Annotated in this window: 220 protein-coding genes, 2 pseudogenes and 1 riboswitch (2 of these 223 only partly in view); of the genes and pseudogenes, 117 read left to right on the forward strand and 105 right to left on the reverse strand. The window is 65.8% G+C overall.

Going from position 1 to position 225,832, the window contains the following annotated elements; genetic code table 11:
- On the forward strand, window positions 1-11,180 hold the 3' portion of the coding sequence (locus tag ACQPYR_RS06535; RefSeq protein ID WP_433628785.1) for an amino acid adenylation domain-containing protein. 7,003 nt of this gene lie to the left of the window's left edge; only the last 11,180 of its 18,183 coding nucleotides appear in the window; its start codon lies off the left edge, out of view; its stop codon occupies window positions 11,178-11,180.
- A 6-nt stretch (window positions 11,181-11,186) separates the two neighbouring features.
- On the opposite strand, the gene ACQPYR_RS06540 is transcribed toward ACQPYR_RS06535, so the two are convergent.
- From ACQPYR_RS06540 to ACQPYR_RS06560, 5 genes are all read right to left on the reverse strand, one after another.
- A complete protein-coding gene (locus tag ACQPYR_RS06540) occupies window positions 11,187-11,708 on the reverse strand; it encodes a hypothetical protein (protein WP_433628787.1) in 522 nt (173 codons plus the stop codon).
- A gap of 194 nt (window positions 11,709-11,902) precedes the next feature.
- Window positions 11,903-12,784, reverse strand: a complete 882-nt coding sequence (locus ACQPYR_RS06545; protein WP_433628790.1) for an alpha/beta fold hydrolase — start codon at window positions 12,782-12,784, stop codon at window positions 11,903-11,905.
- A 153-nt stretch (window positions 12,785-12,937) separates the two neighbouring features.
- The gene (locus ACQPYR_RS06550; protein WP_433628793.1) at window positions 12,938-14,185 is read right to left on the reverse strand and encodes a hypothetical protein; all 1,248 of its coding nucleotides are present in this window, start codon (window positions 14,183-14,185) and stop codon (window positions 12,938-12,940) included.
- A gap of 7 nt (window positions 14,186-14,192) precedes the next feature.
- Complete coding sequence (locus ACQPYR_RS06555) at window positions 14,193-15,986, reverse strand: hypothetical protein (protein ID WP_433628796.1); 1,794 nt, start codon at window positions 15,984-15,986, stop codon at window positions 14,193-14,195.
- Window positions 15,987-16,048: 62 nt separating this feature from the next.
- On the reverse strand, window positions 16,049-17,092 hold the full coding sequence (locus ACQPYR_RS06560; RefSeq protein WP_433628799.1) for a DUF2235 domain-containing protein: 1,044 nt from the start codon (window positions 17,090-17,092) through the stop codon (window positions 16,049-16,051).
- 310 nt (window positions 17,093-17,402) lie between these two features.
- On the opposite strand from ACQPYR_RS06560, the gene ACQPYR_RS06565 reads away from it, so the two are divergent.
- Window positions 17,403-17,954 (forward strand): hypothetical protein, encoded by a 552-nt coding sequence (locus ACQPYR_RS06565; RefSeq protein ID WP_433628801.1) that lies wholly within the window; start codon window positions 17,403-17,405, stop codon window positions 17,952-17,954.
- 93 nt (window positions 17,955-18,047) lie between these two features.
- Here ACQPYR_RS06565 and ACQPYR_RS06570 read toward each other — a convergent pair whose 3' ends face one another.
- Window positions 18,048-18,911, reverse strand: a complete 864-nt coding sequence (locus ACQPYR_RS06570; RefSeq protein ID WP_433628803.1) for a hypothetical protein — start codon at window positions 18,909-18,911, stop codon at window positions 18,048-18,050.
- Window positions 18,912-19,392: 481 nt separating this feature from the next.
- On the opposite strand from ACQPYR_RS06570, the gene ACQPYR_RS06575 reads away from it, so the two are divergent.
- Entirely contained in the window at window positions 19,393-19,596 is a 204-nt protein-coding gene (locus tag ACQPYR_RS06575; RefSeq protein ID WP_433628805.1) for a hypothetical protein, read from the forward strand.
- An 82-nt stretch (window positions 19,597-19,678) separates the two neighbouring features.
- Here ACQPYR_RS06575 and ACQPYR_RS06580 read toward each other — a convergent pair whose 3' ends face one another.
- The 5 genes from ACQPYR_RS06580 to ACQPYR_RS06600 form a co-directional block, all read right to left on the reverse strand.
- Window positions 19,679-20,050 carry a hypothetical protein gene (locus ACQPYR_RS06580; protein WP_327093724.1) on the reverse strand — a complete coding sequence of 124 codons (372 nt, stop codon included), beginning with the start codon at window positions 20,048-20,050 and terminating at the stop codon, window positions 19,679-19,681.
- Window positions 20,047-20,532 carry a roadblock/LC7 domain-containing protein gene (locus tag ACQPYR_RS06585; protein ID WP_433628807.1) on the reverse strand — a complete coding sequence of 162 codons (486 nt, stop codon included), beginning with the start codon at window positions 20,530-20,532 and terminating at the stop codon, window positions 20,047-20,049. Before ACQPYR_RS06585 ends, ACQPYR_RS06580 begins: the two co-directional genes overlap by 4 nt.
- The gene (locus tag ACQPYR_RS06590; protein WP_433628810.1) at window positions 20,529-21,281 is read right to left on the reverse strand and encodes a hypothetical protein; all 753 of its coding nucleotides are present in this window, start codon (window positions 21,279-21,281) and stop codon (window positions 20,529-20,531) included. The genes ACQPYR_RS06585 and ACQPYR_RS06590 overlap by 4 nt, the downstream gene beginning before the upstream one ends.
- Entirely contained in the window at window positions 21,271-21,639 is a 369-nt protein-coding gene (locus ACQPYR_RS06595; RefSeq protein ID WP_433628813.1) for a hypothetical protein, read from the reverse strand. The genes ACQPYR_RS06590 and ACQPYR_RS06595 overlap by 11 nt, the downstream gene beginning before the upstream one ends.
- A 383-nt stretch (window positions 21,640-22,022) precedes the next feature.
- Entirely contained in the window at window positions 22,023-22,610 is a 588-nt protein-coding gene (locus ACQPYR_RS06600; protein WP_433628816.1) for a TetR/AcrR family transcriptional regulator, read from the reverse strand.
- 139 nt (window positions 22,611-22,749) lie between these two features.
- Here ACQPYR_RS06600 and ACQPYR_RS06605 point away from each other — a divergent pair, with 139 nt between their 5' ends.
- The 4 genes from ACQPYR_RS06605 to ACQPYR_RS06620 all read left to right on the forward strand — a co-directional run bounded on the left by ACQPYR_RS06605 (window position 22,750) and on the right by ACQPYR_RS06620 (window position 26,429).
- On the forward strand, window positions 22,750-24,240 hold the full coding sequence (locus tag ACQPYR_RS06605; protein ID WP_433628818.1) for a DHA2 family efflux MFS transporter permease subunit: 1,491 nt from the start codon (window positions 22,750-22,752) through the stop codon (window positions 24,238-24,240).
- Between the two features lie 60 nt (window positions 24,241-24,300).
- On the forward strand, window positions 24,301-24,672 hold the full coding sequence (locus ACQPYR_RS06610; protein WP_433628821.1) for a nuclear transport factor 2 family protein: 372 nt from the start codon (window positions 24,301-24,303) through the stop codon (window positions 24,670-24,672).
- Window positions 24,673-25,184: 512 nt separating this feature from the next.
- Complete coding sequence (locus tag ACQPYR_RS06615; protein ID WP_433628823.1) at window positions 25,185-25,994, forward strand: AfsR/SARP family transcriptional regulator; 810 nt, start codon at window positions 25,185-25,187, stop codon at window positions 25,992-25,994.
- A 30-nt stretch (window positions 25,995-26,024) separates the two neighbouring features.
- Entirely contained in the window at window positions 26,025-26,429 is a 405-nt protein-coding gene (locus ACQPYR_RS06620) for a helix-turn-helix transcriptional regulator (protein WP_433628826.1), read from the forward strand.
- Between the two features lie 43 nt (window positions 26,430-26,472).
- On the opposite strand, the gene ACQPYR_RS06625 is transcribed toward ACQPYR_RS06620, so the two are convergent.
- From ACQPYR_RS06625 to ACQPYR_RS06635, 3 genes are read right to left on the reverse strand one after another with little or no spacing between them, the layout of a single operon-like run.
- A complete protein-coding gene (locus ACQPYR_RS06625) occupies window positions 26,473-27,549 on the reverse strand; it encodes a beta-ketoacyl synthase N-terminal-like domain-containing protein (protein WP_433628829.1) in 1,077 nt (358 codons plus the stop codon).
- 34 nt (window positions 27,550-27,583) lie between these two features.
- On the reverse strand, window positions 27,584-28,804 hold the full coding sequence (locus ACQPYR_RS06630) for a beta-ketoacyl-[acyl-carrier-protein] synthase family protein (protein ID WP_433628832.1): 1,221 nt from the start codon (window positions 28,802-28,804) through the stop codon (window positions 27,584-27,586).
- Window positions 28,797-29,078, reverse strand: a complete 282-nt coding sequence (locus tag ACQPYR_RS06635) for an acyl carrier protein (protein ID WP_433524906.1) — start codon at window positions 29,076-29,078, stop codon at window positions 28,797-28,799. The genes ACQPYR_RS06630 and ACQPYR_RS06635 overlap by 8 nt, the downstream gene beginning before the upstream one ends.
- A gap of 220 nt (window positions 29,079-29,298) precedes the next feature.
- On the opposite strand from ACQPYR_RS06635, the gene ACQPYR_RS06640 reads away from it, so the two are divergent.
- The 5 genes from ACQPYR_RS06640 to ACQPYR_RS06660 are packed head-to-tail and all read left to right on the forward strand — an operon-like array spanning window position 29,299 to window position 32,617.
- Window positions 29,299-30,288 (forward strand): AfsA-related hotdog domain-containing protein, encoded by a 990-nt coding sequence (locus ACQPYR_RS06640; RefSeq protein WP_433628835.1) that lies wholly within the window; start codon window positions 29,299-29,301, stop codon window positions 30,286-30,288.
- Window positions 30,285-30,929 (forward strand): HAD family hydrolase, encoded by a 645-nt coding sequence (locus tag ACQPYR_RS06645; RefSeq protein ID WP_433628838.1) that lies wholly within the window; start codon window positions 30,285-30,287, stop codon window positions 30,927-30,929. The genes ACQPYR_RS06640 and ACQPYR_RS06645 overlap by 4 nt, the downstream gene beginning before the upstream one ends.
- Window positions 30,926-31,630, forward strand: coding sequence for an SDR family oxidoreductase (locus ACQPYR_RS06650; RefSeq protein WP_433628840.1), 705 nt, complete (start codon window positions 30,926-30,928; stop codon window positions 31,628-31,630). The genes ACQPYR_RS06645 and ACQPYR_RS06650 overlap by 4 nt, the downstream gene beginning before the upstream one ends.
- A gap of 26 nt (window positions 31,631-31,656) precedes the next feature.
- Window positions 31,657-32,118, forward strand: coding sequence for an FAS1-like dehydratase domain-containing protein (locus ACQPYR_RS06655; protein WP_433628843.1), 462 nt, complete (start codon window positions 31,657-31,659; stop codon window positions 32,116-32,118).
- 1 nt (window position 32,119) lies between these two features.
- Window positions 32,120-32,617 (forward strand): MaoC/PaaZ C-terminal domain-containing protein, encoded by a 498-nt coding sequence (locus ACQPYR_RS06660; RefSeq protein WP_433628845.1) that lies wholly within the window; start codon window positions 32,120-32,122, stop codon window positions 32,615-32,617.
- Window positions 32,618-32,670: 53 nt separating this feature from the next.
- Here the strand turns inward: ACQPYR_RS06660 and ACQPYR_RS06665 are convergent, their stop codons facing one another.
- Complete coding sequence (locus ACQPYR_RS06665) at window positions 32,671-33,600, reverse strand: ACP S-malonyltransferase (RefSeq protein ID WP_433628848.1); 930 nt, start codon at window positions 33,598-33,600, stop codon at window positions 32,671-32,673.
- A gap of 127 nt (window positions 33,601-33,727) precedes the next feature.
- On the opposite strand from ACQPYR_RS06665, the gene ACQPYR_RS06670 reads away from it, so the two are divergent.
- The 5 genes from ACQPYR_RS06670 (at window position 33,728) to ACQPYR_RS06690 (ending at window position 37,772) form a co-directional block, all read left to right on the forward strand.
- Complete coding sequence (locus tag ACQPYR_RS06670; RefSeq protein WP_433628850.1) at window positions 33,728-34,780, forward strand: TIGR03617 family F420-dependent LLM class oxidoreductase; 1,053 nt, start codon at window positions 33,728-33,730, stop codon at window positions 34,778-34,780.
- Window positions 34,781-34,892: 112 nt separating this feature from the next.
- On the forward strand, window positions 34,893-36,110 hold the full coding sequence (locus ACQPYR_RS06675) for an acyl-CoA dehydrogenase family protein (protein ID WP_433628853.1): 1,218 nt from the start codon (window positions 34,893-34,895) through the stop codon (window positions 36,108-36,110).
- Window positions 36,111-36,123: 13 nt separating this feature from the next.
- The gene (locus ACQPYR_RS06680) at window positions 36,124-36,618 is read left to right on the forward strand and encodes a flavin reductase family protein (protein WP_433628856.1); all 495 of its coding nucleotides are present in this window, start codon (window positions 36,124-36,126) and stop codon (window positions 36,616-36,618) included.
- Between the two features lie 160 nt (window positions 36,619-36,778).
- Window positions 36,779-37,342 carry a hypothetical protein gene (locus ACQPYR_RS06685; RefSeq protein ID WP_433628859.1) on the forward strand — a complete coding sequence of 188 codons (564 nt, stop codon included), beginning with the start codon at window positions 36,779-36,781 and terminating at the stop codon, window positions 37,340-37,342.
- A gap of 88 nt (window positions 37,343-37,430) precedes the next feature.
- Window positions 37,431-37,772, forward strand: coding sequence for a hypothetical protein (locus ACQPYR_RS06690; RefSeq protein WP_433628862.1), 342 nt, complete (start codon window positions 37,431-37,433; stop codon window positions 37,770-37,772).
- A gap of 3 nt (window positions 37,773-37,775) precedes the next feature.
- Here ACQPYR_RS06690 and ACQPYR_RS06695 read toward each other — a convergent pair.
- Window positions 37,776-37,952: pseudogene (locus tag ACQPYR_RS06695) on the reverse strand (aspartate aminotransferase family protein); the annotation flags it as partial.
- A gap of 60 nt (window positions 37,953-38,012) precedes the next feature.
- Between ACQPYR_RS06695 and ACQPYR_RS06700 the strand changes: the two are divergent.
- Window positions 38,013-38,171, forward strand: a complete 159-nt coding sequence (locus ACQPYR_RS06700; protein WP_433628865.1) for a hypothetical protein — start codon at window positions 38,013-38,015, stop codon at window positions 38,169-38,171.
- Between the two features lie 14 nt (window positions 38,172-38,185).
- Here the strand turns inward: ACQPYR_RS06700 and ACQPYR_RS06705 are convergent, their stop codons facing one another.
- On the reverse strand, window positions 38,186-38,899 hold the full coding sequence (locus ACQPYR_RS06705) for a DsbA family oxidoreductase (RefSeq protein WP_433628867.1): 714 nt from the start codon (window positions 38,897-38,899) through the stop codon (window positions 38,186-38,188).
- Window positions 38,900-39,339: 440 nt separating this feature from the next.
- Between ACQPYR_RS06705 and ACQPYR_RS06710 the strand changes: the two genes are divergently transcribed.
- Window positions 39,340-39,840, forward strand: a complete 501-nt coding sequence (locus ACQPYR_RS06710) for a hypothetical protein (protein WP_433628870.1) — start codon at window positions 39,340-39,342, stop codon at window positions 39,838-39,840.
- 9 nt (window positions 39,841-39,849) lie between these two features.
- Here the strand turns inward: ACQPYR_RS06710 and ACQPYR_RS06715 are convergent, their stop codons facing one another.
- Window positions 39,850-40,785: an alpha/beta hydrolase gene (locus ACQPYR_RS06715; RefSeq protein ID WP_433628872.1), complete on the reverse strand. Its 936-nt coding sequence runs from the start codon at window positions 40,783-40,785 to the stop codon at window positions 39,850-39,852.
- Between the two features lie 46 nt (window positions 40,786-40,831).
- Between ACQPYR_RS06715 and ACQPYR_RS06720 the strand changes: the two genes are divergently transcribed.
- Window positions 40,832-41,215 carry a MerR family transcriptional regulator gene (locus ACQPYR_RS06720; RefSeq protein WP_433628875.1) on the forward strand — a complete coding sequence of 128 codons (384 nt, stop codon included), beginning with the start codon at window positions 40,832-40,834 and terminating at the stop codon, window positions 41,213-41,215.
- A 107-nt stretch (window positions 41,216-41,322) separates the two neighbouring features.
- Here ACQPYR_RS06720 and ACQPYR_RS06725 read toward each other — a convergent pair whose 3' ends face one another.
- Entirely contained in the window at window positions 41,323-41,655 is a 333-nt protein-coding gene (locus tag ACQPYR_RS06725; RefSeq protein WP_357467908.1) for a hypothetical protein, read from the reverse strand.
- A 401-nt stretch (window positions 41,656-42,056) separates the two neighbouring features.
- Between ACQPYR_RS06725 and ACQPYR_RS06730 the strand changes: the two genes are divergently transcribed.
- The 4 genes from ACQPYR_RS06730 to ACQPYR_RS06745 all read left to right on the forward strand — a co-directional run bounded on the left by ACQPYR_RS06730 (window position 42,057) and on the right by ACQPYR_RS06745 (window position 46,231).
- Window positions 42,057-43,106 (forward strand): helix-turn-helix domain-containing protein, encoded by a 1,050-nt coding sequence (locus ACQPYR_RS06730; protein WP_433628878.1) that lies wholly within the window; start codon window positions 42,057-42,059, stop codon window positions 43,104-43,106.
- Window positions 43,103-44,542, forward strand: coding sequence for a pyridoxal phosphate-dependent aminotransferase (locus ACQPYR_RS06735; protein ID WP_433628880.1), 1,440 nt, complete (start codon window positions 43,103-43,105; stop codon window positions 44,540-44,542). The genes ACQPYR_RS06730 and ACQPYR_RS06735 overlap by 4 nt, the downstream gene beginning before the upstream one ends.
- Entirely contained in the window at window positions 44,539-45,504 is a 966-nt protein-coding gene (locus ACQPYR_RS06740; RefSeq protein ID WP_433628883.1) for a hypothetical protein, read from the forward strand. Before ACQPYR_RS06735 ends, ACQPYR_RS06740 begins: the two co-directional genes overlap by 4 nt.
- Window positions 45,505-45,667: 163 nt before the next feature.
- Window positions 45,668-46,231, forward strand: a complete 564-nt coding sequence (locus tag ACQPYR_RS06745) for a TetR/AcrR family transcriptional regulator (protein ID WP_433628885.1) — start codon at window positions 45,668-45,670, stop codon at window positions 46,229-46,231.
- On the opposite strand, the gene ACQPYR_RS06750 is transcribed toward ACQPYR_RS06745, so the two are convergent.
- The 3 genes from ACQPYR_RS06750 to ACQPYR_RS06760 form a co-directional block, all read right to left on the reverse strand.
- The gene (locus ACQPYR_RS06750) at window positions 46,219-47,376 is read right to left on the reverse strand and encodes a permease (protein ID WP_433628888.1); all 1,158 of its coding nucleotides are present in this window, start codon (window positions 47,374-47,376) and stop codon (window positions 46,219-46,221) included. The two genes, ACQPYR_RS06745 and ACQPYR_RS06750, sit on opposite strands and share 13 nt — an antisense overlap.
- 34 nt (window positions 47,377-47,410) lie before the next feature.
- Window positions 47,411-48,535, reverse strand: coding sequence for a metallophosphoesterase (locus tag ACQPYR_RS06755; RefSeq protein WP_433628890.1), 1,125 nt, complete (start codon window positions 48,533-48,535; stop codon window positions 47,411-47,413).
- 118 nt (window positions 48,536-48,653) lie between these two features.
- The gene (locus tag ACQPYR_RS06760; protein WP_433628893.1) at window positions 48,654-49,574 is read right to left on the reverse strand and encodes an esterase/lipase family protein; all 921 of its coding nucleotides are present in this window, start codon (window positions 49,572-49,574) and stop codon (window positions 48,654-48,656) included.
- A gap of 181 nt (window positions 49,575-49,755) precedes the next feature.
- On the opposite strand from ACQPYR_RS06760, the gene ACQPYR_RS06765 reads away from it, so the two are divergent.
- Window positions 49,756-50,979, forward strand: a complete 1,224-nt coding sequence (locus tag ACQPYR_RS06765) for a lipase family protein (RefSeq protein ID WP_433628895.1) — start codon at window positions 49,756-49,758, stop codon at window positions 50,977-50,979.
- A 113-nt stretch (window positions 50,980-51,092) separates the two neighbouring features.
- Window positions 51,093-53,114: an ArnT family glycosyltransferase gene (locus ACQPYR_RS06770; protein ID WP_433628899.1), complete on the forward strand. Its 2,022-nt coding sequence runs from the start codon at window positions 51,093-51,095 to the stop codon at window positions 53,112-53,114.
- Here the strand turns inward: ACQPYR_RS06770 and ACQPYR_RS06775 are convergent.
- Window positions 53,087-53,677: a carboxymuconolactone decarboxylase family protein gene (locus ACQPYR_RS06775; RefSeq protein WP_433628902.1), complete on the reverse strand. Its 591-nt coding sequence runs from the start codon at window positions 53,675-53,677 to the stop codon at window positions 53,087-53,089. The genes ACQPYR_RS06770 and ACQPYR_RS06775 overlap by 28 nt on opposite strands.
- A gap of 59 nt (window positions 53,678-53,736) precedes the next feature.
- Here ACQPYR_RS06775 and ACQPYR_RS06780 point away from each other — a divergent pair, with 59 nt between their 5' ends.
- The 3 genes from ACQPYR_RS06780 (at window position 53,737) to ACQPYR_RS06790 (ending at window position 55,837) form a co-directional block, all read left to right on the forward strand.
- On the forward strand, window positions 53,737-54,087 hold the full coding sequence (locus ACQPYR_RS06780) for a winged helix-turn-helix transcriptional regulator (RefSeq protein WP_433628905.1): 351 nt from the start codon (window positions 53,737-53,739) through the stop codon (window positions 54,085-54,087).
- 41 nt (window positions 54,088-54,128) lie between these two features.
- The gene (locus ACQPYR_RS06785; protein WP_433628908.1) at window positions 54,129-54,701 is read left to right on the forward strand and encodes a TetR/AcrR family transcriptional regulator; all 573 of its coding nucleotides are present in this window, start codon (window positions 54,129-54,131) and stop codon (window positions 54,699-54,701) included.
- Between the two features lie 95 nt (window positions 54,702-54,796).
- Entirely contained in the window at window positions 54,797-55,837 is a 1,041-nt protein-coding gene (locus ACQPYR_RS06790) for a medium chain dehydrogenase/reductase family protein (protein WP_433628910.1), read from the forward strand.
- Window positions 55,838-55,845: 8 nt separating this feature from the next.
- On the opposite strand, the gene ACQPYR_RS06795 is transcribed toward ACQPYR_RS06790, so the two are convergent.
- Window positions 55,846-56,289 carry a hypothetical protein gene (locus tag ACQPYR_RS06795; RefSeq protein WP_433628913.1) on the reverse strand — a complete coding sequence of 148 codons (444 nt, stop codon included), beginning with the start codon at window positions 56,287-56,289 and terminating at the stop codon, window positions 55,846-55,848.
- 292 nt (window positions 56,290-56,581) lie between these two features.
- On the opposite strand from ACQPYR_RS06795, the gene ACQPYR_RS06800 reads away from it, so the two are divergent.
- A complete protein-coding gene (locus ACQPYR_RS06800; RefSeq protein WP_433635036.1) occupies window positions 56,582-57,526 on the forward strand; it encodes a GlxA family transcriptional regulator in 945 nt (314 codons plus the stop codon).
- A gap of 133 nt (window positions 57,527-57,659) precedes the next feature.
- Window positions 57,660-57,992, forward strand: coding sequence for a hypothetical protein (locus ACQPYR_RS06805; protein WP_433628915.1), 333 nt, complete (start codon window positions 57,660-57,662; stop codon window positions 57,990-57,992).
- Between the two features lie 92 nt (window positions 57,993-58,084).
- On the opposite strand, the gene ACQPYR_RS06810 is transcribed toward ACQPYR_RS06805, so the two are convergent.
- The 4 genes from ACQPYR_RS06810 to ACQPYR_RS06825 all read right to left on the reverse strand — a co-directional run bounded on the left by ACQPYR_RS06810 (window position 58,085) and on the right by ACQPYR_RS06825 (window position 60,629).
- The gene (locus ACQPYR_RS06810) at window positions 58,085-58,627 is read right to left on the reverse strand and encodes a hypothetical protein (RefSeq protein ID WP_433628918.1); all 543 of its coding nucleotides are present in this window, start codon (window positions 58,625-58,627) and stop codon (window positions 58,085-58,087) included.
- 219 nt (window positions 58,628-58,846) lie between these two features.
- Window positions 58,847-59,329, reverse strand: coding sequence for a DUF305 domain-containing protein (locus tag ACQPYR_RS06815; protein ID WP_433628921.1), 483 nt, complete (start codon window positions 59,327-59,329; stop codon window positions 58,847-58,849).
- Between the two features lie 253 nt (window positions 59,330-59,582).
- Complete coding sequence (locus tag ACQPYR_RS06820) at window positions 59,583-59,987, reverse strand: DUF6153 family protein (protein ID WP_433628923.1); 405 nt, start codon at window positions 59,985-59,987, stop codon at window positions 59,583-59,585.
- Between the two features lie 63 nt (window positions 59,988-60,050).
- A complete protein-coding gene (locus tag ACQPYR_RS06825) occupies window positions 60,051-60,629 on the reverse strand; it encodes an AMIN-like domain-containing (lipo)protein (protein ID WP_433628926.1) in 579 nt (192 codons plus the stop codon).
- Between the two features lie 128 nt (window positions 60,630-60,757).
- Here ACQPYR_RS06825 and ACQPYR_RS06830 point away from each other — a divergent pair, with 128 nt between their 5' ends.
- The gene (locus tag ACQPYR_RS06830; RefSeq protein WP_433628928.1) at window positions 60,758-61,906 is read left to right on the forward strand and encodes a methyltransferase; all 1,149 of its coding nucleotides are present in this window, start codon (window positions 60,758-60,760) and stop codon (window positions 61,904-61,906) included.
- 159 nt (window positions 61,907-62,065) lie between these two features.
- Window positions 62,066-62,911, forward strand: a complete 846-nt coding sequence (locus tag ACQPYR_RS06835; RefSeq protein WP_387296224.1) for a Bax inhibitor-1/YccA family protein — start codon at window positions 62,066-62,068, stop codon at window positions 62,909-62,911.
- Window positions 62,912-62,970: 59 nt separating this feature from the next.
- On the opposite strand, the gene ACQPYR_RS06840 is transcribed toward ACQPYR_RS06835, so the two are convergent.
- From ACQPYR_RS06840 to ACQPYR_RS06850, 3 genes are all read right to left on the reverse strand, one after another.
- Complete coding sequence (locus ACQPYR_RS06840) at window positions 62,971-64,191, reverse strand: acetyl-CoA C-acetyltransferase (protein WP_433628931.1); 1,221 nt, start codon at window positions 64,189-64,191, stop codon at window positions 62,971-62,973.
- Between the two features lie 69 nt (window positions 64,192-64,260).
- Window positions 64,261-65,151, reverse strand: a complete 891-nt coding sequence (locus ACQPYR_RS06845) for an SGNH/GDSL hydrolase family protein (protein WP_433635037.1) — start codon at window positions 65,149-65,151, stop codon at window positions 64,261-64,263.
- 232 nt (window positions 65,152-65,383) lie between these two features.
- On the reverse strand, window positions 65,384-65,857 hold the full coding sequence (locus ACQPYR_RS06850; RefSeq protein WP_433628933.1) for a hypothetical protein: 474 nt from the start codon (window positions 65,855-65,857) through the stop codon (window positions 65,384-65,386).
- Between the two features lie 95 nt (window positions 65,858-65,952).
- On the opposite strand from ACQPYR_RS06850, the gene ACQPYR_RS06855 reads away from it, so the two are divergent.
- Window positions 65,953-67,335, forward strand: coding sequence for a cystathionine beta-synthase (locus tag ACQPYR_RS06855; protein WP_063036535.1), 1,383 nt, complete (start codon window positions 65,953-65,955; stop codon window positions 67,333-67,335).
- 15 nt (window positions 67,336-67,350) lie between these two features.
- On the opposite strand, the gene ACQPYR_RS06860 is transcribed toward ACQPYR_RS06855, so the two are convergent.
- On the reverse strand, window positions 67,351-67,824 hold the full coding sequence (locus ACQPYR_RS06860; protein WP_433628936.1) for a DUF4254 domain-containing protein: 474 nt from the start codon (window positions 67,822-67,824) through the stop codon (window positions 67,351-67,353).
- Window positions 67,825-68,513: 689 nt separating this feature from the next.
- Window positions 68,514-69,689 (reverse strand): acyl-CoA dehydrogenase family protein, encoded by a 1,176-nt coding sequence (locus tag ACQPYR_RS06865; RefSeq protein ID WP_433628939.1) that lies wholly within the window; start codon window positions 69,687-69,689, stop codon window positions 68,514-68,516.
- A 180-nt stretch (window positions 69,690-69,869) separates the two neighbouring features.
- Here ACQPYR_RS06865 and ACQPYR_RS06870 point away from each other — a divergent pair, with 180 nt between their 5' ends.
- Window positions 69,870-71,045 (forward strand): cystathionine gamma-synthase, encoded by a 1,176-nt coding sequence (locus tag ACQPYR_RS06870; RefSeq protein ID WP_433628941.1) that lies wholly within the window; start codon window positions 69,870-69,872, stop codon window positions 71,043-71,045.
- A 71-nt stretch (window positions 71,046-71,116) separates the two neighbouring features.
- Here ACQPYR_RS06870 and greA read toward each other — a convergent pair whose 3' ends face one another.
- Together greA and ACQPYR_RS06880 are read right to left on the reverse strand one after the other, a co-directional pair.
- Window positions 71,117-71,611, reverse strand: coding sequence for a transcription elongation factor GreA (greA, locus tag ACQPYR_RS06875; RefSeq protein WP_040695247.1), 495 nt, complete (start codon window positions 71,609-71,611; stop codon window positions 71,117-71,119).
- 297 nt (window positions 71,612-71,908) lie between these two features.
- Window positions 71,909-72,349, reverse strand: coding sequence for a DUF4307 domain-containing protein (locus ACQPYR_RS06880; protein ID WP_433628943.1), 441 nt, complete (start codon window positions 72,347-72,349; stop codon window positions 71,909-71,911).
- Between the two features lie 142 nt (window positions 72,350-72,491).
- Here ACQPYR_RS06880 and mca point away from each other — a divergent pair, with 142 nt between their 5' ends.
- The 4 genes from mca (at window position 72,492) to ACQPYR_RS06900 (ending at window position 75,875) form a co-directional block, all read left to right on the forward strand.
- A complete protein-coding gene (gene mca, locus ACQPYR_RS06885) occupies window positions 72,492-73,358 on the forward strand; it encodes a mycothiol conjugate amidase Mca (protein ID WP_387296285.1) in 867 nt (288 codons plus the stop codon).
- A complete protein-coding gene (locus ACQPYR_RS06890; RefSeq protein ID WP_433635038.1) occupies window positions 73,358-73,627 on the forward strand; it encodes a hypothetical protein in 270 nt (89 codons plus the stop codon). The genes mca and ACQPYR_RS06890 overlap by 1 nt, the downstream gene beginning before the upstream one ends.
- A gap of 135 nt (window positions 73,628-73,762) precedes the next feature.
- Window positions 73,763-75,073, forward strand: a complete 1,311-nt coding sequence (locus ACQPYR_RS06895; protein ID WP_433628944.1) for an FAD-binding oxidoreductase — start codon at window positions 73,763-73,765, stop codon at window positions 75,071-75,073.
- A gap of 235 nt (window positions 75,074-75,308) precedes the next feature.
- A complete protein-coding gene (locus ACQPYR_RS06900) occupies window positions 75,309-75,875 on the forward strand; it encodes a TIGR03086 family metal-binding protein (RefSeq protein WP_387296200.1) in 567 nt (188 codons plus the stop codon).
- A 22-nt stretch (window positions 75,876-75,897) separates the two neighbouring features.
- On the opposite strand, the gene ACQPYR_RS06905 is transcribed toward ACQPYR_RS06900, so the two are convergent.
- A complete protein-coding gene (locus ACQPYR_RS06905) occupies window positions 75,898-76,452 on the reverse strand; it encodes a GyrI-like domain-containing protein (protein WP_433628947.1) in 555 nt (184 codons plus the stop codon).
- Between the two features lie 106 nt (window positions 76,453-76,558).
- Between ACQPYR_RS06905 and ACQPYR_RS06910 the strand changes: the two genes are divergently transcribed.
- A complete protein-coding gene (locus ACQPYR_RS06910; protein ID WP_433635039.1) occupies window positions 76,559-77,461 on the forward strand; it encodes a serine hydrolase in 903 nt (300 codons plus the stop codon).
- On the opposite strand, the gene ACQPYR_RS06915 is transcribed toward ACQPYR_RS06910, so the two are convergent.
- Window positions 77,413-78,360, reverse strand: coding sequence for a LysR substrate-binding domain-containing protein (locus tag ACQPYR_RS06915; RefSeq protein WP_433628949.1), 948 nt, complete (start codon window positions 78,358-78,360; stop codon window positions 77,413-77,415). The two genes, ACQPYR_RS06910 and ACQPYR_RS06915, sit on opposite strands and share 49 nt — an antisense overlap.
- A gap of 34 nt (window positions 78,361-78,394) precedes the next feature.
- Window positions 78,395-79,360, reverse strand: a complete 966-nt coding sequence (locus ACQPYR_RS06920) for a helix-turn-helix domain-containing protein (RefSeq protein WP_433628952.1) — start codon at window positions 79,358-79,360, stop codon at window positions 78,395-78,397.
- A 270-nt stretch (window positions 79,361-79,630) separates the two neighbouring features.
- Here ACQPYR_RS06920 and ACQPYR_RS06925 point away from each other — a divergent pair, with 270 nt between their 5' ends.
- The 5 genes and pseudogenes from ACQPYR_RS06925 to ACQPYR_RS06945 all read left to right on the forward strand — a co-directional run bounded on the left by ACQPYR_RS06925 (window position 79,631) and on the right by ACQPYR_RS06945 (window position 86,498).
- Entirely contained in the window at window positions 79,631-80,188 is a 558-nt protein-coding gene (locus tag ACQPYR_RS06925; protein WP_433628955.1) for a cupin domain-containing protein, read from the forward strand.
- 37 nt (window positions 80,189-80,225) lie between these two features.
- Window positions 80,226-80,750, forward strand: coding sequence for a hypothetical protein (locus tag ACQPYR_RS06930; protein ID WP_433628958.1), 525 nt, complete (start codon window positions 80,226-80,228; stop codon window positions 80,748-80,750).
- Window positions 80,747-83,536, forward strand: coding sequence for a helix-turn-helix transcriptional regulator (locus tag ACQPYR_RS06935; RefSeq protein ID WP_433628961.1), 2,790 nt, complete (start codon window positions 80,747-80,749; stop codon window positions 83,534-83,536). Before ACQPYR_RS06930 ends, ACQPYR_RS06935 begins: the two co-directional genes overlap by 4 nt.
- 147 nt (window positions 83,537-83,683) lie before the next feature.
- Window positions 83,684-84,373, forward strand: a pseudogene (locus tag ACQPYR_RS06940) (MFS transporter); the annotation flags it as partial.
- A gap of 61 nt (window positions 84,374-84,434) precedes the next feature.
- Entirely contained in the window at window positions 84,435-86,498 is a 2,064-nt protein-coding gene (locus tag ACQPYR_RS06945) for a thioredoxin domain-containing protein (RefSeq protein WP_433628964.1), read from the forward strand.
- A 216-nt stretch (window positions 86,499-86,714) separates the two neighbouring features.
- Here ACQPYR_RS06945 and ACQPYR_RS06950 read toward each other — a convergent pair whose 3' ends face one another.
- From ACQPYR_RS06950 to trhA, 3 genes are all read right to left on the reverse strand, one after another.
- Entirely contained in the window at window positions 86,715-88,295 is a 1,581-nt protein-coding gene (locus ACQPYR_RS06950; protein ID WP_433628967.1) for an adenylate/guanylate cyclase domain-containing protein, read from the reverse strand.
- A complete protein-coding gene (locus tag ACQPYR_RS06955) occupies window positions 88,292-90,577 on the reverse strand; it encodes an MMPL family transporter (RefSeq protein ID WP_433628970.1) in 2,286 nt (761 codons plus the stop codon). The genes ACQPYR_RS06950 and ACQPYR_RS06955 overlap by 4 nt, the downstream gene beginning before the upstream one ends.
- 97 nt (window positions 90,578-90,674) lie before the next feature.
- The gene (gene trhA, locus ACQPYR_RS06960; protein ID WP_433635040.1) at window positions 90,675-91,364 is read right to left on the reverse strand and encodes a PAQR family membrane homeostasis protein TrhA; all 690 of its coding nucleotides are present in this window, start codon (window positions 91,362-91,364) and stop codon (window positions 90,675-90,677) included.
- A 122-nt stretch (window positions 91,365-91,486) separates the two neighbouring features.
- Between trhA and ACQPYR_RS06965 the strand changes: the two genes are divergently transcribed.
- Together ACQPYR_RS06965 and ACQPYR_RS06970 are read left to right on the forward strand one after the other, a co-directional pair.
- A complete protein-coding gene (locus ACQPYR_RS06965; protein ID WP_063824599.1) occupies window positions 91,487-92,275 on the forward strand; it encodes an isoprenyl transferase in 789 nt (262 codons plus the stop codon).
- A 29-nt stretch (window positions 92,276-92,304) separates the two neighbouring features.
- A complete protein-coding gene (locus ACQPYR_RS06970) occupies window positions 92,305-92,901 on the forward strand; it encodes a hypothetical protein (RefSeq protein ID WP_433628973.1) in 597 nt (198 codons plus the stop codon).
- A 3-nt stretch (window positions 92,902-92,904) separates the two neighbouring features.
- Here ACQPYR_RS06970 and coaA read toward each other — a convergent pair whose 3' ends face one another.
- Window positions 92,905-93,837 carry a type I pantothenate kinase gene (gene coaA, locus ACQPYR_RS06975; protein WP_433628976.1) on the reverse strand — a complete coding sequence of 311 codons (933 nt, stop codon included), beginning with the start codon at window positions 93,835-93,837 and terminating at the stop codon, window positions 92,905-92,907.
- Between the two features lie 177 nt (window positions 93,838-94,014).
- Here coaA and ACQPYR_RS06980 point away from each other — a divergent pair, with 177 nt between their 5' ends.
- Complete coding sequence (locus ACQPYR_RS06980; RefSeq protein ID WP_433628979.1) at window positions 94,015-95,211, forward strand: DUF885 domain-containing protein; 1,197 nt, start codon at window positions 94,015-94,017, stop codon at window positions 95,209-95,211.
- Between the two features lie 51 nt (window positions 95,212-95,262).
- Here the strand turns inward: ACQPYR_RS06980 and ACQPYR_RS06985 are convergent, their stop codons facing one another.
- Together ACQPYR_RS06985 and ACQPYR_RS06990 are read right to left on the reverse strand one after the other, a co-directional pair.
- The gene (locus ACQPYR_RS06985; RefSeq protein WP_433628981.1) at window positions 95,263-95,712 is read right to left on the reverse strand and encodes a nitroreductase family deazaflavin-dependent oxidoreductase; all 450 of its coding nucleotides are present in this window, start codon (window positions 95,710-95,712) and stop codon (window positions 95,263-95,265) included.
- A gap of 13 nt (window positions 95,713-95,725) precedes the next feature.
- Window positions 95,726-96,172 (reverse strand): PaaI family thioesterase, encoded by a 447-nt coding sequence (locus tag ACQPYR_RS06990; RefSeq protein ID WP_433628984.1) that lies wholly within the window; start codon window positions 96,170-96,172, stop codon window positions 95,726-95,728.
- A gap of 159 nt (window positions 96,173-96,331) precedes the next feature.
- Here ACQPYR_RS06990 and ACQPYR_RS06995 point away from each other — a divergent pair, with 159 nt between their 5' ends.
- Entirely contained in the window at window positions 96,332-96,901 is a 570-nt protein-coding gene (locus ACQPYR_RS06995; RefSeq protein WP_433628987.1) for a TetR/AcrR family transcriptional regulator, read from the forward strand.
- Between the two features lie 34 nt (window positions 96,902-96,935).
- Window positions 96,936-97,020, forward strand: a riboswitch (ZMP/ZTP riboswitch).
- 114 nt (window positions 97,021-97,134) lie between these two features.
- The gene (gene glyA / locus ACQPYR_RS07000; RefSeq protein WP_433635041.1) at window positions 97,135-98,430 is read left to right on the forward strand and encodes a serine hydroxymethyltransferase; all 1,296 of its coding nucleotides are present in this window, start codon (window positions 97,135-97,137) and stop codon (window positions 98,428-98,430) included.
- 776 nt (window positions 98,431-99,206) lie between these two features.
- On the opposite strand, the gene ACQPYR_RS07005 is transcribed toward glyA, so the two are convergent.
- The 3 genes from ACQPYR_RS07005 to ACQPYR_RS07015 form a co-directional block, all read right to left on the reverse strand.
- Window positions 99,207-99,947 (reverse strand): ESX secretion-associated protein EspG, encoded by a 741-nt coding sequence (locus ACQPYR_RS07005; RefSeq protein ID WP_433628989.1) that lies wholly within the window; start codon window positions 99,945-99,947, stop codon window positions 99,207-99,209.
- Window positions 99,944-101,626, reverse strand: a complete 1,683-nt coding sequence (locus ACQPYR_RS07010) for a hypothetical protein (RefSeq protein ID WP_433628992.1) — start codon at window positions 101,624-101,626, stop codon at window positions 99,944-99,946. The genes ACQPYR_RS07005 and ACQPYR_RS07010 overlap by 4 nt, the downstream gene beginning before the upstream one ends.
- A 135-nt stretch (window positions 101,627-101,761) precedes the next feature.
- Complete coding sequence (locus ACQPYR_RS07015) at window positions 101,762-102,955, reverse strand: FAD-dependent monooxygenase (RefSeq protein ID WP_433628995.1); 1,194 nt, start codon at window positions 102,953-102,955, stop codon at window positions 101,762-101,764.
- A 112-nt stretch (window positions 102,956-103,067) separates the two neighbouring features.
- Here ACQPYR_RS07015 and ACQPYR_RS07020 point away from each other — a divergent pair, with 112 nt between their 5' ends.
- Window positions 103,068-103,814, forward strand: coding sequence for a TetR/AcrR family transcriptional regulator (locus tag ACQPYR_RS07020; RefSeq protein WP_433628998.1), 747 nt, complete (start codon window positions 103,068-103,070; stop codon window positions 103,812-103,814).
- Window positions 103,815-103,903: 89 nt separating this feature from the next.
- Window positions 103,904-104,323, forward strand: a complete 420-nt coding sequence (locus tag ACQPYR_RS07025; RefSeq protein ID WP_433601454.1) for a limonene-1,2-epoxide hydrolase family protein — start codon at window positions 103,904-103,906, stop codon at window positions 104,321-104,323.
- 2 nt (window positions 104,324-104,325) lie between these two features.
- Here ACQPYR_RS07025 and ACQPYR_RS07030 read toward each other — a convergent pair whose 3' ends face one another.
- Window positions 104,326-104,598: a hypothetical protein gene (locus tag ACQPYR_RS07030; protein WP_433629000.1), complete on the reverse strand. Its 273-nt coding sequence runs from the start codon at window positions 104,596-104,598 to the stop codon at window positions 104,326-104,328.
- Between the two features lie 281 nt (window positions 104,599-104,879).
- Here ACQPYR_RS07030 and ACQPYR_RS07035 point away from each other — a divergent pair, with 281 nt between their 5' ends.
- The 3 genes from ACQPYR_RS07035 (at window position 104,880) to ACQPYR_RS07045 (ending at window position 107,985) form a co-directional block, all read left to right on the forward strand.
- Window positions 104,880-106,274 (forward strand): PhoH family protein, encoded by a 1,395-nt coding sequence (locus tag ACQPYR_RS07035; RefSeq protein ID WP_433629003.1) that lies wholly within the window; start codon window positions 104,880-104,882, stop codon window positions 106,272-106,274.
- Window positions 106,275-106,430: 156 nt separating this feature from the next.
- Window positions 106,431-106,967: an LGFP repeat-containing protein gene (locus ACQPYR_RS07040; RefSeq protein ID WP_433629006.1), complete on the forward strand. Its 537-nt coding sequence runs from the start codon at window positions 106,431-106,433 to the stop codon at window positions 106,965-106,967.
- A gap of 148 nt (window positions 106,968-107,115) precedes the next feature.
- Window positions 107,116-107,985, forward strand: a complete 870-nt coding sequence (locus ACQPYR_RS07045) for an acyl-ACP desaturase (protein WP_433629009.1) — start codon at window positions 107,116-107,118, stop codon at window positions 107,983-107,985.
- Window positions 107,986-108,030: 45 nt separating this feature from the next.
- Here the strand turns inward: ACQPYR_RS07045 and ACQPYR_RS07050 are convergent, their stop codons facing one another.
- From ACQPYR_RS07050 to glpX, 3 genes are all read right to left on the reverse strand, one after another.
- On the reverse strand, window positions 108,031-109,437 hold the full coding sequence (locus ACQPYR_RS07050; RefSeq protein ID WP_433629012.1) for a class II fumarate hydratase: 1,407 nt from the start codon (window positions 109,435-109,437) through the stop codon (window positions 108,031-108,033).
- A 126-nt stretch (window positions 109,438-109,563) separates the two neighbouring features.
- Entirely contained in the window at window positions 109,564-110,127 is a 564-nt protein-coding gene (locus ACQPYR_RS07055) for a YbhB/YbcL family Raf kinase inhibitor-like protein (RefSeq protein ID WP_433629014.1), read from the reverse strand.
- Between the two features lie 114 nt (window positions 110,128-110,241).
- Window positions 110,242-111,285 (reverse strand): class II fructose-bisphosphatase, encoded by a 1,044-nt coding sequence (glpX, locus tag ACQPYR_RS07060; protein WP_433629017.1) that lies wholly within the window; start codon window positions 111,283-111,285, stop codon window positions 110,242-110,244.
- Between the two features lie 134 nt (window positions 111,286-111,419).
- Here glpX and ACQPYR_RS07065 point away from each other — a divergent pair, with 134 nt between their 5' ends.
- Complete coding sequence (locus ACQPYR_RS07065; protein WP_433629020.1) at window positions 111,420-111,986, forward strand: DUF4245 domain-containing protein; 567 nt, start codon at window positions 111,420-111,422, stop codon at window positions 111,984-111,986.
- Here ACQPYR_RS07065 and ACQPYR_RS07070 read toward each other — a convergent pair whose 3' ends face one another.
- Genes ACQPYR_RS07070 through ACQPYR_RS07090 form a run of 5 tightly spaced genes read right to left on the reverse strand, consistent with a single transcriptional unit; the run spans window position 111,987 to window position 114,975 of the window.
- Window positions 111,987-112,379: a type II toxin-antitoxin system VapC family toxin gene (locus ACQPYR_RS07070; protein ID WP_433629023.1), complete on the reverse strand. Its 393-nt coding sequence runs from the start codon at window positions 112,377-112,379 to the stop codon at window positions 111,987-111,989.
- The gene (locus tag ACQPYR_RS07075; RefSeq protein ID WP_062986274.1) at window positions 112,379-112,678 is read right to left on the reverse strand and encodes a type II toxin-antitoxin system Phd/YefM family antitoxin; all 300 of its coding nucleotides are present in this window, start codon (window positions 112,676-112,678) and stop codon (window positions 112,379-112,381) included. Before ACQPYR_RS07075 ends, ACQPYR_RS07070 begins: the two co-directional genes overlap by 1 nt.
- A gap of 46 nt (window positions 112,679-112,724) precedes the next feature.
- The gene (locus tag ACQPYR_RS07080; RefSeq protein WP_433629025.1) at window positions 112,725-112,967 is read right to left on the reverse strand and encodes an exodeoxyribonuclease VII small subunit; all 243 of its coding nucleotides are present in this window, start codon (window positions 112,965-112,967) and stop codon (window positions 112,725-112,727) included.
- Between the two features lie 2 nt (window positions 112,968-112,969).
- A complete protein-coding gene (gene xseA / locus ACQPYR_RS07085; RefSeq protein WP_433629028.1) occupies window positions 112,970-114,328 on the reverse strand; it encodes an exodeoxyribonuclease VII large subunit in 1,359 nt (452 codons plus the stop codon).
- Between the two features lie 23 nt (window positions 114,329-114,351).
- The gene (locus ACQPYR_RS07090; protein ID WP_433629031.1) at window positions 114,352-114,975 is read right to left on the reverse strand and encodes a lipid droplet-associated protein; all 624 of its coding nucleotides are present in this window, start codon (window positions 114,973-114,975) and stop codon (window positions 114,352-114,354) included.
- Window positions 114,976-115,206: 231 nt separating this feature from the next.
- Here ACQPYR_RS07090 and ACQPYR_RS07095 point away from each other — a divergent pair, with 231 nt between their 5' ends.
- Complete coding sequence (locus tag ACQPYR_RS07095) at window positions 115,207-116,217, forward strand: 4-hydroxy-3-methylbut-2-enyl diphosphate reductase (RefSeq protein ID WP_433629034.1); 1,011 nt, start codon at window positions 115,207-115,209, stop codon at window positions 116,215-116,217.
- 133 nt (window positions 116,218-116,350) lie between these two features.
- On the opposite strand, the gene ACQPYR_RS07100 is transcribed toward ACQPYR_RS07095, so the two are convergent.
- Window positions 116,351-117,322 (reverse strand): DUF6542 domain-containing protein, encoded by a 972-nt coding sequence (locus tag ACQPYR_RS07100; protein ID WP_433629036.1) that lies wholly within the window; start codon window positions 117,320-117,322, stop codon window positions 116,351-116,353.
- A gap of 56 nt (window positions 117,323-117,378) precedes the next feature.
- Window positions 117,379-118,536 carry a DNA recombination protein RmuC gene (locus ACQPYR_RS07105; protein ID WP_433629038.1) on the reverse strand — a complete coding sequence of 386 codons (1,158 nt, stop codon included), beginning with the start codon at window positions 118,534-118,536 and terminating at the stop codon, window positions 117,379-117,381.
- Between the two features lie 346 nt (window positions 118,537-118,882).
- Here ACQPYR_RS07105 and ACQPYR_RS07110 point away from each other — a divergent pair, with 346 nt between their 5' ends.
- Window positions 118,883-120,064: an exonuclease SbcCD subunit D gene (locus ACQPYR_RS07110; RefSeq protein WP_433629041.1), complete on the forward strand. Its 1,182-nt coding sequence runs from the start codon at window positions 118,883-118,885 to the stop codon at window positions 120,062-120,064.
- A 214-nt stretch (window positions 120,065-120,278) separates the two neighbouring features.
- Window positions 120,279-123,599 carry an AAA family ATPase gene (locus ACQPYR_RS07115; RefSeq protein WP_433629044.1) on the forward strand — a complete coding sequence of 1,107 codons (3,321 nt, stop codon included), beginning with the start codon at window positions 120,279-120,281 and terminating at the stop codon, window positions 123,597-123,599.
- Window positions 123,600-123,903: 304 nt separating this feature from the next.
- Here ACQPYR_RS07115 and ACQPYR_RS07120 read toward each other — a convergent pair whose 3' ends face one another.
- Window positions 123,904-124,689 (reverse strand): hypothetical protein, encoded by a 786-nt coding sequence (locus tag ACQPYR_RS07120; RefSeq protein WP_433629047.1) that lies wholly within the window; start codon window positions 124,687-124,689, stop codon window positions 123,904-123,906.
- A 111-nt stretch (window positions 124,690-124,800) separates the two neighbouring features.
- Window positions 124,801-126,489, reverse strand: a complete 1,689-nt coding sequence (locus ACQPYR_RS07125) for a protein kinase domain-containing protein (protein ID WP_433629050.1) — start codon at window positions 126,487-126,489, stop codon at window positions 124,801-124,803.
- 200 nt (window positions 126,490-126,689) lie between these two features.
- Here ACQPYR_RS07125 and ACQPYR_RS07130 point away from each other — a divergent pair, with 200 nt between their 5' ends.
- Together ACQPYR_RS07130 and ACQPYR_RS07135 are read left to right on the forward strand one after the other, a co-directional pair.
- The gene (locus ACQPYR_RS07130) at window positions 126,690-128,318 is read left to right on the forward strand and encodes a DNA-3-methyladenine glycosylase 2 family protein (RefSeq protein WP_433629053.1); all 1,629 of its coding nucleotides are present in this window, start codon (window positions 126,690-126,692) and stop codon (window positions 128,316-128,318) included.
- The gene (locus ACQPYR_RS07135) at window positions 128,315-128,833 is read left to right on the forward strand and encodes a methylated-DNA--[protein]-cysteine S-methyltransferase (RefSeq protein WP_433629056.1); all 519 of its coding nucleotides are present in this window, start codon (window positions 128,315-128,317) and stop codon (window positions 128,831-128,833) included. The genes ACQPYR_RS07130 and ACQPYR_RS07135 overlap by 4 nt, the downstream gene beginning before the upstream one ends.
- Before the next feature lie 9 nt (window positions 128,834-128,842).
- Here ACQPYR_RS07135 and ACQPYR_RS07140 read toward each other — a convergent pair whose 3' ends face one another.
- Entirely contained in the window at window positions 128,843-129,106 is a 264-nt protein-coding gene (locus ACQPYR_RS07140; protein WP_433629058.1) for a YbdD/YjiX family protein, read from the reverse strand.
- Window positions 129,103-131,415 (reverse strand): carbon starvation CstA family protein, encoded by a 2,313-nt coding sequence (locus ACQPYR_RS07145; protein ID WP_433629061.1) that lies wholly within the window; start codon window positions 131,413-131,415, stop codon window positions 129,103-129,105. Before ACQPYR_RS07145 ends, ACQPYR_RS07140 begins: the two co-directional genes overlap by 4 nt.
- Window positions 131,416-131,618: 203 nt before the next feature.
- Here ACQPYR_RS07145 and ACQPYR_RS07150 point away from each other — a divergent pair, with 203 nt between their 5' ends.
- Genes ACQPYR_RS07150 through ACQPYR_RS07160 form a run of 3 tightly spaced genes read left to right on the forward strand, consistent with a single transcriptional unit; the run spans window position 131,619 to window position 134,736 of the window.
- Entirely contained in the window at window positions 131,619-132,911 is a 1,293-nt protein-coding gene (locus tag ACQPYR_RS07150; protein WP_433629064.1) for an ABC transporter substrate-binding protein, read from the forward strand.
- Complete coding sequence (locus ACQPYR_RS07155) at window positions 132,908-133,834, forward strand: carbohydrate ABC transporter permease (RefSeq protein ID WP_433629066.1); 927 nt, start codon at window positions 132,908-132,910, stop codon at window positions 133,832-133,834. The genes ACQPYR_RS07150 and ACQPYR_RS07155 overlap by 4 nt, the downstream gene beginning before the upstream one ends.
- 29 nt (window positions 133,835-133,863) lie before the next feature.
- Window positions 133,864-134,736, forward strand: a complete 873-nt coding sequence (locus tag ACQPYR_RS07160; protein ID WP_433635042.1) for a carbohydrate ABC transporter permease — start codon at window positions 133,864-133,866, stop codon at window positions 134,734-134,736.
- Window positions 134,737-134,763: 27 nt separating this feature from the next.
- On the opposite strand, the gene ACQPYR_RS07165 is transcribed toward ACQPYR_RS07160, so the two are convergent.
- Together ACQPYR_RS07165 and ACQPYR_RS07170 are read right to left on the reverse strand one after the other, a co-directional pair.
- Window positions 134,764-135,192 (reverse strand): VOC family protein, encoded by a 429-nt coding sequence (locus ACQPYR_RS07165; RefSeq protein ID WP_433629068.1) that lies wholly within the window; start codon window positions 135,190-135,192, stop codon window positions 134,764-134,766.
- 10 nt (window positions 135,193-135,202) lie between these two features.
- The gene (locus ACQPYR_RS07170; RefSeq protein WP_433629071.1) at window positions 135,203-136,039 is read right to left on the reverse strand and encodes a helix-turn-helix domain-containing protein; all 837 of its coding nucleotides are present in this window, start codon (window positions 136,037-136,039) and stop codon (window positions 135,203-135,205) included.
- A 178-nt stretch (window positions 136,040-136,217) separates the two neighbouring features.
- On the opposite strand from ACQPYR_RS07170, the gene ACQPYR_RS07175 reads away from it, so the two are divergent.
- The gene (locus ACQPYR_RS07175; protein ID WP_433629073.1) at window positions 136,218-137,141 is read left to right on the forward strand and encodes a quinone oxidoreductase family protein; all 924 of its coding nucleotides are present in this window, start codon (window positions 136,218-136,220) and stop codon (window positions 137,139-137,141) included.
- A 272-nt stretch (window positions 137,142-137,413) separates the two neighbouring features.
- Window positions 137,414-138,508 (forward strand): redox-regulated ATPase YchF, encoded by a 1,095-nt coding sequence (gene ychF, locus ACQPYR_RS07180; RefSeq protein WP_433629076.1) that lies wholly within the window; start codon window positions 137,414-137,416, stop codon window positions 138,506-138,508.
- A 68-nt stretch (window positions 138,509-138,576) separates the two neighbouring features.
- Here the strand turns inward: ychF and ACQPYR_RS07185 are convergent, their stop codons facing one another.
- The 4 genes from ACQPYR_RS07185 to ACQPYR_RS07200 form a co-directional block, all read right to left on the reverse strand.
- Window positions 138,577-139,629 carry a hypothetical protein gene (locus ACQPYR_RS07185; RefSeq protein WP_433629079.1) on the reverse strand — a complete coding sequence of 351 codons (1,053 nt, stop codon included), beginning with the start codon at window positions 139,627-139,629 and terminating at the stop codon, window positions 138,577-138,579.
- A 110-nt stretch (window positions 139,630-139,739) separates the two neighbouring features.
- Complete coding sequence (locus ACQPYR_RS07190; RefSeq protein ID WP_433629082.1) at window positions 139,740-140,366, reverse strand: AAA family ATPase; 627 nt, start codon at window positions 140,364-140,366, stop codon at window positions 139,740-139,742.
- A 110-nt stretch (window positions 140,367-140,476) separates the two neighbouring features.
- A complete protein-coding gene (locus ACQPYR_RS07195; RefSeq protein ID WP_433629085.1) occupies window positions 140,477-141,274 on the reverse strand; it encodes an inositol monophosphatase family protein in 798 nt (265 codons plus the stop codon).
- A complete protein-coding gene (locus tag ACQPYR_RS07200; protein WP_433629088.1) occupies window positions 141,271-142,131 on the reverse strand; it encodes a DUF5919 domain-containing protein in 861 nt (286 codons plus the stop codon). Before ACQPYR_RS07200 ends, ACQPYR_RS07195 begins: the two co-directional genes overlap by 4 nt.
- Before the next feature lie 198 nt (window positions 142,132-142,329).
- Here ACQPYR_RS07200 and ACQPYR_RS07205 point away from each other — a divergent pair, with 198 nt between their 5' ends.
- From ACQPYR_RS07205 to ACQPYR_RS07290, 18 genes are all read left to right on the forward strand, one after another.
- Window positions 142,330-142,554, forward strand: coding sequence for a helix-turn-helix domain-containing protein (locus ACQPYR_RS07205; RefSeq protein ID WP_433635043.1), 225 nt, complete (start codon window positions 142,330-142,332; stop codon window positions 142,552-142,554).
- Window positions 142,555-142,720: 166 nt separating this feature from the next.
- Window positions 142,721-142,870: a hypothetical protein gene (locus tag ACQPYR_RS07210; RefSeq protein WP_433629091.1), complete on the forward strand. Its 150-nt coding sequence runs from the start codon at window positions 142,721-142,723 to the stop codon at window positions 142,868-142,870.
- On the forward strand, window positions 142,867-143,232 hold the full coding sequence (locus ACQPYR_RS07215) for a hypothetical protein (RefSeq protein ID WP_433629094.1): 366 nt from the start codon (window positions 142,867-142,869) through the stop codon (window positions 143,230-143,232). The genes ACQPYR_RS07210 and ACQPYR_RS07215 overlap by 4 nt, the downstream gene beginning before the upstream one ends.
- The gene (locus ACQPYR_RS07220; RefSeq protein WP_433629096.1) at window positions 143,229-143,567 is read left to right on the forward strand and encodes a hypothetical protein; all 339 of its coding nucleotides are present in this window, start codon (window positions 143,229-143,231) and stop codon (window positions 143,565-143,567) included. Before ACQPYR_RS07215 ends, ACQPYR_RS07220 begins: the two co-directional genes overlap by 4 nt.
- Window positions 143,560-143,838, forward strand: coding sequence for a hypothetical protein (locus tag ACQPYR_RS07225; protein ID WP_433629098.1), 279 nt, complete (start codon window positions 143,560-143,562; stop codon window positions 143,836-143,838). Before ACQPYR_RS07220 ends, ACQPYR_RS07225 begins: the two co-directional genes overlap by 8 nt.
- The gene (locus ACQPYR_RS07230; RefSeq protein ID WP_433629101.1) at window positions 143,835-144,302 is read left to right on the forward strand and encodes a hypothetical protein; all 468 of its coding nucleotides are present in this window, start codon (window positions 143,835-143,837) and stop codon (window positions 144,300-144,302) included. The genes ACQPYR_RS07225 and ACQPYR_RS07230 overlap by 4 nt, the downstream gene beginning before the upstream one ends.
- A complete protein-coding gene (locus tag ACQPYR_RS07235) occupies window positions 144,299-145,363 on the forward strand; it encodes a hypothetical protein (RefSeq protein ID WP_433629103.1) in 1,065 nt (354 codons plus the stop codon). The genes ACQPYR_RS07230 and ACQPYR_RS07235 overlap by 4 nt, the downstream gene beginning before the upstream one ends.
- Entirely contained in the window at window positions 145,360-147,375 is a 2,016-nt protein-coding gene (locus ACQPYR_RS07240) for a hypothetical protein (protein ID WP_433629105.1), read from the forward strand. Before ACQPYR_RS07235 ends, ACQPYR_RS07240 begins: the two co-directional genes overlap by 4 nt.
- Window positions 147,376-147,415: 40 nt before the next feature.
- Window positions 147,416-148,030 carry a hypothetical protein gene (locus tag ACQPYR_RS07245; protein ID WP_433629108.1) on the forward strand — a complete coding sequence of 205 codons (615 nt, stop codon included), beginning with the start codon at window positions 147,416-147,418 and terminating at the stop codon, window positions 148,028-148,030.
- A 23-nt stretch (window positions 148,031-148,053) separates the two neighbouring features.
- Window positions 148,054-148,419, forward strand: a complete 366-nt coding sequence (locus tag ACQPYR_RS07250) for a hypothetical protein (protein WP_433629109.1) — start codon at window positions 148,054-148,056, stop codon at window positions 148,417-148,419.
- Between the two features lie 38 nt (window positions 148,420-148,457).
- Entirely contained in the window at window positions 148,458-150,338 is a 1,881-nt protein-coding gene (locus tag ACQPYR_RS07255) for a hypothetical protein (protein ID WP_433629111.1), read from the forward strand.
- A 1-nt stretch (window position 150,339) separates the two neighbouring features.
- Window positions 150,340-150,690, forward strand: coding sequence for a hypothetical protein (locus ACQPYR_RS07260; RefSeq protein ID WP_433629114.1), 351 nt, complete (start codon window positions 150,340-150,342; stop codon window positions 150,688-150,690).
- Between the two features lie 6 nt (window positions 150,691-150,696).
- The gene (locus tag ACQPYR_RS07265) at window positions 150,697-151,041 is read left to right on the forward strand and encodes a hypothetical protein (RefSeq protein ID WP_433629117.1); all 345 of its coding nucleotides are present in this window, start codon (window positions 150,697-150,699) and stop codon (window positions 151,039-151,041) included.
- Between the two features lie 2 nt (window positions 151,042-151,043).
- Window positions 151,044-152,051, forward strand: coding sequence for a toprim domain-containing protein (locus ACQPYR_RS07270; protein ID WP_433629118.1), 1,008 nt, complete (start codon window positions 151,044-151,046; stop codon window positions 152,049-152,051).
- Window positions 152,048-152,425, forward strand: coding sequence for a hypothetical protein (locus tag ACQPYR_RS07275; protein WP_433629121.1), 378 nt, complete (start codon window positions 152,048-152,050; stop codon window positions 152,423-152,425). The genes ACQPYR_RS07270 and ACQPYR_RS07275 overlap by 4 nt, the downstream gene beginning before the upstream one ends.
- A gap of 41 nt (window positions 152,426-152,466) precedes the next feature.
- Window positions 152,467-152,871 carry a hypothetical protein gene (locus ACQPYR_RS07280; RefSeq protein ID WP_433629124.1) on the forward strand — a complete coding sequence of 135 codons (405 nt, stop codon included), beginning with the start codon at window positions 152,467-152,469 and terminating at the stop codon, window positions 152,869-152,871.
- Between the two features lie 3 nt (window positions 152,872-152,874).
- Window positions 152,875-153,825 carry a hypothetical protein gene (locus ACQPYR_RS07285; RefSeq protein WP_433629127.1) on the forward strand — a complete coding sequence of 317 codons (951 nt, stop codon included), beginning with the start codon at window positions 152,875-152,877 and terminating at the stop codon, window positions 153,823-153,825.
- An 82-nt stretch (window positions 153,826-153,907) separates the two neighbouring features.
- Entirely contained in the window at window positions 153,908-154,651 is a 744-nt protein-coding gene (locus ACQPYR_RS07290) for a DUF5131 family protein (protein ID WP_397032933.1), read from the forward strand.
- Between the two features lie 92 nt (window positions 154,652-154,743).
- Here the strand turns inward: ACQPYR_RS07290 and tcmP are convergent, their stop codons facing one another.
- Complete coding sequence (gene tcmP / locus ACQPYR_RS07295; protein WP_433629130.1) at window positions 154,744-155,877, reverse strand: three-Cys-motif partner protein TcmP; 1,134 nt, start codon at window positions 155,875-155,877, stop codon at window positions 154,744-154,746.
- Between the two features lie 1,095 nt (window positions 155,878-156,972).
- Window positions 156,973-157,812 (reverse strand): hypothetical protein, encoded by an 840-nt coding sequence (locus ACQPYR_RS07300; RefSeq protein ID WP_433629132.1) that lies wholly within the window; start codon window positions 157,810-157,812, stop codon window positions 156,973-156,975.
- A gap of 74 nt (window positions 157,813-157,886) precedes the next feature.
- On the opposite strand from ACQPYR_RS07300, the gene ACQPYR_RS07305 reads away from it, so the two are divergent.
- Window positions 157,887-158,708, forward strand: a complete 822-nt coding sequence (locus ACQPYR_RS07305) for a hypothetical protein (protein ID WP_433629135.1) — start codon at window positions 157,887-157,889, stop codon at window positions 158,706-158,708.
- Window positions 158,709-158,751: 43 nt separating this feature from the next.
- Window positions 158,752-158,928: a hypothetical protein gene (locus tag ACQPYR_RS07310; RefSeq protein ID WP_433629138.1), complete on the forward strand. Its 177-nt coding sequence runs from the start codon at window positions 158,752-158,754 to the stop codon at window positions 158,926-158,928.
- Window positions 158,929-159,336: 408 nt separating this feature from the next.
- Here ACQPYR_RS07310 and ACQPYR_RS07315 read toward each other — a convergent pair whose 3' ends face one another.
- From ACQPYR_RS07315 to ACQPYR_RS07325, 3 genes are all read right to left on the reverse strand, one after another.
- A complete protein-coding gene (locus ACQPYR_RS07315; protein ID WP_433629141.1) occupies window positions 159,337-160,542 on the reverse strand; it encodes a PIN domain-containing protein in 1,206 nt (401 codons plus the stop codon).
- Window positions 160,543-161,192: 650 nt separating this feature from the next.
- On the reverse strand, window positions 161,193-162,629 hold the full coding sequence (locus ACQPYR_RS07320) for a recombinase family protein (RefSeq protein ID WP_433629144.1): 1,437 nt from the start codon (window positions 162,627-162,629) through the stop codon (window positions 161,193-161,195).
- A gap of 8 nt (window positions 162,630-162,637) precedes the next feature.
- Window positions 162,638-163,087: a WYL domain-containing protein gene (locus ACQPYR_RS07325; RefSeq protein WP_433629146.1), complete on the reverse strand. Its 450-nt coding sequence runs from the start codon at window positions 163,085-163,087 to the stop codon at window positions 162,638-162,640.
- A 2-nt stretch (window positions 163,088-163,089) separates the two neighbouring features.
- On the opposite strand from ACQPYR_RS07325, the gene ACQPYR_RS07330 reads away from it, so the two are divergent.
- Window positions 163,090-163,332: a hypothetical protein gene (locus ACQPYR_RS07330; protein ID WP_433629149.1), complete on the forward strand. Its 243-nt coding sequence runs from the start codon at window positions 163,090-163,092 to the stop codon at window positions 163,330-163,332.
- On the opposite strand, the gene ACQPYR_RS07335 is transcribed toward ACQPYR_RS07330, so the two are convergent.
- The 3 genes from ACQPYR_RS07335 to ACQPYR_RS07345 form a co-directional block, all read right to left on the reverse strand.
- Window positions 163,321-164,493: an MAB_1171c family putative transporter gene (locus ACQPYR_RS07335; protein ID WP_433629152.1), complete on the reverse strand. Its 1,173-nt coding sequence runs from the start codon at window positions 164,491-164,493 to the stop codon at window positions 163,321-163,323. The two genes, ACQPYR_RS07330 and ACQPYR_RS07335, sit on opposite strands and share 12 nt — an antisense overlap.
- 1 nt (window position 164,494) lies before the next feature.
- Window positions 164,495-165,007, reverse strand: a complete 513-nt coding sequence (locus ACQPYR_RS07340; protein WP_433629154.1) for a hypothetical protein — start codon at window positions 165,005-165,007, stop codon at window positions 164,495-164,497.
- A 304-nt stretch (window positions 165,008-165,311) separates the two neighbouring features.
- Complete coding sequence (locus tag ACQPYR_RS07345; RefSeq protein ID WP_433629156.1) at window positions 165,312-165,803, reverse strand: nitroreductase family deazaflavin-dependent oxidoreductase; 492 nt, start codon at window positions 165,801-165,803, stop codon at window positions 165,312-165,314.
- 97 nt (window positions 165,804-165,900) lie between these two features.
- Between ACQPYR_RS07345 and ACQPYR_RS07350 the strand changes: the two genes are divergently transcribed.
- Window positions 165,901-166,491, forward strand: coding sequence for a TetR/AcrR family transcriptional regulator (locus ACQPYR_RS07350; protein WP_433629158.1), 591 nt, complete (start codon window positions 165,901-165,903; stop codon window positions 166,489-166,491).
- Between the two features lie 10 nt (window positions 166,492-166,501).
- On the opposite strand, the gene ACQPYR_RS07355 is transcribed toward ACQPYR_RS07350, so the two are convergent.
- Both ACQPYR_RS07355 and ACQPYR_RS07360 read right to left on the reverse strand, forming a co-directional pair.
- Window positions 166,502-167,632, reverse strand: a complete 1,131-nt coding sequence (locus ACQPYR_RS07355) for a zinc-dependent alcohol dehydrogenase (protein ID WP_433629161.1) — start codon at window positions 167,630-167,632, stop codon at window positions 166,502-166,504.
- A complete protein-coding gene (locus ACQPYR_RS07360) occupies window positions 167,632-168,057 on the reverse strand; it encodes a tautomerase family protein (RefSeq protein WP_433629163.1) in 426 nt (141 codons plus the stop codon). Before ACQPYR_RS07360 ends, ACQPYR_RS07355 begins: the two co-directional genes overlap by 1 nt.
- A gap of 77 nt (window positions 168,058-168,134) precedes the next feature.
- Here ACQPYR_RS07360 and ACQPYR_RS07365 point away from each other — a divergent pair, with 77 nt between their 5' ends.
- The gene (locus ACQPYR_RS07365) at window positions 168,135-168,719 is read left to right on the forward strand and encodes a TetR/AcrR family transcriptional regulator (RefSeq protein ID WP_433629165.1); all 585 of its coding nucleotides are present in this window, start codon (window positions 168,135-168,137) and stop codon (window positions 168,717-168,719) included.
- Between the two features lie 411 nt (window positions 168,720-169,130).
- Here ACQPYR_RS07365 and ACQPYR_RS07370 read toward each other — a convergent pair whose 3' ends face one another.
- The 4 genes from ACQPYR_RS07370 to ACQPYR_RS07385 all read right to left on the reverse strand — a co-directional run bounded on the left by ACQPYR_RS07370 (window position 169,131) and on the right by ACQPYR_RS07385 (window position 173,059).
- A complete protein-coding gene (locus tag ACQPYR_RS07370; protein WP_433629167.1) occupies window positions 169,131-170,966 on the reverse strand; it encodes a serine/threonine-protein kinase in 1,836 nt (611 codons plus the stop codon).
- 142 nt (window positions 170,967-171,108) lie between these two features.
- Complete coding sequence (locus tag ACQPYR_RS07375) at window positions 171,109-171,543, reverse strand: hypothetical protein (RefSeq protein WP_433629169.1); 435 nt, start codon at window positions 171,541-171,543, stop codon at window positions 171,109-171,111.
- A gap of 269 nt (window positions 171,544-171,812) precedes the next feature.
- Complete coding sequence (locus ACQPYR_RS07380; protein ID WP_433629171.1) at window positions 171,813-172,376, reverse strand: hypothetical protein; 564 nt, start codon at window positions 172,374-172,376, stop codon at window positions 171,813-171,815.
- Window positions 172,377-172,441: 65 nt separating this feature from the next.
- Window positions 172,442-173,059, reverse strand: coding sequence for a DMT family transporter (locus ACQPYR_RS07385; RefSeq protein ID WP_433629173.1), 618 nt, complete (start codon window positions 173,057-173,059; stop codon window positions 172,442-172,444).
- 76 nt (window positions 173,060-173,135) lie between these two features.
- Here ACQPYR_RS07385 and ACQPYR_RS07390 point away from each other — a divergent pair, with 76 nt between their 5' ends.
- Window positions 173,136-173,990 (forward strand): AraC family transcriptional regulator, encoded by an 855-nt coding sequence (locus tag ACQPYR_RS07390; protein ID WP_433629176.1) that lies wholly within the window; start codon window positions 173,136-173,138, stop codon window positions 173,988-173,990.
- On the opposite strand, the gene ACQPYR_RS07395 is transcribed toward ACQPYR_RS07390, so the two are convergent.
- The gene (locus ACQPYR_RS07395) at window positions 173,900-174,520 is read right to left on the reverse strand and encodes a hypothetical protein (protein WP_433629178.1); all 621 of its coding nucleotides are present in this window, start codon (window positions 174,518-174,520) and stop codon (window positions 173,900-173,902) included. The genes ACQPYR_RS07390 and ACQPYR_RS07395 overlap by 91 nt on opposite strands.
- Before the next feature lie 46 nt (window positions 174,521-174,566).
- Window positions 174,567-175,046: a MarR family winged helix-turn-helix transcriptional regulator gene (locus ACQPYR_RS07400; protein ID WP_433629180.1), complete on the reverse strand. Its 480-nt coding sequence runs from the start codon at window positions 175,044-175,046 to the stop codon at window positions 174,567-174,569.
- Window positions 175,047-175,121: 75 nt separating this feature from the next.
- Here ACQPYR_RS07400 and ACQPYR_RS07405 point away from each other — a divergent pair, with 75 nt between their 5' ends.
- Window positions 175,122-176,579 carry an MFS transporter gene (locus ACQPYR_RS07405; RefSeq protein ID WP_433629181.1) on the forward strand — a complete coding sequence of 486 codons (1,458 nt, stop codon included), beginning with the start codon at window positions 175,122-175,124 and terminating at the stop codon, window positions 176,577-176,579.
- Between the two features lie 84 nt (window positions 176,580-176,663).
- On the opposite strand, the gene ACQPYR_RS07410 is transcribed toward ACQPYR_RS07405, so the two are convergent.
- Together ACQPYR_RS07410 and ACQPYR_RS07415 are read right to left on the reverse strand one after the other, a co-directional pair.
- Complete coding sequence (locus tag ACQPYR_RS07410) at window positions 176,664-177,392, reverse strand: helix-turn-helix domain-containing protein (protein WP_433629184.1); 729 nt, start codon at window positions 177,390-177,392, stop codon at window positions 176,664-176,666.
- A 123-nt stretch (window positions 177,393-177,515) separates the two neighbouring features.
- Window positions 177,516-178,487: a helix-turn-helix transcriptional regulator gene (locus ACQPYR_RS07415; protein ID WP_433629187.1), complete on the reverse strand. Its 972-nt coding sequence runs from the start codon at window positions 178,485-178,487 to the stop codon at window positions 177,516-177,518.
- 110 nt (window positions 178,488-178,597) lie between these two features.
- On the opposite strand from ACQPYR_RS07415, the gene ACQPYR_RS07420 reads away from it, so the two are divergent.
- Window positions 178,598-179,257, forward strand: coding sequence for a TIGR03086 family metal-binding protein (locus ACQPYR_RS07420; protein ID WP_433629190.1), 660 nt, complete (start codon window positions 178,598-178,600; stop codon window positions 179,255-179,257).
- Window positions 179,258-179,298: 41 nt separating this feature from the next.
- On the opposite strand, the gene ACQPYR_RS07425 is transcribed toward ACQPYR_RS07420, so the two are convergent.
- Genes ACQPYR_RS07425 through ACQPYR_RS07440 form a run of 4 tightly spaced genes read right to left on the reverse strand, consistent with a single transcriptional unit; the run spans window position 179,299 to window position 182,873 of the window.
- On the reverse strand, window positions 179,299-180,264 hold the full coding sequence (locus ACQPYR_RS07425; RefSeq protein WP_433629193.1) for a glycine betaine ABC transporter substrate-binding protein: 966 nt from the start codon (window positions 180,262-180,264) through the stop codon (window positions 179,299-179,301).
- Window positions 180,261-181,040, reverse strand: coding sequence for an ABC transporter permease (locus tag ACQPYR_RS07430; RefSeq protein ID WP_387296045.1), 780 nt, complete (start codon window positions 181,038-181,040; stop codon window positions 180,261-180,263). The genes ACQPYR_RS07425 and ACQPYR_RS07430 overlap by 4 nt, the downstream gene beginning before the upstream one ends.
- Window positions 181,037-182,230: an ABC transporter ATP-binding protein gene (locus ACQPYR_RS07435; RefSeq protein WP_433629196.1), complete on the reverse strand. Its 1,194-nt coding sequence runs from the start codon at window positions 182,228-182,230 to the stop codon at window positions 181,037-181,039. Before ACQPYR_RS07435 ends, ACQPYR_RS07430 begins: the two co-directional genes overlap by 4 nt.
- Entirely contained in the window at window positions 182,223-182,873 is a 651-nt protein-coding gene (locus ACQPYR_RS07440; RefSeq protein ID WP_433635044.1) for an ABC transporter permease, read from the reverse strand. The genes ACQPYR_RS07435 and ACQPYR_RS07440 overlap by 8 nt, the downstream gene beginning before the upstream one ends.
- Window positions 182,874-183,081: 208 nt before the next feature.
- Between ACQPYR_RS07440 and ACQPYR_RS07445 the strand changes: the two genes are divergently transcribed.
- The 3 genes from ACQPYR_RS07445 to ACQPYR_RS07455 all read left to right on the forward strand — a co-directional run bounded on the left by ACQPYR_RS07445 (window position 183,082) and on the right by ACQPYR_RS07455 (window position 185,939).
- A complete protein-coding gene (locus tag ACQPYR_RS07445) occupies window positions 183,082-183,687 on the forward strand; it encodes a CHAP domain-containing protein (protein ID WP_433629198.1) in 606 nt (201 codons plus the stop codon).
- Window positions 183,688-183,924: 237 nt separating this feature from the next.
- The gene (locus ACQPYR_RS07450) at window positions 183,925-185,052 is read left to right on the forward strand and encodes a hypothetical protein (RefSeq protein ID WP_433629200.1); all 1,128 of its coding nucleotides are present in this window, start codon (window positions 183,925-183,927) and stop codon (window positions 185,050-185,052) included.
- Between the two features lie 179 nt (window positions 185,053-185,231).
- Entirely contained in the window at window positions 185,232-185,939 is a 708-nt protein-coding gene (locus tag ACQPYR_RS07455) for a DUF1906 domain-containing protein (protein WP_433629202.1), read from the forward strand.
- 79 nt (window positions 185,940-186,018) lie between these two features.
- On the opposite strand, the gene ACQPYR_RS07460 is transcribed toward ACQPYR_RS07455, so the two are convergent.
- Window positions 186,019-186,396 (reverse strand): hypothetical protein, encoded by a 378-nt coding sequence (locus tag ACQPYR_RS07460; protein WP_433629204.1) that lies wholly within the window; start codon window positions 186,394-186,396, stop codon window positions 186,019-186,021.
- Window positions 186,397-186,513: 117 nt separating this feature from the next.
- Window positions 186,514-187,308 carry an Rv1157c family protein gene (locus ACQPYR_RS07465; protein WP_433629206.1) on the reverse strand — a complete coding sequence of 265 codons (795 nt, stop codon included), beginning with the start codon at window positions 187,306-187,308 and terminating at the stop codon, window positions 186,514-186,516.
- 338 nt (window positions 187,309-187,646) lie between these two features.
- Here ACQPYR_RS07465 and ACQPYR_RS07470 point away from each other — a divergent pair, with 338 nt between their 5' ends.
- Entirely contained in the window at window positions 187,647-188,873 is a 1,227-nt protein-coding gene (locus tag ACQPYR_RS07470) for a mannosyltransferase (RefSeq protein WP_433629209.1), read from the forward strand.
- Here the strand turns inward: ACQPYR_RS07470 and ACQPYR_RS07475 are convergent.
- A complete protein-coding gene (locus ACQPYR_RS07475) occupies window positions 188,812-189,108 on the reverse strand; it encodes a 4a-hydroxytetrahydrobiopterin dehydratase (RefSeq protein ID WP_433629211.1) in 297 nt (98 codons plus the stop codon). The two genes, ACQPYR_RS07470 and ACQPYR_RS07475, sit on opposite strands and share 62 nt — an antisense overlap.
- A gap of 214 nt (window positions 189,109-189,322) precedes the next feature.
- Window positions 189,323-189,499: a hypothetical protein gene (locus ACQPYR_RS07480; protein WP_433629214.1), complete on the reverse strand. Its 177-nt coding sequence runs from the start codon at window positions 189,497-189,499 to the stop codon at window positions 189,323-189,325.
- Window positions 189,500-189,727: 228 nt separating this feature from the next.
- Here ACQPYR_RS07480 and typA point away from each other — a divergent pair, with 228 nt between their 5' ends.
- From typA to ACQPYR_RS07510, 6 genes are all read left to right on the forward strand, one after another.
- Window positions 189,728-191,626 (forward strand): translational GTPase TypA, encoded by a 1,899-nt coding sequence (gene typA / locus ACQPYR_RS07485; protein ID WP_063046604.1) that lies wholly within the window; start codon window positions 189,728-189,730, stop codon window positions 191,624-191,626.
- 54 nt (window positions 191,627-191,680) lie between these two features.
- Complete coding sequence (locus tag ACQPYR_RS07490) at window positions 191,681-193,405, forward strand: ABC transporter family substrate-binding protein (protein WP_433635045.1); 1,725 nt, start codon at window positions 191,681-191,683, stop codon at window positions 193,403-193,405.
- Window positions 193,402-194,274 (forward strand): N-acetyl-1-D-myo-inositol-2-amino-2-deoxy-alpha-D-glucopyranoside deacetylase, encoded by an 873-nt coding sequence (gene mshB / locus ACQPYR_RS07495; protein WP_433629217.1) that lies wholly within the window; start codon window positions 193,402-193,404, stop codon window positions 194,272-194,274. The genes ACQPYR_RS07490 and mshB overlap by 4 nt, the downstream gene beginning before the upstream one ends.
- A 97-nt stretch (window positions 194,275-194,371) precedes the next feature.
- Window positions 194,372-195,838 (forward strand): amino acid permease, encoded by a 1,467-nt coding sequence (locus ACQPYR_RS07500; RefSeq protein WP_433629219.1) that lies wholly within the window; start codon window positions 194,372-194,374, stop codon window positions 195,836-195,838.
- Window positions 195,839-195,858: 20 nt separating this feature from the next.
- Window positions 195,859-196,017, forward strand: coding sequence for a hypothetical protein (locus ACQPYR_RS07505; RefSeq protein WP_169338103.1), 159 nt, complete (start codon window positions 195,859-195,861; stop codon window positions 196,015-196,017).
- The gene (locus ACQPYR_RS07510; protein WP_433629223.1) at window positions 196,014-196,433 is read left to right on the forward strand and encodes a hypothetical protein; all 420 of its coding nucleotides are present in this window, start codon (window positions 196,014-196,016) and stop codon (window positions 196,431-196,433) included. Before ACQPYR_RS07505 ends, ACQPYR_RS07510 begins: the two co-directional genes overlap by 4 nt.
- A gap of 47 nt (window positions 196,434-196,480) precedes the next feature.
- On the opposite strand, the gene ACQPYR_RS07515 is transcribed toward ACQPYR_RS07510, so the two are convergent.
- The 3 genes from ACQPYR_RS07515 to ACQPYR_RS07525 all read right to left on the reverse strand — a co-directional run bounded on the left by ACQPYR_RS07515 (window position 196,481) and on the right by ACQPYR_RS07525 (window position 200,649).
- Window positions 196,481-198,319: an APC family permease gene (locus tag ACQPYR_RS07515; protein ID WP_433629226.1), complete on the reverse strand. Its 1,839-nt coding sequence runs from the start codon at window positions 198,317-198,319 to the stop codon at window positions 196,481-196,483.
- 222 nt (window positions 198,320-198,541) lie between these two features.
- Entirely contained in the window at window positions 198,542-200,089 is a 1,548-nt protein-coding gene (locus ACQPYR_RS07520) for a PH domain-containing protein (protein ID WP_433635046.1), read from the reverse strand.
- Between the two features lie 62 nt (window positions 200,090-200,151).
- Window positions 200,152-200,649 carry a PH domain-containing protein gene (locus tag ACQPYR_RS07525; RefSeq protein WP_433629229.1) on the reverse strand — a complete coding sequence of 166 codons (498 nt, stop codon included), beginning with the start codon at window positions 200,647-200,649 and terminating at the stop codon, window positions 200,152-200,154.
- 164 nt (window positions 200,650-200,813) lie between these two features.
- On the opposite strand from ACQPYR_RS07525, the gene ACQPYR_RS07530 reads away from it, so the two are divergent.
- The 5 genes from ACQPYR_RS07530 (at window position 200,814) to ACQPYR_RS07550 (ending at window position 207,686) form a co-directional block, all read left to right on the forward strand.
- Complete coding sequence (locus tag ACQPYR_RS07530; RefSeq protein WP_433629232.1) at window positions 200,814-203,417, forward strand: bifunctional FO biosynthesis protein CofGH; 2,604 nt, start codon at window positions 200,814-200,816, stop codon at window positions 203,415-203,417.
- A 190-nt stretch (window positions 203,418-203,607) separates the two neighbouring features.
- Complete coding sequence (gene fdxA / locus ACQPYR_RS07535; protein WP_040695137.1) at window positions 203,608-203,931, forward strand: ferredoxin; 324 nt, start codon at window positions 203,608-203,610, stop codon at window positions 203,929-203,931.
- A 24-nt stretch (window positions 203,932-203,955) separates the two neighbouring features.
- Window positions 203,956-205,059 carry a succinyldiaminopimelate transaminase gene (dapC, locus tag ACQPYR_RS07540; protein ID WP_433635047.1) on the forward strand — a complete coding sequence of 368 codons (1,104 nt, stop codon included), beginning with the start codon at window positions 203,956-203,958 and terminating at the stop codon, window positions 205,057-205,059.
- 51 nt (window positions 205,060-205,110) lie between these two features.
- Window positions 205,111-206,748 (forward strand): L-glutamate gamma-semialdehyde dehydrogenase, encoded by a 1,638-nt coding sequence (gene pruA / locus ACQPYR_RS07545; protein ID WP_433629235.1) that lies wholly within the window; start codon window positions 205,111-205,113, stop codon window positions 206,746-206,748.
- Window positions 206,745-207,686 carry a proline dehydrogenase family protein gene (locus ACQPYR_RS07550; protein ID WP_433629238.1) on the forward strand — a complete coding sequence of 314 codons (942 nt, stop codon included), beginning with the start codon at window positions 206,745-206,747 and terminating at the stop codon, window positions 207,684-207,686. The genes pruA and ACQPYR_RS07550 overlap by 4 nt, the downstream gene beginning before the upstream one ends.
- Before the next feature lie 13 nt (window positions 207,687-207,699).
- On the opposite strand, the gene ACQPYR_RS07555 is transcribed toward ACQPYR_RS07550, so the two are convergent.
- Complete coding sequence (locus tag ACQPYR_RS07555) at window positions 207,700-208,572, reverse strand: oxygenase MpaB family protein (protein WP_433629241.1); 873 nt, start codon at window positions 208,570-208,572, stop codon at window positions 207,700-207,702.
- A 102-nt stretch (window positions 208,573-208,674) separates the two neighbouring features.
- Window positions 208,675-209,559 (reverse strand): oxygenase MpaB family protein, encoded by an 885-nt coding sequence (locus ACQPYR_RS07560; RefSeq protein WP_433629243.1) that lies wholly within the window; start codon window positions 209,557-209,559, stop codon window positions 208,675-208,677.
- A 189-nt stretch (window positions 209,560-209,748) separates the two neighbouring features.
- Here ACQPYR_RS07560 and ACQPYR_RS07565 point away from each other — a divergent pair, with 189 nt between their 5' ends.
- Entirely contained in the window at window positions 209,749-210,378 is a 630-nt protein-coding gene (locus tag ACQPYR_RS07565; RefSeq protein WP_433629246.1) for a TetR/AcrR family transcriptional regulator, read from the forward strand.
- Window positions 210,379-210,419: 41 nt separating this feature from the next.
- Here the strand turns inward: ACQPYR_RS07565 and ACQPYR_RS07570 are convergent, their stop codons facing one another.
- Window positions 210,420-211,271 (reverse strand): oxygenase MpaB family protein, encoded by an 852-nt coding sequence (locus tag ACQPYR_RS07570; RefSeq protein ID WP_433629248.1) that lies wholly within the window; start codon window positions 211,269-211,271, stop codon window positions 210,420-210,422.
- 131 nt (window positions 211,272-211,402) lie between these two features.
- Here ACQPYR_RS07570 and ACQPYR_RS07575 point away from each other — a divergent pair, with 131 nt between their 5' ends.
- Both ACQPYR_RS07575 and ACQPYR_RS07580 read left to right on the forward strand, forming a co-directional pair.
- Window positions 211,403-212,830, forward strand: coding sequence for an acyl-CoA synthetase (locus ACQPYR_RS07575; protein ID WP_433629251.1), 1,428 nt, complete (start codon window positions 211,403-211,405; stop codon window positions 212,828-212,830).
- A gap of 43 nt (window positions 212,831-212,873) precedes the next feature.
- Entirely contained in the window at window positions 212,874-213,263 is a 390-nt protein-coding gene (locus ACQPYR_RS07580; protein ID WP_433629254.1) for a PPOX class F420-dependent oxidoreductase, read from the forward strand.
- Window positions 213,264-213,483: 220 nt separating this feature from the next.
- Here the strand turns inward: ACQPYR_RS07580 and dapD are convergent, their stop codons facing one another.
- A complete protein-coding gene (dapD, locus tag ACQPYR_RS07585) occupies window positions 213,484-214,431 on the reverse strand; it encodes a 2,3,4,5-tetrahydropyridine-2,6-dicarboxylate N-succinyltransferase (RefSeq protein WP_433629256.1) in 948 nt (315 codons plus the stop codon).
- A gap of 234 nt (window positions 214,432-214,665) precedes the next feature.
- Here dapD and dapE point away from each other — a divergent pair, with 234 nt between their 5' ends.
- On the forward strand, window positions 214,666-215,829 hold the full coding sequence (dapE, locus tag ACQPYR_RS07590; protein WP_433629259.1) for a succinyl-diaminopimelate desuccinylase: 1,164 nt from the start codon (window positions 214,666-214,668) through the stop codon (window positions 215,827-215,829).
- A gap of 513 nt (window positions 215,830-216,342) precedes the next feature.
- On the opposite strand, the gene ACQPYR_RS07595 is transcribed toward dapE, so the two are convergent.
- The 4 genes from ACQPYR_RS07595 to ACQPYR_RS07610 all read right to left on the reverse strand — a co-directional run bounded on the left by ACQPYR_RS07595 (window position 216,343) and on the right by ACQPYR_RS07610 (window position 218,728).
- Entirely contained in the window at window positions 216,343-216,768 is a 426-nt protein-coding gene (locus tag ACQPYR_RS07595; RefSeq protein ID WP_433629262.1) for a hypothetical protein, read from the reverse strand.
- A 192-nt stretch (window positions 216,769-216,960) separates the two neighbouring features.
- Window positions 216,961-217,182 carry a hypothetical protein gene (locus ACQPYR_RS07600; protein ID WP_433629265.1) on the reverse strand — a complete coding sequence of 74 codons (222 nt, stop codon included), beginning with the start codon at window positions 217,180-217,182 and terminating at the stop codon, window positions 216,961-216,963.
- Window positions 217,183-217,266: 84 nt separating this feature from the next.
- The gene (locus tag ACQPYR_RS07605; RefSeq protein ID WP_433629267.1) at window positions 217,267-217,746 is read right to left on the reverse strand and encodes a cupin domain-containing protein; all 480 of its coding nucleotides are present in this window, start codon (window positions 217,744-217,746) and stop codon (window positions 217,267-217,269) included.
- Window positions 217,747-217,822: 76 nt separating this feature from the next.
- The gene (locus tag ACQPYR_RS07610; RefSeq protein WP_433629269.1) at window positions 217,823-218,728 is read right to left on the reverse strand and encodes a class I SAM-dependent methyltransferase; all 906 of its coding nucleotides are present in this window, start codon (window positions 218,726-218,728) and stop codon (window positions 217,823-217,825) included.
- Window positions 218,729-219,227: 499 nt separating this feature from the next.
- Here ACQPYR_RS07610 and ACQPYR_RS07615 point away from each other — a divergent pair, with 499 nt between their 5' ends.
- From ACQPYR_RS07615 to ACQPYR_RS07640, 6 genes are all read left to right on the forward strand, one after another.
- A complete protein-coding gene (locus tag ACQPYR_RS07615) occupies window positions 219,228-220,139 on the forward strand; it encodes an NAD(P)H-binding protein (protein WP_433629272.1) in 912 nt (303 codons plus the stop codon).
- Window positions 220,140-220,309: 170 nt separating this feature from the next.
- Entirely contained in the window at window positions 220,310-221,095 is a 786-nt protein-coding gene (locus ACQPYR_RS07620; RefSeq protein WP_433629274.1) for an SDR family NAD(P)-dependent oxidoreductase, read from the forward strand.
- 189 nt (window positions 221,096-221,284) lie between these two features.
- A complete protein-coding gene (locus ACQPYR_RS07625; RefSeq protein WP_433629276.1) occupies window positions 221,285-222,355 on the forward strand; it encodes a zinc-dependent alcohol dehydrogenase family protein in 1,071 nt (356 codons plus the stop codon).
- A gap of 437 nt (window positions 222,356-222,792) precedes the next feature.
- On the forward strand, window positions 222,793-223,599 hold the full coding sequence (locus tag ACQPYR_RS07630) for a TIGR00730 family Rossman fold protein (RefSeq protein ID WP_433629279.1): 807 nt from the start codon (window positions 222,793-222,795) through the stop codon (window positions 223,597-223,599).
- Window positions 223,593-224,195 carry a TIGR00730 family Rossman fold protein gene (locus tag ACQPYR_RS07635; protein WP_433629282.1) on the forward strand — a complete coding sequence of 201 codons (603 nt, stop codon included), beginning with the start codon at window positions 223,593-223,595 and terminating at the stop codon, window positions 224,193-224,195. Before ACQPYR_RS07630 ends, ACQPYR_RS07635 begins: the two co-directional genes overlap by 7 nt.
- Window positions 224,196-224,199: 4 nt before the next feature.
- A protein-coding gene (locus tag ACQPYR_RS07640) for a long-chain-acyl-CoA synthetase (protein ID WP_433629285.1) crosses the window boundary here: on the forward strand, window positions 224,200-225,832 show its 5' portion. The gene runs 137 nt beyond the window's last position; only the first 1,633 of its 1,770 coding nucleotides appear in the window; it begins with the start codon at window positions 224,200-224,202; its stop codon lies off the right edge, out of view.

A 225,832-nucleotide genomic window follows, 5' to 3' on the forward strand; every position in this document is an offset into this window, starting at 1 on the left:
TCGCACCCGGCGAGCCGGTGACGATCGGTGGCCCGATCCGAGGCGCGTCCGCGATGGTTCTCGACACGTGGCTGCGGCCGGTGCCGGTCGGTGTCGCGGGCGAACTTTATATCGGTGGGCCCGGACTGGCCCGCGGGTACGTCGATCGACCGGGCGTGACCGCGTCGCGCTTTGTTGCGGATCCGCGATCCCCCCGCGGCGAGCGGATCTATCGCACCGGTGATTCCGTGCGCTGGGTGCGCGGACGCACGGGGTTGGCATTGGAATACCTGGGCCGCGGCGATCAACAGATCAAGATTCACGGCCTGCGGATCGAGCCGGGGGAAATCGATGCCCACTTGGCCCGCCACCCGGACGTGGCGAGCGTCGCCACCGTCGCGGTGCAAGGGCCTGCCGGCGAACCGGTTCTGGTGTCCTATGTCGTCGCCGCGCCGGGCACTGCCGTCGATGTGGCGGCACTCGGCGACGATCTCGCGGGCCGACTACCCCGTTATCTGAATCCCGCGGCGATCGTGCAGCTCGCGGAGATGCCGTGCACGCCTACGGGAAAGATCGATCGGAAAGCGTTGCGGCAGCGCGCCTTCGAATCCGACGCCGCCGCAGGCAGGCCGCCGTCGACGTATACGGAGCAGGTCGTGGCGCAACTGTTCGCCGATGTGCTCCATCTCGACACGGTGTCCGCCGACAGTAACTTCTTCGCGCTCGGCGGGGACAGCATCGTCTCGATGCGGCTGGTGGCGCTGGCGCGATCCGCCGGGCTCACGCTCACGCCGCGAGATGTATTCGAAGGCAAGACAGTTGCCGCCCTCGCCGCAATGGCGGACGGCGACGCGGCTGCGGTGACCATCGAGGAACCCGCTCGACTCCCGACGGCGGATCGAACCCCCGATCATCCGCTCGTCGTGCTGACAGAACAGGACATCGATCGGCTGGAACGGCAGTACCGGGGGCTGTCCGACGTGTGGCCGTTGTCGCCAATGCAGTCCGGGATGCACTTCGACGCGACGTTCGATCCGGATGCCGGGGACAACTACACCGTCCAGACGATGATCGGATTGTCCGGCGAGGTCGACGGTGAGCGGCTGCGCCGCGCCGCCCAGGCCGTGGTCGACCGGCACGATATCCTGCGGGCCGCCTTTGTGGAGACGGCGGCAGGGCCGTGCCAGATCGTGCTGGACCATGCCGAAATCCCGTTCCGGGAGATCGATCTCGCTGGTAGTGGCGATGCGGAGTCGCCCGCCGACCCGCAATCCATTGCGGCAGCGGACGCGGCGGCCGGATTCGACCTGTCGGCTCCTCCGCTCCTGCGCCTGACGCTGATCCGTCTCGATGCCGGGTCCTTCCGGCTGCTTGTCACGAATCACCATGTGATCCTGGACGGCTGGTCGATGCCGTTGCTGATGCGAGAACTGCTCGACTACTACGGATCTCCCGCGCATATCGACTCCGCCGGTCCCGCTCCCTCCTACCGCGATTATCTGTCCTGGCTGGGTCGCCAGGACAGCGCGGCATCCAAAGCGGCATGGGCGCAGGCCTTTTCGGATGTCGAAGCCCCCACTCGGGTGTCCCGCGAAGCCACGGCGGGCGCTGTATCCGCCGCGGAGGTCGCGGCCGAACTCACGGGGGATCGTTTCGCCGAACTCCGTCGAGCGGCTGCGGAGACGGCCGTCACCGTCAATTCGGCGGTGGCCGCGGCCTGGGCGCTGAATCTGCGCGTATCGACCGGTGAGAGCGATGTGATCTTCGGCGCCGCGGTGTCGGGCCGGCCTCCGGAGTTGCCGCTGGTCGATCAGACGCTCGGTATGTTCCTGACTACGGTTCCGGTGCGAGTCCCGCTCGAACCTACGATGACGGTGCGCGAGTTACTGACCGGCATTCAGGCGCGGCACGCGCGCATGCTGGAGCATCACCATATCGGCCTACCCGAGATACACCGCAGCGTCGGCCTGCCCGAACTCTTCGACACCGCCATAACCTTCCAGTCGTTCCCCGTCGACCGGACGGCGCTGCAGGAACTCGTCGATTCGGCGGGTCTGCGGGTGGACGAACTCAGCGGTGTGGACGCGGCGCCGTACCCGCTGAGTCTGATCGTGGAACCGAAGCAGTCCGCGGACGGCGAGGCGCAGGGGCTGCGGATCATCCTCCGATTCCACGAACGCGCATTCGACACCGCCGCGGCGCGCCGCATTCTCGACCGCTTCGTCGAGCTGCTGTGCCGGATCGCCGCGAACGCGGACGTGCCGCTGGGCGAGCTGCCGCTGGACGAGGAACCGGGGCCCCTCTGGCCGGTTTCGGTTGCCAACGAAGCGATTCCGGACACGTTGGACCGCATGCTCGCAGCTTCGGCTGCCGCCGAACTCGACGCGATCGCCGTGCGGTACGGCACGGCCGCCATGACCTACCGGCAGCTCGACGAGCGATCCACGCGTCTGGCTCGGATCCTGCTGCGCCACGGCGCCCGGCGAGGACAGATCGTCGCCTCCGTGCTGCCGCGATCCCTTGCGGCGACGGTCGCCGTGTGGGCCGTGGCCAAGACCGGCGCCGCCTTGCTGCCGATCGATCCGATCCTGCCGGCGGAGCGCATCGAATATCTGCTGTCGGACTCGAAAACTGTTCTCGGACTGACCGATACGTCAACCAGGGAGCACCTTCCCGAGGGTATCGACTGGCTGATCCTCGACGCGGAGCAGACGCTGCGCGCCCTGGACTCGGTCCCTGACGCGCCGATCAGCGATGCCGAACGCGCAGGGCCGATTCGGCGGGATCAGACCGCGTATGTGAGCTACACCTCCGGGTCGACCGGAACGCCCAAGGGCGTTCTTGTCAGCCATCGTGGCTTGGTCGATATCGTCGCGGCGCAGCGGCGGATACTCGACGTCGACCCGACGTCGGTGGTACTGCAGGTCGCCTCGCCCAGCTTCGACGCTTCGATCTTCGAGCTGTTGATGGCGCACGGCTCGGGCGGGCGGCTCGTCATCTCGCCCGCCGATGTCTACGCCGGCCCCGAGCTGGCGAATCTTATTCGGCGAGAGGGTATTTCGCATGCCATAGTGACCCCGTCGGCGCTGGCGACAGTACCGAGCGATGGTCTCGACGGATTGCGCGTGCTGGCGGCGGCCGGTGAGCCGGTCGGGCCGGAACTCGTCGATCGGTGGGCGCCGCAGCGCGCCATGCTCAATGTCTACGGGCCGACGGAATGCACTATCTGGGCTACCTCCGGCAACGCCCTGGCACCGGGTACCGCGGTCACGATCGGCAAGCCGGTCGGCCCGGTCGCGGCCGCGGTCCTGGATACCTGGTTGCGGCCCGTGCCGGTCGGCGTCGCGGGCGAGCTGTACCTGTTCGGCGCCGGCCTGGCCGATGGGTACGTCGCCAGGATGGGGCTGACCGCGGCGCGGTTCGTCGCATGCCCGTTCGGGGAGCCGGGTCAGCGCATGTACGCGACCGGTGACATGGTGCGCCGCACCGCCGACGGTGAGCTGGAGTTCTTGGGGCGCAACGATTTTCAGGTGAAGGTGCGCGGCACCAGGATCGAGCTGGGCGAGATCGACGCGGTGCTGGGTGCGCGGGCGGATGTGGCATACGCCGTCACCGTGCCGCGCAGCGATGAGGGGCGACCGGTGCTGCTGGTGTCCTATGTCGCGCCCGCGACCGGGGCGCAGGTATCGGGCGCGCAGTTACGTGCCGCGCTGGCCGAGGCGTTGCCCCGGTACATGGTGCCGTCCGCGGTGGTGGTGCTGGACGAGGTGCCGCTGACCGCGAACGGAAAGCTGGATCGCGAGCGGTTGCCCGAACCGGTTGCCGTCGTGCGCGAATTCCGGGCCCCATCGCCGGGGTTCGAAGAGTTGGTCGCGCGGACATTCGAGCAGGTACTCGATGTGAACCGGGTGGGAGTCGACGACGACTTCTTCGCGCTGGGCGGAGATTCGCTGAGCGCCTCGCTGGTGGTGGCGCGCATAGGTGCGGCCATGGACGTGCGCGTGCCGGTGCGGTCGGTGTTCGAGGCGCCGACCGTCGCCGAATTGGCCGCGCTTGCAGGGACACTCAGTGGTAAGGGCCGGTTGCCCCTGCTGCCCGGTGTGCACCACGGCCCGGTGCCGCTGTCGCTGGCGCAGCAGCGGATGTGGTTCCTGAACCGGTTCGACCCGGACTCGGCGGCGTACAACATTCCGGTGATGCTGCGGCTGTCGGGTCAGTTGGACACCGCGGCGCTGGCGGCCGCGCTCGCGGATGTGATGGCACGTCACGAGGTACTGCGGACCATATATCCGGAAGTCTCCGGTGAGCCGCGCCAGATCGTTCTCGACGAGTTCGCGCTGCCGGTGCAGCCGGTGTGCGTGCCTGCGGATTCGGTCCCGGATGTGGTGGGCGAGTTCGTGCGGCGCGGATTCGATGTGACCGCCCGGGTGCCGATGCGCGTGGGATTGTTCGAGATCGAGAGTGACACAGGAGAATTCTTGCTGGTGCTGGTGGTCCATCACATTGCAGGCGATGGTCAATCGATGGGACCGTTGGCCCGTGACGTGATGGCGGCGTATGCCGCGCGACTGGCCGGGCACGCGCCGGAATGGGAGCCGCTCGCGGTACAGTACGCGGATTTCGCGTCGTGGCAACGGCAGATGCTCGGTGCCCCGGACGATCCGGCCTCGTTGATGTCCACGCAGCTGGAGTTCTGGCGCTCGACGCTCGCGGGCGCACCGGACCGGCTGGAACTACCGGCGGACCGACCACGCCCGGCCGTCGCCTCGCTGTCGGGTGGCCGGGTACCGGTGCGGATCGATGCGCGGCTGCACGAGCGGCTGCTCGCGCTGGCGCGGTCGCGCGGGTCGTCGCTGTTCATGGTGATGCATTCGGCGCTGGCAACGGTATTGGGGCGGCTCGGTGGCAGCGATGATGTAGTGATCGGCACCCCGGTCGCGGGGCGCGGCGAGCCCGGCCTGGACGATCTGGTGGGGATGTTCGTGAACACCCTCGCATTGCGGACCCGGGTGGATACCGGCGAGCCGTTCACCGAGTTGCTGATGCGCACTCGCGAGACGGACCTGCTTGCGTTCGAGCACGCGGACGTGCCGTTCGAGCGGGTCGTGGAGGAGTTGAGCCCGCAGCGGTCGGCGGCGCGGCATCCGTTGTTCCAGGTGGCCCTGGCCTTCCAGAACGTGTCGACGGTCGATGTGGCGCTGCCCGGTGTCCGGGTGGCCCTTGCGGATGTGGATACCGGGGCGACTCAGTTCGACCTACAACTGATGCTTTCTGATTCGTCCGGAAATGCAGGTGTGGCACAAGGCATCTCGGGAATGATGACCTATGCGCGGGATCTGTTCGACGAGGCGACCGCGGCGGCGATCGTCCGACGGCTGGTGCGGGTGCTGGAAGCCGTCGCCGACGATCCGGATGTAGTGATCGGCGATATCGACTGGCTGGAAGCCGACGAGCGCTCGGCGCTCACGTCGCGGGTGGGGGCACACACCGTGGCGCTGCAGCCGTCCGGATTGCTGCCGGAGGTGTTCGCCTCGGCCGTCCGGGACAACGGCGACGGCTGCGCCGTTGCCGCGGGGGCGGCCACGTTGTCGTATGCGCAGCTGGACGAGCGGTCCAGTCGGCTGGCGAGGGTGCTGATCCGTCGTGGCGCCGGACCGGAGAGTTCGGTGCTGGTCGCGGCAGCGCGGTCGATGGAGTCCGTCGTCGCGTGGTGGGCGGTGGTCAAGACGGGCGCGGCGTACGTACCGGTGGACCCTGGCTATCCCGCGAGCCGGATCGCGCAGATGGTCTCGGATTCTGGTGCGACGCTGGGAGTTACGGTGTCGTCGGCGCGCGCCCAGGTGTCCGACGCCGTGCGCTGGATCGTGCTCGACGACCCGGCCGTTGCCGCGCACATCGACGCGGCGGGCAGCGGCCCGATCGGCGATGACGAGCGGACGCGGCCGCTGCGCGCTTCGGATGTCGCCTACGTGGTCTTCACCTCCGGATCCACCGGGGTGCCGAAGGGCGTCGCCGTCACCCATTCGGGCATTGCCGATTTCATCTCGAGCTGGCGCGCCGACCCCGAGCTTCGGCACACGTCCAGGGTGTTGCATTTCGCGTCGCCGTCGTTCGACGCCGCACTGATGGAGAACCTGATCGCGGTGAGCCGGGCCGGTGCACTGGTCGTCGCGCCGACGGGGATCTACGGCGGCGGTGAACTGGCCGAGTTCCTGCGCGTGCAGCGGATCACCCACGCCTTCCTGACCCCGGCCGCGCTCGCGTCGGTGGATCCGGCCGGGCTGAACGACTTGCGGCTGGTGATGTCCGGTGGTGAGGAGGTCCCGGCGGATCTGGTGAGCCGATGGGCGGGCACCGACCTCGCAGGCGCCCGGAAATTCCAGGTGCTGTACGGGCCGACCGAGGCCACGATCGTCGCCACGGCGACGAGGGCACTGCGACCGGATGGCCGGCCGACGATCGGTGCCCCGCTGCCGGGAATACAGGCGCTGGTCCTGGACGCCCGGTTGCAGCCGGTGCCGGTGGGGGTGGCCGGAGAGCTATATCTGGCGGGCCAGGCGCTGGCGCGCGGGTACCTGAACAGGGCGGCGACGAATGCGGCGCGGTTCGTGGCGCATCCGTTCGGGGAACCGGGACGTCGCATGTACCGCACGGGTGATGTGGTGCGCTGGAATACCGACGGTGCCCTGGAGTTCCTGGGACGCAACGATTCCCAGGTGAAAATCCGTGGTTATCGGGTCGAGCTCGGCGAGATCGACGCGGCACTGAGCGCGCGGGCGGAGGTGGCCTACGCGGTCACGGTGCCGTGGCGTGCCGGCACCGGCCCGGCACAGTTGGTGTCCTATGCGGTACCCGAAAACGGGGCGAGCCTCTCGGGCGACCAGTTGCGGGCGGCGTTGGCCGAAGTGTTGCCGTCATATCTGGTGCCCGCTGCGGTGATGATCATCGACGCGATCCCCCTGTCGCCGAATGGCAAGCTCGACCGCGCGGCCCTGCCCGCACCCGTCGTCCAAGCCAAGCAATTCCGGGCCCCGGAGTCACCGGTGGCGGAAATAGTGGCAGGCGTATTCGCCGAAGTCCTGGGCATCGACGGTCCGCTAGGCGTCGACGACGACTTTTTCGAACTGGGCGGCAACAGTCTGGTGGCCACCCGCCTGGCCGCGCGGGTCGGCGCCGCACTCGACGCGACCATCCCGGTATCGATGATTTTCGAGGCATCGACGGTCGCGCGGTTGGCCGCGCGCGCCGAATCGCGGGCCGACACCGGCCGGGTGGCGTTGACGGTCCAGCCACGGCCGCGGCGAATTCCGCTGTCGTACGCACAGCAGCGGATGTGGTTCCTGAACCGGCTGGAGCCCGACTCGGCCGCATACAGCATTCCGATCGTGCTTCGGCTGTCCGGAAAGCTGGATCTCGACGCGCTGCGCGCGGCTGTCGAGGATGTGCTGAACCGGCACGAGGTACTGCGGACCGTGTATCCGTATGCCGAGGGCGAGCCGTCGCAGGTCGTCCTTCCCACCGCCGAGGCAATCGCGCCGATCGCGGTGACCTCGATCGCGGAACCGGAACTGGCCGAGGCGCTGTCGGCGTTCCTGTCGAGGGTGTTCGATGTGACGGTCGAGGCGCCGGTGCGGGTGCGGTTGTTCGAGCTCGGGCCGAACGAGTGGGTCCTGGCCGTGGTGGTGCACCACATTTCCTGCGACGGGTCGTCGCTGGGCCCGATGGCACGGGACATGATGACCGGGTACGCGGCACACCTGCTCGGGGAGACACCGAACCGGCCGCCGCTGCCGGTACAGTACGCCGACTACGCGATCTGGCAGCGGACGGTGTTGGGGGCCGAAGACGATTCGGAATCGCTGCTACGTGCCCAGATCGACTACTGGACACTCGAATTGGCGGAGCTCCCGGTTTTGCTGGAGCTGCCGACCGACCGACCGCGTCCGCCCGTGCAGACCTACGCGGGCGCGAGCGTGCCGTTGACCGTCGGTGCCGATCTGCACGCGGGATTGCAGCAGATCGCGCGAGCACACAACACGACCCTGTTCATGGTCTTCCACGCCGCGCTGGCGGCCACGCTGGCCCGGCTGGCCGGTACGGACGATATAGCGATCGGCAGTCCCTATGCCGGACGCGGCGAGCCCGAACTCGACGATCTGGTCGGGATGTTCGTCAACACCCTGGTGCTGCGGACCCGGCTGACCCCGGGGATGACGTTCACCGAGCTGCTCGAGCAGGTGCGCGCGACCGATCTGGCCGCGTTCGGGCACGCCGATGTGCCGTTCGAGCGGCTGGTGCAGGAACTGAATCCGGTGCGCTCGCACGCCCACCATCCACTGTTCCAGGTGATGCTGGGATTCCAGAATGTCGGCGGGGCCGAGTTCGAACTGCCGGGCCTCTCGGTGTCGGCCATCACGGCCGACACCGACACCGCACTGTTCGATCTGCAGATCTCGGTGTCGGATTCCTACGATGCCACCGGTGCCCCGGCCGGCATCCGCGGCGCGGTGACCTACGCGAGCGACCTGTTCGACGCGACGACGGTGACCACGATCGTCGATCGCCTGCTGCGGCTACTCGGCGCACTGGTCACCGATGCGGCACAGCCGGTGCACGAGGTGGATCTGCTCGCCGCCGATGAGCGGGAAGCCGTTCTGACGCAGTGGAATTCGACCGATCGTAGATTTCCTCCCGGCGAGACGCTCGCCTCGCTCTTCACCGACTCCGCGCAGGCGCATGCGGACCGGCCCGCGGTGACATTCGGCGAACAGTCGCTTACCTATGCGGAATTCGCGTCTGGCGTATACCGATTGGCGCGGTGGTTGATCTCGCGTGGCGTGGGTCCGGAGTCGTTGGTGGCGCTGCGGATGCGGCGTTCACTGGACCAGGTCACCGCCATGTACGCGGTGCACGCCGCGGGCGGTGGGTACCTGCCGATCGATCCGGACCAACCGGGCGACCGCATCGAGTACATGCTGTCGATCGCCGAGCCGGTGCTGGAGCTGTCGTCCCTCGATGGGCTGGAGCTGTCCGGATTCGATGACGCGCCGGTCACCGACGCCGATCGGCTCGCACCGCTGCGACCGCACAACATCGCGTACGTGCTCTTCACTTCGGGATCGACCGGGCGACCGAAAGGTGTTGCGATATTGCACGGTTCGGTGGTGAACCAGCTGCGGTGGGTCAACGAGATCTACGAACTGACGCCGAATGACGTGGTGCTGCAGAAGTCTCCGGCCACGTTCGACATGTCGGTGTGGGAGCTGTTCGCGACACTGGCGATGGGGGCGCGGATGGTGATCGCGCGCGCCGACGGGCATGCCGACCCGGCCTACCTCGCCGAAACCATTGCCACCGAGCGGGTTACGATCGCCGCGTTCGTGCCGTCGATGCTGGCGGTATTCGCGGACGCGGTGTCCGCGGAGTCGCTGGCGTCGGTGCGGACGTTCCTGGTGGGCGGTGAGGCATTCGGCCCCGAGGTGGCGGCCGCGGTGCGGCGCGCAGTGCCCGGAATCGAGTTGCACAATCTGTACGGGCCGACCGAGTTCACCGTGTGTGCGACCGCGCACAAGGTGACCGAAGCCGACCGCGGGAGCATGCCGATGGGCACACCGGTGTGGAATGCGCGGGCATATGTACTCGACAACCGGTTACATCCGGTACCGCCGGGTGTCGCCGGGGAGCTGTACTTGGCGGGCGACCAGCTCGCGCGCGGCTATCGGTCACGTCCGGGCCTCACCGCGGAACGGTTCGTTCCGGACCCGTACGGTGACGGCCGGCGCCTGTATCGCACCGGCGATTTGGTGCGCTGGCGCCACAACGGCGAATTGGAATACCTGGGCCGCACCGATTTCCAGGTGAAGCTGCGCGGCCTGCGCATCGAACTCGGTGAAATCGAGGCAGTACTCGCCGAGCATCCGAGCGTCGCCCGGGCGATCGCTGTGGTGAACTCCACCGGTGCGGTGGACCACCTCGTCGGCTACCTGGTGCCCGCCGCCGGCGCCACGGTCGATACCGCGGCCGTCATGGCGCACGCGGCAGCCGAACTGCCCGACTACATGGTGCCCACCACGGTGATGGTGCTCGACACGGTGCCTCTCACCGCGTCGGGCAAGCTGGACCGCGCGCGGCTACCGGAGCCGGTGCTCGCGGTGGGGGAGTTCAGGGAGCCCTCGTCGTGGCTGGAAGCGGAGGTTGCCCGGGCCTTCGCAGCGGTACTCGGCATGGACCGGGTGGGCGCCGACGACGACTTCTACGCATTGGGCGGTAACTCGCTGAAGTCGGTGCAAGTGGTGAGCGAGCTGCGCAAGGAACTCGACTACGAGGTTCCGATCAGCTGGATGCTGTCGGATCCCTGCCCGGCCGACCTGGCGAAGCGGATCGAATCAGGTATGCGCTCCGGGCCCACGGTCGATCGGAGCGTCGGCTTCGACGTGCTGCTGCCGATCCGGACCGGCGGTGCGCGACCACCACTGTTCTGTATCCACCCGGCAGTGGGCCTGTCGTGGTGTTACCGCACACTCGACCGGTACCTGTCCGACGGTCGGCCGATCTACGGCATTCAGGCGCCACAGATCGGCGGCGAGGTGCCCGGTCCGACGTCGATCGAGGAAATGGCCGAACGCTACTTCGGCGAGATTCGCGCGGTTCAGCCACACGGCCCCTATCACCTCCTCGGCTGGTCGCTGGGTGGTGCGATCGCCCACGCGATTGCCGTCGAGATGCGCGCCGCCGGTGAACAGGTTGCGTTACTGGCACTGTTGGACGCCGAGGTGGGCGGTGTCGACGAGTCGACGATCGCCACCGTCACGGCCGGAGAACTGATCAGCAATCTCGGCCCGGTCATGGGCGTCGATTTCGTGCGCGCCGATGCGACCGCCGAGGAGGCCGCCGACCTGATCGAACAGCATCTGGGCGGCAGCCTCGGCATCGACGCCGCAAGGATCGAGCGGCTGACCGACGCCTACAACCTGGCGGTCCGGGCGGCCGGCGACTGGCGGCCCGCGGTCTTGGACAGCGACATGCTCTACTTCACCGCGACACGTGAAAGGCGATCCGATGCCGCGGGTCACCAGGGATGGGCGCAGGTGGTTCGCGGGCAGATTTCGACTTTCGACATCGATGCGACCCATCTCGCGATGACCGAACCGGGCGCGATTGCCCAGATCGCCCGGATTCTCAACACACGACTGGATCGATGACCGTGCTTATCTCGGCGAGGTGGTGGGCGCGCCGGATCCATCGGTCCGGCCGTCTTGCGGGACCGGCGTGGTGATGCCGACTATCGCCCCGAGCGACGCCCCGAGCGCCCCGCCGAGCACGGCGGCAGGTCCGGCTACGACGGCGACACCAACGGCCGCGCCGAGGAGCGGGCCGACAACCAATCCGGTCGGCATGAACGGGATGCCGACGACGAACCCGGCGGCCGCGCCGGCCATTGCGGCGGCTATCGCGACGGGCGCGGACACGCCCGCGGCGATGCCCGCACCGATTGCGGCGCCGACGCCCGCGTCGACGGCGGTGGCGGTGCACCGGTCGGGATCTACGGGGACGCGTTCGCAGAACTCCTGGATCGGCTGCTGATCCACGGCCGGCGGCGCGTCCGGCGCGTCCACCGTGTGGATTCGGGTCCACGATGGGATGGCAGGTGCCTGCGCGGTGGCATCCGGGGATGCGTTCGCTACTCCGGTGCCGAGGACAACCGCAAGTGGCAATATGCTCGCAATCAATATCGGACGTGATCCACGCCAACGACCGGCTTCCGGCATTCCGCACCTCCTGGACGTCTACCTCTTGGTTTGTCGACCTCGAGCATTTGTCGCACGTTGCGGCGCAGACAGCTTAAGCGGCCGACGCGGCCGGATCAGGGATAACTGTCAAATCCCGTGTGTCCCCGCAAATCTGCGGCTACGTCCAGGCGTCCTCAGCGTTTGTGCCATTCGATGACCGCGGCGACGATCTCATCGGCGGCGTCTTCCTGGATGTAGTGACCGGCGCCGTCGAGCAGGACGGTTCGATGGTCGGCGAAGAGCTGCTGCCACCGGCGGCGTTCGGGTGCGCGGAACGCGACGTCCTTCGTGCCCCACACCAGCAATGCCGGGCGGTCGCGCACGGCCTCGAGTCCCTGCTCGACTTCGGCGAGGAACGTTGCGCTGCCGAGGATTTCGCGAGGGAACACGTGTACCGGCTTACGTGATTCCGGCGTCGGGAACGGACCACGGTAGGCATCCATCACTGCCGGTGACAGTTTCTTGCGCCGGACACCCGCGGGAATGATCCGCTCGACGAAGAAGTTGCGGTGCAGGATCAGCCAGCCGCCGATCGGGCCGCCCAGGAACCGTGAGAACGCCTGGGTGCCCGGATCGGATTTGGGCCAAGCCCAAGTGTTTCCGATCACGAACGCGGCGAATCGGTCGGGGTGTCGGGTGGCAACGGCAAATCCGATCGGGCCGCCCCAGTCCTGCACCAGCAGTGTCGCATCGCGCAGGTCGAGTCGCGTGAGGAGTTGCTCGACCACATGGGCGTGCTCGGCTGGAGAGAATCCGTATCCGGGAGCCGCCTGGGAGAGCCCGAAACCGGGATAGTCGACGGCGATACAGCGGAACCGATCTCGTAAGCCGATGATCACGTCCCGATAGAGGAACGACCACGTCGGATTGCCGTGCAGCATGATCAGGGGCGGTCCGCTGCCCTCGTCCACGTAGTGCACCCGCGAACCGTCGATCTCATCGAAGTGGTCTGCGAACGGGTACAGGTCCGCGGGGATCCAGGCCGGTCTGGCGGGGATCTCGGCGTTGCTTTCCATCGCGCATCCTCTCCTTCCCACAGGGGCATTGATGCTGTCGCTGGTGCCCGTGGTCGTGCCGCGCGGTCGACCGACAACCGGTCGGGCGGCGATGGCGGCGAGCCGATCGGTGTCACAGGTAGCCGGTCCGGCTCTGGCCGGTTGGCATGAGGATCAGGCGGTGAGCGTTACCTCGGACCACAGGTCACCGTTCACGGCGATCTTGCCGGGGACGGCATCGGGAGCCGTGTCGGCTCGGATGACGGTGTGATCGTGACTCACCAGCGAATCGACCAGCGATTTCTTCGGAATGGTCTTCGCCCAGCGCTTGACCAGTCCGAACGGAATCATCGCGTAACCCTCGGTCTGCCAATCTTGTTCGACGAAACGCCGGGGCGTGGCATTGTGCGAACCGTGATGTCCGACCTTGTAGAAGGCCAGGCGGGACACGAGATCGACATTGCGCGGATCGGACAGGACGTGCTCCCATGCACCCTGCTGCGCGTCCCCCGGGAACAGCAATCGGGTTCCGGCGATATCCAGCACGAAGAAGACACTGGTGTTGTTGACCGCGTTCTCGAGAATCGAGGCGGCGCGCAGCAGTCGATCGTCATCGTCGACGAGATCGTCCAGGTCCAGATCCGCCTTCGCCTGAAGCAGGCGCTCCGGCAGGGTATTCCGCGCGATATAGCGCCGGTTGAACAGCGGCGTCGGCCTGCCGTCGCTCGTCGCGGACGCGCCCGCGCGCACCAGGGGCCACGATTGCTTCGCAGGCGGATCCATGCGCTTCAGGAATCGGGCATCGCGCGGCGGTCCGAGGATATGTGCGACGAGCCCGACGCGCTCAACGGCGATCGTATTCTCGGTTTCGTCCTTGCTCGGCAGGTACCGCACCCGGTGGGGCGCGGCGAATCCGCTGAAATTGCGGCCGAGGAGCCGATCGGTCGCGGCGGCATTGCCCTGCGAGTTCACCGCGAATGCTTGTGCCTGTTCGGCGCTCGCCGACATACGACGCCCGTTGCCGCGCCGCTCGATCAGCGCGAGCAGACCGTTCGCGGCATCGACCTGCCCGCTGCGGATCCGTCGCGCGTCTTCGTCGTCGGGGTCCTCGACGAATGGCACCCACACCTCGTCCACGGTCACCTGTTCCCACTCCCGGCAGGCGAATCCGGTGATGTGATCGGCGTGGTGATGGGTGGCGACCACGATATCCAGATGCGGTCGGTGGTGCGGATCGGCCTCGGCGAGGTCGGCGATGATGGCCTGCACGGAGTCGCGGATCGGGCGTGCCCGGCCCTGGCTGTGCACGCCGCAGTCGACCAGCATGCGCCAGGTTTCGTTCTTGCGCCGCACCGTCACGGTGAAGGCGTCGCCGAATCCGACGTTGTACATCCGGACGGCAATTGTTGTCGGCGTTGACATTTCGTACCTACTCATCCGTCAGCGCGTGGATTGCCGCGAAATCGAGGCGGTGGATTGCGTGCTCGGCAGTCCATGCGCTCAGCGCGTCGTCGGCCTCCAGTCGGTCGAACCATTCCCGCATCGCGGCCAGCCGCAGCTTGCCCGCCCGGTGGAATGCGATGGCAGTGTCGTCAGCCGCCGACGACTCGTCGCTGAACGGCAGCGGCTTGGCGATCACATAGTCCACACTCCCGTCGGCGCTGACGACGAGCGCGGTCCCGGCGCGGATCACCGGTTGTTGTTTCCCCTGGCCCGCATCCTCGAGATCCGTGCGACGCTGCAGCAGCTGGATGGCCAATTCGGGACGCGGTAACCGATCGCCTGCCATGCGGTAGGAGACGTGGATTCCCTCGCAGCTGATTTTGAAGTTCGGATCCAGTCCGATTCGGGCGGCGTTCGCGTCGGCCCATCCGATGAGCTCCTGGGCGACCTGCTCGAAAACGGAGTGGCGGGTCGAAGAACTGTCTCGGCCGGCGGCACCGTTGCCGTCGAGCACAGCGGGAGTTCGCAATTCGCCGGGAATGCCGATCGGGTCGAGATCCTTCGAAGCGGACAGGATGACCCTGGACAAATCCACCGGGTGCTCGCCGTCGCCGAGGTTCATCGGATTGTCCGGCCGTTGCCAGACCAGCGCTTCATCGGTCAGCGAGGTGACGCTTACCGGCCAGATGCCGCGCCGCCGCAGCGCCTCCACGAGGGTGCTGCGCAGGTGTTGCCGATCCTCCGGATAAAGGCCGCGATCCGCGGTGACGATCGCCCGGACGACATCGCCGAATGTGACGTCCAGTACCGGGAGATAATCGAAACTCCGCACGACCATCCCGAGCATCCGGTCCGCGGTCTTGACCGCCTCGTCGGCGATCCGAGATACCAGATCCGGGTGCAGGCGACCGGGCGGCAGCACTCCGGTGCCGCCACTGGCGATCCGCAGCAGATCCGCGATGGCGCTCTGGTAGGAGTCCCGGTACGCGTCGAATACCGCCGCCACGAAACATGCACCGCGTTCGTGCGGCTCCTGTGCCGCACGAAATCGCTCGGGTGTGCGGCTGAGGTCCCTTATCGCCGAACGCAATGCCGCGCCGCGTCCGGTGGACTCACCGAACTCCCGCGCCAGGTCCAGCAGCCCCGCGCTCTTTTCGAGCTCTCCCGATGTGGTCGCGATCGCGTCGAGTACCACGTCTCGGTGGGAGAAATGCTGGAACAGCGCGATCAAGTCGGCGACGGCCTCGTGCCAGGCGAAGACATCCCGGTTGGTGGATTCGTTGTACAGCCGCCGGATTCGATGCACGATCGCATGCGTCACCTCGTGCGCGATGATGTCGCTCGACAGGCAGGTGAAGATGACCTGGCCGGGGAGATTGGCGCCCGGATTCTCGGCATCGGCTTGGTAATAGCCGAACAGCAAGGCGCGCCGCCGCGGATCGAAATAGGCGTTCTGCCCTTCGAAGGCGTGCGGGACCAGACGCAGGATCTGGTCGCGGTGCCACCGGAATCGGCGTCCCATGAACCGTTCGAATCGCTCGATGACGCTCATCGCGACCGCATAGACGATCTGTTGGTGCGCACGGGGATCGGTTTCGGTCGGTCGAATTCCGTCCTGTGCCAAGACAAATGGATCATCGAGGTCGACCGGGTCATACCACGCATCGCGGCTGGCGTCGAAGTCGACCACCTGCACGAGTGTGCCGTCGGGGCCCGGTCCCCGGATGTGTTCGAATGGGATATCCAGTGTGAGGAATTGGCCGGACAGCCGCGTCGACATCGGGTCGAATGCGAAGGTACGCAGCCTGCGCCGGGCCGGCGGACAGATTCCGCTCCCGTACTCTACTGAATTCGCAGTTTCGTCCATTGCTCGTCTTCCCACATGACATCCCGGGGGATTCGTTTTCCATACGCTGTGTCGCTCTCGCACCGTGACCGCACGCTCGCGTGCACCCGAGCACCCGCCGGAACCTGCCGTCGGCGGTAGGTGAGTAGGGCCCAGATCCAGCCCATCCGGTGCACGCTGCCGTTCGCATGCTCGGGGCTTATCGCGCAGGTGTCCAGGTACGCCCCGGCGCGCAGCAGCAATCCGGCCTCGAACGCACCGTCGGTGATCCACTTGAGCGCGATTTCGGCCAGCTTCGGATCGTCCTCGAAGGTCCCGCCGACATCGGAGTGGACACCGGCGAACCATGCCTCGGTGAGCACCGGCCGGTTCCCCTTCGGAGTGACCAGATATTCCTCGTACGGACGGCGCTTCTCATCGATCGAAACGGCGTGGTGTGCCTTCGCCACATTGGGCACCTGCCTGGTGAAGGGCCATTTCAGCTCCCAGCGCAGCAGGCCGGCCGCCTTGACCGTGTCCCATACGCCGAGGAATTCGATGGGAATCGAGAAGTCGCCGTCCGCGGATTTCGAGCAGAAGGTGCGCGCGTATCGGCGCAGTTCCGGCCAGTTCGTGGTCTTGCGGGTGTAGGCGCTGACGACGTACTGGACGAGATTCTCACTGCCCGGACGGAGGAGGCCGGGCTCGTGCAGTAATCCGGCCAGCGCTCGCGCGGTATACGCGCCGCGGCTGAATCCGAATATGAACACACGATCGCCCGGCTGCCAGTGCTCTATCAGATAGGAGTAGGCCTCGGCGAGATTCGAACGCAGCCCGCTGCCGACCGCCGAGCCGAGCACTCGCGAGAACCACCGGGCCGGTGGCGACCATGCGCCTTGAGCGCTGAAAGTACCGACACCCGGGTCGTAGTAGGCGATCTGTTTCGTGGCATCGCTCAGGTCCAGCATCTCGAACAGGCGAACCACATTGGTGCTGCCGGTGGCGCGGACCTGATTGCCTGTTCCGTCGAGACAGATGACGATGTTCTTACCGGTGGACACGCAATGAGTGTGGGCCCGTCGAGCCGCGAAGTATCGAGTAGTGCGGTACCCGAATTTCGCCCCGATCGGCGATCGATTTTCCGCGCTCGGTGGCGCTGTGCGTAGTTCGCCGATGCGCTCGGCGGAGAAATCGAATCGACCACTCGGTGTTATTCGATCGGAATCCGATTCGCTATCCCCTGGGGGCTAAAACCGACTTTTATTCCGTAAAGAAGTTGTCGACTCAATCAAAAGAGCGGAGCATCATTATAGCTATCCGGTGCCGTTTGTCGGGGAACGTCAATCGAAATCGGAAATGATTGGAACTCCAATGTTCGTCAAGAAATTGATAGCGACCGCCTTTATGGCCGTCGCGGCGACCGGCATAGCCACTGCTACCGCACACGGCGAGGGGATGCTGACAGATGTCAGCCTCAACGCTGCGGATGGACCGATCGCCTACACAACGACTCTCGCAGCCGATCACACGAGCGCTCTGGTGAGCTTGGCCTCCGGCAGATTCGTCGTCACACCCGATGCCGTCACGGTCCTTGCGGACAATGGTGCGGTAGTCGGCAGTATCCCGACGACGCTGCGTACCGAAGCCGGACAGAGCCTCGCGGTGACACCGGCGCTGGACAGCACCAGCACGCTATTGACCCTCACACCGGTCGGTGGACCGACAACTGAGGCCGTCAACTCCCAGAACATGCCCGGTGTGCAGCAGGCCTGGGGACCGATTTCGATCGCTGTCGGCGCAACCATCGGTTGCTTGGTCGGCGTTGCGATCGGTATCTGGTTCTTCCTGGTCGGCGCCATCGTCGGCTGCGCGATCGGGGCAGCCATCGGTGCGGCGATCGGCTTCTTCTCGCCGTTCCCGTGACAGGTCACGCATCGGAGGTGATCGAACACAATGCAAGCGGGCCGGGCGCCTATCGGCAGCCCGGCCCGCTCCTGTCCGCTGACGTCGCCGGCGCTATCTGGACAGTGCCGTTTCGCGCGCGGGCGGGCGGCGATCGGCTGTCCTGGTCCGGCGAACCATCCGGCGGCGGACCTGGGGGTCGTAAACGGTCAGGTCATCGTCGAATGCCAGCTGCTCCCAGAGGAAGACGTCGGTGTCCGATGCCTTCTGGGCGGACTGCTCCGGCGTGCGTTCCGTCGCAGCGCCATTCGGCTGGGGAGCCGAGATGAGCCGAACTGTGAAGCCTTGCTTGCGCAAGCTCATGGCACCGGCCGCCAGTGCGGCACCGCATGCGGTGACGGCGCTGAGCGTGGCGGCGAAATCGAGACCGGCGCTGGCGATTCGGTGCTCACCCCCGAGGTCGGTCGCCGAATTATTACCGAAGAGCCAGCTGAAAAGTCCGTTCTGATTTGCGGATTCGGTGATTTCGCGCAACTCCGGCGCTTTGCCGTTGAGGTAGGACAAGGCGGTGAGTACGAAAAGGGCGGCGGCAATGCTGCAGCCGAGCACCAGATAGGAAAGCAGCCGACTGCGGAGCCGGAAATACATCACGGTCGCCACGACCGCACCGGCTATAGCGAGTGTGGCGAGGACGGCCCAGGTGCTGCTGATGTTCACCACGGATTGGAATGAGCCGGTGGTGAATCCGTCGATCCGGCCGAAGGCGTTGGAGGTGACGGTGCCGTTGGGCCCGGTTGCTGAAATCCAGGGCTGGAACAGCAATAGGAAGGTGACCAGACCCAGACCCGGGGCGCACAGATAACCCCAGTCGGATCGTAGATCGAAACGTTGTGCGGTCACCTCGCCGATGAGATCGTCATCGTTCCCGGGGCGACCGAGCTGAACATTGTTTTCTTGCCAAGGCGTTGTGTGTGCCATTTCTAACCACACCTGCTGTGCCACTTCCGGTTTCGCGGAAGCGGACGCTGCGGGGCATGTCCTCCTGGGACGAATAATAGGAATTGGTACAGACGACATCGTCTGTTAACAGGAAGTTACGTTAGGACTCCCCGGTCCGCGGGGCAACGTGACCCCGTGCACACGCAACTTGTGAAACGGCCGTGATACGAGCGCTATCGAGGCGAATGAATTCGATGAAACCTGCTCTCTTATAGGTGTTTTCGCGGTCGGCGAAATGCGCGGGCGGTCGCGCTGGTGCGGCCGCGACAACCGCGCCGCCTGTGACCCGATAGACAGACTGCTCGGGATGCCTACCAGCGCACCGGGATCGAGCTACCGAGTGTGTGGCAGCAACCGGTAGCGCCCCCTCGAGCCCATCCAGCAGCGATTCGAGTCCGACCTCGAATGCGTCCTGATCGATCCGCTGCTGCCGCTCGGCCAGCAGATGTGCCTCGTTCAGATGCGGGTACTCCTCGGCGTCGATATCATGGCGCATTCCCAGGGCGGCCCGGTTTCCAGCCAATACCTGAAGTTCGATGGTGGTGCGGACAAAGTCGACAAGCGCACGGCATCGATCACGCTGCGTGCCCTCGACCCCGATGCCGACCGCAACCTGGATTGCACCTTCAATCCCGGGATGATCGGTGACGGCGCAAAGCTCTAGCCCGCAACGCGATTCACCTCGACGCCGGGCGGTGCGGTCGATGTCCACACCGCTCGGCTGCGGAAGGTGTTGCACCGCAAGGTCACACCTCGAGATCCTCTTCGATGGACTTGAGGCGATGCCGGGCCAGCGCGAGGTTCGCCCGGCCGCGGTCCAGCGCGATATAGAGGAACAGCCCCTTGGACTTGCGGCCGGTCATCGGGCGGATGATGTGGTACTGGCCGGTCAGCGTGATGAGGACATCCTCGATATCCTCTTTGATCTGGAGCTGTTCGATGGTCCGTAGTTTGGCGCGCACCACCTCGGTATTGCCCGCCGCGGCGACCTGCAGATCCAACGCCTTGGAACTGCCGAGCATGCCGAGGGCCATGCCGCTGCTGTAGTCGACGACGGCGGCGCCGATCGCGCCGTCTATCCCCATCATGTCCTTCAGCGCCAGATCCATATTCGTCATATCGGTTCCTTTCGATCGGTTTTCCAGGTCCGGTCTTTTCCGGAGTCGGTGGCCGTCAGGTGATCGGCGATGTTGCGGGCGACCGGGCGCGATTCCAGGTGCAGGCGGCCGACATTCACCTCGGGTCCGGTGAGCACCATCAGCGAGGCCCAGCCCGCCGCGTAGATCACCGCGTGCCCGCCGGTGCCGTGCACCACGACCTCGTGGAATCCGCCGCCGTGCGCGGTGGCGGCCAGCTGATACGACAGCGACAGATGGGCCGAGGCCAGCGCGGCCATCCGGGTCGGCTCGATATCTGATGGCAAATCGTGTGCGACGAGCAGTCCGTCGCTGGAGGCGACCAGGGTGCCGGTCAGATGAGGCAGACGATCGCGTAGCGCCTTCAGTTCCGCCAGCACCGTCGCATTCGGTTCGGGTCCGGACATCGCCACCTTCGTCAACCTTCCCATCAACTCGCCGAGCAGTTTCTTCCGCGCGGTCACGCAAGTTCCTCCAACGCGGCGCGGAGGCGGACGAGCACATCGCGATCGACCGGCTCCCAGCTCTGCGGGTGCGCGACCGGGGCCCGGCGCACCCGGCGCGGGAGAAATTGCCGCGGTTCGGTGCCGAGATCGGGCGGCTCGATCAGCCCCGCGGCGGTCAGCTCGCGTACCGCGACCAGCGCGCCATAGCTGGTGCGGCCCAGGTCGTGGGCGATGCCGGTGACGCTGCGCCTGCTGTCGGCGGCGGCCAGTATTTCGGTCTGGCCGCCGCTGAGCGTGACGCGTCTGCGCCGGACGCGGCGCACCGGCACGACGGGAGCACGGTCGACCAGTTCCGCTGGCCATGGTTCGGCCTCCGGATCTCCCCGCCGGGCGCATTCGTGCAGCAGTACCCGCGGCGGGATCTGGCAGACCGGGGCCAACCAATGCGGCGGCGCCGACCGGAATTCTGGAACAACTGGCGTGGCGAGCAGAAAGTAGGCGGCGTCGAAGACCGACAGCAATGCCAGGGTTTCCAGTCGCGGCAGGACCGGCACACGGCGCGGATCGCCGGACGCGGCCCGCTGCCATTCCGCCGCGGTCGCCACACCGCCCGCGATCGCGAGCCGTTCCAGATCGGTGGTGCGCAGGCAATCGGCGGCGGTTATCGCGCCGTCCGCGAGGTGAAATGCGCCATCGCCCGCGCACAGCACTCCGGTGCATTTCTGCTTTTCCAGTCGCCGCAGTTCGGTCGCGACGTCAACGACCATGAGCGTCCTCGACCAATTCGCCGAGAATTGCTCGAAGTCGAAATCTCGCGATGGCCAGATTTCCGGTGTCCTCGTCGAATAGCACGTGTACGAAAAGGCGACCGTCGAAGTCGCCGTTCACCAGATTCAACAGGTGATAGCCACGGGTGCCGCACACGATGATCTCGGTGAGGTCGTCCTCGCGGTCGGTCGCCAGCGCCGGACAGCCGAGCACCGTGCGGACCACATCGGTGGTGGTAGCGGCGTCTTCGTGTTGATCGACGTGGTCGTGCCGACCCGCCGCGGCGATCGCCAGACCGCTCGCGCTGTCCACCATCGTCACGCTGCGCGCACCGGGAATGTCCATGATGCGTTTCAAGCAGTCGTCGATACCGATCACCGCGTCCGGCCTGTCATTTCGGGGATTCCAGCGGTCCAGACGGTACACACTGCGGACGGGTGATGGAAGACGAATTCTTCAGATTTCTCGGCGGGCGACGCATTTCCGCCGGATACGCGGATAAGAATACCCTTCGGTATCAATACCTTTCGGTATCGAAAATGCCGGGCGAGCTGAATGTGGTACGGAATCCCCACTTTCGACAGCAGGTGCTCGAATGTCATTCGGTATTAACGACTGTTGGCGCCGAGGCGGCGAGAATCGCTGCGGTAGTAGAGAACCGGAATTTTGATCAGCAAACGTGTATATCCAGCATAGCTACTGTCTGGCGAACGCTCGGCCAGGCAACCGGAGGCCGAAACTCATTGCGGCGCGAGGCTTTGCAGGGCCAGTGCGATCAGTCGCGGCATGACCGTCGCACCCTCGACCGTCCTGGGCTCGTGCAGATGTTCGGCGAGGGTGAGGTGGACCTGGCCGTGCAGCATGGCCCAGATCAGCGCGGCGATCTCGCGAACATCGCCGGGGACGAGGATCCGGTCCCGCTGCGCGTCGGCGACGAGTTCGTAGAAGTACGCGGCGCATTCGTCGGCGGCGTCTAGCAGCACCTGACCGGGGGACTGGATCTGGTAGTCGCCGAATTCGAGGCGGTAGTGGTCGGGGCGTTCCATCGCACCGCGGACATAGGCGAGGCAGGCGCGGTAGAGCGGGGTGCCCTCACCGGTCGCATCCGCGGCCGCCTGCCGCATCCGGTCGATCAACCAGGACAGATTCTCCGCGGCCACCGCACTGAGCAACGCGTCCTTGTCCTGGAAGTGGCGGTAGGGCGCGGTCCGCGATACTCCGGTCGCGGCGCCGACGGCACGCAGCGTGACATGGTCCGGACCGCCCTTGGTCAGCAACTCGCTGGCCGCGGCGACCAGGGCTGTGCGGGTGTCGACGGCTTTGTTCATCAAACGAGCATAAAAGAAAGTTGACGCTGTCCACAGGGGCGGTTAGGTTGACACAGTCAACACGATATTCGGTGTCCGAGGGGGACGACCCGTGACCGAGACCATTCCCCACCCCCGAAGGTGGGCGATCCTATCCATAATGTGCCTGGCGCTCATCGTCGCCGGGCTCGACACCCTGATCATCACGATGGCCCTACCGTCCATCCAGGACCAGCTCAGCGCGACGCCCGGCGAGTTGCAGTGGATGGTGGACGCCTATTCGCTGGCGTTCGCGGCGCCGATTCTGTTCGCAGGCGGACTCGTCGATCGCTTCGGGCGCCGGCTCGGCTTCAGCAGCGGCATGGTGGTTTTCCTCATCGCCTCCATTGCCGCGGTGCTCGCAGGCAGTGCGGCCACACTCATCGCGGCCCGAGTCGGGATGGGCCTGGGTGCGGCGCTGATCATGCCATCCACACTGTCGCTGATCCGGCATATCTTTCCGCCGGAGGAGCGGGCCAAGGCCATGGGCATCTGGGTGGGCGCGGCCTCGCTCGGTGTCCCGCTCGGACCGGTGATCGGCGGCGTTCTGCTGGAGAATTTCTGGTGGGGGTCGGTCTTCCTGATCAACCTGCCGCTCATCGGCGCGGCACTGATCGGCTGCCTGCTGCTCATTCCGGAATCGCGCAACGAGGACCATCCGGGTCTGGACACGGTCGGTCTGGTGCTGTCGGTGGCTGGTCTGCTTGCGGCCGTCGACGGCATTATCGAGGCCCCCGCCCACGGCTGGACCTCCGCGCGCACCCTGATCCTGGTCATCGGTGGTGTCGCGGTGCTCGCCGGATTCATTGTCTGGGAGCGCCGTGCGCGCAATCCGATGCTCAGCGATGCGGTCTTCCGCGACCGTCACTTCGGCGGCCCGCTGGTGACGATCTCGACCCTGTCCTTCGGACTGTTCGGCGCGCTGTTCCTGGTCACGCTGTATCTGCAATTCGCGCTCGGCTATGCGCCGCTGAAGGCGGGCGCGCACATGCTCGCGCTGTGCACGATGATGTTCGCCGCGCCGTTGGCCACCAAGTTGGTCGAGCGTTTCGGGCTGGGCCCGGTGTCGATGTTCGGCCTGGTGCTGATGGTGGTCTCGCTGGTGCTGCTCGCCGCCGGTGACACACCGTCGAGCGGTCGGGTGCTGCTCGCGCTGGGGGTAATGGGCATCGGCGTCGGATTCGGCACCGCGCCCTCGACGAATTCGGTGCTGGAGGCCACGCCCGCGCACCAGTCCGGCGCCGGATCCGCGGTCGCCGATGTCGCGTTCCAGTTGGGCGGTGCGCTCGGCATCGCGGTCATGGGCAGTGTGGTGACGACCAGCTATCGCAACGGGGTGACTGTTCCGGACGGCCTGTCGCCGAGCCTGCACGAGGCCGCCGCCGGTTCGATCGGCGGCGCCGCGGCGGCCGCCCGCTTCCTCGGTGACGGCGGCGCCCGGTTGTTGGCCTCGGCGACCGATGCCTTCCTCGACGGGGTGCGCTCGGCGACGATCATCGGCGCGGTGGTGGCCGCCGTCGGGGCGGTGCTCGCGGCCATTGTGCTGCCCCGCAGACGTGCGGAATCGCCGGCATCCGAAGCCGCGGAAATTCGCGGCGATCTGGTGGCCTGAAACGTCGGGCCGGAGCCCTCCGACCCGTTTTGTGCGAAAACCGACGAAAGGACGAGAATTATGAGCTCGGCAAATCTGGACGATTTCATCAGCGACTACTTCGGAATGTGGAACGAGACCGACGAGGGTAAGCGTCATGCCGCGATCGAGGCGATGTGGGCCGACTCGGCGGCATTCCACATCTCACCGGCCGGGGCGAGCTTCACGGGGGTCCCGGACATTCGGGCGAATATCGACCGGGTGAACAAGCAGAACATCCAGGAGGCCGGTTTCCGGTTCCGGCATGTCAATACCGTGGCGAACCACGACTCGGTGGCATTGCAGTGGGAGATGGTGGACAGCGGTGACCAGATCGTCGGCGCGGGTCGGGATTTCATCCTGCGCGATGCGGACGGACGGATGAATGCCGTCTACATGTTCATGGGTCTGTGATCGGGTAGCCGTGTGATCCCGCGATAGCTGCTGGGGCGGAGGGTATTCCAGGAATATCGCAGCAGGATGCGTTGGTCCCGGGCGGACGGCGGAATCGTAGTGATTCGCTCCGCTCGGGATCTTCGCGTGTGCGTCGGCGGCCACTCGAATCGGTGGTCCGCCGATCTTTTGTTTGCGCATCGATAACCACGTGAAAATTAATCGCCCCTATTTTCGGTGGCATCGGAAGTCGGGCCGTAACGAACCGTGCTGTCCGGCAGATAAAAAGGGTGGGTAGGGTTTATCCCGACTGCGGAATTCTCTGATTCGAAGAGGCGAGCGTCTCGTGAAATTACCTGAATTTTTCGTGTGCATTCGTCGGATGAGCCGATTGCGATCTGGCACACATCGACGGTCGTGGAAAATCTTGATAGCTTTGGTCGAGGACGTGCAGCGTCGCACACGAAATTCCTCGATTCGCTTTTTCTGGCAACCATAATACCGGGGGGTATTCGGTGAACACTGTAAATTCGATGAAATCGCACGCTCGGGAGCAATTCCCGCAGTCGCCATACCGTGTGCTCGGCCCGCTGAAGGTGCCGGGTGTCGTCCGGGGCCCGAAGGTACGGCGACTGATGGCCCTACTGCTGGTCAATGCCGGTGAGGTGGTCTCGATGGACGCCATGGTCGACGAGTTGTGGGGTGACAACCCACCGAGTCAGGCCACCTCCACCGCTCGCACGCACGTCTATCACCTGCGCAAGATGCTCGCCGGGGGGTCGGCGCTGTCTACGGCGGAGAGCGCGGATGCGTTGGTCACCTGGCCATGTGGCTATCAGCTCTGCGTGCCGCACCAGCAGATCGACAGCCGGATCTTCGGTCAGCTCGTCGATCGGGGGCGCACCCAGTTGCACGCCGGTGCGTTCGTGGCGGCCAGGGAAAGCCTGCAGTCGGCACTGGCGCTGTGGCAGGGCCGGGCCCTGGCCGATCTGGTGCTCGGTGAAATCCTGTCCCGCCACGTCGCCCATCTGCACGATCTCAAGACCCGCGCGCAGGAGCTGCGCATCGAGGCCGATATGCGGTTGGGGCTGCATCGTGACCTCATTCCGGAACTGCGCAGCCTGATCGCGCTCGATCCGCTGAACGAGTGGTTGCACGCGCGCCTGATAGAGGCACTGCATGCCAGTGGGCGTCGCAGTGAAGCGCTGCGGGCCTATCACGAACTGCGTGTGCTGCTCGACCGCGAATTGGGTCTCGGCCCGAGCGATGAGCTGCGCCGGCTGCAGCGCCAGATCCTGACCGCCGACGCGCAGCCGCCCGCCCTGCGTCCCGTCGCTCGATGACTCGGCGGCAGTCAGCGGATGGGGGCGGGTATGTCGGTTCGAGGAGAGAAACCGGATCTGCGGCTGCGGGTCGGCAACCGCGTCGAGTTGGCCGGTCGGCTGCTCGAGCAGTGCGCGCACACCTGGCCGCCGGAGCCGGAGGTGCTGCGGCGGGCACGGTCGGCGCTCGATGATGCGCTGGCGGCGTTGGGGGAGTGCGCGGTTGCGGTGCCATCGGGCCGGAATCTACTGTCGCCACGAGAGCGTGAGATCGTCGATCTGGTGGCAATGGCATTGAGCAACAGGCAGATTGCGGTTCGATTGGCGATTACGGAGGGGACCGTCAAACGGCATCTGCGCAATATCTTCACCAAACTCGGCGCGGTATCGCGGCTCGATGTGGTGAACAAGGCAGGCGGACAAGCGCGTTCGGATCCGGCGATGCGCGGCGCATGAAACGGGCCGGAACCTCGATTGGTTCCGGCCCGTTTTGCGGAAGCTATCGATTGCGGACGACCAGGCACCCCACATTTCCATCGAGACCGACGGTGGTGACCAGACCGATAGCCCCCGCGGCCGCGTTCTCGCGCTTCCAGGTCGCCAGCAGTGCGGCGAGTTGCAGTGCGCCACTCGCGCTATAGGTGTCGCCGACGACCGCGGACGTATCGATCCGACGCGGCTGCTCGCCGACGCCGGCTGCGAGCGCGAGTTGTTCGGCGCGAGCCAGGTCGGAATTCCGGCTCGCCGTCACCGCGACGGCGTCGACGTCCTCCGGTGTGACACCGCTGCGTTGCAGTGCGCGATTGATTCGGGCGGCGAGACCGTCACCGAGCCGTTGCCGCGGCCCGGCCAATCCGATCTCGCAGGCCAGCAGTTCGGCCACCGGCTGCTCGACGGTGGCGGCATCGGTCACCGCGAACAATGCGCACCCTTCGCCCATCGGCGCTGTGGCAGGGAGCAATTCGGCCTGCCGCCAGCCCCAGGCATACGGCGCGGACAGTTCCTCGACACCACCGGCGAGCAGGCGATCGGCCCGGCCGAGGGCGATCGCCATCCGGGCATACCGGAAGGCGAGCAGACTGGATGCGGCACCACCGGACAGCGTGGCATTGACGCCCTTCAGTTGATGCCGGATCGCGATATGACCGGCGGTGCTGTTCATCACCGTATTGGGAATCTGCGCCGGATTGACCAGATAGGGCAGATCCTGGCGCAGGGTGTCCTGGGTGACCGCGATCTGTGTGCGCAGACTGCCCGCGGCGGTACCGAGTGCGACCCCGGAGGTGGTCGGCTCGTCGGGCCAATTCGCCTCGGCCAGTGCGAGTTCCGCCGCGACCACGCCGATCGCGGCGGAGCGATCCATGACCCGTCGGCCCTTGCGGCCCAGGTGCGCGTCCCAGTCCAATTCGGGCAGCGCACGCACCGGATGCGGCGGGAAGTCCGGCGCGTCCGGTGTCTGCGGTTCGCTGTTGCCGGTTCGGCCGCCGGCGAGGTGGTCGGCGAGTGCGGCCAAGCCGGTGCCCGCCGGGGACAGGACGCCGCAGCCGGTCACGGCCACAGGGGAAACGATGCTCATGCGAGCCTCCAAGTGGTTGTCGACACGCGGTGGTTCATCGGACCGCGCCGAGGATGACGACGGCGTTGTTGCCGCCGAAGGCGAACCCGTGGTTCTCGACGATGGCGGGCGTGGCCGGACGTGCCGTACCCGGCACCGGGTCCAGGCCGGCGCCGAGCCGCGGGTCCAGGGTGGACAGGTTGGCCGTCGGCGGCAGGAAACCTTCCGAGAGCGCGAGGCAGCACGCTGCCGCGCCGAATCCGCTTGCGGCGCCGAAGGAATGGCCGAGCATCGATTTGATCGAGCTCATCGGCGGTATACGCGCGCCGAACACCGCACGGACCGCCGTCGCCTCGGTTGCGTCATTGGTCGGGGTGCCGGTGCCATGCGCGCAGATGTAATCGATATCGGCCGGTGTGACGCCGGCCGCTTGATGGGCAAGCCGGATGCAGTCGGCGATGCTGTCGGAATCCGGGTTGACCATATGTCGCGCATCGCAATTCATGCCGTAGCCCAAAACCTCGGCGTAGATGCGCGCACCACGGGCCTGTGCCGACGCCAGCGGCTCGACGAACAGCGCGACACCGCCTTCTGCCGAGAGCGTGCCCGCCCGATCTTTGTCGAAGGGCAGGCAGCTCTGCGGAGCGAGCGCGCCGATGCTGTAGAAACCGGCGTGCGCGGCCCGGTTCACCGATTCGGCGCCACCGGCCAGAATGAAATCGGCCTCGCCGGTGCGCACCAGATCGTAGGCATAGCCGAGTGCGAAATTGCTTGCGCCACAGGCGGTCGGCACGGTCTGGGCCTCACCGTCGAGCCGCAGTTCGGTATTCACCGCCGCGGCGATCTGGCCGAGCGGAACCTGACGCACGAGTCGTCCGTCGAGGCTCTTGTAGCCGTCGGCGTACCACTGTTCGGTCAGCTGTTGCAGCGGGATCGTCTCGCCGCCGGTGGTGCCCATGATCGAGCCCGCCGCCGAGCGCGAAAGCAACTCCGGGTCGATGCCCGAGTCGGTGACAGCCTGGCGGGCCGCCACCGCGGCGAACAGACTGCTCCGCCCCCACCGATTCGGATCCAGATGCGAAAGTCCCGCGGCGGGATCGAAATCGGGGACCTCGCCCGCCTGCACATACGGGAATCCGGAGACGTCGAAGCTGGTGATCTCGCGAGTCCCGACCGTACCGGCCCGGATCGCGGTGCCGAACGCCGCGATACCGGTGCCGATGGGGCTCACCACGCCGAGGCCGGTGATCACCACCCGGCGCTGGGATTCAGGCATCGATGGTCTCCCCGTCCAGGATGCGCTGCACGAGTGCGGCCACCGCGTCCAAAGTCGTCAGCTTGGGCAGCTGGGTGCGCGGGATCGCGACCTTCAGTTCCTTCTCGAACCGGGACACGATGGTGATCAGCGACAGCGAATCGGCGTCGTAATCGTCCACGAACGCACCGGTATCGGTGAGTTCATCGGGATTCAGCTCGAGTTCCTCGGTGATGATCCGGCGCATCTGCGGCAACAGATCGGAAATCGCGTGCGGCTGGGTTTCGATGGTCATGACATTTGCTCCTTCGCGGATCGGTACGAACTCGACGGTAGAAACAGGGCCACCGAATTGGGAAGGCGCAGGGCGAATGATCGGTCGAAAGTGATATCCGCGCACGGAATTTTGGATATCGCCTTGACGCTTCTTTGATCTCGCGGTCCGGACCGGTTTTATATCGACCGCCGATTATGTGGTCGGTAGCTATGAGCAGCCCTGGAGAGAGGGGGACGCGATGGAAGTGGACGTCACATCGGAATGGCGGCTCGAAACCGAGTTGTCGTTCGACCGAACGATCGACCGGCATCGAGTACACCGGGCGGCGGTCGCCGAGGTATTCCTCACCGACGTGCGCGCATTCGACGAACAGCGGGTCGTCGTGGCGAGCCAATTACCCATCGACCACGGCTATTTCGGTGATCACACCCAGCAGCTGCCGGTGGTCGATCCGCTGCTGGTGATGGAGGTGGGGCGGCAGGCGTCCCTGGCGGGTGCGCACGAATCGGGTGTGCCGAACGGCGCCGCGATGATCTCGGAGGATTTCGATCTGCGGATCATCGATCCGGGCGCGCTGCACATCGGCGCGCAACCGGTCGAGCTATTGCTGGATTGTGTATTCACCTGGACGCGCGTGCGGCGCGGCCGACTTCGTGCGGGCGTCTGTGAGCAGGCGATCTTCCGGGACGGGCGGCTGGTTGCCAACCATCGCACCACCGGCCAGATCCTGACCAAGAACGAACTCGACGCGCTGCGCACCGCCCAGCGCGGAACCCCCGCGCCGTGGACTGCCGACCTGGTCGACGTGCCGGATCCGGCCGCGGTGCCTTCGGGGCTGGTCGGCCGGCGCAACCCGCACAATGTGGTGCTCGCCGATCTGCGGCGCGGGCGGGACGAACTGGTCGCGCGGGTGGCGCCGCGCTGGACCAATCGCGCGCTGTTCGACCACTCCTACGATCACCTGACCATGCAGATCCTCACCGAGGCGGCCCGCCAGCTCGCACTGACCGGTGTGGACGACGGATCCGGTGTGGCACTGCGGGATTGGCAGGTCACCGGGCTGGCGGGCACATTCAGCCGGTTCGCCGAACTGGATGCGGTCGTGACTGTCCGTACCCCGATACCGGTGCCGTCCGACGGTGAACTCGTCGTGCCGGTGTCGGTCGAACAGGACGGGGAATCCATCGCGACCGTCGAGGTCGCGCTCGTGCTCGGTGGCCTGCGATGACGCCGGTGCGGGTCGTGTGGACCGACTTCGGCGGCGTCCTCACCCCACCGGTCGCCGATACCCTCGCGACGCTCTGTGCGAACCACGGACTGGACCGAAAGGCATTGCTGGCGGCCATGTCCGCGGTCGCCGCTCGCTATGGCACCGACGATGCGATGGAACCACTGGACACCCCGCTGACCAGCGAGCGGGACTGGTTGCGGCAGATATCCGAGGAACTCGGCGGTGCGCTGCGCCTGACCACTCTCGCCGACACCTGGTTCGACGGCCGCGAGACCAATACCTCCTGGGTCGCGCAGTTGCGCGCACTGCGCGGGCGCGGCATCGGCGTGAGTCTGCTGTCGAATATGGTCCCGGCCTGGGATGCGCACTGGCGCAGGATGGTCGACGTCGACGGGCTCTTCGACCACGTGGTGCTGTCCTTCGAGGCAGGGCATCGCAAACCGACCGAGGAGATCTTCGCGTTCGCGGCTCGGCGCGCGGGTGTCCATCCATCCGAATGCGTGCTGGTCGACGATCTCGAGCGCAATTGCGCGGGAGCCGAGGCCGCTGGCTGGCGGGCCGTGCATTTCACCGGCACCGAATCCGCGGCCGCTCGACTGCGGCAACTGCTTTCACCCGTCACCGGAGGTGTGCGATGAGTAGATCCGTGCTGGTCACCGGCGGTAATCGAGGGATCGGCCTGGCCATTGCCACCGCCTTCGCCGAGGCGGGTGACAAGGTGGCGGTCACCTATCGCACCGGTACCCCGCCGTCCGGATTGTTCGGTGTGCAATGCGATGTCACCGACACGGCGTCGGTGGGCCGGGCCTTCGAGGAGATCAAGGCGCAGCAGGGTGCGGTGCAGGTGCTGGTCGCCAATGCCGGTTTCTCCCGCGACAATTTGTTCGCGACCTTGGATGACGCCGACTTCACCGATGTGATGGATACGAATTTCATGGGTGCGGTCCGTGCCGCCAGGGCCGCTGTGCCGGATATGATCCGGGCGCGCTGGGGCAGGCTGATTTTCGTCAGTTCGACCACCGCATTCTGGGGCAGTGGCGGGGCGAGCAATTACGCCGCGTCCAAGTCGGCGCTCGTCGGCCTGGCCCGTTCGCTGGCATGGGAATTGGGGCGGCGCAATATCACCTCGAATGTGGTCGCGCCCGGTCTGATCGACACCGACCTCACCGCGGATATTCCGACCGCGGTGCGGGAGCGGGTGCTCAACAACACTCCGCTCGGCCGGACCGGGACCGCCGCCGAGATTGCGCCGCCGGTGCGGTTCCTGGCCAGCGCCGAAGCGTCCTACATCACCGGAGCCGTACTCGCCGTCGGCGGCGGTATGGCGATGGGGCACTGACCCGTTCAGACCGAAAGGATTCCGCAGTGAACACCGATTTCAGGGGCCGGGTCTACCCGGTCACCCGGGCATACGAGGTGAGCCGCGAGAAGATTCGCGAATTCGCCTCGGCGCTCGGTGACGACAATCCGGCCTACCACGATGTGGCCGCGGCACGCGCGCTCGGTCATCCGGATCTTGTCGCACCACCGACCTTCCTGGTCACCTTGACCTTGATGGCCGACGACCGCGCCATGTCCGATCCGGAGTTCGGGCTGGCGCGGGCCAGGCTGATGCACCGCGACCTGAACTTCACCCACCTGCGCCCGGTCCATGCCGGCGACGCGCTGACCCTGGCCCAGACCATTACCCAGGTTGACGATCTCGGCGGGCACGGCGTCTTCGCCTTCCGCACCGAAATTCGGTCCGCCGATGACGAACTGGTGTGTGTGGCGACTTCGTCGTTCGTGCAGCGGGCCGAAACGCCGGTAGTCGCGGAGGTGGCCTGAGATGGCATTGGTTGCCAGCACTTGGCTTTTCGATCCGCTGTCCGATCGTCGGCACACCGCGGTGCCATCGTTCGATGACATTCCGGTCGGCTTCGCGATCGGTCCACGCGAGATTGCCGTCACGCGTGCGGATCTGGTCCGGTACGCGGGTGCGTCCGGTGACTTCAATCCGATCCACTGGAGCGACCGGTACGCGCGAATGGGTGGTCTGCCGCAGGTCATCATGCAGGGCGCGCTGACCATGGGGCTGGCCAACCGCGTGCTCACCGACTGGCTCGGCGATCCGGGCGCGGTACTGGAGACCAGCGTCAGGTGCCGCGACGCGGTATTCGTCCCCGATGACGATGACGATGACGATGACGATGCCGGAGCGCGGATCGTGGTGGCCGCGGTGGTTGCGGCACAGCTGCCGCAACGACGGGTGCGGGTGGACTTCACCGTGACCTCCGAGGGTGTCAAGGTGCTCAGTCACGCGAAGGCGGTCGTGCAACTCGTCTGAGCCACCTCAGCATTGGTGTGTCCGGGCCCTCGGTTGGGCCCGGACACACTGCGTTATGCGGCCTCGGCGGTGGGGTCGATATCTTCCGGAGTGCGTATCGCGAGCGCGCGAGCCTCCGGGCGCTCGCGTTCGAGGAGTCGCGTGAGCGGCCCCGCCGGTGCGAGTTCGAGGTGTGGTGCGTCCGTGGCGGCGTGTGCGGCGATGGTCCGCGCGCACAGATCCCAACGGACGGGCGCGGTGATCTGGGCGATCAGTCGCTGTCGCAAGTCATCTGGACTTGTTATGAGCGCGCCGTCACCATTGCCGACCATCGCCGAGGCCGATTCCAGGAAGGCGGCTTCAGCTGCGGCCTTTGCGAAACTCGGTGTCGCTGTGGCCATCGCATCGGTATGGAATGCGCCTGCGACGGTGAGCGGCACGATCCGCAGTCCGCGCGGTCGCGCCTCGATGAAGGCATCGATGCGGTCTTTTGTTCCGGCCGCGACGAATTGGTGGCTGCCGTTCCAATTCGCGACGATCAGTCCGGCCGCGCCGATCGCGGCGACGATGGCCGCATCCGTCGCGCCGTCGCGCTTGGTCGGCATGACGGCCGCCATACCGGACTCGGTCACCGCGCACGCCGCCGACATGGCCGCGCCGCGCACACCGGCCAGGGTGATCGCCGTTGTCGCGCTGATATATCCGGCGCCCGCCGCGGCAGCCAATTCGCCGACGGAATGCCCGGCGAACAGCACGTCATCGGAATCCATCCGATCGCGCAGTAGCTCGAATGACAGTAGTGCGGCGGCGACGATCAATGGCTGCGCGATCGCGGTATCGCCGAGCATTACTTCGTCACGGCTGGCAGGCACCATATCGAAGCCGACGATATCGGACCATTCGGTGATTCGCTTGTGCGCCTGCGGAACCGCCGCCAGCCAGGCATCGAGCATGCCCGGCTGCTGAACTCCCTGACCCGGCGCGGTAATGACGTAGTTGTACATGATTCGACTCTTCCGCAATGGGATCCAATGCGATTCAAACAGCGATCAAATACATCTTTCGGGGAATCGTCGGCATGGTCCGAGAAATGTTTGCATCGTCGCAGAGACCCGATACGGAGGTATCCCCATGAGGTTCGACTTCCACACCACCTCGATGTCGCCGCAGGTGCTCGGCGACGCCGCCGCGGAACTGGAGCAGGGCGGATTCGATTCCATCTGGACCGCCGAGACGAATCACGATCCGTTCGTCGGCCTGGCGCTGGCGGCCGCCCGGACCGAGCGGGTGCGGCTGGCGACCGGACTGGCGGTGGCCTTCGCCCGCAATCCCATGTCCACCGCCATGATCGCCAATGATCTGCAGTTGGTCGCGAAGGGCCGGTTCACCCTCGGCCTCGGCACCCAGAAGCGGAACCACATAACCCGCCGGTTCAGCATGCCGTGGTCCGCGCCCGCCGCCCGGATGCGCGAATATGTCCTTGCGGTGCGCGAGATCTGGCATTGCTTCGGCACCGGCGAGCGATTGCGCTTCCGCGGCGAGTTCTATCGGCACACGGTGCTCAACCCGTTCTTCGATCCGGGCCCGAATCCCTACGGGCCACCGCCGATTCTGCTCGCGGGTGTCGGGCCGCGGCTGATCGAGGTGGCCGGTGAGGTCGCCGACGGATTCCTCGGACACGTCCTGACCACCCCCGAATATCTGCGGAATGTGGTGCGGCCGATCCTTGCCGACAGTCGCGCGGAGGTGGGAAAGACATTGGACGACTTCGATATTCACCTCACGCCGATCGTCGTGACCGGAACCGACGAGGTGTCCTTCGGCAAAGCGGCCGATGCCGCACGGGCGAGCATCGCGTTCTACGCGACGGTGCCCGGCTACCAGGTCGCGCTGGAGTCCTGCGGGCTCGGCGATCTGCATGCCGAACTGCTCCGGGTGGCCGGTGCGGGTCGGCTCGAGGATCTGCCGGCCGTGATCGACGACGCGACGCTGGACATTCTCGGCATTGTCGGGACGCCCGCGGAGGTCGCCCGCAAGTTCTACGACCGCTTCGAGGGCTTGGCCAGCAGTGTCGCGCTTTTCGATAACAGCGGCGACGATCTGGCGCCACAGCTCGAGCTCAATGCCGCGCTGCGCGCCGAACAGGCGCGGAGGCCGGATAAAAGTGCCGTGAATGCGAAATAGAAACGCCGCGAACCGAATACCACTTCCGACCGATCTTCAGCGCCGCATCTCCCGATTCGGCGCGTGCGTTTCTACCGTCGAGTTCGTACCCATTCGTGAAGGAGTCAGTACCGTGACCGTCGAAACCCAGCCGCACGCCATTTCGCTGCCGCGCGGCATTCCGCAACCACCGCCCTCGGCGCAGGCACGAGAATGGCTGTCGCGGATCGCGAAAATCGCGCCCGTCGTCGAGGAATATCGGGAAGCCGCCGAACGGGATCGCGTCACCCCGCGCGCCGTCATCGACGCGATCCGCGATCAGGGCCTGCATCGCATGTGGGTCGGCCGGGAATTCGGCGGCGAACAGCTCGACCTGGCCACCGGATCGCTGGTGCTGCGCGCGCTGGCGCGCCTCGACGCATCGATCGCCTGGCAGGTCGGCGTGCAGGGTGCCATCGGCCGATTGTCGGACTATCTTCCCGAGCCGACCGCGCGAAAGCTGTTCGGCGAGAACACCGAATTGGTAGTCGGCGGTATCAATCCGAGTGGCCGTGCCGAGCGGGTGTCCGGCGGCTTCCGGCTCAGCGGCGAATGGGGGTTCGCCAGCGCGGGTACGCATGCCGAATGGCTGGTATGCGCGGCATTCGTCACCGAAGGCGGTGCGCCGGTAAAACGGGAGACCGGCCCGGAACTGCGGATGGTTTTCGTGCCGAGCGCCGATGCCGAATTCAGCGATACTTGGCACACCACCGGATTGCGCGGTACGGGCAGCAATAACTACCGCGTCACCGATGTCTTCGTACCCGGCGATTTCACCGTCGATCAGGCCGACCTGCTGCGTCCGCCGCAGGCACGTGCCACCCGCGCATATCCGGTGGGCTACTACGACTTCGGACCGTTCACCACCGCCTCGACCGCGGTCGGCATTGCGCAGGATGCTCTCGACTCGATCAAGAAGGTCGCGATCGAAAAGACGCCCGCGGGCGGCACGAGCACCCTGGCGGCCAGCCATACCGCGCAGGAAAAACTGGGCCGAGCGGAGATGCTCGTGCATTCCTCCCGGCTGCTGCTCGACGATGCGGCACAACAGGTTACGGCGTTCGGCGCAACCGGAGGCGACGCTCTCAGCGCGCTGGTGCGGCTGACCAGCTCGACCGTTGGGGAGCAGGCCGTTGCCGCGGTCGAGATCGCACACGCCATGGCGGGCACCGGTTCGCTCTACACCAGCAGCCGGCTCGAGCGCGCATTCCGCGATGTGCACGCGGCGGTGAAGCATATGACGCTGTCGCCGACGAATTTCGAAATGGTCGGCCAGTATCTGCTCGGCGGTCCTCTGAAGATGCGCCGATAGCGAAGGGCCGACCATGACCATCGATCGAGCCGATTTTCTCGCCACCATGTCCCGGATCCCGAGCCCGGTCGCCGTCGCGACGACGATCGGGCCGGCCGGCCCCGCGGGCTTCACCGGCAGCTCGTTCAGCTCGCTGTCCCTGGACCCACCCATGGCACTGATCTGCCTGGACAAATCGGCCAGCACCCACGCAACCTTCGTCTCGGCACAGCTCTTCCTGATCAATGTCCTGGCCGTCGATCAATCCGATATCGCGATGCGGTTCGCGAAATCCGGCGTCGACCGCTTCGCCTCGGGCGATATGCGGCCCTGCGAACTCGACCTACCCGGCCTCCCCGATGCCGCCGCCCGGCTGGCCTGCGAACTGGTGAACGTCGTCGACGGCGGCGACCACAGCATCCTGACCGGCCGAGTTCATTCCACCTACATCAGCAATCGACCGCCATTGGTCTACTGGAACAGGCTGTTCAATCAGCCGACCCCGGTCATCGAGATGGCGGGCACTTAGATCTGCGCCACGTCGAGGGCGTCGAGCCTCGGGGGTTCCCGCTTGTTCTATTGATTGTGTGGAAGCTGCTGCGGTACTCCTGGGCTTCGGCCAAGATGAGACCCGTTGGTATGCGAGTTCTTCCCAGCAACACCCACACTTTCTGGAAGGGAGCTCGAATATGGCAGCACAGGACGTAGCGGAAAAGCGGTCGATGGAAGGCGTCCACGCAGGCGACGAGATCGATGTGGCCAGGCGGGATGCGGAAATGGCACAGATCCAGTGCCAGGCCTTCTGCAATGAGGCGCGCATAGACGCACAGAACGCACGCCAGGCCGCGAGCCAGGCTGCGGCCCTGGCACGTCAGGTGCAGGGGCAGGCGCGGCAGGTGAACAATCAGGCCCAGATCGCGCACCAGAGCGCGATCCAGGCCGTTCAGCAGTCGCAGCAGGCTCGTCATCAGGCGCAGCAGGCCACACATCAGGCGCAGCAGGCCCAGAGTGAGGCGGATCGGGCGCAGAGCCAGGCGCAGCAGGCCGAAAGTCAGGCACAGCAAGCTCAGGGGGAGGCCAACCAGCTGCAGCAGCGGGCGGTCGGTGCGCAAGGCCAGGCCGATGAGGCCACCCAGTTGGCGCAGCGGGCCGAGGATCTGGCGGCGCGGGCGGAGGACCGGGCCAATCAGGCCGACATGCAGCTGAACCATCTCCGGCAGCAGGCCAGGCACCTGCAGATGCTCAGCCGCTGACCAGGCGCAGACCCATGTGATACCGGCGACCGGCCACACCGAGCCAAGTGGTGTGGCCGGTCCCCCCAGCTCACCTACACTGGCCCGCATGTCTGTGCCACGGATGCTCGCATTGTCCGCGTTCGCCCTGATCACGCCCCTAGCGGGCGCGGCGTGCTCGTCCGAAGGGGCCGGGTACAAGTCCGAATGTCAGGTCAGCGGATGTACGGTCACCTTCACGCGTGGCGTGAATGCCAAGGCCAGTGTGCTCGGCATCGAAGCGGAACTCGTTGCGGTGAAGGGCAATACGGTCACGCTGAAGGTGGCCGGTCAGCAGGTCGATATTCCGGTCGGGCAGACCCAATCCACCAACGGGTTCAGCGCGACGGTGCAAGACGTCACCGATGACAAGGTCGTGGTACGGATCAATACCGGCGTGAACGGCAATTGATCCTCAGCCGCTGGTGACTTCGCCGATCGTTTGATCGAGGATGGAAAGGCCGCGGGCTGGTTCGTCCTCGGTGGCGGTCAGCGGCGGGGCGATGCGGAAGACGCCGCCCGTTCCCAGGAGCTGCACGATATTCATGTGCAGGCCGAGCTGTAAACAGCGCCGCGTGACGAGTGCGCCGAGCGGTAGCGACAGATTTCGCCAGACAGATCTGGGATTGCGGACGCGGACTATCGTCGAACTATGGGCGTTATGGGTGAACTGTTCCCCGGGCAGAAGCTGGCCGATGAGGGCAGCGAGGACAGCGACGGTCAGGTGCACCGCCCGCGCGTCGAGATCGATCTCGACGCCGGTGTGGTGCGGCTCGGTCCTGCCGCGAAGCCGACCGACGAAACCGAATAGGACTGTGCCGCAGGTTAATTGCGCGCGGGCAACGCGCATCCGTCGGGGCCGCAGACCTCGGCTCCGCCGATGGTCTGGATGACCGGTTCCCGATCGGCCCAGGCCTGGTCCAGGGCTTGGGCGAAGACTTCGGCGGGTTGGGCGCCGGAGACGCCGTATTTGCGGTCGAAGACGAAGAACGGGACGCCGCTGGCACCGAGTTGTGCGGCTTCCTGCTCGTCGGCGCGCACGGCGTCGGCGTAGGCATTGGGGTCGTCGAGAACGGTGCGTGCGGCTGATTCGTCGAGTCCGGCGGCGACGGCGAGTCGCACCAGGCGCTCGTTATCGGCGAACAGCGACTGTTCTTCGGCGAAATTCGCGCGGTAGAGGGCATCGAGCAGGGCGTCCTGCTTGCCTTCGGCGAGGGCGAAGTGCAGCAGGCGGTGCATATCGAAGGAGTTGCCGTAGTCGCGACCTTCGGTCAGATAGGGCAGCCCGATCGCGGCGGCTTGCGCCCCGATGCCGCGTTCATTGGCGGCCGCCTGGGCCTCGCTGATGCCGTATTTGTGCGCGATCTTGGCGATCACCGGTCCGGATTCGTCGGCGGGCAGCGTCGGATCCAGTTCGAACGAGCGGTGCACCACCTCGACGTCGGCGCGATGCGGGAAGTCGGTCAATGCCTGTTCGAACCGCTTCTTGCCCAGGTAGCAGAAGGGGCAATTGACATCGGTCCAGATCTCGACCCGCACGGTCGACCTCACTCTCGTTCGAACCCCCGGGATTGGCAACAGTTGGGGTTCCGGATCTGTTCCCGGGCTGCGTTGGTGCTCAGTGACCGGCCGGACCAGGCACGAAGCCAGTCGCGCAGCTCGACCGAGCTTCCCACTGGAGGTGAGTTCGGGTGTTCTGCGCCACTTAAGCTGAGCTGATGGAGCAGCCGAACTCCGCCCGAGCCATTACATCTCGACACGGGACCGCGCCGGCGAGAGCGACACAGGGCCGCGCCACGGAGCTGACGGAGCTCCGGGCGCGGCTGGGACCGCTCCAAACGTATTGGGGTTATGTACTGGCGGCGGTCGGCAGTACCGCCACCTTCATCCTGCTTTTCCAATCGTGGATCACCGCGCAGGGGCCCGACGGCAGGGTCGCCGCCAACGCCTTCGGTCGGCTGGAAATAACGTCGAACGCCATGAACGTCTGGTCGAGGGTCGGGCCCAAAACCCCGCCGGTCACCGGCATGTGGGCGATCCTCGCCAGCGCCGCCATCATCATCGCGCTGTGCGCCATCGTGCTGAACATCCGCCTTCGCAATGAACTTCTCGCCCGCCTGACGATGATTTCACTGGCGTGTGCCGCCCTTTTCGTGATCCTGTGCTTGATCTACCTCAATGGCAAAGGTGCCGAACTCAAGGCGATGACCGGTCGCACCTATGATCTGGGCGGTCAGATCGGACAGATATTGAACTGGGCTACCGGTCGAGGCAAACTGGCCATCCCGGGCACCAGTACCGCCAGCTACACATCCGCCAGTCTTACCCACTGGGGATTTCTCGCCGTGGTGACCTCGCTCGGTTCGACCATGGCGGCCATCGCGCAATGGCTGCTCCTGCGTCGTGCGACCGACAATCCGGTGCGCCTGTCGTGGCGGATGCCTATTGTCGTTTCCCGAGCACCGTCGAACCCCGACTGACGCAATTCGCTACCGGGCGAATGCCTTCCGCAGCGCCGCCGCCGCGTCGAGTCGGGCGCGCAAGCTGTCGTCGAAGGGATGCCGGACGAATTCGTGGATCATCCCCGGATAGCGAGCGACCGTGACCGGGACCCCTGCCTGCTCGAGTCGCTGACCGTACTCTTCGCCCTCGTCGCGCAGGGCGTCGTACTCGGCCGTGACAATGAGTGCCGGAGGCAGCCCGGTCAGGTCGGGGGCGAGCAGTGGGGAAACCCGCGGGTCGAGCTTCTCCTGGGAAGTATTCAAGTAGCTGTCCATGAACCAGTGCTGGGCATCGCGGCTGATATTTCCGTACTTGCCCGCGTACTCCGTGATGCTGAAATTCGTTCTGCGGAAATCGAGATCGGGATAGATCAGCAGTTGGAAAACCAGTGCCGGACCGCCGTTGTCGCGCGCCGTGCGCGCAACAACCGCCGCCAGATTGCCGCCCGCACTGTCACCGCCGACGGCAATGCGAGTGGCGTCGACGCCGATGCTCGCCGCATGCTCGGCGACCCACCGCGTCGCCGCGAAGCACGCGTCGGGTGCGGCCGGAAACTTGTGTTCCGGAGCCAGGGGATAGTCGACCGAGACCACGACGCATTCCGCACCGTTGGCCAGACTGCGGCACAGTCCGTCATGGGTGTCCAGATCGCCGAGCATGAAGCCGCCACCGTGGAAGAACACCAATGCGGGGAATGGGCCTTCGCCATCCGGGGTGTAGATCCGGAGTCCGCCTATGCCCGCGACGGTGCGGTTCTCGACATCGGCAACGGGTTCCGGTTCACCGAGTAGCGCGATCTGTCGCCGCCATCCCTCGCGCGCCTGCTCCGGGGTAAAGGTGTGCACCGAGCCGAAATCCGCGCGTGCGAGACGTTCCAGATACGCCTGAACTTGGGGGTGCAGCTCTTCTTCTATTTCGCTCATTGGCCTATCGTCTGACTTGAAGCACGCTTCAAGTCAAGGAGTAGTGATGGTGCTGGATATCGCGGAAGTGGCCACGCGGTCCGGATTGGCGCCGTCTGCGCTGCGGTACTACGAGAAGCGCGGGCTCATCGAACCCGACGGGCGCAACGGTCTGCGGCGTACCTATCAGCCCGAGGTGATCGACCGCTTGGCGCTCGTATCCTGCGCTCGCGCAGCGGGTTTCACACTCGCGCAGATCGCACGGTTCCTCGTGGCCACGCCGGCGGATACCGAACTCCGCCGACATATGGCGGAGAAGGCCCGGCAGTTGGACGAGGACATCGCTCGACTCACTCGCATGCGCGACAGCCTCCGCCACGCAGCCACCTGCACCCACCAACCGCTGGTCGAATGCCCCGACTTCAAGCAGGCATTCGGTTCGGTGCCGTAGTCTTCGGCGTTCCGGCTCGTGAAACAGGGCCCGGCGAGCGGTACTCGCCGGACCCTGTTTCGGCGCGACGTCAGGTGGCGCCGACCCCTCCGCGGCGCCAACTGCCGTTACGCGGCCGGTGTGGTCGGTACCGCGATGCGGCAGTTGGCGCCGGCTTGCCGCCGGTCTCGTTCGACGATGCGGGCGTGCAGCAGCACGACCGCCTGAGCCAATTCGAGGCCGAGGTCAGCGGCCCGGATGGCGGCAATCTCCATGGCGAGCACGTAGTCTTCGGGATCCGGATCGCTCAGGGTCTCGTCGAGCACCATGCCGGTCATGGCCTGCTCCCGTGTCAGCAGTCGGCCGGGCAGCCAGCTCAGGACCCAGCCGCTGCCGGTGTAGCGGGCGGTTTCGGGGGTGATGTCGCTGGTGATCAACCAGTCGGTCAGCCTCAGTGTCATGACCCCTCCCTTGGTCGATCGAAACCATCTGTCCCGGAGCTGGAGCCCCGAATCAGATGTGACGCTGACAACAATGCTATGGATCGCCACTTCTGGATGTCAACTAAGCATAGAAGCTATCTGAAGATATTTCTCAATCAATACTGCTTATATTTAAGCAAATTCGGCCTCGCGTATCTGTAATCTCCTCCGTGAGAGCAGCTTTGAGTACCGCTACGCGCGTTCGAGGTCGTAGATATCGGAGTGGCCTTGCGTAATATCCGCCCCCCGTGCGGTTTCCAGCGATCGACCAGAAAACTTCTATCGTCGCTATCGCCGCCTCGCGGCGTAACGTAGCTATGATGACGTCGGATGACACATCGTGAGCATTGAAAATCCGAGCATAGGGATGGAGGCGCCGCATGGCTGGCTCAGGGCCGGACGATGTGCAGGTCGGGGATCTGGTCCGTCGGCTCCGCACGGAACGCGGGTTCACCCAGGCCGCACTCGCGGCCAAGACAGGTTGTTCGCGCAGCCTGATCCAGCAGATCGAGAACGGGACTCGGGTGCCACCGCTACCGCTGCGCGAACGTCTCAGCCTGGCGCTCGGCCAGGAATTGCCCTCGACCGACGGTATCGCCGACGATCTCGCCGGCGGCGGATATCACGATCTGCGCATGCGCTTCAATGTCCTGCTCGGCAAGGACCCTGAACTCGTCGAGCGGGCGCTCGGCATCGCGGGCAGCCTGATCGATGCGACCTCCGCGCGCGCGGAGATCGAACCGCTGCGCATGATCGCGGATCGGCAGCTGGAGCGGGCCGAGGAAATCCTGGCACAGATCCCCTCGCGCAGCGCGACCGTCTGGGAATGGAATACCGTCAGCGACTGGTTGATGATCCTCGAGCAGGCCAAGGCGTCGGTCCGCGCGATCCACACCGCTGATCTGGGCACCATCGGCGGCGATGTCGGCGACGACTATCACGCCGCGATTCTGCGCCTGGCCGATACGACCCATCCGCCCCGAATCGATGTGCGACGCATGTATGTCCTCGACACGATCGAGGATGTGTGGCCCTATGACGACAAACTGTGGAAACAGGCGCGCGCCGGGGTGGAGAGCGTGCTTGTCAAGCGCGAGCACGCGCGCAATGCGCAGAGCATGCTCATCGTCGACGAAAAGTACGTCGCCGTGGGTGAATACGACTATTCCCGGCAGGCGCGCGTGGCGACTCGGTTCTCGGCGTTGAAGCACGATGTCGCATTCGCGGTGCGCCGGTTCGAGCGTCTCTATGAGCTCAAGGCCGCCGGTTCGGGCATTGTCGTCAACGATCTCGTCGCGGCACCGGAACTGGCCGGCTACGAGCGCCTCACCGAGGGCGATTGCCGTGGTCTGTTCCGTGCGGCGCTGGAACAGAGTTGGCGCGAGATGACCGCGCCCGGAGAGCCGTCCTTAGAAAGTGAGGTGTCGTGACTCGGCAGGCTGAAAACGATCGGCTGCCTTGGCGGACACCGGCACCCAGTCTCGCCGCCCGCACCAATCGCTCCGAGGAGCGCAAGCGGGAAGTGCGTCGGCATCTGGGTGTGCGGCCGCAGTTCGCGGGGACGGGCGAGCGGACGTATTCGGATGTGCTGGACGCCTACCACGGCGAGACCGGTCTGCCGCTCGCCGAAAGTGCCATCGCCGCACTGGATCTGGCATGGCGCGAACTCATGCATACCCAACCCCCGGACGAATACGCAGACGGCACGCTGTACCACAAGCGACAGCCGCTGGTATTGCGAGAGTTGGCAGCGCACAAGCTGTTCGGGCGATTGACCGAGCCGGTCGACGGGATACCCGGGGTCCGGGTAGCTCCGGAGGAGGTTATTGTCTGCCCCTACTCGAGCACCATGCTGCTGGAGGAGGCGGTCGCGACGCTGGCCCGCCCCGGTGGTGTGATCGTGTATCCGGAAGGCCTGTACAAGAGCTCGGGCATTCACGTGGAGAAGTACGGTCTGCGGATGGAGGCCTGCCCGGTCGCGCCGGACGACTCCTTCAAGATCGATCCGGACCTGCTTGCATCCTGCCTGGACTACTTCGCCGACCGTGACGAACTGTGCGGCGTGCTGCTCACGCTGCCCGGAAATCCGGTGTTCACCGACTATTCGGCCGAGGAATTGCTGGCGATCGGCCGGGTGCTTGTTGCCAGTGGGGTACCCGTCATCTGCGATATGGCCTTCGATTGCATGGTGGAACAGCACATTCCGATCGCCGCGGTGCAGATCGCGACCGACGACGGCACGCGTCGGCTGTACGACCAGGTGTTGACCATTACCGGAAACTCCAAGGGCTATAACGCCTTCGGACCGTGCAAACTGGGCGCGGCCTGCTCGGGTGATGCCGAATGGCTGGCCAGGATTCGCGAGCGGCTGACCATTTCGTTCCAGCGTGAGTCGACGCATCTGGCGCGGGCGATTGTCGAGCACACGCCCGAGAGTTATTTCGCGCAGAACCGCGTGCGGATGCTCGACCAGCTGGATCGTGCGCACGGCCACATCGATGCGATCAATGCTCGGTTCGGTGCGAAATTCATTCGGCCGCTGGGCAGTCGGCAGGGCATGTTCCTCACCGTGGTCTTCGATGATGCGGTCCTCGACCAGGCAGGCGTCGAAACCAGTGCGGAGATAGAGGATCTGCTGCTCGCCGGTGCTGGAATCGACAGTGTCGCGCTGGATCGGACCGGCTCCGAGCGACTCGGTGTCCGATTCAACGTGCTCGCGCCGCGCAAGGCGCCAGGGCACGAGTCGGCGGATCTGGTCGACGAATTGTTCGACCGACTCGAACAGCTCCTGTATGAGATCCGGAATGGGCTGACCTATCCCAAAGTGCTGGCCGGGTGCGGTCTGCCGGTCATCGGACAACAATGATTGTCGGAGTTCTACGGGAGACCGCTGCTGAGGAGCGGCGCGTCGCGCTGATACCGGACGACGTGCGCGGGCTCGCGGGCTTGCGGGTCATCGTGGAGCACGATGCGGGCCGGTCCATCGGGTTCGACGACGCGGACTACGTGGCGGCCGGGGCTCAGGTGGGCGAGCGTGCGGAAATCTTCGCACGTTGCGATGTCGTCGTGTGGGTGAAACCTCCGGCATACCAGCTCGATTCGGTGCGACCGGGTACGACCCTCATCGGATTCCAGGACCCGCTGCATCGCCACGACGTGATCGCGGAGCTGCGCGCACGCGGCATCGAATCCGTCGGCTATGAAACCGTTCCGCACTCCCGCCCCGATATCGATGCGCTCTCCGCGATGAGCCGGATAGCGGGCGAAGTCGCCTACGAGCAAGGGCGACAACTCCTTTCGACCGAGGGACCGGTAGGCGCCCTGATCCTCGGCTGCGGTCAGGCCGGACTCGCCGCCATCGCCACGGCGGCCGCCCACGGCGACGAGCCGACCGCATCGGGCAACCGCAAGGAACAGGAGTCCACCGCAATCCGGCACGGCGCCAAGGCATTCCTGCTGAATCCGGACGGGCTTCTCGCCCACCTCGCCGCCGACCCGCCCGCCCTCATCATCTGCGCCGCGGTGCACCGCGGCTCCCGCGGCCCTCTGCTGCTGGACGCCACCGCACTCGACACACTCCACACGGGGACGGTGATCGTCGACCTCGTCGCCAAATCCGGCGGCAATTGCGTTGCCACCGTCCCGGATCGCACCGTAACCCTCCCGAACGGCGTCATCGTCACGCACCGGTCCAACTACCCGACCCTGCGTCCGGTGGAAGCGAGTCACGCGTACAGCGCCCACACCGCCGCCTTGCTGAAAGTCGTACCGCGTTCAGCGCGGAACAGTGATCGGGTCGGTGCAACTGGCCGCCGCGTCGACCAGTGAGCACGACCGGGGTGCCCGAGTCGGATGTTGGTCGCCGGGCCATTGCGGGTGATCGCGGTGTAGATGGCGTTGTGCGCCTGGGCGAGTCGGTCCTGCATACCGGGCAGATCGGTGGCCTGGAGTCCGGCGAAGGCGATCCGTGATTCGTGCCTAAACTGGCCCGATGGCAAAACGGGGTCCCTACGGCAAGGGCATAGCGCGACGGGAGCAGATCCTCGATGCCGCCCTGCGCACGATTGCCGAGCGCGGGTACTCGGCCACCTCGATCGCCGAGCTGGCCGATGCGGTCGGGCTGAGCCAGGGCGGGCTGCTGCACTACTTCGGCTCGAAGGAGGAACTGTTCATTGCCGTACTGCGCAAGCGCGACGAATCCGACGCCTCCGCCTTATACGGCTCCGCCCCCGAGGCGTTCGTCGAGGTGATCCGCCGCAATACCGAGGTCCCCGGCCTGATCGAACTGTTCACCCACATGCAGGCCGCCGCCTCCGACCCGACCCATCCCGCCCACGACTACATGCGGCAGCGTTATCGCCTCGGCATCCAAGCCTTCTCCCACGCGCTGCGCGAGATGCAAACAGCAAGCATCCTCCCCGCCGACATCGACACCGACAGCGCCGCAACCATATTCTTCGCCCTCGCGGACGGTCTACAGGCCCGCTGGCTGATCGACCCGACCATCGATATGGCAGCTCACCTCGAACATGCCTGGCGCCGCTACGTCAGGTGATCGTGCTCGGTGTCGGGGGAGCCGCCCATCATGCGCAGCATCGGGATTCCGCCGGTGCGTACGAAGATCGTCACCAAGGCGGCGGCGAGGACGAGGAAGGCGATATTGAGCCAGGTGGTGTAGTTCCACCGGATTCCTTCCGCCATCACCATGGCGTTGCGCTCGGCCGGGATGAGATTTGTTGTGCCGAATAGGATTTCGACGACATACCCGGCGCCGACCATGGCGGTGTAGAAAGTGCCGAGCAGGATGAGGGTCATGCGAGCGCCGTAGTACTTGCGGTAGATATTGAGGATCGGGAGGATCAGCAGGTCGGCGTAGATGAAGGCGATCACGCCGCCGAAGCTGATACCGCCGTTCCACAGCACCGCGGCCAGCGCGACATTGCCGATCGAGCAGACGAAGGACCCGATCGCCACCAGCGGCCCGACGATCGGTCCCCAAATGGCCGACAGCAGTGGATGATCGGTGAGGAAGAAGCTCTGCCAGAAGGTCTGCGGCACCCATGCGTCGATCGCGCCCGCGATCAGCAGCCCGATGACGAGATCGCGCAGAATCGCGGCCCATTCCATCACGAAAACATGGGAGACCGCGGTGAGTCCCGGCCGCGACAGCAGCCTTCGCATGAAGGAGCCTTCGGCGACGACTGCCATATCCATCGCGGCATGGCCTTCCATCGATCCGGCGAGTCCACGGTCGGCTTGGCGACGGGCCTCCTCGACGAGCTTGGACCGCACGAACAATCGGAAAAGCACCGCGAGCAGCACGATCATAATGGGCCCGCCGACGAATTCGGCCGCGGTGAACTGCCAGCCCATCAGCAGCGCCAGGATGACGCCGAGCTCGATGACGAGATTGGTCGAACCGATTTCGAACGCCATCGCGGCGGTGAAATTCGCGCCCTTGCGGAACAGCGAACGAGCCAGCGCCACGGCTGCGTACGAGCACGACGAGGGGGCCGCACCGAGCCCCGCGGCAATGGCGAGGGTGCGCGGCCGATCATCGCCCATCAGCCGCAGAATGGTCGACTTGCGCACCACCGCCTGCACGACGGCCGACAGCGCGAAGCCGAGAACAAGAGCCCAGAGGATCTCCCAGGTCATCGACCCGGCCAGGGATAGCGCGTGCCAGATAGCGTCCACCACGCGAAGCTATACCCCGACGGGGCAAGTCTCTCGTTCAGGCGCTGCGCAATACGAGGACGGTGACTTCGCTGGGCGCGAAGACCCGGAACTGCGGACCCCAGAACCCGGTGCCACGGCTGGTGTAGAGCTGGGTGTGCTCGCCGTGGCGGCTGAGACCGGCGACCACGGGTTGTTCGAGGCGGACCAGATAGTGGAACGGCCAGATCTGGCCGCCATGGGTGTGACCGGAGATCTGCAGCGCCACCCCGGCCGCGGCGGCCTCGATGACCTGCCTGGGTTGATGGGCCAGCAGGACGACCGGTGCGTCCGGGTCCGCGCCCGCGAGGGCGGCCGTGAGGTCGGGCCCGTGTCCGGGCAGGCCGACACCGGTGGGGTCGTCGATGCCGGCAAGCACCAGCCGGTCACCGCCGCGGGTGATCGTCTCGTGTTGGTTGTGCAGCGGCTGCCAGCCGATCGAGGTCATATGCTCGATCCAGCCCGCCGCGTCGCCGAAGTATTCGTGATTGCCGGTGATGTAGAACCTGCCGAGCGGAGCCTCGATCTTGCCGAGCGGATCGACCTGCGGATGCCGCTTCTCGACCGAGCCGTCCGCGAGATCGCCTGCGTGGCAAGCGATATCGGGCTGCTGGGCGTTCACCACATCGACGACCTTTTCCGACCAGCGCAACCGGTCCAGAGCGGCGTAGTGGGTATCGGTGATGACCACCATGCGCAGCCCGTCGAGCGCCGGTCCGAGTCCGCGTATCGCGACATCCAGGGTGCGCACCCGAGGCACCCGGCGCGCCTCGATTACACCCGAGACCGACAGCGCGGCGGCGATCACGAATACCCCGGCGGCGACGATCCTGGATCGCGCCGGATCGTCCACCCCGCTCACGGCCAAGCCGAGCCCGACCACATTGCCGATCACCGACCAGCTGAAGACCACCCACATCAGCCCGAGCAGGGTGTCGCCGACGATGGACGCCGCATCGTGCTGCTTCGGACCATGACCGAGAAACATCGCCGCGGGCAGGCAAACGAAACCGGCGAGAAAAACCGCCGAGCCGAGCCAGAACAGCGCCCCGTCGGTTGTAGCGCCGACCAAGGTCCACCACGGCACCAGGAACAGCAGGGCGGGAACCGCCAGAAATAGGACGATACGCGGAACGTATTTCACGAAAGTTCATTCCTCGCGGGGGACGGTGCGGCGCACGGTCCCACCACCGGAGCACCATGGGCGTTATCGACGATAACAGCGTTGACGCAAGTGCGTCGGTACCTGCGATTCGTGCATGTCAGCCCTGGCAGGCGGGACCGCTGTACGCCGGATCGAGGGCCTTCTGCACGAAGTAGCCGACGGTGGGGGATTCCGGCAGCGCGCCATGGTCGAACTCGTCGTCCGGGCACAGATCCTGCACCCAGACATTGTCGACGGTGGCCCCGATTCCGGCTTTGAGAAAGGTGGTCTCGGGCGGGGTGACGACCCGATCGAGACGGCTGGCGATAACCGTGTACTTGACTCCCGGCTCGGTATCGCCCCCCGCATTGAGGCTGCGCAGGAATTCACTATCGATCAGCTGTTGCGCCGCGGCCGTGCCGAGGTATCTCGCGATCACGCCGAGGATCGGTGCCTGCGCACTTCCGGTCGGCAGCAGAAAGCCGAGCCCTTCGGCGGTGGTGCCGTGGTTGGTCGCCGCGATGGTGACCAGATGGTCCACCTTGTTATCTGCCGGATTCTGCTGATTCGCGCCGCCGTCGAACCGCATGAATTGCCGCACCAGCGGACCACCCTGGGAATGCGCGACGATATCCACCTTCGGTGTACCGGTGGCCGCTCGCACCTCGTCGACGAATCGCGCGATTTCCCTGGCCGAGTTGCGCATATCCGCGGTGCCGTAGACCCCGGGTTGTGCACCTCGCATACTGGAGATCGCGCGCCCGTAACTCAGCGAGAATACGCAGTAGCCCTGCGCTTTCAGCTGCGGTGCGAGCACATCCCACGAGTTCTGATTCCCCCATGTGCCGTGCACCAGGACGACGGGTTGTGGATGCGCCGCCGACGGGCGGCAGGTCCAATCATTCGCACCGGCCGGTGGCACGCTTCCGTCCGGATGTGCATCGTCGGCGTGCGCCGGGGTGCACAAGCCGAACAGTGTGCCGATGAGTACCGCGGGCACGATAATCGGTAGGAGAAGACGCGAACTTTTCGCAAACACCGCAAACGCTCCTTCGCTCACAAATCGGGACCTGCAAACGAAACACGCCATCGGCTCGGTGATCTGGGCCGAAACGGCTGACAATCGCCTGGTTAATAACATGGCAGCGAATGTGGAGCAAATATGCTCGGTCGGCTGGCGAGTCGCGGAAATACGAGTCGGCGGTGTCACGATGGTCCGTGTGGTCGTTCGAGAGGAACCCGAATTCATGCGCAGCACACCGCGTTCGGTAATCGCACTGCTCGCCGCGGCACTGCTCGTAACCCCTGCCTGCGGGTCCGATAACGCACCGGCGGTCGTACGCGGCGAAGTTGTCAGCACCACGCCGGTCACGCAGCTGTCGGCGGAACAGACAACGACCTATCTGGCCAGCGCGAATATCGGCACCCCCGCGCGCAATGGCGTCGACGCCTATCGTGTCGTCTACCGAACCGTCACTGCGGAGGGCGCTGCGACCACGGCGAGCGGCCTTGTCGTGCTGCCGCGCACCGAGTCTCGACGGCTGCGCGTCGTCACCTATGAGCACGGCACGTTGGTGCTGAAAAGCGATGCGCCCTCGGTGAACGACACGCGCGCAGATCGGGCCCGCACCATCATGTTCGCCGCGGCGGGCTATGCGGCCGTCGCGCCGGACTACCTCGGCCTCGGCGAAGGCCCGGGCACGCATCCCTACACTCATGCGCCCTCGGAGGTCAGCGCCTCGGTCGATCTGCTGCGCGCCGCCCGCACCATGGCCGCCGGACAGCAGCACGACCTCGACGCCGATGTCCTGGTCACCGGTTTCTCCCAGGGCGGCCAGGCCGCGACGGCACTGGGCAAAGCGCTACAGGGCGGTGACGCCCCCGGCTTCGGGCTGGCCGCCCTGGCGCCGATCAGCGGCCCCTACGACGTTCAGCACGTCGAGACGCCCGGCGCCATCGAGGGCCGGGTCCTCCCGGCGGTCGCGGTCTTCTATCTCGCCTACTGGATCACCGCGATGAACCGGATCTACCACCTCTACGACCGGCCTGCCGACGCCTTCCAGGAACCGATTGCCGATCGCATCGAACAACTCTTCGACGGACAGCAGAACGAGATCACCATCGGCACGGCCCTACCCGTGCGTCCCGAACTCCTGCTGACGCCGAAGTTCCTTGCCCTGGCGCAAGATCCGACCGGAACCGCGCGCGAAGCGGTGGCCGCCAGCGACGGCACCTGCGACTGGACCCCGCGCGTTCCGGTCCACCTATACGCCGCCACCGGCGATCGAAATGTGCTCTACGCCAATGCCGAACACTGTCTGCAAGCCATGCGCACCCACCGGGCCACCCTCACCGATCTCGGCGATATCGACCACTCCGCCAGCGCGCGCGTCGCGCTCCCGCAGATCCTCGACTGGTTCCGACGCGAAATTCCGGCGACCTGAACAGTTACCGCACCCAGCGGTCCAAATCCCATGGTCATAGGGTTGGGCAGGCTCACAGCGGACTGACAGGAAACGCAAAGGGGGTCCACCGGGACGGCTGTGATACTCCCCAGGTGACAGTGACCAGTGCCCCGGCGTCCCTGCCCGATACGACCCCACCCGATACGACGCCGCCCCATACGACCCCGCCCGCACCCGCGACAGCGTTGCCGCCGATCAGACGATGGGAGCGCATCGGGCTGGCGGTGCTGCTGATCGCGACCGCGGTGGCGTATCTGTGGAATATCACCGTCAATGCCATGGGCAACAGCTTCTATGCCGCGGCGGCCTGGTCGGGCTCGCTGGACTGGAAGGCGCTGCTGTTCGGCTCGCTGGATCCCGGGAACTTCATCACGGTCGACAAGCCGCCGGTATCGCAGTGGGTAATGGGACTTTCCGGTCAGCTGTTCGGTTTCAGCAGTGCGAGCATGCTGATACCGCAGGCACTCATGGCCGTCGCGACGGTCGCGCTGATGTACGGCGCGGTGACCCGGGCGGCGCAGAGCCGTGGCGCGGGACTGCTCGCCGGCGCCGTCTTCGCGGTGACACCGGTGGTGGCGTTGATGTTCCGGTTCAACAATCCCGATGCGGTGATGGTCCTGCTGATGACGGCGGGTGCTTACTGCACGATCCGAGCGCTGCGGCAGGCGAGTGTGTGGTGGCTGATGCTGGCCGGTGTCGCGCTCGGCTTCGCATTCCTGGCGAAGATGCTCGAGGGATTGATGGTTCTACCCGCATTGGGCATCGCCTACCTGATCGTCGCGCCGACCAAGCTGCGTACGCGGCTGTGGCATCTGCTGGCCGCGGCGGCCGCGCTGGTCATGTCCTCCGGCTGGTACGTGGTGCTGACCATCCTGTGGCCGGAATCCTCGCGGCCGTATCTGGCCGGATCCACGAATAACACCTTCATGGATCTGGTGCTCGGCTACAACGGCTTCGCCCGTTTCCTCGGCCGCAACCACAAGGGCGGCAACCGCTTCGAGCTGCCACCCGGCTACGAAATGCCGCACAATGCCGGAGGCGGGCAGGGCTTCGGCGGCTTCGGTTCGGGTCCGGACCGGCTGTTCACCGGCGAAATCGCCTACGAGATCTCCTGGTTGCTGCCCGCGGCGATCCTCGCATTCGTCTTGGTACTCGCATCCCGGTGGCGCGCACCACGCACCGATCTGGTTCGTGGCGCGGCATTGACCTTCGGTCTGTGGCTGATCATCGACGGCGTCGCCTTCTCGACCATGAAGGGCGGCATGCACGCCTACTACACCTTGGCGATCGGGCCCGCCGTGGCGGGAATGTTCGCACTCGGTGTGCACGAAATGTGGCGTCGCCGCGCCGACGCATTCGGTCGAATCGGATCCGCCGCACTCATTCTCACCGCTGGTGTGTGGGCATTCGTTGTCCTGCAGCGGAATTCGGATTGGCAGCCATGGCTGCGCTGGACGATCATCGTGATCTCGGTGCTCGCGGCGGTCGGTCTGCTCATCGCATTGCTTCCGGTGGCCGGGCGACGTCGGGTGCGGGACCGGGTGACCTCCGTGCTGGTTATCGCGGGCGTCATCGCCGGTCTCGGTGGTTCGACGGCATACGCGGTGACGACGCTGCCGCAGTCGCATACCGGCGGCGGCCCGACGGTCGGTCCGGCCAAGGCGCGCAAGCCCGATTCCCAACAGCAATCCCAGGTGGGCCGGATCATGGGCGGTAACTTCGCGGAGCCGCAAGTGGTGAACATGCTGAGCGACACCACGACCCGCTGGTCGGCGGCCGTGGACCGCTCCTCGACCGCGGCCACTCTCGAATTGGCCAGCCGCACAGCGGTTATCGCGATCGGCGGTTTCACATCCGAGGATCCGGTGCCCACCCTCGATCAGTTCCAGGAAATGGTCCGCACCCACCAGGTCCGCTATTACCTGGCACAGGAAGTGCAACTGCCCGATTCCTGGCGCGTGCGCAACCAGGGTGATGCCACCACACCGGCCCCGGAAGACGAGCCGTGGCGACCCGTCGGCCACAAGGACATCGGCGACTGGGTCGCCGCGCACTACCAGGCGGTCCACATCGGCGATGTGGCGGTCTACGACCTGGCCTCGGCACCGAACTGAGGGGCGCCCGCCGGAAACCGCCGCGCCCAGGGTTCCAATTCGATTCGGGCGCTGTTGATTACGGTGCTGAGCAAGCGATACCAACCGGCGATGATGATCAGCTCCAGGATCTGGTCGTCGTCATAGCGCTCGGCCAGTCGGGTCCAGACGAGATCGGAGATATCTCCGGTGTCATGCAGATCGTCGGCCAGCCGAACCAGCACGCTGTCCGCAGCGGTCCAGGCCGGATCGTCGGCCGGACCGCTTGCGGCGGCGTCGATTTGGGCCGTGGTCAGGCCCACGGCAGGACCCTGGACGACCGCATGCACGCCCCATTCGTACTCGGCGCCCGCCCGGGCGCAGGTGCGATGGATGACGATCTCGCGGTCGCGCGGCGGCACTCGGCCGTGGCCGAGTATGCCGGCGCCGAGTGGCCGCATTCGCGAGAAGAGTTCGTTGTGCACGGCGAGCGTGCGGAACAGCGCCAGCGGCTCGAATGCGGCTTCCGGCGGCATCCACTTCTTCAGTTGCGCATCGATCTCGGGTGCGTAGGGCGGGCGCAGTGGGGCGATTCGGGTGGTCATCGGTCAAACCTCGCTAGACTTGTCGTCATGCTTCGAAAAACAGAGCAAGGACGATGCCGATGGTAGCTTCGGAATCCGAAGCAAGCAAGGCGCCGCTGGCAGGCAAGCCCGTGCGCGGATCGCGCACCGGCCGCCCGATCATGACGCTGCTGGATCTGCTCGGACGGCGCTGGACGTTGCGGGTGCTGTGGGAATTGCGGGACGGTGCGAGCGTCACCTTCCGTGAATTGCAGAGTCTGACCGGCGGTGTGTCGGCCAGCGTCCTGAACGACCGGCTGCGCGAATTGCGTGAGGTGAACATTGTGGAGACCGATTCGAACGGCTACCGCCTCGCCGCCGATGGCGTCGATCTGGTCGAAGCCCTTGGGCCACTTCAGGTTTGGGTTCAGCGCTGGTCTGACGACAGGTGAGGGTTGACAGCAGCGGAGAGAGTGAGTGTATAGTCACTCACATGAGTAGACGCGGTGTTGTCCTTTCTACGTCGGAGATCCGGCGCGAGGCGGTGGTCGATGCCGCGATCGCCGAATTCGCGCAGACCGGATACCGCGCGACGCCTATCAATACCGTTGCGGCGCGGGCGAATATCTCGCCCGCCTACGTATTCAAGTTGTTTCCCGGCAAGATCGCGCTGTTCATCGCGGCGCTGGACCGGTGCTACGAGCTGGTGGAGCGAGCGCTGTCCGCGGGCGCCGCGCGGGCCGATAGTGCCGAACCCGATGCCATCCTGCACGAAATGGGCGCAGCTTATGCGGAGTTGATCGCCGATCGAAACCTGTTGCTGCTGCAGGTGCATGCGCAATCGGCGGTCGATATTCCGGAGGTCGCCGAGGCGGTGCGCCGTGGGCTCGAGCGTGTGACGACCTTCGCGAAGACGCGCTCCGGTGCCGATGATGCGGCGGTGCAGCGCTTCATTGCCTACGGCCAACTCTGTCATCTCATCACCACGCTCGGACTCGACAGCCTCGATGCCGGCTGGGCGCGAATGCTGAGTGCTGGTATTCGGCATGTCGATCCGACGACGTGAGGGGTAGTTGTTCAACGACCGTCGCCCCTGCGGGGGCACTTTTTTCAACCATAGAGTGACTGTTCGATCACTCACTCTGCGTCGAGAGGCAAACCATGAACACCCAGGCAATCCAGATTCTGCTGCCCGGACCGGTCGACCCGACGGGCTTGCAGGTCACCCACCGTGAACTGCCCGCGCCGACCGACGGTGAGGCCATGATCGCCGTCGAGGCAAGTGGCGTCTCCTTCGCCGAACAACAGATGCGCCGCGCGAAGTACTACGACCAGCCGCCCTTCCCGTTCGTGCCCGGCTATGACCTGGTCGGCACGGTGACCGCGATCGGCCCCGGGGTCGATCCTGCACTGCTCGGACGACGCGTCGCCGCACTGACCAAGATCGGCGGTTGGTCGAGTCATATCGTGCTGGCCGCTGCGGATCTGGTTCCGGTCCCCGATGGCCTGGATCCCGCCGCGGCCGAGACCTTCGTCGTGAACGGCATTACCGCATGGCAGATGCTCCATCGCATCGCCAAGGTTCGCGCAGGTCAGACCATTCTGGTACACGGCGCCAACGGCGGCGTCGGCTCGACGCTGGTGCAGCTGGCCCGTCACGCCGGTATCCGAGTAATCGGCACGGCGTCCGCACGGCATGCCGAGGCCGTAGCGGCGCTGGGCGCGGAGGCGATCGACTATCGCGGCGACGTGGCGGCGCAGGTTCGAGCGCTTGCGCCGAGCGGGGTCGACGCCGTCTTCGATCATGTCGGCGGCCCCGGCATCGTCGACTCGTTCCGCCTGCTCGCACCGCACGGCACGCTGGTCTCCTACGGCACCGCATCCACCAAAGACGATCCGGGCAACTCGCGCCTCCCGGTGCTCGCGCTTGTGGGCCGGTTGATTTGGTGGAACCTATTGCCCAACAAGCGGAATGCGCACTTCTTCAACATTTGGGCGGGCCGGCGCAAACGCACCCGGTTCCGCGCCGAGATCGCGGCGGATCTCGGCGCGGTATTCGAGTTGGCCGCGGCGGGCAGCTTGCGTGCGCAGGTGGCCGCTCGTATTCCGCTGACCGAGGCCGCCCGCGCGATGGAGCTCGCCGAATCCGGCACCGTCACTGGCAAAGTCGTCCTCGTACCCGGAAACCCACTGCCGCACTGAATCTTTGGTCACGCCCCGGTCGTCGAGCCGGGGCGGACGATCATGAGGACGGTGACCACCGCCCACAGGAGGTTGAAGATGCCGGTGAGCATGGCCAATTGGGCGGTGGCGGGGATGGTCTGCGGCAAGGCGGCGAGGATTCGGGATTGGTCGGGCAGGATCGCCAGCGCGAGGATTCCGGCGGCCACACCGGTCAGGGCAATGGATACGGTGAGCCAAGTATCGGTGAGGACGCCGAGGCCGGCGGCGGTGGCCAGCCCGAAGACCGGAACGGCGAGGCCGATGGTGGCGTAGACACGGCAGATGCGGTGCAGGTTGCGTGCGATGGCCAATCGATGTGGGTCGGTCTGGACCTGGCGGACGGTGGCGGGGAACATACTGGCCGCCACCGTTACCGGGCCGATGGCGATAATGGCCGCCAGCACATGTAGGGAGAGTAGAAGTTTCGTCATGGTCGGCGCTCAGATGGCGGGGGCGTGGCCCGAGTTGCGCCAGGCCGTGCCACGGCTGCGGGTGGGGATCATCGGGGGATCGAATCCGTCGAACAATACGAACTGGGCCAGCACCGTGTGAGCTCCTTCATCGTGTCGGTGCTGCCGACGGTAGTGATCGACGAGCGGTGCGGGAATTGGCGGAATTGCCATATGTCAACGGATTCTCGCCAGCTACTCTGATCTGCAAGGATCAGGAGTGCCGCAGGTCACACCCATTGGCTGGAATCTCGCGATCACCTACGGTAGCGACATGCATACCGTGGCCGTCCTCGCGCTGGACCAGGTGCTGCCCTTCGACCTTGCCACGCCGATCGAATCCTTCACCCGCAGCCGCCTACCCGACGGCCGCCCCGCCTACCGGGTTCGCGTCTGCGCGGCCACGCCGACCGTCGAGACCGAACTGTTCACCATCAAGGCGCGCTGGGGGCTGGAGGCGCTGGCGGAGGCGGACACGATCGTGCTTCCCGGCTGCGCGGACCCCGCCGGTGCGGTCCCGGACGATGTCATCGAGGCACTGCGCGCGGCGGCCGCCGATGGCACTCGCATCGCCTCGATCTGCGTCGGCGCCTTCATCCTCGCCGCCACCGGTCTGCTCGACGGGCTGCGCGCCACCACGCACTGGCTCGCCGCCTCGACCCTCGCCGCCCGCTACCCGGCCATCGATGTCGACCCCGATGTGCTCTACGTCGACAACGGACAATTCCTCACCTCCGCCGGTGCCGCCGCCGGAATCGACCTGTGCCTGCACATGATTCGGCGCGATCACGGTTCGGCCGTCGCCGCCGATGCCGCCCGCCTCGCGGTCATGCCATTGGAACGCGAAGGGGGACAGGCGCAATTCATCGTGCACGACCAGCCGCCGACGCCGCAGGGTGCGTCGATGGAACCGTTGCTGCGCTGGCTGGAGGAGCACGCCGCGAACGCGCTCACCCTGGAAGATGTTGCGGCCCAGGCGGGTATGAGTCCACGCACCCTCAACCGCCGCTTCCGCGAACAGACCGGCACCACCCCGCTGCAGTGGCTGCACCGCGCCCGCATCCGCCAGGCCCAATATCTGCTCGAAGCCACCGACCATCCGGTCGACCGCATCGCCACCCAGGTCGGCTTCGGTTCGCCCACCGCCTTCCGCGACCGCTTCAAACGGGTGGTCGGCACCAGCCCGCACACCTACCGCACCGCCTTCCAGAGTCGCTGACCTCATGAGGTTGCCATCCGTCTGCTCGTGCCGTCGGCCAGCCCACCTGCCTGTTTCGGATCGTCGCATCGGGGGCACCTAATAGGCATCAGGCATAAGCACCCGGCCTGACAGCGAAATGTGAGGTACCACCATGACAGCGGAAGGGCCGTGGGAGATTCCCCCGCTCGACGACGCTCCGGATATCGCCCGCGCGACCGAGCCGCAGCCGGGAATCACCTTGGCGGACGCCAGAAATTGGCCCGGGTTCGTCCTGCTGATCATCGGCGGACTCGTCGCCATCGTCGCCGCGGTGATCGGGGCGGTCGGCTTTCCGGGCACCGCGTTCGTCTTCGCGCTCGTCGCCATCGCCGCCTCGCTGACCGGTATCGCCCTCGTGCTCTTCGAGCGGCGCGGCCGCCGTCCACAGCCGCGCGCCCCGGAGCAGCCCGGCCCCTGGCAGCCGACCGTCCCGCCGGGCGCTTGATTCATCCCCGGCATAGTTCCTTCGCAACCATGGCCGCACGGCACCTTGCTGCTCGCGCCGACACCGTGCGTGGGAACGTGAATCAGACTGCGTCAGTAGGCTTTACAGGCGTCTTCGGCGACATTCTTGGTGGCGTTGAACTTATCGATCGCGGCATTGAGAGTATCGGTCGGCGCGCGCCGGTCGAGAGTGTCGGCCAGGGCGTTGGTGTCGTCGCGGTAGCTGCGCAGCGGGCCGGCGACGGCCAACGGCACGTCGGAGGTCAGCTTCGAGTCGATGGTCCGGGCGTTATTGCGCAGCGCGGTGACGGCGTCATTGGCCTTGGCGTTGGTCTCCGGATCATTGACGCCCTTGTTGTTGCTCGCGTCGATGTAGTCGTTGAAGGTGTGGATCGAGCTGGTGTTCGCGCTGGTGAAGGTGTCGCAGGCGGTGCCTGCCGCACGTTGGGCGGCCGCCGCGCGGGAGGAGGATGCGGCCACCGACGACGCCGTGACCTCGGAGGCGTATGCGGCCAGTTCGGTCTGGTTGACCTGCGCGCTGCCGTTGATCTGCTTCGAGCACGCGCCGATGGTCAGGACCCCCACCGCGGTCGCTGCCGCCGCGGCGACGAGGCCCGTCCGCTCTAGTCGTCGCATGTCGGTTCCCCTCTTCCCCTCCGAAGATCCGGCCGCTGGAGGCGCGTAGGAAGCCGGACGTAAAGACCGTACTTGTTCGCGGCCGCCGACGTCAGCCTGCCGAACCGATATCGATGACCAACCGATATCGAACGGCCGAAAGAGCACTGGTCAGGAACCGCGTGGTCGGTGCGGAGCGCACCGGAACGCGATGGTCCCGGTGTGCTCCGCGACGCGGTGTCAGCGCTGGCCGAGCATCCCGCGCATGGTGCCGATTTCGGCCTGCTGGGCGCCGACGATGGCGGTGGCGAGAGCCTTCGCGTCCGGATTGACGCCGCCGGCGAGTTCGGTGTTCGACATCGCGATCGCGCCCGTGTGGTGCTCGATCATCAGCTCCAGCCACTGCCGGTCGAAGTCGGCGCCGGAAGCCGCTGCCAGCGCGTTCATCTGCTCGTTCGACATCATGCCCGGCATTGCGGTCGTGCCGGGCATGTTCATGCTGGTCGTCATTTCCATGTTGTGCCCGCCATGGCCAGAGCTGGTGGGCGCGGGCTTACCGAAGCTCTCCAGCAACTTGGTGATCTGCTCCATCTCCGGTGACTGCGCCGTCTCGATATCCGCGGCGAGCGCACGCACCTGCTCGTTCTGGGTGCGGCTCGGCACCAGCCGCGCCATCTCGACCGCCTGCGCGTGGTGCGGGTACATCATCTGCAGGAAGGTCACGTCCGCGTCGTTGAAATCGGTTCGGGCAGCGGGCTTTCCAGAGCTCACCGACGCGGAGCCGTGATCCATACCCGGCATGGAGTCGTCATTTCCACAACCTCCGGTGAAAAGCGCTGCGGCGGTGGTCGTCGCGGCGATGGCGACGGTGATTCGGCTACGGGTACTGAACATGTCTGTGCTCCTGAGGAATTGCGAATGAACGGTTTTCGGGCAGGTCGCAGCCGCGTCCGTGGTACGGGCGCGGTGGGGTCTGTCAGATCCGCAGAATCGACAATTCGGCCAGGGACAGCACGGTCCACGGTGGTGCGCGTTCGCGTATCGGCCGCCACTGGCGCGGTTCCGACATACCGCCACCCGGTCGATCGAGGGTGATCCAGTAGAGCAGGACGAGCATCAGGGCGACCGCGACGGCGGTCAGGATGAAAACGCAGGCGTGCATGCCGCCGTGTGCGTGGCCGCAACCGTCATCGGTGCAGTCCGGTTCGGCGGCAGCGTTGTGGTCGGCGGGCAGCGCCATGGTCGCCATCGTGTGGTGGTCATGGGCTGGAGCGACCGCGAAAACTCCGGCGTGCATGGCGACGATGCCTGCGAGCAGCACCAATACACCGAGCACCCGGACGAGTCCGGTGGTGCGCGAAGGCGGCTGCGGTTCGACCACAGCGTCATTCTAGAGAGCACCCCGCGTCGCCCGCTGATACCCCCTGGTCGTATCGGGCACCGGCTAGGCGTTCGCGATATCGATGACCAGCCGAGTGGGATTGGTCAGGGTGCTGACCCCGAAGACCGGGCGATCGGCATTCACCCCGATGAACGATTGGGTGGTGCCCTCGAAGACCCCGCTCCGGTACACCCCCGCGACTACCGGCGCACTGGGATCGGTGGCCGGATCGGGACCCGAATACGGCGTCACCCCATTGTCGAACGGATACGCCGACCCGGTGATCTGCACCTCCAGAATCGAGCGGCCCGCGACATCGACTACCTTGCCGCTGGCGTCCTGGACGGCCTGCCCGGTGTATTGCACGATCCAGCCGGGCGTGCCCGCACCGCCGAGTTCGTAGACCACGCGATCGAAGCCCGCATGGTGCCCGATCCGGATGCCGGACACGGTCAGGCCCGCGTCGGTGGACGGAGTCCCGCGCTTGGGCCCCGCATCGCGCGGTGCGGTGTCGGGCGCATCAGTGAATGTGCCGGTCGTGGTCGGCGCGGTGGTCGTGGTGTTCGGGCTGGACCCGTCGTCGCCGCAGCCGACGAGCACCGCCGCCGCGGCGGCGACCAACAGCACCATCCTGTTACGCATGTGGCTGATGGTATTGCCCGCGGTTCGCGCCGTCGGGGATTTGCGATGACCCGGTGTTCGGCACCGGAGTGTCGCCGACATGCCGGGGTGGACGCGATCCATCGGCAACGATCTAGCACACTTGAGGTGTGGGAGATGTCGAGGACGTACTTGGCCGGCTGCGGCGGTACCCGGATGTGGAGGCGCTCAACCTCTACGCCGTCGATGCCGCCGACCGGCTGATTCTCGACGTCGCCGCCGAGGCCATCGATGCCGCTGGCAGCGGCCGGATCGCCGTGATCGGCGACGCCTACGGCGCGCTCACCCTCGGCGCGATCGCCGGACACGATCTGCGCGATATCCGTGTCCATCAGGACCTGCTCACCGGTGAACTCGCGTTGGCCAACAATGCGCGCGCGCTCGGTCTCGCGGATCGCTATACCGCACACCCGCTTTCCAAAGAATTGCTCGCCGACGCCGAGGTCGTGCTGCTGCGACTACCCCGCATGCTCGCCGGACTGACCGAGGTCGCCGACGCCATCGCCCGCTACGCGGATCCCGGGGTGACCGTGATCGCGGGCGGGCGCGACAAATATCTGACCAAGTCCATGAACGATGTACTGGCCGAATCGTTCTCGCAGGTGCGCGCGAGCCGGGGACGGCAGAAGTCCCGCACGCTATTGGTGAGCGGTCCGAAACCCGTTGCCGCGCCGCCGTTTCCGGTGCGCGAGCGGATCGACGATATCGATATCGACGTGGTCGCGCACGGCGCGGCGTTCTCCGGCGCCAAATTGGATATCGGAACCCGATTCCTGTTGCAGCACTTCAAGTGGATGAAGCCCGATGCACGCGATGCCATCGATCTCGGTTGTGGCACCGGCATTCTGGCCGTCGCGCTGGCCAAGGCGCGGCCTGGCATCCGGGTGGTCGGCACCGATCAGTCGGCCGCCGCGGTGGCGTCGGCGCGGGCGACCGCGGCGGCCAACGAGGTCGCCGATCGGGTGACCGTGGTACGCGACGACGCCATGTCCTGCGCCGCCGACAACAGCGCCGATCTGGTGCTGTGCAATCCGCCGTTCCATGTCGGCGCCGCCGTGCACACCGGATCGGCGATCAAGATGTTCGCCGAAACCGGTCGGGTGCTGCGTCCCGGCGGCGAACTGTGGACGGTTTACAACTCACATCTGAACTATCGCGGCGTGGTTCAGCGGATGGTCGGCCAGACCGAGGTGATCGGCCGCAATCGGAAATTCACGGTGACGCGATCCGTGCGTGGACTGCGCGACGTCCAGCGGTAGTAGAGTCCGAATTGTCCGTACCGAAGGGTCGCTCGGGAACTCGGCCGGGTCGATACACGTTGGACAACCTAGTTGGATATCGAGCGACCGGCTCGCATGAGACGGCTCGGGACTGACGGCCACGGCGACGTGGACCACGACTCCAGAAAGGCATCGACGGTGCGCACCACTAGCAATCCGGTTTTTCGTCAACTTCCTCGGCAAGAGGGCAGTGGCTATGCCAACTTCGGATCAGGGGTGGCGGGCGCGGGCCAGATGACCCAGCAGGCCGGTCAGTACCCGCAGTACCCCCAGTATCAACAGGCCCCGGCCACCCGGGCCATGACCATCGACGATGTGGTCACCAAAACCGCCATCACCCTCGGTGTGCTCGCGCTCTCGGCGATCATCTCCTACGGCCTGACCAACGCGAACACCTCGCTGGCGCCGTTGTTCGTCATCGGCGGTGGTCTGATCGGCTTCGTGCTGGTGCTGGTCGCGACCTTCGCCAGGAAGATGGACAACCCGGTCGTCGTGCTCTCGTACGCGGTCTTCGAGGGTCTGTTCGTCGGCGCGCTGTCGTTCATGTTCACCAATATCGAATTCGGCGGCGTCGGCGGCAGTGCCATGATCGCGCAGGCGGTGCTCGGCACCTTCGGCGTGTTCGCGGGCATGCTCGTGGTCTACAAGACCGGCGCGATCCGCGTGACCCCGCGCTTCACCCGAATGATCTTCGGCGCGATGATCGGCATCTTGGTCCTGATCGTCGGCAACCTGATCGCCAGCTTCTTCATCGACGGCGGCCTCGGCCTGCGTGACGGCGGCCCGCTCGCCATCGTCTTCAGCCTGGTCGTGATCGCGGTCGCCGCCTTCAGCTTCCTGCTCGACTTCGACGCCGCCGACCAGCTCATCCGCGCCCAGGCCCCGGAGAAGGCCGCCTGGGGCGTGGCCCTCGGCCTGACCGTCACCCTGGTCTGGCTCTACATCGAAATCCTGCGCCTGCTGAGCTACTTCAACAACGACTAGCCCACCAACACGAAGGCGGCCACCGGAATCCCGGTGGCCGCCTTCGCGTTCCGCGGAAACTAGCTCAGGCGCTCGATGACCATGGCCATGCCCTGGCCGCCGCCGACGCACATGGTCTCCAGGCCGAACTGCTTGTCGTGGGTCTGGAGGTTGTTGATGAGGGTGGCGGTGATGCGGGCGCCGGTCATGCCGAACGGGTGGCCGAGGGCGATGGCGCCACCGGACACATTCAGCTTGTCGAGGTCCATGTTCAGCTCGCGCGCGGAACCGAGGACCTGGACGGCGAATGCCTCGTTGATCTCGTACAGGTCGAGGTCGTCGATGTTCATCTTGGCGGTCTTCAGGGTCTTGCGGACCGCCTCGATCGGGCCGAGGCCCATGATCTCGGGGGACAGGCCGGAGACGCCGGTGGCGACAATGCGCGCCAGCGGGGTCAGGCCCAGTTCCTTGGCCTTGGTGTCGCTCATGACGACCAGCGCGGCCGCACCGTCGTTGAGCGGACAGGCGTTACCGGCGGTAATGGTGCCGTCCGGGCGGAACACCGGCTTGAGCTGCGAGATCTTCTCGTAGGTTGTGCCTGCGCGCGGGCCGTCGTCGGTGGTGACGATGGTGCCGTCGGGCAGGGTCACCGGAGTGATCTCCCGTTCGAAGAAGCCGGCCTTGATGGCCTCCTCGGCGCGGTTCTGCGAGCGCACGCCCCAATGGTCCTGATCTTCACGGGTGATGCCGGTGTACTGGGCGACGTTCTCGGCGGTCTGGCCCATGGCGATGTAGACGTCGGGCAGGATGCCCGCCGAACGCGGATCGGTCCACAGGTCGGCGCCGCCTTCGGCGCGCTTGGCAGTGCGGGCCTCGGCCTCGGCGAACTCCGGGTTGTGGGTGTCCGGCCAGCCGTCGGCGGTGCCCTTCGGGAACCGCGACACGGTCTCGACACCGGCGGAGATGAACACGTCGCCCTCACCGGCCTTGATGGCGTGGAAGGCCATCCGGGTGGTCTGCAGCGAGGAGGAGCAGTAGCGGTTCAAGGTGACGCCGGGCAGGGTGTCGTAGCCGAGTTGCACGGCCACGTTGCGGGCCATGTTGAAACCGCCCTCACCGGCGGGCTGGCCGCAGCCCAGGATCAGATCGTCGATCTGAGTGGGGTCGAGGCCGGGAACCTTGTCCAGGGCCGCGCGGACCATCTGGGCCGCGAGGTCATCCGGCCGCATGCTCACCAGCGAGCCCTTTCCGGCGCGGCCGATCGGCGAGCGAGCGTAGGAAACGATGACGGCCTCGGGCATGAGGACTCCTTTGTTGGACGGTCATGGTGCGTCCGGACGATGTCCGAAACGCGGTCTTCGAACCGTTTGTTACTTGTGCGTTCGAATCGAATCTACGTCGCGTCCTGTTGGGCGGGAACCCGGGGTCGCCTCCTCGAGTGCCTGCATCAGGACCGGGAGTAGCAGCGCGGCCGCCCGTCCGTAACCCGCCGCCGAGGGGTGGAATCCGTCCTCGGAGAACAGCTGCTCGGGTGCGGCACGGAACTCCGAGGCGAGCCGGTCACCCATTGCCACCGGGATGCCACCGGCCACCGTGGTCGCGACCGATTGGGCCCTGGCCAAGCGGATGCTCCAGTTACGCACCACCGTCCGCAGCGGCTGCGGAATTGCCACGACCGTGCCGAGATTCGGACAAGTGCCGACCACCACGATGCTGTCGGCACGGCGCAGGCGGGCCACCGCGGCGGCGAGCCGGTGCGCGGAGGCGCGGATGGAGTGCTTCTTGGTGACGTCGTTGGCGCCGATGAGGATGACCGCGGCATCCGGCGGCGGTCCGGCGACGAACATCGCGTCGACCTGTCCGGCCAGCCCCTTCGAGGTCGCACCGGATATGGCCTTGGTACTCAACCGGATTCGCTGTCCGGTGGTCTCGGCGAGGCCGCGCGCGATGCGCACGCCGAGGACTTCCTCGGGTGATACGCAGCCGACCCCGGCCGCGGTCGAATCGCCGAAGATCATCAGATGCACGTCGGCATGCAGACCGGTGCGCCACGGTTGCGGCGCGAGGCAGCCCGCGGTGTAGATGCCGTCGGCCTCGGGCGGTTTCGAGGTATCGCGCCCGATGACCCCGCGCGCGACCCCGGCCTGTGCCATGAGCAGTCGATACGTCGCCCACCATGCGGTGCCGGCGCCGGAACCGGCCAATACGGTTGCGGCACCCGTCACTGCCGCCGTCTTCCAAACTCCCCCGCCTCCCCGCATCTTTTGCCGGTCGTCGGTAGTCACGGCAGTTGCGTTTCGGGCCGGTCGTTCGGTGCGCCACAGCATCTGGGCGTACCCGATGAGTTACCCATGTACCTACGAAATCAGTTGTTGCGGTTCGAGGCAACATGAGATGAGACGCAAAGCCTGATTCGGCGTCGACAGCTCGGTCCGTAGCGTGACGGACCCTGCGGTATAGCGGCGACCACGGGCAGCGAACTTGTGGCGCGGCTCAGGCCGGCGGTTCGCCGGGAACGTCGAACCACCCGTGCGCGGGGACGCTCGCGGTGTCGGTGCTGACGGTGACCTCGACGCGTCCCGGACCGGTGTCCTGGAACAGGGCGTACTGAATGCTGCCGTAGAGGCCGGTGACCACGTTGTTGTCGTAGCTGCCCGTCGCGCCGGTGGTCAGATTGCGCCACGCGACGGTGGTGCGGACCTCGCACAGCGGAGCCAGCGGATAGTCACCGGGCCCGAGACCCACCGCCGGGTCCGCGCGCACATTGAGAACGGCCCGGCCGGGCCACTGCGCACTGGTGTCGGCCCAGGTGCGGATGGTCGTCCCGCAGAGGCCGCCGTGCGCCAGCGTCGGCACCTGTGGGAACTGAACGGTCGCGGCCTGTGCGGGGGTGGCCCCGACGACTCCGGCGGCCACTGCCGCTCCGGCCAGAACTGTCGCGGCGCGAGCGATGTTCGGCTGCTTCATATTTGCGATCCTAGGCAAGTGATCGCCGTCATGTGCGATTTGTCGGGCTGGACGCGCGCGCACGGATACCGACCCCTTCTGCAACGATAGGGGGCATGCGCATCGCTGATCACGTCGTTGACCTCATCGGCAATACGCCGCTGGTTCGATTGAACTCGGTGGTGGGCCCCAACGCAGGCATTGTCGCGGCCAAGATCGAATATCTGAATCCGGGCGGTAGCTCCAAGGACCGCATCGCGGTGAAGATGATCGAGGCGGCCGAGGCCTCCGGCGCGCTGCGGCCGGGCGGCACCATTGTCGAGCCGACCTCCGGCAATACCGGTGTCGGGCTTGCGCTGGTCGCGCAGCAGCGCGGCTACCAGTGCGTATTCGTCTGCCCGGACAAGGTGAGCGAGGACAAGCGCAACGTGCTGCGCGCCTATGGCGCCGAAGTCGTGGTGTGCCCGACCGCGGTGCCCCCGGACCACCCGGACAGCTACTACAGCGTCTCCGACCGCCTGGTCCGCGAGATCGACGGCGCGTGGAAGCCGGACCAGTACTCCAACCCGGGCGGCCCGGACAGCCACTACGAGACCACCGGCCCGGAGATCTGGCGCGATACCGACGGCAAGGTCACCCATTTCGTGGCCGGTGTCGGTACCGGCGGCACCATCACCGGCGCCGGTCGGTATCTGAAGGAAGTCTCCGGCGGCAAGGTGCAGATCGTCGGCGCAGATCCCGAGGGCTCGGTGTACTCCGGCGGCACCGGTCGGCCGTATCTGGTCGAGGGCGTCGGTGAGGACTTCTGGCCCTCGGCCTATGACCCGGCCGTGCCGGACGAGATCATCGCCGTCTCCGATGCCGACTCCTTCGATATGACCCGCAGGCTCGCGCGCGAGGAGGGCCTGCTGGTCGGCGGCTCCTGCGGTATGGCGGTGATCGCCGCCATCGAGGTCGCCCGGCGCGATCCGGATGCGATCGTGGTCGTACTGCTGCCCGACGGCGGCCGCGGCTACCTGTCCAAGATCTTCAACGACCAGTGGATGAGCTCCTACGGCTTCCTGCGGGATCGGATGGACGGCGCGGCGGAGCCGCTGGTCGGCGATGTGCTGCGCGGCAAGTCGGGTGCGCTGCCGGATCTGGTGCACACCCACCCGTCGGAGACCCTGCGCGATGCGATCGAGATCCTGCGCGAGTACGGGGTTTCGCAGATGCCGGTCGTCGGTGCCGAGCCGCCGGTGATGGCGGGCGAGGTCGCGGGCAGCGTGACCGAGCGTGATCTGCTGTCTGCTGTCTTCGAAGGCCGTGCGCAGTTGACGGATTCGGTCGCTCAGCACATGAGCCCGTCGTTCCCGCTGATCGGCTCGGGCGAGCCCATTTCGGCCGCGACCAAGGCGCTGTCGGATACCGATGCGTTGATGGTGGTCGAGGACGGCAAACCCGTCGGTGTGATCACTCGCCACGATCTGCTCGGATTCCTGAGCACAGGCTCTATCTGAGTGTTCGCGTTCCAGTCATGCGGATCGGCGGGGGCGCGAATTGACTTGGGCGGCACCGATAATAAGGTCGCTCCACTGATCGGCGAGCAGCGCAAGGCGGTACCAGGCCGCGTGCACGCGATCGTCGGTGACTTTCTCGGCGGTATGCAGTAGGTGGCTGGCGTGCACGTAGGCGGCGGCCATTCGATCCATGGTCGCGCCGATGGATTCGGCGCGGATGTGTGCGGTCGAGCGCCGCTGGGGCACTCGGGTAATCACCCAGGTATCGATGGCGGAGACGAGTTCGGCTCGGCGGCAATCGATTCCGGCGGTGGCGAGCGGATCGCCGTGCCGCTGCCGGTGCAGGTCGGCGAGTGCGTGTGCCAGCGGAATGAGCGGATGATCTTGCCCCGACTCGGCCGGATGTCCGCCGAAGGCGGCGACCAATTCGCGTTGATCCGGCAGCGCTCGCGCGCCGTCGATGATCGGGCTGCTACTACGCACGAACATGGCTGGCTCCCAACGGGCTCGAGAGCAACCGGCAGGTGGGGTCGGATGAGAGCGCGTGCATCGTGTACCTCCACGGACATTTCGATGCGATAAAGCTTGCGCCTCGTCCCTTGCCGATTCGGTGACATCAAGATGGCACCGCGATGACCGGCAGTAACAATGTTCTCTACACGGTGCAATTCGCGTTGTGAAGTATGCCGACCAGTCTGCAATGGTGAATGTACCGGTCGCACACCAGGATTCGCGGCATCTGGGTGTGGCGAGTGGTCGGCACACAGCGGCCGTCCGGACCGACCCGAGCGTTCCCCCAACTGCCGCACCCTTTTCGGAATTCGCCAACTTCATCGGCGGGTCATAGCGGCGCGGCTGAGCCGCATGCGGGTTTGGCATATCGATGGCTGGGAATGTATCGGAGAATGCTTGACCGTTGCGCCCCGATTGTCCGAATTAGGCAAATATTTCGCAAATAGGCAATTCTGCTGGTAGGTGCGATGTATACCAACGCGACTTCCCCCGAACCGGCGAATACCTGCGCCACGACAACCCCCGCGACCTGCGCTGACCCCTCCTCCGACGACCGCCCCGGGCTGAGTCAGCGGATGTCATCGAGTTGGACGGGTGGTCACCATGCGCTGATGGCGGCAAATGTCGAGAAGCCCCGCCATCAGCGCATTCTCATGTCATATCGGTTATCGAAATGCATTCGAGTCGGTGAGGGCTTTTCCTAGTACTAATTGGTGGACCTCGGCTGTGCCCTCGTATGTGAGGACGGACTCGAGGTTGTTCGCGTGCCGGAGCACCGGATAGTCCAGTGTGATGCCGTTGGCGCCGAGGATGGTTCGGCATTCGCGGGCGATGGCGATGGCCTCCCGGGTGCTGTTCAACTTGCCCGCGCTGATCTGCTCGGCCAGCACTTCGCCGCGATCCTTCAACCTGCCGACCTGCAGCGCGAGCAGCTGGCCCTTGCCGTACTCGAGCGCCATATCGGCGAGCTTCGCCTGGGTCAGCTGGTAGGCCGCCAGCGGCTTGTCGAATACCTCCCTGGTCCGCGCGTACTCGATGGTCGCGGCCAGACAGTCGCGTGCCGCGCCGAGCGCGCCGAAGATAATGCCGAATCGCGCCTCGCTCAGACACGCGAGCGGGGAACTGAGGCCGCGTGACTGCGGCAGCACCGCATCGGCGGGCAGCCGCACATCGTCGAAGTCCAACTCAGCGGTGATCGACGCGCGCAACGACAACTTGTGATGCATCTCTCGCGCGGTGAATCCGGGCGCGTCCGCCGGGACCAGGAAGCCGCGCACCACCTGCCTGCCCTCGTCCTCGGTCTGCGCCCACACCACGGCGATATCGGCCACCGATCCGTTGGTGATCCACATTTTGGAGCCGTTGAGCACCCAGTCGTTGCCGTCGCGCTTGGCCCTGGTCCGCATGCCACCGGGATTCGAGCCGAAATCCGGCTCGGTGAGTCCGAAACAGCCGAGCGCGCGCCCGGCCGCCATATCCGGCAGCCACTGCTGCTTGTGCTCCTCGGAACCGAACTTGTGGATCGCGGTCATGGCCAGTGAACCCTGCACCGAAACCATGCTCCGCACACCCGAATCGACCGCCTCGAGCTCCTGGCAGGCCAGACCGTAGGCGGTCGCCGAAAGGCCCGCGCATCCATAGCCCTCCAGGTGCATACCGAGCAACCCGACATTGCCGAGTTCCGGCGCAAGCTCACGGGCCGGAAACGTCCCTGCCTCGAACCATTCCGCGATCTGCGGCCGCAACCGATGATTCGCGAACGTGCGGACGGTATCGCGGATCTCGCGCTCGTCCTCGGTCAACAGGGCATCGATCGCGAATAGTTCATCAACGCTCAGCATGAGCTCAACCTACCGCCGTCGCCGCCGCGAAAGCCGCGATCGGGTCACTACAGATGATCCGGCCGATAGCCCGCCGATCGCCCGGGTTTAGGCTGACCCCATGAGCGAGCGTAGCGAGCGAACAATAAATACTGCCGAGCACTCGCTCGTGCCGGAGCCGAGCGTCAGCGAGGCGCAGGCATGAGCGAGCGCAGGGAGCGAACAACGAACAAAGCTGAGCTGGGATTCTCCACCAGAGCCGTGCACGCGGGATACGAACCCGAAGCGCGGACCGGCGCGGTGAACGTGCCCATCTACGCGAGTTCGACCTTCGCCCAGGACGGGGTGGGCGGGTTGCGCGAAGGCTACGAATACGGCCGCACCGGCAACCCGACCAGGACCGCACTCGAGGCGAACCTCGCCGCGCTCGAATCGGGCCGCTACGGACGCGCATTCGCCTCCGGCATGGCCGCCACCGACTGTGCGCTGCGGGCGACGCTGCGCCCCGGTGACCACATCGTCATCCCCGACGACGCCTACGGCGGCACCTTCCGGCTGATCGACAAGGTCTTCAGCCAGTGGGGCATCGAGCATTCGCCCGCGCATGTATTCAATATCGACGAGATGCGCGCGGCGATCCGCCCGAACACCAAGCTGATCTGGATCGAAACCCCCACCAACCCGCTGCTGAGCATCGGTGACATTCCGGCGCTGGCCGAGGTCGCGCACGTCGCGGGCGCGAAACTGGTGGTGGACAACACCTTTGCCACGCCGTACCTGCAGCAGCCGCTGCTGCTCGGCGCCGATATCGTCACGCATTCGACCACCAAGTACCTCGGTGGACACTCCGATGTCGTGGGTGGTGCATTGATCACCAACGATCCACAACTCGATGCGGCATTCGCCTTCCTGCAGAACGGTGCGGGTGCGGTGCCCGGCCCGTTCGACGCGTACCTCACCCTGCGCGGCACCAAGACCCTCGCGGTGCGGATGGATCGGCACTGCGACAACGCCGAGACCATTGCCGAATTCCTGACCAGGCATCCGGCCATCTCACAGGTCATCTACCCAGGCCTGGCCGAGCATCCGGGCCACGCCATCGCCGATAAGCAGATGAAACGCTTCGGCGGCATGATCTCGGTGCGGCTCAACGGCGGCAAAGATGCGGCGCACGAGTTCTGCTCGCGCACCAAGATCTTCACCCTCGCCGAATCGCTCGGCGGCGTGGAATCGCTGATCGAACACCCGGCCGCCATGACGCATGCCTCCACCGCGGGCTCGCAGCTCGAAGTGCCGGACGATCTGGTCCGGCTCTCGGTCGGCATAGAGGACGTCAGCGATCTGCTGGCCGACGTCGAACAGGCACTGGCGAACTAGAAATGGAAACGAAGACCGGCCGCATCCGTACTTTCCGGATGCGGCCGTTCTTCATGGCTTCAGGCCTGAGATCAGCTGTGGTACGGCTCGGCGCTGACCAGCGTGACCTTCATGGTCTTGCCGTTGGGCAGCGTGTACTCACGGGTGTCGCCGACCTTCGCATCGATGAGCGCGCCACCGAGCGGCGAATTCGGCGAGTAGGTCTCGAGCTTGGAATCGTTGAGACCCTCTTCGCGGGTCGCGATGAGGAAGGTCTCGGTGTCGGATTCGTCACCGTCGTAGTAGACCTTGACGACCGAACCCGGCAATGCGACGCCGGACTTGGTGGGCGCGACGCCGACCTTGGCGTTGTTCAGCAGCTCCTGCAGCTGCCGGATGCGCGCTTCCTGCTGACCCTGCTCTTCACGCGCGGCGTGATATCCGCCGTTTTCCTTGAGGTCGCCCTCTTCGCGGCGCTCGTTGATCTCGGCGGCGATGACCGGACGATTGGCGATGAGCGCGTCGAGTTCACCCTTGAGCCTGTCGTGCGACTCCGGGGTCAGCCAAGTCACTTGCGTCTCAGTCATCTCGATCACTCCCTAGTAGTTGTTCCCGGCCGAGGCCGGGTTCCCTGATCCGCTGCAGTGCCCACAGGGGGCGGGCACGCACCAGCCGACGGCTAGTGCCATCCTGGGGAAGTTCATCGAACCCCGACAGGCCTCAGGTCCGGCAAACTCACTCACCCGGAACTGACAGCGCTGGCCGCCAATGCAGCAAACACGGCTCCGAGCCCCGGAACCGTGTATCACGCCATTTTAGCATGAATCACAAACATGCAGGTCGGCGTTCATTTTGTGGACGCCTCGGTTGTCTATTGCCCAGAATCAGCCCGCGCGCAGATACTTCGGCACGTCATCACTGCAGCCGTAAACGCTGCTCGACACCGGTCGGGCGGAGGCGCGCACGGTGGTCGTCAGCTCGATGGTGCCGCTGCCGGACGGCTCGATCAGCACCTCGCGGCGGCCCAATTCGGACCCGTCCCTGGCCATCGCGCGGACGAAACACACCACCGGCTGCTGCGGATCCTTGCGGGTGACCTTGAGATGGACCGAGATGGTCGAGTCGTCGACGACGGTGTATCCGAGCTGTTCGGCGTCGATATCCTCCGGGCCGTACTTCTGAAAGCCGACGTAGGCGACCCCGAGACCCGCGGCGAGCACGACCGCGCCGAGTGCGAACGGAATCCAGCGGCGCCTCGGGCGTGGCGTGGTTCCGTACCGGTCGGCACGTCGGTCGATCGGCGTGTCACCGGGCGTTTCACTCATGCCGTCTCACTCCGGGGGGTACGTCGGAACAAAAGTCTGTCGAATGGAACTATAGGGACAGGCAGATCGGACCCCGGCGGCGGAGAGTACGAGGTATGACGGTGGTTGATGAGGTGAACGAGACGTGAGTGGCTTTCGGCTCATGGCGGTTCATGCGCACCCCGACGACGAATCCAGCAAGGGTGCCGCGACGACCGCACGGTATGCCGACGAGGGCCACGATGTCCTCATCGTCACGCTGACCGGCGGCGAACGCGGCAGCATCCTCAACCCTGCGATGGACACCCCCGGCGTCTTGGAGCGGATCGATGAGATCCGGCGCGAGGAGATGGAGGCCGCGGCCGCCGCACTCGGTGTGCGTCAGACCTGGCTCGGATTCGTCGACTCCGGCCTGCCCGAGGGCGATCCGCTGCCGCCGCTACCCGAGGGCTGCTTCGCGCTGGTCCCGCTGGACGAAGCCGTCGAGGCGCTGGTCCGCGTGGTGCGCGAATTCAAGCCGCATGTGATGACCACCTATGACGAGAACGGCGGCTACCCGCATCCCGATCACATCCGCTGCCACGAGGTGTCGATGGCCGCGTTCGAGGCGGCGGGCGATCCGGATCGTTTTCCGGATGCGGGCGAGCCGTGGCAGCCGCTGAAGATCTACTACGACCACGGTTTCACCATGGCACGCCTGGATGTCTTCGCCGCCGAGTACGAGCGGATCGGTGAGCCGTTTCCGCTGCAGGAGTGGTTGGAACGCACGCGCGCCTACCGGCAGGGCCGCCCGGACGGCATGACCAGGGTGACCACCCAGATCGAGTGCGCCAAGTACTTCCCGCAGCGCGATGACGCCCTGCGCGCGCACGCCACCCAGATCGATCCCAACGGCGCGTTCTTCGCGATCCCGATGGAAATGCAGCAGCGGCTGTGGCCGACCGAGGAGTTCGAACTGGCCAAGTCCAGGGTCGACTCCACGCGGCCGGAGACCGATCTGTTCGCAGGTATCGAAGACGAGCACCGGTGATGTTGGTTCTTCTCGCGCAATCTCCCGGCACGCCCACCGGACCCGAATTCGGCAAGGCGTCACCGCTCGGACTGGTGATCATCCTGGTGTTGCTCGCCGGGACCGTCCTGCTGGTGCGGTCGATGAACCGGCATATAAAAGGCCTGCCCGCGACCTTCGAGCCCGAACACCCGGAACCGGATCAGGCGGCCGACGAGGGCACCGAACCCGGTATCGCCCGGCTCGACAACAAGGACGTCGATTCCGACGAAGGGCCTGATAAAACCTGATTTCGCAGCGGCCGTCCGAGAATCTCGGGCGGCCGCTGTTACATTTGCTCCTCCTGTTTCGTCATTGGGTTAGTCGCGGCACGATCCACGGGCCGCAGGTGCTTTCGAGCACAGCTGCGAAGTGAGGAAATACCAATGACATTCGAGGATCTGCGTGCTGAACTATCCGGCCGGGTGCTGGTGCCGGGTGACGCGGGCTTCGAGGCGGCGACGCGGTCGTGGACCCTGACGGTCACCCAGCCGGTCGCCGCGGTGGTGCGGGCCGGCGATGCGGATGAGGTCGCGGCGGTCGTGGCACACGCACGTCGAGTCGGGGTGCCGGTGATCGCGCAGCCGACCGGGCACGGCGCCGCGGGCGGGGTGGCGGACGCGATACTGCTGCGCACCGGGGGACTGGACAGTGTCGAGATCGATGCCGAGCGGCGGGTGGCGAAGGTCGGCGCGGGCGCGAACTGGGGCTCGGTGCAGGCCGCGGCCGCGGCGCACGGACTCACCGGACTCGCAGGCAGCAATCCGGTGGTCGGCGTCACCGGATACACCCTCGGCGGCGGGCTCAGCTGGTTCGGCCGCAAGCACGGTTGGGCCTCGGATGCGGTGCGCGCCTTCGAGATCGTCGACGCCGAGGGTGCACGAGCTCGGGTGACCGCCGCGAACGATCCGGAGCTGTTCTGGGCATTGCGTGGCGGTGGCGGCGACTTCGCGGTGGTGACCGCGCTCGAATTCGACCTCTTCCCGGCGCCGGGGCTCTACGGCGGGCGGGTGATGTGGCACGGTGCGCGTACGGCGGAGGTCTTCGAGGCATTCCAGGAGATCACCGCCGACGCACCCGAGGAACTGTCGGTGTGGTTCCACCGGTTCCAGTTCCCGGATGCGCCGCCGATGGTCGCGCTGGATGTCGCCTACCTCGGCGATCCCGAGGTCGGCCGGTCCCTGCTGACCCGGTTGGACGCGATCGATGGGCCGCTCGCCGATAAGCGCGGCGCGCTGTCGGTGGCGAATCTCGGCGAAATCACCGCGGAGCCAACCGATCCCAGCCCGTCCCTGTCCCGCGCCGAACTGCTCACCGACCTCGGCGACGCGGTCGTCAAGACCCTGCTCGACGAGCCGGTCGCACCGCTGGTCGATATCCAGATCCGCCATCTCGGCGGCGCATTCGCCAGGGCGGGCGCGGACGGTGGCGCGCGCGGACCGGTCACCGAGCCCTATCTGCTCTACGCATTGGGGCTCGGCCTTCCGCACATCGCCGAGGCGGTCAAGGCCCGGCGGGCCGAGATCGTCGATGCGATCGGCGCGCACATCAGCGGGCTCAAGCCGTACACCTTCCTCACTCCGGAGGAGACGGCCGCCGCGGCATTCGACTCGTCGACCTTGGCGCGGTTGCGGGAGATCAAGCGGGCGCGTGACCCGCAGTCGGTGATCCGCGCCAATTATCCGGTTCTCGGATAACGGATTTCGCATACGCCACTGCGGACCGTCGGCCCTATCGGCTGACGGTCCGCACCGCTGGGCGGAACTCGATAGGGCCGTTCACATCTCGGTGCATTCGATCCGGAAAGGAATCGGCGCAATCCTTTCGGGTCCTTGCCGTGCTGGATTCGGTGATCTGGGTGGCGTTGGATCGAGTTTGGATGTCACCCGGTTGTGCTAACTCTTCTGCTGACGCTTCGAGCGAAGGATGCCCATGGACAATGTGATCGGACAGATCGACCGCGCACTGGATATGACGGGTGCGATCGTGATCGCCGCCGTCGACGGCGACCGGCTCGCGGCGCCGACGCCGTGTCAGGATTGGGATGTGCATGCGGTGCTCAATCACGCCGTCGGCAATATGCACCGGTTCGCGGCCGGGGTGAGCGGGACAGATGCGGGCGCCGGACTCGAGGACGACTGGCTCGGCATCGATCCGCAGGGCGCGTTCGCCGCGGCCGCCGAGGTGGACCGCGCCGCCTGGCATCGCCCCGACGCCCTGACCGGCACCGTGCGCATCGCACTCGGCGAGCTCCCCGGCCCGGCGGCCGCCATGGTCCATCTCACCGAAGTCGTCGCGCACGGCGTCGATATCGCGGTGGCCATCGATCGCCCCGACCTCGCCGATGACGAATTGTGCGCCGAACTGCTGACCACCATGCACGCCATGGGCGGACTCGATGGGTTCCGCAAGCCGGGGATGTTCGACGAGGAGGTCACGGTGCCGGCGGACGCGCCGGCACACCGTCGACTGCTCGGCTATCTCGGGCGAGCCTGGTAAACCGCTTGCCCCGCAGTAGATCTCAGGCGCGACGCACGGGATGACGCAGGATCGTGCGGGTATTCGCGCCGGGGTCCTTGCGCGGGTCCGAGAGATAGATCTCGTGATGGCGGCCGTTCATGAGCAACCCCTCGGCGGTCATGAACGCTTCCATCCTGGCCAGCGTCTCCGGTTCGGTGGCATACGGTCCGATATGCATGACCTGGATTGCCTCCCCCTCGGTCAGCCGCTCGAACGTCGCCCCGGACACCATCTCGGCGGTGACCACCTCGGGCATGCGGATCATCAGCTTCCACTGCCACTGCTCGCGCGGCACCGACAGCGGCGGTTCATCGGAGTTCACCCACCACTGGCCCTCCAGCTTCGGCACCACGAAATCCTGGCCGTCCGCCTTGGCGATCTTCTTGGCGCCGTACGCGGTTCGGTACAGCGTCTGCACGGCCCCGGTGTACCGCTCGCCGCCTGGTGCGCCGAAGCCGGTGACCGTCAGATAGCCGTAGGTGTCGAAGGTGCGCAGTTCGGGTTCCCGGGTGGCGTCGTAGTAGTGCCGGTCGCTCTTGGCCAGATCGAGTTTCATCGTGAGCCCTTCGGTATCGAAATCTCGGACGGTGACGAGCGTGAACCCTCCATCGGCGGGAGAGTCAAGCTGACTCGGAGCTGTCCCGTGTGGAAGTTTGGCAGTCGTGCAGGAGATCTTCCGTAAGGCCGGTGTGCGTGGTTGGGTGCACGCCCGATGTTTCGATTGCGCCGGTGAGGTGGGGCTCGGCGCCGATGAACCGGTGGTGCTGGCGTCGGTGGTGAAGGTGCCGTTGGTGCTGGAGTTCGCCCGGCAGGTGGTCGCCGGTCAGCTCGACCCGACCGATCGGGTGCGGGCGGGCGCGGCGGATCGGCTCGGTGGCGTCGGCACCGCCGGATGCCTGGACGATGTCGAATTCAGCTTGCGCGATGCGGCGTTCTTCGCACTGACCGTCAGCGACAACACCGCCGCCGACCTGCTCTTCGATCGCGTCGGCCTGGACAATGTGCGCTCGCTGGTGCGTGAATTGGGGCTCACCGAGACGCGGATCGTCGGCTCGCCCAGGTATGTCGTGCAGACCATGGCGGAGGATATCGGCGCATCCGATACCGCCGAATTCGCGCGGCGCTTCCCCACCCTGAGCGTGCCGGAAGTGCTTGCCACCCGGGCCATGGACCCGCTGCGCACGACCGCGAGCACGCCGCGCGATATGACCCGCCTGCTCACCCTGCTCGGCCAGGACCGTGCGGGCGATCCTGCCGCCTGCAGGTGGGTGCGCGAGCTCATGGGCCGGCAGCTCAACTGGCATCGGCTCGCCGCAGCCTTCCCCTCGGAGGTGTCGGTGTGGGGCAAGACCGGATCACTGCCCGCGATTCGCAATGAGATCGGAGTGGTGGCCTATCCCGGTGGAAGTCGTTATGCCGTAGCGGTATTCACCAGGGCCGATACGCTGGCCCCCCGATTGCCCGAGGTGGATCATGCGATCGGCGAGGCCGCGCGGCTGGCGATTCACCGCATCGGTCACGATCTGCCGAATACGACATTCCACGGCCGCTGCGCCACCTCCTGAGCGGGCGCGGGCCGCGATGCGCCGTCGCCCTGGATGACCGTCACGATCAACTCGGCCAGGTCGCGGACCAGCGGATGCGGCGCCGCGGCGGGCCAGGCCAGCGAGAGCCGCCAGCTCAGTGCATCGGTCAGCGGTCGCCAGACGACGCGCGGTTCCTTTTGCGCGACCATGCCCTGGTCGAAGGCGACGCCGCGGCCGGAAAGCACCATGCCGAGCACGAATTCGGGGTTGCGTGCGTGCTGGACGCGGGTGGGCCGGAAGCCGTGCTCCCAGCAGGCGCGCAGGGTCGCGTCGTAGAGTCCGGGCGCGGCGGCCCGCGGAAAGATCACCAGGCCGAGTCCGGCCAGGTCAGCGAGGGTGAGCGCGGAGCGCGTGGCCAGCGGCGAGTCGCGCGGCAGCACCACGCCGAGCGGTGTTTCCACCTCGGGGCCGAGCTCGAGTCCGACCACATCGACGGGATGTTGCAGCAGTCCGGCATCGAGTTGGCGGTCGGCGAGCAGTCGGATCTGCTCGGCGGTGGTCAGTTCCTGTAGATCGACGCGGACATCACGGCTTTCGAATGCGGTGAGGATCGCCGCGAGCACCCGTCCGGCCAGTTCGGGTGGGACACCGACCCGCAGCGCATCGATCTCACCCCGATGCGCCTTGCCCACCAGCCGTTGCGCGCGCTCCCAGCGGGCCAGCAGATCGCGGGCTTCGACGAGCAGGATCTGACCCGCCTCGGTGAGTTCGACGCGGCGGCTGTCCCGGTCGAAGAGCCGGACGCCGAGATCCTGTTCGAGTTTGCGAATGCGCTGGCTCAGCGGCGGCTGCGCCATTCCGAGGCGTTCGGCCGCCCGCCCGAAATGCAGTTCTTCGGCGACGGCGACGAAGTACCGCAGCTGGCGCAGGGAGTCCACCCAGCGACGATAGCGTGATCGTTCGCTCCTGAAATCAGCGCTGGGGCGCGGCCCGCCAGTCCTCGCGGAGCTGGCCGGGTGTGGCGTCGAAGCGTCGGCGGAAGGCTTTGTTGAAGCTGCTCATCGAACCGAAGCCGAGGTCCGATGCGATATCGGTAATACTTCGATGCTGGTAGGCGGGGTTGCGCAGGCGGTCGCGCGCCAGTCGCAGGCGTTCTTCCCGGATGACATCGCTGGGCGTGGTTCCGGCATTGCTGAACGCCAGTTGAATTTGCCGAAGTGACCAGCCGAGCGCAACTGCGACGCGCGTGCCGTTGAGGTCCGGATCTCCGGCATGGTCGTGGATATACCGGCGAGCGGTCGCTTCGACATGGGCGAGCTGGGTGGGCGAACTCGCCGGTTCGCCGAGGATCTGCATGCAGAGCAGATCCACCAGACGTTCGGAGACGCTGTCGAATTGGCGGTCGGTGAGTGCGGCGGATTCGCTGTGCAGGCCGCCGAGTATCCCGTCGGTCACCCGCCCGAGCCCGGTCGTGAGATCCAGCGGGTGAGCGGGTGGAACGACGCGGTTGAGGCGATGCTTGATCTCCTTGCGCGCAATGGTGATGATCATCCCGCGCGTGCCGTCGGACATGGACATCGCGTAGGGGCGGTCGACGGAAACCAGGGCCATTGTTCCCGGGGCAAGGATCCCGTACCCGTCGTCGGTGCGAAAGGACAAGCGTCCGGTGACCGGAACGATCAGCCGGTAGTCGTCATCGGGGTCGGCGCGGATATGGCTCGGGTTGCGAAGGTAGGTGACGGCATCCGATTTCCACCCGACGAGCTGGTAGGCGTCGGTTCGACGCAGCTGCGTGTGCCCTTGGAAGTCGGTGCTGCTCGGGAATCTGTAGCCGAGCCGACAGTGGTATGTGCTGATCAGATCGGCCCAATACTCGGCTCGCTCATGTGGATCCACCACACTTGTCGTGGTGGAGTCGGCGATTGCCGGTTGGTTCATGAACATCGCCTCCGATTCGACGATCATCGGTGGCCCGGGCGTCGGCCCCAACTCTGGAAGCAGCCTAGTGCAGAACCGTGCGACTCACCGGTCGAGCGAGCATTGCCGGGTTTCCGAGGTCTGCGCATTCGGACAATGCTCGTGCGCTTGCGGACAAGCGGGTCTGCGCGGGCGGCGGATACGGTCCGGATAGCTGAGGGCCGGATCGGCCGGTGCGGCCATCGGTGCCGACCCGATTCGGCTGGTTGCGAACGATATTCAGGAGTTCACATGCGCAGAGTCGTGATCGGCGACAACGGAACCGGACAGGGGAGGGTGCTGGCGGACGACGCTGTCGACCCGCTGACATTGGCGCTGCTCCCAGGCGCCGAGATCCATCGGATGTGGGAACTCGACGAACTTCCCGAGCTGCCGGTCGACAAGACGCCCGCGCAGACCGGCACGAGCTATTTTCCCGGTGCGGGCGGGCTGCGTTTCGGATTCATCTCGGTGCCCCCGGGCCTGACCTATGAGCCCGATGCCGACCTGTCCGAGGAGGCGATGGCGGCCGTCGTCGCGGAAGCGGAGGCGAAACTGCCGGGGATGATGGCGGCCTTCGACCCCGCCGCGCCCGGCATGCACAGCACCGTGAGCGTCGATTTCATCGTCGTGCTCAGCGGCGAGGGCCGCCTGCGCCTGGGCGACGGCGTCGATGTATCGCTGCGAGCCGGCGATTGCGTGATCCAGCACGGCACGCCACACGCATGGTTCAACGACGGTGCGGTGCCGTTCGTATTCTGTTACACCCTGTGCGGCGTCGCCGACCAGAAGGTGCCTGCGCAGCCATGACCGACCTTCAGCAGCGTCCGCGGGGGAGGTCCGTTGGATGAGGGGCGTCGGAAGTCGTTGGCGTAGTTTCGAATACGCCCTGGTGGCGGCCGGCCCCTGTGCCGTAGCCGTCGACCCGGCGACGGTGGGATCGACCCAGCGGTTCGTCGATTGCCTGGTAGTGCGAGTCGTTGTCGAACCTGGCGATTGTCCCTTGACCGCCGAGGCCGTCCGCGCGATCCGGTACCTGTGCCTCGTCAGCGAGGCGGCCCATATCGTTATCGCCGGAGTCCCGCACTGCACAACCTCGGATAATCGGTTCACGCCGGAGGCCGATCCACTCGACGTCCTCACCCACGTGGCCGACACACTTGATGTGCTCTCGGATCTTGCCGCGCAACTGCGGCAATACGGGGAACGTGTCCACCAGATGCCGTTCGGATGGAATGTCGCCTGCCGCACCGAGAAATCGGCACGGCAATGGGATTTGCCATCCATTGCCGTCTCCCCCTCCGGGCATGTCGAGGTGGTGCCGGATTCAGTCGGAATCGGTGATCGGGCTCCGGTATGCCCGGTTCGTTGACGCGGCCATCCCCGGAGTCCGGCACCTCGGTGGTCATCGGTCGTGACGGCGAGATCGAGATGCTGGCGGCGCTCGCTGGACGGGTCGCCGCCGGGCGGGGGGCCGTCGTGCTGGTGCAGGGCGATCCAGGTATCGGCAAAACGTCTCTGTTGGACGCGGCCGGGGTGCAGTGTGCGGCGGCGGGCCTGCGTACTCGACTCGGGGCCGCCTCCGAACTACGGAAGACCGTCCCGTTCGCGGCGCTGCGATCCTGGCTCGACCCCGGCACACCAGGCGCCGATCCGGTCCCTGCCTTGCTCGACCGCGACTTTCGGGCGCGCGAGGCCGAGGCAAGGCATGAGATCGTCGTCGCCGAGGCGATCCTCGATCAGGTCGAGACCTGGTGCGCTACCGGCCCGCTCGCGCTGATCATGGACGATGTCCACTGGGCCGACGCGTCGAGCGTGTCGGTGTTGCAGCGGTTGTGCACCCGCATCGATGAGCTACCGCTACTGCTGCTGCTCGCTGCCCGCCCACAGCCTCAGGACTCGCCGTTCACCGCACTATCGGCCGAACTCCTCAGATGCCGCGCCCCGCTGATACGACTCGGCGGGCTATCCGCCGGGGCAGCGGCGGAATTGGTGTCGCATATCGTCGGTGCCGCACCCGGCCCGGGGTTGTTGCGGGAGGTGGCGGGTGCGAGCGGAAATCCGCGCTACATCACCGAATTGGTGGCCGCCTCGCTGCGTGAGCAGGCGATCACGGTGATCGCCGACGCCGCCGACATCCCCGAGGCAGTCGCCGGGCAGCGCCCGTCCGCCGCACTCGCGCAGACGATTTCACGAAGGTTGGACTTTCTGCCGCGCCGAACCCGGCACGTGCTGGCGACTGCCGCCGCGCTCGGCCCGGTCGTCGACGTCACGGAACTGGCAGCGGTTCTGGACCGCCCTCTCCTGGATGTATGGAGCGTCGTCAGTGATGTGATGGCGACCGGAGTGCTCGCACTCGTCGACTCCGAAGTGGTGTTCCGGCATGACTTGATCCGGCGGGTGCTGTCGGATCAGCTGCCCGCCACGGTGCGCGCTGGTCTGCTGCGCACGGCCGACCGGGTACTGCGGACGACCAACGCGCCGATCGAGCGGATCGCACATTATCTGGCGGTCGCCGACTACGAACTCGATGACACCAGCATCGACTGGCTGGTAGCGGTAGCCGACAAATTGGCTTTCAGCGCGCCCGAGCTGGCGGTGCGGCTGTTGCGGCGTGCGAGGACGGAGTCCGATCAACCACCGCTTATCCGCCGGTATATCGAGGCACTGCTGAGGAGCGGTCGAACTGCCGAGGCGGAGGCCGAAGTACGCGTTGCGCTCTCGGCGCGGTCGGCGTACGGCGAAGATATCGAAATGCGCTGGCTGCTCGCCCAGGCCTGCCGCGCGCAGGGCCGAATCGCCGATGCCGTCGATATTGCCGAAACGGCGCTGAGCACAATGGATCTCGGTGTCGAGGCGGCGGGCCGCTTCCACGGTATGTGCGCGGTGGACAATGTATTCCTCGAGCGGTTCGATGCGGCCGAGCAGGCGGGTCGAATCGCGATCGCGATGGGGGAATCCAGCGGGGATCCGCGCACTATCGGGTACGGTCTCAGCGCCGTGGGCGCGGTCCGGTACACCCGAGGCGATCTCATCGAGGCACTGGAGTTGAGCACCCGGATACCCGTCGCTGCGACCGTCGGTACCGGTCCGGACCAGTTCGATCCATACGCGCTGCGGGCACTTTGTCTGATCGAGCTCGATCGCCTGACCGATGCCGAAGACGTGCTGAATCAGGCCATAGCGCACAACCGCCGTGTCCCTGGCGTGTCCCTGTCCGCGAACCTGGTCACCAAGGCACGGCTGTACCTGTTGAGCGGTCGCTGGGATGACGCGGTGGCCGAATGCAGCGTCGGCGCGGCACCGGACGTGCTCGGGTACTCGACGGTCGCGGGTAGCCTCGCGGCGCTCATCGGTATTCACCGCGGCACGTTCCAGCCGGACGTGGACAGCATTCCCATCGCGGACGACATCACGGGCACCACCGGCTACGCGCACCTGCACCTGTGGGCCAAGGCGTTGACGCACGAGGCGCACGGCCATCCGGACCTCGCCTTGAAGCTGCTCGTCGACACCCATGAGCGACTCGCCGGCCATTCGGCCGCGGCGACGCTGTACTACATCTTCCCGGATATCGCCCGGCTGGCCGCGGACCTCGCCGATACGGATGCGGCGCGGTCGGTAGTGGTCGGCGCCGACGAACTCGCGGCGCGACAGCCCACCGCCTCCAGGATCGGAACAGCCCTACTGTGTCGAGGTCTGGCCGAGCGCGATGCCAATAGCCTGTTGGCGGCGGCCCGGGCCTTCCGGCGGTCCGGACGGTTGCTCTACCAAGCGCAGGCGCACGAGAACGCCGCCGTGCTGCTCGCCGCCGCGGGACGCGATGTCGATGCCCGCCGTTCGCTGGACACCGCGATCGGGATCTATAGCCGCCTCGGCGCATCGTGGGACACCGCCCGCACGGTCGCGCGCCTGCGACCGTACGACATTCGGCGAGGTGTCCGCGGTCGACGCAACCGGCCCAAATCCGGCTGGGCGGCGCTGACCGATACCGAACGCAAGGTCGCCGCGCTCGTTGCCGAAGGCTGCACCAACTCCGATATCGCGGCGCAAATGTTCTTGTCGCGCCGCACGGTTCAGTCCCACGTATCGAACATCCTCGCCAAGCTCGGGCTGCGATCGCGACGCGAGGTCGCCGCGAGCATGTCGCATACGTAACCGGCTGCCCGCCGAGATCTTGTTCTGTCTTCCGCCTGCCGATGCCGGTTAATAGTTGCGTAGCGCGCCGACAGGTGGACCTGGCCGTCGACCTGTGCCTCAGCGCGTCGGTATTGAGCAGGCACGTCGCGGAATTCGTCGCCGCCGGATACATCAGCATCGCAAACCGCCTATGCCTGGGTCATCACCACGGCGTTGCTGGCGAATGCCGCATCCACCCCGATCTGGGGCAAGTTCGCCGATTTGTTCAATAAGAAGCTGCTGGTCCGATCGGCGATTGTCATCTTCGTGGCCGGCTCGATCGTTGCCGGGCTCGCCCACAACGTGGCGGTGCCCTTGGTCGCGCGTGTCATCCAGGGCATCGGCATGGGTGGGTTGACCGCCCTGGTCGTGGCGATCATCGCCTCGATCGCGGTCGGTGTCGGTATGTTCGGTGCGACCACCTTCCTCGGTCAGTACTTCCAGACCGCGCGTGGCTACTCACCGACCGTCGCGGGTGTGCTGACCATCCCGCTGGTAGCGGGCATGTTGACCGCGTCGGTCGGGTCCGGCCAGCTGATCACCCGGTTCGGTAACTGGAAGAGCTTCGTCGTCAGCGGCGGTGCGCTGCTGGTGGTCGGGTTCGGGTTGCTGTCCACGATCGACCACGCGACCAACCTGTGGCTGGTCGGGGTCTACATCGCCGTTGTCGGGCTCGGTGTCGGCATGATAAACCCACCCTCGACCCGATGCATTCGAATGCGGACTCCACGCTCGACGATGACGTGGCCTCCGCGCAAAGGGTTGCGGAACCGGCGCTGCGCTAGGGAATCCCGCAGGCAGCCACCGCGAGTGTGATGGACGGTCCGAATCGGGTACCTCCTCGAGTGGCCGGTTCGAGCGGACGTGAGAGGCTGAGATGGTGAACCTGCTGGGTAGCGCGACCTCACCGTATCTGCGACAGCATGCGGATAATCCGGTGCATTGGCGGGAGTGGGATCCCGCGGCCTTGGCGGCGGCGCGGGCGCGGGATGTGCCGATCCTGCTGTCCGTCGGGTACGCGAGTTGCCACTGGTGTCATGTGATGGCGCACGAGTCGTTCGAGGACGAGCGGACGGCGGCGCAAATGAACGACAACTTCGTGTGCATCAAGGTGGATCGTGAGGAGCGTCCGGATCTGGACGCGGTCTATATGAATGCCACGGTGGCGATGACCGGTCAGGGTGGCTGGCCGATGACGTGCTTCCTCACGCCGGATGGCGAGCCGTTCTACTGCGGTACCTACTACCCGAAGGTGCCGCGCGGTGGGATGCCGTCGTTCACCCAGCTGCTCACGGCCGTTACCGATACCTGGAATACCCGGCGCGACGAGGTGGACAAGGCTTCCGCGCAGGTGGCCGACGCGCTGCGGGCACAGGCCGCCGGGCTGCCCGATGCGGATGTGACGATTTCGGCCGAACTGCTCGATCATGCGGTCGCGGCGGTGCTGCGCGATGAAGACCACAAGCACGGCGGATTCGGTGGCGCGCCGAAGTTTCCGCCGTCGGCGTTGTTGGCGGGCCTGCTGCGCAGTTGGGAGCGCACCGGTGATGCCGCGATCTTGGGTGTGGTGAATCGGACGGCCGAGGCCATGGCGCGCGGCGGTATCTACGACCAGTTGCGCGGCGGGTTCGCGCGCTACTCTGTCGATGCGGCCTGGCTGGTGCCGCATTTCGAGAAGATGCTCTACGACAATGCGCAATTGCTGCGCGCCTATGCGCATCTCGCCCGCCGAAGCCCTGAGCGAGAGTCATTGGCGCATCGGGTTACTCGCGAGACGGTGCAGTTCATTCTCGACGACCTCGGTACAGACCACGGTGGGTTCGCGTCGGCGCTGGATGCCGACACCCACCTGGATCCGGGCGGTCCGGGTGTCGAAGGCGCGACCTATGTTTGGACACCCGCCGAGCTGATCGGCGAACTCGGTCCTATCGAAGGTGCTTGGGCCGCAGAGGTTTTCGGGGTGACAACCGCCGGGAATTTCGAACAGGGCACCTCGGTGCTCACCCTGTATACCGATCCGGATGCGCTGTCCGACAACGGGACTGCCCGCGAACGCTTCGAACGTGCCCGCGCCACACTGCGCGAGGCCCGTGCCCGCCGTCCACAGCCGGACCGCGATGACAAAGTGGTGACCGCCTGGAACGGAATGGCGATTACCGCACTCGCCGAGGCGGGTTCCGCACTGCGGCAAGATGATTGGGTGGAAGCCGCCGCTCGCTGCGCCCGCTTCCTGCTTGCCGAGCACGTGGTCGACGGCCGGGTGCGCCGCGCCTCGCTCGGTGGTGTGGTCGGCACGTCTCCCGGCGTCTTGGAGGACTACGCGTGGCTGGTCACCGGCCTGCTGGCCCTGCACCAGGCCACCGGCGGGCTCGACTGGCTCGAACACGCACAACGACTGCTGGACAAGGCAATTCAACACTTCGCTGACGATACTGCGCCCGGCAGCTGGTTCGACACCGCCGACGACGCCGAAACCCTCGTCGCCCGCCCCCGCGATCCCATCGACGGTGCAACCCCCGCAGGCGCATCCGCCTTGGCCGAAGCCCTCCTCACCGCCGCCGCCACCAGCGCCCCGGAGCCGGCCCTGCGCTACCGCGAACTGGCCGATCAGACCCTCCGACGCGGCGCCGTAGTCCTCGCCCGCGTCCCACGCTCGGCCGGCCAATGGCTCACCGTCGCCGAACCTGCCCTCCGCGGCCCCCTCCAAGTAGCCATCGCCCTACCCGACACCGCGACCGCGGCAACGGATTTGATCGCCACTGCCCGCGCCGAAGCCCCCGGCGGCACCGTCATCATCGCCGCCCCCACCAACTCGGTGCCCCTCCTGACCGACCGCACCCCAGTCAACGGCGCCCCCTCCGCCTACGTCTGCCGCGGCTCCGTCTGCGACCTCCCCGTAACGACCCCACCCGAACTACGCGCCTCCCTGAGCCGCCCGTAGCCCGCCAATTGGTGTCGAGTGTCGTAATGCGCCCACGCCGGAGGGGCTGGTTGCGGCAGAGTCGGTGGGTGACCTTGCGTAGTCAGGCTTTGTTCATCGGTGGTCGGTCCGGGGAGGTCACCGCGGTCCTGCTGACCTGCGCGGATGCCGTAGCGGCCGAGCGGCTCGCGGGCCGGGGGTTGGTCTGAACCAGCCGAAGGCGCTGCGATCCGGCGATCAGAGATTCTGCGAGGAAGATTCGGTTGTCGCCGTTCGTACTTCGGCGATCGCGCTGACGGCGGCCGCATCGGTATCGGGTTCCATCCCTGTGGAAGTCGGGGCGGCTTCCAGGTCGGTCCAGCAGGCGGTGGGCTCGGGCATTCCACGCAGCAGAATGTTGTCGTAGAGAACCCATTTGGCGCGCTCGTGCTCGGCCGCCGCCTCGATGATCGCACCGCTCACCAGGATTCGGCGCGGCACCTCCTTCGCCTCGGTGGTCAGCCGGGCCGCCTCATTGACCGCATCGCCGATCACCGTGTACTCCAATCGCGTATCGGAGCCGATATCACCCGCGAACACCCGCCCACGTGCGACGCCGATGCCGATATCGAGTTCGCCGGTGGCCGTGACCTCGTCGCGAATGCGCCGCGCGGCCCGCAGCGCGGGTGTCGCATTGTCGCGCAATGCGATCGGCGCACCGAAGATGCACAGCGCCGCATCCCCCTCGAACTTGTTGACCAGGCCGTTGTTCTCCTCGGTCGCCGCAACCACGATCGCGAGCAGTCGATTGAGTTTGGCCACGAAATCATGCGGCGTCAGACCGCTGGACAGTTCGACGGATCCGGTGACATCGACGAACAGCGCCGACACCTCGCGCACATCGCCGGTCAGATCGACCCCGCCCGCCAACGCCCGCTCGGCGACTTCCGTGCCGACGTGACGGCCGAATACAACCCGCATCCGCTCGCGTTCACACAGATTGGCGGCGAGTTCGTTGACCGAATTCTCCAGCCGCCCGATCTCGCTGGTGCTACCGACAGGAACCCGAACATCGAACTCGCCCTTGGTGATCCGATCGAGCGCCCGGCGCAGCGTGCGCATCGGCGTTGCGACCGAACGGGCCAGGATCGCGGTCGCAAGCGCGCCGGATCCGATGCCGACAATGGAGAGGTAGATGGCGGCGCGGACACGGTCCGGTGCGCCGGAGGCCGGGTCGGCGAGCACCGTGATCAGCATGAGCAGCGGCATCGCACCCGCCACCGCCCAGGTCATCACGACCCGCATCAGCACAGAGGAACTCCAGTGTGCGGTCGGGCCGAGCACCCCGGACACCACCGGAATGGTCGGGCGGATCAGCCGGTCGACGATCAGGAAGGTGAATCCGGCCGATTGCAGTGCGCCGAGGGTGAACAGGGCCACGGTCACCGCCGCACGGTTGTGTGCAGCCAGATGCGAGAGCAACGAGGCCGCGACGATCACGCCGGGCAGCCATATCGCCAGCGCTCGGGTGGTGATCGCGATCGGTAGGCGCAGCAATCGTCGCGCCTCGTCGACGGTCGGTTTGCGCCCGTCATCGAGCCACCCGAAATACACGGTCCGATCGCGTACGGCCAGCCCGACCCCGGCCAGGAAACCCAACATGGGATAGATCGACGCCAGCCCGATGATGCGCCGCCAGTCATCCCCGATCCGGCCGAAAAACCCGCTGAGCCACAGCTCGGTCACGATCACCCCGAGGCCACCGAGATTCGCGGCGACCACCACCGCCGCCAGTCCCCACCGCGCCTTCAGCGCCCGAACAACCAGCTTGGTGATCACGGTGCCCTGACATCCGGAGCGGAGCCCGCCTGCGCCGGCGCGTGCGTGCGCACCGAAACCCCGACGCGCACGGGTGTCCCCGAGCCGGGCAGCCACCAGTTCCAGGTTCCGAACAGTTTCATCAGCGCGGGCACCAAGACCAACCGCACGAGTGCCGCATCGATCGCTACGGCCACCGCCAGCGCCAGCCCGACCTCTTTCAGCTCCAGCACGCTCGCGGTCAGGAAGCTACCGAAGATCACCACCATGATGGCCGCCGCCGCACTGATCGGGCGGGCCGTGTGCTGGAGCCCGGCCGCCACCGCGTATTCGTTATCGGCCGCGGTGCGCGCGGAGTTCTCCCAGAACTCCTTGATCCGGCGGATCAGGAACACCTCGTAGTCCATCGACAGCCCGAACAGAATCGCGAAGACCATGGTCGGCAGGAATACCTGGATGAACCCGGTGCTGTGGAACCCGAGCACCGACTCGCCGACGCCCCACTGGAACACCGCCACGGTGATGCCCAGGGCTGCGCCGGTGGCCAGCAGATTCATCACTATCGCCTTGATCGGTAGCGCGATGCTGCGGAAGGCAGCAATGAGGAACACGAACGAGCAGCATAGAACCAGCGCGAGGACCAGTGGCAGTTTCCCCGTGATCTCGTCGGACATATCCGCGAACTCCGCCGTCGCACCGCCGACCAGCACGTCACCGGGCAGTGCGGTGGCCCGGTCGCGGATCTCCCGGACGAGTTGATCGGCCTCGGCGGAATCGAATGCGGGTTTCGCGACCACCATCGCGAAGATCCGTCCGTCCCGCTGGATCGGCAGCACCTGTTCGATGCGCTCATCCGAGCGGAGTGCGGTCAGGAAGTTCTGTGCCTCGCCGGTCGCCGCGGCGTTGAGCGGCGTATCACCGGCACCGGTCACCACGATCGTGATCGGCGCGAGCAGTCCGGGCGCGAAATTCTCCGAGGCGACCCTGCCCGCCTTGCCGGATGCGGTATGGCCCATCGCCGCCGTGCCCATATCCATGCCGTAGCGAATTCCGGTCAGCGGCGCGGCCGCCACCAGCAACACCAGCGTGGCCGCGATACCGAATACCACCGGACGTGCCATCACGATCCGACTCCATCGCGCCCAGCGCCCGGTCGCCGGATCGGCAGCCGATCCCGGCCGGGTCTCCAACGGCTGCCATCGCGCGGGCAGCGCACCGCGATTCACCCGCGACCCGAGCATTGCCAGCACCGCCGGCAGCAGCGTCAGCGCCACCATCAGCGTGGCCACGACCGCGATCACCACGCCGACCGCGATACCGCGGAATACCGGCGCGCGCACCACCACCAGCGAGCACAGCGAGATCATCACGATGAAGCCCGAGGCGACGATCGTCTTACCCGCCGTGGCGATCGCGATCCCGCAGGCATGCGCCACACCGGCCGCGGAACTGCCGCCCGGCTTCGCGAGCTCTTCGCGGAACCGGCTGACCACGAACATCGCGTAGTCCAGCCCGATGCCGGTGCCGATCATGGTCGCGACGGCCAGCAACAGCGAACTGGTCGCCATCACATGCGACAGCAGAAACAGTCCGCCGAACGCGAGCAACAGTCCGCTCAACGCCACCATTACCGGTACCAATGCGGCTACCACCGTGCCGAGCGCCAAGATGAGCAGCGCGAACGCCACCGGCAGGCCCAGCGCTTCGGCCTGCCCGGAATCGGCCACCTCGATTTCCATCAGGTCGCGCAGCGCCGGTGAGAAGCCGGTGAGCCCGACGATCACCCCGTCCCCGGAGCACTGTCCCGCACGTTCCTGCAGCTCACCGGCCAACTCCGCGCGCTGCGGAATCGTGCCGTCGATCCCGACGACGGCGAGCGCCGCATGCCTGCTCGCCGAGATCTGCGACTTCTGATCCCCTTGGAACGGACCGACCGCGACCCGCACGCCGGGCACACCGCGCAGATCCGCGACCGCCCGCTCCACGATCGCCCGATAGGCGGGATCATCGATGGTCCGCTGCTCCGAATCGAAGACCAGCGCAAGCTGTTCGGCTCCCAGATCGGGATAGTGCGCGGCGAGCAGTTCGGTGATCCGCGTCGATTCCGCCTTGTCGGCGTGGAACTCCATGGCCTCCAGGCGGCCGTTGAGCTGTGGGTAGGCGACCGCGCACGCGGCGATCAGCACCAGCCACACCGCGACGACGATCCGCCGGTGCTGTGCCATCGCCACGCCCCAGCGGTAGCCGATGCCCCCCTCGCGCCCCGCCTGCTGTCTACCGGTCTCGATCGTCTGCTGTGTCATATCGCCCCGCCATTTTCCGGATCCGCATCCGTCCCCAACTCTATTGCCGCAAAGGGCAATTCGGCATACCCATGATGTTCCGGCTGCCCGGATGCACTCAGCGCAGCACGACCGACCAGATCGCGGCGTAGTGGCACAGGGCGGCGAGCACCGTCGCGGCGTGGAAGAACTCGTGGTGGCCGAAGATGGCGGGCCACGGGTTCGGCCATTTGGTCGCGTAGAGGATCGCGCCACCGCTGTAGACCAGGCCGCCGACGAGCAGCAGAATCAGCGGTGCGATGCCGATATTCGTATCGAGCTGCCCGGCCACCGGCACAATTGCCCACCCCAGCAGCAGATACAGCGGCACTCCGACCCAGCGGGGAGCGGTCGGCCACAACAGTTTCAGGGCCACACCGGCCAGCGCGCCGAGCCAAACGACCAGCAGCAGTGTCCGGCCCGTTCGTCCCGGCAGGCCCAGTAATGCGAACGGCGTATAGCTGCCCGCGATGAACAGGAAGATCATCGAATGATCGGCCCGCTTCATCCGGATGCGAGCCTTCGCGGTGGCCCAGGTCACCCGGTGGTAGACGGCGCTGATGCCGAACAACCCGCACACCGTCAGCCCGTAGACCAGAGTGGACCAGCCTGCCGTCGCCGAGACGCTCGCGGCCTTCGAGACGAGAACGAGCACCGCGATTGCCGCGATGCCGACCGCCCAGGTGTGGATCCAGCCCCGCATCCGCGGCTTGAGCAGTGTTGACGTGCCCGGGATCGCGACCGGTGTCGCATCGGTCGCGCCGACCATTTCGGACACGAGTTACCTCCTAGTGATACTAGCCAGTAACCTACGGTACCGTAAGTTGTGTCGTATCGTCACTGTACCCGGAACCACAGTCGATGCCGGGATCGCGCCGCTGAGGCGTAGGGTTGGTCGCCGTGGAGCTTCCGAGTCAGGTGCGTGGCTTGCCATACCGCATCTACGAGGCGCGGCTGTCCAAGCAGCTGGCCGGCAAACAACATCCTCGGCACGTCGCGGTGATGTGCGATGGTAATCGGCGCTGGGCCAGAGAGAACGGTTTCACCGACGTGACCCACGGGCATCGGGTCGGCGCGCTGAAAATCGCCGAACTGGTCGGCTGGTGCGCGGACGAGGGCATCGAGATGGTGACCGTCTATCTGCTGTCCACCGAGAATCTGCAGCGCGATCCCGACGAACTGGAGACCCTGTTCGAGGTGATCACCGATGTCGTCGAGGAGCTGTCCGCTCCGGAACAGAACTGGAGTGTGCGTATCGTCGGCACGCTCGACGGCTTTCCGGAGCTGGTCGCGAAGCGGCTGCGCACCGCCGCCGAACGCACCATCGGGCGCGATGGTGTGCACGTGAATGTCGCGGTCGGCTACGGCGGTCGGCAGGAGATCGCGGATGCGGTCCGCAAGCTGGTCCGCCAGGAGATCGCGGCGGGGGAGACCGGGGAGGACCTGGTCCAGTCGATCACCGTGAACTCCATCGGCCAGCACCTCTACACCTCCGGTCAGCCGGATCCCGACTTGGTTATCCGAACCTCTGGTGAGCAGCGCCTTTCCGGGTTTTTGCTGTGGCAGAGCGCATACTCGGAAATATGGTTCACCGAGGCCTACTGGCCGGAATTCCGACGGGTGGACTTCCTGCGCGCCTTGCGCGACTACGCCGCTCGACATCGCCGCTTCGGTATCTGACGCAACGACATTCGCGTACCGTCCGGTTTGTGGACGAGTCGACGAATGCCGTGCCCGGGCCGAAGGGGGAGCAGATGTCCTACATCGGCTATCCGGAATTCGGTCGGCGCTTCCTGGAATACGCGGCCTCCGAGCAGCGCATCTCGGGTGCATTCGCCCAGCTGACCGGCGCCGCCTTCGATGTCGGCCCGATCGGCGTCGGGCCAGCCAAATTGGCGAAGGTCGCCGCGCAGGTGCGACTGGGGGAGCCGAAACTGCAACGGTACGTCGACGAGGTCATCTCCTTCGAGCTGGTCATTCCGCTCGATGTCGATCTGCTGCTCGATCTCGCCGTCGACCGGCACCGCTTCCACATCGACGGCAATATCCACCTGCACTTGACCGTGCGCACCGCGGAGCCACTGCGGGTCGTCATCGATATCGCCGAACCGCGCCCGAGCGATGTTCGCATCAATGTGGCCACCGCCACCAAACGCGGACAGTTGCTGCGCATCCTGGCCAGCGTCGACCACGAGATCCGGCGCTTCATCGCGCGCTATCTCGCCACCGAAATCCGCAAACCGCATATCGCCGCGGTGCGCGATATCGATGTCGCTGCCCGGCTGGACGCGGCCTGGAAGCCGTGACGGCTAGAGCTTGCGCAATCGCAGCCGGTTGATGCTGTGATCGGCGTCCTTGCGCAGCACCAGCGTCGCGCGCGGACGGGTGGGCAGAATGTTGTCCACCAGATTCGGCCGGTTGGTGGAGTTCCAGATCTCCTTCGCGGCGACCGTCGCCTGGTCGTCGGTGAAGCCCGCGTAGTGGTGGAAATGCGCGTTCGGATCCGCGAAGGCGGTCTCGCGCAGCGTGAGAAACCGTTGCACATACCAGTTCTCGATGTCCTCGATGCGTGCGTCGACGTAGATCGAGAAGTCGAACAGGTCCGAGACCATCAACCGCGGACCGGTCTGCAGCACATTGAGACCCTCCACGATGAGAATGTCGGGTTGAGTCACACAGTGGAACTTGCCCGGCACGATGTCGTAGGAGATATGCGAATACACCGGCGCACATACTTCGGCCGCACCGGATTTCACCTCGGTGACAAAGCGCAGTAGTTTGCGGCGGTCATAACTTTCCGGAAAACCCTTGCGGTGCATGATGCCGCGCCGGTTCAGTTCCGCGGTGGGATATAGGAATCCGTCGGTTGTGACCAAATCCACACGCGGATGGTGATCCCATCGCGCGAGCAGCGCCTGTAGTACGCGTGCGGTGGTGGATTTTCCGACCGCGACACTGCCCGCGACACCGATCACGAATGGCACCTGCTCGTCCGGATGGGTTTCCCCGAGAAAGGTCGCGGTCGCGGCGAATAGCCGCTGACGTGCGGCGACCTGCAGGTGGATGAGGCGAGCGAGCGGGAGGTAGACCTCGGCGACCTCTTCCAGATCGATCTGTTCGCCGAGGCCGCGAAGTCCGATCAGTTCTTCCTCGGTGAGCACCAGGGGAGTCGACTTACGCAGGGTCCGCCACTGTTTCCGGTCGAATTCCACATAGGGACTCGGCTCGCTCATTCGTGCCACTTACCCGACACTCCGTTCAGGCAAACACGCATACGTCGCGCGCCGACTGTATGAGATTCGGTCCAGCTCTCGCATAGCCGAATTCTGCTCTGCGTCAACATCGTGTGAAACGCGGGGTGCCGATACCGGGTGGTAACCGGTCGATGACATGGCCTTCAGCGGCTAATGTCGGCGGACATGGAAGCGCATCCCCTCGTGACCGAGTACCTGCGGCTCGGCTTGGCATTCGACCGACTGGAGGAAGGTTTCGTCGACGCCTATACCGGCGATCCGGCGTTGCGTCGCGAGGTGGAGAACGCGCCCGCTCCCGAGCCGCGCGAGTTGGCGCGGCGAGCGGCGGCATTGCGTGCGGAACTGCCCGGGGCCGGATTGCCGCGGCAGCGCAGCGAATTCCTCGATGTGCATCTGCGCGCGCTGGAATGCTCCGGTCGCAAGTTCGCCGGCGACGACATCGGGTTCGTCGACGAGGTGCGCGCGTACTTCGATGTCGATATCGCACCCGGTGATGTCGAGGACTACCGCGACGCGCACCGGCAGATGGACGAGGTGCTGCCCGGTGACGGCCCGCTCGCTGAACGGGTGACCGCCTTCCGCAAGGCCGACGAGATTCCGCCGGAGCGGTTGAGTGTCTGCGTCGAGGCGTTCTCGAGTGCATTGCGGGAACGGGTGCGCGAGCGTTATCCACTGCCCGACCATGAGCACGTCACCTATGAGGTGGTGGGGGATAAGCCCTGGTCCGGCTTCAATTACTACCTGGGCAACTACCACTCCCGGGTGGCGATCAACTCCGATCTCAAGCAGCATATGGCGCACCTGCCCGGCCTCATCGCGCACGAGGCCTATCCGGGACATCACACCGAGCACTGCCGCAAGGAGGCCGGTCTGGTCGCGAACGGGCAGGCCGAGCAGACGCTGTTCCTGGTGAATACCCCGCAGTGCCTGATGGCGGAGGGGTTGGCGGATCTGGCGCTGCGCTCGATCGTCGGATCCGGCTGGGGCAAATGGGCGCAGGAAATCTACGCCGATCTGGGTTTGCGTTTCGAAGGTGAACGCGCCGAACAGCTTTCGAATGCTTCGGCGGAATTGCTCGGGGTCAGGCAGGATGCCGCGCTGCTGCTGCACGATCGGCGCCGCGATGCCGACGAGGTCGTCGAATTCCTGCAGCGCTGGAGCCTGACCACCCAGGAACGCGCCCGCCAATCCCTGCGCTTCCTGTCCTCACCGCTTTGGCGCGCCTATATCAGCACCTACGTCGAGGGCTATCGCCTGCTCGGCAGTTGGCTGGACCGCGCCGTCGACGCCGACGACCGCGCCGACCGCTTCCGCCGCCTTCTCGACGAGCCCCTCACTCCGGGAGCCCTTCGCACCATGTGACTCTGGACGAAGGCGCGGCCGCCGCGGCACATGGTGGTGAGAGATACATCCTCAGGCGGCGGTGAAGGTGATGCGCACCGAGATGGGGTCGGATTCCAGTGCCTTGATCGTCCATGCCGTGGCCGATTCGGCAGCGCTGCCCTTGGCGAAGCCGCGGGCGCGGGCGACCACATCGTCATCGGGGACGAAGGCCGCGGTGCCGGTGTACCAGCGCCTGCCCTGACGCAGTCGGACCTGCGGATTCGCGGCGATATTTCGCGCCCACCCGGCGCGGTGGCCATGCTGGGAGATCAGCCACGCGCCCTCGTCGTCGATCGAAACGGTGACCGGCACGCGCCGCGGCTGACCCGATTTGGCGCCGATGGTCTCCAACTCGGCGATCATCGAGGAACGGATGCCGATTCGATCCAGCAGTCCGACAGCGGGGTTGACCAGATAGCGCCCGATGAGCCGTTCCCGACGGAACTTGCGCGCCGCTGCGGCTGTGCTGCGTTGAGTCATGGCTGTACTCCCGTCAGTGGAAGATGACGCAGGTCGTGGTGCCGTGTGCGACCAACTTGCCCTGGTCGTCCACGACGCGACCCTCGGCGGTCGCGGTGGTACGGCCGACGTGGATGGTGGTGCCGGTCGCGATCAGGCGACGGCCGTCGGTGGGTACCGCGCGGATGTAGTTGATCTTCAATTCCAGCGTGGTGTAGCCGACACCGGCATCGAGCGTGGTGTGCACCGCACAACCCATTACCGAATCGAGCAGGGTGGCGCAGATGCCGCCGTGCGTGGTGCCGAGCGGGTTGGCGAAATCGGGCCGGGTCCGCAGCCCGAAGACCGCCTTCCCGAACTCGAGTTCCTCGACCTCCAGACCGAGTAGATCGCCGATGAACGGTCGTCGCGAGTCGGTCGTCATCGCTGTGCGCAGTAGTTCGAGTCCCGATAGCTGCGACAGATCGGTCGGCGCGCTCATACCTGCGCCTCGCCGGCGCTCGGCTCCGTCATGACCGCAGAAGCGGTGGTCTTTCGCCGGCTCATGAATCCCGTCCTTTCGATGAACCGATCGGTTCACATCTGTCATGATTGCAGCATGAACCGATCGGTTCACGCAAGCATGGCGAGGAGGACGGCGATGACCTTGGGTCCGCGCGACCGGCTGATCGACAGCGCCATCGATCTGGTGCGCGAACATGGCGTGCACGCGGCCGGACTCGCCGCTCTGCTCGAACGCAGCCGAACCTCCCGCAACTCGCTCTACCAGCACTTTCCCTCCGGTAAGAGCGAGCTTGTCGAGGTTGCGACCAAGACGGCGGGAGAGCGCCTCGCCGCGGTGACGGACAAGATCACCGGCTCCGGACCGGCCGAGCAATGGATCGCGGCGCTCGTCGGCTGGTGGCGGCGCACGCTCGAAAAGTCCGTGTTCGCCACGGGATGTCCGATCGTCGGCGCCGCACTCGCCGAATCCGAGCCGCGGGTGCAGGCCGCCGCGGGCACCGTGTTCACCGACTGGACCGACCAGATCGCGAACGCATTGCGTGACAAGGGTTTATCGGCCGAGGAGGCGCGATCGCTGGCCGGATTCGTCATCAGTGCGTTGGAGGGCGCCATCATTCAATCCCGCGCACTGAAATCCACTCGTCCGCTCGACGACGCGCAAGTGCACCTCACCGCCATATTGCGGTCCGCCGTCCCCGGGGCTTGACGGGTCCGGGCCCGTCGCCGACTCCCGGATAAGATGATGGGACCGCGACTGGCGCACTCGAGGTGGAAGCAACCACCGGGAAGCACCCTCGCCCCGCACCGCGCGCCTGGGTGCCGGGCTCATGGGCCTCGGGGTGCGCACTCCGGGGCACCCGGACCACGGAGGTTGCGATGCACACCGAGACACAGAACCCCCTGATCGGCGCGGCGCGGTCGGCCAATAGACTCGGCCAGGTGACGCAGACGACCGCCTCTGTCAATACCCGATCCCTCGGTGAGCTCGATCCGGAGCTCGCTGCCGCGATGGCAGGCGAACTCGCCCGCGAACGCGACACCCTCGAGATGATCGCCTCGGAGAACTTCGTGCCGCGCGCGGTGCTGCAGGCGCAGGGCAGCGTGCTCACCAACAAGTACGCCGAGGGCTACCCGGGCCGTCGCTACTACGGTGGCTGCGAGCACGTCGATGTCGTCGAAACCCTCGCCCGCGATCGCGCCAAGGAACTCTTCGCCGCCGAATTCGCCAATGTGCAGCCGCATTCCGGCGCGCAGGCGAATGCCGCGGTGCTGATGGCGCTGATGGAGCCGGGCGACCGGCTGCTCGGCCTCGACCTCGCGCACGGCGGTCACCTCACCCACGGCATGCGGCTGAACTTCTCCGGCAAGCTCTACGAGGTGCACTCCTACGGGGTCAGCAAGGAAGACCACCGCATCGATATGGAGGAGCTGCGCAAGACCGCGCTCAGCTCGCGTCCGAAGGTGATCGTCGCCGGTTGGTCGGCCTACCCGCGGCACCAGGACTTCGCGGCGTTCCGCGAGATCGCCGATGAGGTCGGCGCGAAGCTATGGGTCGATATGGCGCACTTCGCCGGTCTGGTCGCCGCCGGTCTGCATCCCTCGCCGGTGCCCTACGCCGATGTGGTGTCCTCCACCGTGCACAAGACGCTGGGCGGTCCGCGCTCCGGCTTGATCCTGGCCAAGCAGGAGTACGCCAAGAAGCTCAACAGCTCGGTGTTCCCGGGGCAGCAGGGCGGCCCGCTCATGCACGTGATCGCCGCCAAGGCCGTCGCGTTCAAGATCGCGGCCGGCGCCGAGTTCAAGGAGCGCCAGGAGCGCACCCTGTCCGGTGCCAAGATTCTGGCCGAGCGGCTCGGCGGCGCGGATGTCAAGGACAAGGGCATCAGCGTCCTCACCGGCGGCACCGATGTGCACCTGGTGCTCGTCGACCTGCGCAACTCCGAGATCGACGGTCAGCAGGGTGAGGATCTGCTGCACGAAATCGGAATCACGGTGAACCGCAACGCCGTTCCGTTCGACCCGCGCCCGCCGATGGTCACCTCCGGCCTGCGCATCGGCACCGCCGCCCTGGCCACCCGTGGTTTCGGCGATGCCGAGTTCACCGAGGTCGCCGACATCATCGCCACCGCACTGGCCGGCGGCTCCGATGTCGACGCCCTGCGCGCCCGCGTCACCAAGCTGGCCCGTGACCTGCCGCTCTACGACGGCCTGGAGGACTGGCACCTGCTCGGCTGAGCCCGCTTATTCGCCTGGGAATACAGCTGCGCGCCAACGGTATTCGTTGGTGCGCGGGGGTTCCCAGGCGAATTCGTCTGTAGCTGAGGTCGAAAGCCGCTCCGTCGCCGGGCTTCTGGGCGGTTCCTGTCGTGCCCGCATCGAGATCGCCGCAGTGGCAGCTGGCCGGACTCGTCGGTTGCCGGACCGTGCATCGGTCCGATGAGATGCTCACCCGCCCGGGCTGGTAGCGAGAAAGTCGGCGTGCGCAACAACCCGGGCGTGCAATGGTGCACAAGTGCAGGGGTGGCCGGGTTCCTCGTATCCGCCCACCTGGCCGCCGCCCGAAAATAGCCCGGCAATCGTGCTGCCGCATATCCAGTGACCCTGCCGCACAAAGTGTGACATGTGCGAGGTAGTCGGGCGCCTCCATGGCTGGTGTTCGTCGAGTTCGCCTCGGCCGCAGCATATTTCGGGTCGACCGGACCGTAGCCACCCGCACGGCGGCGGCTCGTGTCGTCGAATCGGATCAGGTTCGACGACAACCGGATTCAGAGCTGAATACCCTTTCGGCGGCCCGCTCGGCGAGCTTCCCGATCTCGTCGATGGCGACCGCGACGTAGGCGCGCAGTTGGCCGTCGTCGTCGCGGCGCCGCAGGTATTCGTGTCGCTGTCGGTGAGCAGATTGCCCTCGACATCGTAGAGCGGGTAGGACTGTGCCCCTCGGTCATCTCGGCGGTGGTGGCGACGGTTCCCACGAAAGCGTCGCTGACCGGACCTTGCTGCGCCCGCGAGTCCTATTGGTCGACGCGGGCTTTCGCTCGGACGATGGACTCGTCCAGGTAGCGGGTGATGTCGGCGCTGGTGGCGGGGCGGATCATGCGGGCGCGGTTGGCGGGCACTTCGCAGTAGCGTCCGGCCTTGGTGTCGATCCAGCGGAGTTTTCCGGTGCGCAGGGGTTCGGCATTGCGGGGGCCGACCAGGACGGTGGCGGTGCCGCTGGTGTCGCAGGGTTGGCGCCAGAAGCGGCGGTAGCGGTCCTGGATGGCGCGGGTGGGGGAGTTGCCGAAAGGGTCGGGGCGGTCGTCGTTGAGATCGTCGAGGAGGTAGCTCTTTTCGGCCGCGGTGCCGGGTGGCGGATCGGGGAGCAGGCGGATCAGTTCGGTGGCGAGTTGGTCGACGCGGACGCGGCGCAGCCGTACTTTGCCGCCATCCGGAGCCGCAGCCTGCAGCGCGATGACCCCCGGTCCGGTGCGGGTGGCGCAGCCCATGGCGCGCAGTTCGATCGCGCCGCGGGTGTTATCGATACCGAACAGTTCGATGCGCCACTCGGGTTTGGCGAGCACCCCGATGGCCCGCTGCAGCGACGCATTGTCCTCACGGTTCAGCTCCGCGCGGAATTGTCGCTGGTAGGCCCGATATTCGTGGAGTCCGGCAAAGCGGCTGGTGAAGCGGAACGGAAAGGGCATGCGATCCAGGCCGGTGCCGAACCAGGCCGCCGCGAATTGCTCTGCGGACAAGGTCCACTGCGTCATCATTGCGCCCCGAGTACAGGCGGCACGGTCTTCTCCACTTCGCCGATGAGGTCCTCGCCGTGCTCTTCGGTGCGCAGGTACTTCGCCGACTTGTGTTCACCGTCCTCGCCTCGCCGGGTACGCGCGCCAGGCGGAAGCATCCCGGAGTATCCGGTGGTAGCTGTCGCACCCACCCGACTCGGAGTGCTGGTGCTCGGCTGAGCAGCCGTCGCTCCCGGTGTGGTGCCCGGCACCGACCTGCCAGGACTCGGAGTCTCGCCGGTGTTCGGCGCGCCGCCGGGATTGGGCGCGCCGCCGGGATTGGGCGTACCGCCGGGATTGGGCGTACCGCCGGGATTGGGCGCGCCGCCGGGATTGGGCGTACCGCCGGGATTGGGCGTACCGCCGGGATTGGGCGTACCGCCGGGATTGGGCGTACCACCGGGACTGGGCATACCACCGGGACTGGGCATACCACCGGGACTGGGCGCGCCACCGAGACTGGGCGCGCCGCCGGGACTGGGCATACCACCGGGACTGGGCGCGCCACCGAGACTGGGCATACCACCGGGACTGGGCGCGCCACCGAGACTGGGGGAAGCGCCCATCGAGGTCGAGGTTCCCGGCCCGATCCCGCCGGACGTGACTGTGGTCGGTGACTGCGTACCGGCCGCCGAGGGGATGGCCGAAGTTGCGGATGTATGGGTAGATGACGCGGGCATGGTCGATGAGTCATTGTTCTGATTCGACGAAATAGATTGCGGGGCAAAAGCTTCGGCTCGAGCCGGCCCATCTGCCTTGCCTGTGTCCCCGCTATTGTTCGGATCTCCGGCCTTACCGGTGTCCGCTGCTTTACTCGTATCTCCGGCGCCGCTGGTCTCTTCCGCTTTGCCGGAATTCCCGGTCCCGCTGCTGCCCTCCGCTTTACCTGTATCCGCAGCCTCGCTGGTCCCCTCCGTCGTACCGGTATTTCCTGCTTTGCCGGAGTCTCCAGCTCTGCCGGTGCCGTCTGGTGTGGCTGTGTGTCCTGCTTTGCCGGTATCTCCAGCTCTGCCGGTGCCGTCCGGCGTGCCTGTATCTCCTGCCTTGCCGGAGTCTCCACCCTGGCCGACGCCCTCCACCGGGCTCGTATCCCCGGCATTCCCGGAGTCTCCACCTGGCAAAGCCCCCAGCACTTCCGAAAACCCCGACTCCCCAGAAATCGGATTGACCGGCGGCGGCAACGTAGGAATCAACGGCGCCGTACTCGCATAGGGCTGGATATAAAACGTGCTCATATCGTCCCGGGCCTGCTCCTCCTGCGAATTCCGCAGCTCGGGCCCCCGCGCACTATCCGAACTATCCACCACCGGCGGCACCGCCACCTTGAACCGCCCCGCCGCGCTCACCGCCGCCGACAGCGGTGTCGACTGCTGATCCAGCGACTCGCCGAGCTCACCGACGCGCGCGGCATACTCCCGAATGCCGCGCACCGCCCGGTCGGCCGCCGCGCCCTCCCAATGTTGATCCACTGCTTGCTGAATCGCGGTTTCGAACTGCTGTCCGGCCTTGGTCACCGCTGCCGCGATGGCGGCCCAGGCATCGAACGCACCGTCCAGTCCGCCCGGATTCATCTGGTCGGCCGCCTGTTTGATCTCCGCGTGCGAAAAGTTCTGCGCGTTCTCGGGATTGGTGATCGCGCGGCCGTCCATCTGTGCTGTCATGGCCGAGCCAGCCCCTTCCGTCAGTGCCATCTGACCTTATAGACGCACTCGACCCCACCCGGGTTCCATCGAAACACAGCCGATCTCGCCGCGCCAGACCATTCGGTCCGCTGCGGGGTGCCGGTGCTACCGATGTCAGTTCGCATTGGCGGCCGCGACCAGCGCCGGGTAGTCCGGCAGCTCGATGGTCTTGACGTTCTCGGTCATTTTCACCATCTTGTCGAACATCCACGAGTGCAGGAACCAGTTGCGGAACTTGATGCCGAGCGCGGTCTTCGGCGCGAAGAAGCGGCCCGCGTTGCTGTAGTCCGCGAGTTTGCCGAGCGAGTGCATGAGCCCGTCGTAGCGCGCGAAGGCGATCCGGTAATCGCCGTCGGCGAGCGCGAGTTCACCGGCCAAGATGTAGGCGCCCTGCACCGCGAGTCCGGTTCCGAAGCCGCCCAGGGTGTTTCCGTAGCCCGAATCGCCGACCAACGCGACCCGGCCCCGGCTGTAACTCTTCATCTTGCGCACCATGCTGATCGAGTCGAGGAAGAAGTCGTCGAACTCCGCCATTTCGGCGAGCATGCGCGGTGCCTCCCAGCCGACCTCGGCGAAGGTCTGCTCGATGATGTGCCGCTGCGCCTCGATGTCGTCACGAGCGTAGTCGAGTTCGGGCGAGGCGAAGATGTAGAGCTGCTGTGCCTTCGAGCCGCCGGTGATGACGCATTTGCCCGGCTCGTTGTAGCCGTAGGCTGTCATCCGCTCGGGGGTGCCCTCGGACTTGGTCGCCCACGGGCTCGCCCCGGCGACGCAGTAGTAGTGGCCGAGGTGCTTGACGAATTCCTTTTCCGGTCCGAACGCCAGACGCCGTACCCGCGAATGGATGCCGTCGGCGCCGAAGACCAGATCGAAGCCGCGCGGCGCGCCCTTCTCGAATTCGACCCACACGCCGTCGTCGGTCTCGGTCAGCGCGCTGATCGAGTCGCCGAATACGTATTCGCAGTCCTGGTAGGTCTTTTCGTACATGATCCGCGCCAGATCCCCGCGCAGGATCTCCACGTCGCCGCCGGTGAAATCGCCGGAGATGAGCGCCTGCTGCTCGCCCTTGCCGTCGACGATCGCGATATCGGTGGTGCCGGTGCGGTGTGCGTAGACCTCGTCCAGGATGCCCATCCGCTCGAGCACCTTGTGGTGCGTTTCGCCGGTGAAGTCGACGGCCTGGCCGCCCGGTCGCAACTGCGGCGCCCGCTCGACCACCGTGACGGCGAAGCCATAGCGGCTCAGCCAATAAGCGAGCGCGGGGCCGGCGATGCTCGCGCCGGAGATGAGAACGGTCTTGTTGCGCATGATGTCTCCCGAGGTCATTATCTGCGTCCGATGGAATCTGTATCCGTCGGACGCAAATTAGAGTATGGTGGACGCAGTTACTTGTCAACACGCAATGCGTAAGGATGTGGAAATGCCTGCACCGACCACCGTCGAACTGCTCTGGGGCACCCAGCAGCGGCCCAAGCGCGGACCCAAGCCCGCGCTGTCACTGGAGGGGATCGTCGCGGAGGCCATCGCCCTCGCCGATGCCGAAGGACTGGCGAACCTGTCCATGCAGCGCCTGGCCGAACGACTCGGCTTCACCAAGATGTCGCTGTACCGGTATGTGCCGGGCAAGGAACAGCTGACCGCGCTGATGGTGGATGCCGCGATGGGCGATCCGCCGGATGTTATTGCGGCGCACGAGAATTCGAATGAGCAGCGGTGGCGAGCCGGACTGCGCCGCTGGGCCGAGACGATCTTCGAGCGCTACAGCGCGCACCCCTGGTCGATCAGCCTGACCATCGGCGTGCGTGCGGTCGGCCCCAATGAAATGGGCTGGATGAACGCCGCGCTGACCGCCCTCGACGGCACCGGGTTGACCGGGCCGGAGCGGCTGGACACCATCGTGCTGCTCAACGGGCACATCCGCAGCCTCGTGCAGCAGGTGACGACCGGGGATCGGCAGGAAACGGCGCAGCAGATCGCGGGCCAGTTCGCCGAGATGATGGCCGCCGCGGGCGACCGGTTTCCCCTGGTCGCCGCCGCCTTCGCGGAGGAGGCCGCCGCGACCGGTGCACCGCCCGCGAACGAGGGCCCGGGCGACGCGCTGAGCTTCGGCATCGACCGAATTCTCGATGGTCTGGGTGTCCTCATCGCCGACCGCCGCCGACCCTAGCGGCACAATCGGGCGCAGCCGGACAAAGTCCGTCATTGGTCTCTTGCGCTTGGACGAGCGAATGCGAGGCCACCGCTTAGGCTCAGTGCATGACCGACGAACTGGAACTGAAGCAGGACGCGATCACCACGGTGCGGGAATTCTTCGCCGCACTCGAGATCGGCGCGGTGGAGGAGGCACTGGACCTCCTGCACCCCGATGTCGTCTGGAAGAACACCTCACTGCCGACGGTCGGCGGCGGCCTCACGCGCAAGATCCTGCGCGGGCTGAACCGCGACACCATCGGCTTCGCCGCCGACATGCATCACATCGCCGCCGACGGCGACTTCGTGCTGACCGACCGCACCGATATCCTGCGCGTCGGCCCGCTGCGGATCGCGTTCTGGGTTTGCGGCACTTTCGAACTGCGCGACGGCCGAATCATCCTGTGGGACGACCACTTCAGCTGGGAGAACTTCCTGCGCGGCACCGCCGTCGGACTCTTGCGCGCCGCGCTGCCGCAGCGCTGAGGTCAGGTGTGCTTGGCGAGGTACTCGAGGTAAAAGGGTCGCAGAACCTCGGCGATCTTGCCGTCGCCCGCGTGGATGTAGTCGTCGATCATCGGCAGCACGTACTTGATATCGGCCTCGCTCTCGCCGAGATTGCCCGCGGCGGCCTCGGCGGCCGGAATCGACTTCAGCAGCCGCCACAGATATTTGATGTCGCCGCGTCGCGCCGCGAGCCGGACCGCACGGTCGTGCAGCTCCTTGGACGACAGCTTCTCCAACTCCTCGTTACCGGCCATACCTGCGACTCTATCCCCTGCACCAATGCGGGGTTAACGACAAATTCACGGACATGCCCACCTGTGCCCGAGCGGAGACCGGGCAGTCGGCGGTAGCGTCGTTGGTGCGGGCCGCGTCGGTGTGGCTCGTACGGGAGGTCCTGAACCGTGACTGAGCTACTCAGTACGAGAGGGCCGGCACCCGGCCCTCTGGGCATCTGACGCAAGTCGGATCCCATCAGGACGGACCGGTCCAGCGAGATCGTTCGTGCGGGTGCCGCGCGAACACAAAGGAGCCCACCGTGACTGCTGCACGCTCCGTTCCCGCTCCCTCGGCGCACTCCAGCTCCGCGAAAGGCGAAGCCGCCGCGAAGGGGGCCCGCCCCTCGCATTCCCAGAATTCCGGTGCGAAATCCTTCGTCATCGACACCTCGGTTCTTTTGTCGGATCCCTGGGCTTTCACCAGGTTCGGCGAAAACGATGTCGTATTACCGCTGGTCGTGATCAGCGAACTCGAAGGTAAGCGCCACCATCACGAACTGGGCTGGTTCGCGCGGGAAGCCCTGCGCAACCTCGACGATCTGCGTCTGCAACACGGCAGGCTGGATCAGCAGGTGCCGATCGGCACCGAGGGCGGAACGCTGCAGGTGGAACTCAACCACACCGACCCCGCGGTACTCCCGGTCGGATTCCGCACCGACACCAATGACTCCCGCATCCTGGCCTGTGCGCTCAATCTGGCGGCCGAGGGCCGTCAGGTAGTGCTGGTGTCCAAGGACATTCCCTTGCGCGTCAAGGCGAGTGCGGTGGGTTTGCACGCCGACGAATACCACGCCCAGGACGTGGTGACCTCCGGCTGGGCCGGAATGGTGGAGATCGATGTCTCCAAAACACAGATCGATCAGCTCTACGCCGAGGCCGTGCTCGATCTGGACGAGGCGCGGGAACTGCCGTGCCACACCGGAATCCGGTTGCTCGGGGCAAGCTCCAGCGCCCTGGGCCGGGTCACGCCGGACAAGCGGGTGCAGTTGGTGCGTGAACGCGAGGCGTTCGGACTGCACGGCCGCTCGGCCGAACAGCGCATCGCACTGGATCTGCTGTTGGACGAGAGCGTCGGCATCGTCTCGCTCGGCGGCCGGGCCGGTACCGGCAAGTCGGCGCTGGCTCTGACGGCCGGTTTGGAGGCGGTGCTCGAGCGTCGCACACAACGCAAGGTGGTGGTGTTCCGTCCGCTGTACGCGGTCGGTGGGCAGGATCTCGGCTATCTGCCGGGATCGGAGAGCGAGAAGATGGGCCCGTGGGCGCAGGCGGTCTTCGACACGCTCGACGGGTTGGCCAGTCGTGAGGTGATGGAGGAGGTGCTCAGCCGCGACATGTTGGAAGTCTTGCCGCTCACCCACATTCGCGGTCGCTCGCTACACGATTCGTTCGTGATCGTGGACGAGGCGCAGTCGCTGGAGCGCAATGTGCTGTTGACGGTGCTCAGCCGCCTGGGCACCGGATCGCGCGTCGTGCTCACCCACGATGTGGCCCAGCGCGACAACCTACGGGTCGGTCGGCACGACGGTATCGCCGCGGTGATCGAAAAGCTCAAGGGGCATCCGCTTTTCGCGCACATCACGCTGACCCGTAGCGAACGGTCGCCGATCGCGGCGCTGGTGACCGAGATGTTGGAGGAGTACGGCCCGAGTGCATAGCTGGTAGCAGCAACTACCCAGGGTGTGTTTCCCATCACAATCGAGCGGGTAGTATCCGCGTGATACCTGTTCAGCGACGGCCCGGCGAGTCTCACATCGATTCGCCGGGCCGTTGCCGAGCATCGGCCCAGGCTACGCGCGACGAGAGGGATGGAAATGCACCACTTCGCTCGACGAACGGCTGGATTCACCGCGGTCACCGCTGCCGCGGCACTGCTGCTGGCCACCGGCTGCGGCAATGACGACGACAAGGACAAGAACACCGCCGCGTCCATGACGACCACCTCGGCGGCCGCCCACGGCGAGGAGCACATGTCCGGCGCGGCGGAGGAGACCAAGATCGCCACCCAGGGCGGCGACATCACCGTCTCCGGCATCATCTTCGACAAGTACGTGCAGTCCGGCGGCCCGACAGGTCCGCTCGGCGCTCCGCTGAAGTCGCAGGAGGACGCCCCCAACGACGGCAAGTGGCAGGACTTCACCGGCGGTGCGATCGTCTGGAGCAAGGACAGCGGCGCGCACATCGTCTGGGGCGAAATCCGCAAGGCGTGGGAGGACAACGACGGCCCCGACGGCAAGATCGGGTACCCGACCAGCGACGAGAAGGACATCCCCGGCGGCAAGCAGAGCGAGTTCGTCGGCGGCACCATCACCTGGGTGGACGGCAATACGACCGTCACGCCGAAGTCCTGATCCGCCCGGCGTCCGGGCGCTCACGTGCCATTATTGGTGAGTGCCTCGCGGTTCGCTCGAAAGAGCTGGTGCTTGTACGCTCGGACGCCGGTACCGATTCCTATTCGTAGATCCCCGCATCGCGGGGCCCAGCCGCTAGGTTGTGCTAGTGCAAACTCTCTTGACCGATCGCGAACTGCTCGCGTCCCTCGCCGATGCGGTGGAACTGAATCTGCGCCGCCACATCGCCGCCGCCGACGGCTGGCACCCGCACGACTATGTGCCGTGGGACGACGGCCGCAACTTCCGCTTCCTCGGCGGAATCGATTGGGAGCCCGAGCAATCCGAGTTGAGCGAGACCGCCAAGCTGGCGCTGACGGTCAGCGTGCTCGTCGCGGACAATCTGCCCTCGTACCACCGTGAGGTCGGCAAGTACCTGCGCACCGGATCGTGGTGGCGCTGGGTCGGCCGGTGGACGGCCGAGGAGAACCGGCACGAGATCATGATCCGCAACTACCTCATGGTCACCCGGTCGGTCGACCCGGTGCAGTTGGAGCGGATGCGGATGGACCATATGACGAAGGGTTTCCGGCGTCCCGCACTGCACCTGCTCGACGTGCTCGCCACCTGCGCGTTCGAGGAGGCGGCCGCCGCCATCCGGCATCGCAACACCGCCGCGCTCGGGGAGAACAAGATGGTCACCGCCATCGCCGAGCGCATTGCCATCGACGATGAACTGCAGTCGATTTTCTTCGCGGATCTGATCACCGCGGCGTTCGGTGTCGCACCGGATCAGACGATGCGCGCCATCGCCGACAGCGTCGCGCGGTTCGAGGTGCCTTCGGTGGCGTTGCCCGACGGGCGCAGCAGCGATGATGTGCTCGCCGAGGCGGGCATCTACGACCGCGCCAAGGAGAACGAATTGGTCTTCGGCCCGCTGCTGGAGCGGTGGGAGTTCTTCACTCGCACCGGTCTCGGTGCAGACGGTGAGAAGGCGCGGGCGGAACTCGCGGACCTGCGGGTCGGTTCGCCGGCCTGAGTCTCGAATCCGGTCGGCGCACGATCTGTGCGCCGACCGGTTTTTTTACTTTTCGTCCTCGACCCTGGCCATCGACAGCACATCCAAGCGGCGATCGAGTTCTGCCAGGGTGAGCTTCTCATCGAGCAGACCGCGATCGATCACGGTCTGACGGATGGTCTTCTTTTCCTTCAACGCCTCTTTCGCCACCGCGGCCGCCTCTTCGTATCCGATGGCGGAATTCAGCGGCGTCACAATCGAGGGTGACGATTCGGCGAGGGTGCGCAGATGATCCTCGTTGGCGATCAGACCGCGAATGCACTTATCGGCGAACAGCCGGGACACATTGGCGAGCAGCCGAATCGACTCGAGCAGATTGCGCGCCATCACCGGGATGTAGACGTTCAACTCGAACGCGCCGCTCGCACCGGAGAACGCGACCGCCGCGTCGTTGCCGATCACCTGTGCGGCGACCTGGGTAACCGCCTCGGGCAGTACCGGATTCACCTTGCCGGGCATGATCGAACTACCTGGCTGCAGATCCGGCAGCCGGAGTTCGCCGAGACCGGTCAGCGGGCCCGAACCCATCCAGCGAATATCGTTGGCGATCTTGGTGAGGCTCACCGCGACGGTGCGCACTGCGCCGGACGCCTCCACCAGACCGTCGCGGGCGGCCTGCGCCTCGAAGTGATCCCGCGCTTCGGACAGTGCGTCGAGATCGGTCGACAGCACCAGCTCCGCAACGACTTTCGCGCCGAAACCGGCGGGCGCGTTGAGGCCCGTGCCGACCGCGGTACCACCGATGGGCAGCTCACCGAGCCGGGGCAGCACGGCCATGATGCGTTCCATACCCGCCGCGACCTGGCGGGTATAGCCGCCGAACTCCTGGCCGAGGGTCACCGGCACGGCGTCCATGAGGTGGGTGCGCCCAGACTTCACGACCGTGCGCCATTCGGCCGACTTGTCCAGCAGCGCCAGCCGCAGATGCTCCAGCGCCGGGATCAGATCCTTGATGGCGGCCTCGGTGGCGGCGAGATGGGTCGCGGTGGGGAAGGTGTCGTTCGACGACTGCGACATGTTCACGTCGTCGTTCGGGTGCACGGTCACGCCGTTGCCCTTCGCGATCGAGGCGATCACCTCGTTGGCGTTCATATTCGAGCTGGTGCCCGAGCCGGTCTGGAAGACATCGATCGGGAACTGCTCGTCGTGCAGACCCTCGGCGATCTCGTTCGCGGCGGCGATAATGGCATCCGCCTTGACCGGATCGAGCAGCCCGAGATCCTTGTTCACCTTGGCGCACGCGGCCTTGAGCAGGCCGAGCGCCCGGATCTGCGCCCGCTCCAACCCACGCCCGCTGATCGGAAAGTTCTCCACGGCCCGCTGCGTCTGCGCCCGCCACAACGCATCCACGGGAACCCGAACTTCCCCCATCGTGTCGTGCTCGATCCGGAACTGCGTCTCCTCGGTCGTCATAATTCCGACCCTATGCCGCATACGCCAGTCGTGGGGCTGCCACGCCTGAGGCGATTCGCACACCGCCCCCGCCCCGCTCCGGGAATATCGCAGCCGGCCCGGACCGCCGCTGCGGCGAGTTACTCGTTACGGTCGTTCGTAGAATCCGTCGATCCGGCCACGCGCTACTGCCTTGGCGGCGGAGAAGACCTGGCGCGGTTTCGCTTTCGCGGCGGGCTTGCCGCCTATGGTGCTGATCGGCTCGGTCAGGGCGAAGAGTTGGAAGGCGTAGCGGTGCGGTCCGTGGCCTTTGATCGGGGCCGGACCTTGGTAGCCGCGGCCGAAGCCGGAGCGGAGGATGCTGACGCCGGGCGCGGGAGCGTCGGCGCGCAGTCCGTCTTGGGGCAGTTCGGCGCGGGTCGGTTCCAGCAGGGCCACGCAATGTACGAATGGCAATCCTGTTGGTGCGTCCGGGTCTTCGACGACCAGGAGGAGTTGCGCCGTACCGTCGGGCGCGGTCCACGCCAGCGTCGGGGATGTGTCTCGGCCACCGATCCGCTTGGACGCGTGCACCTTTGGCAGTGGCGACTCGTGCGTGAAATCCGGGCTGGTGACTTCGAAGGTCGCGTCGGTGGCGAGGTTCGGCAGATGCCAGGCCAGGCCCTGCTCTCCGGCACGGCGGTTCTTCAACAGTTTCCCGATAATTGACACCGGATCTCCTTGGTCTGCTGGGGATTCCGGAGCTTACCGTCGTGGAAAGAGCACCGCACATGGCGCAAAACGAGCCCGATCCGAAGCGGACCGGGCTCGATGCCTTGGAGAAGATCAGGGCAGCGGCGGCACCGCATCCTCGTCGCCGACGAAGTCGACCGAGGAGTATTCGCGGAGCTTGGTGAGGCGATGGTAGGCGTCGATCATGCGGACGGTGCCGGATTTGGAGCGCATGACGATGGACTCGGTGGAGGCGCCGCCGGGGTAGTAGCGGACGCCGCGTAGTAGGTCACCGTCGGTGACGCCGGTGGCGCAGAAGAAGACATTGTCGCCCGCGACCAGGTCATCGGTGGTGAGGATGCGGCTGAGGTCGTGACCCGCGTCGATGGCCTTCTGACGTTCCGCGTCGTCCTTCGGGGCGAGCATGCCCTGGAGTTCACCGCCCATACACCGCATCGCGGCGGCGGCGATGATGCCTTCGGGGGTGCCGCCGATGCCGACCAGGATGTCGGTGCCGGAGTCGGGGCGGGCGCAGGCGATGGCGCCCGCGACGTCACCGTCGGAGATCAGGCGGATGCGCGCGCCCGCGTCGCGGACCTGCTGGATCAGGTCCGCGTGGCGCGGCCGGTCCAGGATGCAGACGGTGAGATCGGACTTCGACAGGCCCTTGGCCTTGGCCACCCGGCTGATGTTTTCGCCGATCGGGGCCGAGATATCGATCACGCCCGCCGCGTCCGGGCCGACCGCGATCTTGTGCATGTAGAACACCGCGGACGGGTCGAACATCGCACCCCGCTCGGCGACCGCGAGCACCGCGATGGCGCCGGGTGAACCCTTCGACATCAGCGTGGTGCCGTCGATCGGGTCGACCGCGAAGTCGACCTCGGGACCGGTGCCGTCGCCGACCAGCTCACCGTTGTAGAGCATGGGCGCTTCGTCCTTCTCGCCCTCACCGATGACCACGATGCCGCGCATGGAAACGGAGCTGACCAGCTGCCGCATGGCGTCGACGGCCGCACCGTCGCCACCTTCCTTATCGCCGCGGCCGACCCAGCGGCCCGCGGCCATCGCACCGGCCTCGGTGACCCGGACCAGTTCGAGCGCGAGGTTGCGGTCCGGCGCCTCGCGGCGGCTGGGTGCGGGCGAAGATGCCGTCATTACGGTGTGCCTCCTACGGTCGTTGCTACCGCTGATTCTCTCAGAAGCGTGACCGTTCTCGATCAGGTACTACCGTTCCAGATCTGGGACCACCTGTGGATGAGCGTGCCGGACCGCGCGTGGATACTGGGAGCGTGTCCTACCAAAAACCACGCATCCTCAACGACTACCGGGATCTGTTCTGGTCACTGATCCCGTTGGTGCTGATCGCCGTGGTCTTCGCCGGGCTCGCCAGCCAGTGCAGCTTCGCGGGGAAAGGACCCACACAGGGGCAGATTCCGCATTTCGACGTGACGGCCGCACTGGCCAACGACGCGAAGACCATGCCCTTCCCGATCCGCAATCCGAGCCTGCCCGAACATTGGACTCCGAACTCCGGTAGCCGCGACACGATCACCACCACCGGCGGCGGGCCGGTCAGCACTGTTGGTTTCATCACACCGCAGGGCACGTACATGCGGATGAGCCAGAGCAGCGCGACCGAGGAGGCGCTGTCGCGCTTCGTGCTCGGCTCCCGCTACGGCACCGGCACCGAGCAGGTCGGCGACCAGAAGTGGGTCGTCTATGCCGAACAGGGATCCGAGACGGCGTGGATCGCCGACTTCGGCCAGTCCCGAGTGCTGATCACCGGCGCGGGCAACCACGCCGCCTTCACCACGTTGGCCGCCGCCATCGGCGCAGCGCAGCCGCTCACACACTAGTCAGAGCGGCGCTACCCACGTCAAACCGGAGGCCTCCGCCGCCGCGCCGAGGCGCTTGTCATAGGTGACGAATGCGATCAGATCGGTGGCTAGTTCCTGTGCGGTGGCCAAGTGCAGCGCATCGAGGCTGCGGACTGTTGCGGGTGACACCGCTGCGGCGTTGGCTCGTACGATCCCATCCATTTCGAGTCTGTCCACGCGAGCGAGGACTGCTGGTACGTGAATGAGGTCGGCTGGGTCAGCCGCCCGCACCGCGCGGACCAGCTCGACTTCCACCAGCGATGAGGCAACCCAGGGCTCGTCGGGACGATCATCGAGCCAGCTCGCGAGCGCGGCGGATTCCGATTCCAGATGGACCAGCTTCACCAGAGCACTCGTGTCCAGGTAGATCATCAGTAGCGCTCGTCGTCGCGCAGAGCCTGCAGTGCCGCGCTGGCGCTGCCCTCCGTATCGATCGGTGTATTTTTCAGTCGTCGGCGTACCTCGGCAAGCAGATCCGCGCGACCCCTCGTGGCCGGGCGCATCCGGCGCTCGATGAGCAACCGCGCCCGGACATCTCGCTCGGGGTCGACAGGGACGATCCGACCGATGACGGTGCCGCGCTCAGTGATATCGATGGTTTCCCCCGCTTTGACCAGCGCGAGGCACCGAGCCGTGTGATGCGAGAGCTCTCGGATGGGTATAGCGGTCATCAGACCATTGTGGCACAAATTTGTGACACAATCGCGCGGCGGATGGTTATTCGTCGGATTCGAGGTCGGTGCGCGAGAGCGCGTTCTCGACCCGCTGACGTGCGCCTGCCAGATGTTCCTCGCAGCGGGTGGCCAGCACCTCCCCGCGCTCCCACAGTGCGAGGGATTCGTCCAGGTCGAGGCCGCCCTGTTCGAGCATTTTGACGACGTTGACCAGTTCGTCGCGGGCACGTTCGTAGCCGAAGGTGGAGATCTCGGCCAGTTTGTCGTCCTTGCCGGGGTCGGCCAAGGTCAGTTCCTCCCTGTGTCGGTCTTGCCCGGTGCTCGCGTGCCCGATGCTTGGGTGCCCAGTGCGGCGGCGGAGATTGCACCGTCGGCGACCCGGATCCGCAGCTGACTACCCGCGGGCGCATCCTCGATCGAGCGGACCACATGCCGCTCCTTACCGCTGACGCGCTGCACGACAGCGTAGCCACGGGCCAGCGTCGCGGCCGGTCCCACCGCGGTGAGTTTCTCCCGCAGGTGCCGGGTTGCGGTGGTTTCGGTGCTGATCAGATGGTCGGCGGTGCGGCGGGCGGCGGTGCGCAGGCGTTCGATCTCGTCATAGCGGCGGTCGAGTTCACGCAGCGGATCCGCCAGCACCGGCCGGGAACGCAACTGGGCCAGCGCCCTGGTTTCGCGGTCGACCCAGCCGCGCAGTGCGGCGGCGCCGCGGGCGCGCATATCGCGGACCCCGGCCAGTTCGGCGGCCGCGTCGGGCACGATGCGCTTGGCGGCGTCGGTGGGGGTGGCGGCGCGCAGGTCGGCGACCAGATCGCACAGTGGATTATCGGGTTCGTGACCGATCGCACTGACGATCGGCGTGGTCGCGGCGACGATCGCGCGGCACAGCGTCTCATCGGAGAAGGGCAGCAGATCCTCGACGCTGCCGCCACCGCGGGCCAGCACGATGATCTCGACGGCCGGATCGCGATCGAGTCCGGCCAGCGCCTGCACCATTTGCGGTACCGCGGTCGGGCCCTGCACCGCGGTATTGCGTATCTCGAAACGCACTGCGGGCCAACGATTTCGGGCTACCGTCAGGACATCGCGCTCGGCGGCGCTTGCGCGGCCGGTGATCAGTCCGATTGTCTTGGGCAGGAACGGAATCGGCCGCTTGAGCCGGGGATCGAATAGACCCTCCGCGGCGAGCAGTGCCTTCAACCGTTCGATGCGGGCCAGCAGTTCACCGATGCCGACCGGGCGAATCTCCATGGCGCGCAACGAAATCGTGCCGCGTCCGGTGAAGTACGCGAGTTTGCCGTACACCACCACCCGGCTGCCCTCTTGCAGCGGCACCGCGGAGCGGCGGATGAGATCCGGATGACAGGTCACCGACAGCGACATATCGGCGGCGGTATCGCGCAACACCAGGAAAGCGGTGCTGGTCCCGGGACGCAGATTGATCTGGGTGATCTGGCCCTCCACCCAGATGCTGCCGAGCCGATCGATCCACTGCGCGACCTTGATGGCCACCGAACGCACCGGCCACGGCTGTTCGGCGGAGTTGGCGGGAGCCGCTCGGTCGGGTTGGCCGGCGGATTCCCGGCCAACCGTCGACGAAGACGCGGGGGGTTCGGGCCCACCCGTCTCCCGACTACCACCCCCCATCGAATCGCTTCGCGATGCTGAACTCATTGAGCCCGCACGGTGGCGATCCGGTTCGTCAGCATGGTCACGAACGGCGCCCTGGCACGCGTCTGCTGTTCGTACTCGAGCAGGGCGTTCAGATCCTCGACGGTCAGCATGCGCAGGCGGGCGCGCAGCTGGGCCAGGGTCATATTGGCGTAGTCGTAGCGGGTGGCCACCTCGGGCTCGACGACCTCTGGTTCGGGCTCGGGCTGGGGTTCGGGGACCGCGGGCACCTCGGTCTCCGGGACGGCGATGGTCTGTACCGGCGCGACGTGACCATTGGTCTCACCGGCGCGGGCGGCATCGGCGGCGAAGTCGGTCGGTTCGTCGTCGTACAGGTCGAAACTGCTGGTGCGGGCGGGAGCGGTGAACTCCGGCTCGGTGTCCTCGTCGAAGGTGGCCCAGTCGGGCTGCTCGACGGGGGCGTTCGCGAGACGGTCGAATACGCTGTCGCCCTTGAGGGCGAGGCTGGTCACGAACTGCTGGACGTGCATGGTGGTCTGCAGCATCTGGCTGATCGCGGTGATCGGGAAATTCATTGCGGCAGTTGGTAGCCGCCGGGTTTCTTCGATGGCGTATACGGCCGCGCCGGCGGCGACCCGGGCCAGGAACGGTGGTCGAAACATGCTCCTAGCCTGCCCGATACGGGATGTTATGCAAAGCACTGGTGTCACAGACACGGAATCTACTTTGGCGCGCGCGGTGCCCTGCGTGGTTACGCAGGCCGCCTCCTCCGGGCCTGACCACGCGCGCCGGGGGTTGTGCATCATCCGGCGGCGTTTTCGCCCGGTGCGAGTGTGTCGAGAACGACGCGACCGGGCGTCCACTACTCATCGGCCGCACGTAAGCTGAGGGGCATGTCTTCGGCCATCCCTTTGAACGTCGGAATCGCCAGCACGGCCGGTTCCGGATCCGCCGATGCCGACGGTGGTAAGCGTGTGCTGCTAGCCGAACCGCGTGGCTACTGCGCCGGTGTGGACCGCGCGGTCGAGACGGTGGAGAAGGCGCTCGAGAAGCACGGCGCCCCGATCTACGTGCGCAAGGAGATCGTGCACAACCGTCATGTGGTGGAGACGCTGCGTGAACAGGGTGTGATCTTCGTCGACGAGACCGACGAGGTGCCCGAGGGTGCGCTGGTCGTGTTCTCCGCGCACGGTGTCTCACCCGCGGTGCACGAGTCGGCGGCGGCGCGCAATCTGCGCACGATCGATGCCACCTGCCCGCTGGTGACCAAGGTGCATCAGGAGGCCAAGCGCTTCGCCCGCGACGACTACGACATTCTGCTGATCGGTCACGAGGGGCACGAGGAGGTCGAGGGCACCGCGGGCGAGGCCCCCGAGCATGTACAGCTCGTCGACGGTCCGGATGCGGTCGACCGGGTCACCGTGCGCGACGAGTCCAAGGTGATCTGGCTCTCCCAGACCACGCTCAGCGTCGACGAGACCATGGAGACGGTGCAGCGGCTGCGCCAGCGTTACCCCGGACTGCAGGATCCGCCGAGCGATGACATCTGCTACGCCACCCAGAACCGTCAGGTGGCGGTCAAGGCGATGGCGCCGGAATGCGATTTGGTGATCGTGGTCGGCTCGCGCAATTCGTCGAATTCGGTGCGCCTGGTCGAGGTCGCGCTCGGCGCCGGCGCGAAGGCCTCCTACCTGGTGGACTACGCCCGCGAGGTCGACCCGGCGTGGCTGGTGGGTGTGCGCACGGTCGGCATCACCTCGGGTGCGTCCGTGCCCGACATCCTGGTGCGCGGTGTGCTGGATATGTTGGCGGAGCACGGTTTCGGTGAGGTGCAGCCGGTGACCACCGCCAATGAGACGTTGGTATTCGCACTGCCGAGGGAGCTGCGGACGTCGCGGCGCTGAGCAGCGCCAACGATTTTCGCCCGTCGCCAGTATTTCGCAGCGGTCGGTGTTTGCGTTCTCGAGAGTTTGTCGCGGGTAGTCGAATAGCGGCTGTGGGTGAAGTTCGGAGCCGCCATTCGACTACCGTCGATGGCTAGAGGCTTTCTGGCCGCCGTCGCTCGGTTCGGCTCGAATCGCGTTCGCGATAGCGCACATTGGGCTGTGGATGGGGCGGTGCCTCGCCGCGCCTTCTTGCCGCGGTGCGGCTCGGATCGCCCTCTGCCCGAGGCGCCGCCGACCGGGCGGCCCGTGTCGTATCGCCTTCGCCTCGAGCGGCTGGCACCGATCGTGCGGCGCGTGTCGGTTCGGCCTCGCCCCGAGCCGCTGCCGCAGTGGGACGGGTGCTCGGTCGGCGCTCGCGGCCCGGGCGTTCGTCACCCCGGGCGCTCTTCGCGCCGCCGACGCGCGGCGGGGTGTCCGCTACTTCCGAACTACCGCGCCGACTCGGTCGCGGCAGATGCAGATCGGTATCGAGGTCGGAGGTATCGACTTGGGGACGGCGGGTGCGGCGACGCGCGGCATCGGCCAGCGGGCCGCCGTCGGCGCGCTCCGACCTGGTGCGTTTGCCCGAGTTGCTGCGGCCCCAACCGGTGCCGCGACGGGATTCGTCGCCGCGGCCGGCGGCTTCCTCACGCCTGTGCAGCAGGATCCGTCCGGCGCCGATCGCCAGCACCAGCACGGTGGCCAGCGCCATGATCGGGAACCGGTTCACCAGCGGGATCGCCAGATTCAGCAGGATGTCCTTGAGACCGGTCGAAGCGCCATCGGTGAGCTGCTGATAAGCCAGCGGCACCGCGACGAACAGCAACAGTGGTGGCAGCACCATCGCTGTGAAGAGTCCGCGATAGCGAACGGCGAGCACCGCCGCGACGCAGCCGAGGACGTATAACGTGTTGAACGTCGCGGTCAGCTCGTTATTCTCGCCGTGGGCATCGATCAGGAACCCCAAAAACGTGCACGCCACCGCGATCAGAACCGCCGCCCCGGCCGGAATCCCCGGCACCGAGGGCAGGATCGAACGATGCGGCGCGGGCACCCGGGTTCGCACACGTTGGGAAGCAGCCACCCCATGACACTAACTGCCGCCGCGTTCGGCGGCGTTACGGCACGGCCGTCGCAGGGCTAATCGTCGGCGTCGGCGAAGCCGACCGCCCGCGGCAATGAATCGACCCGATGGATTGCCGGCACCTCCTGCTCGGCTATTTCAAGATCGTGGAGTTTGCGGGCGGTGACCATCACTCGCGACTCGACCGAGGCGACGGTGTAGTTGAAAGCGTCTACGGCCTTACCGAGTTGCGCGCCGAGGCGATCCAGATGTCGGCCGGTCATGCCGAGCCGGTTGTAGAGCTCGCGACCCAATTGCTGAACGGTAGCCATATCGTGAGACAGTGCTTCTTGCCGCCAGCCGAAGGCGACTGTGCGCAGCAAAGCGATCAAAGTCGTCGGAGTAGCGAGGATCACGTTGCGGCCGAACGCGTACTCGAGCAAGCCGGAATCGGTGGTGAGCGCGGCATCGAGGAATGGATCGCCCGGCACGAACAGCACCACGAACTCCGGCGCGGGATCGAAGGCCAGCCAATAGGCCTTATCGGCCAGCTGATCGATATGGGCACGCAGATGTTTGGCATGGCGGCCGAGCAGTTCGGCGCGCTCGTCCGGATCGTCGGTCATGGTGGCGTCGAGGTAGGCGGTGAACGGCACCTTGGCGTCGACCACGATCTGCCTGCCGCCTGCGAGATGGACCACAAGGTCCGGCCGCACCATGCCGGTGCGTTCGGTGGCCCCGTCGCTGCGCGCCGCCCGGCTCACCTGGGTGTCGAAATCGCAGTGCCGGGTCATGCCCGCCAGTTCCACCACCCGCTCCAATTGGATCTCGCCCCAGCGACCGCGCACCTGAGGTGCTCGCAGTGCGGCGACAAGCTGACTTGTTTGGCTGGTGAGCTGATGTGACGTGCGCTGCATCCCCGCGACTTGTTCGCGCAGACTCGAATAGGCGTTGATCCGGTGATGTTCGACCTGCTGGATGTGCTGGTTCAGCGTGCCGACTGCCTCGCGCAGCGGATCCACCATCGCACCGATGGCGTGCGAATGTCGGCGTGCCGCATCCTCATTCGCCGCGGTGAGCGATTGTCGCAGTAGCCGCTCATTGTCGGTGGCGGCGGCCAGTCTCGCCTCCGCGGCCGTCGCGCGCTGCCCGGCGCGCGCGGCATGCCCGAGCCAGCCGAGCCCTACCCCGGCAGCGAACACCAGCATCAGTGCGACGAGCATCGGTGCGGTCATAGCGCAGATAGTGCCCCATGGCACCGACAAGTTCGAAACCCGCGAGCTATCGGACAGCAGTGCATCGACGAATGCCTGGAGCCGCAGATTCGTACCAGGCAGCGGGTCACCGAGCGGCCAGCAGCAAACCGGAGGCTCGGGTCTTGCGTCCACCGACCACCCCGGAGCGAGTCTTACGAGCGACCCGTTCGCGGCCCGTCTCGCGTCCGAGTCGTCGAAGCGCATGCGCCGCAGGCGCGAGTCTCGACGGCTCGGACGCGAGACACCAGGGGGCCGCGAACACGCCGCGCCGAAGGCGCGGCCAAATTGTTGAGTGTGTCGGTGCGATCGCCTACGGTTTCGCGGCATGCGGATGCTGCACACCTCGGACTGGCACATCGGGCGCACATTCCATGGGGTCGATCTGCTCGCCGATCAGGCCGCCGCGCTCGCGGCCATTGCCGAATTGGTGGCCGCGGAATCCGTTGACGTCGTCGTACTGCCGGGGGACGTGTACGACCGATCCATTCCGAGCGCCGACGCGATCGCGGTGTGTATCCAGGGATTCGAGGCCATCCGGGCGGCGGGGGCGCAGATCGTCGCGACCTCCGGCAATCACGATTCACCGACGCGGCTCGGTGCCGGTGCGAGTTTCGCGGCGGCGGGCGGGCTGCATTTGCGCACGACGGTCGCCGCTGTCGATCGGCCCGTGCTGGTGTCCGACGAGCACGGCGTGATCGCCTTTTACGGCATCCCGTACCTCGAGCCGGAAATCACTCGCGCCGAACTCGGTGTGCCGCAAGCGCGTTCGCATGCCGACATCCTGGACGCGGCAATGTGCCGAATCCGGTCCGATATCGCCGAGCGTCCCGGCACCCGCACCGTGGTACTCGCCCATGCTTTCGTGGTCGGTGCCGAGGCGACCGGTTCCGAGCGTTCGATTTCGGTCGGCGGCGTGGAGACGGTGCCGCTGTCGGCATTCGACGGCATCGACTACGTGGCGCTCGGGCATCTGCATTCACCGCAGACGCTCTCGGAATCGGTGCGCTATTCCGGTTCCCCGCTGCCGTATTCGTTCGCCGAGACCTCGCACCGCAAGGCGGTGTGGCTCGTCGACCTGGACGCCACCGGTCTGCATTCGGTGCAGCGCCGCGACCTCCCGCTCGTGCGCGGCCTGAGTCGTCTCAGCGGTACGCTCGACGAATTGCTCAGCGATGCAGCCTATTCCGAGGCCGAGGGACACTATGTCTCGGCGACGCTGACCGACTACGCCCGTCCCGTCGACGCCATGCGCAAGCTGCGCGAACGCTTCCCGCATGCGGTGCACGTGGAATGGTCGCGCCCGGAAGGGAACCCGGAACTGCGCTACCGTGAACGCGTGCACGGTCGCCGCGACACCGAAGTAGCGCAGAGCTTCCTCACCGACGTCCGCGGCGAACCCACCCCGGGGGAAATGGCCTGGCTGGAACGGGCACTCGCCGCGGCGATACGCGAACCCGACCGGGAGGTGCCCGCGGCGGTCACGCATGCCGGGGAACTGTCCGCATGAGCGGCCGTCGTGGTCCGCTGAGACCGGTCACCAGCGGATACCGCTGCAGAGAATCCGTGCCAGGCTTGCCGAACACCCTTCGCGGCATGGGATATTACAACAGCTCTGCCTCGAGCGTGGGTTCTTCCAGCGGGCTCAGTGGATGCTCCCGGGTGCACCGGAGGGCGCTGCGCGCGGTGTCCGCGACGTCGACCGCACTCGGCAGGGGCGCTGAATGAGGCTGCACCGGCTGGAGATGACCGCATTCGGCCCATTCGCCGAGACCACGGTTGTCGACTTCGACGCGCTCGGCGCGGACGGGTTGTTTCTGCTGCACGGGCAGACCGGAGCCGGAAAGACGACGGTGCTGGACGCGATCGCGTTCGCGTTGTACGGCAGCGTGCCCGGCGCGCGTGGCGAGAGTAAGCGCCTGCATTCCGATCATGCCGACGAGCAGACGCCGCCCCGGGTCGTGCTGGAGGCGACGCTGGGCGGGCGACGAGTGCGGTTGACGCGCTCGCCGGAATTCCAGCGGCCGAGCAAACGGGCCAAAAGCGGCTGGGTCAAGGAGAATGCCGCGGCGACGCTGGAATGGTTGGACGGGCGCGGCGCGAACCTCGCTCGCCTGACCGATATCGGCGACGAGATCATCCGCCTGCTCGGCATGAGCGCGGACCAGTTCTTCCAGGTCGTGCTGTTGCCCCAGGGGGATTTCGCGCGATTTCTGCGTGCGGAGAACGAGGAGCGCGAGAAGCTTCTCGAAAAGCTCTTCGACACCGAACGTTTCGGCAGTGCCGAGCAGTGGTTGGCAGACAAGCGCCGGGCCTCGACCGCGGACGTGGAGTCGCGCAAGCAAGGCATCGATCGGTTGATCGCACAGGTCGCGGTGGCGGCGGGGGAGACGGCGGCCGAAACCGTCGGGCCACTCGAGGCGGTCGGCTGGTCGCAAGATCTGCTCGCGACCGCGCGTGCGGCACTCATCGCGACCGCGGCGGAAGCCGAACGGTGCCAACAGGAATCGGCGCGCGTCAGGTCCCGTGCCGAGGAGCAACGCCGCCTGCACGAACTGCGCCGCCGCATGACCACGGCCCGCGAGCGGCTCGACGAATACGCGGCCGCCGCCGACCGCCGCGCCGATCTGCAGGCCGAACTCGAATCGGCCCGCCGTGCCGCGCCGGTCGCCGACGCCATCGATGAGGCCCGCGCCGCGGTAATGCACGCCAAGCGCAAATCGGACGAAACCCACCGCATCGCTGCACGATTGGCCGCACTGCTCGCCGAACCCGCTGGCGTGGATGTCGCGGGTAATGAGCTGATCACGGTCGAACGCGGGCCGGACGGAAAACCGGCCGTCGTCGCCGACGCGGATGTCGATGCGGCCATCCGACGGTGGAGCGCCCAGATCGGCGCGCTCGACGAGGTCAGCGCCGATGCGACCACCGCGACCCGGCTTACTTCCGAACTCGCCACCCTGCGCGATGAGGACACCGCACTCACTCGCCGCGTGGACAAGCTGACCCGAATGCGTCGGCAACTGCCCGAGTCGATCGCCAACATCGAGGCCCGGCTGCGCGAAACCACTGAGGCCGCGGCCGAACTGCCCGCCTTGACCGCCGAATGCGAACGTCTGCAGGCCGCGGCGATGGCAGCGGTCGAACTCGCCGGTCGCAGAACAAGTCTCGATCACGCCCGGATCGAATTGGAGTCGGCCCGCGCGGCGCACCTCGATGCCAAGGAACGCGTACTCGACCTGCGCGAGCGCAGGCTGGCCGGGATGGCTGCCGAACTCGCCGGGCAATTGCTCGACGGCGAGCCGTGCACGGTATGCGGCTCGGCCGACCACCCAGCACCGGCTCGCGCCGCAGCCGGCGCGGTATCGAAGGACGCCGAGGATGCTGCGGCCACCGCCGAGCGCGCGGCCGAGGACGCCCGCGACCGGGTGCTGGCCCGAATCACCGATCTGGAACGCGAAATCGACGCGCTGATCGCCCGCGGCGGCGATGCCGACCGCGTCGAACTAGCCGCCGCCCTGCGCGCCGCGACCGACCGCTACGAAGACGCCGCCGAACTCGCCGCCCTGTCCGACAGCCTCACCGCCGAACTGTCCTGCCTGCGCACCGACGAATCGCGCCTGCACGACGAACTCCGCGAATCCGACACCCGCCGCAGCACCGTCACCACCCGCATCGCCGCCGCCACCGCGCGCCTCACCGAACTCACCGACCGCCTGCGCACCGCCGCGGGCGCCGACGAAACCATCGACCGCCGCCGCACCCGACTCGACACGCTGATCGGCGACGCCACCGCCCTCCGCGACGCACGCAATGACGAGTCGGCCGCAATCGAGCAGGTCGCCGTGATCGCCGATCGGGTCGAAAGCCTCGCGCTGGCAGCAGGTTTCGTCATCGAGCAGGAAGCGGATTCCGTCGCAACCGGTCCGGGGCCAACGCCCGGTCGGGCGGCTGGTCCAAAGGCTTCGCCGCTCGCCGATCCACGCGGCGCGGCCAGCGGTGATGCGCTCATCGATGGCGATGGCGATGGCGATGGCGATGGCGATGCCGATGGCGATGGCACTGGCGCGGTCTCCGATTCGACCGAGAGGCGCGTCGATAACGCGGAGACCACCAGGAGCGCAGTCGGTTCGAGGTCAGCCGAAGATGGCACGCAACCGCGCGACGACGTGGCCCTGTTGACGGCATACGCGCGAGTAGTCACCGCGGCCTCACGAACCACCGAGCGGCAGAACGAGATCGAAGCGGAATTGGTCGCCGCGGATCGGTCTCGCGCGCATGCCGAGACCGTCCTCGCGGAGCCGGAGATCCAAGCCGCCGCCTCGACCGAACCCGGCGATCTCGCGGAGTCGGCGTCCGCCGTTGCCGCCGCGCAGACCCAGCTGAACGCGGCCGTCGCCGCGCACGCGGAGGCCACTCGGCGGGTGAACCTGCTGGAGGATTTGGGTGGTCAGCTGTGGGCCGCGGTCGATCGGATCGCCCCGGTACAGCGCGCCCACGAGGAACTGGCCGCACTCGCGGAGGTCGTCGCGGGCCGGGGCGAGAACAACCGTCGAATGTCGTTGCGCTCCTACGTACTTGCCGCCCGGCTGGAGGAGGTGGCATTGGCGGGTTCGGTTCGGCTGCGCCGAATGTCGGGCGGTCGCTATGAATTCGTGCACTCCGACAAGGCGGGCCCGCGCGGCCGTCGCGGCGGGCTCGGCCTCGATATCCGCGACGACTACACCGGTGCCGTCCGCCCCGCCAAAACCCTGTCCGGTGGCGAATCCTTCATGGCCGCACTGTCATTGGCCCTCGGCCTCGCCGACACCGTGGCGGCCGAATCCGGCGGCGTGGTGCTCGACACCATCTTCATCGACGAGGGTTTCGGCGGACTCGATGCCGACACCCTCGACGCGGTCATGGGCGTTCTCGACGAACTGCGCGCGGGCGGGCGCGTGGTCGGTGTGGTCAGCCACGTCGACGAAATGCGCCAGCGTATTCCGAGCCGCCTGCACGTCATCCGCGGTCGAGCGGGCTCCCAACTCCGCACCACCGTGGCCTGACCGCACGTGCCGATCATTGCGTGGCAAGCGCGAGAACAGCGCTGGTCGGATCGGCAGCGGTCGAGCTCACGGCCGTCGTTCGGTTGCGTCCGAACTCGGCAGTACCTCCCGCGAAGAGGCCCGACGTCGACCCCGCCGCAATCGTGCTCCGGCCGTGTGAATCCCGGCGGCGCCCGTGCGAGACCCCTCGACTGCCCGGACGCCCGCCGGAAGATCGCCCGGTTCGGTCGATCCCACGTTGGTTCGAATATGCTCGCCCGAGCACTCCCGGACCGGTCCGGGACCGACGGGACGCGATCTGACCTCAGGGCCCGTCGAGCAACTGGAGGTCGCGCGGGACGATGGTCGTCGACTGGATGAGTTCCTGCAGCAGATTGTGGTTGAGCATATTGCCGATGGGTTCGGTGAGCTGATCCCTGGTCAGCCCGGGGACCGGCGCGTGGCCGCAGGCGCCGGCGTACTTCTCATCCGACAGGCGCGCCCGAACGCGCCCGATCACATCCGCTACCCGCCGATCGGTCCAGCCGGCATCCGGTCGCAGCGCGTGCAGTAGTGCGGCGGTCTCCTTCCAGGTCCACGGCTGCGGCCAGCGCTCCTGGTAGAGGTAGGGCTGGCCGAGCGCGACGAGCGCCAACTTCTCATCCGCATCCAGCGGCCACGGTTCGGGCTTCGCGGTGACATGCTCGTGCCGCGGCACGGGCAGATCGCCGTCGACGCCGGTCACGTAGACCTCGAGCAGGTGTTCCCGATTGTGTGACCCGCGAATGAACATCGGGGTGTAGCCGGTGCCGAGCGGGAACGGTTCCTCGCCTTCGAACACCAGGCGGGCTTGCGGCAATCGAATGGGTACGCCGCCGGTGTTGTCGAGCTGCCAGCTGTTCCGCCGGTAGGTCAGCGTTCCGTGCACGCGACTGATCCGCAGATCGTCCCCGCCGACTCCGACATCCACCTCCCCGACATTGCGGCCGAACTCGATGACGTTCCCGTCGCGCGGCGTGCCGTGGACCCCGCCGGCCGTCGACAGCACCGAGATCGTGCCCGGCGCGGTACCGACGGCTCCTCTCGCCAATCCATGACCCGACGGGGACATCGGATACACGCCTTTGCGTCTCGGCTTTCCCTGCGGCACAACGGCCTCCTCATGGCTGTTCTGGTCCGGATCCGAAGCGTCGCACCGAATGCGCCGGACCGGTCCGGCCCATCATCTGGTCAGGCTGGCCGCCACGGTCGTCGCCAGATCGGTGACGGTCGCGCAGCGCTGCTCGGCGGGCTGCGATCCGTAGAACTTGACCACGACGACCTCGGCTCGGTCACTGCTGGATGTGCCACGGAAGCTGCGGTACTGGATCTGCACGATGCAGTCGTCGGTGTTCTTGGTGCCGGACCGGCGGAAACTCGGCAGACCGGCGAGGGTCAGCGGCTGTCCGGACTCGGCGGTCTTCGGCGAGTCCCGGTCGTAGCGCACCGTGACGTGGCCGTCGATGGTGCTGTCCCAACGGCAGGACCAGCGACCGAATCCGGGGGCCGGACGCACCGCGTCGACGCCCGCCACCCGGCCCAGGGTCGGCACATCGACCAGGGCGCAGGCGTCGCGCCATGCCAGCGAGCCGGTCGGAAATGCGCCCGGTCGACGCGGAATCGGGCCGTGCAGCAACACATCTCGCGCGTGGGTGGCCGTGATATCGGCCAGCGCACACGGATCCGGTCCGGTCGCAACCTTGCGCTCGCCGATGATCGCGATATTCGCACCGGGCGAAAGTATCAGTGTCCGAACGCATCTGGTGCTGCCAGCGGGTTCCGAGACGATGGTGACATTGCCGGCGCGAGTGACGGAGACCTGCGAGGTCTGTTCGGGCGCCTCGACGGACAGTGTCAGCCGGACCTGGCCGATATCCGGGTGGAAATCCTCGCCCCACTGGCGCACGCGCAGGTCGCAGGTATCGAAGTTGCCGCCATCGGTGGACAGGTCGATCCGGCCGAATTCGGCCAGTGCGGTCGGGTCGAGCAGCGCGCACGGGTCGGCCGACCGCGGATCGAGGATGGGGTCCAGCGCCGCGACACCGGGCATCACCACACTGGCCGCCACAATCAGCGCCACCGCGACCGCCTCTGCGGCGCCCACCGCAGCCCGGCGCACGATGGCGCGATCCCAGCCGCGCGGCGTCTGGTCGAGGCGCGCGAAGCGGGTCGCGGCCGTGGCGGCCGCGGGCCGGTGGATCGGGTTGGGCAGCGTCAACTGGGTGAGCAGGGCCTCGAACGGCCCCGGACGGCGCTGCCGTTCGGTCACCGCGAGCAGTGCGGCCGCGAGTGCGTAGACATCCGATTTGGGACCGGCCGGGCCGCCCGCCGCGACCTCTGGCGCCAGATATCGCCATTTGCCACGCGCGATATCCGGTGTGTCACCGGTGCCGGCGTTGCGTATGTCGAGTGAGCTGCCGAAGTCGGTCAGCCAGGCGTCGCCGTCGTCGGCGAGGATGATGTTCTCCGGGGAGATATCGCAGTGCAAGATGCCACGATCGTGGCAGTGTGCCAGCGCGCTCGCGATCTGCTCGCCGACTACGGCGGCTCGGGCCGGGCCGAGTTTGCGTTGTTCGCGCGCTACCTCGGCGAGCGAGTAGCCAGGCACGTATTCCGTTACCAGCCAGCACACATTGTCGTGTTCGAAGATGTTGTACACGCCGATGATGTGCTGATGTCGCAGGCCTGCCGCATTGCGCGCGGCGGTGCGCAGCCGCCGGGCGCTGTCCGGATCGTCCGGGCGCGGACATTTGAGCACTACGTCGCGGCCGAGGTCCGCATCCGTCGCCCGCCAGGCCATACCCTCGCCGCCGAGCTTGAACAGCTCCCGCAGCGTGTACCGGCCCGCGATGCGGTCTCCGACGCCGACCATGCGCCCGCCCTCGTAATTCGGCCCATATCCCGATATTCCGGCCCAAATCTCGCGAACGCAGTGTAACGCTCACAGCTACATTCCGTTGTGCTGCTCGACAATTCGGGGCCACCGCCATTTGTTCCGGTCGGTCTCGTCCACGGGTGCCACCGGGGTTTGTGGCGGATTTCCGCTAGCGCCAGGTGTGGGTTGCTGCCATTGTGGATTGGGTGACGATCACGGCTTTGGATTTCGAACGCTGCTATCGGGCGGTATCGACCCGGGACTCCCGATTCGACGGCCAGTTCTTCACCGCGGTGCGAACGACCGGAATCTATTGCCGCCCTTCTTGCCCAGCGATTACGCCGAAGCCAACGAATGTGACATTCCTGCCGACGGCCGCCGCCGCACAGCAGGCCGGATACCGGGCCTGCCGCCGCTGCCTGCCCGATGCCGCCCCTGGCTCGCCGCTATGGAATACCCGCGCCGATCTGGCCGCACGGGCAATGCGACTCATCGGCGACGGCGTGATCGAGCGCGGCGGCGTGCCCGCACTGGCCGCCACGCTGGGCTATTCGCAGCGCCAGGTGACCCGGGTGCTCACCACCGAACTGGGCGCCGGTCCGCTGGCGCTGGCCAGGGCCCATCGCGCGCACACCGCGCGGCTGCTGATCCAGACCACCAATATGCCGATGTCCGATATCGCCTTCGCGGCTGGATTCGCCAGCATTCGCCAGTTCAACGACACCGTCCGCGAGGTATTCGCGGTCAGTCCGACCACGATGCGCACCGAGGCGCAGCGAGTGACCCGCCCCGGCAGCCACGTGGTGCCCGCCACCAATGGATCGCTGACGCTGCGGCTGCCTTTCCGCGAGCCGCTGGACCGCGGTTGGCTCGAATGGTTCCTCTCCTCGCACGTCGTGCCGGGCATGGAGCTATGGGAGGACCGCGCCTACACCCGGAGCCTGCGCACCCCGCACGGACATGCGACCACGCGGCTGAGCTTCCAACGCGATCACGTGCGCGCCGAACTTTCCCTGCACGATATGCGCGACCTCGCACCGACCGTCGCACGGCTGCGGCATCTGCTGGACCTGGACGCGGACCCGGTCGGCATCGATGCGGCGCTCGGCGTGGTGCCCGCCGATACCGAGGTCATCGAGACGTCGGGACGAGACCTTCCGGACGTCGGTGCGGCACCGGCCGACCATCCCTTCAATGTCGGTGCGGCCGCTGCCCGCCGTGGCCGAGCCCGCCCGCCGTTCACTCCCGGTATCCGAGTGCCCGGCGCACTCGATGGTCCAGAGTTATTGCTGCGCACCATGATCGGTCAGCAGATTTCGGTATCCGCCGCCGCGACCCACACCGCTCGACTGGTCGAGGCGCTCGGCGAGCCGATCGACGGACCGGTCGCGCGGCTGTTCCCGACGCCGGCCGCGATCGCCGAACGCGGGGCCGAGGTATTGACCGGCCCGGCGCGGCGGATCCGCTCGATTATCGGCGCGGCGTCGGCCCTCGCCTCCGGCGATCTGGTGCTGCACCAGGGCCGCACCGCCACCGACCTGCGCCGCGACCTGTTGGCACTGGAAGGGGTCGGACCGTGGACCGCCGACTATGTGACCATGCGACTGCTCGCCGATCCGGATGTGCTGCTCGACACCGATCTCGTTGTCCGCCAAGGCGCCACCCTGCTCGGGGTCGATCTCACCGATACCGCGCGCTGGACCCCGTGGCGTTCGTATCTGTCCATGCACCTATGGAAGGCCGCGCTCGCCGGTCGCAAGGCCACACCGCCGAAAGCAACCGCGACGCGGGTCGTCGCCGGACCGAAAGCGAAAACCCGATCGTGACAACCGATTTCGCGACCTCCGCTACTCCGATCGGCCCGTTCACCGCACTTGTCGATGCCGACGGTGCCGTGCTCGCCTCCGGCTGGACCGACGACGCCGAGAACCTGCGGCAGTTGATCCACCCGAGTCTGCGACCCAGCGAGCTACGCGGGCGTGCCGACCTCGGCGAGGTGACCCGCGCGGTCACCGCCTACCATCGCGGCGAGTTGACCGCGATCGACGAGATCGAGGTGCGTCAGCAATCCGGCGAATTCCTCATGCACGCATGGGAAGTGCTGCGCAAGATCCCGGCGGGCGATCCGGTCACCTATACCGAATACGCTGCCATCTCCGGTCGTCCCGACGCCACCCGCGCCGCCGCCAATGCCTGCGCCCGCAATGCCGCGGCGCTTTTCGTGCCGTGCCACCGGGTTCTGCGCATCGGGGGCGCGCTCGGCGGGTTCCGTTGGGGGCTGCCGGTCAAGCGCTGGCTATTGGATCACGAGCGGGGCGAAGCTCAGTTGACCATCGAATAGTCGGATCGTTCAGCAACAACGATTCTGCGGATTGTTATCCGCATCCGCGTGCCGCCGCCGCCAATACTCGCGCTCCGACGGAACCTCGCAACCGGGGTGATTGCGCTGCAGATGGTCCACATAGCGCTGGTAATCCTGGCCGCCGAGCACCGCATTGAACCATGAACCGAATGCGCGAACCTTTGCCGCACCGGCACTTCCGACCACCCGCAGCCGCCGAATGACGGCCGGTCGAGGTGACCGGCCGTCATTCGGCTGCGCTGCTGCGGTCAATGTGCTGGTGTTTGCGCCGTAGCGCCCTTGGTATGGGCGGCGCCAGGTGCCCGGACCTGCCCCGATTCGATCAGGGCATCCCATTCCTGCTGCACCGCTTTCTCTTCCGCGGTGGCGATGAAGCCGCGCGGTGCGAAGATCTTCGACGGTTCGTCCGGCGTCTCACTGCTCGGTCCGCCGCCCGCCCGCCAGGCACGCAAGCAGACCACCACACCGACCACCGCGACGACCAGCACCAGCACCGCGAAGATGATCGACAGCGTGCCCTGGATGAACGTGTTGCGCACGACCTTGTCCATATCGTCGGCAGTCTTGGCCGGTGCCAACAACTTTCCGGCGTCGCGGGCGGCACTGTAGTTATCGTGCTGCTTCCAGTAGCCGATCTTCGGATCGGCGGAGAAGATCTTCTGCCAGGACGCCGTCATCGTCACGATCAAATCCCAGATCAGCGGCAGCGCGGGAATCCACGCCCACTTCACCAGACCCTTCTTGATCAGAATGGTCAGTACGACGGTGAGCGCGATCGCGGCCAGCAGCTGGTTGGAGATTCCGAACAGCGGGTAGAGCGTGTAGATGCCGCCGAGCGGATCGGTGACACCCATCAGCAGAACCGAACCCCAGGCCGCGACCACAATGGCCGAGCACAGCCACGCACCGGGCCGCCACGACGGATCCTTGAACTTCTTCGCCGGACCGCCGAGATTACCGAGCGAATCCGAGAGCATGAAGCGCGCGACGCGGGTACCGGCGTCGATGGTGGTGAGGATGAACAGCGCCTCGAACATGATCGCGAAGTGGTACCAGAACGCCTTCAGCCCGGAGCCGCCGAGGAATCCGGACATCACCTGGGACATACCGATCGCCAGCGTCGGCGCGCCACCGGTGCGCGAGATGACACTGGTCTCGCCGACATCCTTGGCGGTCTGGGTCAACTCACCCGCGGTGATCGGATCACCGCTCAGACCAAGGGAATTGGTATAGGCGGCGGCCTTCTCGGCGGTACCGCCGGTGAGACCCGCGCCCGCGTTCATGGCGAAGTACAGGTGCTGGTCGATGATGCTCGCGGTGATCATCGCCATGACCGCGACGAACGACTCCATCAGCATGCCGCCGTAGCCGATCATCCGCGCATGCGACTGCTTCTCCAGCAGTTTGGGTGTGGTGCCGGAGGAAACCAAGGCATGGAATCCGGACAGCGCACCACATGCGATGGTGATGAAAAGGAACGGGAACAGGCTGCCCGCGAAGGACGGACCGTTGCTGTTGTGCGCGAACTGCGACACCGCTGGCGCCTGCAGCACCGGCATGGTGAACACGATGCCGAGCGCGAGCAGGCCGATGGTGCCGATCTTCATGAACGTCGACAGGTAATCGCGCGGTGCGAGCAGCAACCACACCGGCAGTACCGAGGCGATGAAACCGTAGACGATCAGCAGCCAGGCGATGGTGGTGCCGGACAGCGTGAACAGGTCACGACCCCAACCGGATTCGGAAACCCAACGGCCGGAGATGATCACGAACAGCAGCAGTGCGAAACCGATGACCGATACCTCGCCGACCCGGCCCGGTCGCACGAAGCGCAGGTACAGGCCCATGAACAGGGCGATCGGGATGGTCATGCCGATGGAGAACACACCCCACGGGCTGCCGCCGTGCAATGCGCCGTCCGGACCCTTGACCGCCGCCAGCGCCTGCACGACCACGATGCCGAGCACCGCGAGCAGGATCATCATGATCACCAGCACGGCAATGATCGCGGCGACACCGCCGATCGGTCCGAGTTCGTCGCGGGCCATCTGCCCGAGGCTGCGCCCACGGCGCTTCGACGAGGCCCACAGCACCAGGTAGTCCTGCACCGCGCCGGCGAGGACGACGCCGACGATGATCCAGATGGTGCCCGGCAGATAACCCATCTGCGCGGCCAGCACCGGTCCGACCAGTGGACCGGCGCCCGCGATGGCGGCGAAGTGGTGCCCGAAGAGCACCCGCCGGTCCATCGGCATGTAGTCCTTGCCGTTCTCCAATTCCTCAGCGGGCGTGGCCACATCGTCGCGCGGCTTGGTGATCCGGTATTCGATCAGCCTGGCGTAGAACTGGTAGGCGGTCACGTAGGTGCAGATCGCCGCGACCACGATCCACACCGCGTTCACGTTCTCACCGCGGGAGATGGCGAGGACGGCCCAGGCTATCGCTCCGACGACCGCGATCGCCCCGAAGATCGCCTTCTTCCGTGGCGTGATCGGGGAGTGATCGACCACCCCGACGGGCGGCAGATCGGGATCCGTCCGCAAATATTCGATTGTCGCCATCCGCTTACTCTCCTGAAAAACGCGCAGGATCCTGCTCAAACATCTGACAACGTATCCGATTGATGATGTCGATCGGGCTCGTTTCCGATCGGCTTAGGACAACGTTAAGTTTTGTTCGTGTGTCGGCCATCACGTCGGTGTTGCCGAACGTATGCTGCCATGCGATTCCGCCAAGCTCCACACCCGCCTGGAGGAGGGCCTCGTTGCGCAGGCGCACGCTGCTCGGCTCGGTGCTGGCCGCGCCGCTGCTCGCCACCACCGGCTGCGGATCCGATGACGACGCGCTGACCTTCTTCTTTCAGGCCAGGCCGGAGGAGGCGCGGGTCCGGCTGAAGATCATCGACGAGTTCCAGCGCCGGCATCCGGAGATCCGGATCCGCACCATCATGTCCGGGCCGGATCCGCTGCAGCAGATGCTGACCTACTGTGCGGGCGGCAAATGTCCCGACGTCATGATGGCGTGGGAGTTGCTTTATGCCGGACTCGCCGAACGTGGGGTGCTGCTTGATCTGCGCACGCTACTCGACCGGGAGCCCGAATACGCTGCCGCACTGCGTGCCGACAGTTATCCGGCGCTCTACGACACCTTCACCTATGGCGGTGGGCAGTACGCGCTGCCGGAACAGTGGTCGGGGGTGTTTCTCTACTACAACCGGGAGTTGTTCGCCGAGGCCGGAGTGACCGCGCCGACCCGGTGGCGGGATGCCTGGTCCTTCGCCGAATTCCTCGATGCGGCACGGGCACTCACGCGGCACGAGGCATCCGAGCGGAACCGGCAGTGGGGCTTTGCCGACGCCTGGGTGCCGTATTTCTCGGCCGCGTGTTTCGGTATGAACAATGGGGCGGAGTGGTTCTCGCCGTCGGTGGATCCGACCAGGACCAATCTCGGTGATCCACGGTTCGCCGAGGGATTCCAGTTCTATGCCGATCTCGCGGTTCGCCACCGGGTTGCTCCGAAAGTCGCCGACCAGCAGTCGGTTTCAGCGCCGGACCTGTTCCGTCGTGGACGTGCGGCGATGGCGATGGGTGGGCATTGGCTGTATTCCGAGTTCGCCGGACACGATGGTCTGCCCATCGATGTCACGGTATTGCCGGTCGGCCCGTACGGCGGCCCGGGGGCGATTACGGATGTGGGGAGCACGGGGTTGTCGATTGCCGCCGACAGTCCGCGCATCGAACAAGCTTGGGAATTCGTGAAATTCGCGACCGGGCCGGTGGGACAGGACATTATCGCCGCCTCCGGACTCTTCGTGCCGGTGCTGAAATCCGCGATGGGCTCTGCTGGATTCGCGGACGCGCATCGCGAGATACGCAACATCCAGGTGTTCACGGAGGGGCCGCAGAATTCGCGGCCGCTGCCGGTTACTCCGGTGTGGGGCAAGGTTTCCGCGCTGCTCGAGCGCGGTGGCAACCGAGTGCTACGCGGTGCCGCAACCGCGGAATCGGTGAGCGCGTCCCTGACAGCCGATATCAATACCCTGCTGGAATCCTCATGAAATTGATCGGTAGCCGGATGCGTGCGCCCCGCGAGCGAGGGCGTCTCGAGCGGCGGCGTGAGCGGGCGGGCTGGGTTTTCGTGGCACCGAATCTGGCGGCGGTGCTGGTGTTCTTGCTGCTTCCGCTCGGAGTTTCGTTGTATCTGAGTCTGCACTCGTGGGACTTGTTCAGTGCGCCACGGTTCGTGGGGATATCGAACTATCGGCGGCTGTTCGTGTCGGATCCGTTATTCCTCATCGCATTACGCAATACCGCGGTGTTCACCCTGTTGACGCTGGTGCCGACGGTGGTGATCGGGCTCGCGGTTGCGGCCGTGCTCAATCGAAAGCTGGCCGGAATCGGTATCTTTCGGACCATCGCATTCTTGCCGCTGGTCGCCTCGACTGTGGCCATGGCGGTGGTGTGGCGCTTCATCTTCACCACCGATGACGGGCTGCTCAACATCATGCTCGGCTGGGTCGGCATCGATCCGGTGCCGTGGCTGACCGACCCGGACTGGGCGCTGGCCTCGCTGAGCATCGTGACCGTATGGAAGAGTGTGCCTTTCGCGACTGTCATCCTGCTGGCAGCGATGCAGGGCGTGCCCGAGACGCTGTACGAGGCGGCGCGCATCGATGGCGCGGGAGCGCTGCGGCGATTCTGGTCGGTGACACTGCCATTGATTCGCGGGCCACTGTCGTTCGTCTTCGTCATCACCATCATCAACTCGGTGCAGGCCTTCGATCAGGCCTATGCCTTGACCGGCGGCAACGGTGGGCCGGAGACCGGGACGTATCTGCTCGGAATCATGTTGTTCCAGAACGCCTTCGGGTTCTACGAGGTCGGCTATGCGGCGGCGCTGGCCTGGGTGATCTTCGCGATCCTGCTGGTGCTGACGCTATTGCAGCTGCGATTCGCGCGCCGGGCGGAGGTGGAGTTGTGAATGCGTACGAGGCGGTTCGGTCGCTTCCGATGCGGATCGGTGTGCGGGCGTGCAGTACCGGCCGGGTGGAGCGGGCCATTGCGCGCCGGACGGTACGTGGCGTCCTGATCTACGTGGCGCTGGTTGGGGTCGCTTGGTGTGCGCTGTTTCCGATTTTGTGGGCATTGTCGGGTTCGTTGAAGCGCGATGGCGAGATCACCGAGCCGACACTGGTTCCCGCGCGTCCGCAGTGGTCCAACTACGGGAAGGTCTTCGACCTGCTGCCGCTGGGGCGGATGCTGCTCAATACCGCGTTCTATGCGTTGTGTGTCACGGCGGGGCAGGTCTTCTTCTGCTCGCTGGCCGGATATGCCTTCGCGCGCTTGCGATTTCGCGGACGCGATGTACTCTTCCTCGCCTACCTCGGCACGCTGATGGTGCCGTTGACGGTTACCGTGATTCCGCAATTCCTGATCATGCGCGCCTTCGGCTGGGTGGACACGCCGTGGGCGATGATCGTTCCCGGCCTGTTCGGCAGCGCATTCGGCACCTATCTGATGCGCCAGTTCTTCCGAACCTTGCCCGCCGAACTGGAGGAGGCGGCGATCGTCGACGGGTGCACGACCTGGCAGGTGTTCTGGCGAGTCTTGTTGCCGCACACTCGTCCCGGGCTCATGGTGCTGGGGGTGCTGACCTGGATCACGGTCTGGAACGACTTCCTGTGGCCGCTCATCATGATCCAGCGCGACGACATCGCCACCGCCACATTGGGTTTGGTGCGGCTACAAGGCCAGTACCACACGCAATGGCCGATTCTCATGGCCGCGGCGGTGGTCATCCTGCTGCCGCTGGTGGTCGTCTACGCGATCGCGCAGCGGGCGTTCGTGCGCGGTATCGCGGCATCGGGTCTGGGCGGGCGTTGACGGCCGCGCTGTTGGCGGCCGTCGTTGTCACTCGCCCCAATAGGTACCGAAGCTCCAGAGGTTGCCCTCCGGATCCCGGACGGTGAAGCCGCGCGAACCGTAGTCCTCATCGCGCAGGCCGCGCACGACCTCCGCGCCCGCCGCGACCGCGCGGTCGTGCAGGGCGTCGGGTTCCTCGCAGACGAGGTAGATCGAATCGGTGCCCGGCCCGCGCGCACAGAACGGGTTGTCGCCCTTGCCGATCGAACTGAACATGATTGCGCCACCGAGCGGCCAGCGCAGCTGACCGTGCTCGATGAACGACGGATCGTCCTCCCGCGCGTAGAGCGCAACCTCCTCGAAGCCGAATGCGCTGGTCAGGAAGGCCACTGCCGCGCGAGCGTCGGTGAAATTGAGGCACGGCCATACGGCGGTGCGAGTTGCTGTGGTCTGTGGTGAATCCGTTGGTGTTGTCATGGATCCAGCCTCACCCGCCGGACCCCTCCGGGTCTTGGACAGATGGAATCTGCTCCGCGAGCCATGCGGTGGGGCTGCAACCGGCGAGTTCCGCGAAGTCGCGGTTGAAGTGAGCCTGGTCGTAATATCCGCAGGTCGCGGCCACCTGCGCGATCGTCACATAGGACGGCGTGTGTCCGATCGTCCGCCTGGCGCGTTCGAAGCGGGCGATCCGAGCGGCGAGCTTGGGGCCGAGTCCGAATTCGGCGCCGAAGCGCCGGGCCAGATGTTGACGGCTCCAACCGATCTCCTCGGCGAGCGGGCCGATCTGCGCCGCACCGTCGGATTCGACCAAAGTGCGCCAGGCCCAAGTCAATTCGGGCGCCACCAGGCGATCGTGACAGGCCAGCCTCGTCAATACCCGATCGCAGGCGGCGAACCGCTGCGGCCACGACGACAGCTCCTGCAATTCCTCCCACAGCTGCCGCCCGACCGGCCCCGCCACCTCGGCGCATTCCACCGAGGTGTTCCACAGCGCACTCGCGGGCATCCCGAACAGGGCACGGCTCCCGAGCGGGGTCAACTCGATCCCGATCCCCTCCTGATAACCGTTGTGCGAGATAACCGCCGAACTGGCCTGCAACCCACTCAGCACACACCGGTAATCCTGCGGCGACTGCCGCGAATCCGTCTGCGCCACAACGTCGATACTCGGCCCGATCGACACGATGAACGTCATATGGCGCGACGGCAGCCCCCGATGCAGACCGGGTGCGAACCCGCTCAGTCGATACCCGAGGTACCCATCGATGAACGCCGCGAGCGCAGGTGCCGGACGTGCCGTCACCACTTCGGTGGTCGGCTGCATACCCGGAACGCTACGCCGCCGATCGGCTATCGCAAGGCGAGTCGGCGGCGACATTGATGTCGGCGGCTCTCACCCAGACGGCGGCTGCGGTGAGATATCGCACTCGGCGCGGTAAATAGGTGGGGGTTGTCGCAGCGTCGGGCTACCTTTACCCCTCCTAAGGTTTTTTGGAGGTGTGATGCGGCGGGTGCAATACCAGCGCAACGGTGGCCCGGAGGTACTCGAGGTGGTGTCGGCCGAGGTGCCGACGCCGGGCCCCGGGGAACTGCTGGTCCGGGTCGATGCGGTTGGTGTGACACTGCCGGTGGTTCGCAAGGTGCGTGAGCCGCGGGAGCCGATCGCGCTGGGTGGCGAGGTTGCGGGCGAGGTGGTCGCGGTCGGTGAGGGCGTGACCAGCTGTATGCCCGGCTACCGTGTCACCGGTCTGGTCTTCGGCCACGGTTATGCCGACTACGCGCTGCTCTCCGCCGCGATGGCCTCGCCGATTCCCGACGGCGCTTCAGCCGTCGATGCGGTCGCACTGGTCCGCAGCGGTTTGGTCGCACTCGGTGCGCTGGATGCCGCGAATCCCAAGTCGGACGAGTCTGCCCTGATCACGGCCGCCGCCAGCGGTGTCGGCCACCTTGCCCTGCAATTGGCGCGGGTACGCGGTGCTTCGCGCGTGGTAGCGGCGGTCTCCGACCTCGCCAAGGCCGACTTCCTCCGCGGCCTCGGCGCTGACGAAGTCGTCGCCTACGACCAGGAATCCTGGGGTGAGCCCGTCGACTACGTCCTCGACGCCGTCGGCGGCGAGCTCCTCACCCCGGCCATCGCGGCACTGGCCCCCGGCGGCCGACTTGTCGCATACAGCTCGGGCGGCGGCACCATCCAGGCCTACGACCTGCTCGTCGGCGCGAAATCAGTTGTCGGCTTCCAAATGGCCCGCATCGCCCGCAACTCCCCGGACCTGTACGAACACTGGCGCCAAGAACTCTGGCAATACTTCGCATCCGGTCTACTCCGCCCCGTCGTCCACGCGGAATTCCCGCTGGAAGACGCCGCCGAGGCCCACGCCGTCATCGAGAACCGCTCGAACCTCGGCAAGGTCATCCTGATTCCCTGACGCATCAGCATCCGTGCGTGACGAATGAGAGCGAGTCCTGCGAAGGCCGCTCGCTCGGCCGCTGCCGAAGGGTTGCGTCCTGCCGCGTAGACTCTGTTCCTCGTGAGCGAGTGTGTGAGCGAACCATCCAACACAGCGTCTGAGACGCATGCGGCTGCCGAGCGTAGCGAGGTAGCCGGTAGCGAGGTAGCCCTCGTGAGCGAGTGTGCGAGCGAACCATCCAACACAGCGTCTGAGACGTACGCGGCTGCCGAGCGTAGCGAGGTAGCCGCGTGAGTCTCACCCTCGGAATCGTCGGCCTGCCCAACGTCGGAAAGTCGACGCTGTTCAATGCGCTGACCAAGAACGACGTGCTGGCCGCGAACTATCCGTTCGCGACCATCGAGCCGAACGTCGGGGTGGTTCCGCTGCCCGACCCGCGACTGGACAAGCTGGCCGAGATCTTCGGCTCCCAGCGCATCCTGCCCGCCACGGTGTCGTTCGTCGACATCGCGGGCATCGTGAAGGGCGCATCCGAGGGCGCCGGACTCGGCAACAAGTTCCTCGCCAATATCCGCGAGGCCGATGCCATCTGTCAGGTGGTGCGGGTCTTCGCCGACGATGATGTGGTGCACGTCGACGGGCGCGTCGACCCGCTCGCCGATATCGAGGTGATCGAAACCGAGCTGATCATCGCCGATATGCAGACGCTGGAGAAGGCGATTCCGCGGCTGGAGAAGGAAGCCAAGGTCAAAAAGGACCGCAAGCCGCTGCTCGACGCGGCCAAGGCCGCCCAGGAAGTTCTCGACAGCGGTAAAACCCTATTCTCCGCCCGCGCCCAACTGGACGGCGAACTGCTGAAAGAACTTTCGCTGCTCACCACCAAGCCGTTCCTCTACGTCTTCAATGCCGACGAGTCGGTGCTCACCGACGATGCGAAGGTTACCGAGCTGAAAGCCGCTGTCGCACCGGCGGATTCGGTCTTCCTCGACGCCAAGGTCGAGGCCGAACTCCTCGAACTCGACGACGAATCCGCCCTCGAGCTCCTCGAATCCATCGGCCAGACCGAACCCGGCCTGCACGCCCTGGCCCGCGCCGGCTTCCACACCCTTGGCCTGCAGACCTACCTCACCGCGGGTCCGAAAGAGGCCCGCGCCTGGACAATCCACCAGGGCGACACCGCCCCCAAAGCCGCCGGTGTAATCCACACCGACTTCGAACGCGGCTTCATCAAGGCAGAAGTAGTCGCCTACGACGACCTCATCACCGCAGGCTCGATGGCCGCCGCCAAGGCCGCGGGCAAGGTCCGTATGGAAGGCAAGGACTACATCATGGCCGACGGCGATGTAGTCGAGTTCCGTAGCGGATTAGCGTCTGCGAAGAAGTAGGGCAGCGCACGGGAAGGGACGTCACCGCGGCTTGGTCGGGCAACTTCGAACTGGCGACCTTCCACGTGCTACTCGGAAGGCAACGAGTCGTCAGCAGCGTTCAGCAGCCACGCGGGTGCCGTGGTCTCCCCGTCGCGCGACCGAGCGTGAAGCCGTCGACTGACCGAGGCCGCCCGCTCGGAGGTCCCCACCTGCATCCGGATACCGATTTCAACCCAGTCGGCCTTCGCGATGACGGCTGCGCTCTCCTCCGAGATCCCGCCCAGAACCGTGCCGCGGAAGGCCACCAGATCCGGGCCACGAACAATGAGCCCGGCCCTTGTAGAGCTGATGCCGTAAGGATCAACTCCCAGCGGGGCAACCTCGTAGACCCCGCCATCCGTTCGCATCCGAGCCTGCAACCGCTTCCAGTCCGCCACCTGCTGATTCACCGGATAGTAGCTGAGACCAGCATCGAACACCTCTCCGCTACTAAGACGCACGGAGGCGCTTCGGCGATGCGGAGGAAACACCAAATGCGCTCCGGCTACGCTCTCGATGAACATCTGCCCGTGGATGTAAAGGGCGGGAGGGACTGTCTCTCCAGGCCGTGCGGCTCCCACAGTCCCGAGCATGACCTTTGCTCCCACAAGCTCCAAGACCGGGATGTTCACGGACTGCACCAGTAGCGATAACAGTTCGCCGCGGCGCGCTGACCGTGTGCGGGTGCCCTCTCGCCACGGGACCGCCGCCTCGGTCCAGCCTGAGTTCGGCGTCTTCACCATGTACGGGGCGCCGTCGGTCTCAAAGTGCAAGCACATCACCGAGCCGTGCGCGGTATACACCTTCAACGGCGTCAGTTCGGGAGTGACCTCGTAAGCAAACGCCTTCTCCATCCCGGGCCACCATTGGGCGGGGTCGGTGTCGTCGAGCGCAACCACCTTGTGCTCGTCCTCGGACAGGCCGACGATCCAGATTATCGGGTGCCCTGCAGCCTTGTTCGCCATACCAGCGAGTCGGGCGGCCTTGTCCAGTCCTGGCCAGACGCCCTTCGCTTCGACGTATTCGTCTTCGATCTTGCCGCCCGCGACGACGTGGTCAACCAGTTCGTGCACGCGGGCTTCCACCTGCAGCTTGTTCACGCCGGCCACCGTACAGTGTCACCGCTGTGTCACAACTACCCTCACAACGACTTCCACTGATCACGCTCGTGGCCTGCTGAAACGCTTCGTGCCGTGAACTCCGGGGCAGTTCAGGCGTTTCGGACGACGTAGTCGACGACGGCTTCTGCTGAAGCCTCGATACCTGAATCCAACACTTCGGCTCTGTAGGTGTACCAATCGGCCAGCTTGCAGGCGTCCCGGGGGGCGCCGCGGCGCGCCATTCGCTCCCGGATCAGATCGGGATCGGCTGAGATCCAGACGGTTCGCACTGGAGGAGGCGATACTGGGGCGATCGACTTGAAATATTCGGCAAGTGACAGCTTCTGCCGAGCAGCGGCTCGGACATGGCCAATGAACGGTGCGTCGACGACGACCGGAGTGCGCTGACCGACTGACAGCGCTTCGGTTACGAGCGCAGTGTAGATGTGTGGATTGACCACACGCATGTAGACGTCGCTGTCACGGTCATGTGGGTTTCCACTCAGCTCGGCCATGACGGACTCTTCGAGGTCGGGTGCGAAGGTGTCTTTGTCGAGGATGATGGCATCGGTTCGTTGAGCGAGATAGCGTGCCGCGGTTGACTTGCCTGAAGCGGGGAACCCACAGATGAACGTGACACCTTCTTTAGCACTCGCCGCGATGCGGTCGAGGTCAGAGGTCAAAGCGAGTTCCGAGGCGGTCGGTCGCCGGTTCGCTGATCGTTCCGCCGTACTCATCCTTGCTCCCTTAGTCTCGAACGAGATTCAGGCACCATCTTCCAATGTGCAAATCCCTGCCAGTCTCTCAGAGTCGTCACCAGGTCGCTGTCGACGGGGGCCGTAAGGTGCTAGGCGGTGGTTGCGATGAGATCAAGAAGGGATGATGCAATCGCCGAGCTCGCCGCGATGGTGTGCGCCGACGTTAAATTGTGCTCGTTGCCATCGGAATCGGTTACAACAGCACCACTTTCACGCGCAATGAGTACACCGGCTGCGGTGTCCCAAGGCTTGTTGGACAACAGTACACACGCATCAATGCGTCCTTCGGCGACCCAAGCGAGGTCGAGCGCGGCCGATCCGAACATACGAACTCTCTCGACCTTGTTTGCGAGTGCCGTTGTCACGGCGAAGCGCCGCCGGTTCTTCTCGGCTGCGGCGATTCCGACTGCATAGTCGCCTATCGAAACAATGGAATCTCCGAGATTCGTTGTGTGGCTTGTCTTTATGCGACTGCCATTGCTGAAAGCCCCGCGACCGACGGATGCGTGGTATTCCAGCTTGAGAAAGGGGGCGCTGATGACCCCTATTGCGGGATTATCGTTGTCGGCCAAGGCTAATGAAACGGCGCATAGTGGAATACCGTGGATGAAGTTCGATGTTCCATCAATCGGATCGAGTATCCATCTGTACCGCCGTTCACCAGATGATTCTTCGTGATCGACCTGTTCTTCTCCGAGAAATCCGATTTCCGGCGTCTTCTTGTATAGGTATTCACGCACCGTCTCTTGAATCCGTACGTCGAGATCTGTCACGAAGTCACGGTCATCTTTGGCGGTAATCTTGCCCGGTTCAACAGTTTTTAGCAGTTGACTGCCTTTGTCGACGGCTGCTCGCGCGATGATCAGTAGTTCATCGAGGTTTGTCATTCAGGATTCCTTACCTCGGCTCCAGCCCACATATCCTCGAAAACCTGGGAAAAGGTGTTGAATATGCCCGATCTTTCGGACTTTCGTGCCACGAACGTAGGGGACTCGACCCCTCTTGTCATTGGTAGGTAAGGCTGCATCACACAGATTGAAGAGTCAATGACCGTAATATTGAATCTCACGGGCTGATCGTATACACGAATCAGTAGTGATCCTGGCGTATCTTCCGTCGTCCTTTTTCTAACCCGTTCGAGAGTGCGAATATTCGTGTCAGTCAGATTTGTCAGCAGCCCCGGGTGATGACCTTCCTCGACTTCGCGTGCCCGAATTGATGCTCCGTCTGGATCCAGGAAGAGGCATCTAATCACTGTTCCATTTTCAAGCAGCCTCAGGATGTCGCTATCGGAGTACTGCTGACATAACGTATTCAGTGACAAGCCTGCCATATCAATTGTCTGAGCCGTCTTCAGTAGCTCTTGCGGCGGCATCGCTCTTAGGAATTCGAGTCGGGTCGGAAAAACTGCCTCGACATCGGCAAGGTTATGGTGATCATCACTCGCTGAGCTCCGCGCAGGCGATTGCTGCGGACGCGCCAGGTCTTCGGCGGTTCCTGAGTGCTGCTGAAACAGTTCGGTAATCGACCAGTCGGGAAACATTAGCTGGAGAATCCGGCAGTGATCGGGATAGGGCAGGCTGGATATATCCCCGGAGAGCCATCGATAGAACTGCGCCTTCTTGGGGCCGCAACCCATCAGGTCGGGGTCAACTTTTCTGGCGAGCCGATCGTATTCGCGGTTGAACGCCGAGACTGTTTGAAGGTGGCGCTGCTGAAGTAGGGCCTTCAGGACGGTGCTCATAGTCGCCTGCCTTGCGCCGAGATTCTGATGTCTTGAGAAGACTCTACCACGAAGAAGAGACAAAGAAGAGACCTTCTGCGACATAGCTGCGGAAGCTGAGACATCTGCGGCGGCGAGAAGAGACCTCCGTAAAAAACACCCTGGGTGAACAGTTTTTCCGGATTTTTCCACCCAGAGGAGTGAATTCCAGTGGCCAACATGCACCAGTCGTTGCCCGCCGAGGTACGAAACGGGCGCGGTCTCATCAGTTTGAAGAAAGCTGCAGCCCTCGTGGATGTCGACCAGAAGACGATTCGCATGTGGATCGCTGCTGGTCATCTGCAGGGATACAAGCTGAACGGCAACATGTGGCGCGTCAGCAGCCACGAGGTACTTGCGCTTGCTCAGCCGATTTTTCCCGCTGACTCGGGCGGTGCAGCATGAGCGCACCTGTCGAGCACCGGGATTCGGATGCGATCAAGAACGAGCCTGATCGAGTCTCCGAGTATGTGGCCCAGCTCGTAGCCGAAGCGCCACCGATTTCAGCGGCGACTCGCGCCAAGCTGTCTGCGCTTCTCGGTGTGCGGGCCCAATCGAAGGGGGCTGCGTGATGCGTGCTCGCACATTCGGTTTCGCGGTTGCGACCGTGTCGGTCGGTTACCTGGTTTTGACCCATCCGGCGGTCGTCGGTTTCACGGTGATGCTGCTGGGTGCGGTCGCGTTGTGGGGAGCGTCGCGTCGGTGGGGGGTGCGGCGATGAGTGTGAACGAGTCGTTCCATCCGCTTGAGTTGTTGGACGAATTGGACGCCATCGTGCGTGAGCAGGAGTTGTTGCGGCTGCGGACGATTGCGTTGCAGGCCCGCTACAGGGCGTTGGGGCCGCACGCCGACCTGTTCAACAAGCCGGGTTCGGACGGCAAGCCGTGGTCGTGCGAGGAGTACGGCAGGGTCAACGTCAAGTACACGGCGCAGCACCTCGGTAGCGCTGCCCATGACATGGCCGCCACATTGAAGTACGGGCTTCATTCGGCGCATGAGCTGGCCGAGAAGGTCCGCGAGTACCCGCAACCGGAGCGTGAGCAGGCCGATCGGCCGCTGGTTGATCGGGGGCGGTCGCGGTGAGCGCGCCATGGCAGCCGGGACCGACGCCGCAGGGGTACACGGTCACCTATTTCGACCGCGGTCGCGGTGCTCAGAGCCCGCTGCATTCGATGGCTGGTCCGGAGTTCACCGGTGTCGGTGCGGTGTATTCCCCGCTCGGGCTATTGCCGCCGACGGTACGGCTGGCGGCGTTCGCGGTGATTCTGCTGATCGGGATGGCCGGGTGCACGGCCGCGATGGTCGATTACCAGCACTACACACCCTCGCCGAACATCTGCCGTTCGGTGAATTCCGGTGTGCCACCGGAGAAGCCGGGCAGCTGCGTCCCCGCTGGGGAGGTGAGCGGTCGTGAGTGATTTGGACGATGCGCGGGCACGGTTCGAGCGGTTGTCGACCGCTGATGGGGTGTTGTTCGACATGTCGGAGGCCGCGTGGGCGTCGATGGAGCGCGACGACTTCGCTCAGACGACGGGTGAGCGCGCCAAGCTCGATTACCTCAAAGGTGTTCGGGACGCGGTCAAGCGCGAGACCAGCGAGGCACTGCGCAGCTGGCGGGCGGCGCTGGAGCGGGATATCGCCCAGCAGCGGACTCGAACGGGTTCGCGGCGGATCGAGCGGTCGCGATGAGCCGCGAATCTCCGGACGGCACGGTGTATTTGCTGCATTTCGAGCGTCCGTATCGGCACGCCAAGCACTACACCGGTTGGACCACGGATCTGGATGCTCGGTTGGCCGAGCATCGCGCCGGGCGCGGCGCCCGCTTGTTGGCGGTGATCAAGGAGGCCGATATCGGCTGGTCGCTGGCTCGCACGTGGGACGGCAACCGCGGCCGCGAACGGCAGTTGAAGCGCGAGGGCGGCGCGACACGGCGCTGCCCGATGTGCGGGGTGACCCCGCGACCTGCGGACGACATGCGCGAGGTGGTTCTGAAGGCCCGCGCCGATATCGCCGCCAGCCGCAAAACCCACGGTCCAGAACAACCGGTCGAACGGTACGACGCGCGGAATGTGTCGCCGCAGGAGATCGACCGGATCTGTTCGGAGATCGAAGCCCGCCGCTGCGCCCGAAACCGAAGGGAGCGAACACGATGAACCCCAACGCGAAGAAGTCTCGGTATGCGTCGTTGGAGCGGCGCCACCGCACTCAGATCGTGGGCGGTTTGCGTGATCTGCCAAAGCCTTTGACCTATCGCGAGATCGCGCAGCTGCTGGGTATTTCGCTGCGTCAGGTGGAGCGGTGCGTGGGTGAGGCGGCGGCGCTGCGTGGTCAGGGGTTGACCAAGCGGGAGGTCGCCGAGGAGATCGGCGTCCCGTACGGGTCGTTGGGCCGGGTGTTGTCGGTGCCGCACCGCAAGACGGTCACCGCCCGCCAGGACGCCGCGCTGGCCGCGCTGACCGACATGCACGGGATGCAGGTCGATGTGCTGGCGTGGTTTTTGAACACCAGCTTGAGCAGCGCCTACGACCTCGCCGCCATCTTGATCGAGCGCGGTTTGGTGCATCCGCTGGTGGAGGTGCAGCCGGGGCGGGCGTGGGTGTACCCGAAGCCGGATACCGCGGCCCGTTACCTGAGTTGGCGGCCCAAGGACTGGCATCCGCCGCTGATGTATGCCAACCACTACCGTGCGGTCGCCCAAGCCCGGATCATGCTCGTCGGCTCGGACCCGCAGCTGTGGGTGTCGGAACGGATCCTGCGCCGCCGCGCCGAGATCGCAGCCAGCGAAACCCGTTCCGGGCAACTGATGTTCAGCACCGGCCGTGCCCCGAAGCGGGACCGCCCGCACGTGCACGATGGCCGGTTCCTCGGCGAGGTCGACGGCAAACACGGCTGGTGGGCGCTGGAAGTCGAGCTGACCGAGAAGAAAGACCGCGCCCAGATGGACGCCGCCCTGGCCGGCGCGTTGCGGGCAGCGCGCGACAGCGTCGAGGAATCGGTGGTCGGGCTGCTGTACCTGTGCCGCTCGGCACGCGTGCAGGACGTGGTCAACGCCGCCTACGACCGGCTCCCACGCGAACTGGCGGACCTGTCGCTGCTGTTCGCCACCGGCGACTTCGACGACGAATGGACCAAGTTCTTGGCCGCTCGCAACCAGGCCCGCGCCGCGAAACGCCACGCCCGCAACGGACTTCACATCTCCAAGGAAGCATCATGACCAACCAGAACTGCCAACCGATCCTGACCCCCACCGACTGCGACCCACTCGGGACGACCACGGCCACACCACCGGCTGCGCCGGCGATCGTGCAGGATCCGCGGCCGTCGATCGAGGTGCATCCGGTCACGCCGCCGATCAAGCAGCTCGACGGCGTCGACTTACCCGACCTGAGCACCCTCACTCATGTCGCGGGCACCGCGACGGTGTGCGGGGTGGTGGTACTCGCGATGCTGGTCATGATCGTGGCCGTGGCGGCGCGCTGGCCGTTGGCGCCGCACCGGTTGCGCAACTTCGCGATCGGATCCTTGCTGCTGCCAGCGTCTTCGGCGCTGGCGGGTGGTTCGTGGACCACTCCCGCCGCCTTGTTCTGGTCGGGTGCCTCCCAACTCGCCGATGGTGATTGGTCCGGGCTGCGGATGATGCTCGCGCTCGGGGTGCCGTTCGCGGCGGTGACCGCGACGTATGTGTGGGCGAAGTTCGTGCACAAGACCAACACCGTCGGGTTGAAGTCCCTCGGTCGTACTGAGCGGGTCAAGGACGCGATGGTCGCCCGCCGCTTCGCCCGCGCCGCCCAAGCCGCGAAACTCGGTGCCCCCTACAGCGTCGGCGATGGCATCGTGCTCGGCCCGCTCGCGGATCGCACGACCGCGAAACCGGCCGGGTTGTGGCAGGAACTCACGACGCGGCATCAGTCGTGGATGGTGATCCCGCACAAGCAGGCCAAACGCCACTGCGCTGCGGTCGGTACGACCGGTTCCGGGAAGACCGAGCTGATCAAACGCTATTTCGTCGGGATGCTCGACTACGAGTGGCGGGCGTTTGTGCAGTGGAAGGACGTACCTGCGATGCGGCGCCGTCACCCGCGTCCGCTGCTGGCGGTGATTTCGTGCAAGGGCGGCGAAGACGACCGCGATTTGGGTATCGAGATCCGTGACTACGCGGTGCGGATGGGGATCGACCCGGCACGGATCGCGATGGTGATGCCGGGTGTGGACCGGCTCGACGTGTGGGACATGCCCGCCCGAGACATGCGCGGCGTGATCGGCGACATGCTCAACGCGGGTGAGGCCACCACGAGCGAGGGCCAGCATTTCGACGAAATGCGCCGCCGCATCGTCTCTCTCGTGGTCGACGCTCCGGTCGGGCCGCCGCGCTCGTCGGCGGAGTTCCTGGAGCGGATCTCCGAACAGAAGCTGCTCGATATCTGGAACAACGCCCCCGATGTGCAGCGCATGGTCGAGGCGTTGCAGGCGGAGAAGGTCCCCCAGCTCGACGACATGCTGATCAAGGCATCGAACCTGTTCGACCTGCTGCAGGACCACGACGGGCAGTTCGTGTTCGACGGCGGCAAGAGCCTCGACGACATCGACGTGCTGTATGTGACCGTGCCGGGCCTGGACAAAGACGCCGCCCGCGCTCAGGTTGCCGCGATCCTGCGCATGGTGATGCAACGTGCCGGGCGCACTGCGAAAGACCAGCGCCGCAGCGTGACCGCGATCATAGACGAAATCTCGGCACTGACCACGGCCAAGGGATCGATCGGTGTGATCGACGTGTGCGAGCGGGGCCGCTCCCAGAACGTCGCGCTGCTGTTCGCTGCCCAATCCCAAGAAGGTCTCGCCGCGGACGTGTGGGGCTTGAACCGGCTGCTGAAGGCGTGCGCGGGTGGATTGCTGCTCGGCTACAACGAGAACGCCGGAGACCTGTGTAAACACCTCGGTTCCGTGCGCGGGATGCTGCCGAGCCGTCATCTGATCAAGGGTCAACGCCACGGCGACGAGGGCCAGGTGTCGGTCGGTGAGATGTGGCTGGTCGACCCGGATCTGTTGCGCCAGCTCGACACCGGCGAATTCGTCTACGCCCGCGGTCGTCGCGCCCAGTGGGGCCGCATCGTGCGGGTCGAGCGGAACGAACTCGCCCCGATGCCGGGCACACCGGCCGCGCAGGCCGCCGCCGACAACGCCGCAGGCAAGCCGAACCCCTCATCAGGTACCGCCGCGGTCGCCTAACCACCCCGTAATCCCGAAATCGTTTGAGAGGCAACACATCATGCGTATCCGCAACAACAACCATGACCACAACGGGGAAGACCCCGACGAGGGCCGCGAACCCACCGACCCGAAACTCCAGGGCGAGAAGCTGGCCGAGGAGGTCGCCGAGTTCCTCGCAGCCGCGGTTGCCGCCGTCGATAACCCGCCCACACGAGCCCGCAGCAGCGAACCCGAATCCACCGACCGGCCGGTGCTGCGCCTGGTGAAGAAGGACGCCACAGACCGCGACGACGCCAACGGTTGGGACACACCCGCCGACCCGGGGACAGCCATCGCGGCCGGGCGGGCAGCACGACGGCGGGTAGCTCGCGGCGCTGCGGTTGCCTCCGCTCTTGTGGTCACTGCGACCGCGTTCGCGGCGTGGGGGCAGCCGTGGCTGGTGGCCGGACCACTGGCCGCCTATGGGACGGGATGGCTGGCTTACGTGTGGTGGAACGCGGCCTTGCGTCCTTCGATCCCGCAGGTCCTGAGCACCGTCTCCAGCGGCGTCAGCACGGCATTCGCTGTCGTTGTCACCACTCTCGCCGCGATCGTGCGCGGGCTGATCGACCGGCTCGACACCGCCCGCACCCGGCACGAAACCACACGCACGGCGCCGACCACCGCCCCGTAACTCACCACAAGGAAGGAAATGCGTTGAGCACCAACCGAACCCCCGACGAGCCGATCCACACCGCACCGGTGGATCTGTACGAGCGACTGAATGAGGTCGATGACCGGCTGATCCAGCTGCGGCGCGAGCTCGTCGATATCCGCCGCGAATACGCCACCCTGCGGCGGCATCCGGATTCCCTGGCAGTCGACACCCTCGGTGACCCACTCGACCCGGTCGAGGCGACCTTGCGCGTTGAAACCGCGCTGGCCATGGCGGATGACCAACTTGACGCCGCCGGGGTCTGGATAGCGCGGGCATGTGGCCGGTACGCGACCCGGCTCAAGCTCACCGACGCCGCCGCCGAAGAACTCGACCGCCGACGCAACCGCGTCGAGCGGACCCGATGAACACCGAAAACCGCTACCGCTGAAAGGAATACAACAACATGACCGACCGCAGCCCCGAAGATGAGTTGATCGCAGAGGCCCGCAAGTTCGGGTACGCGATGAAAGAAATGCTGCGTTTGCACGCTCAGGCCGGGAACTGGCTGGAGCGTCGCCGGGTGCGCAAGCAGATCAGCCTGGCGTTACGTGAGCAGCGCCGCGCCGAGCAGGCCGATCGTAAGAACCAGCTGGTGTGGACCCAGCAGATGATCGACCGCTACCGCACGCACTCACTGGCCGTGGCCGACCGTGCCACCGACCCGAGTGTCGACCACCAGCGCCGCTACCGCGACGCACAGGCGTTGTCGCGGCACGCGAATGATCTGCAGGCCCGCATCATCGGCAACACCAGCCTGACACGGGTCGAACAGGGCATCGCCCTCGACGGTGTGGACGCGGCCACGATCTTCCCGCGGTTCGAGCCGGGCCGGTTGTTCGCCAAGGCGCACAAAGTGCGTGGTGTGGACGCGTTGCGGTACCGCGCCCAGGTCGCCCGCACCATCCGCGAACAAGCCGCGCCGCAGCGTGAGCAGCAGCGGCAGGCCGCGCCCTATCAGGCGAGGCTGGCGTGGATGAGCGGGACCGGGCAGGACCCGATCACCGAAACGCGCGGGTTCGACACCGCGCGTGAGGGTTTGGAGTGGATGCACCGCGATATCGACCACACGATGTGGGTCGACGGGCAAACCGTGGACGCCACCCTGCGCGATCCGGCCGGACGCCCGGTATATCACCGCCACGGCGACCCGGAAACGGTGTCCGAACAACTCGAACAGCCCCTCGGCATCATCCGTGACCCCTTTGGTGGGTACCAGCAGAACCCAAGCGCGGGATTCTTCGCCGATGCCGACACTGTCGCTGATCACCAGCGCACCGTCGCCGACGCGCACGCCGAACAGTTGCATCCGGCCGCCGAGCGTCCACCCCAGCGGCCGGGCAAACCATTCGTGGTCAACGTCGGTCCCTCCGATGTACTGCACCTCGACGACGTCGAGTACGCCAAGGTCCCACCGCAGGACCGTACGCAGTTGCGCACGTTCGAAACGCGTGAGCAGGCCTACGACTGGACGTTGCATCAGCTCGACACCTACCGCGACACCAGCAGCCGCGCCGGGGAAGACTTTTCGCTCACCATCCGCGAACAGGGCCGAGCGCACGACGCCGAGATCGTCGACGGGCCGCTCGGGATGGTCACCGACGAAGTCCGCGCCCTGCGTGAGCAGCACCTGCGTCCCCAGCGCGGACAGGCCACCGAGCAGCCGAAAACCCATCCCGCCGAACAGGAGTCAGCCAAGTCGATCGATCCGGAGCGGTTCGCCCAGGTCGAACGCCGCTTGAGCGATATCTCCGATGACCGGGACCGGTTGGAGAGCCGGGTCGGGATGTTGCAGCGCGGTCTGGACGCGGTCACCGCCGACCGCGACGAGATGAAGCGCAAACTCGACGCCGCTGACGGCCGTATCGAGGAGTTGAAGAACCGAAACCTCCGGTTGGCCAACGAGATCGGTGAACTGCGCGACCGTCCGAACGTGGATCAGGTCGCTGCGGAACGCGACCGCTACAAGCGCGAACGCGACGAGGCCGTGCAGAAACTCGCCCAGACCTTGTGGACCCAGCGAAACGGGCGCGAAGCCAATCGGGGTGAGCAAGCCCCACGGCGCAGTGAGGAACAGCACCATGTGGTGATCGACGCCGAGGAAAACCATCCCCAGCAGCAACGGCCGGGCGAGGACACCGGCAGTCAGGGACCGGTGGGCAAGCGTGCCAGCTACCTGCACGACCTTACCGACACCGGCCATGAGCGGCCAGGTCCCGACACTCAGGCGTGGCCGCAGCCGGGACGCAACGGTCACGGCCGCGATGGTATCGAGCGGAGCCGTTGAGATGGAACGCGAACACGAGGAAGCGATGCGCGCCGACTACCAGCAGCACTACCAGCTGGGCCTGGATATGTTCCGCGACCGGATCACCGAAACCGATATCGAACGGCTCGACTCGGACCGAATCGAGATCGAGAAGCGGTGGCAAGACGGCCCGCACACCGAGCAGTGGGCCTACCTGTCCGACGCTCAGCACGACTGGGAACGCTCACCGGCAACCATGTCCCGGTTCATGGAAAACGTCGACCACAACGGCGGATACGGGCTCACCGATATCCAGCGCCGCAGCCAACAGCAGGCCCGTGAGCTGACCGGCAACGACCGGCCACGCCCGCGGATCCAGCGAGGCAGGTGAGCCGTGATGCACATCGAGCATGAGGAAGCGATGCGCGAGGCGTTCACCGAACTCGATCGGCTCACCCGCATGGCATACCGGCCGGAGGCGACTCAGGCCGATATCCACCGCCTCTACACCGACGGCGCCGCGATCGATCAGGGCTGGCACTACGGCCCGCACCGTGAGCAGTGGGGATTCCTCAAACAGGCTCGCTCGCAATGGGAATGCGACCCGACCGCGATGCGGCGGAGCTTGGTCGAATCCCTGCGGAGCGCGGGCACGAAGTTGGATCCGGTGCAGCGCCGCAGCATCGAACAGGGCCGGGTCCTCGCCGACTCCACTCGTCCCGGCATCGATCGGGGGCGGTGAGGATGCAATCGCAAGAGCCGCAAGGGCATTCCTACGAGGTCGTCACCGAGGCGTTGACCCGCAGGATGGGTCGGGCCCCGTATCCACGCGGCCCCGAGCAGTGGACCAACTACCTGTGCCCGGTACACGAGAGCGACGGGCAGCACCACAATCCGTCGCTGGGTGTGCGGTATGACCCCCGCCAAGGCAAGACGATGGTGCGGTGCTGGGCAAAGTGCAACGACGAAGAGGTCTTGGACCGGATCGGGTTACGGGTACGGGACCTATGGGACCGGCTGCCCGAACGTGACCCGAACCGCCGAATCAGCAACGGGGTTCACGGGCAGCGGTTCGGGGTCAGTGAGCGGCGGCCGTTGACTCCGGTGGAACGGGCGATCGCCGCCGCCTCGTTCCCGATCCTGAACAAACCCGATCTGGGGGCACCAACCGGGCCAGCGGAGAACGTCGACACCTACGTCTATCGGTGGCACACCGATCAGATCGAAGGCGCAGTGTTCCGGATGCGAACCCCGCACGAACACGGGTACGCCAAATCGTTCTGGCAAGCCAGATGGAACGGAACCGGTTGGGAGAAAGGCGGTTTCGCGCCGATCCCATGGAAGCTGACCGATATCCGGGAAGCCCTCGACACTGGCCGCGAGATCTATGTGTGCGAGGGCGAAAAGGACGTCCAAGCCGCGAACCGGGCCGGGCTGATCGCGACCTGCAACGCAATGGGCGCCGGATCCTGGACCCCCGAACACGCCAAATGGCTGCGCGGGGCAGGGCGGGTGATCGTGGTCGCCGACCGCGACCGCCCCGGCTACCGACACGCCGCCAAAGTCGCCGAAACCCTCACCGGCCAGGTCGGTGAGGTCCGGGTCATGCAGGCCCGCGATGGCAAGGACCTATCGGACCACTTCGCCGCCGGTCACATGCTCGAAGACCTCGAACCGGTCCAGTACCTCGATCGACCCCAACAACAACAGCAGCAGCGGTTTCGGCCGGTGAGCCGAACCCGCAGCCGATGAACAGATCACAACGAAGGGACCCCAATGAACCACCCGACCCCCGAACCCGCGAAATCCACGACCGCGCCCAGCAACTCGGACGTGAGGTGTTCAACGCCACCGCTGCGGCGAACAACCCTGACGTGGTCTACCCCGACTGGCCCGAAGACGTGCCCCTGCCCGACCTCTCTGACCGCGTGGTCACCGCCGAGGCCGCCTACTACCACCATCTGACCCAGCATCGCGAGCACCTGGGACGCGACACCGAATTCCAGGCCGACTACGAGCTTCTGGACTGGCTCAGCGCCGAGGGTGCCGACCTGCGCGACTACCAGACCTGGAGCTGCGACCCGGAAGAGCCGCTGCGACGCAGAGACCGCCGCCGCAGCCGCTGAACACATTTCACTGAAAACACATCTCGGAAGGACACAGCATCATGACCAGCACTTTTGGACAGCGTTTCCGTCGCGCCGCGCGCCCGAGTAGCGCGTTCAGCAAGACCAGCAATCCGGGCACGACCGTGTACGGGCGGATCACCGCGATCGTGGAGGAGCCCAAGCTCAAATACGGCGGCGCTCCCGACGAGGTCGAACTCGACGAGCACGGCCAACCGGTCATGCAGCTGGTGATCACCCTCGACACCAGCAGCGGACCGCGGAATCTGTATGTGTCCTGGCGCATGGAACAAGCCATCGGTCTGGCGCTGGAGAACGCCGGCACCGAGGACTTCGCGGTCGGTGCGTTGCTGTCGGTCACCTACACCGGACCCGACCCCGACTACCCGAAAGCCCGGTTGTTCACCGCCGTCTACAACCCCGCCACCGGGCAGAGCGGTGCGTGAACCGTGACCGGACACGACTCCGGTGCGAACGTGGTGCGCAGCAATGATGCTGCGCACCGCCACGCACCATACGATGCACAGACCGGTGCGCAGGCATTGCGGCGGCCGGTGCGGGCGTGGCCGGTGCTGTTGCTGGCGCTGCCCGCGTTCGTGGCGATCTGGTCCGGTTGGGTCGGTCTTGGTGAGCTGACCGGTTTCGGTCCGGTGCACCCGCTGCCCGGTATCGCCGATGATTTCGAGATCAACACCGCGATCACCCTGCCGATCGGGATGGAGGCGTATGCCTCCTACGCGCTGTCGGTGTGGCTGTCGGGGCGGATCCGTTCGAGCCGAACCCGCAGTTACGCGAAGTATTCGGCGTTCGGCAGCCTTGCACTCGGCGCGGTCGGCCAAGTCGCCTACCACCTCATGCAAGCCGCCGGTGTGACCGTGGCGCCGTGGCCGGTCACCGTGCTGGTGGCTTGCCTTCCCGTTGTGGTCCTCGGCATGGGTGCGGCCTTGGCGCACATGATTATCGGTGAGCACCACCACGCACCAGTCGTGCGCGTCGATGCCGAGCCGGTGCGTAAGCCCGAAGCGGTACGCACCGTCTCGGTGCGTGAAGTCCACACCGAGACCCGATCGACTACCAGCGAACTGACCGCCCACCAAGGCGCACAGCAGCTGAATGGTGCCCATCACGTCCAGATCGAAGCACCCGTGCGCACCAGTGACACCGATCTGCAGCCACGCACCGACCGATGGGCGACGGTGGCCGAGATGGTGTGCAGCACCGACCCATCCGGGCGCCGCGACCCGGGCACAGTCGCCACGATTCTGCGGCTGAAGCATGAGGAGGGATGGTCGCATGCGCGTATCGCCGAGCACGTCGAACTCAGCGCTTCGTCGGTGACCCGGACTCTGGCCGCGGCGCAGGAGCACACCAAATCCGGTGTGGCTGGCGATGACGTTTGAGAAAGGAGTCACACGATGCAGCGTGTGGGACTACGAATACGCGGTGTGGACGTAGTGTCAACAAGATTCGGGAGGAGGTGTCATGTCGGACAAGTCGGGCATCGAATGGACTGAGGCGACGTGGAACCCGGTGACGGGGTGCGACCGAGTTTCGGCCGGGTGTGACCACTGCTATGCGATGGTGCTGGCGAAACGCCTGAAAGCGATGGGTGCCGACAAGTACCAGCGTGACGGTGATGTGCGCACGTCCGGGCCGGGGTTCGGCGTGACCATCCACCCGCAGGCGTTGGATGTACCGCGACGGTGGCGCGCGCCGCGCGTGGTATTCGTCAATTCGATGTCGGACCTGTTCCACGCCAAGGTGCCGGTCGGATTCATCCGCGACGTGTTCGACGTTATGCGCGAAACCCCGCAGCACACCTACCAGGTGCTGACGAAACGCTCACTGCGGTTGAAGCGCCTCGCCGATGGTTTGGACTGGCCGGCCAATGTGTGGATGGGAGTGTCGGTCGAGAACACCGACTACCTCGACCGCGTCGACCACCTGCGCGAAGTCCCCGCAGCGGTGCGGTTCCTGTCGTGTGAGCCGCTTCTGGGGCCGCTCGACGGATTGAAGCTCGACGGCATCGGATGGGTTATCGCGGGCGGGGAATCCGGGGTAGGCCATCGGCCGATGGATCCGACCTGGGTCCGTGGCATTCGTGATGTGTGCCAAGACATGTCGGTGCCGTTCTTCTTCAAACAGTGGGGTGGTCGGACCCCGAAAGCGATGGGACGCGAGCTCGATGGTCGACTGTGGGACGGTATGCCCGCATTGATCGCATGAGCTGAAACCTCTTGGACCCCTACCGAATCGGTAGGGGTCTTGCTGCGTCTTGGGCTTGCCTGACCTGGATGAATGCGCTGGCTGAGATGGTTCTACGCACCTCTGGCTTGGCTGGTTGCGGCTCGAACGAATGACCTGAGCTGGATCTGGCGACCCCCGCTGTCCACCTCAACCGCGCCGGAGTGGACAAGCGGCCGCAATGCCTTGATGACGTGCTCGGGACGGAACACAGTGTCGAATAAGGCAAAGTCGCGTAGGGCCTCGACACGGGTCGGCCCCCGCGTTTTCAGTTGGTCGAGCAGCAGGCGCGATAGCGGACCAAGCTGTGGATCGACGAATTCGAAGAGTGCTTCGAGTTGGCTGTCGCGAGGATCTCGGAAGCCGATCCCGAAGGTGCGGTCCACCTCCCACAGGCTGTCCTTCATCTTCTTCACACCAAGTCGGTGGTTTGTCCCGAACACCAGATACAGTGCGTCGCCGCGACGGTCGACCAGTTCGAAGTCGAGCAGGTACTTGAATCCCGCGGTCTTGAGTGCCGTGCGGTAGCAGGTCAGGATGAACTGACGCTTCTCGCTGCTATCGACCGTGCCTGCTTGGCGCCAAGTACGGTCGCCGCCGAATACATCATCTGCAGCATCACCAAGATCCGAGACGAACCGCACGAAGTGCTGCGGTTTGAAGGTGATGATCACCTCTGAGCCGCTGTTGTTGGCGATGCGCTGCAGGAATCGGAACGGTACTGGCGCGTTGCCCCACGAGTCCAAAACCGCGAGAATCGGTGATTCCCATGCTCTGACGCGGTCGAGTTCTTGCTCGAGAAGCTCTTCGCACTTGCCCTTCTTGATTGATACAGGCATCTGATCTCCTGGTCGCGGTCGATCGGGAAACGCGCGCTTCAGCTGTTCAGGGAGCATAGCGACGCAACGTTGATCGTCATCGATGAACAGGAAGCGAGCCTTCTTCGAAGGGTTGGAGACCTTTTCGACGAACGCCCGGACCGCGATGATCGGTGAACCGTCCTCGCCGCGGTCGTACACGCCAGGGCCGGAGAATCCCTCGGCGTACGTGGCCGTATTCCATGAGTTGTCGCTGAGAATGATCGGGAACCATCGACGCAGGTACCGGTCGTAAATGTCATGTTTGGCGGCAGTGTGTTCCACCCGCGGCCACGGCACTGGCCCATCGACTGGCATATCGGCAACCCCCTTGCCTCGCAACGCTTTCAAGTAAGCGTAGCCAGAACCGTGCGTGTGGCATGCCGCTTCGCTATCAAATCCGCCGTGAACCCGGCACCTGACAACCGACGACCATCCGAACAGTCGGCACTGCCAGGCGGGCCTACTGGCATCTCTGGGACCGGATTTCGATGCGGACTTGATGCGGACCTGATCCGATCCTGATGCGGACCTGATCCGGATTCAGAGTCGGATCAAAATCCGATCAATCCGAACCCGAAAACGCTTCTAGCTGGGGCGTTTTGCGCCGCCTTCTGCCCTGCCCGTCCCCCACTCTCTATGGCTTCGCTGTTCATAGAGAGTGGGGGACGGGCAGGGCAGAAGACAACACAAAACACAAAGAACCAAAGATCAAGGACAAGAGAGGAAGAGAAAGACCACAAAGAGAGGACCACAAAAGGAGGCTTGGGAGCGGGGTTGCGTCAGGTGGGTACGTCACGTCTAGAGCAGCGCCACCTCCGGTGGCGTGTTCGCGCGCCAGGACGCGCTCAGCGCAGCAGGTCAACTCAGGTGCGCAAGTGGCGGTTTCGAGCGCGCAAGTGCCAGCGCATGACGAAAGTGGAGCGCGGAGCAGGGAGCGTTGTACGTCGCGATGGGGACCACAAAAGGGGAGTCACCCTCGGGCCGAGCTCTACCCGCACTGGTACCGCTACGAGATGGCAGCCTTCACCACTCAGGGCGGGGGCCCGCCACGAACGGACCGAGGTCCTATGGCCAACCACCCACTCAACACTCCTGATACCGGGCATGCTGCCACTCTCGGAGTTTCGTAACAACGACACCGCGACCGGGGGCAGCTGTTACGAAACTCGGTGCGCGGCATCGAAATGCACGAAGGTCCTCACCCGAGCCTCGACCGGACGGCCCGGACGCTACTGCTCCACCGCGTGCCGCATCCGCGCCAACCGCAAACGTGCCGAACGATCCTGCGAACTATCTGCACCCTGACATCCGCCACGCATCTGTCTGAAATGTTGGTGCCATGCCTCGCTATCAGTGAGTTTGGGAGCGGATTGACGTCAGGGCGCGGAAGTTACGTTAAGAGCAGCGCCACCTCCGGTGGCGTGTTCGCGTGAACAGGGCGGGCTACGGCATTTGATCGGAGCACGGAGGCATCCCAGCAAGGAAGGCCCATCGGTCCATGGCGTATCGGGCGACCCGCAGGGCTACGCGCACGCTTCCGAGAGCGCGGTCCAGGCTCCAAGCAACGTCGTATGTCTCGAAATCCGGCCGGGCGGAATTGGCAATCGGTATCGATCCGAGCTTGATCGGCCATTGGAAGCCGTGAGCACGGCCGCTGAGAAGTCGCCACTCCGAAATCACATACGCGCCTGGTGAGTTGTCGAACAACCAACCGTCAGGCAGGCGATCACCACCTCGGCGGACGATATCCTGGTCCTTGGGCTTGCTCTTGATCTGCTTCTCGGAGAATCCGAGTTGCTCGCCGTCCGCAACCACTCGTTGCCGACGCTCCGCTCGCGAGTCGATAAATGCCCCAATCCCTGTTTCGCCTGGCTGGCGCCATCCGGGTGCAATGTCGCGCACATGGAGGGACTCTGCTTCCGCCTGGGCGTATGCGATCTGCAATGCCCGCAGCCTGCGCTGGTTGGGATCATCGTCCATGATCCACAGGGCGCAGGTTGCCGGCGTGAGCGCCGATCTGATGAGCGCCGGATGTCCGTGCCCCCGCGCATAGCCCGACTTGTTCAACGACCATGTCGCGAGGAGTAGGCAGTCAAGCGCGGCAACGAGTTGGCCGTTGATCAACTCAGTCATCGACATCACGGAGAACAGCTTGTCGTCCGTCGCTACTGCCGAGCCGTCCTTTACGTCCTGGGCCTGAATCCATTGTGTATAAGCCAGAGTCGTGTCCATACAAAATTGGGCGGCAGCACGCAGTTCGGGATCTTCGGAGTCGTCGGACATGCGTGCACCGTACCGGCGCCACCCCAGGCAGACGCGGTGGGCGCAGCCACCAGTGCCAGGTGTTGGATATCGATGTGACCGTTCTTGTTTGCCTCAGCGTGCCCGAAGGGCTCGTGCTTGCTGCCGATTCCGCGACCACGTCGGGCACGACCTTCGGTCAGCGAGAGGACCAGGTAGTCGACCACGATGCAGAGAAGCTCTTCATCCTGCACGAGGACCTCCCTATCGGAGCGATGACATGCGAGTCGGGCTCCATCGGCACACTCCCGGTGAAGGACTTCTCGCAGCGGCTACGTGAAAGGCTCAGGGGCACAGGTTCGTACGGGCCACTGGATCCGTCGAACTACACGATCGAAGATGTCGTGAAGAGGGGTGCTGAGCTGGCCAAGGAGGTGGTCAAAGAGACCTGCGGGTTTGAGAACTTCCCCCGGAATACCGTCTACGTCGTTGCGGGTTACTCCGCGAGCTGCGAAGCCCCGGAGGTATGGACGCTGACCATGAGAAGCGGCGCACGAGAGCCAGAGTGCCGGCAGGCGTTGAGCGTGGACGACACTCCGGCGCTGCTGTCTTTCGCTCAGAACACCGCGATCCACCGGCTCTATGGCTGCTGCGAGGAAAACCTCCGAAAAGCCATGGACGAATACGCGACAACCCAGTCGCTCGCATTAACCTGTGCGCTTGAGAAGCTGGGTAACCCCGTCACCAAGGACATGTCGATCGTCCAAGCCACGCGATTCGCGGAGTTCCTGGTGAGCACCACCATCGGGTTCGTGTCGTTCACGAAGCCGCCGCACGGGGTCGGCGGCAGCATAAGAATCGCGACCATCACCCGCCGCGATGGGTATCGGAGCCTGGCCCCGATCCTGCCTTGGTCGTCACACATCATGGAGCGATAACGGGCATTCCGTACCGGGCGGCATCGGGAACGGTCCTGGCGGAGTGGAATACGAGATCCACGAGCTGTTCATCGGCGGGGAAGCGCTCGACCGCGGGCCCGTCGACGTGCTCGGCACGCTGCTGTACGAAGCCGTCCACGGCATCGCGGTCACCCGCGACCTCAAGGACACCAGTCGCCAAGGACGCTGGCACAGCACCCAGTTCCGTGAACTTTGGTGAAGAACTCGGGTTAGAGCTGGGCCAGGACGGCGACCACGGGTGGTCGATCACCACCGCGCCGATACCCACCCAGCACATGTACCGCGGCCAGGTCGGCGAACTCGGCTTGGTGCTGTCGCCTACCGACGCCGCGAACTCGAACGACGTGGACGAGCCAGCAGCAACAACGGGATCACCGCAATCTGTAACTGCCAGCGCAGGATCCGTGTCGCTCCGGTACGCATCGACTCGGCCCGATCAGCTGTGGCGTGTGTGGTGAGGTGTTCGTATCAGCTGGTGCAGAAATGACGTGTGACGGCGCCGCGGCGGGCAGTGGTGCAGGGCAGGCGCGGCCTGCCCGCCTGATCCACGCACCCCACCCACCTCTCAGCAAACACATTGAGTGAGTACTCGCTGGCGCAGCTTTCGCTACTCTTTCTCTGGTGTAATCGGCGGTTCCGACAATCCAGTTGTTCTATCCAACCCCTCTGATGCTTCGCTCAACTCTTCGACTATTGAAATTCGAAACTTGCTCCAATCCTTCCCATCCGAGGCGTTGCGAATCAATTTGGTTAGGTTTCGAATTATTCCATCGCGACTGAGATCGCCATTTCCATGCACGCCCTCAAGAGAAGTTATGCTGAATTTGTTGAGCTGCCCGGTTCCGTAGAACTCCAGAACACCGGAGACATCAATTTCCTTGGGTATCTGAATAAACGCAAGCTCAAGATAGGGTAGGTCTATGGCTGCATCCTTCCGAACCGAGAACGACGCTGTCCACCCACCGCTTTCACGCCTAGCGCCGTCGGCAAATCTCCAGTCTTCGCTCCTTGATCGTTTCGCATCCATTACCCTTCCGGAGCCTAACGTCTCCGAGAAGCCGATGATGTCTGGACTAATCGGGAGATTCCTAATCGCCTGCAATAGCGCATCGTCGAGCATTTCGAAGTCAATCGAACGAATGTACTTTTCGAGCTCACGATCGGATAGTGGCGAATTTTCCTTAGCGAGGTGCGCCTCGAGAGCAGTAATCGATACCGCGTAGCGAACCCTGTCCGATATCCCTCTCTCCGTTAACTCCGCGAGTAATTCGCTGTGGAATGGAAATGGGCATGACTGTCGACTGGCCGCTGGTTCGCCGAAATCATTCGTATTGTCACTGACAAACCAAATTCGCTCAAGTGGATATTTGTCTGCAACCGCGAGAATGGTCATCCAAATTAGAGTATCACGGTATCCGTCTTTGGATTTATGAGAGTATGGACGCTGACCAACGGATGCACGCCTGGCGATCTCCATATGATCTGCCGACGGCGTCTCGAAAATTTCCACGCCGAGTTCATCTAGCCGACCTAAGAGACGTTCCTCAACGGTATCAATACGGGAGTCGATCTCGGCAAGATTCGACTCCAGGCCCTCCCGGAGATCGAATTTCTTGAACGGCAAACGCGGTAAGGCAGACCTAAATTCTTTTAGATCGCGGCCGATAACATTAACCGCCTCCATCACTACGACCTCAGGAACAAGGATGGTCAGATCCCAATGAACTGACTTTCCGGCTAGCGATTGCCAAGCGCTTGACTGCATCGTCGGCGCCGCGCAGATAATGTTTGTGTCGATGAGGATCACGGTCACTGTCCAATCTTCCTGAACTATGCCCGACTACCGCAACTACTTAGGCGCGGCATGCTTCTCAGGTGACTATGCCGCCTGGTAGAGAGCGCGAACAAGGTCAGCTGGTTCATACGGGCTGTCCAATCGCAGTCCTCCTGGCAGATCCTGGCCAGTCGCTGCCCCTCGACTTCGACAGGTCGAAGTCCACGGCGATCGCGGCCCAGCTGGGGCCGGGGTGACGAGGTCACCCTAGTGAGCCTGACGACTCGCGCTGGTTCCATGCACCAGGCTGAAACTTAGGGCGTGACGGCCGCTTGGTCCACGCAGGATAGAACCAGTTCAGACAGGATAGAACCAGTTCAGAACTGACCCGCGGCATAGCTGCCCGCGCCGAGGCTATGTCTGTGGTCCGCCGTATCCTTGAGCTGTTGGCCAGCCCTCCTGGAATAGTCGGATTGGTCAGCGTTAATGGCACACAGGTTAGGCTTGAAGCATGGTCGGATTGAGCGGCATTGGACAGTGCCACCGTCCGGGCCATCAAGATCGATACGATGCGTCACGACAGCAATGTATTCTGCTTGTGCGCTTATGGCTGACCAGGGTATTGCCTGGTCAGGACAGTGTTCGCAGTGTTTGATCTCATAATCCATTGCTCTACGGCGATGGGATATCTACTTCGGGGTGATTCGCACTGACTTCGGATCGAGAGGCTTCCTTCCACGAGGGGCAGAGAACAGGCGAACCTCGCATAGGAGGTCGATCACAGCGCGGCGAGCAGCGAGGTCGGCGTCGTCAAATGCGTCAACTGGTGAGGGCGCCAGAAGGATCGCGGACGCCGCTGTGCCTGCAGTCAGTGTCACCCGTTCTGTATCGAGGCGTGCAATCTGATCCTCGGCCTCCGACTTGATCTCAGCGAAGAGCGCGCCATCGATCAGTTCGTTCTTGTAATCCGTTCTGGCGCGCTTGATCCGGTCGCGTTGGGTTTGTAGTTGATCTGCGATCGAGGCGAGTCGTTCGTCGTCTTGATGGACAAGCAGATCGGCCAGATCAGACTTAGCCAGCCGACCGCGGACATACTCGAGAACCATTCCGTCGATCTGCGCGCGGGAACGCATGATATGGCCAGCGCATCGATACCGATCGTTGTGTGCCCGAACTCGTGCTTCGCAGGTACCGCAAAGATAGAGTCCCGAGCCTAGGTGTCTCCGTTCGGTGCCGGCGCGATTGGACTTTCGGGCCGGGTCGTCAAGTCGGTGCTGAACCTCCAGCCAGATCGAGTCAGAGACAATCGGATCCCATTGTCCGCGAATAGGTTTGCCGGTTGTGTCCCGCACGATTTCGCCGTCGAGCATGCTCCATCCCGCGTACCGGGGATTTCGGAGCATCGTGATAACCGATGTCGGATTCCATGCGCGTCCACTGCGTGACGGCAACGGCGGCACTGACTTTGGTAGATCCTGAACCTTTGTCCGATCGCCGACTTCGCGGATGACCGGCTCAACTCCCGACAGTGCAGCAGCTATCGCCCTCAGTGATGAACCGTTCGCGAATGCGTGGAAAACCTCCCGCACCGCTTCTGCTTCGGGCAGGATGATCTCGCCGTCGAGCGTGTAGCCGGTTGCTCTGACACCTCTTGGCGGGCGGCCTTTCTCGGCTCTTTGTCGTTGAGCTCGAGATTGCCGGGCGCCCTTACGTTCCATCTCCGCACGCGCAACGGCGGCCTTGATCCGGGCGTACATTCGTCCGCCGTCGGTTTGAAGATCGGCTTCGCCGTTCGCGGTTACGAGCCTGAGTCCTTGGCTCTCCGCAGCATCGATCCAATCCTCGAGCTGTCGGGGTTGCCGGGTCAGCCGGTCGAGATCCCAGGTCACAAGCGCGTTGAATCGACCAGCTCGGTAGTCCTCGACCATTTGGTCGTAGGCTGGTCGGCTCTTGACCTTGCTGAATGCGGAAATACTGTTGTCGGTGTAGACCTCGACCACGGTCCAGCCGCGGGACTCAGCGATACCGATGCAGTCTTCTCGCTGCCGCTCGACAGCCAGCCCTTCACCGGTGAGGTCCAGGCTGACACGCAAGTAGATAGCGGCACGGACGGGAACGATGGGCATAGGTTATTCTACTGCGCAATTTGGTCGAGTTCCGTTTCAACGTATAGCGCTTCAGCTTTCGCCGGAACTCGTTCGGGGACAGTGAAGGCCTCGGTGATGCCACCATCGAGCGGAATGGCGGCGCCTGTGATGAAGCCGGCATCGTCGCTGGCAAGGAATGCGATGGTGCCGGCGGCCTTACCGGTGAGCCGCTCAGCCACCACGACCTCGTAGATAGACGTTCGGCACGGTGACACTGCGTAGCTGGCGGCGATCGCGGCGGCGCGGTTGTGCAAAGAGTCGCGCAACCATTGCGGGGCAAGGGCTTCCGCGTTCGTGGCGACTTGCCACAGTGCCCATTCGGCGTGTTTCGGATCTTGGAAGGTCAGCTCCAGCCGCAGCCAGCCGTCTGAGTCGGTTTCTTCGGCGCGGACGGTCAGCGCGGTGGCCACCAGGTCCTGACGCTGCGCTGGGTTCACCCGTGCTGGCGTTTCCACCGGGCAACCTCGCGACCGGACACGCGGAGATCCGCAAGGTGTATGAGCAGTTCCTCGCGGCCGCGCCGGTGCTCTCGCCGGGTAGGCAACATCCAGCGCTGGTGAGCGGTGATCTGGCACTGACAGCGTCCAGGCTGAGCACCGGCGAGGTGACCGTTGAGATCGCCCGACGCCAGCCCGACGGATCGTGGCTATGGACCGTGGACCAGCCGGCACTAATGCCGTAGCGCGGCGGCGGTGGGCCGGACTCGGGGCCATGCCCTGGCAAGTGCGAGTAGCTGGCGCAGCTCCGCGGTGAGGTCCCGTGCCCCCGGTTGGACCTGGTGCCGGGGCGTGCACCGGCTCGCGCTCGGCGGGTGCCCGGCAGCTTTGCTGGCAATGGCCTCGGCGACGCGGCGGGCATAGATATGTGGGTCACCGCCCGCGGCGGCCAGATCGTCAGGGCTGTTGCTGTAGCGCTTGAGGTGCAGCAGGCTGTCGCGGATCTCGACCGTCATGCGGTGCAGACGGATGGCCGGGTCTGTTCGGCCGTTTTGGTTGCGCCGCATCTCCAGGACGATTTCGGGTACGGCGGCGGTGAGATCGGCCCACATCGGCCGCAGGCGGCGGCAGTATCGGCCGGTGCGGTCCCATCCGATGTGGGTGAGCAGGGTACTGATCAGCGGCACGGTGACCACGGCGGGAGCGCCGACGGCGGAGAGACAGAAGCCGCTCCATGCCTTCCAGTGCATCTGGGGATCGAATAACGGATGGCCTGTCAGCACACTGATGGTGGTCTCGAGCGGGTATACGACCGCGACGATCCCCGTGCCCGCCGCGGTGCCGAGGACCTCTGCGTACAGTGCACGCTCCTGCCAGGTGGTCTCGCCTGCGGCGCGCATCTCGCGCACCCATACCCGGCCGATGAGCAGGGCCGTAGCGCCGAGCGGCAGGGAAAAAGCGACCCAGACCACGACAGCCGGCCAGCCCAGGGTCTGGTCGATCAACTGGTCGGCGCGGCGGGCGGGCGTCCCTGCGATCAGGATGACGGCGGTGACGGTGGTCGTGACGAGGTAATAGCGCCGTTGCCTGCGCCACGTGTGGGCGGGATCGGCGCCTGCCCACAACTTGGCGACGCCGTAGATATGCGAGATGGTCAACACGGTTGCTCCCAACGAGAGCTGACGGGCGATGTTCACCACGTCGCTGTCGTCGCCGGGCAGCAGCCAGGCCAGTGACTTTTCGAACCAAGCCTCCCGTAACAGTTGTTCGAAGAGGGAGGCGGCGAGCCCGCGGTTGATGAGCCGGTCGACGATGCTGTCCCGCAACAGCCACCACCGGCCGACGAGTGCCAACGTCATGCCTATCAGTACGGGCCAGGTGATCAGACCCGGGATCGGAGAGGTCATCTCAGCGATGCCGGTTTCGGAAGAACGTCGAGCGGAACCGGCTCGCCGACCGCTTCGGCAGCATCGCTTCGACCAGCAGCAGGTCGGCGAAGGTTTCGGCGGCGTGCTCGCGCTCACTGCCGTAGTCTTGGCGGCGCAGTACGCTGCGGATGGTTTTCAGCGACAGCGAGGGCATCAATTCGCGCAACGGCAGTTCAGCTGCGGCACCATCGGGACCGCTCGCGGTCCCTCCGTGGCCGAGCAGCATGTGACCGATCTCGTGGGCGATGATGTGATCGGCATGCCATTCGGTGTCGGCCCCGTACATGATCACGTCGTCGTCTTCCCGGGCAATCCACAGTCCGCTTCCGGTGCCGCATCCGTTCCCCAAGAGTGCGCCGACGTCGATCGGGCACAACGCGATCGGCCGTCCCCGGTACTCGGCCACCCGCGCGATGTATTCCGTTATATCCCACGGATGGGGGATCGGTACCAGGCGACCCAGCTCCTCGAATCGCGCGGCGAGATCCTCCATTACGCCTTCCCTCGTTGATCACGTGACCTGCGGTGAGCGTAGTCGCCTACGGAGCATTATCGCGGACTTGGCCTGTCGCGCAAGCATTCTCGCATCGCTTTCGGCGGATCGCGCGCAACATCGTCGGCCATGATCCGCGCACTACTCGAGCTGCGTAGCGGCGATCCCGCGGCTAGCTGCCCGTGCCCGTGTGCGCGGAGAGGTCAGCCCGGTCCTCGCCGAGTGCCGCCGGTGCAGGCATTTCGACTCGCCTACATGTCTTCGGCTTGGCGCTACCGCACATTCGGATCGACGGTCGGCATGATCAGTCGAGCGCGGTGCCGGGTTGGAGGATGACGACCGGGATTTCGCGCTCGGTCCATGCTTGGTAGGTGTCGAAGTCGGCGTAGGCGTCGACCAGCTTCGGCCACAGACGTGCGCGTTGTTGTGGGTCGGCGGTGACTGCGTGCACGGCGCGGCGTTCGCGGCCGATCTGGATGTGGGTGTCGGGGGTGGCGCGCAGATTGTGGTACCACTGCGGGTGTTTGGCGAGGCCGCCCTGGGAAGCGACGATAACCGTGTCGGCGCCGTCGGTGATGAAGAGCAGCGGCGTGGTGTGGATGGTCCCGGATTTCCGGCCTCGGTGCTCGAGCAGCAGCGTCGGTACCGGCTTGCGGAAGCCGGCGCCGATGCGCCATTTTCCGCCGATGCGTCCACCGGTGCGTTTGTAGACCCAAACTTGGATTTTGCCTGTGTATTTGAAGATCTTCGGCAAAACGGGTGAGTCGAGCTGTTTGGGGCGTGGTGGCGGGGTCATTGCGTTCCTTCGATCAAGCCGACTGGTTTGACCATACATCTAGTCACATGTGTATGGTCAAGCGATCGCGAGATGGCGCGGGTGAAGGAGCATGCCGATGCGCACGCATGGCTGGTCGGGTACGGCGCCCGTGGACGACGCCGAAGCCGTCGAGCGCATCCTTGCCGCTGCGCGTCGAGCGATCGACCGATCAGGCAGCGATTTCAGCATCGCCGAGGTCGCGCGCGACCTCGGCGTCACCCGCCAGACCGTGTACCGCTATTTCCCCAGTGCGGAAGCGCTTTCGACCGCGACCGCCATCGCGCAGACCACGCATTTTCTCGACATCCTGGCCGAGCACGTGAGCAAGATTCGTGACCCCGCCACTGCCGTCGTGGAGGGCATCGCCTACACCCTCGAACGTCTGCCCCACGAGAAATACCTCAACCTGCTGCTCACCCCCGGCCGTGCCAGCGCCTTCTCCGCGGGCGTAACCTCCGACACCGCACTGGCATTCGGCCGCTCGATCCTGCAACGCTTCGCTGTCGACTGGGCGGCCGCCGGAATCTCCGATCTTGACGAACTCGTCGAGCACATGCTGCGCATCGTCCAGTCGTTCGTCATCGACCCCGGCCGCCCGCCCCGCCGCGGCGCAGAACTTCGCACTTACCTCACCACCTGGGTCGCCCCGGCACTCGATCCGAGATAGCCGGGTGCGGTCAGTCGACGCCGAGCGGTGGCCGGTGCAGGACGAGTTTGGTGGTGTGGGCTCGGTAGGCGTCGGGGGCGTCGTCCCAGTCGGCGAGCAGGGTGGTGACGGTTTCGGCGGGGAAGTCCGTGCGAGCGACGAAGTCCAGCAGGGCCGGTAGCACCGGACGCACTTGGGAGACACCGATTTTCAGGGTCGCGTCGTTCGCGTACATGTGCATCAGCGGCACCTTCGTACCCGGCGGGAGGTAATAGCCGACCGGTGTACAGATCCCGCCGGGTTGCAATGCCCGCAGGGCGGCGTCGACACCGGCGGCGGTGGAGGTGCCCTCGACCACGATGTCGTAGCGGCGCGACGGCAGATCCGCGCGGCGCAGCTTCCCCTTCTTGACCGAATGCGCTCGCGCACCCAGCTTTTCGGCGATCGCGAGGCGTTCGGGCCGGTGATCGACATAGTCGACGACCTCGGCGCCGTGCGCGACGGCCAGCCCGGCGGCGTAGAGCCCGATGCTCTGGGCCGCGCCACCGAGAACGAGCACCGACCCGCCGGGGCGTTCTGTCAGCGGCGCGACGACGCAGCGCCATGCGTCGGCGAGGTTGTCGCTGGCCGCGGCTACCCGCAGCGGGTCGAGTCCGTCGGGTAGGCGCACGAGCATGTGGTCGGCGTATGGGATGCGCAGGCGGTCGGCGACCATGCCGCCCCACGGTCCGCTGGCGGGTCCGAATCCGAAGGCGGCCAGCGGGCCGGTGCGGGTGGTGGAGCATTTGGCGGTGAGTCCGCGCATGCATTCGCGGCACTCGCCGCACGACACCGCCCACGGCACGACGACGAAGTCGCCGCGCGTGAGTCCGGTTACGCCCGAGCCGGTTTCGAGGACTTCGGCGATGCATTCATGGCCGATCCCGAAGGGGCCCTGGAACGGGACCGGTCCGCAGATGTCGGACACCACGGGGTCGATCAGCCCAGCCCGGATGCCCAGTTGCATGGCACGCGAGACGTGGCGGTGAATGGGCATGGTGTCGCCGTCGCAGCGGCCGGCGACGAACGGGCGCACGATCGCATCCCGCGCGTCGGCTAGCACCGGATCGGGGCGTTCCCGCCACTCGAGCTGGTTGGTGCGCAGGAAGTTCAGTTCCCGCATCAGCTGCGCGCCTGTGCCGCAAGGGCTTTCAGTTCGGCGAAGCGCACCACGGTGCCTGCCGCGCCCCAGGTGCCCTCGGGCTGTTCGTGGATGAGCACCCAGACGCGCAGTGCGTCGTCCACGCCTAGTCCGGCGGCTGCCAGCACATCGGCGGTCACCTCTTTGATCAGGCCCTCCTTGCGCCGATCGGATAGCGCGCCCTCCGGCACGGTGACATCGATCCGGAACCGCGGCAGGTCGTCCTCGGCGCTGTTGAAGCCACCATCCGGTACTTCATCGATGCGGCACCACGCCTGCGCGCGGAAGAACGCGTTGTCGGGGGCGCCCTCCCACTTCAGCAGGGTGGCGGGCAGCGTCTGCTGCAAGGTTCGGCGGGTCTCGGCGGACAAGACCGCCGCGGGCAGGGTGAGCTGGATCATCGGCATGGGAACACCTTCGTTATAACGACTGTTATAGATCGTGCACGGTACGCTATGACAGTCGTTATGAGCAAGGGAGTGTGATGGCGCCATCGGAGGCGCGAGATCGAATGGTGGCGGGTGCGGCCGACATGCTGCGCCGTCGCGGGCTGAACGCGACCAGCGTGCGCGAACTGGCCAAGCACTCCGGCGCGCCCCTCGGCTCGACCTATCACTACTTTCCCGGCGGCAAATCCCAACTCGCCGCCGAAGCCGTCCGCTTCGCCGACGCCCTCGCCGCGCGCAAACTCGCCAAGGAACTCCCCGCCGGTCCGGTCGCCGGACTACGCGCATTCGTGGCCATGTGGCGAAAAGTAGTGGTGGACAGTGATTTCCGTGCCGGATGCCCAGTACTGGCCGTCTCGGTCGAAGACCAGTCCGATGCCGACGACGAACCCCGCCGCGCCGCAGCCGCCGCCTTCGACCACTGGACCGAACTACTCGCCGATTCCCTCCGCACCCACGGCGCAACCCCCGCCGCCGCCGACCGAACCGCCACCCTGATCGTCGCCGCCATCGAAGGCACCGTCGCCATGTGCCGAGCCCAACGCAGCACCCGCCCCCTCGACGAAACCGCGGACGCCCTCGAAAACGTCGTGCGCGCGGTGACCGACCAGGCCGGGAAGTAGTCCGTTACGGTCGCCAGTTCAGCTGAGCCCGGGAGTGCTCGAGAGTAGGATCGTGCTGGTCGGGGATGGTTTTGTTCGGTGAGAATGCCGACGATCGGGCGGTTTTGATAGACGAGTGCTCGCGATCCGTCATCGGATTGGAGGATTGATCATGCTCCGTATTTCGCTAATGGTTGCTACTGGTGCTGCAGGGGTTGGCGCGGCGCTTTTTCCGGTGAGTGCGCAGGCTGGTCCGGATGATCCTGGGACGCCCTGTGGGGACCAGATGGTTATGAATACGCATCAGGAGTGCGTGCAGATCGGCAGCTTTTGTACGTTGTCGGATGGGATGATCATCGGGAATATCGGGCCCGATGGGCGGTGTGTCATTCCCGGTACGAATATTTGAGTTCGTTGTGAAAGTTGTTGAGGCTAGCGGCCTCTGGGGTATTTGGTTACCACGGTGCCGTCGGTGTCGGCGGCCAGGTAGGCGCCGCCGTAATCGTCGGTCAGGTAGACCATGACTGTCGGCTTGTCGTTGTTGAAGGTCCAGGCCGGGTCGACGATTACGTAGCGGAGGGTGGGGGTGGGGATGCCGAGGCTTTCGTCGGCGGTGCGGAACAGGTCGGGGAGGATGTCCCAGTTGATCGAGCTCAGCTTGACGGTGGCTTTGTCCGAGAGTGGGCCGCCTGCGCCCTTTCGGGTGGCTGTTCCGTCGCGGTAGACGAAGAGGTCGTAGAGGTTGGGGTTGTTCTTGACCGGGGCGCCGACGTTTGCATAGGTCGGATAGAACGTTGCTTCATTGAATTCATCGCTGCCGGAGACCTTTTCGAGCGCGGCGATGGCCTGGCGGATGCTGGTCGGGGTCAGGAGGTCGACGGGTTTGCCGCTCCCGGGAGCTCCGGACGGGCTCGCGGAACGACTTGTCGTGGGGAATTCGTTGGTCGCGGGTGGATTGCCAGGAGTGGCCTGGTTGCCGGTCGAACCGGGGCGCAAGGCGACAATCGCCAACGTGGCGGCGATGGCGGCGATGACTGCGGCCGCCGCGAGACCGATGACGATCCCACGTGAGCGTGGTTTGTGTACAGGGGGAATCGTGGAGCCGTATGGGTGCGGCGAGGGTGTCGTGCTGGGTGCCGTGCCGCTGGATCCGTGGAACTCGCCGACTGAGCCAGGCGTATTGAAGGCGACCTGTGCATTGCCCGCGCCTGGTGTATTGAATCCGCCGGACATGTTGCCCGCGCTTGGCGTTTCGAATCCGCTGCGTGCATCTGCTGCACCTGGGGGGCCGAATCCGCGGGGAGTGCTGAAACCGGGTCCTTGTGCCGCGCCTGGGCCATTGAATCCGCCCGACCCATCGGCCGCATCAAACCGACCCTGCCCACCAAGAGCCTCCGGACCACTGCCCGCACCCGACCCATCGAAAACCCCTGCCGCACTGCCGAACCCACCCGCCGCAACGGCCTGCGCAAGCATCAGATCGACCTGCTCAGCCGTCGGCCGGCGATCCGGATCAGGCACCAACAGCGCCGTCAAAACCGCCGTCAACACTCCGGCCCGCTGCGGCGGTGGCACTTCGCCTCTGATCACGGCAGCGAGCGTGGCGACGGTCGACTCACGCCGCATCGGGTGAAATCCCTCCACCGCGAAATACAGCAGCAAACCGAGTGACCACAGATCAGAGGCGGTATGCCCTTCCTGACCACTGAGTCGCTCCGGTGCAACATAATCCAGTGAGCCGACCACGCTGCCGGTGGAGGTCAAACCGTTCATGCCGTTGATCGCGGCGATACCGAAATCGGTCAGGACCGGTGAACCGTCTTCGCGCAGCAGCACATTCGCGGGTTTGATATCGCGGTGCAGTACGCCCACCTGATGCGCGGCACGGAGAGCGGCCAGGATGCCACGGCCGAGGTGCGCCACTTGTAAAGGCGGCATCGGTCCGCTCGCCAGGTGATCGGCGAGACTTTGTCCGCGAACCAGTTCCATGACAATCCATGGATGCGCCACTTCGGGTGAATCCACGATGTGGTGGATGGCGACGACATTCGGATGACCGATCCGGGCCAGCGCCCTGGCCTCCCGCAGCACCCGCTCGCGGTGCACGCCGGGCGAGCCCGCGCCATCGGTCTCGGCCCGGACCTCCTTGAGCGCGACCTCGCGATGCAGCGCGAGGTCATACGCGCGCCACACCGTCCCCATGCCGCCGCTACCGAGCGGCTCGAGCAACTCGAAACGCCCGTCGACCACTGCACGCTCGGAAATCACGGCGCAAGCCTATGGTATCGGCGCGCCCATGCGACATACGTGTTTCACATACATCAGCCAGCGGCGATGAGGCGGCCCACGTCCGGCGCGGATGTTGTCGCGCAGGCAGCTGAACTCCTTTGCCGCATCGGCCTGATTCGCGCTACTTCCCGGTGCCGACCAACTGGTCGAAGAAGGCGCGGTAGCTGCGCAGCGCCAGCCGCAGATCCTCGGTATCGCCGTCCTCCTCGCGCGACCACAGCCGTTCCAGCGACTGCTTGCGCTCGGCCAACGTGGCGGACAGCTGCTGAACTGTCGCCATGACCAGATCGTCGGCCTGTGTCACCGCATCGTGCGGGCTGTCCACGAAACTGCCCTGCAACTGCCGCCATGCCGTGCGCAGGCGCTCGACATCGGCGGCACCGAAGAGTGGCTGATCGCCGACTTCCTGCTGCCCTCCGGTCGCGCCCTCGCCTGCGGTGGCGCGCTGGTCTGCGGCTGCGCTCTCGTCTGCGGTCGTGTGCTCGTCTGTCGTCGTGCGTTCGGCGTTGCCGGTGCGCTGGTCTGTGGCTGTGCGTTCGGCCGCACTCGTGCTCATACCTGCCGCCATCCGCTCGGCCGCGGACCTGCTCCCGCCTTCCGCCGTTTTCCCGCCTCCGGCCGTGCGCTCGTCTGCCGCCGCCGTGCTCTCCCTACCCGCCGAGCCCGCAGCCGGTGTAGCCCCGCCCCCGCTCGCCTCAGCCTCCGAAATCGGCACCGACCCATACGAAGCAGCCGAATCGCCCTCGGTCCCGGTGCGTGTTCCGGTCGGCGAAACCCCTTCCGGCACTTCGTTTTCCAGAGTCCGCTCCCGATCCTGTTCCGTGCTCATCGCTTTGCATCTCTCTTCTCGTTCGGCGCGCCGCCGACCAGGTCCTCGAACAACTCGCGGTACTGCACCACCGCGAATCGCATGTCCTCGGTGGAGATTCGGGTATCGGAGCGTCGGATCGCGATCTCGTGTGCGGCGCGATAGTGGCCGACGGTCGCCGCATGCTCGACGGACAGATCGGCGAGCTGCTGGTCATATCCTTCGGTGGGGTAGCCGCGCTCGGCCATGATGTCGGCCACCAGCACATCGGCTGCTGTCACCGCATCGGCCGGAGCATCGACGAAGCGCTCCTGCATCCGCGCCCACTCGGTCCGATACCGCTGCTTCTCCTGGTCCGACAGCTCCCGGATATCGAGCTCGGCATGGCGCCGCTCCCGCTCGGTCAGCTCACGGTCGGTGGCTTTGCGGCTGTCCAGCTCTTCCCTGGTCCGGTCGTATTCGGGCCCGAACTTCTCGCGTAGCCGCTTTCTCCGCAACATCGGCCAAGCCGCGACCAGCAACCCGGCCACGACCAAAACCACCACCACGACGACCACTATTGCGATCACTGCAGAAGACACGCGATCCTCCTAGCTCGAGACGGTCGTGTCATCCACGTAATGCCTCGCCGACGGCCATCCAAACCTCAGGAACGCACGTCAACGGGCTCGGGCGCGGGCGTCGTTTCGCGCGTCGCGTCGCCGCGACTATTCAGCCAGGCGCCGACAAACATCAGTGCGGCCCCGAGGGACTGCGTCAGCGAGATGGACTCCCCGAGCAACATCCACGCGCAGCTGAGACCGAAGGCGGGCACGAGGAACATCGCCGCCGCCGCGATCGCCGGTCCGACCTGACTCACCGCGCGGTAGTAGAGGACATATGCGAGGGCGGTGGGCAGCGCGCCGAGATAGGCCTGATTGAGCCAGAATCCGAGGTCCAGCTCGGACCACCGAACGTCGGAAAGTTCAGCAGCGGCGATGAGCCCGAGCGCGAGCGTGCCCGCGGCGGTGGCATACACCGTGACGGTCGGGGCGGCCAGCCGAGACAACAGCGGCGCTCCGAGCATCGTGTAACTCGCCCAGCAGGCCGCCGCCGCAAGGAAGACGAGATCGCCGAGCAGCCGATGGGATCCGGTCGCGGGGATGCCGAGAAAGAACACGCCCGCACCGGCGATGGCCACGGACAGCCCCACCGTTCGGATGCGTGACAACCGTTTGCGGCTGAGCAACGCCGTCACGACTACCGTGAAAATCGGTGCGGCCATCGGGACGATCACGCTGCCGTCCGCCGCGGGGCCAGGGCAAGCCCGAGAAAGAACAGCGGACCGCCCGGTCGAGGTCATGCACGCGCATTTCGAACGGCACGTCTACGACCTGCACAGTCACGAGACGTACTCGTTCGGACTGACCGAATTCGGTGCGCAGACCTTCGACTGCCGTGGCGCCACGCGCACCAGCGCGGCGGGCATGGTGATGGCCTTCAATCCGGACGAGCCGCACGACGGCCACAGCACGACCGAACTCGGATTCACCTATTGGATCGCGCATATCGGATCCGAGTTGATCACCGATCTGCTCTCCGACCGCGCGGGCCGCCCGACCGGTCTGCCGTTGTTCGCCGACCCGGTGCTCCGAGATCCGGTGCTCTCATCGGCTCTACACAGGCTTTGTGCGAGTCTGATCGGCCCCGCCACCGAACTCGCCGCCGACGAGGCCCTGGCGGCGTCGGTCGCGGCACTGGTGCAGCGTGGCACCAGAAAGCCGACGAGAAGTGCTGTGGTACAGGCTGGTTCGGCAGCCGATATCGCACGACGGGTCCGTGCGGTACTGCGCGATCGCTATCTCGACCCCATCTCCATGGACGATCTGGCCGAAGCCGCGGAATGCAGTCGATTCGCACTGTATCGTGCCTTCCGCACCAATTACGGTCTGGCACCAAGCGATTACCAGCGACTGTTGCGGCTGCGCACGGCGCGCAGACTGATCGCCGCGGGCCGACCGATCAGCCAGGCGGCGATCGATGCCGGATTCGCCGATCAGGCCCATCTGACCCGCTGGTTCCGACGCTGCTACGGCATTACGCCCGGCATATATTTCGAAGGGGGTCAGGGCTCCACGGGTTCGAGCGTCGCACCGGTGAATGTCACGAAATCCGGCCCCTCGGTGAAACTTTCGGAAGTTTCCTCGCCGATGTAGAGGTCCAGATGCCGTGGGCCGCCGAGTCCCGGTGTGAATTCGTCGCCGATCGTCCAGGTTGCGGCGCTGAATTTGCCACATACATTCTCGGGCCCTGCGTTTCCACAACCGGTGAGCCGCAATCGAGTTCCCGGCTCGATGCCATCGGCGGCCGCACTCTCGAACGGATGCAGCGCCTCGCCTCGGGTGTCCCGCGGTTCGGTGTCGAGCCAGAAGCCGACATCGTAGGACCAGTTCAGATATTGCCCCGCGTGCCCGCCACTGGTGATCCGGCCGGTGCCCTCATCGCGCACCACGTCGATGAAATCCTCTGGTAGCGAGCCTATTTCGACATTGGCGTCGGTGCATTCGAGATCGCTGCAGCCGCGTACGGTTTCCAGCGGCCCGGAGTGATAGGACTCGACCGCGGTGTAGTACACCGTCACCGTCCAGCCGTTCCATTCGTCGGCCTCGGTATCGAGGCCGCAGCCGACGGCGAGCGGCGACGCCACGAACAGTGACGCCGCGACCACCCCGAACCCGAACCTCACGGCAGCGATATTGCCCGACGCACCGGGTAGCGCGCCACTCGGTGGCCTATCGGCCGGGTGGCCGCGGCCACGGATTCTCTTCGAGATGCTCTATCGACATATTGAACCGGGAGATGAGCCCGCTCAACTGCGCGATATCGGCGGCCGTCCAGTCGGCGACGACCGCGCCGATGCCCTCCTGACTCTGCTCGCGATCGGCGGTCACCAATTCCAGGCCCTTGGCGCTGGCCCGGATCTTGCGGGCGATGCCGCCGTCCGGATCGGGGACGCGCTCGACCAAGCCCTGCTTCAACATCGCGGCGACCTGCCGGTTGATGGTGGAGATATCGAGCTGGAAGGCCTCCGACAGCTCGCGCAGACTGAGTGGGAAGTCCATCTCCAGTCTGGTCAGGATCAGATACGCCGACCGGTCGAGCTGGAAACCGGGCCTGCGCAACAGCGAGGCCGGGAAGTGCCGGGAGAGCAGGGTCAACTCGAAGACGAGGCGGGTGAGTTCATCGTCATTCTCGGGACCTGATTCGGGCATGGCCCACACTATGTCGGCTGAATCACGCCGATTGCAAATTGTGCACGATACATAGGATATGTACCGTACATATTCATGACTGTTGCAGCCGACGCGTCATCGACCGTCACCGAGAACGACGCCCGGCGCCGTCCCGCATCCGGCCTACTCATCGCGACCCTCGGCATGGTCGGTGTCGTCGTATCGCTGATGCAGACGCTGGTCATTCCGATCATTCCCACGCTGCCGACGCTGCTGGACACCTCGGCGTCCAATGCGTCCTGGGTGATCACGGCGACCCTGCTGGCCGGTGCCGTCGCGACCCCGATCAGTGGCCGACTCGGCGATATGTTCGGCAAGCGTCGGGTGCTGTTCGCCAATCTGGTGTCGCTGGTCGCCGGTTCGGTGGTGTGCGCGCTGTTCTCCTCGCTGGTTCCCGAAATCATCGGGCGCTCGCTGCAGGGTGCGGCGGTCGGCGCGATCCCGCTCGGCATCAGCATCATGCGTGACGAATTGCCCGCCGAGAAGGTGGGTTCCGCGATGGCGATCATGAGTGCCACACTCGGTGTCGGCGGTGCGCTCGGCCTGCCGCTGGCGGCGGCGATCGCGCAGAATGCGGACTGGCACATGCTGTTCTGGACCGCGGCCGGGCTCGGTGTCGTCTGTGCCGCACTGGTTTTCGTCTTCGTACCCGAGTCGCCGGTGCGGACACCCGCGCGTTTCGATTTCGGTGGTGCGGTCGGACTGTCGATTGCGTTGCTGGCCTTGCTGATTCCGATCACCAAGGGTGCGGACTGGGGTTGGGGCAGTGCGAGCACGCTCGGCCTGTTCGCGGTCTCCCTCGTGACCTTTCTCATCTGGGGCTACTTCGAACTGAAGCAGCGCTCGCCACTGGTCGACCTGCGGGTCTCGGCACGACCGCGGGTACTGTTCACCAACCTCGCTTCCATCGCCGTCGGGTTCGCCCTCTACGGCATGTCGCTGACCTTCCCGCAGCTGATGATGGCGCCGGAGCAGACCGGATACGGCTTCGGCCTGTCCATGGTCAATGCCGGATTGGCGCTGGCCCCAACTGGATTCGTGATGATCCTGCTGTCGCCGGTGTCGGCGCGGCTGTCGGCGGCGCGCGGCCCGAAGGTCACGCTGGCGCTCGGTTCGGCGGTGATCGCGGTCGGTTACCTGTGTGCCGTGGTGCTGATGAACAGCGTCTGGGAGCTGATGATCGCGGCGATGATCGTTGCGGGCGGTGTCGGTCTGGCCTATGCCGCGATGCCCGCGCTGATCATGGGCGCGGTGCCGCTCACGGAGACTGCCGCGGCCAACGGCCTCAATTCGCTGATGCGCTCGATCGGCACCTCGACCTCGGCGGCGGTGATGAGCGTGGTGCTCGCCCACATGACGATGCAGCTCGGCGCGCATGTACTGCCCTCGCGCGACGGCTTCCACACCACCTTCCTGATCGCCACGGCCGCAGCCCTTGTCGCCATCGTGCTCACGCTCGTCATTCCGATGCGCAAGGCAGCCGATGCCGCCGATAAGACCGGGCACGCCTGATCATCGGGTCATGAGCCCGAACGGCCACGGGGCCGATCCTCAGGCGGCGAGGATCGGCCCCGTTGTCGTTCGATGGCCGGCGGTTCAGTCGATCGGCACCAGGGTGTACATCCACCACGGCCGTCGCGGGAATTCGGACATGAAGACGTTCAATGTCATTCGGCGCAGTTCGCGGCGTGCCGGATCGCGCACCTGGATCCACTGCCTGGCGATATCGGCCGGTGCGACATCGGTGAGCCACAGTTGCTCCCACTCCGGCGCCGACCGGCAGGCCGAGATGATCTTGTCCAGCCGCTCCTGCGGCACCAGGCCCGGCGCCATCATCCGCAGCGCATAGACCATCAGATGCGCTTCCTTGCGCCACTCGTGCACGGCCTGTCTGGCCGCCGGATTCAGCATCGTCCACTCGAGGATATTGTCGCCGGGCTCGAGCCCGGGAAATAGCCGCAGGTAAGCGGAGTTCGCGGCGACCAGATCGAAGGTGGGCACGATCTGGAACCAGGCGGGCTGGGCAAGGCTGCGCAAGGTGCGCAGATCGGTGGGCAGCGGCACGCTCGGCGCCGGGCCGAAGGTCTCCGGAAACTGACTCGCCTGCGTGAGACTAACGATGTGGTCGCGGAAGAACACCGGTACGCCCAGCGCATCGAACAACCGGCCCAGCGTCGCCGGGGTCGGCGCGACCACGCCCTGTTCGAAATCCTCGATCACCGTCTGCGGGAATCCGGTGGCCACGGCCATCGCGGCCTGGGCGAGTCCGGCCGCCGCACGGCGCTCGCGCAGATATCGGGCGATCGAAGGGCGGGTATCCGCCATGGTGGTATGCCTCCTGATTCCCTCGGGATCAAGAGTTGATCCCCCCGTTCACATAGTCAGGTCCAGCAGCCTAACCTCGCCTCAAAAGCCTTGCCGCGACCTTCGATAACGCTTTCGATAACGCTAAGGTGCCAATTCCACCGACTCGGTATAACGCCGCGCGAGGGTGCGCAGATGCGCAACCAGTTCCGGTGGGCCGTCGACCCGGAAGTCCATCATCAGCATGCTCAGGTAAATGGCAATGGTCTCCAGGGCATCCGCGCCGGTCAGCAGGATGCAGGTATCGGCGTCTACGGCCTCGACCACGCCGACGGCCGGGTTGATGCGGGCGATCACCGTCTCGGCGGGGGCCAGTACCGTCACCCGGGCATGCACCTTCCAGCCCGTGCTGGCGATATGGCGCATGACGAAGGCCACCAGATCGTCCTCGGGCAGTGACCGTGCGGCGAAGCGGCGCGACCCCGCGACGGCGCGCTGTACCTGGGCGACGGGAATCGCACGCCAGGAATGGGTTTCGAGGTCGTAGGCGACCAGATACCAGCGGCGCTGCCAGTTGATCAGCCGGTAGGGCTCGATTTCGTTGTTCGCGTCGGGATCCAGGCCGATGTGCACGGTGGCGCCATCGCGAATGGCGCTCGCGAGCGTCGTCAGTATCGCGGCCGGGACCGGGGCATCCGGTTCGCGTGAACCGGTGGTCGCCGGTCCGATGGCGGTCGCGTTGCGCAGCGCGGTCACCTTGCGCTGCAAGCGTTTCGGCAGGATCTGTTCGAGCTTCGCCAGTGCACGTGCGGCGTTGTCGGTGATATCGGCGATGCCGGTGGAGCCGTCCTCGGCCAGGCCGATGGCCACGGCCACCGCGACGGCTTCATCATCGTCGAGCAGCAGCGGCGGCATGGTGCTGCCGCGGCCGAGGCGGTAACCGCCGATCGCGCCCCGCTCGGCGTGCACCGGATAGCCGAGTTCGCGCAGTCGCTGGATGTCGTTGCGCAGCGTCCGGTCCGTGATGTCGAGCCGCTCGGCCAGTTCCCGGCCGGTATGCGCGCGGTCTTGCAGCAGCGAGAGCAAGCGTAGAACGCGCGTTGTGGTGGCCGCCACCGTCGCCTCCGGAAATCTTTTTGGATGAAGCCGATGTATTAGGAACGAAACTAGCCTAATGGCCGCATAGGCTTGGTGACATCAGCAAGAAGGAAAAAGAAAGGCCAGCCATGAACATCACCGCCACCACTGCCGCCGACGCCACCGCGACCCTGCGCCCCGTCTGGCGCGATGTCCTCGCCACCTCCTACCGCGCACTGACCGATGTGGTGGCCGGTGTCGGCGACGACCAGTGGCAGCTGGCGACCCCGTGCTCGGAATGGGATGTCACGCAGGTGATTCAGCATGCTGCGGGCGATCAGCTCGCCTTCGCCAAGTCGCTCGGTATCGGAATCGGCCCCACCTACAACCCCTTCGCCCCCTCCGGTGCCATCGACGGCACGGCCACCGAATTGGTCCGCGATGCGGTCGAGCAGACCGCGACCGCCTGGGCCACCGTGACCGACGAGACCGAGACGGTACCCACTCCGCTGCCGCACGGCGCGCTGCCGACCCCGGTCGCCGCGGTCATGTGCGCCTTGGACGCGGCCGTGCACGCCTGGGATATCGCGATCGCGACCGGACAGCCGTCCCCGTTGAACGATGAACTCGCCGGTCACCTGCTCACTGCCGCACGGACCATTAACCCGGCGCCCGGCGGCAGTCCAGAGGCGGAAATCGTTGAGCCGCTGCGTCAGTGGGGTGCCTACGCCGCGATCGTCGGCGGTGCGGCGGACGACACGGCGGTCGCCGAGTTGCTGCGCTACCTGGGTCGCGATCCGCAAGCCTGATTCGACCGGGTCCGAGCGTGCAAAGTGCACGCTCGGACCGGTCAGCGAGCAGTGACGAACCCCTCCGCCACCATCCAATCCCGCGCTACCTCAGCGGGTTCGCGCCCATCCACGTCGACCTGGCGATTCAATTCGGTGATCGCCTCATTGGTCAGCTTCTTCGATATCGGCGCCATGATGTCGGCGACCTGTGGATGCGCGTCGGCGAAGGACTTCCGCATCACCAGCGCCGCATTGTATTTCGGGAAGAAGCCCAGATCATCCTTCAGCAGGACCAGCCCGAGCGCCGGTATCCGGCCGTCGGTGGCGGCGACCGAGCCGAACCTGCACTGCTTGGCATCGGCGGTGGCCTGATAGACCACCGCATCCTGCACGATCTGCTTGTGCACCTTCCCGACATCGATCCCGTACTTACGCGCCATTCCGGGATAACCGTCTTGGCGCACATTGAATTCGGTGCCGACGCACGTCGCGGCGGCGGCCGGATCGGTGGCGATCAGCCGGGCATAGTCCGACAGTGTGACGACACCCGTCTCCTTCGCGGTGCCGGCGCTCATCACCAGCGCGTAGGTGTTGTTCATGGGGGCCATATCCGTCCACACGATGCCGTGCGCGGCCAGATCCGCGGCGCGAACCGCCTCGAACTGTCCGACCTCATCCGGAACCGGTGTCTCGTTGCCGAGATAGTTGATCCACCCGGTGCCGGTGTATTCGTAGGAGATATCGATCTGACCGTGCAGCTGGGCATCGCGAACACTGTTGGAGCCCTGGATGTTCGTCAGATCCCGGACCTGCGCACCCGCTGCGGACAGGGCGAATTCGATGAGATATCCCAGGATGTTCTGCTCGGTGAAGTCCTTGGAACCCACCGTAATCGAGACACCGTCGAGCTCGGGCACGGGACGAATACTGCCGGGACCCACCCGCAGCGGCACCGCGCTCCCGGACTGTAATCCGCAGGCGCTCAATACGAATACGGCCGCAAGGCCCAGCACCCACGCCCTCACTTCAACCCCCTCGGCCCCAGGTACTGTTCGGCCAACGCACCGAGCCAGTCGACGAGCAGCGCCAGCGCGACCGCGAGGACGGCTCCGACCACCAGCGTGACGTTATCGCGCAGCTTGTACCCGGTATCGATCAGAATGCCGAGACCACCCGCGCTCACCAGGAATGACAGTGTCGCCGTGCCGACGGCCAGCACCAGTGAGGTGCGCAGCCCGGCAAGGATATACGGGATGGCGAGCGGAAATTCGATGCGGCGCAATACCGTCAGCGCCGACATGCCCTGGCCGCGTCCGGCATCGATGACCGCGGGATCCACCTGCTGGTAGCCCAGGATCGTATTGCGCAGCACCGGAAGCAGCGAATAGAAGGCGATCGGCGCTACGCCGATCCAGAACCCGGTCGTGCGGGTGGCGAGGTAGAACAGCACGATCAGGCCGATCGCGGGTGCCGCGGCGCCGATATTGGCGATACCGACGAAAAGCGGCGCCAGACGGCGATATCCGGGGCGCGTGAGCAGTGTGCCCAGCGGTACCGCCACGGCGACGACGATCACCACGACCGTCGCGGTGATCAGCACATGCTGCCAGGTGACGGTCGCGATATTGGAAACGCTGATACTGGCCTGCTGGGTAACCGTGAGATCGCGCCGGAATGCCCACACCAGCACACCCGCGGCGAGCACCAGCACGAGCGCCGGTTGGACCAGCAGCCGAATGCGTTCGGCCCGACGCAGTGTCGTCGGCGATGCCGTGGCCGGTGCGGTGGTCGCCGTGGTCATGTCGTCGCATCCGTCTGCGCGCCCGCATGCGTGGCGCGCATGGCCGACAGATGGCCGACGAGCGTATCGATCGTGATCAATCCGGCGTATTCACCGCGCCGACCGGTGACGACCGCGGTGGCGGTCTGCTCGGCGAGCAAGGCCTCCAACGCATCCTGCAGTGTCGATTGCAGTGACAGCTGCTCACCGACCGAGGAGCCTATATCACGCAACGAATTCGCCTGTGCCAGTTGCTCACTCGACACCCAACGCAATGGCCGCTGCTGTGCGTCGAGAATCAGCGCCCACGGCCAATCCAGTCCGGCCAGCGCGGCGCGCAGGCTCTCGACCGAATCGGACTCCGGGGCCGTCGGGCAGCTGCCGAGTTCGACATCGCGGACCCGAGTGAGGGTGAGCTGCTTGAGCGAGGCATCAGCGCCGACGAAACCGGCCACGGTCTCATCCGCGGGATCGGCCAGGATCGCCGCCGGGGCGTCGTACTGCAGAATTCGGGATCGATTGCCCAGCACCGCGATTCGATCGCCCAGCTTCACCGCCTCGTTGAAATCGTGGGTGACGAACACGATGGTCTTACCCAATTCGGATTGCAGCCGCAGCAGCTCGTCCTGCAGCAAGCCGCGGGTGATCGGATCGACCGCGCCGAACGGCTCGTCCATCAGCAGCACCGGCGGATCGGCGGCCAATGCGCGAGCCACTCCGACGCGCTGCTGCTGGCCGCCCGAGAGCTGCCTGGGATAGCGATGGCGGTAGGTATCGGGATCGAGGCCGACCAGCTCGAGCATTTCGTCGGTCCGTGCGGCGACCTTCTTGCGGTCCCAGCCGATCAGACCCGGCACTGTCGCAACGTTTTTCGCGACCGTCAAATGCGGGAACAACCCGGCCTGCTGGATGGAATAGCCGATGCCCCTGCGCAATTGGTCCGGATTCACGCCGGTGACATCGCGGCCGCCGATCGTGATGGTGCCCGAGGTCGGCTCGATGAGGCGGTTGATCATCCGCATGGTGGTGGTCTTACCGCAGCCGGACGGCCCGACCAGGACGACGATTTCGCCGGCCGGGATGGTCAGCGAAACCCGGTCGACGGCCGGATCGCGTTGGCCCGGATAGTGTTTGGTGACCTCGTCGAGCACGATCTCGACGCCGGATACCGCCGATGCCCTACTGTCGCCGCGGATTTCGGTATCAGTCACGTAGTCCCCTCGAGGTGGTGAGTCGCCCGACGATGACGAAGATCCCATCGAGGATCAGCGCGAGTACGACGATCAGGATCGTCCCGACCAGCGCCTGCGGCACCGCATTCGGACTACCGAGCCGCGCCAGGCCGGAGAAGATCAGATTGCCGAGTCCGGGTCCCTTGGCATAGGCGGCAATGGCCAGAATGCCCATGATCATCTGGGTGCTGACCCGCATCCCGGTCAGGATCGACGGCCAGGCCAGCGGCAATTCGATGCGCGCGAGTACCCGGAGCCGATTCATGCCGACCCCGCGCGCGGCGTCCACGATCGCCGGATCCACCGAGGCCAACCCGATGATGGTGTTGCGCAGAATCGGCAGCAGGGCGTAGAGCACGAGCGCCGTAATGGTCGGTCCGACACCGAGTCCGAGGAACGGAATCAGCAGCCCGAGCAGCGCGAACGACGGAACGGTGAGGATGGCGCTTGCCAGCGCCGTCGCCACCGAGGATCCGAACGGGCTGCGGTAGACCAGGATGCCGATCAGCACGGCCACGATCGTCGCGAGCAGTATCGACTGCACCACCGCCGAGACATGCAAATACGAATCGGTGACCAGCTGTGCGCGCCGATGCGCCACGAATGTCCACAGTGTGTCCAGGGCCTTACCTCCCCGTCGCCCGGTGTCCTCGGAGACTATCGCGCCTGCCGCTCGACCGGGACGAAATTCGCGCGGGCGGCAATTACCAACGGCCGCCATGCCTTCGAGAGACTGCCCCGCGCCCATCCGATTGAAACCACATCCGCGGGAACCGCGGGCCGGGCCCGTTCGTCCTAATGATCAGGAGTCGAACGCTGGGAGGGAGAACATGTCGGAGCGCGAGGTGGCCGATCGGCGACGGTATCGGTGGCCGGTGCTGGGCTTGGTGGCAGTTGCACTGGTCGCGGCGGGGGTGGTCGGGGTGCGCTGGTGGCACGATCGCGCACAACCGGCAATCGCCGGAGACCGCTTGACCACATTTCCAACGATCGACAGTTCCGGGCTGGACCCCACGCAGCGACGGATCGTCGCGGTTCTCGAACGCGAATTCAAGGCGCAGGGCGACGGTCCGAAGTACAGCGAAGGTTCCGACGAACCGTGGTGTGCCGACTTCGTCAGCTGGGTGCTGCGGGAGGCGGGGGCACCGCTGGCCAATCCGAATTCCGGATCGTGGCGGATTCCGGGTGTGTACACGCTGCAGGAGTACTACCAGGGCGCGGACCGCTTCGCCCCGACCGGTTCGGGATATCGGCCGCGCACCGGTGACGTGCTGCTCTATGCCGAGGGGAGCCCCTTCAACCAGCACACGAATTTCGTGCTCACGGCCGCGAACGGGACCGTGACGACCATCGGCGGCAACGAATTCGGCGAGGTCGCGATCCATCGTTTCGCATTGGTGGAGGTGCCGGGGGTGGTGGGATTCGGTCGTTTGTGAATAGTGTTGTAACTCAGCCGGTCTTTCCAGTGGCTATGCATTGTCGGCGGGTCCTCCGCTAGCACTTACCATTGACTAGGCGGCGCCCGGCAGCGCCGTCTTTCGGTCCCTGTCCTGCTACCCCCTCATCAGCAGGACAGGGACCTCTGGGTGGGGGATCTCGGCCCGACCTCGCCGAAATCCGCGTCGCGTACCGTGTCGGTTGTCCGTTGAGAGGTGAGGGTTTCGGAAACTCTGATGCTGCCAATCGAGGAAGAGACCGACGATCCCGTGTGGATCGACTACGCCGAGTTCGGGGAACGTTTCGTCACCCACGCGGTGACGGCCGAACGGATCGAGGCCGCCGTCTCCGCGATGACCGATCACGGCATCGCAATCGGCCCGTTCTCCCTCGGACCGGTGGGTTTGGCCGGATTCATGGCCGAGGGCAAGGTAGGCAAGCCGGTCATTCTGCGCAACGGCCCGCACGTCACCTTCGAGGTGACCGTACCGCTGACGATGTCGGTGAAGGTGCTGCTCGGCGGTCGGAAATTGCGGCTGGAGGCGGTCGCCGAAATCGATCTCACGCTGCATGCGCGCACCGCGGATCCGCTGCTCATCGTCATCGATATCCCGCCGATCACCTCGCGTGATGTCAGCTTCGTGCTGCGCGCCCAGGCCATCGATTCGGCCTGGGAATGGTTGCTCGATCCGATCGCGGGGGTGGTGCAGCGCGAGGTCGCCAATCGGGTGAATGCGATGCTCGCCGAACCGCAGGCGCGGCGCGGGCGGGTCTTCGACGTCGAGGCCATCATCAACGGCGTCCGTTCCGGGCACGTCGACCAGGCCGAATTCGACTGGATCGGCTACGACGAATTCGGGCATCAGTTCTTCTCCCGCATCGTGACCCGCGATCGGGTCTTCGAATTCGTCGAGCGGATGGCGGGCCGTCCCATCGAGGTCGGGCCGCTGCGCGCCGGACCGCGTGACTCCGCCACCGTCACGGTGCAGGGCAATGTCCGAACGCCGCAGTTGACGGATCGCTCGGACGAGCCGGTCTCCTTCGATATGACACTGCCGGTGAGCCTGGATATCACCGTCGATGTGCTCAAGGCCAACCAGTATCGCGCCGATGTCGAGATTCCGCTGGTGCTGACCGCGCGGGCGGCCGATCCGCTGCTGATCGTCGTCGATGTGCCGCCGCCCGCGGCCGATGACCTGCGGCTGGAGTTCAAGGCGCGCGGTATGCGGGCGGCGACGCTCGGTGTGTTGGCCGGTATCAAGAAACAGGTCGTCACGCAGGTTGCCGGGGTGGTGCGTGACGAACTCAGCGACACTTCGGGCCGCACCATCGATGTCGCGGAACGACTCGACAGCATCGCCTAGAACCAGCCGTTGACCAGTGTGGCAAGTGTGAATTCCTGTTTCCAGTGGGTCTGGCGGTTCCAATGTGAATATGGTGAAATGAGTGCACGTTCGAGGCTCCCGGCGCTCGAGTGAACCTTGGGGAAGGTGCGCCGGGCACGCTACCTGTCCATGTCGGGTTTGCGCGAAGGAGTCCTGCGATGCGTTCCATCTCTGTGTCTCGCCGCCAGTTGTTCGCCTACACCGCCGCGGCCGCCGCCGTCGGTGTCGCCGCGCCCCGCGCTTCGGCGGCCGGTGTGCTCGGCACCCTCGTCGACTACGCGGGCGGTATTCCCTCCGCCGGCGCGATCCTGGATGACGGTCACCTCGGCGTCATCCGTTACGTCTCCGATCGCCGTCCGGGTGCCGAATGGATGGAGGGGAAACCATTGCGCGCCAAGGAGGTCGATCAACTGCACGCCGCCGGGCTGACGGTCGTGTCGAACTACCAGTTCGGCAAGGGCTCGACCGCCGACTGGCGCGGTGGCATGGAGGCGGGCAAAAAGCATGCCGACCGCGGCCTGGAACTGCATCTGGCCGCGGGCGGTCCGGAGAACCGGCCGATCTACGCCTCCATCGACGACAACCCGACCCCGGCCGATTTCGCGGCCATGATCGCGCCGTACATCCTCGGCTGGGAGTCAGTACTCGGTAAGCAGAACGTCGGCATCTACGCCAACGCGCCGACCATCGAACTGGCACGCGCCGCAGGCCTGGGTTCCTGGTACTGGCAACACAACTGGGGCACCCCCAAGGGCTTCGTACACCCCGCAGCCCACCTACACCAGATCGAAATCGACAAACGCGCCATCGACGGCATCGGCGTAGACGTCAACAACATCCTCACCTCCGAATACGGCCAGTGGTGACCAGCGGATCAAGATCAGGTGGCACTGGTGGCGGGGGGTCGACCGATGCCGCCATGGATTCCACCTGATCTTGATCCGTTCATGTTTGGCAGTGGCAGGTGGGGGCGAGGCGGAGTTCGGGTTCGTCGTCGGGGACGACGCGGAGGGTGGGGCGGTTGTCGGGGGCCTCGTGGTCGCCGCGCCAGGAGAAGAGGGACCAGCGGGAGATGCCGGAGAAGGCAGAGCCGAGGCTGCCGATGGAGAAGGACGAGATCACCGAGCCGAAGGATCCGACGGCCCCGATGGACAGCACCGAGCCCACGCTGCCGATCGATAGGATCGAGTAGGCCGAGCCGATCGACAGGATCGAGCCTTCCGAGCGGAAGGACAGAATCGATCGACGCGAGCGCCTGCTCCGGATCGAATGACCCGGATGGATCGAGGGACCGGACCGAAGCGAATTATCGACAGTCGCCATGACTTCGGTCTACCACAGTCCCTTCATGACGGCGCACTATCGCGGCGATTCGCACCATGTGTGTCGAAAGAGCGAAGCCCGGTGCCCCTCAGGGGCACCGGGCTTCGAAAGCACAGCCTATGTGACGGTGAAGAAGCCGAGCATCGGCAGGAACGAGCAGGTCCGCGGGGCAGCGTCACCGGCCTGGGTGGTCAGCGAACCGCCGACGACCGCGACGACCCGGCCCGAGCCGGTATTGACGATCGCGGAAAGTGTGGCCGGACCGTCGGGGTTGATATGCGCCTCATCGGTCAGCGGCTGGACGCCGGACTGACGGGTGTCGAGATTCAGCCACTGGACCGTCATCGGCGGATTCTGATCCGGCGTCGGCCCCTTGGTGCCGAGTGCGGTGAACACGAATCCGGTCTGCCCGGCCTGCGGTCCCGGCGGCGGCAGCTCGGCCGGCCCGGGGACGGCGAGTGCGGTGCCGACCGAATCGGCGCCGTCGCCGATGCAGCCCTTGCCGATGCTCGGGTAGAGGAACTGGGCGATGGCCGGGCCACCCTGCGGAACTTCCGGGCCACCGCCGCCGCTGCCGTCCAGGAAGGTGATGATCCGCTCCAGCGTGGACTTGATCTGCGGCGGCAGGTTCAGCGCATTGAGCAGCGCCCGGACCTGGTCGAGGATGGCGTTCTTCGGGGCATCCGCGATGGGCTTGGCATCGGCAGGGCCGGCGATGGCGCCGACGATGGCCGGGGCCAGCGAGGCGAGCTGATCGATCGGGACGCCCTCGGGAACCATCGGAATGGTGTTCCTCGGTGCAACGGGCGCGGGGGCCGGTGCCGCGACTGCCGTCGACGGCGCAACGAGCGACGCGCTCGCTGCGATGGCGAGCGCGGACAAGGCGATCCGCGATCCTCGGGTGCGAAGCACTGGTCTAGCCGTCCTTAACCTCGGGTACATCACAGGAGCGATGCAAAAAGCCATCGTTTCGGGGTCACTCTAGGGACATGACCGCCGTGTTGTACAGCCGCCGTGCCCCTACTTCTGTTGTGGACGATCAGTGTTATCAGACGCTAGCGCTTTTCCCCTGTTACCAGAGTGAAAGGTGATGCAAATGTTATCAGTGATAATCGGCGATTGCGGTACGCAAGTTACCGTCTCCGGGCTCGATCCGCACGCCGGGGTCGGTCCAGGGGATTGATGGGAACTCTCACGCCGCCGGTTAGGCTAGTCGCAGCCTCCCCGGAACCGACTCGAAAGCCTGCGAATTGAACCGAAGTCTCCGATTGGCTGTGCCGGTGCTCGGTCTGTCCGTGTTGGCCAGGCTGCTGTGGATGCTGCTGACGAAGAACGGGATGAATCTCGTCGATCTGCACGTCTATGTCGACGGTTCGGCGGCCCTGCTCACCGACGGTCTCTACGACTTCACCTACGCCGAGAAGACCCCGGACTTCCCGCTGCCGTTCACCTATCCGCCGTTCGCGGCGCTGGTCTTCTTCCCGCTGCACTATTTTCCGTTCACCGTGATCGCGGTGCTCTGGCTGCTCGCCATTGTCGCCGCGCTGTATGCGGTGGTGTGGATCGCCTTCGAATTGATCCTCGGCGCGGAGCGGATGCGCGAGTCGCGGTGGCGCACCGCCGCGGTCTGGTGGACCGCGATCGGCATCTGGATGGAGCCGGTGCGGACCACCATCGACTACGGCCAGGTCAATGTGTTCCTGGTACTCGGGGCCATGCTCGCGGTGCGCAGTTCGCGATGGTGGTTGTCCGGCGGCCTGATCGGTGTGATCGCGGGAATCAAACTGACACCGGCGATTTCGGGGCTGTACTTCGTGGCGCGGCGGCGGTGGGGGACCGCGGTGTGGTCGGCGGTGGTTTTCGGTGCGACGGTCGGGGTCAGCTTCCTGATCAACCACAAAGAGGCCGAGCGCTACTTCGGCACGCTGCTCGGTGACGCGGATCGGATCGGTCCGGTGGGCTCGGTCTGGAATCAGTCCCTACGCGGTGCGCTGAGCCGTCTGCTCGGCCATGACGTCCAATCCGGGCCGTGGTGGCTGGCGGCTGTTGTCGTCGTAGCCGTTCTGGCCCTCTTCGCTTGGCGCGCACTGGGTCCCGACGATCGGTTGGGCACCCTGATCGTCGTGCAACTGTTCGGGCTGATGGTTTCGCCCATCTCGTGGTCGCATCACTTCGTGTGGCTGCTGCCCACGGTGATGTGGTTGGTGTACGGGCCGCTGCGACAGGCGCCCGGCGCTCGGATACTCGCCGGATATTGGTTGATTACCACCCTCGTGGGCGTGCCGTGGGTGCTTTCCTTCGCCCAGCCGTCGATCTGGACCATCTCGCGGCCGGGGGTGCTGTCCTGGCTCGGCGCCGTTGACGTGCTCGGCGTGCTGGTGCTCTACGGCTGGGTGATCTGGTTCGGGCGCATGGTCAATCGGATTGCGCCGCAAGCCGATCTATCTCGCGAGCCAGCGACACGTCCAGCGCGGTGAGTCCGCCCGAGTCGTGGGTCGAGAGGGCGAAGGTCACCCGGCGCCAGCGGATATCGATATCCGGATGATGGTTCGCTTTCTCGGCGACTTCGGCGACCTGACCCACGAGTTCGATGCCCGCGGGAAAGCTCGCGGCCTCGATCGTGCGGGTGATGGTGTCGCCGGACCGAGTCCAGTCCGACAGTTCGGTCAAAGCTTCGGTGAGTTCTGCCTCAGATAGTTTCGGAGCGCTCATGCCCGCACCTCGCTGGCGCTCGGTTCCGGCATGACCGCTCGGGCGGCTGTGTTGTTTGTTCGCTCACTGCGTTCGCTCATGCCCGCACCTCGCTGGCGCTCGGTTCCGGCATGACCGCTCGGGCGGCTGTGTTGTTTGTTCGCTCACTGCGTTCGCTCATATCCGAGTTGTACCCCGACGGCCGCGAAGGCATCAGGGAATCCGAATTCGTCGCTCAGGCGGCGCGGGCCTTCTCGAGGCCCTTCTTCAGTTCCTTACCGCAGCAACCGGCGGCTTCCAGGCGTTTCATCCGCATGATGACAACCGGGCACTTCAAGCAGCGCGTCTTCTTGCGACAGCACTTCTTCTTCGGTTTGAGGCTGGAAACCTTCTTCGCCTTGACCTTGCCCATGATTGGTTAGCATACCCTTAGCGGAGTGCGCGGTCTGCGAGCCGCTCGGATGCCGGTACTGTGTAACTGGCCGCAATGCCCGGTGAGTTTCGATTCTCCACCTGTTTGCAGGGTGCCTGGCGGGATCGTCAGGGCCCGGAGGAGGAAGCCTGCGTAACCACGCAGGGTCTCGATCGCGCCGAAATCGGATGCAGCCGGCATCTATACCAACAGCAGGAGGATTGAGGCGTGTCGTCTGCACGCGATTTTCGCAACGTCGCCATCGTGGCCCACGTCGACCACGGTAAGACGACGCTGGTCGACGCCATGCTGCGCCAGTCCGGCGCCTTCGCCGAACGCGCCGAGCTCGTCGATCGTGTGATGGACTCCGGTGACCTGGAGCGCGAGAAGGGCATCACCATTCTCGCCAAGAACACCGCGGTGCACCGGCACCACCAGGACGGTTCGGTCACCGTGATCAACGTCATCGACACCCCCGGCCACGCCGACTTCGGTGGTGAGGTCGAGCGCGGTCTGTCCATGGTCGACGGTGTCGTACTACTGGTCGACGCGTCCGAGGGTCCGCTGCCGCAGACCCGCTTCGTGCTGCGCAAGGCGCTGGCCGCGAAGTTGCCGGTCATCCTGGTGGTGAACAAGACCGACCGCCCCGACGCCCGCATCGAGGAGGTTGTCGAGGAGAGCCACGATCTGCTGCTCGACCTGGCCTCCGATCTGGACGACGAGGCCGCCGAGGCCGCCGAACTCGCGTTGGACCTGCCGGTCCTCTACGCCTCCGGGCGTGAGGGCAAGGCCTCCAAGGAACGTCCCGAGAACGGCAGCGCGCCGGCCGCGGAGAACCTGGACGCGCTGTTCGACGTGCTGCTGGAGAACATCCCGGCGCCCAAGGGCGATTCGACCGCGCCGCTGCAGGCGCACGTCACCAACCTCGACGCCTCGGCCTTCCTCGGTCGCCTCGCGCTGGTCCGCATCTACAGCGGTGAGCTGCGCAAGGGTCAGAATGTCGCATGGATGCACGCCGACGGCATCAAGCAGGTCAAGATCACCGAGTTGCTGCAGACCATCGGTGTCGAGCGGCAGCCCGGTGAGGTCGCGGTGGCCGGTGACATCGTCGCCATCGCGGGCATACCGGAGATCATGATCGGTGACACCCTCGCCGATATCGACAATCCCGTTGCGCTGCCGCGCATCACGGTCGACGAGCCCGCCATCTCGGTCACCATCGGGACCAATACCTCGCCGCTGGTCGGCCGGGTGCAGGGCCACAAGCTGACCGCCCGCATGGTGAAGTCGCGCCTGGACTCCGAACTGGTCGGCAATGTCTCGCTGCGCGTGCTCGATATCGGCCGCCCGGATGCCTGGGAGGTGCAGGGCCGCGGTGAGCTGGCGCTGGCGATCCTGGTCGAGCAGATGCGCCGCGAGGGTTTCGAGTTGACCGTCGGCAAGCCGCAGGTGGTCACCAAGCAGGTCGACGGCAAGGTGCACGAGCCCTACGAAGAGCTGACTATCGACTGCCCAGACGAGTACCTCGGCGCGATCACCCAGCTGCTGGCCGCCCGCAAGGGCAAGATGGTCCAGATGAACAACCACGCCGCCGGTTGGGTGCGGATGGAGTTCATCGTTCCCTCGCGCGGCCTGATCGGCTTCCGCACCGACTTCCTCACCGAAACCCGTGGCACCGGTATCGCCAACGCGGTCTCGCACGGCTACGCACCGTGGGCCGGTGAGATCCGCGCCCGCCACACCGGTTCGCTGGTCTCCGACCGCGCGGGCTCGGTGACCCCGTTCGCCATGATCCAGCTGGCCGATCGGGGTCAGTTCTTCGTGGAGCCGGGTGCGGACACCTACGAGGGACATGTCGTCGGCATCAACCCGCGCGCGGAGGATCTCGATATCAATGTCACCCGCGAGAAGAAGCTGACCAATATGCGCAGCTCGACCGCCGATGTGATGGAGACGCTCGCCAAGCCGCTGCAGCTCGACCTGGAGGCGGCGATGGAGTTCTGTGCCGCCGACGAATGTGTCGAGGTCACGCCGGAGATCGTGCGGGTGCGCAAGGTCATCCTCGGTGCCACCGAACGCGGGCGCGAACTGTCGCGTCGGAAGGCTCGGGACCGGGCTGCGCTGTAGGCAAGTAGAGTGCGGCACGTGAGCTCGGGGGCTATACGACGCGCGTTGCTGATCATGATGGCGGCCTCCGCCATGGTGCTCGCCGGCTGCACCGCGAATCCGCCACCACCGATAGAGAGCACCGACAGCCCGAAGACGACACCGGCCAAGCCCGGCAAGAACACCGTCGTGGTGGCCATCGACGACATCGGCATCGGGTTCAATCCGCACCTGCGTTCCGATCAGTCACCGGCTACCGCCGCGGTGAGTTCGATGGTGTTGCCGAGCCCGTTCCGGCCGGTACCGCATCCCGGCGTGCCCGGGGCCACCGAATGGGTGCCGGATACCGCGCTGGTGGTCTCGGCCGAGGTGACCGCGCAGGAGCCGTTCACCATCACCTATACGCTGCGCAACCAGGCGAACTGGTCCGATGGCGCGCCGATCGCGGCGGAGGACTTCCGGTTCCTGTGGCAGCAGATGATCACCCAGCCGGGTGTCGTCGATCCGGCGGGTTATCGGCACATTGCCGATATCAGCTCCTCCGGCGGCGGCAAGACGGTCACCGTCACGATGACCGAGCCGTATCCGGCCTGGCGTGAGCTGTTCGCGAATCTGCTGCCCTCGCATCTGATCAAAGACCAACCCGGCGGTTTCGCCACCGGTCTGGTCGAGGGAGTTCAGGTGTCGGGCGGCAACTTCCGGATCAAATCGACCGACCGCGGACGCGACGAGATCCTGCTCGAACGCAACGATCGGTACTGGGGTACGCCCGCGGCTCCGGATCAGATTCTGTTGCGCCGCGGCGGAACTCCCGCGCAGCTGGCCGATTCGCTGCGCACCGGTGACGCGCAGATGGCGCTGGTGCACGGCGGTGTCGCCACCCAGGCGCAGCTGGCGGCGATCCCGTCGGTGCGCACCGTGATCATGCCGCAGTCGCGTGAGCTGCAGTTCGTGATCAATGGGCGCAGTGGCGATCTCAGCGATCCACGGGTTCGGCGCGGGGTGACCGCGCTGATCGATCCGACGCTGCTGGCCACCGTCGCCGGGCAGACCGGCGGCTGGGTCGAGCCGGTGCGCGCGCAGATCCTGACACCGTCGGATCCCGGATATGCACCGACCGCGCCGCCGCGACCGCCCGCCGAGGAGGCGTTCGCACTGCTGGCCGAGGCCGGTTACGGTCGGGCGCCGGAGACGCCGCCGGTGCAGTCGCCGACCTCGCCCGCACCGCAGCCCCGTTCGGTCGCGAAAAACGGTAAGGCACTTGCGATTCGGATCGGCGCGGTAACCGGTGACGCCACCGCGCTCGCCGTCGCCAATACCGCGGCGGACCAATTGCGCAGCGCCGGAATCGATGCCAGCGTGCGCAGTCTCGCGGCCGATACCCTCTACGGCAAGGAACTCACCGAGAGCGGCGTGGACGCCATCGTCGGCTGGGAGGTCGCCGGTTCGGATCCGGCCACCGTGCTCGCATCGCGTTACGGCTGCCCGCCGGTGGATACCGGTGCCGCCAACGGGGATTCGCAGACCGCCATCGAGGCGGCCAAGAAGGCGCCGAGCAATCTGTCCGGCATCTGCGATCCCGGACTTCAGCCCTCCATCGACGAATCGTTGCGCGGTGTCGAGGTCGGCCGGGCGCTGGCCGATGCCGAGCCGCGGCTGTGGGCATTGGCGACGGTGCTGCCGATCGTGCAGGACAATGTGGTCGCCGCATCCGGCCCACGCGTGGATGGTGCGTCGTTGAACGGTGCCATTCAGGTCGGCATCTTCGGTGATGCGGCGATGTGGCGCAGGATCCCATGACCGGTGGACTGCTGCTGGTGCACGCCCATCCGGACGACGAGTCCATCACCACCGGGGGCACCATCGCGCACTACCGCGGCCGCGGCGTACCGGTGACGGTGGTGACCTGCACCCTCGGTGAAGAGGGTGAGGTGATCGGCGACGAATGGGCACAGCTGGCCGTCGCGCACGCCGATCAGTTGGGCGGCTACCGGATCGCGGAGCTCACCAAGGCGCTGACCGCGCTGAAGGCCGCGCCGCCGCGGTTCCTCGGCGGTGCGGGCTGCTGGCGCGACTCCGGTATGGCGGGCACGGCGGCGGCGGAGAATCCGCGGGCCTTCGTGCATTCCGGTGCCGCTGCGGTCGAGGCACTGACCGCGATCGTGCTGGAACTGCGGCCCGAGGTGGTGATCGGCTATGACCCGCGCGGCGGTTACGGGCATCCGGACCATATTCGGGCGCACTGGGTCACTTCGGCGGCGGTGACCGCGGCGGCCGAGCAGGGCTGGGACACCCCGAAGTTCTATTGGACGGTCACCGACGCCGATATGTTGCGCCTGCACACCGAGGCGCTGGCGCGGCGGACCGTGGCGGGGCTGCCCGGCGCATTGCCGCGCGGTTGGCGGTTGCCCGCCGCGGGAGAACTCGCGAGCGTGCCGAGTCATACGGTGACGACCACCATCGATGTATCCGATTCGCTGGCCGCCAAGCGGGCGGCATTGCGGGCGCATGCCACGCAGGTGACGGTCGCGCCGTCGGGGCGCGAGTTCGCGCTGTCCAATAATGTTGCGCAGCCGGTACTTCCGGAGGAGCACTTCATCTTGGTCCGAGGGGCACGTGGTCCGGTCGGGGCCGACGGGCGTGAGCACGACTTGTTCGCGGGCCTGTAATTCCTGATCGTTGCCTGAGGGTTGCTGTCTTTGCCGTTTTCGGCGGCGGGTACCGTCTTTGTGATTTCGGACATCGATGTGGAGGGCATAGCGGTTCATGACGGCGGTCGGCGACAAAGCTCACCTCAGCATCGAGGATCACGGATATCACAAGAGTCTCAAACCGCGTCAGCTGCAGATGATCGCCATGGGCGGCGCGATCGGCACCGGTCTGTTCCTCGGTGCGGGCGGTCGGCTCGAGAGTGCGGGACCAGGGCTTTTCGTGGTCTACGCGGTCTGTGGGGTATTCGTATTCTTCATTCTGCGCGCGCTTGGTGAGCTGGTGCTGCACCGGCCGTCGTCCGGTTCGTTCGTTTCCTATGCCCGCGAATTCTTTGGTGAGAAGGCCGCATTCATCGCCGGATGGATGTACTTCCTGAACTGGTCGATGACCGGTATCGCCGACACCACCGCGATTGCCCAATATTTTCACTACTGGGCCGGCTTCACTCATGTTCCGCAGTGGATGCTCGCGCTCATCGCGCTGGTGCTCGTGCTCGGGGTCAATCTGGTCTCGGTGAAGTGGTTCGGTGAGATGGAATTCTGGGCCGCGCTGGTCAAGGTGGCCGCGCTCAGTGCGTTCCTGATCATCGGCACGGTATTCCTGATCGGCCGATTCACCGTCAAGGGTGCGGCGACCGGTCCGAGTGTCGTCGCCGATCACGGCGGACTGTTCCCGACCGGGATCCTGCCGCTGGTCGTGGTCACCTCGGGTGTCGTATTCGCTTATGCCGCCGTGGAATTGGTGGGCACCGCGGCGGGGGAGACGGAGAATCCCGCGAAGATCATGCCGCGCGCGATCAATTCGGTGATCTTGCGGATCGCGGTCTTCTACGTCGGCTCGCTCGTGCTGCTGGGACTGCTGCTGCCCTACACCAGCTACAAGTCCGGCGAAAGCCCGTTCGTCACCTTCTTCACCATGCTCGGGGTGCCCGGCATCGGCAGCATCATGAATGTCGTCGTGCTGACGGCCGCCTTCTCCAGCCTGAATGCGGGCCTGTATTCCACCGGGCGCATTCTGCGGTCGATGTCGATGAACGGCAGCGCGCCCAAGTTCACCGGGGTGATGGGCAGCAACGGGGTGCCCTACGGCGGCATCATGCTGACCAGCCTGATCGCGCTCTGCGGTATCGCGCTCAATGGCATCGTGCCCGAGCGCGCGTTCGAGATCGTGCTGAATATGGCCTCGCTCGGCATTATCGCGTCCTGGGCCACCATCGTGCTGTGCCAGTTGCAGCTGTGGCGCTGGTGGCAGCGGGGCAAACTCCAGCGGCCGCAGTTCCGCATGTGGGGTGCGCCGTGGACCGGCCTGATCACGCTGGTATTCCTGTTCTTCGTGGTGGTGCTCACCGGCGTCGACTATCCGGTCGGCACCTGGACCGTCGCCTCGCTCGTGGTGCTCATTCCAGCGCTGATCATCGGCTGGTTCGCCGCCCGCAAACGGGTGCTCGCGATCGCCCAGATGCGCAAGGGCTATACCGGAGAATTCCCGGTCGTCGCAAACATCCCCGTTGAAGGCGAGTGATTTCGGCTTAGACTCCGATCATGTACAACTGGGATCTGCAGAACGCCATCGCTGCCTTCGTGGACAGCCTGCGCCCTGGCGCGCAGCAACAGCACGACCTCTACATGTCGGTGCTGTACGCGTTCGTCGATATGCAGAGCCACCTGCTCACCCTCCTCGGTTTCCCGCCGGTCGCGTGAGGGTCACTTTCGACAAGGCTCCGGACCGCACCTACGGCGCCCATGACACTCTGCCCTTGGGGCCGGTGATCATCGCCGTGTTGGTCCTGGACGCTCTGATCACCCTCGCCCTCGAGGTCCTCTACCTCCCCACCTATATCGACACCGTCGCCTTCCCCCTGTCCGCAGTGCTGGCCGGTGTGGTGAACGTCCTGCTGGTGATGGGAGTCCGCTCCATTACCCACCGCGTGGGGGCAATGTTCCTCCCCGTAGCCGCCTGGACCCTCGGCTTCCTGACCTGCTCTGTAACCGGCCCCGGCGGCGACATCATGCTGGGCAGCGACTGGCGCACCCTGCTGCTCTTGTTCTGCGGATTGGTCCCGCCGCTGCTCTACATCTACATCCGATCGAACGCGGGATTGTTCAGCACCCGCTGAGTCCTGTTGTCGCTATAGGGGATCTGGTCTACGGGCACAACGCGGACTCAGTCGAGGCGAACGGCCAGGCTGGCGATAACGGCGTCGGTGCGGGCGCGGAGGGTGGCGGCCAGGACGGGGCCGCGCGGGTTGTGCAGTGGACGGTGGTACCAGTGGGCGGCTTCTACCTGGGCCAGGAGAACGGTGACTTGGCGGCCGGTTCGGGTTTGGGCGCGGACGTAGCCGACGAGCGTGGTGATGAGACTGCGGTGCGGGCTCGGGAGGACGGTGAGGGGGACCCCCGGATCCCACTGCTTCCACTGGGCGCTGAGTCGGCGAGTAGCGGCGTGGTCGATTTCGGCTGCGACGGCGACGATTTCGCCGTCGAAGGCCTGGGCCGTGCGCAGGGCACGGGCGGTGACCTCGCTGACCGCGACAACTGGAACCACGATGAGCATCGGTTGTCGATCCGGGGATTGCGGTGGGAGGAAGGGGATTCGGCCGAGGCTGAGTTGGTCGGCGACGCTGCGGTAGTAGTTTTCGGTGCGGGCGAACAGGGTTATCAACGCGGGCACGATGATCAGCAGTAGCCACGCGCCTTCGTTGAACTTCTCGATGAGCAGCACCACGGCGGCGACGGCGGTGAGCAGCGCGCCGAAGCCGTTGAGGATGGCGCGCGGAATCCAACCGGCTCCACGTTGCTCGCGCCAGTGCCGCACCAGCCCGGTCTGACTGATGGTGAACCCGATGAAGACGCCGACCGCGTAAACCGGTAGCACGCGGTGGGTTTCGGCATGCACGATCAGCAACACGGCGGCGGCCAGAATGGCAAGGGCCGCAACGCCATAGCGAAACACCGGGCGTTCCGATCGCAGCGCGAACAAGTGGGCGACCCGATGATCCTTCGCCAGCAGAGAAAGCAACACCGGCAGTCCGCCGAAGCTGGTATTCGCGGCCAGGCACAGCGCCAGCGTGACGGCCAGACTGCTCACGTAGAACGGCCACCCGGTCCCGAATGCCGCCGCGGACAATTGCGCGAGCAGGGTGACATCGCCGCGCGGCACCGCGTGATGGCGACGGATGAGCAGCGCCGAACCGAGCAGCATCGTGCACAGCAGCACACCGAGCGCGACCTCGGTGTGCTGGGCCCGCCGCACCGCTGGCGACCGGAACGACGGCACGGCATTGGCGATCGCCTCGACCCCGGTCAACGCCGAGCACCCGGCGGAAAATGCCTTGAGCAGCAACAGAATTCCGACGGTGTCGTACGGCACGATCGGCCCCAGATCGGTACCGATCACCGCGACCGGTGTCGCGCGGAACAGTCCGACCACGATCACCGCGAGAATCGCGACGATGAACAGAAGTGTCGGCCCCATCAGCACTTTCGCCGATTCGGCCACCCCGATCAGGTTGATCACGGTGAGCAGCGCCAGCCCGCTCAGCGTGATCAGCAGCAGATGATCGGCCAGCACCGGAAAGGCGCTGGCCAAACTGGCCGCGCCGGCCGCGAGACTCACCGCGACGGTCAGCACATAGTCCACCACCAGACTCGCCGCGGCGAGCAGACTGGCACCGCGCCCGAGATCCTTCTTCGCCACCGCATAGGATCCGCCGCCATCCGGATGGACGGCGATAACCTGCCGATACGACAGCACCAATACCAGCAACAGTGCCGCGATCGCCAGCGACACCGGCAATGTCCACGACACCGCCGCGGCGCCCGCCGCGACAAGAACCAGCACGATCGCCTCGGGGCCGTATGCCACACTGGTCAGCGCATCCAGCGATAATGCCGCCAAACCGCCGATCGCGGTCAGTCGATATCTGTCGCCCCGCTGCATCCGCCGCACGCGGCGATCGGCGATGGGCAACTCCCGCGTCGGTGATATCGGGGTCTCGACCACGCTGACCATTGAACTCGGCGCGGCGTCAGCAATCGGTCAGCGACACCGGCGAGTCGGATCGGTGCGGTCGGACTCTATTCTCGGAGCGAACGGTCTCGGACACTTGGGCCCGGAGTGATGATGGAACGGCGCATGATCGGTGAACTCCGCCGGGGCGATCCATGTCCGGCAGGACGGACCCGCCGACGGCAAACCCATCGTATTGCTGCACGGTTTCGAGGGTCAGCGGGTGCCCAGGCGGCCGGGGGTTGCCGATTCGACGAGGTCCCAGGCCTGGTCGAGGGGGATGTCGACGACGAGGTAGCGCTTCTTACCGGCTGCGGTGGCGGCAACTACGGTGGCGATGCCGGAGCGGCGCTGCCAAAAGGATTGGCGGACAGTCCAACCGATGATGCCGGGGGCCTCGAGACAGTCGCGGTCGCGGTCGAGCGAGCCGGATCGGGTGATGAGCCAGGCCGGACTGGTGTCGGTGGCGGGCAGCACCGCGTGGCCGAGGCCGCGGTAACGGTCGGCGGCCAGCGCGGCGGCGACCACGGCCGGGAGTGCGGGCAGCAGCCACCACCATGGTGAAAAGTGCTCTCCGGCAAGGGAAATGCAGAGCATCGCGACCGCGAGGAGCGCGATCGGGCTCAGCGCGCGGGTATACCGGCGGCGGCGTGCGACCGGGCCGTGCGCGATCAGCGGTGCGGTGCTCACCGTCGCGCGCGGCGGGCCGGTCGGCTCCTGTCGCGGTGCTGGGCCCACCGGATCGCCGGCCCGTGCGCCTTCATTCGTGGCACCGGGACGTCGGGCGCCTCGGGGTACGAGCAATTCCGCGAGAGTGCGTTCGATGGCGGAGCGGGGCGCCTGGGGCAGGATTTTCTGGCGCGGGCTCTGGCCGGTCATGATGGCTTCGAGCTCGGCGGCACCGGCCATGCGGAGCAGTAGCGGCTCGTTGACGGTCGCGCCGCGGAAACGAGCCAGATCCAGGGTGATCTGCCTGGTCGTGAACAGTCCGTGGCGCAGCTGCAATGTGCGGCCGTCATCGAGCACCCGGAGTCCGAAATACGTTGTCAGATAACGTGCGCAGGCCGCGAGGCTGACGATCACCACGATCGCGACGACGAGCACTGCGATGGCGACGGCGATGAGCGCCGCGCTACCGTCCTCGACGCTGTGCACCGCGTCCGAACTGACCACGATCTGGTCGAACCCGTACTGGATTGCCAATCCGACAATCGGTGCGATGATCGCGAAACCGGTCAGTGACAACGGCGCATAACGCACCCAGCTCGCTTGCCAATGACCGATCTCGCGGGCGTTCCCGGACACCGGCTGGTCTTTTCGTAGGTCTGGAACCTGTTGTCCAGCAGTAGATTTCGGCGAACCGGCGGTGTGGGAGAGCAGTGCCGTCCGTAACTCGGGCACCACATCTGCAGCCAACGCGTCGAGCTTGAACTTCTCTCCCGACTCCGCGTGCTGCCCGGTCCCTATCGCCAACACCGCCAGACCCAACACCCGATGCAATAGATCGGCTTCGATATCGACCGACCGGATCCGCGACCGCGGTACCGACAGCTTCTTGCGCTGAATCAACCCGGTCCGCAACTCGACGTCTGTCGCCCCGAGCCGATACGTGGTGGTGAACCAGCGCGTCAGCGCGAATCCGACGATCACCGCCAATGCGACGAGCCCCCAGACAGGGTTGCCGGTATTGGTGCCGAGGATCACCGACCCGATCAGCACCGGAATGAACCGCACGACCTCGTTGACGGGGTGTACCAACAACATTCGCTTATCCAGCCGCAACCACGGCTGCTCGGTCTCCGGCGCGAGATAGGTCTCGTACGAACTCACGTCGCATCCCCGCGGTGCAATGCGGCGATCTCGGTCAACCGCGTGACGGTCTGTTCGGCGACCGACAGATCGAGCGCGGAGATCCGCACCGCACCTGCCGAGGACGCCGTCGTGACGGTTACCGTCGCCAGCCCGAGGAATCGCTCCAGCGGTCCACGCTCGGTATCGACGGTCTGCACCCGGGAGATGGGCGCCACCCGGCTCTCCACCGTCAACCACCCGACCCGGGTGTACACCGCCTCATCGGTCACCTCCCACCGATGCACCGCGAACCGCCACAGCGGCACCACTGCGATGCTCACCGCCGCGAGTACGAGCGCCACCGCGAACACCACCAGCTGCGCACCGCGATGCTCGGCGTCGACGAGAACCCACAAGATCAGCGCCACGACGGGGATCACCCAGCCGAGCGCGGCCTGGATCGTCCACAGGAGCTTGGCCTTGGTGCTCGGACGCCAGGCCGGATCGGCCATGATCGTGCGCGGCTGCGACATGCCTGCCATGGTTCCACGTCACGGCGCGGGCGTCTCCTTCGTCGGCCCCGACCCACCTACCTGCACGGGAATAATTCGCCCGGACGTACCGGAATACTGCGTGAGACCGCACAGTTATCACCCCTCACAAGCACTGGAGGGAGACAGCCCAGGATGTGTAGCGCATGATCGAGGGCGTGACCGAGCTAGCGACCCCGAGCGTCCCGCCCGCACCGCCAACGCCGTCGGCTATGCGCCGCGCGCTGCGGCGGGCCCGTGACGGTGTGACACTGAATGTGGACGAGGCGGCCGTACTGCTGCACGCACGCGGTGACGACCTCGTCGATCTGTGTCGCAGCGCCGCCCGGGTGCGCGATGCCGGACTGGAATCGGCGGGTCGGCCGAAGACCATCAGCTATTCCCGCAATGTCTTCATTCCGCTGACCAAGCTCTGCCGCGACAAATGCCACTACTGCACCTTCGTCACGGTGCCGGGCAAGTTGCGCGCCGAGGGCAAGGGCATGTTCCTGGAGCCCGACGAGGTGCTGGAAATCGCGCGTCGCGGTGCCGACCTCGGCTGTAAAGAGGCCCTGTTCACCCTCGGTGACCGGCCCGAGGACCGCTGGCCGGAGGCCGCGCAGTGGCTCGACGAACGCGGCTACGACTCCACGCTGGACTACCTGCGGGCCGTCTCGATCATGGTGCTCGAGGAGACCGGTCTGCTGCCGCATCTGAATCCGGGCGTCATGAGCTGGGAGGAAATCTCGCGGCTCAAACCGGTGGCGCAGTCCATGGGCATGATGCTCGAGACCACCGCCACCCGCCTGTTCACCGAAAAGGGCAACTGCCACTACGGAAGTCCGGATAAGGATCCGGCAGTGCGGTTGCGCGCCATCACCGACGCGGGCCGGCTTTCGGTGCCATACACCACCGGCATTCTGGTCGGCATCGGCGAAACGCTGACCGAGCGCGCCGAGTCGATCATGGCGATTCGCAAGCAGCACAAGGCATTCGGGCATATCCAGGAAGTGATCATCCAGAACTTCCGCGCCAAGGACGACACCGCCATGCGCGATGTCCCCGACGCCGGTATGGAGGAGTTCCGGGCCACCATCGCGGTCACCCGGCTGCTGCTCGGCCCCGACGTTCCGGTGCAGGCGCCGCCGAACCTGGTGTCGCACGAGGAATGCCAGGCACTCATCGATGCCGGTATCGATGACTGGGGCGGTGTCTCGCCGGTCACCCCCGACCACGTGAATCCGGAACGGCCCTGGCCGAATCTCGATACGCTGCGCGAAATCACCGAGGCCGCGGGCTACCAACTCGTCGAACGCACCTCGGCGCACCCGAAATACGTGCGCGCGGGCAACCCGTGGGTCGATCCGCGCATCGGCGCACATGTCGCCGCACTCACCGATGCGAAGACCGGTCTGGCGAATCCGGATGCGCTCCCGGTCGGCCTGCCCTGGCAGGAACCGGACGAGTCGTGGGAATCCGCGGGCCGTGTCGACCTCAATACCTCGATCGATACCGAAGGCCGAAATACCGAGAGTCGCAGCGATTCCGCACTCGGCCAGGATGTCGTGGGGGCCTTCGGCGACTGGGACACCATTCGCGAACAGGCTCGTGACCTCGCCGTCGCGGCACCCGAGCGACTTGATTCCGATGTGCTCGCCGCACTGCGCGCTGCCGAAAACGATCCGGCCGGGCTCACCGACGCCGAGTACCTGGCGCTGGCAACGGCCGAGGGACCAGCGCTGGATGCGGTGGCCGCACTTGCCGACCAGCTGCGCCGCGACGTCAACGGCGACGATGTCACCTACGTGGTGAACCGGAATATCAACTTCACCAATATCTGCTACACCGGCTGCCGCTTCTGCGCATTCGCCCAGCGCAAGGGGGATGCTGACGCCTTCACCCTGAGCATGGACGAGGTCGCCGACCGCGCCTGGGAGGCGCATGTCGACGGTGCGACCGAAATCTGCATGCAGGGCGGCATCGATCCGGACCTCCCGGTCACCGGCTACGCCGATCTGGTGCGCGCGATCAAACAGCGGGTGCCATCGATGCATGTGCACGCGTTCAGCCCGATGGAGATCGTGAACGGCGCGTCCCGTGGCGGGCAGAGCATTCGCGACTGGCTGGTCGCGCTGAAGGAAGCCGGGCTGGACACGATTCCCGGTACGGCCGCGGAAATCCTCGACGACGAGGTGCGCTGGGTGCTCACCAAGGGCAAACTGCCGACCTCCGCATGGGTCGAGGTGATCACCACCGCACATCAGGTCGGCGTGCGTTCGAGTTCCACGATGATGTACGGCCACGTCGACAATCCGAAGCACTGGGTCGGACATCTGCGGGTGCTGCGCGGAATCCAGGACGAGACAGGCGGTTTCACCGAATTCGTCTTGCTGCCCTTCGTGCACCAGAGCGCACCGCTGTACCTCGCGGGTGCGGCGCGACCGGGTCCGACGATCCGGGACAACCGTGCGGCGCACGCCCTCGCGCGGATCATGTTGCACGGCCGCATCGATAACATTCAGACCAGCTGGGTGAAACTCGGAACGGCGGGCACCCGCATGATGCTCAACGGCGGTGCCAACGATCTGGGCGGTACCTTGATGGAGGAGACCATCTCGCGCATGGCCGGATCGCAACACGGTTCCGCCAAGACCGTCGCCGAACTCGCCGAGATCGCCGAGGGCATCGGCCGTCCGGTGCGCGAACGGACCACCACCTATGGGGTGCCACCACGGAAGATCTCCGCGGCGCTGCCACTGACGGTGGGCTAGGCGATACCAGGTTCCCGGTCGTTGTGCTCGGAGTATTCGCAAAGGCGCGGATGCCAGGGGTGTTTCATATCCAGCGAGTGGCAGGCGGGACGAAGTTGGTTAGGGCAGGCTGCCCCGGAGTAACCTGGGCTGCCGGGATAGTGTGACGCTGGGCGGAGTATCCCCGTGAGGACAGACTAGGAGAGCGGCAGTGCCGTACATCATCGCTGAACCGTGCGTTGACGTGAAGGACAAGGCATGCATCGAAGAATGCCCCGTGGATTGCATCTACGAGGGTGGTCGCATGCTGTACATCCATCCCGACGAGTGCGTGGACTGTGGTGCATGTGAGCCGGTGTGCCCGGTGGAGGCGATCTTCTACGAAGACGACACCCCGGACCAGTGGAGCGGCTACGTGAACGCCAACGTCGACTTCTTCGACGAGCTGGGTTCGCCCGGCGGCGCGACGAAGGTCGGCAAGGTGGATTACGACCCGCCGTTCATCAAAGAGCTGCCGCCGATGGCGACTGAATAAGTAGCTAGGTACCGAGTGAGTACTGTGTCACCGCGTCGCCGGGTCAGCGCTCTGCTGCCCGATTTTCCATGGGACACCATCGCGGCGGTGAAGGCCGAGGCCGCCGCGCATCCGGACGGGATCGTCGACCTTTCGGTCGGCACCCCGGTCGATCCGGTGGACCCGCTGATCCGTGCGGCGTTGAGTTCGGTCGCCGACGTACCCGGATATCCGACCACGCACGGCACGCCCGAACTGCGGGCCGCGGCGGTCGATGCGTTGAAGCGGCGCTACGGGATCACCGGAATCGACCCGGCCGCGGTGCTGCCGGTGATCGGCACCAAGGAGCTGATCGCCGGTCTGCCGCGGCTGCTCGGGCTCGGCGCGAACGATCTGGTCGTCATCCCGGAGGTCGCCTACCCGACCTACGAGGTGGGTGCGCTGTTGGCCGGTACCAAAGTGGTGCGAGCGAATGGTCTGACCCAGTTGGGTCCGCAATCGCCTGCCCTTATCTATGTGAACTCCCCATCGAACCCGACGGGGAAGGTGCTCGGTGTCGAGCATCTGCGCAAGGTGGTGCAGTTCGCGCGTGAGCGCGGCGCGGTCGTGGCCTCCGACGAGTGCTACTTGGGCTTGGCATGGGAGGGGCGCGCCGTCTCGATCCTTGATCCGCAGGTGTGCGACGGCGACCACACCGGCTTGCTCGCGGTGCACTCGCTGTCGAAGACCTCCAACCTGGCCAGCTATCGCGCCGGATTCGTGGTGGGCGATGCGGAACTCGTCGCCGAATTGCTCGAGGTGCGCAAGCACTCCGGCATGATGGTGCCGTTCCCGATCCAGGCGGCGATGACCGCCGCACTCGGTGACGACGCCCACGAGGCAGTGCAACGTGAGCGCTACCGTGCGCGTCGCGAGGTGCTGCGAAAGGCCTTGCAGGCAGCCGGTTTCCGCATCGATCACTCCGAAGCGGGCCTCTACCTGTGGTCTACCAGGGGCGAACCGTGCCGCACCACCCTGGCCTGGCTGGCCGAGCGCGGCATCCTCGCCGCGCCGGGTGACTTCTACGGACCGGGCGCCGGGGAGTACGTGCGCATCGCGCTGACCGCTTCCGACGAACGGATCGAGGCGGCGGCGCAACGCCTGGCCTGACACGTCCCGCAGTCGGGCCCGATGACCCGGGAACGGCGATAGCCTTGGGGTATGGACGCTGTCACGGTAGTCCCTGTCCCCAGCAACGAGCCGGTGCATTCCTACGCGCCGGGCAGCCCCGAGCGGGAACTGCTGATCACCAAGCTCAATGAGATCGCCGTCGAATCCATCGACATTCCGCTGGTCATCGGCGGCAAACACCGGCCGGGCATCGGGGCTCGGCACGATATTGTCGCCCCGCACCGGCATCGGCAGGTGCTCGGCACCTACACCGACACCACGCATTCGGAAGCCCATGGCGCCATCGAGGCCGCGATCGCGGCGGCGCCCGGCTGGCGCAGCACGACCTTCGACGAGCGGGCTGCCGTCTTCCTGCGCGCGGCGGATCTGCTGGCCGGGCCGTGGCGGGAGACGGTCGCCGCCGCGACCATGCTCGGTCAATCCAAGACGGTCCAGCAGGCCGAAATCGATGCGCCGTGCGAATTGGTCGACTTCTGGCGGTTCAATGTGGCCTTCGCGCGCCAGATTCTGCAGCAGCAGCCGCAGTCGAGCGCGGGGGTGTGGAACCAGATGGACTACCGCCCGCTGGAGGGTTTCGTCTACGCGATCACGCCCTTCAACTTCACTGCGATCGCGGGGAATCTGCCGACCGCGCCCGCGTTGATGGGCAATACCGTGGTGTGGAAGCCCGCACCGACGCAGACGCTCGCGGCCTTCTACACGATGCGACTTTTGGAGGCGGCCGGGTTGCCGCCGGGCGTCATCAATATGGTGACCGGCGACGGTGTCGAACTGTCGGAGGTCGCGCTCGTCGATCCACGGCTGGCCGGCATCCATTTCACCGGCTCCACCAAGACATTTCAGCTCCTGTGGTCCGAGGTCGGGGCGAATATCGGCCGATACCATTCGTATCCACGGTTGGTGGGTGAGACCGGCGGTAAGGACTTCATCGTCGCGCACCCGTCCGCCGATCCGGATGCCTTGCGTACCGCGCTGATTCGCGGTGCCTACGAATATCAGGGCCAGAAGTGCTCGGCGGCTTCGCGCGCCTATATCGCACGCTCGGTGTGGCGCACGATCGGTGACGACTTCCTGCAACTGACCCGCGAAATCAGCTACGGCGATGTCGCCGATCTGACGAATTTCGGTGGGGCACTGATCGATCGGCGCGCCTATGACAAGAATGTGGCCGCGATCGTGCGCGCCAGGTCGGCGGGTATCGCCATCCCGGCGGGCGGCGAATACGACGACAGCGAGGGCTGGTTCGTCCGGCCCACGGTGCTGGTGGTGGACGATCCGCACGACGACGCCTTCGCCACCGAATATTTCGGTCCCATCCTCGCGGTGCACGTCTACGACGATGCCGAACCCGGCTCCTACGCGGCGGTATTGGCCGAGGTGGAGTCGGCAGCACCCTACGCACTGACCGGCGCGGTCTTCGCGCAGGACCGCAAGGCCGTCGAACAGGCCTCGGCCGCATTGCGATTCGCCGCGGGCAACTTCTACATCAATGACAAGCCGACCGGCGCGGTCGTCGGTCAGCAGCCCTTCGGCGGTGCGCGCGCCTCGGGCACCGACGACAAGGCCGGTTCGCCGCTGAACCTGCTGCGCTGGGTCGCGCCACGCACGATCAAGGAGACCTTCGTGCAGCCGGGTGATTACCGGTATCCGCACATGGGGTCGGAATGAATCCACTGCGGCCGGTCATTCTCGCGGCCTCCACATCGCCGCGGATGAAGCGCATCGTCACCGGGACGCCGGTCACCGCGGAGATCGTCCGGCGCTTCGTGGCAGGTGCGGGCCGTGACGAGTTGATTCCGGTGGTGCGGGAGCTGCTCGCGAGCCGTCGGTTGATCAGTGTCGACTTCCTCGGGGAGAACACCACCGACCGGGCACAGGCCGATGCCACGGTGGCGGAATATCTTTCGCTGATCAACGATCTGGCGGCAATGAACGGCTTCCGAGATGTTACGGCGCGCACCGAGGTGTCGGTGAAACTCTCCGCGCTCGGGCAGGCGTTGCCCGCCGACGGCCCGGCCATTGCCACCGAGAATCTGCGCATTCTGTGCACCAAGGCGGCCCAGGCCGGAGTATGGGTCACCGTCGACGCGGAGGACCACACCACCACCGAGGCCACGCTGACCACGGTTCGTGAAGTCCGTGCCGAATTCCCTTGGCTCGGTATGGTGTTACAGGCCTATCTGCATCGCACCGAGGCGGACTGTCGCGAGCTGTCCGGATCGCGAATCCGCTTGTGTAAGGGCGCATATCGGGAACCGCATACCGTCGCCTACCAGCGCTGCGCCGAAGTGACAGATTCCTACCTGCGCTGTCTGGAGACCCTGATGGGCGGCGACGGGTACCCGATGGTGGCCACCCACGATCCGGTGCTCATCCTCGCCGCCGAACAGCTGGCCGCCGAAACCGGCCATGGCCCCGACCGATTCGAGTACCAGATGCTCTATGGCATCCGCGATCCCGAGCAGTTGCGGCTGGCCGCCGCGGGCAATGCCGTGCGGGTGTATGTGCCCTACGGCAGCCAGTGGTACGGCTACCTGACCCGCCGCCTCGCCGAACGTCCGGCCAACCTCACGTTCTTTTTGCGCGCATTGGTCAGCAAGTCCTAGCGGATGGGTGCGCTCAGACGAGCGGCTTGCCGAGGCGATGCCGCCTGCGCATATCCCACAGGCACAGATTCATCGGAAAGAGCCTGGCGGGCTTGGGAAGTATGCGGTGCACGGCGCCGATCGCGCGCAGCAGTTTGTTCGCGAAGCGCTCCTGACGTTCGCTCCAATCCATGCGCATCTCGGCACGCAGGTGCGGCGGCAGCAGACTGGTCACCAAGAACCGCTGCAGTCGGGCGAATAGTATGCGCAACGGCCAGGCGACCATCTTCAGATCGATGAGATCGTTGAAGTACGCGCGGGTGCGGGCATCGACGGTCTTGGTCGCGAGAGTGGTATTCCAATACTCCTGGAAGGCTTTTCGGTCGCGGGGCCACATTTCCGGTCGCATCTGCAGGGTGGTGCCGAGCCGGGCGGCGTACTGGTAGAGCACATCCGCGGTGTCCTCGTCCATCGGCCCGTGCAGGCGCTCCTCCAGATCGACCAGGCCCCAATACAAACAGGCGGCGACCCACAGTTGCAGCTTCGGGTCGAAGGCGTTGTATTTGACCGCGGCCCCCGGCTTGGAATGCACCGCGCGATGTGAGCCGTTGACGGCCTCGCGATAGTTCGCACGATCCTCTTCGGTGCCCATGAGTGCCACCGCGAGGTAGGTCAGCGTGGTGCGCGTCCGCTTCCACGGATGCACATCGATCCGGCCGGCTTCGACCGTGCTCTCCATGACGCCGTACGCGACCGGCCGCAGGCTGAGCTGCATGATGACATTCGCCGTTCCGCCGAGGAAGGCCGCGACGCCGCTCCAGAATTCGTCCATCGCGAAGTTCTCGACGGTGCCGTAGCGGCAGGTCGGTCCGGGATCGGGCGGCTCCACGGGTAACGGCAAGGTCATCGTCGGCCTCGTCTTTCAGGGGTTGATCAGCGGCAATCGAGGGTGATGAGAAGAATTGGTACTAACTTTCTCATCACCTCGATAGCGTGTCAAACGGTCCCCTTATACGAGCGGTTTACCCAGTCGTATGCGGCGGCGAACGTCGAACATATAGGCGTTCAGCGGGAACATTCGAACCTGCTTCGGCAGCCGGGTGTGCACCGCCGAAATCATCCGCAGCAGCCGATCGAAGCGGCGCTGATCGCGCTGGGACCAGGTCATTCGCATCTCATTGCGCAAATGCTGTGGCAGCAGGCCGGTTACGACGAACCGCTGCAGTCGGGCGAAGACGCATTGGACGGGGCGCGGCATCATCCTCAGATCGATGAGGTCGTCGAAGTAGTCGCGCAGGGCGGGTTCGATACCCCGCTTCGGCAGGTTCTCGTCCCAATACCGTTGGAATTCCGCGCGATTGGCGGGCCACATCTCCGGTCGCATCTGCAGGGTGGTGCCGAGCCGGGCGCAGTAGTGGTAAAAGTCCTCGGCCACATCGGGATTCATCGGTCCGTGCATGCGGGTGTAGAGGTCGTCGATGCCCCAGTAGAGGCAGGCGGCCACCCAGAGTTGCAGTGTGGGATCGAAGGCGTTGTATTTCACCGGACTCGCCGAGCTCGAGCGGACCGGTCGATGCGATGCATTGACCGCCTCCCGATACCGCGCGCGCTCTTCGTCGGAGCCCATCAGCGCGACCGCGAGGTAGCTCAGGGTGGTGCGCAGCCGTTTGATCGGGTGCAGTGTGACCTTGCCGCTGTCGACCGTGCTCTCCAGTACGCCGCGACCGACCGGACGCAGGCTCAGCTGCATGATCACATTGGCGGCGCCGCCCAGGAAGGCCGCGACTCCGTCGACGTACTCCTCGACGGTTTCCGGGCTTATGGGCTCGACGACGGCGGGGCCGACGCGGTCGGGAATCGGCGGGTAATCGGCACTGCGGAGGGGTTCGGTCATCGTTGACCTCGCCTTTCTGTGGCCATCCGAGATCAAGGCGGATGGATGAGAAGGTTCTATATAAACCTTCTCATTGCCTCGCGAAAGTGTCAATCGCGCTTTCCGGGGGCGTTCGTAGGTGGCGCTGCCTGACGGCATGCGATGCTAGCGGTGTCATCGTGTCATCGGAGCGGAATAGGGGTGGAAGTTATGGCGACGCTGACCAGACTGCTGGCGCTGGTGCGCAGCACTGGCCCGGAGGACCGTAACCAGACGCGGGTGCTGGATGCCGCTCTGCTGGCGTTCCTGGACTTCGGTATCAAGCGGACCAGCATGGTGGAAGTCGCGCGGCGATGTGGGCTTTCGCTGGCCACCCTCTACCGGCGCTTCGCGAGCAAATCCGATCTGATCCAGGCCGTCGGGATGCGGCAGGCGCGGCAATTCGTCGAGGAGGTGGATGCCGCACAGCAGCGGCAGGTCGATCGCGATGCCGGCGCCGAGGATCAGATCGTGGAGCTGTTCGTCGCCTTCCTGAACGGACTGCGCGGCAACAAGCTGCTCGACCGATTGTTGAAGACCGAGCCGGAAATCGTGCTGCCGTATCTCACCGTCAAGGGTGCGCCGGTGCTCGAGCTCGGCCGCGACTATGTGGCCGAATTCATCACCCGGCTGCAGGGGGAGGGCAAGTTGCCCGAATACGATCCGGAGCCGGTCGCCGAGATGATCGCGCGGACGGCGCTGTCCTTGGCACTGACCCCGCAAACGGTCCTTCCGCTCGACGACGACGCCGCGATCCGCAAGTTCGCGCGCGACCACGTGGTCGTTTCGTTCAAGCTGTAGCTGACCCACCCCGTCGGCTCCGCCGACTGCCATCCCCTGAATCACACCAGCCGCAGGCCGAACCGCCTGCGGATGCGCATATCCCACAGGTAGGCGTTGATCGGAAACATCCTGACCTGCTTCGGCATTCGGGCAGTGATCGAGCCGGTGATGTGCATGATGCCGGCGAGTTTCCGATCGTCGTCCGCGGTCCAGGTCATGCCCATCTGGTCGCGTAGATGCTCGGGCAGCAGGCCGGTGACCACGAAGCGCTGGAACCGGGCGAACGGTAAGCGCGCGGCGCGTGGGAGCATCTTCAGATCGATCAGATCGTTGAAGTAGTCGCGGATCGGGGGATCGATGGTGGTCTTCGCGAGATGTTCGGTCCAGTACTCGTCGAAGGCGGCACGGTCGGCGGGCCACATTTCCGGACGCATTTGCAACGTGGTGCCGAGGCGAGACCCGTAGCGGTAGAAGGCTTCCGCGTCGGCGTCGGGCATCGGTCCGTGCATGCGCTCGTGGAGATCGCGCGCGCCCCAATAGAGACAGGCGGCCACCCAGAGCTGCAGTGCGGGATCGAAGGCGTTGTACTTCACCGGACTCGCCGCGGTCGACTTGACCGAATGATGCGACAGGTTCACGGCCTCGCGATAGAGGTCGCGTTCGTCATCGGTGCCGAGCATGGCGACCGCGAGATAGGTGAGGGTGGTGCGCAGCCGCTTGATCGGATGCAGCATTACCTTGCCGCTGTCGACGGTGCTCTCCAGCACGCCGTAGCCGACCGGCAGCGTGCTGAGCTGCATGATGACATTCGCCGTTCCGCCTAAGAACGCGGCGACACCGTCGAGGTATCGCTCGATATCGAAGGCGTCCTCGGCGGGTGTGGACGCGGGTTTGCGAAACGGGCTGGTCATTATCGACCCCGTTCTCATCGTTGAGAAGGAATTGCCTAGACGTTCTCACCGTCTCATGGGTGTGTCAACCGTCACGTTCTCGTCGAGGGGGAGCTTGATGGTGCGGTGTCGTGTCGAAGTAGCGTGAGCGAATGTCGTTCGGTCCGCCGCTGCTGCTTCGTTCGCTCAATCCGCTCGCTGTCGCCGGGGGAGCGGATATTCCGGATGCCGTCACCATCGACGGGGTGACATTGTCGCGCAGTGATCTGCTCGGTGCGGCAACGTCGGTGGCCGAGCGCATCGCGCGCGCCGATCGGGTGGCGGTACTGGCCCGACCCACCGTGACCACGGTGCTCGCGGTGGTCGGCTGTCTCATCGCCGGGGTGACGGTGGTGCCGGTGCCACCGGATTCGGGGACCGCCGAACTGGCGCATATCCTCGCCGACTCCGGTGCACAGGCGTGGCTGGGCGAGGCGCCGGAGGGGACGGATCTGCCGGTGGTTCCGGTTCGCGTACACGCGCGCTCATGGCATACATATCCCGAACCCGATGCCGCCACACCGGCATTCGTGCTGTACACCTCGGGGACCACCGGTCTGCCCAAGGGAGTCGTGCTCAATCGCGGTGCCATTGCCGCGGGGCTCGATGCGCTCGCCGACGCGTGGGCCTGGACGCCGAACGATGTTCTGGTGCATGGTCTTCCGCTGTTCCACGTGCACGGGCTGATCCTCGGCGTGCTCGGGCCGCTGCGGGTCGGCAGCCCGCTGATCCACACCGGGAAGCCGACAGCGCAGGCATACGCGGACGCGCGTGGCACGCTGTATTTCGGGGTGCCCACCGTGTGGTCGCGAGTTGTCGAAGATCCCGATGCGGCAAGGAAATTGGCCGGAGCACGGCTGCTCGTCTCGGGTAGTGCGCCGCTGCCGGTGCCGGTATTCGAGCGGCTGCGCGAACTCACCGGGCACGCGCCGATCGAGCGGTACGGGATGAGCGAAACGATGATCACGCTGTCCACTCGGTTCGATGGGGAGCGCCGTCCCGGATGGGTCGGCATGCCCGTCGCGGGGGTCGAGACCCGGCTGCGGGACGAGGCCGGTGCGGATGTTCCGCATGACGGTGCGAGCATCGGTGGCCTGCAGGTTCGCGGTCCGATGCTGTTCGACGGTTACCGCAACCGGGCCGAGGCGACAGCTGAATGCTGGACCGAGGACGGCTGGTTCAAGACCGGTGATGTCGCGGCCATCGATGCCGATGGTTTCCACCGCATTGTGGGCCGGGAATCGGTCGATCTCATCAAGTCCGGTGGTTATCGCATCGGCGCGGGCGAAGTCGAAACCGTACTGCTCGGACATCCGGATGTGGCCGAGGTTGCGGTGGTGGGCCTGCCCGACGCCGATCTGGGGCAGCGGATCGTCGCGTATGTCGTGTTACGCGGTGCTACACCGGATTCCATCGAGAAGGCTCTCATCGAGCACGTGGCCGAACAGCTTTCGGTGCACAAACGCCCGCGCGAGGTCCGCGTGGTGGATTCGTTGCCGCGCAATGCCATGGGGAAGGTGCAGAAGAAGCTACTCGGCTGAACAGCTTGACCTCTACTTCGGTTCAGGTTCTACGGTCGCCGGTATGAGCGCAGCACTGACACCCGAACAGATCGACTACCTGGCCACCCAGCGCCTGGGCCGGCTCGCGACCGTGCGCCCCGACGGCTCACCTCAGAACAGCCCGGTCGGCTTCCGCTACAACGCCGAACTCGGCACCATTGATATCGCGGGCTGGAATATGGGCAAATCCTGGAAATTCCGCAATATCGCCGGCAACAACCGCATCGCCTTCGTCGTCGACGACGTCGCCTCCGTCCAACCCTGGCGCGTCCGTTGCCTCGAAATCCGCGGCACCGCAGAACAATTGACCGACGTGGAGCCCTACATCTCCGGCGTCTCCCGAGAAATGATCCGCATCCACCCCACCCGGGTAATTGCCTTCGGTCTGGAGGCAGGTGTCACCCACGGGTAGGGCCCGTCGCAGAACGATCGGCATCACCCAACCCGGCGCCGACGGGGGAAACAGAATCAAGTCCGGCCGCGCCTCGAACCATTTGCGCTGGTCCGTGGTGGTAAACGACAGGGACGTCAGCGTCGGCGACTGGACCCGCGACGGCCTCATCGCCGATGTCGCCTGTGCCGTCGGCGATGACGCACTGCCTGATCGCCGCCCGAAGGAGAGGCGGGTGAGTTCAGTCGTTGGCGTGCAGGTCCGCGTTGAGTTCGATGCCGGTGCCCTTGCGGTGGACGACCTCGACGGCGCCGGTGGTGGAGTTGCGGCGGAAGAGCAGGTTGTTCTGTCCGCTGAGCTCGGCCGCTTTGACCACGGTGCCGTCGGGGGTGGTGACCTTGGTGCCCGCGGTGAGGTAGAGACCGGCCTCCAGGACGCAGTCGTCGCCGAAGGGGATGCCGAGGCCGGAGTTGGCGCCGAGCAGGGAGCGTTCGCCGATGGAGATGATGGTGGTGCCGCCGCCGGACAGGGTGCCCATGGTGGAGGCGCCGCCGCCGATATCGGAGCCGTCGCCGACCACGACGCCCGCCGAGATGCGGCCCTCGACCATCGAGGCGCCGAGCGTGCCCGCGTTGAAGTTCACGAAGCCCTCGTGCATGACGGTCGTACCGGAGGCCAGATGCGCGCCGAGACGGACGCGGTCGGCGTCACCGATGCGTACACCCGACGGCACGACGTAGTCGACCATCCGCGGGAACTTGTCGATGCTGTACACGGTGACCGGGCCACGCGCACGCAGCTTGGCGCGCGTCGCCTCGAAGCCATCCACCGCGGCCGGACCGTGGTTGGTCCACACCACATTGCTGAGCAGTCCGAACTGCCCGTCCAGGCTCACCTCGTGCGGCTTGACCAGCCGATGCGAGAGCAGGTGCAGCCGCAGATACACGTCGTGCGCGTCGACGGGAGCGGCCGACAGATCAGCGATCGTAGTCTGCACCGCGATCACATCAACCCCGCGCGCCTCGTCGAATCCGAGCAGCGCCGCGTATTCCGCGGGCGCCTCGTCCAGGCGCTTCGTGCCGGTGTCACCGAACGCGCCCAACTCCGGATTCGGGTACCAGGTATCCAATACGGTCCCGTCCGCGGTCACATTGGCGATACCGACTGCTGCTGCTCCCTGAATGCTCACGTCATGAGAGGTTACCCACCCATCCGCACTCGTGGTGAGCCACGTCGACCGCGGCGGCCCGAGGCGCGGTACCGCGGACTCGCCCGGCAATAACTCCGAGTCGGAACGACCCCTGCCATCGGCACTCGGCTCGGCGAGGCCAGCGCTCGGCCGATGGTCAGCGCCGCATGACCACGCGCAGTGAGTCGCTCGACGAACCACAGGTCGGTACATATCGGCCACCGCATCGCCGCAATGGCGACGGACCCGATCGCAGTGGAACATCGCGGTCGTAGGCTGGCAGCCGTGACCCTCGACTTGCGCGCCGACCCCATCACCCTGACCGCGGCTCTCGTCGACATCCCCAGCGTCTCGCGCGACGAGGCGGTCATCGCCGACCTGGTCGAGCGAGCGCTGCGTGAGCAGACAACGGGATTCGAGGTGCTGCGGCACGGGAACGTGGTGCTCGCGCGCACCGATATAGGGCGGCCGACGCGGGTCATCCTCGCCGGTCATTTGGATACCGTGCCCATCGCCGACAACCTGCCGAGCGCCTTCGTGGACGAGGCGGGGGAGCGCCAGCTCTACGGCTGCGGCACCGTCGATATGAAATCCGGTGACGCGGTCTTCTTACATCTGGCCGCGACCGTCGCCGAGCCGGTGCACGATCTGACGCTGATCTTCTACGACTGCGAGGAGATCTCCGCGAAGTACAACGGCCTCAACCACATCGAGCGCGACCTCCCCGATTGGCTCATCGGCGATCTGGCCATCCTCGGCGAACCGTCCGGCGGTGTCATCGAGGCGGGCTGCCAGGGCACCCTGCGCGTCCGGCTGACGACCAAGGGCGTGCGGGCCCACTCGGCGCGGTCGTGGAAGGGCGACAATGCGATTCACCGCATGGCCCCCGTGCTGCAGCGCCTCGCCGACTACAAGGCCCGTGAGGTCGATATCGACGGCTGTGTCTACCGCGAGGGTCTGACCGCGGTCCGCATCGGCGGTGGCGTGGCGGGCAATGTCATTCCGGACGAGGCCGAGGTCGATGTGAACTTCCGCTTCGCCCCGGACCGCACCGTCACCCAGGCCACCGAGCATGTGCGCGAGGTATTCGACGGACTCGAGCTCGACTTCGAGCTCACCGACGCTGCGGCGGGCGCACTGCCCGGCCTGTCCGCACCCGCCGCCAAGGATCTGATCACGGTGGTCGGCGCCGACAGCGTGCGCGCCAAATACGGCTGGACCGATGTCGCGCGCTTCGCCGCCCGCGGCATCCCGGCGGTGAACTTCGGTCCCGGCGACCCCAATCTCGCCCATAAGCGCGACGAACACGTCCCGGTCGCCCAGATCACCGAAGTCGCCGCGACTCTGCGCACCTATCTGACCGAGCGAGGCTCCGATTCCGCCGAACCGTCCCGCTGATTTCGTAAGTACATTGGTAACTCGTCGGGCTCACATAATCTGACGCTTACTCTGGACTCCGCGCGGTCGCACCAGCTTCGGAGGTGCGGGCTGGTCGTGATTCCCGGGAAAGAACCCGCCACTACCGAGGTTCACGAACTGCCGCCGTCAACGATGGTGCACCGAATCAGATGGTGTTCCAGCGTTGGACGGACGGCGATTGTAAGGGAGCTGATCGGTCGTTTCGGGCCGGATCAGCCTGCCCCCCACGGTTGCCGGGGCCTTCTCGAAGCCCTCGACGCCGGGGTTGCGGGTCAACTCTACCGTCGGCGGGGCCCGCGGACCTGCATGACCGGGTCGAGGCGCTGGAGTCGGGGGCGGATCGCAGTGCTGGAGGCAGCTGTTCCGTTCCAATGCCCGACCGCCCGGCCGCCCCGTTCGCGGCCGCGTTTCTGCTGGCCCCGACCAGCTCGGCGAACGGTTCGCCACCGGTTCGCCGAGTGTGCAAACGAACCCCGGCCCTACCTGGTGCGCTCAGTGCGCTGCGGCAAGTTCGTTCGCCTTTTCGCGCCGGAGAACCGCTTCGAGTACGGCGTAGTCCGCCTCCTCGATGGCGGCCATGGCGATGTCGATGGCAAACGCGGCGTCGTCCTCGGCCAGGTCGGCCCGGACGGACGCCTTCTTGGCGTCCTGCTCTTCGCGTTTCGCTTCGATGTTGGACCGGATCTGCTGGACCTGCCTGTCCCACTGCTGCTGGACGTCGCGCCACCACGATGAGGCATCCGACTTGGCGTGGTCGGCGCGGGCCCGGAGTTTATCGTTGCGTTCCTGGGCCGAGGCCCGCGCTCGTGCGACTTGCTCCTCCAACTTGGCGTGCTGGGACGTCTGGGCGACGTGGAAGTCGTCCTCTGCATGCTTGGCTTTTGCGGACATATCCGCTAGTGCGTCTGACAGAGCCATTCTGGCCACTCCTTTCTACTGACCGTACGGTCTTGTTTCTGAGCCCGCTGACGCTGGCAGCGGGTGCCCAGGAGCCCACCCTGACGAGGGATCGGCGAGTCGGTTTCGAGGACCCTCTCCTCACGTCGTCACGCCAGTTGGGAGCTGGAGTCCCAGCCCACCCGTGAATCGGGTTGCCTGGTCCTGCAGGGGTCACGACAGGATCTGGTTTGGGTCGCGTTGAGCGGGCACACCGGTCGCTGCGGCGAAATGGTCCTTCTGCGCGCCTCTTAACTCGAACGCGACCACGATCTCTGTGATCCCCCGGAAGAGCGCCAGGAATCCGACGTAGAAGATCAGTAGCGCTGCACGCGACGAGATCACCTGCTGCGAGGACCAGAAACCGATGAGAATCTCGAGGGCACCGGCGACCACCCCCAGCCACTGTTCACGACCCTGGACTCGATAGACGTGATCAGAACGAGAGCAAACTGAAAGAGGGTGGCACCGCCACGCTGGTCAGGGGGCGCGGTACTGGTCGTGGCGGGCGAACAGGTCGGTCCACTCCTCGTCGGAGAGCACCCGGCCGCTGCTGGAGATGTCGGCGAGCTCGCGGAAGTAGGTCTCGCGGGGTGCGCCGGGGGCGAAAAGGATGAGCATGGCCGCGGCGGCGTCGCTGTCGTTGCGGAAGCCGTGCACGCCGCCCTCGGGCACGTGCAGGAAGTCTCCCGCCGAGGCGTCGATCCAGCGGCCGCCGTCGTAGAGGCGCATGGTGCCGGACAGCACGTAGAACGACTCGGAGAAGGTGCGGTGGAAGTGCGGGTCGGCCCGGCCCGAGCCGGCAGCCATACGAAACTCGTAGAGACCGAAGCGGCCCTGGGTGACGCTGCCCGGCGCCACGAAGCGGCCGATCGTGCCGGGGCCCGTCACAGCCTGCTCGGCCTCGGCGCCAGGGTGAAAAGTGGCGCTGATCGCACCGAAGTCTGCGGTGTAGGTCACGGCTGCCTCTCTCGAAAGCGGCTGTCTTCGCCATTGGTACTGGCGATGAGTGCATTGAATGTTCGGTCGGTCCGGTTCAGTGCGGCGGGCTGGGTTTGGTGCAGGTGAATTGCATGACGTCGATGTGGCCACGGCGGGCGTAGTCGGCGCAGCCGGTCAGATATCGCATGTAGGTGTTGTAGATGTCAGCCCCGGTGAGCTCGATGGCGCGGTCGCGGTGCTCGTGCAGGGCGTCGGTCCAGTGGTCGAGGGTGGTGGCGTAGTGCGGTCCCAGTGCCTGGATGCCGGTGACGGTGAATCCGGCGTCTTCGGCGTAGGCGGTGACGCCTTTGGGGTCGCGTCCGGTCGGGGGCGGCAGCGGGCCTCCGGCGAAGATCGTGCCGGTGAGGAACCGCATGAACGCGTCGTCGATGCTGCTGTGCTGTATTCCGTGGGCGCGCAGCTCGTCGCGGTTGTAGCCGACGATGGTCTGCAACAGCAGCACTCCGTCGGCGGGCATGGTGCGGTAGGCGAAGTCGAAGAACTCGACGTAGCGGTCTTGGTGGAAGTGTTCGAAGGCGTCGATACAAATAATGCGGTCGGCGTGGCCGTCGAAGTCTTCCCAACCCTGCGGCCATACCCGGCCGCAGGGTTGGCCCCGCACGAGCCGGTCGACGAGCTGGTCGCGCACGTATCGGAATTGACTGCGGCTGACGGTCAACCCGATCGTGTTCACCTCACGGGTGTCCATGGCGCGCAGGATGGCTGATCCCCAGCCGCAGCCGACATCGAGCAGCGTCATCCCGGTCCGCAGGTCGCATTTTCCTAGTGCCAGGTCGATCTTGGCGAGTTGAGCTTGTTCGAGTGTGTCGTCGGGGTGAGTCCAGAACGCGCAACTGTAGGTCCGTGTCGGGTCCAAAAACAGGGAGAAGAATTCATCCCCAGGGTCGGAGTGGGGCGCGCGGTGGGTATGGACCTCGCGGTCGGTGATGTGGCCGGTCATGGATGCGGGTCTTTCTCACAAGCCAGTAATTGCTGTTCACGGATACCGGTCGAGGTCAACTCGCGCCACCGCGTAGCTACCGCTGCGATTGGTGTCCGCTCCTTGGCCGCTTCGGTCGAAACGATCGCACGCTGACTATTACGCTACCGCTGTCGCGCCAGCCCGGGACCATGATTTCATCGCAAACCGGGCGACCATCGCGCCCCAAAACCCAATGGTGCCGAGTGCCCCTGACTTGGGCGACAAGCTTGTGGTCAACGGTGTCGGCGGCTTGGCTGAGACCTGTGGCGGGCGGTGTCGCCAGCGTGTTGTTGACAATGTTCCGCGCGGCTCCCGCACACCGACTTACAGCCATCAGCTATGAGAGGTAGGCGTGAGGGCAACCGCATCGACTCCGCCGGGTTCGCTCGTATCATCGTCACGACACACCGCGTGATCCGCAAGTCCCTGGCGTGCACACCCTTGCCGAGCATTGGGAAACACATCGTGAGGAGCGAGCATGAGTGCGTCCTTGTACCTGATCACCGGGGCGGGTGGGGGCACCGGTGGCGTGAGCCGGCAGGTAATCGAGCAATTGCGGGAACGTGGGGATCGCGTTCGCGCGTTGGTGCACCACGACGACGCCCGAGCCGAGCCGTTACGCGCACTCGGCGCTGAAGTCGTCGTCGGAGACTTGACCGACCCACGAGATGTGGTCGATGCGATGACCGGTACCGATCGCATGTTCTTTTCGATGGGTGTCTCGCCGGACTACCTGCAGGCGACGGTAGTCGTCTGCGACGCCGCATTGGCGTACGGCCACCTCGAGGTGGTCGTGAACATGTCCCAGATGACCGTTTCTCAAATGACGTTGACCAGTGTGGGAGAGTCTCGTCAACATCGGCTGCATTACCTCGCCGAGCACGTCTTGAACTGGTCGGGTGTGCCGGTCGTGCACATCAGGCCGACGGTGTTTCTGGACAATCCGATATTCACCGGACTTGCGGCCCCATCGCTGCGAAAGCAAAACCTGTTGGCCCTGCCCTTCGGAACCGGTCGAACCTCACCGATAGCTACCAGCGACGTGGCCCGCACGGTTACGGCAGTGCTCGTCGATCCCACCCACCGCATCGGCGACGTCTACGAATTGACCGGCCCGGCCCGTTTGGACATCGATGGCCTGGCCGCCGAGTACACCCTGGGACTGCACCGGCAGATTCGCGGCACCGACATTCCCCAGGAAACCTGGGTCCAGGAGGTGCTCGAGCCCCAAGGTCTGCCCGCGCACGTCGAGCAGCACCTGACCACAATGGCATTGCTGCACCGCGCCGGACGCTACGACCGAGCCACCGACGACGTCGAGAAGATCACGGGACGGCCGCCATCCACGGTTGGGCAGTACATAGCCGAACACTCGCAACTGTTCTCATAGTGCGTAGATAACGGATACGCCCGACATCCACGTCGATCACACATGCGGCGGCGAAAATGTTCAGCTTATATCGCTCCGACACTGCCGAGGTCACGGACTGGATCTGGCAAAGCTGAGCCGGGCGTAGCGTGATCGGGGTCACAAACCGAGCCGGCGACGGGAGCAGCAGCATGGATCTACATCTGTCGGGCAAGACCGCCGTGGTCACCGGCGCCAGCAAAGGTATCGGGCTCGCGATCACCCAGGCACTGGTGGACGCCGGTGCCCACGTCGTGGCCGGATCACGCAGCCGAGGGCCCGGTCTCGGGGCGCTGGAGAAGGCCGGGAACGTGACCTTTGTATCCGCTGATTTGTCGCAGCCCGGCGGTTCGGATGACCTGATCGCGGCTGCGGCAGACCGCGGTGGCATCGATGTACTGGTTAACAACGTCGGCGCGGTCACTGTGCAACCGGGTGGAATCGCGCGCGTTACCGACGACCAGTGGCAGGCATCCTGGGATCTCAATGTGATGGGGACGGTGCGGCCGACCCGGGCCGCTCTGCCACAGATGTACCGCCGTGGCGGTGGATCGATCGTCATCATCGGATCGGTCAACGCGTACTATCCGGACCCCGGGATCTACGACTACTGTGCCACCAAGGCCGCCGTCACCAACTTCGGCAAGGCTTTGTCAAAGGAATTGGGGCCGAAGAACATTCGCGTCAACTCCATCAGCCCCGGACCCGTGACGACCGGGCTGTGGCTGGATGAAGGTGGAGTGGCCGACACGATCGCCGACGCCAGCGGTCAGACCCCCGAACAGGTGCGGTCCGCGACCGCGGGTGCTGCCGCGATGGGCCGGTTCACCACGCCGGAGCAGGTTGCCGACCTGGTCGTGTTCCTGGCCAGTGACCGGTCCGCCAACATCACCGGATCCGATCTGAGGATCGACGGCGGCTTCGTCACCACAATATGAGGCCGACCAGTCGCACGCGTTCGTCACGTGTAAGTAGCGAACGCGGATGCGACCAGGGGCCATGCAGGCAGTAGTGCCGTCAGTGCAGCCTGCACGGTCCGCGCCACGCGTGTAATGGTTGTTCCTGTCCTGAACGCCCGCCGAGTTCGTAGGGCGCCGAGAGACGAGAGGTCACTCATGCCTCGATCCATGCGCGCGCTCGTAGCCGGAAAGGTCGGCGAGCCCACCGATGTCCTGCGGCTGGAATCCCGACCTGTCCCCACGCCAAAAACCGGTCAGGCGTTGATCCGCGTGAAGGCGACTCCGATTCACGCCAGCGATCTGCACGTGCTGCGTGGCCGCTACGGTTTCTCCCCCGAGTTTCCCACCGTCGGGGGTCACATGGAATGCGTGGGCCGTATTGAAGCCCTGGGTCCGGATACCGAGGGACTAAAGATCGGCGAGCGCGTGGTGACCGTTGCAGTCCCAGCGGTACCCGGGCCCCATATGGCCGGCACTTGGCAGGAATACCTTGTTGCCGATACACGAAGGCTCCTGCCGGTCCCCGACCATCTGAGCGACTCCAGCGCCTGCCAACTCGCCGTCAACCCGTTGACCGCGCTGCTCCTCGTGACTCGCGAACTCGACGTGCAGCCGGGTGAATGGTTGTTGCAGACGGCAGCGGGCTCCACCGTCGGCCGGCTCGTCATTCAGCTGTGCAGGCATCTGGGTATTCACACGATCAATGTCGTGCGGCGGCGCGATGCCGTTGAGGAGATCAAAGCGCTTGGTGGTGACGAGGTCATTTGCACTGCGGACGAGGACCTATTGCAGCGTGTGGCTGAGGCAGCAGGAGCGGCCGGCGTGCGTAAGGCCATCGACTGTGTCGCGGGCCCCGTGGGTGCCCAGGTATCCCAGGCATTGGCTCCAGGAGGAGAGGTCGTGGTCTACGGCGCGCTATCCACCCATCGGCAGACCGACCCGGCAGCGCTGACGATCCCGCTGCAGGCACGCTCGGTTATCTACGAGACCAAAGCAGTCCGTGGCTTCTGGCTGAACCGCTGGTTCGGCACTGCCGCACCTGAGGATGTGCTGCGCGCGCTATCCCAGGTTCGCAGTCTCGTCGCTGATGAAGTGCTGAGCATCCCCCAAGGCCAACCGTTCCCGCTCGAACGCTTCACTGAAGCCATCTCGCTCGCCGAGACACCCGCACATGGCACCAAACCACTCTTCGTCTTCGAAGAGGGCCGGGCAAAGTCGACGGCTAGAAAGCCATCCTGACCAGGTACATCCACTGTTCTGGCGTGGATGCGAGGAACATGGGCCAAGATCCGAACCCTGCCGCAACAGACCCGCGATGGAACGGCAACTACCACCGCATCACACTTCCCCCTGCACACCGCCCTCTTCGCTGGCCCCGCCCGACCGGGCGAGACCGACACACCGCGTCACTCAGCACCGCGCTGCACACACGTTGGACGAATTCTTGACGACTAGATAGCAATCGGCCACAGAACACTCGGTACTGTCGGCACCATGACCAGCGGCGGCGCGTTTAGAGAGCACACTGGTAACTCGTCGGGGACGGGCTAACTTCTCCCACAGCCCTACCGCCGCCCGCCAACGTCACAGCTGTCGCGACTGAGTCTGGCGCCTAAAGGCTCGGAGAGGCGGGGGAGCCGCCTGAAGATTCGGGGAGGCGGACTAGCGTGGGCGCCATGTCCGCCGAAGCCGCCGATAACGAGATCGCGAACCCGCCGAAGTCGACACCCAAATTCCGCGGACCGATCATGTTCCGCCGCGATCGCAAACCGGGCGGCACCGCCGACCAGAACCTATTGGACCAGCACGGACCAAGCGATTGGGTGCACACCGATCCGTGGCGGGTGCTGCGCATCCAGGCCGAATTCGTCGAGGGCTTCGGTGCGCTCGCCGAACTGCCGCGCGCGGTCACCGTCTTCGGTTCGGCGCGCACGCCGGCCGGGCATCCGGAGTACCACGCCGCCATGGCCATCGGTGGCGCGCTGGCACAGGCCGGATTCGCGGTGATCACCGGCGGCGGTCCCGGCGTGATGGAGGCCGCGAACCGGGGCGCGTCGGAGGCGGGGGGATATTCGATCGGACTCGGCATCGAGTTGCCGTTCGAGCAGAGCCTCAACGAATGGGTCGACCTCGGTATCAACTTCCGCTACTTCTTCGCGCGCAAGACCATGTTCGTGAAGTACTCGCAGGCATTCATCTGCCTGCCGGGCGGATTCGGCACCCTGGACGAGCTGTTCGAGGCGCTCACCCTGGTGCAGACCCATAAGATCACCCGCTTCCCGATCATCCTGTTCGGCAGCAAGTACTGGGCCGGGCTCGTCGACTGGCTGCGCGATTCGCTCGGCGGCTCCGGCAAGATCTCACCCGGCGACCTCGGCCTGCTGCATGTGACCGATAGCGTCGAGGAGGTCGTCCAGATCATCCTGGCCACCGCGGACGGGGCCACCGACACCGATGCCCTCGGAACGGAGGATCAGTGGTGAGTGAAGCCGGATACGCGGTCTGCGTCTACTGTTCGGCCAGCACCGCCGATCCGGCCATGCTCGCGCTGGCCGCCCGGGTTGGCACCGAGATCGCAAGGCGCGGTTGGCAATTGGTTTCCGGCGGCGGTCATGTCTCGATGATGGGCGCGGTCGCGACCGGTGCTCGCGCGGGCGGTGCGCACACCGTCGGGGTGATCCCGAAACATCTGGTGCACCAGGAAGTAGCCGATGTCGATGCCGACGAGCTGATCGTCACCGACACCATGCGCCAGCGCAAACAGGTCATGGAGGACCGCGCCGACGCCTTTCTCACCCTGCCCGGCGGCATCGGCACACTGGAGGAATTCTTCGAGACCTGGACCGGCGGTTATCTGGGCCAACACGATAAGCCGGTGGTTGTGCTCGATCCCAATGGCTTCTATCGGGGTCTGTTCGACTGGCTGGACCAACTCTACGATCGGAAGTTCGTGTCCCAGCCGGCCATAGCCAGGATCACCGTGGTCGACAATCTGCCCGCGGCCTTCGCCGCGCTGAAACCGGTGCCGGCGTCCGAGGTGACACAGGAGCCGGGAATCACTCTCGACGAGGAGAACTGACGCATTGAGCACTCCCGCCCGCCAGCAGGTCAGCCTATTCGATATCGCGAAGCGGTTGCCGCACATGGCATTCGACGCACCGTCCATGCTGCGCGGCGCGCGCGGCATGATGGTGCGGCCGGATGACAAATCCTCGGTCGGGCTGTACTTCCAGCGCAGCGCGCACCGGCATCCGGACCGGCCGTTCCTGAAATACGAGGGCGAGACCTTCAGCTACGGCGCGGCCAACGCGCAGGTGAACCGGTACGCGCGAGTGCTGGCCGACCGTGGCGTGCAGCGCGGTGACGTGGTCGGCGTGCTGATGACCAACCGTCCGGAAACCCTGTTCGTGGTGCTGGCCACCGTGAAACTCGGTGCGACAGTAGGCCTGCTGAATCACCACCAGCGCGACCAGGTGCTCGCCCACAGCTTCGGACTGCTCGACAGCGTGCTCAACGTGGTCGGCGAGGAATGCCAGGCGGCACTTGACTCGCTCGCCGAACCCCTTGCCAACGTGCTCTTTTCGCAGGATCTGCGCAAGGCGGCCGAGGGTGCGGACCCGGCCGATCCACCGAGTTGCGCGCAGGTCACCGCGAAGGAACGCGCCTTCCTGATCTTCACCTCCGGCACCACTGGCCTGCCCAAGGCCAGCGTGATGACACATCTGCGCTGGACCAAGAGCATGTCCGGTCTCGGTGGACTCGGAATTCGCCTGCGCGGCAACGACACTCTGTACTGCTGCTTGCCGCTCTATCACAACAACGCGCTGACCGTCGCGCTGTCGTCGGTGCTCGCCGCGGGCGGCGCCTTCGCACTCGGCAGGCAGTTCTCCGCCTCCCGGTTCTGGGACGAAATCATCCGGGAGCAGGCGACCGCATTCATCTACATCGGTGAACTCTGCCGCTACTTGGTCAATCAGCCGGTCAAGCCGACCGATCGGCAGCACCGGGTGCGGCTCGCCGTCGGCAACGGTCTGCGGCCGGAGCTGTGGGACGAGTTCAAGAACCGTTTCGGTATCGGCCGGATTGTCGAGTTCTACGGGGCCAGCGAGGTGAATATCGCCTTCGTCAATGCCTTCGGGGTGGATCGCACCGCGGGCTTCGGGCCGCTGCCCTATGCCATCGTCGAATACGACGATGCGACTGGAAAGGCCAAGCGCGACAAGGACGGCCGGCTGCGCCGGGTCCCGGGCGGCGGGGTCGGTCTGCTGCTGGCCAAGGTCACCGATCGTTCGCCCGCCGACGGCTATACCGACAAGGCCGCCTCGGAGGCGAAGCTGGTCCGCGACGGCTTCGAGAACGGCGACGTCTGGTTCGACACCGGCGACCTGGTCCGCGATCAGGGCTGGCACCACATCGCCTTCGTGGACCGGCTCGGCGATACCTTCCGCTGGAAGGGTGAGAATGTCGCTACCACCGAGGTCGAGGGTGTGCTCACCGAATCCGACGTGATCTCGCAGGCGGTCGTCTTCGGCGTGGATATCCCGGGCACCGACGGCAAGGCGGGCATGGCGGCGGTGACGCTGCACCCGGACGCCGATTTCGACGGTCGCGCGCTCGCCGAACTGGCCTACTCCCGGTTGCCCGGCTATGCGGTCCCGCTGTTCATCCGGGTCGTCGCCGAACTCGCGCAGACCTCCACCTTCAAAAGCCGCAAGG

It is taken from the genome of Nocardia sp. CA-120079 (assembly GCF_050955745.1).
Lineage (GTDB): Bacteria > Actinomycetota > Actinomycetes > Mycobacteriales > Mycobacteriaceae > Nocardia.

Excerpts from the sequence above, each read along its gene's own strand:
- ACQPYR_RS06545 (WP_433628790.1), bottom strand. The coding sequence starts at position 12,784 with ATGGAAAGCAACGCCGAGATCCCCGCCAGACCGGCCTGGATCCCCGCG.
- ACQPYR_RS06550 (WP_433628793.1), bottom strand. The coding sequence starts at position 14,185 with ATGTCAACGCCGACAACAATTGCCGTCCGGATGTACAACGTCGGATTC.
- ACQPYR_RS06555 (WP_433628796.1), bottom strand. The coding sequence starts at position 15,986 with ATGTCGACGCGGCTGTCCGGCCAATTCCTCACACTGGATATCCCATTC.
- ACQPYR_RS06565 (WP_433628801.1), top strand. The coding sequence starts at position 17,403 with ATGTTCGTCAAGAAATTGATAGCGACCGCCTTTATGGCCGTCGCGGCG.
- ACQPYR_RS06570 (WP_433628803.1), bottom strand. The coding sequence starts at position 18,911 with ATGGCACACACAACGCCTTGGCAAGAAAACAATGTTCAGCTCGGTCGC.
- ACQPYR_RS06575 (WP_433628805.1), top strand. The coding sequence starts at position 19,393 with ATGCGGGTACTCCTCGGCGTCGATATCATGGCGCATTCCCAGGGCGGC.
- ACQPYR_RS06580 (WP_327093724.1), bottom strand. The coding sequence starts at position 20,050 with ATGACGAATATGGATCTGGCGCTGAAGGACATGATGGGGATAGACGGC.
- ACQPYR_RS06590 (WP_433628810.1), bottom strand. The coding sequence starts at position 21,281 with ATGGTCGTTGACGTCGCGACCGAACTGCGGCGACTGGAAAAGCAGAAA.
- ACQPYR_RS06600 (WP_433628816.1), bottom strand. The coding sequence starts at position 22,610 with ATGAACAAAGCCGTCGACACCCGCACAGCCCTGGTCGCCGCGGCCAGC.
- ACQPYR_RS06605 (WP_433628818.1), top strand. The coding sequence starts at position 22,750 with ATGTGCCTGGCGCTCATCGTCGCCGGGCTCGACACCCTGATCATCACG.
- ACQPYR_RS06610 (WP_433628821.1), top strand. The coding sequence starts at position 24,301 with ATGAGCTCGGCAAATCTGGACGATTTCATCAGCGACTACTTCGGAATG.
- ACQPYR_RS06615 (WP_433628823.1), top strand. The coding sequence starts at position 25,185 with ATGAAATCGCACGCTCGGGAGCAATTCCCGCAGTCGCCATACCGTGTG.
- ACQPYR_RS06620 (WP_433628826.1), top strand. The coding sequence starts at position 26,025 with ATGTCGGTTCGAGGAGAGAAACCGGATCTGCGGCTGCGGGTCGGCAAC.
- ACQPYR_RS06625 (WP_433628829.1), bottom strand. The coding sequence starts at position 27,549 with ATGAGCATCGTTTCCCCTGTGGCCGTGACCGGCTGCGGCGTCCTGTCC.
- ACQPYR_RS06630 (WP_433628832.1), bottom strand. The coding sequence starts at position 28,804 with ATGCCTGAATCCCAGCGCCGGGTGGTGATCACCGGCCTCGGCGTGGTG.
- ACQPYR_RS06635 (WP_433524906.1), bottom strand. The coding sequence starts at position 29,078 with ATGACCATCGAAACCCAGCCGCACGCGATTTCCGATCTGTTGCCGCAG.
- ACQPYR_RS06640 (WP_433628835.1), top strand. The coding sequence starts at position 29,299 with ATGGAAGTGGACGTCACATCGGAATGGCGGCTCGAAACCGAGTTGTCG.
- ACQPYR_RS06645 (WP_433628838.1), top strand. The coding sequence starts at position 30,285 with ATGACGCCGGTGCGGGTCGTGTGGACCGACTTCGGCGGCGTCCTCACC.
- ACQPYR_RS06650 (WP_433628840.1), top strand. The coding sequence starts at position 30,926 with ATGAGTAGATCCGTGCTGGTCACCGGCGGTAATCGAGGGATCGGCCTG.
- ACQPYR_RS06660 (WP_433628845.1), top strand. The coding sequence starts at position 32,120 with ATGGCATTGGTTGCCAGCACTTGGCTTTTCGATCCGCTGTCCGATCGT.
- ACQPYR_RS06665 (WP_433628848.1), bottom strand. The coding sequence starts at position 33,600 with ATGTACAACTACGTCATTACCGCGCCGGGTCAGGGAGTTCAGCAGCCG.
- ACQPYR_RS06670 (WP_433628850.1), top strand. The coding sequence starts at position 33,728 with ATGAGGTTCGACTTCCACACCACCTCGATGTCGCCGCAGGTGCTCGGC.
- ACQPYR_RS06680 (WP_433628856.1), top strand. The coding sequence starts at position 36,124 with ATGACCATCGATCGAGCCGATTTTCTCGCCACCATGTCCCGGATCCCG.
- ACQPYR_RS06685 (WP_433628859.1), top strand. The coding sequence starts at position 36,779 with ATGGCAGCACAGGACGTAGCGGAAAAGCGGTCGATGGAAGGCGTCCAC.
- ACQPYR_RS06690 (WP_433628862.1), top strand. The coding sequence starts at position 37,431 with ATGTCTGTGCCACGGATGCTCGCATTGTCCGCGTTCGCCCTGATCACG.
- ACQPYR_RS06700 (WP_433628865.1), top strand. The coding sequence starts at position 38,013 with ATGGGCGTTATGGGTGAACTGTTCCCCGGGCAGAAGCTGGCCGATGAG.
- ACQPYR_RS06710 (WP_433628870.1), top strand. The coding sequence starts at position 39,340 with ATGAACGTCTGGTCGAGGGTCGGGCCCAAAACCCCGCCGGTCACCGGC.
- ACQPYR_RS06715 (WP_433628872.1), bottom strand. The coding sequence starts at position 40,785 with ATGAGCGAAATAGAAGAAGAGCTGCACCCCCAAGTTCAGGCGTATCTG.
- ACQPYR_RS06720 (WP_433628875.1), top strand. The coding sequence starts at position 40,832 with ATGGTGCTGGATATCGCGGAAGTGGCCACGCGGTCCGGATTGGCGCCG.
- ACQPYR_RS06725 (WP_357467908.1), bottom strand. The coding sequence starts at position 41,655 with ATGACACTGAGGCTGACCGACTGGTTGATCACCAGCGACATCACCCCC.
- ACQPYR_RS06730 (WP_433628878.1), top strand. The coding sequence starts at position 42,057 with ATGGCTGGCTCAGGGCCGGACGATGTGCAGGTCGGGGATCTGGTCCGT.
- ACQPYR_RS06740 (WP_433628883.1), top strand. The coding sequence starts at position 44,539 with ATGATTGTCGGAGTTCTACGGGAGACCGCTGCTGAGGAGCGGCGCGTC.
- ACQPYR_RS06745 (WP_433628885.1), top strand. The coding sequence starts at position 45,668 with ATGGCAAAACGGGGTCCCTACGGCAAGGGCATAGCGCGACGGGAGCAG.
- ACQPYR_RS06775 (WP_433628902.1), bottom strand. The coding sequence starts at position 53,677 with ATGACCACCCGAATCGCCCCACTGCGCCCGCCCTACGCACCCGAGATC.
- ACQPYR_RS06780 (WP_433628905.1), top strand. The coding sequence starts at position 53,737 with ATGGTAGCTTCGGAATCCGAAGCAAGCAAGGCGCCGCTGGCAGGCAAG.
- ACQPYR_RS06785 (WP_433628908.1), top strand. The coding sequence starts at position 54,129 with ATGAGTAGACGCGGTGTTGTCCTTTCTACGTCGGAGATCCGGCGCGAG.
- ACQPYR_RS06790 (WP_433628910.1), top strand. The coding sequence starts at position 54,797 with ATGAACACCCAGGCAATCCAGATTCTGCTGCCCGGACCGGTCGACCCG.
- ACQPYR_RS06795 (WP_433628913.1), bottom strand. The coding sequence starts at position 56,289 with ATGACGAAACTTCTACTCTCCCTACATGTGCTGGCGGCCATTATCGCC.
- ACQPYR_RS06800 (WP_433635036.1), top strand. The coding sequence starts at position 56,582 with ATGCATACCGTGGCCGTCCTCGCGCTGGACCAGGTGCTGCCCTTCGAC.
- ACQPYR_RS06805 (WP_433628915.1), top strand. The coding sequence starts at position 57,660 with ATGACAGCGGAAGGGCCGTGGGAGATTCCCCCGCTCGACGACGCTCCG.
- ACQPYR_RS06810 (WP_433628918.1), bottom strand. The coding sequence starts at position 58,627 with ATGCGACGACTAGAGCGGACGGGCCTCGTCGCCGCGGCGGCAGCGACC.
- ACQPYR_RS06825 (WP_433628926.1), bottom strand. The coding sequence starts at position 60,629 with ATGCGTAACAGGATGGTGCTGTTGGTCGCCGCCGCGGCGGCGGTGCTC.
- ACQPYR_RS06840 (WP_433628931.1), bottom strand. The coding sequence starts at position 64,191 with ATGCCCGAGGCCGTCATCGTTTCCTACGCTCGCTCGCCGATCGGCCGC.
- ACQPYR_RS06845 (WP_433635037.1), bottom strand. The coding sequence starts at position 65,151 with ATGCGGGGAGGCGGGGGAGTTTGGAAGACGGCGGCAGTGACGGGTGCC.
- ACQPYR_RS06850 (WP_433628933.1), bottom strand. The coding sequence starts at position 65,857 with ATGAAGCAGCCGAACATCGCTCGCGCCGCGACAGTTCTGGCCGGAGCG.
- ACQPYR_RS06855 (WP_063036535.1), top strand. The coding sequence starts at position 65,953 with ATGCGCATCGCTGATCACGTCGTTGACCTCATCGGCAATACGCCGCTG.
- ACQPYR_RS06860 (WP_433628936.1), bottom strand. The coding sequence starts at position 67,824 with ATGTTCGTGCGTAGTAGCAGCCCGATCATCGACGGCGCGCGAGCGCTG.
- ACQPYR_RS06865 (WP_433628939.1), bottom strand. The coding sequence starts at position 69,689 with ATGCTGAGCGTTGATGAACTATTCGCGATCGATGCCCTGTTGACCGAG.
- ACQPYR_RS06870 (WP_433628941.1), top strand. The coding sequence starts at position 69,870 with ATGAGCGAGCGCAGGGAGCGAACAACGAACAAAGCTGAGCTGGGATTC.
- greA (WP_040695247.1), bottom strand. The coding sequence starts at position 71,611 with ATGACTGAGACGCAAGTGACTTGGCTGACCCCGGAGTCGCACGACAGG.
- ACQPYR_RS06880 (WP_433628943.1), bottom strand. The coding sequence starts at position 72,349 with ATGAGTGAAACGCCCGGTGACACGCCGATCGACCGACGTGCCGACCGG.
- mca (WP_387296285.1), top strand. The coding sequence starts at position 72,492 with ATGGCGGTTCATGCGCACCCCGACGACGAATCCAGCAAGGGTGCCGCG.
- ACQPYR_RS06890 (WP_433635038.1), top strand. The coding sequence starts at position 73,358 with ATGTTGGTTCTTCTCGCGCAATCTCCCGGCACGCCCACCGGACCCGAA.
- ACQPYR_RS06895 (WP_433628944.1), top strand. The coding sequence starts at position 73,763 with ATGACATTCGAGGATCTGCGTGCTGAACTATCCGGCCGGGTGCTGGTG.
- ACQPYR_RS06900 (WP_387296200.1), top strand. The coding sequence starts at position 75,309 with ATGGACAATGTGATCGGACAGATCGACCGCGCACTGGATATGACGGGT.
- ACQPYR_RS06905 (WP_433628947.1), bottom strand. The coding sequence starts at position 76,452 with ATGAAACTCGATCTGGCCAAGAGCGACCGGCACTACTACGACGCCACC.
- ACQPYR_RS06920 (WP_433628952.1), bottom strand. The coding sequence starts at position 79,360 with ATGAACCAACCGGCAATCGCCGACTCCACCACGACAAGTGTGGTGGAT.
- ACQPYR_RS06925 (WP_433628955.1), top strand. The coding sequence starts at position 79,631 with ATGCGCAGAGTCGTGATCGGCGACAACGGAACCGGACAGGGGAGGGTG.
- ACQPYR_RS06930 (WP_433628958.1), top strand. The coding sequence starts at position 80,226 with ATGAGGGGCGTCGGAAGTCGTTGGCGTAGTTTCGAATACGCCCTGGTG.
- ACQPYR_RS06945 (WP_433628964.1), top strand. The coding sequence starts at position 84,435 with ATGGTGAACCTGCTGGGTAGCGCGACCTCACCGTATCTGCGACAGCAT.
- ACQPYR_RS06955 (WP_433628970.1), bottom strand. The coding sequence starts at position 90,577 with ATGACACAGCAGACGATCGAGACCGGTAGACAGCAGGCGGGGCGCGAG.
- trhA (WP_433635040.1), bottom strand. The coding sequence starts at position 91,364 with ATGGTCGGCGCGACCGATGCGACACCGGTCGCGATCCCGGGCACGTCA.
- ACQPYR_RS06980 (WP_433628979.1), top strand. The coding sequence starts at position 94,015 with ATGGAAGCGCATCCCCTCGTGACCGAGTACCTGCGGCTCGGCTTGGCA.
- ACQPYR_RS06985 (WP_433628981.1), bottom strand. The coding sequence starts at position 95,712 with ATGACTCAACGCAGCACAGCCGCAGCGGCGCGCAAGTTCCGTCGGGAA.
- ACQPYR_RS06990 (WP_433628984.1), bottom strand. The coding sequence starts at position 96,172 with ATGAGCGCGCCGACCGATCTGTCGCAGCTATCGGGACTCGAACTACTG.
- ACQPYR_RS06995 (WP_433628987.1), top strand. The coding sequence starts at position 96,332 with ATGACCTTGGGTCCGCGCGACCGGCTGATCGACAGCGCCATCGATCTG.
- ACQPYR_RS07005 (WP_433628989.1), bottom strand. The coding sequence starts at position 99,947 with ATGATGACGCAGTGGACCTTGTCCGCAGAGCAATTCGCGGCGGCCTGG.
- ACQPYR_RS07010 (WP_433628992.1), bottom strand. The coding sequence starts at position 101,626 with ATGACAGCACAGATGGACGGCCGCGCGATCACCAATCCCGAGAACGCG.
- ACQPYR_RS07015 (WP_433628995.1), bottom strand. The coding sequence starts at position 102,955 with ATGCGCAACAAGACCGTTCTCATCTCCGGCGCGAGCATCGCCGGCCCC.
- ACQPYR_RS07020 (WP_433628998.1), top strand. The coding sequence starts at position 103,068 with ATGCCTGCACCGACCACCGTCGAACTGCTCTGGGGCACCCAGCAGCGG.
- ACQPYR_RS07025 (WP_433601454.1), top strand. The coding sequence starts at position 103,904 with ATGACCGACGAACTGGAACTGAAGCAGGACGCGATCACCACGGTGCGG.
- ACQPYR_RS07030 (WP_433629000.1), bottom strand. The coding sequence starts at position 104,598 with ATGGCCGGTAACGAGGAGTTGGAGAAGCTGTCGTCCAAGGAGCTGCAC.
- ACQPYR_RS07040 (WP_433629006.1), top strand. The coding sequence starts at position 106,431 with ATGCACCACTTCGCTCGACGAACGGCTGGATTCACCGCGGTCACCGCT.
- ACQPYR_RS07050 (WP_433629012.1), bottom strand. The coding sequence starts at position 109,437 with ATGACGACCGAGGAGACGCAGTTCCGGATCGAGCACGACACGATGGGG.
- glpX (WP_433629017.1), bottom strand. The coding sequence starts at position 111,285 with ATGACGGCATCTTCGCCCGCACCCAGCCGCCGCGAGGCGCCGGACCGC.
- ACQPYR_RS07070 (WP_433629023.1), bottom strand. The coding sequence starts at position 112,379 with ATGATCTACCTGGACACGAGTGCTCTGGTGAAGCTGGTCCATCTGGAA.
- ACQPYR_RS07075 (WP_062986274.1), bottom strand. The coding sequence starts at position 112,678 with ATGACCGCTATACCCATCCGAGAGCTCTCGCATCACACGGCTCGGTGC.
- xseA (WP_433629028.1), bottom strand. The coding sequence starts at position 114,328 with ATGGGGGGTGGTAGTCGGGAGACGGGTGGGCCCGAACCCCCCGCGTCT.
- ACQPYR_RS07090 (WP_433629031.1), bottom strand. The coding sequence starts at position 114,975 with ATGTTTCGACCACCGTTCCTGGCCCGGGTCGCCGCCGGCGCGGCCGTA.
- ACQPYR_RS07095 (WP_433629034.1), top strand. The coding sequence starts at position 115,207 with ATGTCTTCGGCCATCCCTTTGAACGTCGGAATCGCCAGCACGGCCGGT.
- ACQPYR_RS07105 (WP_433629038.1), bottom strand. The coding sequence starts at position 118,536 with ATGACCGCACCGATGCTCGTCGCACTGATGCTGGTGTTCGCTGCCGGG.
- ACQPYR_RS07110 (WP_433629041.1), top strand. The coding sequence starts at position 118,883 with ATGCGGATGCTGCACACCTCGGACTGGCACATCGGGCGCACATTCCAT.
- ACQPYR_RS07115 (WP_433629044.1), top strand. The coding sequence starts at position 120,279 with ATGAGGCTGCACCGGCTGGAGATGACCGCATTCGGCCCATTCGCCGAG.
- ACQPYR_RS07120 (WP_433629047.1), bottom strand. The coding sequence starts at position 124,689 with ATGTCCCCGTCGGGTCATGGATTGGCGAGAGGAGCCGTCGGTACCGCG.
- ACQPYR_RS07125 (WP_433629050.1), bottom strand. The coding sequence starts at position 126,489 with ATGGTCGGCGTCGGAGACCGCATCGCGGGCCGGTACACGCTGCGGGAG.
- ACQPYR_RS07145 (WP_433629061.1), bottom strand. The coding sequence starts at position 131,415 with ATGGCGACAATCGAATATTTGCGGACGGATCCCGATCTGCCGCCCGTC.
- ACQPYR_RS07155 (WP_433629066.1), top strand. The coding sequence starts at position 132,908 with ATGAAATTGATCGGTAGCCGGATGCGTGCGCCCCGCGAGCGAGGGCGT.
- ACQPYR_RS07160 (WP_433635042.1), top strand. The coding sequence starts at position 133,864 with ATGCGGATCGGTGTGCGGGCGTGCAGTACCGGCCGGGTGGAGCGGGCC.
- ACQPYR_RS07165 (WP_433629068.1), bottom strand. The coding sequence starts at position 135,192 with ATGACAACACCAACGGATTCACCACAGACCACAGCAACTCGCACCGCC.
- ACQPYR_RS07170 (WP_433629071.1), bottom strand. The coding sequence starts at position 136,039 with ATGCAGCCGACCACCGAAGTGGTGACGGCACGTCCGGCACCTGCGCTC.
- ACQPYR_RS07175 (WP_433629073.1), top strand. The coding sequence starts at position 136,218 with ATGCGGCGGGTGCAATACCAGCGCAACGGTGGCCCGGAGGTACTCGAG.
- ACQPYR_RS07190 (WP_433629082.1), bottom strand. The coding sequence starts at position 140,366 with ATGAGTACGGCGGAACGATCAGCGAACCGGCGACCGACCGCCTCGGAA.
- ACQPYR_RS07195 (WP_433629085.1), bottom strand. The coding sequence starts at position 141,274 with ATGACAAACCTCGATGAACTACTGATCATCGCGCGAGCAGCCGTCGAC.
- ACQPYR_RS07200 (WP_433629088.1), bottom strand. The coding sequence starts at position 142,131 with ATGAGCACCGTCCTGAAGGCCCTACTTCAGCAGCGCCACCTTCAAACA.
- ACQPYR_RS07205 (WP_433635043.1), top strand. The coding sequence starts at position 142,330 with ATGCACCAGTCGTTGCCCGCCGAGGTACGAAACGGGCGCGGTCTCATC.
- ACQPYR_RS07210 (WP_433629091.1), top strand. The coding sequence starts at position 142,721 with ATGCGTGCTCGCACATTCGGTTTCGCGGTTGCGACCGTGTCGGTCGGT.
- ACQPYR_RS07215 (WP_433629094.1), top strand. The coding sequence starts at position 142,867 with ATGAGTGTGAACGAGTCGTTCCATCCGCTTGAGTTGTTGGACGAATTG.
- ACQPYR_RS07230 (WP_433629101.1), top strand. The coding sequence starts at position 143,835 with ATGAGCCGCGAATCTCCGGACGGCACGGTGTATTTGCTGCATTTCGAG.
- ACQPYR_RS07235 (WP_433629103.1), top strand. The coding sequence starts at position 144,299 with ATGAACCCCAACGCGAAGAAGTCTCGGTATGCGTCGTTGGAGCGGCGC.
- ACQPYR_RS07240 (WP_433629105.1), top strand. The coding sequence starts at position 145,360 with ATGACCAACCAGAACTGCCAACCGATCCTGACCCCCACCGACTGCGAC.
- ACQPYR_RS07245 (WP_433629108.1), top strand. The coding sequence starts at position 147,416 with ATGCGTATCCGCAACAACAACCATGACCACAACGGGGAAGACCCCGAC.
- ACQPYR_RS07255 (WP_433629111.1), top strand. The coding sequence starts at position 148,458 with ATGACCGACCGCAGCCCCGAAGATGAGTTGATCGCAGAGGCCCGCAAG.
- ACQPYR_RS07260 (WP_433629114.1), top strand. The coding sequence starts at position 150,340 with ATGGAACGCGAACACGAGGAAGCGATGCGCGCCGACTACCAGCAGCAC.
- ACQPYR_RS07265 (WP_433629117.1), top strand. The coding sequence starts at position 150,697 with ATGCACATCGAGCATGAGGAAGCGATGCGCGAGGCGTTCACCGAACTC.
- ACQPYR_RS07270 (WP_433629118.1), top strand. The coding sequence starts at position 151,044 with ATGCAATCGCAAGAGCCGCAAGGGCATTCCTACGAGGTCGTCACCGAG.
- ACQPYR_RS07275 (WP_433629121.1), top strand. The coding sequence starts at position 152,048 with ATGAACAGATCACAACGAAGGGACCCCAATGAACCACCCGACCCCCGA.
- ACQPYR_RS07280 (WP_433629124.1), top strand. The coding sequence starts at position 152,467 with ATGACCAGCACTTTTGGACAGCGTTTCCGTCGCGCCGCGCGCCCGAGT.
- ACQPYR_RS07290 (WP_397032933.1), top strand. The coding sequence starts at position 153,908 with ATGTCGGACAAGTCGGGCATCGAATGGACTGAGGCGACGTGGAACCCG.
- ACQPYR_RS07300 (WP_433629132.1), bottom strand. The coding sequence starts at position 157,812 with ATGTCCGACGACTCCGAAGATCCCGAACTGCGTGCTGCCGCCCAATTT.
- ACQPYR_RS07320 (WP_433629144.1), bottom strand. The coding sequence starts at position 162,629 with ATGCCCATCGTTCCCGTCCGTGCCGCTATCTACTTGCGTGTCAGCCTG.
- ACQPYR_RS07335 (WP_433629152.1), bottom strand. The coding sequence starts at position 164,493 with ATGACCTCTCCGATCCCGGGTCTGATCACCTGGCCCGTACTGATAGGC.
- ACQPYR_RS07340 (WP_433629154.1), bottom strand. The coding sequence starts at position 165,007 with ATGGAGGATCTCGCCGCGCGATTCGAGGAGCTGGGTCGCCTGGTACCG.
- ACQPYR_RS07345 (WP_433629156.1), bottom strand. The coding sequence starts at position 165,803 with ATGACCCCGCCACCACGCCCCAAACAGCTCGACTCACCCGTTTTGCCG.
- ACQPYR_RS07350 (WP_433629158.1), top strand. The coding sequence starts at position 165,901 with ATGCGCACGCATGGCTGGTCGGGTACGGCGCCCGTGGACGACGCCGAA.
- ACQPYR_RS07355 (WP_433629161.1), bottom strand. The coding sequence starts at position 167,632 with ATGCGGGAACTGAACTTCCTGCGCACCAACCAGCTCGAGTGGCGGGAA.
- ACQPYR_RS07360 (WP_433629163.1), bottom strand. The coding sequence starts at position 168,057 with ATGCCGATGATCCAGCTCACCCTGCCCGCGGCGGTCTTGTCCGCCGAG.
- ACQPYR_RS07365 (WP_433629165.1), top strand. The coding sequence starts at position 168,135 with ATGGCGCCATCGGAGGCGCGAGATCGAATGGTGGCGGGTGCGGCCGAC.
- ACQPYR_RS07375 (WP_433629169.1), bottom strand. The coding sequence starts at position 171,543 with ATGAGCACGAGTGCGGCCGAACGCACAGCCACAGACCAGCGCACCGGC.
- ACQPYR_RS07385 (WP_433629173.1), bottom strand. The coding sequence starts at position 173,059 with ATGGCCGCACCGATTTTCACGGTAGTCGTGACGGCGTTGCTCAGCCGC.
- ACQPYR_RS07390 (WP_433629176.1), top strand. The coding sequence starts at position 173,136 with ATGCACGCGCATTTCGAACGGCACGTCTACGACCTGCACAGTCACGAG.
- ACQPYR_RS07400 (WP_433629180.1), bottom strand. The coding sequence starts at position 175,046 with ATGCCCGAATCAGGTCCCGAGAATGACGATGAACTCACCCGCCTCGTC.
- ACQPYR_RS07405 (WP_433629181.1), top strand. The coding sequence starts at position 175,122 with ATGACTGTTGCAGCCGACGCGTCATCGACCGTCACCGAGAACGACGCC.
- ACQPYR_RS07410 (WP_433629184.1), bottom strand. The coding sequence starts at position 177,392 with ATGGCGGATACCCGCCCTTCGATCGCCCGATATCTGCGCGAGCGCCGT.
- ACQPYR_RS07420 (WP_433629190.1), top strand. The coding sequence starts at position 178,598 with ATGAACATCACCGCCACCACTGCCGCCGACGCCACCGCGACCCTGCGC.
- ACQPYR_RS07430 (WP_387296045.1), bottom strand. The coding sequence starts at position 181,040 with ATGACCACGGCGACCACCGCACCGGCCACGGCATCGCCGACGACACTG.
- ACQPYR_RS07445 (WP_433629198.1), top strand. The coding sequence starts at position 183,082 with ATGTCGGAGCGCGAGGTGGCCGATCGGCGACGGTATCGGTGGCCGGTG.
- ACQPYR_RS07450 (WP_433629200.1), top strand. The coding sequence starts at position 183,925 with ATGCTGCCAATCGAGGAAGAGACCGACGATCCCGTGTGGATCGACTAC.
- ACQPYR_RS07455 (WP_433629202.1), top strand. The coding sequence starts at position 185,232 with ATGCGTTCCATCTCTGTGTCTCGCCGCCAGTTGTTCGCCTACACCGCC.
- ACQPYR_RS07460 (WP_433629204.1), bottom strand. The coding sequence starts at position 186,396 with ATGGCGACTGTCGATAATTCGCTTCGGTCCGGTCCCTCGATCCATCCG.
- ACQPYR_RS07475 (WP_433629211.1), bottom strand. The coding sequence starts at position 189,108 with ATGAGCGCTCCGAAACTATCTGAGGCAGAACTCACCGAAGCTTTGACC.
- ACQPYR_RS07480 (WP_433629214.1), bottom strand. The coding sequence starts at position 189,499 with ATGGGCAAGGTCAAGGCGAAGAAGGTTTCCAGCCTCAAACCGAAGAAG.
- ACQPYR_RS07490 (WP_433635045.1), top strand. The coding sequence starts at position 191,681 with ATGATGGCGGCCTCCGCCATGGTGCTCGCCGGCTGCACCGCGAATCCG.
- mshB (WP_433629217.1), top strand. The coding sequence starts at position 193,402 with ATGACCGGTGGACTGCTGCTGGTGCACGCCCATCCGGACGACGAGTCC.
- ACQPYR_RS07500 (WP_433629219.1), top strand. The coding sequence starts at position 194,372 with ATGACGGCGGTCGGCGACAAAGCTCACCTCAGCATCGAGGATCACGGA.
- ACQPYR_RS07505 (WP_169338103.1), top strand. The coding sequence starts at position 195,859 with ATGTACAACTGGGATCTGCAGAACGCCATCGCTGCCTTCGTGGACAGC.
- ACQPYR_RS07520 (WP_433635046.1), bottom strand. The coding sequence starts at position 200,089 with ATGTTGTTGGTACACCCCGTCAACGAGGTCGTGCGGTTCATTCCGGTG.
- ACQPYR_RS07525 (WP_433629229.1), bottom strand. The coding sequence starts at position 200,649 with ATGTCGCAGCCGCGCACGATCATGGCCGATCCGGCCTGGCGTCCGAGC.
- ACQPYR_RS07530 (WP_433629232.1), top strand. The coding sequence starts at position 200,814 with ATGATCGAGGGCGTGACCGAGCTAGCGACCCCGAGCGTCCCGCCCGCA.
- pruA (WP_433629235.1), top strand. The coding sequence starts at position 205,111 with ATGGACGCTGTCACGGTAGTCCCTGTCCCCAGCAACGAGCCGGTGCAT.
- ACQPYR_RS07550 (WP_433629238.1), top strand. The coding sequence starts at position 206,745 with ATGAATCCACTGCGGCCGGTCATTCTCGCGGCCTCCACATCGCCGCGG.
- ACQPYR_RS07555 (WP_433629241.1), bottom strand. The coding sequence starts at position 208,572 with ATGACCTTGCCGTTACCCGTGGAGCCGCCCGATCCCGGACCGACCTGC.
- ACQPYR_RS07560 (WP_433629243.1), bottom strand. The coding sequence starts at position 209,559 with ATGACCGAACCCCTCCGCAGTGCCGATTACCCGCCGATTCCCGACCGC.
- ACQPYR_RS07565 (WP_433629246.1), top strand. The coding sequence starts at position 209,749 with ATGGCGACGCTGACCAGACTGCTGGCGCTGGTGCGCAGCACTGGCCCG.
- ACQPYR_RS07570 (WP_433629248.1), bottom strand. The coding sequence starts at position 211,271 with ATGACCAGCCCGTTTCGCAAACCCGCGTCCACACCCGCCGAGGACGCC.
- ACQPYR_RS07575 (WP_433629251.1), top strand. The coding sequence starts at position 211,403 with ATGTCGTTCGGTCCGCCGCTGCTGCTTCGTTCGCTCAATCCGCTCGCT.
- ACQPYR_RS07580 (WP_433629254.1), top strand. The coding sequence starts at position 212,874 with ATGAGCGCAGCACTGACACCCGAACAGATCGACTACCTGGCCACCCAG.
- dapE (WP_433629259.1), top strand. The coding sequence starts at position 214,666 with ATGGCGACGGACCCGATCGCAGTGGAACATCGCGGTCGTAGGCTGGCA.
- ACQPYR_RS07595 (WP_433629262.1), bottom strand. The coding sequence starts at position 216,768 with ATGGCTCTGTCAGACGCACTAGCGGATATGTCCGCAAAAGCCAAGCAT.
- ACQPYR_RS07610 (WP_433629269.1), bottom strand. The coding sequence starts at position 218,728 with ATGACCGGCCACATCACCGACCGCGAGGTCCATACCCACCGCGCGCCC.
- ACQPYR_RS07615 (WP_433629272.1), top strand. The coding sequence starts at position 219,228 with ATGAGTGCGTCCTTGTACCTGATCACCGGGGCGGGTGGGGGCACCGGT.
- ACQPYR_RS07620 (WP_433629274.1), top strand. The coding sequence starts at position 220,310 with ATGGATCTACATCTGTCGGGCAAGACCGCCGTGGTCACCGGCGCCAGC.
- ACQPYR_RS07625 (WP_433629276.1), top strand. The coding sequence starts at position 221,285 with ATGCGCGCGCTCGTAGCCGGAAAGGTCGGCGAGCCCACCGATGTCCTG.
- ACQPYR_RS07630 (WP_433629279.1), top strand. The coding sequence starts at position 222,793 with ATGTCCGCCGAAGCCGCCGATAACGAGATCGCGAACCCGCCGAAGTCG.